Annotated in this window: 183 protein-coding genes and 4 tRNA genes (2 of these 187 only partly in view); 86 read left to right on the top strand and 101 right to left on the bottom strand. The window is 39.3% G+C overall.

Translation table 11 applies throughout. The features are described from left to right. The 16 genes from fusA to BS34_RS0101110 form a co-directional block, all read right to left on the bottom strand. Positions 1-345, bottom strand: the 5' end (the start) of a protein-coding gene (fusA, locus tag BS34_RS0101185) for an elongation factor G (protein WP_029406732.1). 1,758 nt of this gene lie to the left of the window's left edge; only the first 345 of its 2,103 coding nucleotides appear in the window; it begins with the start codon at positions 343-345; the stop codon falls past the left edge of the window. A gap of 59 nt (positions 346-404) precedes the next feature. Further along, a complete protein-coding gene (gene rpsG, locus BS34_RS0101180) occupies positions 405-878 on the bottom strand; it encodes a 30S ribosomal protein S7 (RefSeq protein WP_029406731.1) in 474 nt (157 codons plus the stop codon). 72 nt (positions 879-950) lie between these two features. Beyond that, positions 951-1,322 (bottom strand): 30S ribosomal protein S12, encoded by a 372-nt coding sequence (gene rpsL, locus BS34_RS0101175; RefSeq protein WP_029406730.1) that lies wholly within the window; start codon positions 1,320-1,322, stop codon positions 951-953. A gap of 140 nt (positions 1,323-1,462) precedes the next feature. Beyond that, positions 1,463-5,686 carry a DNA-directed RNA polymerase subunit beta' gene (gene rpoC, locus BS34_RS0101170; protein WP_029406729.1) on the bottom strand — a complete coding sequence of 1,408 codons (4,224 nt, stop codon included), beginning with the start codon at positions 5,684-5,686 and terminating at the stop codon, positions 1,463-1,465. Continuing rightward, on the bottom strand, positions 5,687-9,745 hold the full coding sequence (rpoB, locus tag BS34_RS0101165; RefSeq protein ID WP_029406728.1) for a DNA-directed RNA polymerase subunit beta: 4,059 nt from the start codon (positions 9,743-9,745) through the stop codon (positions 5,687-5,689). Between the two features lie 172 nt (positions 9,746-9,917). Next, on the bottom strand, positions 9,918-10,289 hold the full coding sequence (rplL, locus tag BS34_RS0101160; RefSeq protein ID WP_029406727.1) for a 50S ribosomal protein L7/L12: 372 nt from the start codon (positions 10,287-10,289) through the stop codon (positions 9,918-9,920). 54 nt (positions 10,290-10,343) lie between these two features. After that, positions 10,344-10,841, bottom strand: coding sequence for a 50S ribosomal protein L10 (gene rplJ / locus BS34_RS0101155; protein WP_029406726.1), 498 nt, complete (start codon positions 10,839-10,841; stop codon positions 10,344-10,346). Between the two features lie 184 nt (positions 10,842-11,025). Next, positions 11,026-11,715, bottom strand: coding sequence for a 50S ribosomal protein L1 (gene rplA, locus BS34_RS0101150; protein WP_029406725.1), 690 nt, complete (start codon positions 11,713-11,715; stop codon positions 11,026-11,028). Positions 11,716-11,719: 4 nt separating this feature from the next. Continuing rightward, entirely contained in the window at positions 11,720-12,148 is a 429-nt protein-coding gene (rplK, locus tag BS34_RS0101145) for a 50S ribosomal protein L11 (protein ID WP_029406724.1), read from the bottom strand. A gap of 54 nt (positions 12,149-12,202) precedes the next feature. Then, the gene (nusG, locus tag BS34_RS0101140) at positions 12,203-12,736 is read right to left on the bottom strand and encodes a transcription termination/antitermination protein NusG (RefSeq protein WP_029406723.1); all 534 of its coding nucleotides are present in this window, start codon (positions 12,734-12,736) and stop codon (positions 12,203-12,205) included. 1 nt (position 12,737) lies between these two features. Continuing rightward, entirely contained in the window at positions 12,738-13,121 is a 384-nt protein-coding gene (gene secE / locus BS34_RS0101135; protein ID WP_029406722.1) for a preprotein translocase subunit SecE, read from the bottom strand. Positions 13,122-13,179: 58 nt separating this feature from the next. Continuing rightward, positions 13,180-13,256 (bottom strand) — tRNA-Trp (locus tag BS34_RS0101130). A gap of 71 nt (positions 13,257-13,327) precedes the next feature. Further along, the gene (gene tuf / locus BS34_RS0101125) at positions 13,328-14,518 is read right to left on the bottom strand and encodes an elongation factor Tu (protein WP_029406721.1); all 1,191 of its coding nucleotides are present in this window, start codon (positions 14,516-14,518) and stop codon (positions 13,328-13,330) included. A 60-nt stretch (positions 14,519-14,578) separates the two neighbouring features. Next, positions 14,579-14,654: transfer RNA gene (locus BS34_RS0101120), tRNA-Thr, on the bottom strand. A 63-nt stretch (positions 14,655-14,717) separates the two neighbouring features. After that, positions 14,718-14,792, bottom strand: a tRNA-Gly gene (locus BS34_RS0101115). 4 nt (positions 14,793-14,796) lie between these two features. Continuing rightward, positions 14,797-14,881 (bottom strand) — tRNA-Tyr (locus BS34_RS0101110). Positions 14,882-15,224: 343 nt separating this feature from the next. Here BS34_RS0101110 and BS34_RS0101105 point away from each other — a divergent pair. Then, on the top strand, positions 15,225-15,998 hold the full coding sequence (locus tag BS34_RS0101105; protein ID WP_029406720.1) for a pseudouridine synthase: 774 nt from the start codon (positions 15,225-15,227) through the stop codon (positions 15,996-15,998). A 13-nt stretch (positions 15,999-16,011) separates the two neighbouring features. Here the strand turns inward: BS34_RS0101105 and BS34_RS0101100 are convergent, their stop codons facing one another. Then, positions 16,012-17,112, bottom strand: a complete 1,101-nt coding sequence (locus tag BS34_RS0101100) for an HD-GYP domain-containing protein (RefSeq protein ID WP_158660954.1) — start codon at positions 17,110-17,112, stop codon at positions 16,012-16,014. 170 nt (positions 17,113-17,282) lie between these two features. Between BS34_RS0101100 and BS34_RS12075 the strand changes: the two genes are divergently transcribed. The 5 genes from BS34_RS12075 (at position 17,283) to BS34_RS0101075 (ending at position 23,690) form a co-directional block, all read left to right on the top strand. Next, positions 17,283-18,287, top strand: coding sequence for an IS4 family transposase (locus BS34_RS12075; RefSeq protein ID WP_051640615.1), 1,005 nt, complete (start codon positions 17,283-17,285; stop codon positions 18,285-18,287). Between the two features lie 273 nt (positions 18,288-18,560). Continuing rightward, positions 18,561-19,880, top strand: coding sequence for an adenosylmethionine--8-amino-7-oxononanoate transaminase (locus tag BS34_RS0101090; RefSeq protein WP_029406718.1), 1,320 nt, complete (start codon positions 18,561-18,563; stop codon positions 19,878-19,880). Between the two features lie 477 nt (positions 19,881-20,357). Next, the gene (locus BS34_RS0101085; protein ID WP_029406717.1) at positions 20,358-21,218 is read left to right on the top strand and encodes a hypothetical protein; all 861 of its coding nucleotides are present in this window, start codon (positions 20,358-20,360) and stop codon (positions 21,216-21,218) included. Between the two features lie 231 nt (positions 21,219-21,449). Next, complete coding sequence (locus tag BS34_RS0101080) at positions 21,450-22,673, top strand: OmpP1/FadL family transporter (protein WP_029406716.1); 1,224 nt, start codon at positions 21,450-21,452, stop codon at positions 22,671-22,673. 234 nt (positions 22,674-22,907) lie between these two features. Continuing rightward, entirely contained in the window at positions 22,908-23,690 is a 783-nt protein-coding gene (locus BS34_RS0101075; protein ID WP_158660953.1) for an alpha/beta fold hydrolase, read from the top strand. Positions 23,691-23,968: 278 nt separating this feature from the next. Here the strand turns inward: BS34_RS0101075 and BS34_RS0101070 are convergent, their stop codons facing one another. Beyond that, a complete protein-coding gene (locus BS34_RS0101070) occupies positions 23,969-25,315 on the bottom strand; it encodes a hypothetical protein (protein WP_029406714.1) in 1,347 nt (448 codons plus the stop codon). A 310-nt stretch (positions 25,316-25,625) separates the two neighbouring features. Beyond that, positions 25,626-28,439 carry an autotransporter family protein gene (locus tag BS34_RS0101065; protein ID WP_029406713.1) on the bottom strand — a complete coding sequence of 938 codons (2,814 nt, stop codon included), beginning with the start codon at positions 28,437-28,439 and terminating at the stop codon, positions 25,626-25,628. 440 nt (positions 28,440-28,879) lie between these two features. On the opposite strand from BS34_RS0101065, the gene BS34_RS0101060 reads away from it, so the two are divergent. Together BS34_RS0101060 and BS34_RS12445 are read left to right on the top strand one after the other, a co-directional pair. After that, positions 28,880-29,842, top strand: a complete 963-nt coding sequence (locus tag BS34_RS0101060; RefSeq protein ID WP_029406712.1) for a helix-turn-helix transcriptional regulator — start codon at positions 28,880-28,882, stop codon at positions 29,840-29,842. A 12-nt stretch (positions 29,843-29,854) separates the two neighbouring features. After that, positions 29,855-30,754, top strand: coding sequence for a helix-turn-helix transcriptional regulator (locus tag BS34_RS12445; RefSeq protein WP_051640613.1), 900 nt, complete (start codon positions 29,855-29,857; stop codon positions 30,752-30,754). Positions 30,755-30,760: 6 nt separating this feature from the next. Here BS34_RS12445 and BS34_RS0101050 read toward each other — a convergent pair whose 3' ends face one another. The 8 genes from BS34_RS0101050 to rpe all read right to left on the bottom strand — a co-directional run bounded on the left by BS34_RS0101050 (position 30,761) and on the right by rpe (position 37,446). After that, entirely contained in the window at positions 30,761-31,177 is a 417-nt protein-coding gene (locus BS34_RS0101050; protein ID WP_029406710.1) for an OsmC family protein, read from the bottom strand. A gap of 224 nt (positions 31,178-31,401) precedes the next feature. Next, entirely contained in the window at positions 31,402-32,217 is an 816-nt protein-coding gene (trpC, locus tag BS34_RS0101045) for an indole-3-glycerol phosphate synthase TrpC (RefSeq protein ID WP_029406709.1), read from the bottom strand. Between the two features lie 70 nt (positions 32,218-32,287). Continuing rightward, on the bottom strand, positions 32,288-33,319 hold the full coding sequence (gene trpD, locus BS34_RS0101040; RefSeq protein ID WP_029406708.1) for an anthranilate phosphoribosyltransferase: 1,032 nt from the start codon (positions 33,317-33,319) through the stop codon (positions 32,288-32,290). A 95-nt stretch (positions 33,320-33,414) separates the two neighbouring features. Further along, entirely contained in the window at positions 33,415-34,002 is a 588-nt protein-coding gene (locus BS34_RS0101035) for an aminodeoxychorismate/anthranilate synthase component II (protein WP_029406707.1), read from the bottom strand. Between the two features lie 206 nt (positions 34,003-34,208). After that, complete coding sequence (gene trpE / locus BS34_RS0101030) at positions 34,209-35,714, bottom strand: anthranilate synthase component I (RefSeq protein ID WP_029406706.1); 1,506 nt, start codon at positions 35,712-35,714, stop codon at positions 34,209-34,211. Further along, positions 35,711-35,851, bottom strand: a complete 141-nt coding sequence (locus BS34_RS0101025) for a hypothetical protein (RefSeq protein ID WP_158660952.1) — start codon at positions 35,849-35,851, stop codon at positions 35,711-35,713. Before BS34_RS0101025 ends, trpE begins: the two co-directional genes overlap by 4 nt. A 112-nt stretch (positions 35,852-35,963) precedes the next feature. Further along, entirely contained in the window at positions 35,964-36,641 is a 678-nt protein-coding gene (locus BS34_RS0101020) for a phosphoglycolate phosphatase (protein WP_029406704.1), read from the bottom strand. A gap of 97 nt (positions 36,642-36,738) precedes the next feature. Continuing rightward, positions 36,739-37,446, bottom strand: a complete 708-nt coding sequence (gene rpe, locus BS34_RS0101015; protein WP_029406703.1) for a ribulose-phosphate 3-epimerase — start codon at positions 37,444-37,446, stop codon at positions 36,739-36,741. 120 nt (positions 37,447-37,566) lie between these two features. On the opposite strand from rpe, the gene BS34_RS0101010 reads away from it, so the two are divergent. From BS34_RS0101010 to BS34_RS0100995, 4 genes are all read left to right on the top strand, one after another. After that, a complete protein-coding gene (locus BS34_RS0101010; protein ID WP_084151537.1) occupies positions 37,567-38,052 on the top strand; it encodes a phosphate-starvation-inducible protein PsiE in 486 nt (161 codons plus the stop codon). A 27-nt stretch (positions 38,053-38,079) separates the two neighbouring features. Then, a complete protein-coding gene (locus BS34_RS0101005) occupies positions 38,080-38,970 on the top strand; it encodes a phosphoribosylaminoimidazolesuccinocarboxamide synthase (protein ID WP_029406701.1) in 891 nt (296 codons plus the stop codon). Between the two features lie 31 nt (positions 38,971-39,001). Further along, positions 39,002-39,709 carry a dethiobiotin synthase gene (gene bioD, locus BS34_RS0101000; protein WP_029406700.1) on the top strand — a complete coding sequence of 236 codons (708 nt, stop codon included), beginning with the start codon at positions 39,002-39,004 and terminating at the stop codon, positions 39,707-39,709. Between the two features lie 125 nt (positions 39,710-39,834). Beyond that, complete coding sequence (locus tag BS34_RS0100995; protein ID WP_029406699.1) at positions 39,835-41,112, top strand: O-acetylhomoserine aminocarboxypropyltransferase/cysteine synthase family protein; 1,278 nt, start codon at positions 39,835-39,837, stop codon at positions 41,110-41,112. 107 nt (positions 41,113-41,219) lie between these two features. Here the strand turns inward: BS34_RS0100995 and BS34_RS0100990 are convergent, their stop codons facing one another. From BS34_RS0100990 to BS34_RS0100925, 14 genes are all read right to left on the bottom strand, one after another. Further along, positions 41,220-41,522: a DUF3240 family protein gene (locus tag BS34_RS0100990; protein ID WP_029406698.1), complete on the bottom strand. Its 303-nt coding sequence runs from the start codon at positions 41,520-41,522 to the stop codon at positions 41,220-41,222. A gap of 1 nt (position 41,523) precedes the next feature. Then, positions 41,524-44,601 (bottom strand): efflux RND transporter permease subunit, encoded by a 3,078-nt coding sequence (locus BS34_RS0100985; RefSeq protein ID WP_051640612.1) that lies wholly within the window; start codon positions 44,599-44,601, stop codon positions 41,524-41,526. 2 nt (positions 44,602-44,603) lie between these two features. After that, positions 44,604-45,803, bottom strand: coding sequence for an efflux RND transporter periplasmic adaptor subunit (locus BS34_RS0100980; protein ID WP_029406696.1), 1,200 nt, complete (start codon positions 45,801-45,803; stop codon positions 44,604-44,606). Continuing rightward, positions 45,803-47,002: a TolC family protein gene (locus BS34_RS0100975; RefSeq protein ID WP_029406695.1), complete on the bottom strand. Its 1,200-nt coding sequence runs from the start codon at positions 47,000-47,002 to the stop codon at positions 45,803-45,805. The genes BS34_RS0100980 and BS34_RS0100975 overlap by 1 nt, the downstream gene beginning before the upstream one ends. A 251-nt stretch (positions 47,003-47,253) precedes the next feature. Further along, positions 47,254-48,630 carry a sensor histidine kinase gene (locus tag BS34_RS12065; RefSeq protein WP_038126218.1) on the bottom strand — a complete coding sequence of 459 codons (1,377 nt, stop codon included), beginning with the start codon at positions 48,628-48,630 and terminating at the stop codon, positions 47,254-47,256. Position 48,631: 1 nt separating this feature from the next. Continuing rightward, a complete protein-coding gene (locus BS34_RS0100965; RefSeq protein WP_051640611.1) occupies positions 48,632-49,351 on the bottom strand; it encodes a response regulator transcription factor in 720 nt (239 codons plus the stop codon). Between the two features lie 18 nt (positions 49,352-49,369). Beyond that, positions 49,370-50,017 carry a carbonic anhydrase gene (locus BS34_RS0100960; RefSeq protein ID WP_029406693.1) on the bottom strand — a complete coding sequence of 216 codons (648 nt, stop codon included), beginning with the start codon at positions 50,015-50,017 and terminating at the stop codon, positions 49,370-49,372. 3 nt (positions 50,018-50,020) lie between these two features. Continuing rightward, complete coding sequence (locus BS34_RS0100955) at positions 50,021-50,257, bottom strand: hypothetical protein (protein WP_029406692.1); 237 nt, start codon at positions 50,255-50,257, stop codon at positions 50,021-50,023. 127 nt (positions 50,258-50,384) lie between these two features. Next, positions 50,385-50,822, bottom strand: coding sequence for a hypothetical protein (locus tag BS34_RS0100950; RefSeq protein WP_029406691.1), 438 nt, complete (start codon positions 50,820-50,822; stop codon positions 50,385-50,387). Positions 50,823-50,868: 46 nt separating this feature from the next. Continuing rightward, a complete protein-coding gene (locus BS34_RS0100945) occupies positions 50,869-53,133 on the bottom strand; it encodes a nitric oxide reductase activation protein NorD (protein ID WP_029406690.1) in 2,265 nt (754 codons plus the stop codon). Between the two features lie 226 nt (positions 53,134-53,359). Continuing rightward, positions 53,360-54,160 carry a CbbQ/NirQ/NorQ/GpvN family protein gene (locus BS34_RS0100940; protein ID WP_029406689.1) on the bottom strand — a complete coding sequence of 267 codons (801 nt, stop codon included), beginning with the start codon at positions 54,158-54,160 and terminating at the stop codon, positions 53,360-53,362. 212 nt (positions 54,161-54,372) lie between these two features. After that, entirely contained in the window at positions 54,373-55,773 is a 1,401-nt protein-coding gene (locus BS34_RS0100935) for a ribulose-bisphosphate carboxylase (protein WP_029406688.1), read from the bottom strand. A 554-nt stretch (positions 55,774-56,327) separates the two neighbouring features. Then, a complete protein-coding gene (locus BS34_RS0100930; RefSeq protein ID WP_029406687.1) occupies positions 56,328-57,269 on the bottom strand; it encodes a LysR substrate-binding domain-containing protein in 942 nt (313 codons plus the stop codon). 44 nt (positions 57,270-57,313) lie between these two features. After that, a complete protein-coding gene (locus BS34_RS0100925; RefSeq protein ID WP_029406686.1) occupies positions 57,314-58,240 on the bottom strand; it encodes a LysR family transcriptional regulator in 927 nt (308 codons plus the stop codon). A 205-nt stretch (positions 58,241-58,445) separates the two neighbouring features. Here BS34_RS0100925 and BS34_RS0100920 point away from each other — a divergent pair, with 205 nt between their 5' ends. From BS34_RS0100920 to BS34_RS0100900, 5 genes are all read left to right on the top strand, one after another. After that, positions 58,446-59,864 carry a form I ribulose bisphosphate carboxylase large subunit gene (locus BS34_RS0100920; protein ID WP_029406685.1) on the top strand — a complete coding sequence of 473 codons (1,419 nt, stop codon included), beginning with the start codon at positions 58,446-58,448 and terminating at the stop codon, positions 59,862-59,864. Positions 59,865-59,886: 22 nt separating this feature from the next. Next, positions 59,887-60,237: a ribulose bisphosphate carboxylase small subunit gene (locus tag BS34_RS0100915; RefSeq protein WP_029406684.1), complete on the top strand. Its 351-nt coding sequence runs from the start codon at positions 59,887-59,889 to the stop codon at positions 60,235-60,237. Positions 60,238-60,750: 513 nt separating this feature from the next. Next, positions 60,751-61,569 carry a CbbQ/NirQ/NorQ/GpvN family protein gene (locus tag BS34_RS0100910; protein ID WP_029406683.1) on the top strand — a complete coding sequence of 273 codons (819 nt, stop codon included), beginning with the start codon at positions 60,751-60,753 and terminating at the stop codon, positions 61,567-61,569. A gap of 295 nt (positions 61,570-61,864) precedes the next feature. Next, entirely contained in the window at positions 61,865-64,198 is a 2,334-nt protein-coding gene (locus BS34_RS0100905) for a nitric oxide reductase activation protein NorD (RefSeq protein ID WP_029406682.1), read from the top strand. Between the two features lie 158 nt (positions 64,199-64,356). After that, entirely contained in the window at positions 64,357-64,920 is a 564-nt protein-coding gene (locus BS34_RS0100900; protein WP_029406681.1) for a hypothetical protein, read from the top strand. A 588-nt stretch (positions 64,921-65,508) separates the two neighbouring features. Here BS34_RS0100900 and BS34_RS0100895 read toward each other — a convergent pair. The 8 genes from BS34_RS0100895 to BS34_RS0100860 form a co-directional block, all read right to left on the bottom strand. After that, a complete protein-coding gene (locus BS34_RS0100895; RefSeq protein ID WP_029406680.1) occupies positions 65,509-66,384 on the bottom strand; it encodes a tetratricopeptide repeat protein in 876 nt (291 codons plus the stop codon). Positions 66,385-66,637: 253 nt separating this feature from the next. Then, the gene (gene fba, locus BS34_RS0100890) at positions 66,638-67,702 is read right to left on the bottom strand and encodes a class II fructose-bisphosphate aldolase (RefSeq protein ID WP_029406679.1); all 1,065 of its coding nucleotides are present in this window, start codon (positions 67,700-67,702) and stop codon (positions 66,638-66,640) included. 143 nt (positions 67,703-67,845) lie between these two features. Next, on the bottom strand, positions 67,846-69,288 hold the full coding sequence (pyk, locus tag BS34_RS0100885; RefSeq protein WP_029406678.1) for a pyruvate kinase: 1,443 nt from the start codon (positions 69,286-69,288) through the stop codon (positions 67,846-67,848). A gap of 260 nt (positions 69,289-69,548) precedes the next feature. Further along, positions 69,549-70,730 carry a phosphoglycerate kinase gene (locus BS34_RS0100880; RefSeq protein ID WP_029406677.1) on the bottom strand — a complete coding sequence of 394 codons (1,182 nt, stop codon included), beginning with the start codon at positions 70,728-70,730 and terminating at the stop codon, positions 69,549-69,551. 257 nt (positions 70,731-70,987) lie between these two features. After that, entirely contained in the window at positions 70,988-71,986 is a 999-nt protein-coding gene (gap, locus tag BS34_RS0100875; RefSeq protein ID WP_029406676.1) for a type I glyceraldehyde-3-phosphate dehydrogenase, read from the bottom strand. 107 nt (positions 71,987-72,093) lie between these two features. Further along, positions 72,094-74,082: a transketolase gene (gene tkt, locus BS34_RS0100870; RefSeq protein WP_029406675.1), complete on the bottom strand. Its 1,989-nt coding sequence runs from the start codon at positions 74,080-74,082 to the stop codon at positions 72,094-72,096. A 517-nt stretch (positions 74,083-74,599) separates the two neighbouring features. Continuing rightward, positions 74,600-77,773 carry an efflux RND transporter permease subunit gene (locus BS34_RS0100865; protein ID WP_084151535.1) on the bottom strand — a complete coding sequence of 1,058 codons (3,174 nt, stop codon included), beginning with the start codon at positions 77,771-77,773 and terminating at the stop codon, positions 74,600-74,602. Further along, the gene (locus tag BS34_RS0100860) at positions 77,770-79,002 is read right to left on the bottom strand and encodes an efflux RND transporter periplasmic adaptor subunit (RefSeq protein ID WP_038126216.1); all 1,233 of its coding nucleotides are present in this window, start codon (positions 79,000-79,002) and stop codon (positions 77,770-77,772) included. The genes BS34_RS0100865 and BS34_RS0100860 overlap by 4 nt, the downstream gene beginning before the upstream one ends. Before the next feature lie 202 nt (positions 79,003-79,204). On the opposite strand from BS34_RS0100860, the gene BS34_RS0100850 reads away from it, so the two are divergent. Beyond that, the gene (locus BS34_RS0100850; RefSeq protein WP_051640610.1) at positions 79,205-80,359 is read left to right on the top strand and encodes an IS4 family transposase; all 1,155 of its coding nucleotides are present in this window, start codon (positions 79,205-79,207) and stop codon (positions 80,357-80,359) included. Positions 80,360-80,441: 82 nt separating this feature from the next. Here the strand turns inward: BS34_RS0100850 and BS34_RS0100845 are convergent, their stop codons facing one another. Together BS34_RS0100845 and BS34_RS0100840 are read right to left on the bottom strand one after the other, a co-directional pair. Further along, a complete protein-coding gene (locus BS34_RS0100845; RefSeq protein WP_051640609.1) occupies positions 80,442-81,728 on the bottom strand; it encodes a multifunctional CCA addition/repair protein in 1,287 nt (428 codons plus the stop codon). Positions 81,729-82,481: 753 nt separating this feature from the next. After that, positions 82,482-83,453, bottom strand: a complete 972-nt coding sequence (locus BS34_RS0100840) for an NAD(P)H-binding protein (RefSeq protein WP_029406670.1) — start codon at positions 83,451-83,453, stop codon at positions 82,482-82,484. Between the two features lie 130 nt (positions 83,454-83,583). Here BS34_RS0100840 and BS34_RS0100835 point away from each other — a divergent pair, with 130 nt between their 5' ends. Next, positions 83,584-83,880: a YcgL domain-containing protein gene (locus BS34_RS0100835; RefSeq protein ID WP_029406669.1), complete on the top strand. Its 297-nt coding sequence runs from the start codon at positions 83,584-83,586 to the stop codon at positions 83,878-83,880. Positions 83,881-84,047: 167 nt separating this feature from the next. Beyond that, a complete protein-coding gene (locus BS34_RS0100830) occupies positions 84,048-84,656 on the top strand; it encodes a superoxide dismutase (protein ID WP_029406668.1) in 609 nt (202 codons plus the stop codon). 181 nt (positions 84,657-84,837) lie between these two features. On the opposite strand, the gene BS34_RS0100825 is transcribed toward BS34_RS0100830, so the two are convergent. The 3 genes from BS34_RS0100825 to BS34_RS0100815 form a co-directional block, all read right to left on the bottom strand. Then, positions 84,838-86,127 carry a sensor domain-containing diguanylate cyclase gene (locus BS34_RS0100825; protein ID WP_029406667.1) on the bottom strand — a complete coding sequence of 430 codons (1,290 nt, stop codon included), beginning with the start codon at positions 86,125-86,127 and terminating at the stop codon, positions 84,838-84,840. Positions 86,128-86,227: 100 nt separating this feature from the next. Further along, a complete protein-coding gene (locus tag BS34_RS12440; RefSeq protein WP_051640608.1) occupies positions 86,228-88,813 on the bottom strand; it encodes an EAL domain-containing protein in 2,586 nt (861 codons plus the stop codon). Beyond that, entirely contained in the window at positions 88,803-91,766 is a 2,964-nt protein-coding gene (locus tag BS34_RS0100815) for a chemotaxis protein CheB (protein WP_051640796.1), read from the bottom strand. Before BS34_RS0100815 ends, BS34_RS12440 begins: the two co-directional genes overlap by 11 nt. Positions 91,767-92,944: 1,178 nt before the next feature. Between BS34_RS0100815 and BS34_RS0100810 the strand changes: the two genes are divergently transcribed. From BS34_RS0100810 to BS34_RS0100800, 3 genes are all read left to right on the top strand, one after another. After that, positions 92,945-94,093, top strand: coding sequence for a glycerate kinase (locus BS34_RS0100810; RefSeq protein WP_029406664.1), 1,149 nt, complete (start codon positions 92,945-92,947; stop codon positions 94,091-94,093). A gap of 156 nt (positions 94,094-94,249) precedes the next feature. Then, entirely contained in the window at positions 94,250-95,593 is a 1,344-nt protein-coding gene (locus tag BS34_RS0100805) for a BtaA family protein (RefSeq protein WP_084151534.1), read from the top strand. A 2-nt stretch (positions 95,594-95,595) separates the two neighbouring features. After that, entirely contained in the window at positions 95,596-96,687 is a 1,092-nt protein-coding gene (locus BS34_RS0100800; protein ID WP_029406662.1) for a hypothetical protein, read from the top strand. Between the two features lie 145 nt (positions 96,688-96,832). On the opposite strand, the gene BS34_RS0100795 is transcribed toward BS34_RS0100800, so the two are convergent. Continuing rightward, positions 96,833-97,696 (bottom strand): UDP-2,3-diacylglucosamine diphosphatase, encoded by an 864-nt coding sequence (locus BS34_RS0100795; protein WP_106379955.1) that lies wholly within the window; start codon positions 97,694-97,696, stop codon positions 96,833-96,835. A gap of 142 nt (positions 97,697-97,838) precedes the next feature. Between BS34_RS0100795 and BS34_RS0100790 the strand changes: the two genes are divergently transcribed. The 3 genes from BS34_RS0100790 (at position 97,839) to hisI (ending at position 100,602) form a co-directional block, all read left to right on the top strand. After that, positions 97,839-98,960, top strand: a complete 1,122-nt coding sequence (locus BS34_RS0100790) for a glycosyltransferase family 4 protein (RefSeq protein WP_084151533.1) — start codon at positions 97,839-97,841, stop codon at positions 98,958-98,960. Between the two features lie 107 nt (positions 98,961-99,067). Beyond that, complete coding sequence (locus BS34_RS0100785) at positions 99,068-100,135, top strand: 3'-5' exonuclease (protein WP_029406659.1); 1,068 nt, start codon at positions 99,068-99,070, stop codon at positions 100,133-100,135. 11 nt (positions 100,136-100,146) lie between these two features. Further along, entirely contained in the window at positions 100,147-100,602 is a 456-nt protein-coding gene (hisI, locus tag BS34_RS0100780; protein ID WP_029406658.1) for a phosphoribosyl-AMP cyclohydrolase, read from the top strand. 456 nt (positions 100,603-101,058) lie between these two features. Here hisI and BS34_RS0100775 read toward each other — a convergent pair whose 3' ends face one another. The 4 genes from BS34_RS0100775 to BS34_RS12435 all read right to left on the bottom strand — a co-directional run bounded on the left by BS34_RS0100775 (position 101,059) and on the right by BS34_RS12435 (position 105,486). After that, positions 101,059-101,427, bottom strand: a complete 369-nt coding sequence (locus tag BS34_RS0100775; RefSeq protein ID WP_029406657.1) for a helix-turn-helix domain-containing protein — start codon at positions 101,425-101,427, stop codon at positions 101,059-101,061. Between the two features lie 12 nt (positions 101,428-101,439). After that, entirely contained in the window at positions 101,440-101,748 is a 309-nt protein-coding gene (locus BS34_RS0100770; RefSeq protein WP_233993121.1) for a type II toxin-antitoxin system HigB family toxin, read from the bottom strand. Positions 101,749-101,929: 181 nt separating this feature from the next. Continuing rightward, positions 101,930-102,556: a molybdenum cofactor guanylyltransferase MobA gene (mobA, locus tag BS34_RS0100765; RefSeq protein ID WP_051640607.1), complete on the bottom strand. Its 627-nt coding sequence runs from the start codon at positions 102,554-102,556 to the stop codon at positions 101,930-101,932. Continuing rightward, entirely contained in the window at positions 102,553-105,486 is a 2,934-nt protein-coding gene (locus BS34_RS12435) for a PAS domain-containing hybrid sensor histidine kinase/response regulator (protein WP_051640606.1), read from the bottom strand. Before BS34_RS12435 ends, mobA begins: the two co-directional genes overlap by 4 nt. Before the next feature lie 301 nt (positions 105,487-105,787). Here BS34_RS12435 and BS34_RS0100755 point away from each other — a divergent pair, with 301 nt between their 5' ends. Continuing rightward, positions 105,788-108,532, top strand: coding sequence for a methyl-accepting chemotaxis protein (locus BS34_RS0100755; RefSeq protein WP_029406653.1), 2,745 nt, complete (start codon positions 105,788-105,790; stop codon positions 108,530-108,532). 140 nt (positions 108,533-108,672) lie between these two features. On the opposite strand, the gene truD is transcribed toward BS34_RS0100755, so the two are convergent. The 4 genes from truD to BS34_RS0100735 all read right to left on the bottom strand — a co-directional run bounded on the left by truD (position 108,673) and on the right by BS34_RS0100735 (position 112,496). Beyond that, positions 108,673-109,926, bottom strand: coding sequence for a tRNA pseudouridine(13) synthase TruD (gene truD, locus BS34_RS0100750; RefSeq protein ID WP_038126215.1), 1,254 nt, complete (start codon positions 109,924-109,926; stop codon positions 108,673-108,675). Between the two features lie 294 nt (positions 109,927-110,220). Beyond that, positions 110,221-110,676 carry a hypothetical protein gene (locus BS34_RS0100745; RefSeq protein WP_029406651.1) on the bottom strand — a complete coding sequence of 152 codons (456 nt, stop codon included), beginning with the start codon at positions 110,674-110,676 and terminating at the stop codon, positions 110,221-110,223. A 140-nt stretch (positions 110,677-110,816) separates the two neighbouring features. After that, positions 110,817-111,824: a Tim44 domain-containing protein gene (locus BS34_RS0100740; protein ID WP_051640605.1), complete on the bottom strand. Its 1,008-nt coding sequence runs from the start codon at positions 111,822-111,824 to the stop codon at positions 110,817-110,819. Positions 111,825-111,911: 87 nt separating this feature from the next. Beyond that, positions 111,912-112,496 carry a class I SAM-dependent methyltransferase gene (locus BS34_RS0100735; RefSeq protein WP_029406649.1) on the bottom strand — a complete coding sequence of 195 codons (585 nt, stop codon included), beginning with the start codon at positions 112,494-112,496 and terminating at the stop codon, positions 111,912-111,914. Between the two features lie 101 nt (positions 112,497-112,597). Here BS34_RS0100735 and rep point away from each other — a divergent pair, with 101 nt between their 5' ends. The 10 genes from rep to BS34_RS0100685 all read left to right on the top strand — a co-directional run bounded on the left by rep (position 112,598) and on the right by BS34_RS0100685 (position 127,952). Continuing rightward, positions 112,598-114,631: a DNA helicase Rep gene (gene rep, locus BS34_RS0100730; RefSeq protein ID WP_029406648.1), complete on the top strand. Its 2,034-nt coding sequence runs from the start codon at positions 112,598-112,600 to the stop codon at positions 114,629-114,631. Positions 114,632-114,641: 10 nt separating this feature from the next. Continuing rightward, entirely contained in the window at positions 114,642-115,832 is a 1,191-nt protein-coding gene (locus BS34_RS0100725) for an iron-containing alcohol dehydrogenase (protein WP_029406647.1), read from the top strand. 215 nt (positions 115,833-116,047) lie between these two features. Further along, on the top strand, positions 116,048-116,986 hold the full coding sequence (locus tag BS34_RS12060; RefSeq protein WP_051640604.1) for an OmpA family protein: 939 nt from the start codon (positions 116,048-116,050) through the stop codon (positions 116,984-116,986). A gap of 122 nt (positions 116,987-117,108) precedes the next feature. Beyond that, positions 117,109-117,786: a transglutaminase-like cysteine peptidase gene (locus BS34_RS0100715; protein WP_051640603.1), complete on the top strand. Its 678-nt coding sequence runs from the start codon at positions 117,109-117,111 to the stop codon at positions 117,784-117,786. Between the two features lie 295 nt (positions 117,787-118,081). Then, on the top strand, positions 118,082-120,025 hold the full coding sequence (locus BS34_RS0100710; RefSeq protein WP_029406644.1) for a bifunctional diguanylate cyclase/phosphodiesterase: 1,944 nt from the start codon (positions 118,082-118,084) through the stop codon (positions 120,023-120,025). A 15-nt stretch (positions 120,026-120,040) separates the two neighbouring features. Then, positions 120,041-121,834, top strand: a complete 1,794-nt coding sequence (locus BS34_RS12430) for an ABC transporter substrate-binding protein (RefSeq protein WP_158660951.1) — start codon at positions 120,041-120,043, stop codon at positions 121,832-121,834. A gap of 412 nt (positions 121,835-122,246) precedes the next feature. After that, the gene (locus BS34_RS0100700) at positions 122,247-124,433 is read left to right on the top strand and encodes a type I secretion system permease/ATPase (RefSeq protein WP_084151532.1); all 2,187 of its coding nucleotides are present in this window, start codon (positions 122,247-122,249) and stop codon (positions 124,431-124,433) included. A 2-nt stretch (positions 124,434-124,435) separates the two neighbouring features. Beyond that, on the top strand, positions 124,436-125,818 hold the full coding sequence (locus tag BS34_RS0100695) for an HlyD family type I secretion periplasmic adaptor subunit (protein WP_038126214.1): 1,383 nt from the start codon (positions 124,436-124,438) through the stop codon (positions 125,816-125,818). A gap of 129 nt (positions 125,819-125,947) precedes the next feature. Further along, on the top strand, positions 125,948-126,544 hold the full coding sequence (locus BS34_RS0100690; RefSeq protein ID WP_051640601.1) for a response regulator transcription factor: 597 nt from the start codon (positions 125,948-125,950) through the stop codon (positions 126,542-126,544). Between the two features lie 67 nt (positions 126,545-126,611). Further along, the gene (locus BS34_RS0100685; RefSeq protein ID WP_051640600.1) at positions 126,612-127,952 is read left to right on the top strand and encodes a TolC family outer membrane protein; all 1,341 of its coding nucleotides are present in this window, start codon (positions 126,612-126,614) and stop codon (positions 127,950-127,952) included. 157 nt (positions 127,953-128,109) lie between these two features. On the opposite strand, the gene BS34_RS0100680 is transcribed toward BS34_RS0100685, so the two are convergent. Genes BS34_RS0100680 through BS34_RS0100670 form a run of 3 tightly spaced genes read right to left on the bottom strand, consistent with a single transcriptional unit; the run spans position 128,110 to position 130,596 of the window. Continuing rightward, a complete protein-coding gene (locus BS34_RS0100680; protein WP_029406638.1) occupies positions 128,110-128,796 on the bottom strand; it encodes a sulfite exporter TauE/SafE family protein in 687 nt (228 codons plus the stop codon). Then, positions 128,797-130,326 (bottom strand): YifB family Mg chelatase-like AAA ATPase, encoded by a 1,530-nt coding sequence (locus BS34_RS0100675; RefSeq protein ID WP_029406637.1) that lies wholly within the window; start codon positions 130,324-130,326, stop codon positions 128,797-128,799. It abuts the gene before it with no gap. Between the two features lie 18 nt (positions 130,327-130,344). Continuing rightward, the gene (locus BS34_RS0100670; protein WP_029406636.1) at positions 130,345-130,596 is read right to left on the bottom strand and encodes an accessory factor UbiK family protein; all 252 of its coding nucleotides are present in this window, start codon (positions 130,594-130,596) and stop codon (positions 130,345-130,347) included. A 183-nt stretch (positions 130,597-130,779) separates the two neighbouring features. On the opposite strand from BS34_RS0100670, the gene BS34_RS0100665 reads away from it, so the two are divergent. Next, the gene (locus BS34_RS0100665; RefSeq protein WP_029406635.1) at positions 130,780-131,841 is read left to right on the top strand and encodes a GGDEF domain-containing protein; all 1,062 of its coding nucleotides are present in this window, start codon (positions 130,780-130,782) and stop codon (positions 131,839-131,841) included. Between the two features lie 16 nt (positions 131,842-131,857). Here the strand turns inward: BS34_RS0100665 and BS34_RS0100660 are convergent, their stop codons facing one another. The 3 genes from BS34_RS0100660 to topA form a co-directional block, all read right to left on the bottom strand. After that, the gene (locus BS34_RS0100660; protein WP_029406634.1) at positions 131,858-132,544 is read right to left on the bottom strand and encodes an SPOR domain-containing protein; all 687 of its coding nucleotides are present in this window, start codon (positions 132,542-132,544) and stop codon (positions 131,858-131,860) included. Then, positions 132,545-134,308, bottom strand: coding sequence for an arginine--tRNA ligase (argS, locus tag BS34_RS0100655; RefSeq protein ID WP_029406633.1), 1,764 nt, complete (start codon positions 134,306-134,308; stop codon positions 132,545-132,547). It lies immediately after the preceding gene. A gap of 713 nt (positions 134,309-135,021) precedes the next feature. Beyond that, on the bottom strand, positions 135,022-137,556 hold the full coding sequence (gene topA, locus BS34_RS0100650; protein ID WP_029406632.1) for a type I DNA topoisomerase: 2,535 nt from the start codon (positions 137,554-137,556) through the stop codon (positions 135,022-135,024). Between the two features lie 541 nt (positions 137,557-138,097). Here topA and BS34_RS12425 point away from each other — a divergent pair. Beyond that, on the top strand, positions 138,098-139,027 hold the full coding sequence (locus tag BS34_RS12425; RefSeq protein ID WP_051640599.1) for an ATP-binding protein: 930 nt from the start codon (positions 138,098-138,100) through the stop codon (positions 139,025-139,027). A 97-nt stretch (positions 139,028-139,124) separates the two neighbouring features. Here BS34_RS12425 and dprA read toward each other — a convergent pair whose 3' ends face one another. Further along, positions 139,125-140,246, bottom strand: coding sequence for a DNA-processing protein DprA (gene dprA / locus BS34_RS0100640; protein WP_029406630.1), 1,122 nt, complete (start codon positions 140,244-140,246; stop codon positions 139,125-139,127). Between the two features lie 48 nt (positions 140,247-140,294). On the opposite strand from dprA, the gene def reads away from it, so the two are divergent. The 10 genes from def to BS34_RS0100590 all read left to right on the top strand — a co-directional run bounded on the left by def (position 140,295) and on the right by BS34_RS0100590 (position 152,723). Next, positions 140,295-140,801: a peptide deformylase gene (gene def, locus BS34_RS0100635; protein WP_029406629.1), complete on the top strand. Its 507-nt coding sequence runs from the start codon at positions 140,295-140,297 to the stop codon at positions 140,799-140,801. 5 nt (positions 140,802-140,806) lie between these two features. Beyond that, a complete protein-coding gene (fmt, locus tag BS34_RS0100630) occupies positions 140,807-141,763 on the top strand; it encodes a methionyl-tRNA formyltransferase (protein ID WP_029406628.1) in 957 nt (318 codons plus the stop codon). Then, complete coding sequence (gene rsmB / locus BS34_RS0100625) at positions 141,763-143,103, top strand: 16S rRNA (cytosine(967)-C(5))-methyltransferase RsmB (protein ID WP_084151531.1); 1,341 nt, start codon at positions 141,763-141,765, stop codon at positions 143,101-143,103. Before fmt ends, rsmB begins: the two co-directional genes overlap by 1 nt. 3 nt (positions 143,104-143,106) lie before the next feature. Further along, a complete protein-coding gene (locus tag BS34_RS0100620; protein ID WP_029406626.1) occupies positions 143,107-143,724 on the top strand; it encodes a DUF4390 domain-containing protein in 618 nt (205 codons plus the stop codon). Further along, positions 143,721-145,901, top strand: coding sequence for an ATP-binding protein (locus tag BS34_RS0100615; RefSeq protein WP_029406625.1), 2,181 nt, complete (start codon positions 143,721-143,723; stop codon positions 145,899-145,901). The genes BS34_RS0100620 and BS34_RS0100615 overlap by 4 nt, the downstream gene beginning before the upstream one ends. Then, positions 145,898-147,238 (top strand): sigma-54-dependent transcriptional regulator, encoded by a 1,341-nt coding sequence (locus tag BS34_RS0100610; RefSeq protein WP_029406624.1) that lies wholly within the window; start codon positions 145,898-145,900, stop codon positions 147,236-147,238. The genes BS34_RS0100615 and BS34_RS0100610 overlap by 4 nt, the downstream gene beginning before the upstream one ends. Positions 147,239-147,573: 335 nt before the next feature. Then, the gene (gene trkA, locus BS34_RS0100605; protein ID WP_029406623.1) at positions 147,574-148,974 is read left to right on the top strand and encodes a Trk system potassium transporter TrkA; all 1,401 of its coding nucleotides are present in this window, start codon (positions 147,574-147,576) and stop codon (positions 148,972-148,974) included. 133 nt (positions 148,975-149,107) lie between these two features. Then, on the top strand, positions 149,108-150,559 hold the full coding sequence (locus BS34_RS0100600; protein WP_029406622.1) for a TrkH family potassium uptake protein: 1,452 nt from the start codon (positions 149,108-149,110) through the stop codon (positions 150,557-150,559). 19 nt (positions 150,560-150,578) lie between these two features. Further along, positions 150,579-151,169, top strand: coding sequence for a class I SAM-dependent methyltransferase (locus tag BS34_RS0100595; RefSeq protein ID WP_029406621.1), 591 nt, complete (start codon positions 150,579-150,581; stop codon positions 151,167-151,169). 807 nt (positions 151,170-151,976) lie between these two features. Next, on the top strand, positions 151,977-152,723 hold the full coding sequence (locus BS34_RS0100590) for a CHAD domain-containing protein (RefSeq protein ID WP_029406620.1): 747 nt from the start codon (positions 151,977-151,979) through the stop codon (positions 152,721-152,723). Between the two features lie 97 nt (positions 152,724-152,820). Here the strand turns inward: BS34_RS0100590 and BS34_RS0100585 are convergent, their stop codons facing one another. From BS34_RS0100585 to BS34_RS0100560, 6 genes are all read right to left on the bottom strand, one after another. Next, positions 152,821-153,771 (bottom strand): lysophospholipid acyltransferase family protein, encoded by a 951-nt coding sequence (locus BS34_RS0100585; RefSeq protein WP_029406619.1) that lies wholly within the window; start codon positions 153,769-153,771, stop codon positions 152,821-152,823. After that, positions 153,771-154,616 (bottom strand): tRNA 2-thiocytidine biosynthesis TtcA family protein, encoded by an 846-nt coding sequence (locus BS34_RS0100580; protein WP_051640793.1) that lies wholly within the window; start codon positions 154,614-154,616, stop codon positions 153,771-153,773. The genes BS34_RS0100585 and BS34_RS0100580 overlap by 1 nt, the downstream gene beginning before the upstream one ends. A gap of 76 nt (positions 154,617-154,692) precedes the next feature. Beyond that, a complete protein-coding gene (locus tag BS34_RS0100575) occupies positions 154,693-155,376 on the bottom strand; it encodes an MOSC domain-containing protein (RefSeq protein WP_051640598.1) in 684 nt (227 codons plus the stop codon). Between the two features lie 120 nt (positions 155,377-155,496). Continuing rightward, a complete protein-coding gene (locus BS34_RS0100570; protein ID WP_029406616.1) occupies positions 155,497-156,264 on the bottom strand; it encodes a sulfite exporter TauE/SafE family protein in 768 nt (255 codons plus the stop codon). Then, on the bottom strand, positions 156,261-157,361 hold the full coding sequence (gene trmA / locus BS34_RS0100565; protein WP_029406615.1) for a tRNA (uridine(54)-C5)-methyltransferase TrmA: 1,101 nt from the start codon (positions 157,359-157,361) through the stop codon (positions 156,261-156,263). Before trmA ends, BS34_RS0100570 begins: the two co-directional genes overlap by 4 nt. Positions 157,362-157,533: 172 nt before the next feature. Further along, positions 157,534-158,475: a hypothetical protein gene (locus BS34_RS0100560; RefSeq protein WP_029406614.1), complete on the bottom strand. Its 942-nt coding sequence runs from the start codon at positions 158,473-158,475 to the stop codon at positions 157,534-157,536. A gap of 264 nt (positions 158,476-158,739) precedes the next feature. Between BS34_RS0100560 and metH the strand changes: the two genes are divergently transcribed. Further along, a complete protein-coding gene (metH, locus tag BS34_RS0100555) occupies positions 158,740-162,450 on the top strand; it encodes a methionine synthase (protein ID WP_029406613.1) in 3,711 nt (1,236 codons plus the stop codon). A 70-nt stretch (positions 162,451-162,520) separates the two neighbouring features. Here metH and BS34_RS12420 read toward each other — a convergent pair whose 3' ends face one another. From BS34_RS12420 to BS34_RS0100540, 3 genes are all read right to left on the bottom strand, one after another. Further along, positions 162,521-163,972: a pentapeptide repeat-containing protein gene (locus BS34_RS12420; protein ID WP_158660950.1), complete on the bottom strand. Its 1,452-nt coding sequence runs from the start codon at positions 163,970-163,972 to the stop codon at positions 162,521-162,523. Then, positions 163,906-164,226 (bottom strand): hypothetical protein, encoded by a 321-nt coding sequence (locus BS34_RS12920; protein ID WP_029406611.1) that lies wholly within the window; start codon positions 164,224-164,226, stop codon positions 163,906-163,908. Before BS34_RS12920 ends, BS34_RS12420 begins: the two co-directional genes overlap by 67 nt. An 842-nt stretch (positions 164,227-165,068) precedes the next feature. Further along, positions 165,069-165,284, bottom strand: a complete 216-nt coding sequence (locus BS34_RS0100540) for a YjfB family protein (protein WP_029406610.1) — start codon at positions 165,282-165,284, stop codon at positions 165,069-165,071. 434 nt (positions 165,285-165,718) lie between these two features. Here BS34_RS0100540 and BS34_RS0100535 point away from each other — a divergent pair, with 434 nt between their 5' ends. From BS34_RS0100535 to BS34_RS0100490, 10 genes are all read left to right on the top strand, one after another. Next, positions 165,719-165,910 (top strand): CPXCG motif-containing cysteine-rich protein, encoded by a 192-nt coding sequence (locus BS34_RS0100535; RefSeq protein ID WP_029406609.1) that lies wholly within the window; start codon positions 165,719-165,721, stop codon positions 165,908-165,910. 145 nt (positions 165,911-166,055) lie between these two features. Then, positions 166,056-166,544 carry a YeeE/YedE family protein gene (locus tag BS34_RS0100530; protein WP_029406608.1) on the top strand — a complete coding sequence of 163 codons (489 nt, stop codon included), beginning with the start codon at positions 166,056-166,058 and terminating at the stop codon, positions 166,542-166,544. Positions 166,545-166,554: 10 nt separating this feature from the next. Next, positions 166,555-167,106: a DUF6691 family protein gene (locus BS34_RS0100525; protein WP_029406607.1), complete on the top strand. Its 552-nt coding sequence runs from the start codon at positions 166,555-166,557 to the stop codon at positions 167,104-167,106. A gap of 394 nt (positions 167,107-167,500) precedes the next feature. Beyond that, entirely contained in the window at positions 167,501-169,321 is a 1,821-nt protein-coding gene (gene typA / locus BS34_RS0100520) for a translational GTPase TypA (RefSeq protein WP_029406606.1), read from the top strand. A 315-nt stretch (positions 169,322-169,636) separates the two neighbouring features. Then, positions 169,637-170,587, top strand: coding sequence for a prolyl aminopeptidase (gene pip, locus BS34_RS0100515; RefSeq protein WP_029406605.1), 951 nt, complete (start codon positions 169,637-169,639; stop codon positions 170,585-170,587). A 6-nt stretch (positions 170,588-170,593) separates the two neighbouring features. Then, positions 170,594-171,031, top strand: coding sequence for a D-aminoacyl-tRNA deacylase (gene dtd / locus BS34_RS0100510; protein ID WP_029406604.1), 438 nt, complete (start codon positions 170,594-170,596; stop codon positions 171,029-171,031). 535 nt (positions 171,032-171,566) lie between these two features. After that, positions 171,567-173,639: a two-component system response regulator gene (locus tag BS34_RS0100505; protein WP_029406603.1), complete on the top strand. Its 2,073-nt coding sequence runs from the start codon at positions 171,567-171,569 to the stop codon at positions 173,637-173,639. Positions 173,640-173,841: 202 nt separating this feature from the next. Then, entirely contained in the window at positions 173,842-174,180 is a 339-nt protein-coding gene (locus tag BS34_RS0100500; protein WP_029406602.1) for an Hpt domain-containing protein, read from the top strand. Positions 174,181-174,550: 370 nt separating this feature from the next. Further along, the gene (locus BS34_RS0100495) at positions 174,551-175,150 is read left to right on the top strand and encodes a hypothetical protein (RefSeq protein WP_029406601.1); all 600 of its coding nucleotides are present in this window, start codon (positions 174,551-174,553) and stop codon (positions 175,148-175,150) included. Further along, positions 175,150-175,818, top strand: a complete 669-nt coding sequence (locus BS34_RS0100490) for a hypothetical protein (RefSeq protein ID WP_029406600.1) — start codon at positions 175,150-175,152, stop codon at positions 175,816-175,818. Before BS34_RS0100495 ends, BS34_RS0100490 begins: the two co-directional genes overlap by 1 nt. A gap of 69 nt (positions 175,819-175,887) precedes the next feature. On the opposite strand, the gene ccoS is transcribed toward BS34_RS0100490, so the two are convergent. The 8 genes from ccoS to ccoN all read right to left on the bottom strand — a co-directional run bounded on the left by ccoS (position 175,888) and on the right by ccoN (position 184,599). Next, positions 175,888-176,124, bottom strand: coding sequence for a cbb3-type cytochrome oxidase assembly protein CcoS (ccoS, locus tag BS34_RS0100485; protein ID WP_029406599.1), 237 nt, complete (start codon positions 176,122-176,124; stop codon positions 175,888-175,890). Positions 176,125-176,196: 72 nt separating this feature from the next. Next, entirely contained in the window at positions 176,197-178,653 is a 2,457-nt protein-coding gene (locus BS34_RS0100480) for a heavy metal translocating P-type ATPase (RefSeq protein ID WP_029406598.1), read from the bottom strand. Position 178,654: 1 nt separating this feature from the next. After that, a complete protein-coding gene (locus tag BS34_RS0100475) occupies positions 178,655-179,176 on the bottom strand; it encodes a FixH family protein (RefSeq protein ID WP_029406597.1) in 522 nt (173 codons plus the stop codon). A gap of 106 nt (positions 179,177-179,282) precedes the next feature. After that, the gene (ccoG, locus tag BS34_RS0100470; RefSeq protein WP_029406596.1) at positions 179,283-180,749 is read right to left on the bottom strand and encodes a cytochrome c oxidase accessory protein CcoG; all 1,467 of its coding nucleotides are present in this window, start codon (positions 180,747-180,749) and stop codon (positions 179,283-179,285) included. A 139-nt stretch (positions 180,750-180,888) separates the two neighbouring features. Further along, positions 180,889-181,029: a hypothetical protein gene (locus tag BS34_RS13035; RefSeq protein ID WP_199774070.1), complete on the bottom strand. Its 141-nt coding sequence runs from the start codon at positions 181,027-181,029 to the stop codon at positions 180,889-180,891. Between the two features lie 107 nt (positions 181,030-181,136). Further along, complete coding sequence (ccoP, locus tag BS34_RS0100460; RefSeq protein WP_029406595.1) at positions 181,137-182,045, bottom strand: cytochrome-c oxidase, cbb3-type subunit III; 909 nt, start codon at positions 182,043-182,045, stop codon at positions 181,137-181,139. Between the two features lie 212 nt (positions 182,046-182,257). Next, complete coding sequence (gene ccoO / locus BS34_RS0100455; RefSeq protein WP_029406594.1) at positions 182,258-183,085, bottom strand: cytochrome-c oxidase, cbb3-type subunit II; 828 nt, start codon at positions 183,083-183,085, stop codon at positions 182,258-182,260. A gap of 83 nt (positions 183,086-183,168) precedes the next feature. Next, the gene (gene ccoN / locus BS34_RS0100450) at positions 183,169-184,599 is read right to left on the bottom strand and encodes a cytochrome-c oxidase, cbb3-type subunit I (RefSeq protein ID WP_029406593.1); all 1,431 of its coding nucleotides are present in this window, start codon (positions 184,597-184,599) and stop codon (positions 183,169-183,171) included. A 465-nt stretch (positions 184,600-185,064) separates the two neighbouring features. Here ccoN and hisB point away from each other — a divergent pair, with 465 nt between their 5' ends. The 11 genes from hisB to BS34_RS0100395 all read left to right on the top strand — a co-directional run bounded on the left by hisB (position 185,065) and on the right by BS34_RS0100395 (position 193,360). Beyond that, positions 185,065-185,652 (top strand): imidazoleglycerol-phosphate dehydratase HisB, encoded by a 588-nt coding sequence (gene hisB, locus BS34_RS0100445; protein WP_029406592.1) that lies wholly within the window; start codon positions 185,065-185,067, stop codon positions 185,650-185,652. Next, positions 185,653-186,291, top strand: a complete 639-nt coding sequence (gene hisH, locus BS34_RS0100440) for an imidazole glycerol phosphate synthase subunit HisH (RefSeq protein ID WP_029406591.1) — start codon at positions 185,653-185,655, stop codon at positions 186,289-186,291. 15 nt (positions 186,292-186,306) lie between these two features. Beyond that, on the top strand, positions 186,307-187,047 hold the full coding sequence (gene hisA / locus BS34_RS0100435; RefSeq protein WP_029406590.1) for a 1-(5-phosphoribosyl)-5-[(5-phosphoribosylamino)methylideneamino]imidazole-4-carboxamide isomerase: 741 nt from the start codon (positions 186,307-186,309) through the stop codon (positions 187,045-187,047). Between the two features lie 30 nt (positions 187,048-187,077). Beyond that, on the top strand, positions 187,078-187,851 hold the full coding sequence (gene hisF / locus BS34_RS0100430) for an imidazole glycerol phosphate synthase subunit HisF (RefSeq protein WP_029406589.1): 774 nt from the start codon (positions 187,078-187,080) through the stop codon (positions 187,849-187,851). Continuing rightward, a complete protein-coding gene (locus BS34_RS0100425; protein ID WP_029406588.1) occupies positions 187,848-188,189 on the top strand; it encodes a phosphoribosyl-ATP diphosphatase in 342 nt (113 codons plus the stop codon). The genes hisF and BS34_RS0100425 overlap by 4 nt, the downstream gene beginning before the upstream one ends. 37 nt (positions 188,190-188,226) lie before the next feature. Continuing rightward, a complete protein-coding gene (locus BS34_RS0100420; RefSeq protein WP_029406587.1) occupies positions 188,227-188,553 on the top strand; it encodes a histidine triad nucleotide-binding protein in 327 nt (108 codons plus the stop codon). Positions 188,554-188,822: 269 nt separating this feature from the next. Beyond that, positions 188,823-189,071, top strand: coding sequence for a Sec-independent protein translocase subunit TatA (gene tatA, locus BS34_RS0100415; protein WP_029406586.1), 249 nt, complete (start codon positions 188,823-188,825; stop codon positions 189,069-189,071). 29 nt (positions 189,072-189,100) lie between these two features. Further along, complete coding sequence (gene tatB, locus BS34_RS0100410) at positions 189,101-189,634, top strand: Sec-independent protein translocase protein TatB (RefSeq protein WP_029406585.1); 534 nt, start codon at positions 189,101-189,103, stop codon at positions 189,632-189,634. Positions 189,635-189,642: 8 nt separating this feature from the next. Then, positions 189,643-190,809 carry a twin-arginine translocase subunit TatC gene (tatC, locus tag BS34_RS0100405; RefSeq protein ID WP_029406584.1) on the top strand — a complete coding sequence of 389 codons (1,167 nt, stop codon included), beginning with the start codon at positions 189,643-189,645 and terminating at the stop codon, positions 190,807-190,809. Positions 190,810-190,816: 7 nt separating this feature from the next. Continuing rightward, positions 190,817-192,637 (top strand): thioredoxin domain-containing protein, encoded by a 1,821-nt coding sequence (locus BS34_RS0100400; protein ID WP_051640597.1) that lies wholly within the window; start codon positions 190,817-190,819, stop codon positions 192,635-192,637. A gap of 36 nt (positions 192,638-192,673) precedes the next feature. After that, on the top strand, positions 192,674-193,360 hold the full coding sequence (locus BS34_RS0100395) for a zinc metallopeptidase (RefSeq protein WP_029406582.1): 687 nt from the start codon (positions 192,674-192,676) through the stop codon (positions 193,358-193,360). Positions 193,361-193,366: 6 nt separating this feature from the next. Here the strand turns inward: BS34_RS0100395 and BS34_RS0100390 are convergent, their stop codons facing one another. Further along, a complete protein-coding gene (locus BS34_RS0100390) occupies positions 193,367-194,044 on the bottom strand; it encodes a ComF family protein (protein ID WP_029406581.1) in 678 nt (225 codons plus the stop codon). Positions 194,045-194,157: 113 nt separating this feature from the next. Here BS34_RS0100390 and bioB point away from each other — a divergent pair, with 113 nt between their 5' ends. Together bioB and bioF are read left to right on the top strand one after the other, a co-directional pair. Next, complete coding sequence (gene bioB, locus BS34_RS0100385; protein ID WP_029406580.1) at positions 194,158-195,177, top strand: biotin synthase BioB; 1,020 nt, start codon at positions 194,158-194,160, stop codon at positions 195,175-195,177. 109 nt (positions 195,178-195,286) lie between these two features. Then, on the top strand, positions 195,287-196,465 hold the full coding sequence (bioF, locus tag BS34_RS0100380) for an 8-amino-7-oxononanoate synthase (RefSeq protein WP_029406579.1): 1,179 nt from the start codon (positions 195,287-195,289) through the stop codon (positions 196,463-196,465). Between the two features lie 44 nt (positions 196,466-196,509). Here bioF and glp (BS34_RS0100375) read toward each other — a convergent pair whose 3' ends face one another. The 5 genes from glp (BS34_RS0100375) to BS34_RS0100355 form a co-directional block, all read right to left on the bottom strand. Beyond that, positions 196,510-197,718 (bottom strand): molybdopterin molybdotransferase MoeA, encoded by a 1,209-nt coding sequence (gene glp / locus BS34_RS0100375; RefSeq protein ID WP_029406578.1) that lies wholly within the window; start codon positions 197,716-197,718, stop codon positions 196,510-196,512. 185 nt (positions 197,719-197,903) lie between these two features. Beyond that, on the bottom strand, positions 197,904-198,971 hold the full coding sequence (locus BS34_RS0100370) for a porin (RefSeq protein WP_029406577.1): 1,068 nt from the start codon (positions 198,969-198,971) through the stop codon (positions 197,904-197,906). 183 nt (positions 198,972-199,154) lie between these two features. Next, positions 199,155-199,751 (bottom strand): molybdenum cofactor guanylyltransferase, encoded by a 597-nt coding sequence (locus BS34_RS0100365; protein ID WP_029406576.1) that lies wholly within the window; start codon positions 199,749-199,751, stop codon positions 199,155-199,157. Between the two features lie 275 nt (positions 199,752-200,026). Continuing rightward, on the bottom strand, positions 200,027-202,504 hold the full coding sequence (locus BS34_RS0100360) for an arsenate reductase (azurin) large subunit (RefSeq protein ID WP_029406575.1): 2,478 nt from the start codon (positions 202,502-202,504) through the stop codon (positions 200,027-200,029). Between the two features lie 10 nt (positions 202,505-202,514). Further along, positions 202,515-203,030: an arsenate reductase (azurin) small subunit gene (locus BS34_RS0100355; RefSeq protein WP_029406574.1), complete on the bottom strand. Its 516-nt coding sequence runs from the start codon at positions 203,028-203,030 to the stop codon at positions 202,515-202,517. A 112-nt stretch (positions 203,031-203,142) separates the two neighbouring features. Here BS34_RS0100355 and phnD point away from each other — a divergent pair, with 112 nt between their 5' ends. From phnD to bioC, 6 genes are all read left to right on the top strand, one after another. Further along, positions 203,143-204,090, top strand: coding sequence for a substrate-binding domain-containing protein (gene phnD / locus BS34_RS0100350; RefSeq protein ID WP_084151525.1), 948 nt, complete (start codon positions 203,143-203,145; stop codon positions 204,088-204,090). Next, positions 204,071-205,594 carry a sensor histidine kinase gene (locus BS34_RS0100345; RefSeq protein WP_084151524.1) on the top strand — a complete coding sequence of 508 codons (1,524 nt, stop codon included), beginning with the start codon at positions 204,071-204,073 and terminating at the stop codon, positions 205,592-205,594. Before phnD ends, BS34_RS0100345 begins: the two co-directional genes overlap by 20 nt. Further along, entirely contained in the window at positions 205,569-206,909 is a 1,341-nt protein-coding gene (locus tag BS34_RS0100340; protein WP_199774068.1) for a sigma-54-dependent transcriptional regulator, read from the top strand. Before BS34_RS0100345 ends, BS34_RS0100340 begins: the two co-directional genes overlap by 26 nt. A gap of 454 nt (positions 206,910-207,363) precedes the next feature. Continuing rightward, positions 207,364-210,396, top strand: coding sequence for a DUF748 domain-containing protein (locus BS34_RS0100335; RefSeq protein ID WP_029406570.1), 3,033 nt, complete (start codon positions 207,364-207,366; stop codon positions 210,394-210,396). Between the two features lie 73 nt (positions 210,397-210,469). Then, on the top strand, positions 210,470-211,267 hold the full coding sequence (locus BS34_RS0100330) for an alpha/beta fold hydrolase (RefSeq protein ID WP_029406569.1): 798 nt from the start codon (positions 210,470-210,472) through the stop codon (positions 211,265-211,267). A 3-nt stretch (positions 211,268-211,270) separates the two neighbouring features. Further along, positions 211,271-212,230 carry a malonyl-ACP O-methyltransferase BioC gene (gene bioC, locus BS34_RS0100325; RefSeq protein WP_029406568.1) on the top strand — a complete coding sequence of 320 codons (960 nt, stop codon included), beginning with the start codon at positions 211,271-211,273 and terminating at the stop codon, positions 212,228-212,230. Positions 212,231-212,358: 128 nt separating this feature from the next. On the opposite strand, the gene BS34_RS0100320 is transcribed toward bioC, so the two are convergent. The 5 genes from BS34_RS0100320 to BS34_RS0100300 all read right to left on the bottom strand — a co-directional run bounded on the left by BS34_RS0100320 (position 212,359) and on the right by BS34_RS0100300 (position 217,909). Beyond that, positions 212,359-212,838, bottom strand: a complete 480-nt coding sequence (locus BS34_RS0100320; RefSeq protein ID WP_029406567.1) for a hypothetical protein — start codon at positions 212,836-212,838, stop codon at positions 212,359-212,361. Continuing rightward, on the bottom strand, positions 212,839-213,423 hold the full coding sequence (locus tag BS34_RS0100315; protein ID WP_029406566.1) for a Tll0287-like domain-containing protein: 585 nt from the start codon (positions 213,421-213,423) through the stop codon (positions 212,839-212,841). A gap of 449 nt (positions 213,424-213,872) precedes the next feature. After that, positions 213,873-214,307: an NfeD family protein gene (locus tag BS34_RS0100310; protein WP_029406565.1), complete on the bottom strand. Its 435-nt coding sequence runs from the start codon at positions 214,305-214,307 to the stop codon at positions 213,873-213,875. A gap of 57 nt (positions 214,308-214,364) precedes the next feature. Beyond that, the gene (locus BS34_RS0100305; RefSeq protein ID WP_038126211.1) at positions 214,365-215,273 is read right to left on the bottom strand and encodes an SPFH domain-containing protein; all 909 of its coding nucleotides are present in this window, start codon (positions 215,271-215,273) and stop codon (positions 214,365-214,367) included. A gap of 338 nt (positions 215,274-215,611) precedes the next feature. Next, a complete protein-coding gene (locus tag BS34_RS0100300; RefSeq protein WP_029406563.1) occupies positions 215,612-217,909 on the bottom strand; it encodes a primosomal protein N' in 2,298 nt (765 codons plus the stop codon). Between the two features lie 344 nt (positions 217,910-218,253). On the opposite strand from BS34_RS0100300, the gene BS34_RS0100295 reads away from it, so the two are divergent. The 7 genes from BS34_RS0100295 to BS34_RS0100265 all read left to right on the top strand — a co-directional run bounded on the left by BS34_RS0100295 (position 218,254) and on the right by BS34_RS0100265 (position 229,464). Continuing rightward, on the top strand, positions 218,254-218,847 hold the full coding sequence (locus BS34_RS0100295; protein ID WP_051640595.1) for a TRAP transporter small permease subunit: 594 nt from the start codon (positions 218,254-218,256) through the stop codon (positions 218,845-218,847). Beyond that, entirely contained in the window at positions 218,847-220,220 is a 1,374-nt protein-coding gene (locus BS34_RS0100290; protein WP_029406561.1) for a TRAP transporter large permease, read from the top strand. The genes BS34_RS0100295 and BS34_RS0100290 overlap by 1 nt, the downstream gene beginning before the upstream one ends. Before the next feature lie 127 nt (positions 220,221-220,347). Further along, positions 220,348-222,468, top strand: a complete 2,121-nt coding sequence (locus BS34_RS0100285) for a sensor domain-containing protein (RefSeq protein WP_051640594.1) — start codon at positions 220,348-220,350, stop codon at positions 222,466-222,468. 489 nt (positions 222,469-222,957) lie between these two features. Further along, a complete protein-coding gene (locus BS34_RS0100280) occupies positions 222,958-224,757 on the top strand; it encodes a DEAD/DEAH box helicase (RefSeq protein WP_029406559.1) in 1,800 nt (599 codons plus the stop codon). Between the two features lie 212 nt (positions 224,758-224,969). After that, positions 224,970-225,827: a phosphate/phosphite/phosphonate ABC transporter substrate-binding protein gene (locus BS34_RS0100275; protein WP_029406558.1), complete on the top strand. Its 858-nt coding sequence runs from the start codon at positions 224,970-224,972 to the stop codon at positions 225,825-225,827. Continuing rightward, a complete protein-coding gene (locus tag BS34_RS0100270; RefSeq protein ID WP_051640593.1) occupies positions 225,824-228,175 on the top strand; it encodes a bifunctional diguanylate cyclase/phosphodiesterase in 2,352 nt (783 codons plus the stop codon). Before BS34_RS0100275 ends, BS34_RS0100270 begins: the two co-directional genes overlap by 4 nt. Next, a complete protein-coding gene (locus BS34_RS0100265; protein ID WP_029406556.1) occupies positions 228,172-229,464 on the top strand; it encodes a porin family protein in 1,293 nt (430 codons plus the stop codon). The genes BS34_RS0100270 and BS34_RS0100265 overlap by 4 nt, the downstream gene beginning before the upstream one ends. Before the next feature lie 30 nt (positions 229,465-229,494). On the opposite strand, the gene BS34_RS0100260 is transcribed toward BS34_RS0100265, so the two are convergent. The 3 genes in view from BS34_RS0100260 to glp (BS34_RS0100250) are tightly spaced (at most 1 nt apart) and all read right to left on the bottom strand, a layout consistent with a single transcriptional unit that may run on beyond the window. Next, complete coding sequence (locus BS34_RS0100260; RefSeq protein WP_029406555.1) at positions 229,495-229,761, bottom strand: GIY-YIG nuclease family protein; 267 nt, start codon at positions 229,759-229,761, stop codon at positions 229,495-229,497. Continuing rightward, on the bottom strand, positions 229,749-230,228 hold the full coding sequence (gene moaC / locus BS34_RS0100255; protein WP_029406554.1) for a cyclic pyranopterin monophosphate synthase MoaC: 480 nt from the start codon (positions 230,226-230,228) through the stop codon (positions 229,749-229,751). The genes BS34_RS0100260 and moaC overlap by 13 nt, the downstream gene beginning before the upstream one ends. A 1-nt stretch (position 230,229) precedes the next feature. Continuing rightward, a protein-coding gene (glp, locus tag BS34_RS0100250; protein WP_029406553.1) for a molybdopterin molybdotransferase MoeA crosses the window boundary here: on the bottom strand, positions 230,230-230,686 show its end. It continues 749 nt past the right edge of the window; the window shows 457 of its 1,206 coding nt (coding positions 750-1,206); the start codon falls outside the window, past its right edge; its stop codon occupies positions 230,230-230,232.

Genomic DNA, 230,686 nt, shown 5'->3' with positions numbered 1-230,686 from the left:
AGAACAGAAACAAGTAACTGCACCATCTAATACACGCAGAGAACGTTCAACTTCGATTGTGAAATCAACGTGACCTGGAGTATCAATGATATTAATACGGTGCTGTGGGTATTGCTTAGCCATACCAAACCAGTGACAAGTTGTAGCTGCAGAAGTGATAGTAATGCCACGTTCCTGTTCTTGCTCCATCCAGTCCATAGTTGCACCACCGTCATGAACCTCACCAATTTTGTGAGATACACCGGTATAGTACAGAATACGCTCTGTAGTTGTTGTTTTACCCGCATCAATGTGGGCCATGATACCGATATTACGATATCTTTCTAAAGGGGTTGTACGTGCCACTTTAATAACCTTTTAGTTAAACATAAATAACAAAGGCCCTAAACAGGGCCCTCTTCAGATTACCAACGGAAATGAGAGAAGGCTTTGTTAGCCTCTGCCATTCTATGGGTCTCTTCTTTTTTCTTCATAGCCGCACCACGATTTTCTAGTGCGTCACCTAACTCACCAGCCAATCTTAGCATCATGCCTTTTTCACTACGCTTACGTGAAGCTTCTACAAGCCAACGCATTGCTAACGCAGTTTTACGATCCGGACGTACTTCAACAGGAACCTGATAAGTCGCACCACCTACGCGGCGAGACTTAACTTCAACCAAAGGACCGATGTTATCTAATGCTTCTCTTAGTAGTGCTGCATGCTCACCACCTTTTTTACGCTCAACTAAAACATCTAGCGCATCATAAACGATTTTTTCAGCTACAGCTTTCTTACCGCTCACCATAATCATGTTAACGAATTTTGTTAACGTTGTATCACCAAACTTTGGATCAGGCAGAACCTGACGCTTTGGTATTTCTCTTCTTCTTGCCATTCTTAACTCTTCCGGTATAAATTGAACACAAATTGTTGCAAAACGTATGTTTAAATAATTCTAAAAACTAGATTATTTAGGACGCTTCGCACCGTACTTAGAACGACCTTGTCTACGTTCAGAAACGCCAGCGCAATCTAATGCACCACGTACTGTATGATAACGTACACCAGGTAAATCTTTTACACGACCACCACGGATAAGGATAACCGAGTGCTCTTGAAGGTTATGACCTTCACCACCAATATAGGAAGCGACTTCATAACCATTCGTTAAACGTACACGCGCAACTTTACGCAGAGCAGAGTTTGGCTTTTTAGGGGTTGTTGTATAAACACGCGTACAAACACCACGACGCTGAGGACATGCCTGTAACGCTGCTACGTTTGAAACTTGACGCTTATCTTTACGCGGCTTACGCACCAACTGGTTAATAGTAGCCATTAATATTCTCCAAATTTGAGATTAACTCTTACATATACGAAATGCAGGCCTGGTAAATTACCAGACCCGCAAATTAGGAAAGAGGATTTTAGAGACCTAAGCTCAATAAGTCAAGCATTAACTACTTGAATTTATTTAATTTAGGCTTCCACCCCTTCACCTTCAACTACAGATTCAACAGCTGACTCTTCAGGCTGTTGAACATCACCAGACTCTGTAGCACCCATAAAGGCTTGCAATTCACCTAGTGATTTTTCACTCGCTTCTTTTCTAGCTTGGTGATAGGCAAAACCTGTACCCGCTGGAATTAAGCGACCAACAATAACATTTTCTTTTAAACCAACCAATGTATCACGTTTACCACTAACTGCAGCTTCTGTTAATACACGAGTTGTTTCTTGGAAAGATGCTGCTGAGATAAATGATTCAGTAGCCAATGAAGCTTTTGTAATACCAAGTAATACACGTTGGAAACTTGCTTCTACTTGACCTTCTTCACGGGCTGTCTCATTTAACTCTAATACTTTAGCGTACTCAGCTTGTTCACCTTTGATCAAGCCAGTATCACCTGAAGATTTAACTTCTACTTTTCTTAACATTTGACGAACAATTGTTTCGATGTGTTTATCATTGATTTTTACACCCTGTAAACGATAAACATCTTGAACTTCATCAACAATATATTCTGCAAGCTTTTCAATACCAAGTAATCGAAGAATATCGTGAGGATTAGGATTACCATCCACAACAATATCACCCTTCTCTACACGCTCACCTTCAAAGACAGAAACCGTACGCCACTTTGGAATTAAAGCTTCATATTGCTCGCCACTGTCCTGAGTAATAACTAAACGTTGCTTACCTTTGGTCTCTTTACCGAACCCAATTACACCAGATACTTCTGCCATAATAGATGCTTCTTTAGGTTGACGTGCTTCAAACAAGTCAGCAACTCGAGGTAGACCACCTGTAATATCTTTGTTTTTAGATGAAGCTTGCGGAATACGAGCTAGAACATCACCTGCACCAGCTTTATCATTTTCCTGGACAACAACCACACCATTTTCTGGAAGGTAGTAAATCGCTGGAGTTTGCGTTCCGGCAAAACAAACATCCTCACCAGCATCATCAACCAATGCGATAAATGGACGAGTTTCTTTAGCTGAAGACATACGTTCTTTAGCGTCTTTAACAACATAAGATGTTAAACCAGTCAATTCATCAACACGCTCTTCAACGGTTCCATCAAAGTTACCAAATTTAATTGTACCTTCAACTTCTGTAATTACAGGATGTGTATGCGGATCCCATTGAGCAAGAATATCGCCTGAAGCAACCGAACCACCATCACTTACAGTCAAAGTTGTACCATAGGCAATTTTATAACGCTCTTGTTCACGACCACTTTCATCAATAACTGAAACCTCACCAGAACGTGATGTAACGATGATTTCATTGTCTGTATTTTTAATTGCTTTAAGGTTATCCCACTTAACTTTACCAGAGTGCTTCACTTCAATTTGACTTTGTGCAGCAGAACCTGATGCCGTACCACCGATATGGAAAGTACGCATAGTTAACTGAGTACCTGGCTCACCGATTGACTGAGCAGCCATAACCCCAACAGCTTCACCCATATTCACTAAATGACCTCGTGCTAAGTCACGTCCATAACAATGTTTACAAATACCAAATTTAGTTTCACAAGTCATTGGTGAACGAACATTTACATGATCAACACCGCTCTCATCAATCAAAGTAGCTAGTTTTTCATCTATTAACTCACCTTTAGCAACAATCACATCACCTGCTTTTGTTATGACATCCTTATTAGTAATACGACCTAGTACTCTATCTTTTAGAGATTCGATAATATCACCACCTTCAACATGTGCAGTCATGCGAATACCGGCTTCAGTTCCACAATCAATCTCTGTGACAACAACATCTTGTGCAACATCAACTAGTCGACGTGTTAGATAACCTGAGTTTGCCGTCTTAAGGGCTGTATCGGCCAAACCTTTACGAGCACCGTGAGTAGAGATAAAGTACTGAAGAACGTTTAGACCTTCACGGAAGTTTGCCGTAATAGGTGTTTCAATAATTGATCCATCTGGCTTAGCCATCAAACCACGCATACCGCCTAACTGACGCATCTGTGCGACCGATCCACGAGCACCAGAGTCAGCCATCATGTAAACCGAGTTAAATGAAGTTTGCTTAACGTCATTACCTTCAGCATCAGTAACAGTTTCAAACTGAAGTTCTTCCATCATTGACTTAGTCACTAATTCATTAGTATGCGACCAAATATCAACCACCTTGTTATAACGCTCACCTTCGGTCACTAAACCTTGTGAGAATTGACCTTGAATCTCTTCAACCTGAGCTTCTGCTCGATCAATAATTCCCGCTTTTGAATCCGGAATTAACATATCATCTGAACAGAATGAAAGACCAGCTAGTGTTGACCATTTAAAACCAGCATACATTAACTGGTCAGCAAAAATTACTGTCTCTTTAGGCCCTAAAACACGGTAACAAGTGTTCAGTACTGTACTGATATTCTTTTTAGTCAGATTTAAGTTTAATAAATCGTAACTTAAGCCTTTAGGTAAAATTCTGGCAAGCAAAGCACGGCCAGCAGTCGTATCAACAATTCGACTAGAAACACTTTCAGTCCCTTCATCATCAATAATAGTCTCAACAATTCGTAATTTGATTTTTGTGTGCAAGTGAACAGATTTTGCATCTAAGGCACGTTGCACTTCCTGCCAGTTAGCAAAAGCTTTACCTTCACCAATAGAGTTAATGCTTTCACGCGTAATGTAATACAAACCTAATACAACATCCTGCGAAGGCACGATGATTGGGTCACCATTTGCAGGAGACAATAAGTTATTTGTAGACATCATTAAAGTACGCGCTTCTAGTTGTGCTTCTAGTGACAATGGCACGTGAACTGCCATTTGGTCACCATCGAAATCAGCGTTGAATGCAGAACATACTAATGGGTGTAAGTTAATTGCTTTACCTTCAATCAATACCGGCTCAAATGCCTGGATACCAAGACGGTGAAGTGTCGGTGCGCGGTTCAGCATCACTGGATGCTCGCGAATGACTTCATCAAGTACATCCCATACTTCAGGAAGACCTTGCTCAACCATTTTCTTAGCCGCTTTAATCGTTGCAGCTACACCACGTTTTTGTAATTTACTAAAAATAAATGGCTTGAAAAGCTCAAGTGCCATTTTTTTAGGTAGACCACATTGGTGCAGGCGTAACGATGGCCCCACTACGATGACAGAACGACCAGAATAATCAACACGTTTACCTAGTAAGTTTTGTCGGAAACGACCTTGTTTACCCTTAATCATGTCTGCAAGTGACTTAAGCTGACGCTTGTTAGTACCCGTTACTGCACGTCCACGACGACCGTTATCTAATAATGAGTCAACAGATTCTTGAAGCATACGTTTTTCGTTACGTACGATAATATCTGGAGCCATTAAATCTAATAGGCGTTTTAGACGGTTATTACGGTTAATAACACGTCGATATAAATCATTTAAATCAGATGTCGCAAAACGACCTCCATCAAGAGGAACTAAAGGACGTAACTCTGGAGGTAAAACAGGTAAAACATCTAAGATCATCCATTCAGGCTTATTCCCTGACTGTACAAAAGATTCAATCAGCTTAAGACGTTTAGAAATTTTCTTCTGCTTAGTTTCAGAGTTTGTATTGTCAATTTCAACACGTAAACGCTCTGTTTCACCTTCTAAATCGATAGCTTGTAGCATTTTTTTGATAGCTTCAGCACCCATTTGCGCTTCAAACTCATCTCCATGCTCATCCATTGCATCTAAATATTCTTCTTCAGTTAGTAACTGCCAAGGCTCTAATGGAGTTAGCCCAGGATCGACAACCATGAACGCTTCAAAATAAAGAACCGCTTCAATTTCTTTTAATGTCATATCTAACATTAAACCGATACGAGAAGGTAGTGATTTTAAGAACCAAATATGCGCAACAGAAGTAGCTAAGTCAATATGACCCATACGCTCACGACGTACTTTAGACTGAGTAACTTCAACACCACATTTTTCACAAATAACACCACGGTGCTTTAGACGCTTATATTTACCACATAAACATTCAAAGTCACGGATAGGTCCGAAAATTTTTGCACAGAACAAACCATCACGCTCAGGCTTGAACGTACGGTAGTTAATAGTCTCAGGTTTTTTTACTTCCCCGAAAGACCAAGAACGAATTTTCTCTGGCGAAGCAAGTGATACCTTAATCGCATCAAAATCACTTGATACGTTTTGTTTTTTTAGAAATCCTAATAAATCTTTCATTTAGTCTTGCTCCAACTCAATATCAATACCTAACGCACGAATCTCTTTACGTAATACGCTAAATGATTCTGGCATGCCTGGTTCCATATACTCATTACCATCTACAATGTTTTTATACATTCTAGTACGACCATTTAAGTCATCTGACTTAACGGTTAACATTTCTTGTAGAGTGAATGCAGCACCGTATGCTTCAAGTGCCCACACCTCCATCTCACCGAAACGCTGACCACCAAACTGTGCTTTACCACCTAATGGTTGTTGCGTTACAAGGCTATATGGTCCTGTTGAACGTGCATGCATTTTGTCGTCTACCAAGTGGTTTAACTTCAAGTAATACATGTAGCCAACGGTTACTGGACGATCAAACTCTTCACCAGTGACTCCGTCAAACAATCTCATCTGACCAGACTCAGGAAGATCTGCTAACTTAAGCAAAGACTTAATTTGAGTTTCCGAAACACCGTCAAATACCGCAGATGCTAATGGAACACCCTTCTTAAGGTTTCCTGCCAATTCAATGATTTCATTATCATTAAACTGAGATAAATTTACTGACTGGCCTTGAGTTTCATTATAGATTTTATCAAGGAAACTGCGCAGCTCAGCAATTTCAGTCTGCTGTTGTAGCATGGCATTAATTTTAGTACCAAGACCTTCAGCCGCCAAACCTAAGTGAACCTCTAAAATCTGACCAACGTTCATACGAGAAGGTACACCTAGAGGGTTAAGACAAATATCTACCGGACGACCTGTTTCATCATATGGCATATCTTCAACTGGACAAATACGTGAAATAACACCTTTGTTACCATGACGACCAGCCATCTTATCACCAGGCTGAATACGACGTTTAATCGCAACATAAACTTTAACCATTTTAGAAACGCCAGGCGCTAAATCGTCACCTTGAGTTAATTTCTTACGTTTCTCTTCAAACATTTCATTAAATGTTTTGCGGCTTTCTTTAAGCTGAACTTCAAGCATTTCTAACTGATGCATGATATCAGCATCATCTACATTTAGTGAGAACCACTTCGCAGAATCCATTCCCGATAAGAATGCGTCATCAAGCTTAGTACCGTCAACTAAAGACTTACCTTCCAACATCGTCTTAATACGACCCAAGGTATCCGCTTCCAAAATAATGTACTGCTCGTCGATGTCTTTTCTTACTTTAGCTAACTCTTCTTCTTGAATGGCTAAAGCACGTGAATCTTTTTGAACTCCTTCACGAGTAAAGACTTGTACATCAATAACGGTTCCCTCAATACCTTTAGTGACTCGTAAAGAGGTATCTTTAACATCAGAAGCTTTCTCACCAAAGATCGCGCGCAGAAGTTTTTCTTCTGGCGTTAACTGAGTTTCACCCTTTGGCGTTACCTTACCAACAAGAATATCACCCTGTTTTACCTCAGCACCAACATGAACAATTCCGCACTCATCTAGACGAGCAAGAGCTGATTCACCCACGTTAGGGATGTCTGCGGTAATTTCTTCAGGCCCTAGCTTAGTATCACGCGCTAAACACGTTAACTCTTCAATATGAATCGTGGTATAACGATCTTCTTGAACGACACGTTCAGAAACAAGAATTGAATCTTCAAAGTTATAACCATTCCATGGCATAAATGCGATACGCATATTTTGACCAAGAGCTAATTCACCTAAGTCTGTAGACGGTCCATCAGCCATTACATCGCCACGAATAACCGTATCACCAGCCTTAACAATTGGCTTTTGGTTAATACAAGTGTTTTGGTTAGAACGCTGATATTTAACTAGGTTGTAGATATCTACACCAGACTCACCATCTTTAATTTCATCTGCATTCACACGAACTACAATACGAGCCGCATCTGAAGATAATATTTCACCACCACGCTCGGCAACAACAGTCACCCCTGAATCGATAGCAACTGTTTTCTCAATACCAGTACCCACTAATGGCTTATCAGCACGTAAAGTAGGAACTGCCTGACGTTGCATGTTGGCACCCATAAGTGCACGGTTAGCATCATCATGTTCAAGGAATGGGATAAGCGCCGCTGCAACAGATACAATCTGTTTAGGCGATACATCCATATAATTAATATCTGCAGAAGAAGCTAATGTAAATTCATTTTGGTGACGAGCTGAGATTAAGTTATCAACAAACTTACCACTCTCATCAACATTCGCACTCGCCTGAGCGATAACGTATTGTGCTTCATCGATAGCAGAAACATATTCAACTTCTTCTGTTACCTGGCCATCCACAACTTTACGGTATGGTGTTTCTAAGAAACCATACTCGTTTGTTTTTGCGTAAATCGCTAACGTATTAATCAGACCGATGTTTGGCCCTTCAGGCGTTTCGATAGGACATACACGACCATAATGTGTTGGGTGAACATCACGAACCTCAAAACCCGCACGCTCACGAGTCAAACCACCAGGCCCTAAAGCTGAAACACGACGTTTGTGTGTAACTTCTGAAAGAGGGTTAACCTGATCCATAAACTGAGAAAGCTGTGAAGAACCAAAAAATTCTTTGATTGCCGCAGATACCGGTTTAGCATTAATTAAATCTTGAGGTAAAAGACCATCAGTTTCAGCTTGGTTCAAACGCTCTTTTACAGCACGCTCAACACGAACTAAACCTACACGGAAAGCATTTTCAGCCATTTCACCAACCGCACGAATACGACGGTTACCTAATGTATCAATATCATCAACAGTGCTATGACCATTTCGGATATTAATTAATTCACGCAACACATCAATAATGTCTTCTTTCTCAAGAACAACATTACCTTCGTTTGTTTTACGGCCTAAGCGACGATTTAACTTCATTCGTCCAACAGACGATAAGTCATAACGAGCATCATCAAAGAATAGGCTTTTAAATAGAGCTTCAGAAGATTCTTTTGTTGGTGGCTCACCAGGACGCATCATGCGGTAGATTTCAATCTGAGCTTCTAACTGAGAAGTCGTACTATCAAGATTTAATGTATCTGGAATATAAGGACCATTCTCTAACTCATCTATATAAAGAACTTTGATTTCGCACTTATTAATTTCAGCCAATCTTTCAACAAGTTCTGTAGTAATAACTTCATTTGTACGAGCCACTAACTCACCAGATGTTTTATCAACAACACCTGAAGCTAAAACCTTACCTAGCAAGTAGTCAGGAGAAACGACCACTGACTTAACACCAGCTTCTTTAATTAACTTAACGGTACGAGCTGTAATCTTCTTACCAGTCTCTACAATTTTCTTACCATCATATTCAATATCAAATACAGCAGTCTGTCCTTTTAACTGGTCTACTTCCAACTGAAGTTCAAAGCCTTTCTTAGTGACCTTGATTGTATTTGAGTCTAAGAAACTAGATAAAATCTCTTCGTTTGAATAACCCATTGCACGCAATAGAACAGATACAGGTAATTTACGACGACGGTCAATACGAGTAAATAGACAGTCATTGTGATCAAATTCGAAATCTAACCAAGAACCACGGTATGGGATAACACGGGCATTAAATAACAACTTACCAGAAGAGTGAGATTTACCTTTATCATTATCAAAGATAACACCAGGAGAACGGTGTAGTTGAGTAACGATTACACGCTCTGTACCATTGATTACAAAAGTCCCATTATCCGTCATTAACGGAATATCACCTAAATAGACCTCTTGTTCTTTTACATCTTTTACAGGGCGCTTTCCAGCTGGCGCATCTTTATCAAATAAAACAAGGCGCATTTTCACACGTAAAGGCGCTGCATACGTTACACCACGCTGCTTACATTCCTTAACATCAAATTCCGGCTGCCCCATGTGATAACTCACATATTCTAAATCAGCTGTACCAGCTACACCGTGAATCGGAAAAACAGAACTAAATGCAGAATGAAGACCGACTTGAGCTCGCTCAACAGGTTTTTTCTCCATTTGTAAAAAATCGTGGAAAGACCCTTTTTGCAAAGAAAGCAAGTAAGGTACTTCAAGAATAGATGGGCGAGCTGCAAAATCTTTACGAACTCGTTTCTTTTCAGTTAAAGAATAGGTCATCGTTTACCTCGACGATAAGATTGTCAATAGAACAACATAGGCTGTTCGGTAATGCATAAAACTGTGTTAACTCGTTTAAATATCTAACACACTTTTACACACTTCTAAAACACGAAAAGGCCGGCGCAAAACGCCAGCCATTTCATGCTGTGGATCAGCAATAAAAGTTAAATTACTTAACTTCTACTTCGATACCAGCTTCTTTTAGTTCATTAGCAAGAGCTTCAGCTTCTTCCTTAGAAACACCTTCTTTCAATGTGAAAGGAGCGCTTTCTACAGCTGCCTTAGCTTCTTTAAGACCTAGACCAGTTGCTCCACGTACAGCTTTGATTGCTGCAACTTTGTTAGCACCAGCACCAGTAAGAACTACGTCAAACTCAGTTTGCTCAGCAGCGCCAGCACCAGCGTCACCAGCAGGACCAGAAGCAACCATAGCTGCAGCTGATACGCCAAATTTCTCTTCCATTGCTTCAACTAGTTCTACAACTTCCATTACAGACATAGCTGCAACTGCTTCTAAAATATCATTTTGTGATACAGACATTTGAAATCTCCAAATATATAAATAGGGTTAAACGATTTTACGTTTAGTTAATAATTAAGCCGCTTCTTCTTTTTGTTCTTTAACCGCTGCAAGGGCACGAGCCAACTTAGCAACAGGTTCTTTCATAACAAATAGAAGTTTAGCAACAGCTTCATCGTAAGTAGGTAGAGCTGCAATAACAGCTAGCTGACTAGCGTCCATTACGCCTTCACCAATAGATAATGAATTAACCACAAGCGCATCATTATCTTTAGCGAAGTCTTTAAAAACACGCGCTGCATTACCAAGCTCTTCACCTGAGAATGCAAAAACTAGTGGACCCGTAAAAGTCTCACCCATGTCTTCAAATTTAGTGCCCGCAACAGCACGACGTGCAAGCGTGTTTTTAACAACACGAACTTTAACGTTAGCTGCACGCGCTTTAGCACGTAAATCGGTCATTTGCTCTACAGTCAAACCACGATACTCAGCCGTTACTAATGAACCCGCTTCTGCAACAACAGCAGAGACTTCTTCAACAACTAGCTTTTTATCTTCGATATTGAGTGCCATATAACCTCCAAACAGTACAATGTAAACATTGCACTCTTCCATCTACGTAGGCTTAAATCTATTAAGAATGTATGCTCTACATTCGCCTACGGTCTGCGATGGGCACTCACATCAAACCCCAAAGGATTTAAGGAGACCCAATTCGCAAATAATGCCTGCACCAACTTAATTGGCGCAAACATCATTATAATGTTGACTGATCAACCAACAGGCCTGGGCCCATTGTAGAAGAAATAGTCACTTTCTTAACGTAAACACCTTTAGCAGAAGCTGGTTTAGCTTTGTTTAGGTCTTCAATTAAGGCAATTAAATTTTCTTTTAGCTTGTCAGCATCAAAACTAACAGTACCAATTGCAGCGTGAACAATACCTGCTTTATCTGCACGGAAACGAACCTGACCAGCCTTAGCTTTTTTGATCGCACCAACTACATCAGGAGTTACTGTACCTGTCTTAGGGTTAGGCATTAATCCACGAGGACCCAACACCTGACCTAACATACCAACAACACGCATAGCATCAGGAGAGGCGATAACAACATCAAAGTCCATCATCCCACCCTTGATTTCAGCAGCAAGTTCATCCATACCAACGAACTCAGCACCTGCTTCTTTAGCTGCAGCTTGATTAGCTTCACCTGTAAATACGGCTACACGTACATCTTTACCAGTACCATTAGGCATAACTGTCGCACCACGAACAACCTGGTCCGACTTACGTGGGTCAATTCCTAAACGAATTGCCACGTCAACAGATTCAGTGAACTTAGCACTTGCTAGTTCTTTGATTAAGTTAATACCTTCAACGATATCGTAAGAAGTCTCACGATTTACGCGCTCAGCCCATACTTTTTGTTTTTTATTTAGCTTTGCCATCTTATTAACCCTCTACCACTAAGCCCATTGAACGAGCTGAACCAGCAATAATTTTTACCGCTGCATCTAGATCGTTAGCATTCAAATCTTCCATCTTAGTGTTCGCAATCTCTTCTAACTGCGCACGAGTCACTGTTCCAACTTTATCTACGTTAGGGATAGCTGATCCACTTGTAATGCCCGCCGCCTTCTTAAGAAGAATTGATGCTGGTGGAGTTTTTGTAACAAATGTAAAACTTTTATCATTAAATACAGTAATAATGACTGGAACAGGCATTTTAGCTTCAAGACTTTGAGTCTGAGCATTGAATGCTTTACAGAATTCCATGATGTTTACACCATGCTGACCTAGAGCAGGACCAACTGGAGGACTAGGGTTTGCAGCACCAGCTGGTACTTGCAACTTAATATAGGCTTGGATTTTCTTAGCCATGACTTTCTCCTATATGGGTAATAACGCCGTAAGGCTCCCCAAGATTAAAAAATATTAAATCTTTTCTACTTGAGTAAACTCAAGCTCAACCGGAGTTGAACGACCAAAGATTAATACCGATACTTGTAATTTATTTTTGTCGTAATCGATGCCTTCAACAACCGCTTCAAAGTCTTTGAATGGACCATCAACAACACGAACCATCTCACCTGGCTCATAGATAACCTTAGGACGCGGCTTATCTACACTTGTTTCAACACGCTGTAAAATACGATCAACTTCTTTTTGAGAAATTGGAGCGGGACGATCACTTGTTCCACCGATAAATCCCATCACCTGCGGAACACTCTTAACCAAATGCCATGAATCTTCATTCATATCCATCTGAACAAGAACATACCCAGGGAAGAACTTTCGTTCACTAGTACGTTTCTTACCATCACGAATCTCAACCACTTCTTCTGAAGGCACCAATACCTCTCCAAAAGAGTCTTCAAGACCCGCACGCTCAACATACTCAGCTAATGCGTTTTTAACTTTATTTTCATACCCTGAAAAAGCATGCACGACATACCATCTTTGAGCCATCTTAACCACCTTGTCCTGTTAATATCTTAACTGCCCATAAAAAGAACATATCAACTAACCATAAAAAGATACCCATTAAAATAACAACTACAAAAACAATTAACGTCATCTGCACTGTTTCAGGACGCGTCGGCCAAACGACCTGACGCACTTCTCTTTTAGCAAGAGATAGGTAATGAAACCAACTTCTACCGACAGTAGTTTGATACAAAATAAACACAGCAACTGCCGCACCTGCAACAACGCCTAAAACCCGAATAACCGGGTGTATTTCGTCAAAAATGTAATATCCCACTATAGAACCGATTAGCACAGCCAAAGATAAAAACATCTTTGCTGTATCTAACGAATTCGAGTCACTTTGGTTTTCTATTTCTTTACTCATAAACCTATCAGCTAAATTGAAAACGACCCGCATTCAGAAAATGCAGGCCGTTGGAATATGGCAGGGGTAGAGAGATTCGAACTCCCAACACCCGGATTTGGAATCCGGTGCTCTACCAATTGGAGCTATACCCCTGGAGTGTTTCACAAAAAAAGGGGATTATACCCCCCTTTCTTTGCTATGGCAAGCGCTATTTAAGCTAAAAATTATTCAATAATTTTAGCAACAACACCTGCACCAACTGTACGTCCACCTTCACGGATTGCAAAACGTAAACCTTCTGCCATCGCGACTGGGTTGATTAACTCTACAGTCATTTGTACGTTGTCACCAGGCATAACCATTTCTGTTCCTGCTGGTAATTCACATGCACCGGTTACATCAGTTGTACGGAAGTAGAACTGTGGACGGTATCCGTTGAAGAATGGAGTATGACGTCCACCTTCGTCTTTACCTAGTACATAGACTTCTGCTTCGAACTTAGTATGAGGAGTTACTGTTCCTTTGTGTGCTAGAACTTGTCCACGTTCGATATCTTCACGCTTAGTACCACGTAATAGAATACCTACGTTATCACCCGCTTCACCCTGGTCAAGCAGTTTACGGAACATTTCAACACCGGTAACCGTTGTCATTGTTGTTGGACGAATACCGACGATTTCGATTTCTTCACCAACTTTTACAACACCTGTCTCTACACGTCCTGTTGCAACTGTACCACGACCTTGGATTGAGAAGATGTCTTCTACTGGCATTAGGAATGGTTTGTCAGTTTCACGTTGTGGAGTTGGGATGTATTCATCTAGCGCGTCTACTAAACGTCCGATTGCTGGCGCTCCAATTTCTGAATCGTCACCAGCGATCGCTAGAGTTGCTGATCCAATGATAACTGGAGTATCGTCACCTGGGAATTCGTACATGTCTAGAAGTTCACGAACTTCCATTTCTACTAGTTCCATTAGCTCTTCATCATCTACCATGTCTGCTTTGTTTAGGAAAACAACGATGTATGGTACACCTACCTGACGTGATAATAGGATGTGCTCACGTGTTTGTGGCATTGGTCCATCTGCTGCTGAACATACTAGGATTGCTCCATCCATCTGTGCTGCACCAGTGATCATGTTTTTAACGTAATCCGCGTGACCTGGGCAGTCAACGTGTGCGTAGTGACGTGTTTCTGATTCGTATTCTACGTGTGAAGTTGAGATTGTGATACCACGATCTCTTTCTTCTGGTGCGTTATCGATAGAAGCGAAGTCTTTTACGTCTCCACCGAATTTCTTACCTTGTACAATTGTTAATGCCGCAGTTAGAGTTGTTTTACCATGGTCAACGTGACCGATAGTACCAACGTTTACGTGCGGTTTCGAGCGTTCGAATTTTTCTTTTGCCATGATGCAAACTCCGTTATAGCGACTTATGTACAAGACATAACGACACCAAAATAAAAAATATGGAGCTCTCAATCGGAATCGAACCGATGACCTCATCCTTACCATGGATGCGCTCTACCTACTGAGCTATGAGAGCAAATTAAAAAGGCCCTCTCCATCAACTTGATTTAACAAATTAACAAAGAGAGCCTTTAAAATATGGAGCGGGTAAGGAGAATCGAACTCCTCTCATCGGCTTGGAAGGCCGAGGTAATAGCCAATATACGATACCCGCAATATGGTGGAGGGTGGTGGATTCGAACCACCGAAGGCTGAGCCAGCAGATTTACAGTCTGCCCCCTTTGGCCGCTCGGGAAACCCTCCAAATTGTGAGTGCGTATTCTATAGATTTATTAACAGCTGTCAACACTAAACCTCACATTTTTTTAAATTAAATTCATCAACTCTCGTGTAATGTAAACTTGGCTATGCTGTCAATAAGTTACTAAGGCTTTACAATCAATAAGTTAGTTTTCTATAGATTAACAGCAGGCTCACTAAATCTACTCAAAAAATTATCCAGTCACAAGCCACAATTATGTCTACCACGTATATCCACCACAGTTTTTACTGCCAAATCTCATCGCTTTTTAAACATTCACCTACTCTTGCAAAGTTCTCTATTTATAATAATGAGTTGTATTAGACAGTTTAAGGAGTTAAATAAATGCAAACTCATTGCCTATTAGAAAACTTAACCATTCTCTATCAAGATGAGTTTATTGTTGCTATTCACAAACCAGCTGGCCTATTAGTTCATAGCTCCCCAATAGATAAACATGAAACTCAATTTGCGTTACAACTCACGCGAGATGTGATTAATCATAAAGTGTACCCCGTTCACCGCTTAGACAAAGCAACATCTGGCTTATTACTTCTTGCGTTAGATTCCAATACTGCCCGAGAACTTAGTGACCAGTTTATGAACCACACGATTAGCAAAACCTATTTGGCTATTTGTAGGGGCTGGGTTGATGACACGGGCTATATAGACCATGCATTAAAATATAAAAAAGATAAAATCGCTGAAAAACTCAAGAGAGAGCAACTTGAACCTCAACCGGCTGAAACTGCCTACAGATGTTTAGCGCAAACGACAGTTGACCATAAAATAGGTCGCTATGAACAGCAACGTTACTCTTTGATTAAACTTAACCCCAAAACAGGTCGTAAACATCAATTACGTCGACACATGAATCATATTCACCATCCAATCATTGGTGATGTGACCTATGGCGACCGACATCATAACCATTTTTTTAATGAATGGCTTGGACAACATCGCCTCTATCTTGCGGCAACAAGCCTACAATTCAGTCATCCTAAAACTCAAAAAAAAATGGCTATCGAAGCTCCATTGGAAAAGAGTTTTGAGTTGGCTATTAATAAGTTAGGCTTTAAATCGTTTCAGCCACAAGAGACCTTCGCATCCTACGAATAATAACAAAAAATCTTTATAACCCTCTCTCTTTGAATTTTTTATAAATAGCAATTACTCGCTCTTTTTGATTTATAAATGCATCAACACATTGAGGATCAAATTTACGACCGCGCTGCGCAACAATATATTCAAAGGTATCCTCTAAAGTAAACGCATTTCGATATACTCTAGAAGAACTGAGTGCATCAAAGACATCTCCTACCGCCATAATTCGACCTTCTAATGGAATTTCTTCTCCCTTAAGGCCTTTAGGATAGCCCTTGCCATCCCAACGTTCGTGATGACAAGCGATGACATTTCTTAAAATACTAATATGATGTAAACTACCAAAATCAAAGTCTTCAATGATTTGTTCAATCATTTCAAAACCTAAATTAACATGCAGTTTCATCTGTTCATACTCTTCAGGATTCAATGACTCTGGCTTCAATAAAACCGCATCGGCTACGCCAATTTTTCCAATATCATGCAGTGGAGCATAAAGCCAAACGTACTCTATAAATTCATCCGATAAATTCAACACCTTCGATAACTCCGTTGCGATTAGCTCAACATAGGACGATACACGACCAATATGTTTTCCAGTTTCATCATCTTTGAAGCCTGTTATTCGTTTTGTACTGCTCACCATACCCATTAACGTTTTTACAGGTAAAATATCCATTACCAATAACGCTTCTATTAATCGTGTATAAATTGATAATTGAGCAATAACGTCTTCAGAAAAATAATCCGTCTGGTCGGCATCAAAAAAGACAAACCCTAAGAAACTCTCCCCCAAATACATAGGCACGGTATAACTAGATTTAATCCCTACACTGCTTAACTCTTGACGGTGATACGAATGAGACTCAGCACAATCTGGCTCAACTAATTCACTAATAATTCTTGGCTCACCATCATCAGCCAACGCTTTTAAAGAAGGTACTTTAGAGAGAAACTCACTATAATGAGTAAAGACTTTAGACTGAGCTGGACTTTTTAAAAAAGAGTGCAGGATATCGCTATCCTCTTCATATAAGGCAACCGCTATACGACACAACCCCGGTAGCTGGCGTCGAAGCTGTTCGAACATCAGATCCACCTCTTCTCTAATTTGCTCTTTTCTTTTCACAGCATCAACCTTCATTCGCTTAACGACTAACCTAAAATCTAATTCACTTAGTATTTATACCATTAATTATCACTGCTGTCCCACTTAGCTAAAATGAAAAAGCCTGAATCCATACAGATTGTTACAATGTAAGTACCACCAAACATATGTAATAACAGAGGATTCAGACTATGAGCTTTCATAATACAGTATTATCACAAGTCTTAAAAATGTTTCCGAGACTTGAATTTGAAAAGCTTTCAAGCATTCATGATGGGAAAAGACGAAGTGACGCTTTAAGTCGCTGGTCTCAATTTGCAGCCTTGGCGATTGGCCAGATAGGTGCACGCCATAGCCTTCGAGATATTGAAGCCACAATAGAGTCACAACCCCAACAGCAATATCATTTAGGCAGCCAAAAAATAAAACGCACGACATTCAGTCGAGCCAATGAAAAGCTAGATTATCAGTTCTATTCTGACTTGTTTTCTAAGCTTTACAAACAATGCTCTCAGCACTCACCAAAACATAATTTCAGATTCAAATCAAAGCTATTCTCGTTGGATGGTTCTCTTATTGATCTTTCCATGAAGCTTTTTCCATGGGCGGATTACAATAAGAAAAAATCAGCCATGAAACTGCATATTGGACTTGATCATGATGGCCTTATCCCAGCTTTTGCATCCTTAACAGGAGCCAAAGAGTCTGAAATGAAACAAGTTGATTTATGGAAGTTTCCAAAGGGAAGTGTACTCGTTTTTGACAAAGGTTATAACAACTTCAGCTGGCACAAAGCCTTGAGTTCAAAAGGGTTGGTATGGGTAACAAGAATCCGAGGCAATGCAAAGTATAAAGTTGTAAAAACGTTACCGACGACAAAAAACTTAAACATTATTTCTGATCAGATCATTGAATACACTGGACAGAAATCCCTTAGAGAAAACTTACCCGCTATTCGCTTAGTGAATTATTACGACCCCGTCACGCAAAAAGATTATCAGTTTATTACCAATCAAATGAACTGGTCAGCTCAGACAATTGCAGATATATATAAAGAGCGTTGGCAGGTAGAACTCTTCTTTAAATGGATCAAACAAAATCTAAAAATCAAAGCTTTTTTAGGTAACTCTAAAAATGCGGTAATGACTCAAATTCATGGCCGCATTATGTGTTTATTTGATTATCGCTTTTCTTAAGTTTCAATCAGGATCGAAAAAGAGTTTTCAGCAGATTTTAAGATTACTACAAATGAATCTATTTATTAGAAGGCCGTTAATAGAACTTTTGAAGCCACCACCTAATGTAGAAAACGTGAGGCCCCAAATGAGTTTAGGCTTGGTGAGAAATTAAGTGGGACAGCAGTGATTAATTATCTATTTATGGAATCGACGACCGATGCAATTTATCTTTATAATAGAAAAGCTATTTTAAAAAAAACAACATAAGCAGACAAAACTAAGGCCAACTTCATGCCCACAAATCCCGCAACACCTGATTGGAATTCGCTTTTAGATTACGATCAAAAACACATCTGGCACCCCTATGCAAAATTACCCAATCTTGTTCCTGCAATTGGCGTTAGCAAAACACAGGGCTCAATCATTACTTTGGCCGACGGCCGAGAAGTGGTTGATGGCATGTCATCTTGGTGGGCAGCATTGCACGGTTACAACCACCCAAAAATTCAACAAGCGATGCATGAACAAATAGACACTATGCCGCACATTATGTTTGGCGGACTAACACATGAACCCGCTATAGAACTTGCAAAACGGTTAGTCAACTTATCACCCGCAGGCCTAGAAAAAGTATTTTTTGTGGATTCCGGTTCAGTTGCTATGGAAGTCGCCATCAAAATGGCCATGCAATATTGGATTAGTTTAACCAGGCCTGGTAAAAACAAATTACTCACGGTTAAAAATGGTTATCACGGAGACACTTTTGCCACCATGGCGATTTGCGACCCTGTTAATGGCATGCACAGTTTATTTTCTGAATTACTGCCTAAACACTTCTTTGCCCCAGCACCAGAGATGGGGTTTGATATTGAATCTGACAATACCGATATTCAAGCGCTAGAAGCCATACTCAAGCAACATCATAATGAAATTGCAGCCATCACCATCGAACCAATTGTTCAAGGTGCCGGCGGCATGCGGTTTTACCGCCCCGACTATTTAAAGCAAGTACGAGAATTGTGTGACGAATTTGAAATCTTGTTGATTGCCGATGAAATTGCCACTGGATTCGGTCGAACAGGCAAACTCTTTGCCTGTGAATGGGCTAAAATCTCACCCGACATTCTCACCCTAGGCAAAACCTTAACTGGCGGCCACATTACCTTAGCCGCCGCCCTTGCAACCGCCCAAATCAGCAAAACCATCAGCCAAGGTCAACCCGGTATTTTGGCACACGGGCCCACCTACATGGCCAACCCTTTGGCGTGTCGAGCGGCCATTGCCAATATTGATGTGCTACTTGATTCTCCCTGGGAAGCCAACATTGCCCGAATTCAAGCACACTTTCAACAATCTCTTTTGCCCTTGAAAAAACTACAAGGGGTTCAAGATACCCGAGTGCTGGGCGCCATTGGCGTGGTTGAATTAGAACGCGATGATTTAGGCCCAGCCATTCAAGCCGCCGCAATAGAAAATGGTATTTGGCTAAGACCTTTTGGAAAATTAATTTACACCATGCCTGCCTACAACATTCCAGCTTCGCAGCTTAAAGTGCTAACCACTGGAATTCATAACGCAATTAGCCAAGTTTTAGATTCCAACGCAAATTGAGACCTTTGCACGAGAGTATTCACGAGTAAAAATGGTTCTAAGTGCCCCTTGAAGGTAAAAATTGACCTGATTTTTGTTGTACCCCAAGGGCACTTCCGTTGGGCGACACCTTACGAATAGCTAGCTATTCCCTGCGTTTTCCGCCAAAATCAGGCAAATTTTACCTCATTTTTCTTTCGTACCTATCTCGTGCAAAGGTCTCAAATTAAAAATCCCCCCTACAACCCCAACTTTCTTCCTATCCTTAAAATTGCAACTCGTTTCATAAATAGCCTATCCCCCCTATATAATTACTTAGTCTATTCTCATAAAATCGGGAGTGTTTATTTCACTAAAAAACGCCAAACCAACTCAAAGGAATTAATGATGCAAATAGACCACCTTCGAAAATTCACTTTACTTAAAACACTGACAATACTATTTACCAGCCTATTCATCTTCCCTGGAGGACCGGCATTCGCAAATCAAGAAACAAAGATGATATTAACGCAACCTCTTGGCTATCCAGTTTACCGAGATGCTGAACCCATTAATCATATTATTGTGAAGCGTACGACGATCAACAGCAATAAACGCATTACCATTCATCCTTTAAACAGACCTGATACACCCTGGCTAGAGTTTGCTGAAGATAAAAATGTTAATAAGCTTGTGGAGAGCAAAAATACCTTTTACACCTTAATCTCAGGGAGCTATATGACACTACACCCTACCCAACCGGGGCAAGCTATGACCGTACAGCAGAACACGCTACTAACTCGATTAGCCGAAGGTGAAGACGGTACTTTTATGATCTACATGGGCGATCCAAGCCATGTTGATGAAAGCAAAGCTCCGCGTTATATGAAAGTCGCCTACCCAACCACATTTGCTCTGCAAGAGTCAGACATTCCAAACTATGAGACCACCTCAATAGACATGATAATGGAAGACCCTAAAAAACAAGAAGCCGTATTAAAAGCCCATTTTGATAAAGTTAATGGTCAACAGCTTGCAGATGTCAAAATTCCTAGCAAAGGTAAATTACACCAAGGCAGTGTGGCAGATCAATCAATCAAACTCGCTAAACGCATTGCAGAACAAGATGGTCAAAAAGCCGGTAAAGCGCACGTAGTTTCTGATGGTTGGCTCTTTAAAAAGCATGCTATTACTGGCATTCCACTATATCGCTACGCTAATGTCGCGTTTACGCAAAAGAATAAAAACGGCAAATGTATGCTACTCGGCTTTCAGATTCGTCAAGACTTTGATGGCGGTAGTTATAACGATATGGTCTACTCCAAAACCATGTTGCGCAACCCGCCTTACGGTCAATATATGAGCTGTAAAAACCTGTAAGCACTAGATCATTCAACCAGTAAATTATTATTGGTTGAATGCACAGCCAAACTCAAAATCCTGAATTCATTCTTAAGCTTTATTTACCCTATCTAGCAGAATTTAAAAAATTTCTTAACGCTACCTAATTAACACCAAAACCTCATCCATTAAGTGCTAGAATTTTCTAAAAAAATTACAAAGTAAATTAAGAATTAACTCCTAAATCTAAATTACTAAAACAACAATAATATGAAAAAAAAATTTAGCACTTTTATTTTCACCTTAGTCATTTCAACGAATATTTCTGCCAATGGCTATTATGCTTTTAACCATTCCAGCCAATCATTTGCCCTTGCTGGCGCCTATCAAAGCCAAGCTAAAACAGCAGATGCCGCCTATTACAATCCGGCAAATTTAGTGTGGATAAAGAATCCACAATCTCTCATTCAATTTGATGCCATTTTGGCACATCAAGAAAGACAAGCCTTTACAGGAAGCGTAAATTTACCCACACCTGAAACAGATGCCAGTGGCAATCAAGACCCTATCAATGCATTTATGCCTTATGGTTTTTATGTTTCGCCACAATACAATCATTGGCGCTGGGGAATCTCAACAACCTACCAAGGCGTCAGCAGCAACTGGAAAAATCAACCACAAGCATTATTAATTGGTAAAGCCTCTGCCGCCAGTGTTTTCATCAACCCTGTTATCAGTTATGAACTCAATGAACAATGGGCTGTCGGTGCAGGTATTCAAATGAACTACTCCATGCTAGAACAACAAGCCAAAGGCAACTTGTTGGGTTCTGATATTCATTTACACCTCGACACTAAAGGCGCATCACTCAGTCCCAATATTGCATTAAGTTATCGCCCAACAGAAAAGCTCAGCTTCTCAGCACACTACCGTTTTTCAACAAAAACTAAACTCATGGGTAAGGCTAAAATTAGCGATGGTATTGATAATTATGACGGCAAAGTAGAACTGAACATGCTAACCCCAGCATCATTAAAATTGTCTAGCGCCTATGAGTTCAAAAATACCCTTCTGGAATTGGCCTTTAGTCGCATTTATTGGGGAGAGCTAAGCACATCTCAACTTAAGTTAGACCGTGATTTAACTGGGATTTCGGCCTTGTTTCAGGCAGAGGCGATAAAAGATTGGCGAGATACGGACACGATATACCTTGGTATTTCGCAAAAATTAAACAGTCAAACAACTTTATTACTTGGCCTATCTCAAGACTTGGGAACGGCAGTACCAGAAAAAAACCTTAATTTTGATTGGCTTGACAGCAAAGTCACCACTTATGGATTAGGCTTAACTTACCAATATAAACCCAACCTAACCTTGGGGACAGCCTACAATTTTGCGAACTATGAAAAAGTAAATGTAAAAAATGACTTTTTAACTGGTTCCTATGCCAGAAATGTGCATGTAATCAGCTTCTCTCTAACAAACAACTTTTAAAAAAATACAAGTCCTTTGCAAGCCCCCGTGGTGCCAGAAAATAGTGAAAGATGTATTTAGACTAAAAATTTAGGAATACACCCTTATCAATAAATTCATCGTCTCTCACAATATCTTCAACACCTTAAAGGCTACTTACCCAAATGGTTTTTTATGCACAAATTTTCTAAAAAAAATATAATCATATCCCTAATTACGATGCTTATTTTAGTATCTTTAAGTTCTTGCAGTATCGTGCCCTCGGTAACTGAACGCATTCAAACAACAGAAACCCTCATAAAAAGAAATAACTGGCAAAAAATACTAATTAAAACCCAAGCATTTGATATTATCAGCTACCAACCTAAATACTTAAAAAACCAGCACTCTAAGCTACTTACCATATACATTGAAGGAGATGGATTAGCCTGGCTCTCTAAAAGCATAATTTCGTCAAATCCAACACCAATAAACCCACTTGCCTTAAAACTAGCGCTACAACACCCTAATCAATCAGTGGCTTACCTAGCACGACCTTGTCAATTCACTGCAAACACAACTAAAAACTGTAAAGCCACCTATTGGACAGATGCACGATTTTCCACAAAAGTCATTCAAGCTATGAACAAAGCGATACAAACACTCATAAAGAAAAGTCATGCGGAATCGATTGTTTTAGTAGGTTACTCAGGAGGAGCAACAGTAGCAGCACTGATAGCAGCTCAACGAACAGATGTAAAAATGCTAATTACCGTGGCTGGAAACTTAAATCCCAAAAAATGGACTCAACTCCAAAAAATTAGCCCTCTAAACAAATCTTTAAATCCTGTTGACTATATTCATCAACTAAGCAAAATTAAACAAACTCACCTTATAGGAGAGCACGACAAAATTATGCCTAAACCTGTAATTGATTCATACATGCAAGAATTAACAATGGAAAATACAGCCCGCGTTAAAGTGATGCAAAACTACAACCATCATTGTTGCTGGGTAAAAAATTGGAAAAGTATTTGGAACGAAACTACCCGCCCTTAATGATTAAGAAGAGTCAAATAAATACAGGACCCAAATCACTATCTGCACTATGCTTATAGAAAACTAACTCTCAACAGAATATACAAAGGTAGGATGTAGAATAAAAAGCTTCATTTAAGAGAAAACCGTTGAAAATAAATATTAGCAACGATTTTCAATAAGTAAAGAACACCGCGATTAGCGATAAAAAGTCATACAGTGTTTAGCAATCTGTATTATTACTAAGCAACGTACAATACATGCTACAAAATACTAAACAATTTACCTAAACGCTATAATTAAAGACTTCGGTTAATAGAGTTCCCAGTTTCAGGTTCATACTCTACAATTCCAACAGAATCATAACCAAACAATAATGTCCCTGTCTTTTTATTTAACCACATAGGTCCATAATTTAAAGTCAAAGTGGATAAAGGGCCTTCTTTGCATAAATGAAACCAATCAGCCCAATCTTTATCTCGACCGCTACAACTTTTATCCGTAATTAGCACTTTTTTCCAACCTGGTTTCCATGCCGTAACCATCGCGGAATTCATTTTTCCTGAAATCCAAAACAGCCCACGTTTATCATCCCATTGAACATGTCTCCAGGCTTGCGGCTTTGGAGATTTTTTCATAAGTGCTTTATGGTCACCAGTATCTGGGTTAATTTCAAATAATGTTTTTTCACCTGTTGAATGGCTGTAGAGTTTGCCATCATGCAAAAAAGCGCCCAACATTGGCCCACGAAAATCAAAACCACGACCTTTTTTAAGACCATCATCTCGTTTTCCTGTTACAGTTATGATGTCGCATTTCTTACCATCTGTACTCACACGACCAAACCCAGTGCCACCCATTTTGTTATTGTTAAAACTCACAATAAATGAACCATCTTTAGGGTCAATGGTAAAAGCCTCTTGAGTATATTGAACAAACTTTTGAGAAGGGCGTTTAATACTTTTACGCCCGGAAGGGCATTGACCATATTTGGGATTACGCCCCTCCCAAACAATACTTCTATCTCCAGTTTTTGGATTTACTTTAAAAATAACGGGAGCACTACCAAAACTTTCCTTACTATTTTTTCGATAAACATAGCTAAACCCATACCAATTTCCATCAGGACCAGGCTTAATGTCCTTCAACATTTTAAAATCTGGACCTTTAGCAATTGTTGTTGGGCCATACTCATCTTGAGCATTACCGCTAATAAAACGACGTGACCAATCATCCAAATTATAAGCAACCACCAAGCCTTTACCGTCCTTAGAATTATCCCAATACACGGAAGCAATCAATTCATTGTTGTCATAATCAATAAAACCACCGCTTATATGAGCATTATGCCAAGTTGCAAACGAAGGCCCGTCACCAATAGTACTACCTCGGTTTAAGGCCACTTCAGTTAGACGCATACACTCTTCTAACCCAAAGCTCTTGTTGGCGTTTTTACCACAACGACAATCAGCATCAAAAGCCGTTTTATACTGTATATGCTGTTTTAACGGACAACTACGATCTGCATATTTAGCATTTGGGTTTTGTAACGAAATATCTTGCGCAAAACTTATTTGGATAGTTAATCCAAAAAAAGTAATGGGGATGATTTTTTTAAGTAATTTTTTGCTATGTAATATAATCACTCCAAAATAATAAAATAGACTATTAGAGACCTTTGCACGAGATAGGTGCGAAAGAAAAATGAGGGAAAATTTGCCTGATTGCGGCGGAAAACGTAGGGAATAGCTAGCTATTCGCAAGGTGTCGCCCAACGGAAGTGCCCTTGGGGTACAACAAAAATCGGGTGAATTTTAACCATTTTTACTCGTACATACTCTCGTGCAAAGGTCTCTATTAACAAAAAAAGCCAGTAATTGTTGCTATCTTAAAAAGAGTTCAACAAATACTGGCTAATTATTTTTTACACTTTTTTAGCGTGTAAATAGTTTAAGGTTAAAACAAAATTCGTAAATTGGCAGAAACCGTTTGATCCACATAATTCTCACGAGTATTTACATCATACTTTGTAGAGAATTCTGCACCTGAATCCGTAGTATATTTAGCTCCTATACCAGCACTATAAACTCTCTCATCTGGCTTAATGCCTTCTGTTGAAAAGCTTGCACCTGTACCAGTTAACGAAGATGTTACGGTATTTTTATCCGTTAAAAAATCATGCCCAACCGTCATTTCACCAAAAGTAATCCATTTGTCTGAAGGTACATAGGTTAACTTACCACCCACACTAGTCACTAAGCTATCGTAACTTTGGTTATCTACATTTAAGTTCAGTGCTCCAGCTCCAGACTCTTTGTAACTGTCAACATTTACATTATGGTAATCTAGATTTAATGATGCTGTTAAATCAAGTTTTTCTGTGATTGGATAATGCTTCTCTAATTCAGCATTAACATGTGAATGCGTACTACCATAGCTTGATTTTGCTTGACTGTTATCAAACAGGGTTCGTTTTGTATCATAGTCTGAAGTACCTAAACTCACACTACCATTCATAACCAGAGTATCTGAGAATGATTTTGTTCCATAAAGTGATAACTGGTATGAGCTTACATCGGTATCGTAACCACCAATACTTTGCTTACTATCCACATTACTATTACTTACTGAGAAAGCAGTACCAAGCTTAACCGAAGATGATATATCACCATCAACTCCAATAACCAAACCTTTTGAATCCACTTTATAACCTGCTACCCCGTCTTGATCATCTTGCTCTGTCCAGTTACCAAATGGCTGAATCCAAAATTGCTTATTGCTAAAATTATCACCACCATTCATACCACTGGCACTTAAACCACGAGTAAAGTCACTACGCTCTGCAATAACATTCATGACTTGTGATGCACCAAAAGTTGCCTGTTGCCCCGCTCCAGTTGAGGCTGGTGCCAAAGATGCAACCGCGTTAGCAAGTTGTTGCTGAGTAGAGTATTGACCTAGACCACTTAAACCTACCGCTTGATCAAGCTGCGTATTACCTGTTGTACCGTTATTAGCAAAATTATTTGCTAAACCTTGCACAATAGGTGCAATACCTTGCGCGCTGGTTGCCCCGGTGCTTGTTACAGCACTAACAAGATTACCTGTATTTGAGCCACCACCATTATTAGGTTGTGTTTGGCTTGATTCACCCTGCCCATCTGCAGTAAGACTTAAATTTAGTTTATTAGAAAATCGAACGGTATCAAAATCAAACAACGCAGAAGTATCAGAAATATTAAATGTCCCGTAGTTGATACTATTACCTGATGTTACTTTAATCACATCTGGAAACAAGTTTCCATTAGTCAATTGACCATTTTGCTGAATATCAATACTCATGGTGGTGTTATTTAAATCAACATTTCCATCAACATCAAGTTTGCCATAGGTAGTGTTGTTAACAATAACAACATCAATATCACCACCGCTACCAGTGAAATCGCTGAAAAACTGTGGATTAGTATTGGTATTACTACTTATAGTACCCCCGACCGCAGAGGCCGCATTAGGGTTTAATACCAGCGTACCACCATTAAGAATGACGTTCGCTGCCTGTATTTGCTGGTTAGCAAACGGGGTATATGAAGCACCGTTATCAAAAACAACGTCAGCATCATTAACCTGAAATTGACCATTAAAAACAGCGGTGTTGTTACCGCCAATTTTCACCTGGTTTAATGCACCAGTTGCTGAAACTAAATTACCAACAATTACACCTGAGTTAATAAACTTATCGATATTTGCAGCCGCAAACTCAACGGCTGTAATACCTGCTGTGCTGATAGTCCCATTTTGTCCATTTTCTATAATGGTGGTACCATTACCACTGAATGCGCCCAAAAAAAGTGCACGACCATTATTCTGATTATCAATTAGCCCGCTGTTAATTAGATACCCGGTTATAGAGCCATTCGGAACAAGAATGGTTGAATAGAGACTGTCATTGTTGAATATGTCGCCATTATTCGTTAAGTTATTAATTGAGGCACCGCTTTCAAGCTTTATTGCTGAACCACTGCCGTTGACTGTATTAGAGATTTGACCATAGTTCGTTAACGTCCCGATGGTTGACCCATCAGTAATTCGGACTACGGGAAACCCAACAGATGAATTCGTAGAGCTAATATTGCCATAGTTCTGGAACGTTGTAATGTCTGTACGCCCAACATAAATGGCTGAATTATCTGTACCTTGAATAACGGCATTACTGTTATTTTGCAATGTCGTCACAGTACTATTAGTTGTTGCTGAACCGCTATCATTACCACTAAGATTGATACCAGTATATCCACCTGTAATACTTCCATCATTCACTATCGACGTAACAGAAAATGGTGTTCCATCATCTGCAATAAATATTGCATCTGCATTGGTACCAGCAATAGATGATGATGAGCCGCTATTAGTGATACTTAAATTAGTAGTTCCATAAGCATAAACTCCTACCCCAGCAGTGTTACTAATCGTGCCATAATTGTTAATCACAAAATCATCACCATTGCCTGGCGTAATGCGTTTAGCTAAACCGTTATTAGTCACGCTAATATTACTTGGGTCGGGGGTTCCCGACCATCCGTCGACATCAAGAACTGATATGCCAGAATTAATGGTTGCAGCGTCATTGTCAGCCAAAACACAATTAACCCCGGCGGCACAGTTTTTTGGAGCCGCTTGAACTTGTCCTGCATACATGGCTAGCAAAACCGAGCCCGCTATAGCTGTAAATGCAAATGATTTCTTAGAATGTATATTTTTTTTATGAGTCATTTTATGTTTCCTAGTTGAATTTCTTCAAAAAGCGCTATTTAAGCGACTTTTATAGTCAATTCCATATTGAATATAATTAACACAGAGGATTTTATATACATAAAAATACGAATTAAATAGGTGGTATAGGCTGTTAACAATCATGTCACAAAAGTCATTTAAAATTAGATGTGTAATATTTGTTGCGTGTTGTATTGCTAAACTAAGTCAGTTTCATGGGTTTATCTTGATATATAAAAATTAATCATCCACAAAAAACTAGATAACAATAGGGGGAATAGGCTATTAAATCGACAAAAATACTCAAATATTGAATATAAGTTTTTATCTAAATTAATAGATGATTTATACTTAAAATTAAATTTTGTACCCTTTGTAAAGTTATAAATATCCCAATTTAAGCGTCCAATTGAGTGCAATAGAACAAAAAGGCTAAATCAATGATTAAGAACACAAATCAACTCGTTCAAGAGTTATATCGAAAAGCTTATTCAAAACCGATAAATGAATTTAAACAATGTTGTTTTGACTTGATTTCTGAACATTTTAAGATTGATAGTGGTACTTGGATTACTCGATGCGAAATCGATAGTAAGTTTTACAATAATGATAGTTTTACTTATAAATTACCAGAAAATTTCATTGAGCACTGTCATCATATTCCAACCGTTTCTCGACAAATAGAACAGGTATTTGGGGTTGTTTTAGGTAATCAAGGTAAAACTTTTGATATTTTAGATATTGTGCCTGAAGAGGAATGGTATGAATCAGATATGTATAAGATGTATTGCGAAGAGTTTAGTCTTTATCACTCTGTTATGACGGTTTCAGTTAATCCATTAAGCCAAACGATGAATTTAATAACGTTAGCGCGTCATGACCCCGAACATAAATTTTCAGAAGCTGAAAAAAAATCTTTTGATTTTTTGTACCCTAATCTTATTGAAGCCTTACGAGTTAATATTTTAAACTCTTTTCAACAAAAGTCAGACACCCCTTTTGCTTTTCGTGCCGTTGCTGATTTTTATGGCAATATTATTGAAGCTGAAGAAGGTTTTTTAAACCTACTACATAGTAAATCACTTATTAAAGACAATAAAGTACTTTTCAAAATCAGCACAGAAAATAATAATCTACAAGTTGATAACCTTATATTTAAAACTCAAAATCATAAGGGCATAGTGTACATTGAAGCAATAGCACCACCTGTTATTAAAACACTTGGTAAGCGTAAAATAGAAGTTTGTAAGGAGTTAATCATAGGTAAATCTAACAAAGAAATTGCCAAAACCTTGAACCTTTCACCCAATACAGTTAACAATCATTTAAAAGAGATTTTTAAGGCTCTGAACATTAACTCTCGCCATCAAGCTATAGCCTATTTAACTCGGCAAAATTTTTAAGAAACACGCATTATGTCTTTTCTACAGTTAAAACAACCTTCGAATAATGAAAAACTTGGCGACTGTATCGCCAAAATTTATCATCACACCCAAGGCAATACTTTAGAGCAATTTAAAATAGCTTGTTATGAAGAAATAAATCAAATAATTTGCTTAGGAGAGTGTTATTGGCAAATAGATTTAGCCCCATCTTACCCTCTAAAAATTAACAACAATGAAAAGCTATTTTTTTCACCTCAGCCAGCTAAAAACACAATGAATTCTAATGAAAATTCTTTATCTGATAGATTTTCAGAATGCTTGTCTTTGCAGTCATCGCAGCAGGTAATAGAATGCATTGAGTGCCATGACTCTAATATTACCCACCACTTTTATTTTTCACCTAATAACATGAAAACTGGGTTCTCAAGCCTAGATTTAGAGTATTTGAGCTTAATTATTCCTAACTTAATAGAGGCTTTAAGATTAAATATCTTATCTATATATCAACATCAATGGATAACTAAACCATATGCCAATGCCATTTGTGAGTCTTCCGGGATTTTTAATCATGTTGACGATGAGTTTCTTCAAATACTTCATGATATTAACTTGAAAAAAACCAGGAGCCTACCTATTGAATTCATTACTCAAACACCCTTTTTACAAAAAAAGAATGCGCTCTTTAAAATTGAAAAAGTGTTAGATTTATATTTCATTAGAGGGTTCGTTTTTAAAGACCAATTTAGCGGATTGTCTATTAAAGAAAAAGAAATATGTTTTTATTTAATCCAAGCAATCAGTAATAATATAATTGCTCAAAAAATGCAACTATCCATCAAAACCATTGAAAATCATTTAGCGAATATTTATTTAAAAACTAATATACCCACGAGAGCTCGATTAATAGCTTGTTTAAATAAGATTGATTAGATCAAATTAGGCTTCTATAATTTCGTAGCTATGGGTCATTTCTGCTGTTTTTTCTAACATTTTAGAAACCGAACAATATTTATCTGCTGATAACTCTACTGCTCTAGCTACTTTCTTTTCATTTAGATCTGTGCCCGTAACAGTAAAATGCAGATTAATTTTAGTATAAACCGCTGGCACCGCATCAGCACGTTCTGAGGTAATTTCCATTTGGCAACCTTTCACATTCTGCTTGCCTTTTTCCAGCATCATCATCACATCAATCCCAGAACAACCACCCAAGCCCATCAATAAAAGCTCCATAGGACGAGAACCTTTATCTTCTCCCCCAACTTCCTTAGAAGCATCCATTATCACTTTATGGCCGGTTGATGAAGTTGCTTCAAATGCCTTACCGCCTTGCCAATTTACTTTAATACTCATTTTGATTCCTATTTTGAGAATTTTGCGCCCAAGAAACTAAACTTGAGATAGCTATAGAGAGACCTTTGCACGAGAGTATGCACGAGTAAAAATGGTTAAAATTCACCTGATTTTTGTTGAAAAAACTAGCGAATAGCTAGCTATTCCCTGCGTTTTCCGCCGCAATCAGGCAAATTTTACCTCATTTTTCTTTCGCACCTATCTCGTGCAAAGGTCTCATAGAATTATTGAAACAATTCCGCGAGTTTTTCACCTGGGTTTTCTGCACGCATAAACGCTTCACCCACCAAGAAACTATTGACATGATGTTCACGCATTTTAGCGACGTCTTCTTGCCCTAAAATTCCACTTTCTGTAATCACAATACGGTCGTCTGTAATCATATCCAACATACGAATAGTGGTTTCTAATGAAACATCAAAAGAATGAAGATCACGGTTATTAATACCAATCATGGGTAAAGGCAAACGTAAAGCACGTTCTAACTCTTCTTCGTTATGCACTTCAACTAATACATCCATACCTAACGTCAAAGCGGTTTCGGTTAATTCATACATTTGTGCATCACCAATAGCGGCGGCAATTAATAGAATGCAATCTGCACCGATTACACGTGCTTCATACACTTGGTAGTCATCTACAATAAAGTCTTTACGAATAATCGGTAAATCGACCGCTTCACGAACTTGCTGAAGATATTCATTTGAACCTTGAAAGAAGTCTTTATCGGTTAATACCGACAAACAAGCTGCACCATTAGCTTCATAACTTTTGGCAATTTCAACTGGATTAAATGGGTCACGCAAAATCCCTTTGCTTGGAGAGGCCTTTTTAATTTCAGCAATCACCGCTGATTCCCCTGCTTCTAATTTAGCTTGCATCGCATCTGCAAAACCACGTGTAGGAGTGGTAGAAGCCATCATCGCTTTTTGCTTCATTTCTCTTAATGGAATACGGTCGCAACCCTCTTGAATTTCTTCCAATTTACGAAAAATAATTTTTTTCAATATGGTTGGAGTTCCGCTATTTTTAGCACTCATTAAGTTTTCCTTTATCTCGCGTTGTCTTTAATATGCCTTAGATTAAAACGCTTTTTTTATTTTTTTGAATTTATGTAGATTGTTTAAATGATTGTGTTTTGGCTATAAATTCATTCAATTTAGATTGTGCTAAACCGTCAGCAATGATTTTTCTTGCTAAACAAACTCCGTCTGCATAACTTTCTGCCAGGCCTGCTACATACAGAGATGCTCCGGCATTTAAGCACACAATATCTTTTGCTGCGGAATCACTATTTGCAAACACGGAGCGAATAATATTTATGCTATCTTGAGCAGAATCTACCGATAAATCGTTTAAATTAGCATGGTCCATATCATATTCAGAAGGCTCAATTTCCCACTCGGTAACTTCACCATGTTTAAGTTCGGCCACATAGGTTTTAGCAGCAATGCTAATTTCATCTAATCCATCCGCGGCATGTACGACCATGACATGTTTAGAGCCCAATCTTTGTAAAACCTGAGCAAATAAACCCGTTAATTCTTTATCATAAACCCCAATAACCTGAGAAGGCGCTCCTGCAGGATTGGTTAATGGCCCGAGCATATTAAAAATTGTGCGTACGCCCAACTCTTTTCTTGCCCCAATCACGTGTTTCATTGCACTATGATGAGCCTGAGCAAACATAAAACCTACGCCAGTCTCATTAATACATTCGGCAACTTGTTCCGGCGTTAAGCTTAAATCGACACCTGCGGCTTCCAAAACATCGGCACTTCCTGATTTACTAGAGATAGAACGGTTACCATGTTTTGCAACCGTACCTCCTGCTGCAGCGACCACAAATGCACATGCTGTTGAGATATTAAAAGTATTAGCGCCATCGCCCCCTGTACCGCAGGTATCTACGAGCTTAGATTTATCTTCCAAATTAACGGGAGTCGCCAAACTACGCATCACTTGAACCGCTGCGGTAATCTCTTCTAACGATTCACCTTTCATTCTTAAGGCGGCTAAAATAGCACCTATTTGAGCAGAGGTCGCTTTTCCAGACATTAACTTATGCATAACCGATTCCATCTGTTCGGCTTGCAAATTCTGGCTAGTTAATAACTGTTCTAAGGCGGCTTTTAATTCCATATCTAACTCCTAAAAGCATTCTACCAGGCCTGGTAGAATGAATTTTATAACGCTATTTGGCTTACGGTTTGTTCTGAACTAATAAGTATTCTGAACTAATCTTTATTCTGATCTAAGAAGTTTTTTAGCATGGCATGACCCTGCTCAGTCAAAATCGATTCTGGGTGAAACTGCACCCCTTCAATCGGCAGTGTTTTATGGCGTACACCCATAATTTCATCAAACTCGCCGTTTTCATCTTGTGTCCAGGCGGTCACTTCTAAACAGTCTGGTAAGGTTTTTTGATCAATCACTAATGAGTGATAACGTGTGGTTTGTACTGGGTTAGGCAATTCAGAAAACATGCCTTCATTCTTATGAAAAACCGGAGACGTTTTACCGTGCATCACGTGTTTAGCCCGCACAATATCACCGCCAAACGCCTGGCCAATACTTTGATGCCCAAGACAAACCCCCATAATCGGAATTTTGCCCGCAAAATGTTTAATGGCTTCAACCGATACGCCAGCCTCTGTTGGCGTACAAGGGCCCGGTGAAATCACTAAATATTCTGGATTTAATGTCTGAATGGTTTCTAAATCAATTTGGTCATTACGATAGACTTCAACCTGCTGACCCAGCTCGCCAAAATATTGCACAATGTTATAGGTAAAAGAGTCGTAATTATCAATCATTAACAACATGGTTTATTCCTTATTCAACCCTAGAAGACCTTTGCACGAGATAGGTGCGAAAGAAAAATGAGGTAAAATTTGCCTGATTGCGGCGGAAAACGCAGGGAATAGCTGGCTATTCGCATGTTTTTCAACAAAAATCAGGTGAATTTTAACCATTTTTACTCGTGCATACTCTCGTGCAAAGGTCTCCCTAAGCGAGTCGGTTTTAATCACTAACGGTGACCCGCATCTGGGTTATCGGTTTTCATCCCTTCGGTCACAAACTGGGCGGCTTTAAAGATAGCGCGACCTTTATTCATGGTTTCATCCCACTCAGACTGTGGCACCGAGTCGGCCACAATCCCTGCGCCGGCTTGTACAAAGAGTTTATTGTCTTTGATGACTGCAGTACGAATGGCAATCGCCGTATCCATATTGCCATGCCAACCTAAATACCCCACCGCACCGGCATAAATACCGCGTTTAACCGGTTCGAGTTCATCAATAATTTCCATTGCTCGTACTTTAGGCGCGCCAGAAACCGTTCCCGCAGGAAAAGTGGCTCGTAACACGTCCATAGCTGTCATTCCCGGTTTGGCTTGTGCATTCACATTTGACACAATATGCATCACATGAGAATAACGCTCTACAATCATTTTTTCAGTTAACTCGACTGAGCCAATTTGGGCAATGCGCCCAACATCATTGCGGCCTAAATCAATTAACATTAAATGTTCGGCACACTCTTTCGGGTCGTTTAATAAGTCTTGTTCTAATTCGGCATCTTTTTCTGCGGTTAAACCCCGGCGGCGTGTTCCCGCAATTGGGCGCACCGTGACTTGATTGTCTTCTAAACGCACTAAAATTTCGGGTGATGACCCGACAATATGCAAATCACCCAAATCTAAAAAGAACATATAAGGGGACGGATTTAAATAACGCAAAGCGCGGTATAAATCGATAGGCGAAGCGGCATAATCGACCGACATTTGTTGGGAGATGACAATTTGCATGGCATCACCCGATAAAATGTATTCTTTAATTTTAGCAACCGCAACCTTAAAAGGCTCTTCCCCAAAACTAGAGGTAAAATCGGCTTCCGTTAGCACATCTTCACTTTGCAAATCAGCAGGGGTATTCATTTGCACACTGAGCTGAGCTTGAATTTCATCTAATCGAGCAAGGCCATCCTGATAGGCATTTGGGTTAGATAAATCGACATTCACAATCACATGAACTTGACCACTTAAGTTGTCAAATACCACAAGTTCTTTTGAAACCAATAATTCAATATCAGCGGCACCAATATCGTCTTTTGCAGGCGTCGTATTTTTTAGACGTTCTTCAACATAACGCACCGTATCGTAACCAAAATAACCAACTAAACCGCCATTAAAAACCGGCATGCCTGGACGTTCATAGACTTTAAATTTGTTTTGATAGGCTTCTACCCAAGCTAAAGGATCATCGGCCACTTGTTGCTGTACGATTTTGTCATCACTGATTTCTTTGATTTGATTACCTGAAATTTCTATGCGAGTGCGGCACGGCAACCCAATAATAGAATATCGCCCCCACTTATCACCGCCCTGTACGGATTCAAATAGATATGAATACGGGCCTTTAGCTAACTTATGGTAAACACTTAACGGGGTATCGTAATCCGATAAGACGGTACGCATAACCGGTGCAAAGTTGTAACCTTGATTGGCTAAATTGGCAAAGTGCTGATGACTCATTTTGGGGCTGCCTTGCTTGATGATTGCTTGCGTTCTTTCCAATCTAAATATTTAAACAAGATGGTGCGGCGAATACCCGCAAAAGAACAGAAAAACGGTCGAAAAATTTCTAGTAACAATGCTTTTAAAAAAGCCATATTTGTATCCTGACTGTTAGTACAAATTTCTTTAACCAAAAACAACATTATAGTAAACCTACCAGGCCTGGTAGGTTTACCTAGTAGATTTAATAGGGTAAAACAAATGAAATTATTTAGCGACTAAATAATCTTTAAATTCTAAGAAAGAATCTGCAATCACATCTGGGTTGTAGCCACGAATATCTTCTCCGTGGTTATAACCGTATGTCATACAAAAGATATGAAAACCTGCCGCTCTGGCTGCTTTAACATCTGAACGTGAGTCACCAATCATTAATGCATTTTCAGGTGCAACACCTAATTTTTCTGCCGCATATAACAATGGCATTGGATGAGGTTTTTTCTCTGCGCAGGTATCACCAGAAACAATCACTTCAAAGTAATCATGCAGGTTTTTATCTTTCAACAACGGAATCGTAAAGGCTTCAGCTTTATTGGTGACGCAAGCCACACGATAACCTTGAGCCATAATCCACTCAATCCCCTCAACAACACCGTCATAAACTCGGCTGCGCTCAGAATAGTGGTGTTTATAAAGTTCTAAGAAAATCGGGTAAGCCTTATCCATTAAATCTTGGTCAGGCATCCCTTCAACTGAGTTAATTAAGGCACGCTCAGTTAAACGCTGAACACCGTTACCTACCCAGTTACGCACCGCGTCTTCACCACGTACAGGCATACCTAGCTGCTTCATCATTTCATCAACGCAATAGGCTAAATCTGGCACGCTGTCGATTAAGGTTCCATCTAAATCAAATAGAACAAATCCTGGTTTTAACTTTTCCATAAGGGTCTCTTTATTTCGAAATTTATTGCTTCCCATATACAACAAAACGCCGGCGCTTAATCGCACCAGCGTCTTCCATACAGGTAATCTGATTGAGTTATTTTGCTTTCGCTAACTCATCACGCATTTGCTGAATAACCGTGTCATAACGGTTAGCATCAGAAGCGTTTGCTTTACCAAAGATGCCAGAACCAGAGACAAACGTATCACAACCTGCCGCAGCAACTTCTGCGATGTTTTCAACTTTAACACCACCATCAATTTCTAAACGAATGTCACGACCAGAAGCATCAATTAACTGACGTGCCGCTTTTAATTTTTCTAACGCTTGAGGAATAAATGACTGACCACCAAAACCTGGGTTGACTGACATGATTAAAATCATATCAATCTTATCCATTACGTGCTCTAAGTAAGATAGAGAAGTGGCTGGGTTAAAAACTAAACCGGCTTTAAGACCAGCATTTTTAATTGATCCTAAATCACCATCAATGTGCTCAGAGGCTTCTGGGTGAAAAGTAATAAAGTCTGCACCCGCAGAAGCAAAGTCACCAATAATACGGCTAACAGGCTTAACCATTAAGTGAGCATCAACTGGGGCATTTACGCCCTCTTTTACCATAAAGTTTTTTAGTGATTCGCAAACCAAAGGCCCAATGGTTAAGTTTGGAACATAGTGGTTGTCCATTACGTCAAAATGCACTACGTCTGCACCTGCAGCAATCACGTCTTTAACGTCGGTTCCTAGCTGAGCAAAGTCAGCTGATAAGATTGAAGGAGCAATCCAATTTTCTTGTTTAGCCATGTTTACATACCTTATTAGTCAAAATGTTTAAAAATAGTTCGTGCATTTTAACAGTATCCATTAAAATGGCAAAAAATCTTTACCAAAACCACATCCAATTAAGGTAATTTAGAGCTAGCCATGAGCATAAATGAAAACAAGAATCTTGCAAATGAAACCTTCGAAGACAATCACTTTGCTAACAGAAGGGCTGAAAAGCCGATTCCTGTCAGAGACAAGGTGTTAGCTGAAGCCATTCATATTACCGAATACATCGGTTTATTGGTCATCACCATTGCCACTATCTTTGCTGGTTTTGGAGAAGTCACTCATATGATTACGGCAAGAGCTGTCACCCTGGGCGATTTACTCCTGTTATTTCTCTATTTAGAAGTCTTAGCGATGATTGCGATTTACCTTAAATCAGGTAAACTGCCGATACGTTTTCCAATCTATATTGCGATTGTCGCTTTAGCGAGACTGCTTATTTTGGACTTAAAATCTTTAACCGAATGGGAAATGATTGCCATTGCAGGGACCATTACCTTGCTTTCTTTTGCGATACTGATTTTACGATACGGACACATCAAGCTCCCTTACATTTTAAATCGCCGTAAAGACGATTAATCTATCTGATTTTATATAGGACAGAATATGCAAGCACTTTATAAATCTAACCTAACAAGTCTTCCTCTTATTGCTTCAGGTAAAGTGAGAGATATTTATGATATAGATGACAAACATATGTTGATTGTCACGACCGATAGAATCTCGGCTTACGATGCGATTTTACCCACACCCATTCCTGGTAAAGGTCGAATTTTGACGGAAACAGCTCAGTTTTGGATGAAAAAGATGAAGGACATTGTGCCTAATCAACTTGCAGAAGAGATGAACCTCGCTGACTATTTAACCCCTGATGAGCTTAAACAACTTGACGGCCGAGGCATGATTGTTAAAAAACTTAAACCTTTACCTGTTGAAGCGATTGTGCGCGGATACCTAGTGGGGTCAGGTTGGAAAGAGTATAAAAAATCGCAAAAAGTTTGTGGCATAGATTTACCTGCCGATTTAGAGCAAGCTGCGCAACTACCTGAACCACTATTCACGCCATCAACTAAAGCCGAGCAGGGTGAGCATGATGAAAACATCAGCTTTCAGCAGCTGGTTACGATTATGGGTGAAGAAAAATCCAATAAAGTTCGAGACCTAAGCATTCAACTATACAAATCAGCGGCTGAATTTGCACTAGAGCGCGGTATTATTATTGCTGACACTAAGTTTGAATTCGGTGAAGATGATAACGGAACGATTTACTTAATTGACGAAGCCCTTACCCCAGATAGCTCACGTTTTTGGCCTGCCTCAAGCTATGAAGTTGGCGGCAATCCTCCTAGCTTTGATAAGCAATATATTCGTGACTATTTAGACAGCCTAGATTGGGATAAAAACCCTGAAACCGGGCCAGAACTTCCAGAAGATATTGTACTTAAAACCTATGAAAAATATCGTGAAGCGCAATCTCGATTAATAGAAAACTTATAACCTTCTGAGACACTTACGAAGGTCTCCCTCTATGCCCCAAAAAATAAATTCTTTATTTGCTGAAACCACCAGGCCTGGTAACTCTGCTGGTGGTTTTTTTATTACAGGAACCGATACTGACGTTGGTAAAACTTACGTTTCAGGCTGTATAGCTCACACGTTTATTGAGAATGGCTTTCGTGTTATTCCTCGTAAACCAATCGCCTCTGGTTGTATTAAACAAGCTGATGGCTCTTTACTGAGCGAGGATGCTCTATTTTTACAACAATCCTGCCAAACCAATGAACCTCTTCAAACCATTTGCCCCTACCAGTTTGAACCCGCTATCTCTCCACAAACCGCTATTCAACAAGCTGGTCTAACCCTAAATAACAATGATTTACTCCAGGCCTGCCAGCCCGCTCATCCACTTCAAAACGATGAGTTGTTATTGGTTGAAGGTGCAGGTGGATTTTACTCCCCTCTTTGTTCAGATGGGTTAAACAAAGACTTAGCCCAAGCCCTCAATTTACCGGTTATTTTAGTCGTAAAAAACCAGCTGGGTTGTATCAATCACACATTATTAACGTTAGCCGCAATTAAACAAGCAGGCTTACCAGTTTGGGCGATTATCGTGAATTTTTCTGACAATGGTAATCACTCTTTAGGTCTTGAAAGCTTGACCAATATTCCAATCTATTCGCTACCAACTTCCTCATCCCAAAAAACAAAATTCATCCCGGGTTTATTAATTTCTTAATCAATCATTCATTTCCTACCATTAAGAAATTAACATCCTCTAATATCTTTGTTTTTAGCCGAGTTTTTTTCTAAGATGGCTCCTTTGCTAACAACGAAGTAACCAAAAAGTAACAAGGATACCAAATGAAACTTGAAACCATTGCCATTCATGGCGGCTATACCCCTGAAGAAACTACTAAGGCGGTAGCTGTACCTGTTTATCAATCGACCTCTTTTGCTTTTGATGATGCTCAACATGCCGCTGACCTGTTTGATTTAAAAGTACCAGGTAATATCTATTCACGCATTATGAATCCAACCAATGCGGTTTTAGAGAGTCGTGTTGCAGCAATGGAAGGAGGAATAGCGGCTTTAGCAGTGGCTTCAGGTATGTCGGCGATTACTTATACTTTGCAAACCATTGCCGAGGCAGGCGATAACTTTTTAAGTGCCAGTGAGTTGTATGGTGGAACCTATAACTTATTTGCTCACACATTACCTCGTCAAGGGATTGAGGCTCGCTTCTTTAATAAAGATACAAACAATGCTGAAATTAGTGCTTTAATTGATAGTAAAACCAAAGCAATCTACTGCGAAACCATTGGCAACCCTTCTGGTGGTATTGCTGATGTGAGTCGTTTAGCTGAGATTGCTCATCAACATGGCATTCCTTTAATTGTAGATAGTACAGTTGCTTCGCCAGCATTATGGCGTCCAATTGAAGATGGGGCGGATATTGTCATTCACGCTGCAACAAAATACATTGGTGGTCACGGCACAACGCTAGGGGGAGTCATTGTAGATTCAGGCAACTTCCCTTGGGCTGAAAACGCCGAGCGCTTTCCTTTATTAAACACACCTGATATTTCTTATCACGGCGTAACTTACACCGAAGACTTTGGGGCAGCCGCCTTTATTGCCCGTTGTCGTGTTGTGCCATTACGAAATATGGGTGCAGCCTTATCGGCACAAAGTGCTTTCCAATTAATGCAAGGTTTAGAAACCTTGGCTTTACGCATGGAACGTACCTGTGAAAACACCCAAAAGGTCGCTGAATGGTTAGAAAACCATGATTTGGTATCTTGGGTAAATTATGCAGGCCTGCCAAGTCATAAAGATTATACGTTGGCACAAAAATATATGAATGGCAAAGCCTCCGGCATATTAAGTTTTGGTTTAAAAGCAGGACGAGATGGAACCATTAAGTTCTATGATGCTTTGAATCTAGTCGTGCGACTAGTGAATATTGGTGACTGCAAATCGCTTGCCAGTATTCCTGCTGAAACCACTCACCGCCAGTTAAATGATGAAGAGTTAAAGTCAGCAGGCGTAACACCTGACATGGTGCGTTTATCCATTGGTATTGAACATATTGACGATATTTTAGAAGACCTAGAACAAGCGTTAAAAGCATCCATTTAAATAACTTTTTATAAAGCTACCAGGCCTGGTAGCTTTAAAGTCTAACAATTTTATAGAGTATCTTTGCTCGAGATAGGAGCGAAAGTCTCAATATAAGAACCCAAAAATTAAAGCACTCCAGATTCTAATACTGGTGTCACCAGATAGTTACAATCGACTCTTGGATGCTCTTCTTTGAGATATGCCAAAATATGCTGGAACTCTTCTTCTGTGGTGATAATTTCAACTTGTATTTTTGCCAAATAACCCGCCACTTGTTCCTCAATTTCTTCTAGCTCATGTTCATTACTGAAGGAGCGAATAGACAAGGTCTTGAATTCGATTTTTGCCTTTTCATAAACTAATAAACTATCTGCAACCGCGGCAAAAACACCTTCGTCTATGATTAACTTAATTAATACGCCAGCCATATTATTTGGCTCCTTTCTTTAAATAGTTCAGCTGTGTACCTTGGCCAAACAGGCGGTAAAAAATGGGCAAAATCAGCAACGTTAAAGCGGTTGAGGAAATCAACCCACCAATGACCACAATCGCTAATGGGCGTTGAATCTCTGACCCAGGCCCCGTAGCAAAGACTAATGGCACCAAACCTAATGCGGCAATACTGGCGGTCATTAAGACAGGTCTTAATCTTCGCATTGCCCCTTCGGTCACCACCTCGGTAATCGACAACCCAGTTGCCGCTAGCTGGTTAAAGTAAGAAATCATCACCACGCCATTCAGCACCGCAATCCCTAACAAGGCAATAAAGCCAACGGAGGCGGGTACAGAAAGATATTCACCAGTTATCCACAGGGCGCTAATCCCCCCAATTAAAGCAAAAGGCACGTTGGTTAAAATCATCGCCGCTTGAGGGATGGATCGAAAGGTACTGAATAAAATGATAAAAATCAGAATCAAAGCGATGGGCACCACCACCGCTAATTTAGCCGCTGCTCGTTGCTGATTCTCAAATTTACCGCCCCACTCAAAATAGTAACCCGCAGGGATATTCATTTGAGCGGCTTTTTGTTTGGCCTCATCAACAAAGCCAACCAAATCACGCCCTTTTACGTTTGAAACCACCACCGCAAAACGTTTGCTTTGTTCACGCTGAATAGAAACGGGGCCCTCAACTTCTTTCGCATTCACCAACTGACTTAAGATCACTGTTTGTCCATTTTCTAAGGCAATTGGTTTCTGCAACATCTCTTGTTTAGATGATTTATAAGACTCTCCCGCTCTCACAATGATTGGGATTCTGCGAATACCTTGATACAAGATACCAGCTTCTAAGCCATTTATTTGTGCCCGTAAAATCGCTTGTACATCATTCACACTCAAACCAAATTTAGCCGCCATGACTTTATTAATCTCTAACTGCAGGTATCGTAATCCTTCATTAGTGGGGGTAAAGACATCTTCTGCACCGTCTATAGAACTAACTGTTTCGACCATTTTTTTGGCGACTTCATTTAACTGCTCGGGATCGTCACCAAAAATTTTAATGGCCACATCACCACGCGCCCCCGTGAGCATCTCATCAACACGCATTTGAATGGGTTGCGTAAAGGCAAAATTAACGCCTGGAAAATGATTTTCAAGCTCCCTACGAATCTCATCAATCAGCGCCTCTTTGGTCGCCATGCGCCATTCTTCTTTTGGTTTTAACACCAAAAAGCTATCCGTATCATTTAAGCCCATTGGATCCATACCCAACTCATCTGAACCAACACGAGCCACAATACGGCTAATCTCTGGAATATTTTTTAACAGATGTTTTTGTACCTGTTTATCCATATTCACCGTCTCTTTGAGACTGATTGCAGGCAATTTTTCAATTTGCATCACAATATAACCTTCATCCATTTGCGGAATAAAGGTTTTACCCACTTGAGTATAAATAAAACCTGCAAACACCAAGCCGAGTAAAGCGAGACTAATGACCTTTTTACTGTTAGCCAAACTCCAACCTAATATTGGGCGATAAAGCTTCAGCAGGACTTTAATTAACCAAGGTTCTTTGTGACTGGGTTTGCCCAACATAAATGAGGCTAAAGTTGGAATAATGGTTAATGACAGCAATAACGCACTTCCTAATGCAAAGATAATGGTTAAAGCAACCGGTACAAACAATTTACCCTCTAAACCTTCTAGCGTTAGCAGCGGTAAAAACACCGTCATAATAATTAAAATACCCGAAATAACAGGGACCGATACTTCTTGCACCGCTCGATAAATAATGTGTAATTTGGGTAGACCTGCTCGGTCTTTTTCTTGATGGGTGACAATGTTTTCCACCACCACCACGGCCGCATCCACCAACATTCCTATGGCAATGGTTAAGCCGCCTAATGACATTAAGTTGGCCGATAAACCAAATTGGTTCATCAATATAAAGGTGAGTAATGCTGCTAAAGGTAAAATTAACGCCACTGTTAAGGCGGCACGTAAATTACCTAAAAAGATAAATAACACCAAGACCACCAAAATAACCGCTTCGGTTAAGGCACTAGACACCGTATCAATGGCTTGTGAGATTAAATCTTTACGGTTATAAAAGACATGCAAAGAGATACCTTCAGGTAAAGCCGATTCAATATCAGCCAAGCGGGTTTCAACACCAGACACCACATCACGTGCATTGGCGCCTTTAAGTGCCATCACTAAGCCTTCAACAGCTTCTTGACCATTTTGAGTCACGGCACCATTACGGTATAACGAATCGACTTCTACCCTCGCCAAATCTTTCACATAAATTGGGCGGCCACCAGAATTATCGACAATGATATTTTCAATATCCTCAATATCCGTTAAGTTCCCTAAAGTTCTCACCAATAGCACTTCTTCACCTTGATTCACTCGGCCGGCACCATCATTTTGGTTGTGGGTTTCCACAGCATTTATTAAACGGGCAAGTGAAATTTGATAGCTGCTTAACTTATTAAAGTCTGGGTTAACCGCAAACACACGGACATTACCGCCCAAAGCATTAACGTCTGCCACCCCAGGCACTGAACGCAACGCGGGACGAATCACCCAATCTAATAAATCACGTTTTTCCATGTTATTGAGAGTATTACCCTCAATGGTAAACATAAAAATATCGCTTAACGGGGTAGATAATGGTGCCATACCCCCTGTGACACCTTTAGGCAAATCAACCCCATTTAAACGTTCTGCAACCAACTGTCTCGCCCAGTAAATATCGGTTCCTTCAGCAAAGTTTAGCGTAATATCGGCAATGGCATACTTAGCTAAAGAACGCAGTAAAGTCTCATTAGGAATGCCAAGCAATTCTTGTTCAAGTGGCGCAATCACACGCTGTTCCACCTCGGAAGGCGTCATGCCGGGTGCTTTAAAAATCATTTTTACCTGAACAGGAGAAATATCTGGAAAGGCATCAATAGGCGTTTTTTGAAAAGCCATCCATCCACCCGAAATCAGTGCAAAAATAACCAATAAAACAAAAATTCGCTGAGTTAAGAAAAACTGTATCAAACGGTTCATACTTATTCTCCGCCTTCTTCAGCCATCATGTTACTTTTAAGGCTTGATGCACCATGCGTAATGACCCTGCTTTGTGCATTAATATCCTCTTGATGAACGGGATTAAAAAACAATTGACCATCAGAAGTTTGTAAAACAAACACAGGAACGGCCTTAATTTCTTTGTTTTGCTGAACAAAAATAATGTCTTGATTATTCAGGATGGTTAAGGCATTCATGGCCGTCTTATAGGCAGGGTCTTCATGTTGAAATTTCACCGAAAACAACTGACCTGGTTTGATCGCAAAATCGGCATTGTCAAATAGCGTATGGACTTCAACCGACTGAGTATCCGGCGTGACAAAATCTGAAATATGACTCACTTTACCTGATTTTTCAAGCGTCGCAACGCTGACAGTTTGACCTTCAGCTAAGCCTTTAACCTCTTTAACAGGGACTTCTAAATCAATCACGATGGGATCCGTTTTCGCAATGGAGACCACCACCGCTTGCGCTTTCACTCGTTTGCCAATTTCTACCTGAATATCAAACAATTCACCCGTTACCGGCGATATTAATGGAAATTCCGCTGACTGAATCCGCTGGGTATTTTCCAGTGCGGAAACTAACTTTGATGCCATCCCTAAATACAATAAGGTTTGCTTTTGCTGAATTTTCATTTGAGAAAGTTTTCTAACACTCGCCTCTAACGCCTGGCGTTTTTTGCTAGAAATCGCCCCTGTTTGGCTCAATGACTTGGCACGCTTTAATGCCGCCATTTCCGCTTTTAAATCTGCCAAGGTGGCGATAAAATCACTCTGCATCATTTGAAGCTCTGCACTGTAAACTGTCGCAATAACGTCACCCTTATCTATATGACCATGCATATGATGAATGGCGGTAATTTGTCCTGAAATAGGCATGGTCACCACATAACGTTGATTTAAGGGCACCATGCTTTTTGCAATAAATGCACTGCTTGGATAAGTCTTTACCCTGGCGACTTTTTGCGTTTGAATCGCCAGCGCATCCATTTGCTCAGTGGTTAATGTAAGAGACGGGAAGACTTCTGTTTCTGAGGCGGTTGCAGAGGGGATATAACCTAAAGCAGAGACAGAGAACACTAAAGCCGCAGTCAGCTTAGAAATTTTAGAACGCTTTAAAGCATGACAAAATTGGACGAAAACATGACTTTTAGTCTGAATGATCAATGGTGTTTGCATTATAAAGAGTCTCCTGCAATTTGGTTGTGGTTAGCAATGGCTTTGGCCATCTCAATTTGGGTGAGTGCCTGCTGTAATGCACTTTCTAAAAAAGCCTGCTGAGCCGTCATTAAAGTTTGTATATTACTTTCTCCGGCTTGATAGGCTTGTTGCGCGAGTTGTAAAGTTTGCTCTGCGAGTTGCATATCTTGTGCACTAATGGAGAGTTTTTTGTCTGCTAAAAAGACCGCTTGTTGACTGGCATATAAACGATTTTGCAATTCAATTTGATAACGTTTAATTTCAGCCTCTTTGTTTAAAACAAGCGTATTTTGTTTCGCCATTTCAATTTTTTTGGTTGGACTTGAGCCAATTGGGTAGGATATTTGAGCAAATAAAGAGGTGTTAGGAGACATCGCTTTATCCTCCTCTTGAAAACCACCGACACTTAATACTGGATTGTCTTTTTGACCCGCCTTTAGGTTCTGCAATTCGGCTTTTAAAATGGCCAGCTCGGCTTGTTGTTTCTGCAGCTCAGGATGATCATTCATATCAACCTCTATGCTGTTTTCTGTTATCTGTTCAGGCAATTCCAGTGACCCAGTCCAAGACTGATATCGTTTTTTAACGGAATCTAACTGGTTGCCTTGAGAAAGCAAATGAGACTTTGCTTGCAATAAGAGCTTTTGAGCGATTAAGGCATCAATTTTTGGTTTTTCGCCGACCTTAACCAACTTATTAATGAGATTTAATAAAGCATTCGCCTGAGCGACTGATTCTTCAGCCATCTCTGTTTGAACTTGCGCTTCTTTGTATTGCCATACCAAATCACGTAGCTGCCCTGAAGCCCGCCATTTTAGGTAGTTAACCTGATTATTTCTAAGACTAGAATAGCCTTGGGCGAGTTGCGCTTGGCTATCGGCTTGGCCTGGCAACCACAAAGGAAACTCAGCACCAATATGCCACTTAGTTTTATCTAAATCACCTGTCATGGCATCATTTTCATGGGCAATAACCAAATTGGTGTTACCAGAAAAAAAGCTGTTTGCGGCAGTATTAGCGGAACGTTCAACCTCGTCATAACCTGTTAAGGCGGTTTGTTCAGGCTGGTTTTGCATCACATTTTTTAGTAAATCAGAGTAAGTTGCCGCTTGGGCAATTTGGCTGGATAGCCCAAAGAAGAATAGACCTGTCAAACTTAAAATCTGGAGTTGCTTCATCACACTTTCCTAGAGTCATCAATAATGACGTCAATAATAGAAAATGAAACTGAAATGAAACTGAAAATAGAAAAGAAAAAACAAAAGTGGGTGCAATTATCTCGGTCTAACAGAGACCTTTACACGAGAGTATGCACGAGTAAAAATGGTTAAAATTCACCTGATTTTTGTTGGAAACCTTGCGAATAGCTAGCTATTCCCTGCGTTTCCCGCCGCAATCAGGCAAATTTTACCTCATTTTTCTTTCGCACCTATCTCGTGCAAAGGTCTCTAAAAACAATCTGTACTTTCAAACCACCCAAATCAGAAGGACTAAATTGTAATTCGCCTGAATAGGCCTCTACCAAATCTTTAACAATCGACAAGCCAATGCCGTGACCGGGCGTGCTTTCATCCGCTCTAAAACCACGGGTTTGTAAACTGTTCAACAGTTCATCACTCACGCCTTGACCATCATCCTCAATCATAATGGTGGTGCAACCTAATTGTTCGGTTAACCTAAAGGTCACTTGTGATCTTGCCCATTTAAATGCGTTGTCTAATAAATTACCCAATAACTCAAAACCATCTTCTTTTTCAATGACCAGGCCTGGTAAATTTGGCAAATCAATCTCTAGCTGAATATTTTTGGCTTGATGTAGCTGCTTTAATGAGTCCGCTAAGGCTTTCAAATCATGTTTATAATCAAAACGATTACTTAAGGGTGCATCAGAAGCGATGCGGGCTTTTTTAAGCTCTCTATCAATTAAATGATGAATCTTAGACAGCTGCTGTTGCATCTGTTGCTGAACAAGCTGTAAATTATCTGGCGAAGGATTAATGGCGACTTGCTCTAAAATTTGAAAGGCTAAATTAAGCGGCGTTTTTAAGGCATGAGACAGATTCGCATTAGACTGCCGCGAGGTTTTTAATTGTTTCGCCGCTTGTTGCAAGGCGTCTTTTAAAGCTTCAATCAGCGATGCCATTTCTTTGGGATATTGCGTGTGATCAATGGAAAATTGATGCGTAATTTCTAATTCTTTTAACTGGGTCTCAATGGGTTCAAGCTGTGTAAAGGTACGTTTTAAAATCCATTTTTGTAACCCATAAAGAAGTAATAAAGTGATAACAGCAAAGATACCAAATACCCAATCAAAATATTTTAAACTTTCCTGTATCGGAGAATGATCCTCTGCAACATAGAGACGGATTGGCACATTGTTTTTACTGGTTTTAGTCGCTAAAACCAAGAGTTTTGAGCGTTTTTCACGATGCCCTTCACTCACCAAAGGCCCTAAGGTTTCATAGTTCCTTTTTTCATTATCACTGTTTTTCCAAGCCTGTAACAACATAGGGTAATGGTTTAATGAAGGCGATTTAAAGGTTTGTTGCCCCACTTTGACAACAAAGTAGTGGCCAGAATATATTTGAGAATAGATAGGTTCAATATTCTCAATATCTAAGTGCCATTGATTATTTTTAAGGTGCAGATTTTTTACCACCGCTTCAGAGTCGTGATCTAAACGCGTTAGGACATAGTCGTCTGCAACCTGATGAATGGTTTTAATTGAGAACCACCAAAACAGAATAAAAACACCCAGCAAACTCAGCCCAAGTAAGACAGATAATTGATGCTGTAATGATTTCACTTTATTCGCCCCCATTCGCTTTAGCGGGAACCAAATCATCATCCGCGAGTGTGAGTCGATACCCCTGACCACGCTGAGTGAGAATGGCTTCTTTACCAAGATATGAACGTAATCGTCGGATATAGACCTCAATAATATTTGATTCTTTTTCTTCAGTGCTTTCGGAGATTTTATCAAGCAAAACTTGTTTAGAATAAACCTGCTGCGGACGACTAAAAAAAGCGTAAGCCAAACGGTATTCTGTCAGAGTCAGCGATTGTGATTGTTGATTAATGAATAAACTTTTTGATTCGGTATCTAAGCACACGGAATCTAAGCCGGCGATGTGTTTGGGGGAAAAGCAGATGGCATCACCTTTAGGCAAATGGCGTTTAAATAAGGTTTCAATTCTTGCCAACAACTCTTCAAAATGAAAAGGTTTGCCTAAATAATCATCAGCCCCTTTTTTTAATCCTTGCACCCGCTCTTGCCAACTATTGCGTGCTGAAAGAATTAAAACGGGCGTGGAGAAGTTAACTTGACGAAGTTTCTCTAAAATGACCAGGCCTGGTAATTTTGGTAAACCTAAATCTAAAATAATCAGGTCATATTGATACTCTAGAGCCAAATATAAACCTTGCTCACCATCAGAGGCGGTATCAATAATAAACCCTAACGCTTTAAAACGTTGGGTTAAATTATCAACCAGAAGAGGTTCATCTTCAACCAACAGAATTTTCATTTAATGATTTTTAGCTCTTTAATTTCTAACAATGACTTTCTCAGCATCGTCAATATTATCTACCGACACATTCAAATTGTGTAAACGACCATCTTTAATATCATAAATAAAACCGTGAATCGCTAAAGGTTGGCCTTTTAGCCAGGCCTTTTTAACGGCAGGAACATGACAGATATTTCTCACCTGTTCAGCTACATTAATTTCACACAATTTATCCAGTTTTTCAGTATCACTTAAAGGAGCTAAAACGGCTTTGGCTCTTGATAGGTATTTGCGAATAGGACGAATCCAATGATCGATTAAATCCGGGTTTGTTTCATTAAATGCGGCTTGCACCCCGCCGCAACCATAGTGTCCATTGACAATAATATGCTTCACTTTTAAGACTTCTACAGCGTACTGTATAACTGACAAAGCGTTCATATCAGAAGAGTTAATCAAGTTGGCAATATTACGATGAACAAAAATCGTCCCTGGATCCATTTTGACTAATTCATTGGCAGGCACACGACTATCAGAGCAACCTATCCATAAATATTCTGGGGTTTGTTGATGCACTAAACTTTCAAAAAAGTCTGGGTTAGCTTGATTAATTTCCGCCACCCATTGATCGTTGTTTTTAAAAAGCTGCTCAATATCTTGATCACAGTCACACTGGTTACACATAGTTCAAAGCTCCTCTTTTTTCCCGCCCCGAACGGTAAGTAATTTCATCATCAATAATACAGCTAATATTCCAGCTAAAAAAACCAAACCTACACCTTGCCATAATTGAGAAAATATCTCCCAACCTTTAGCGATTACAATCTGTTGACCATCAATCGTATCGCTCAAAGACAAGCTATCAATCTCACCTGATAGTCCATAAAACAATATTAGCATCAGTGCGACAATAATTAGACACATTAGAAATCCTTTGTAAAAACTGGTTTCCAGATACAAAAAAGGCTCGTAATCACTTACGAGCACTTTATATAGTTACATAGTTATAGGTTATTACACACTGAACAATAGATTTGGTCAAGCAGTGAAGTTACCACCAACCATTATGGGTAGGCATTTTTTTCTTAGGCTTATGAGCATGCCCTAGTTGATAGGCTTCTCTAAGCGCTTGCGCCATTTGAGGGTGTTCGTCAACATTGAGCTGATGCTTATCTGCAATGTTTCGCAGATAAGATTCAGGACCAATCACTTGATAGATTTCTAGAAAATCTTCAATCAACATCGGCAGATTGACTTCATCAGATTCAATACGCGATTGAAAGCGAATCACTTCCATATCGGTTGATTGCAGCATCTCAAATTTATAGGAGATGACATCTAATTGATTCTGCTTTGCCACTCTATTAGGAAGTTGTTCCAAAAACAGATCCATATCATCAATGCTCGGTGGCAAAGCAATATCAGACTCATAGCAAAAAGTTTCACCACGAAAATCAAATACTGAACGGACTGTTATGACTGATTCCATAGAAAGTTCCTGTTTATTATTCCTAGTTAGCTTAATTGACAATAAATTACTGCGTTAACTTCATAAAGACTTGTGGCAGCAGTTCTGGCAGTTTTTCAACCTGGTCAATCACCGTATATTGATTACCAAACACATCTGCCACATACTCATCGGCTTTAGGGTCAACCGTAATGCAGTATGAATAGATTCCTTGACTCTGTAACTCTTCTACCGCTTTACGAGTATCTTGAATTAAGGTTTGAGGATCTTTCGCATCAATATCCGCTGGTTCACCATCCGTTAACACTAACATCAGTTTTTTCTCAGCTTGCTGAGCTTCTAGATAGTGTGCCGCATGACGCATTGCCGCCCCCATTCGAGTCGAATAAGAAGCTTCCATACCGGCAATTCGAGCCTTGACTTCATCGTTATAATTTTCAGAATACCCCTTGATGTGCTGGTAACGCACCTCATGGCGAGTGTCTGAACAGAAACCTGCAATAGCGAACTTATCCCCTAGCTGTTCTACCGTCCAAGCGGTAATCGCTAAAGCTTCTTCAGATAGTTCTAATAGCGTTTGCCCGGTTTCTTGATTACGTTCATTCAATGATTGCGAGGTATCCACCAAGAGCATAACCGCAATATTACGACTGTCGGTTGTATGACTATAATTAATACGAGGATCGGGCGCTTGCCCACTCTTAAAATCAATAATCGAACGCAGTGCCACATCTAAATCCAGCTCTTCACCTTCCTCTTGGAAGCGAATACGCTTTTTATTTTGTGGTTTTAACATTTCAATCATGGCTTTTAAGCGTTTCGCTAATGCATCATGTTTTTCCATCAAGCGGTCAATTCGACCTGCATCACCGGAGGGATGAAGACGCTCATAGACTGTTGTCCAATCTGGACGGTAACCTTCTGAGATATAATCCCACTCGTCATAATGTCTAGGGGGTAATCCCCCTTCATTATCAACAATGCGCTCTTCGTTTTCATATTCATTAGGCAAAATTTCATCAGGCTCATCATACTCTTCGTAATAGAACCACATGCCACGGTTATCATCACGATAAGAGATTTCTGTATCGTCAAAAAACATGGTCGGCATGCTGTCTGATGACTGTTTGCGAGATTTAACATAAAAATCAATCCCCAGTTCAGACATGTCTTGCGTGGTTGAATCTTCGCCTTTTTCTGCCATTAACTTGTGAAAGCGTTGACGGAAATCTTCTAATAATGGATTTTGAGGATCAAAATTCTCATCCAATAAGGCACGCGACATACGAGTCGCTCGATAACGGATACATGAAAATTTCTTGTCATCGCAATCCCCTTTTTCTGGATAAGGGTGCAAGGCTAAAAATAGTTTTTTCAAACCTGGATATTTCTGCATTGCCAGATATTCAACACGACTGTCTTCAAACATGGAGATAAACAGTTGCATATGCGGGGCAAAGTTATCAGCCATTAACTGGCCAGACCAAGTTTTATGCGCCAACATATGGGCGACTACCGCGCGGTATCGGTCAAGACCTGACACACCGTTTTCAGACTCATAAACGTCAGGAACGGCAATCAGTTCATCATCAATATAAGGCACAGGTTTGCGCAGTTGATCAAATGCGGTCGCAAAGGTTTGAAAAGGTAGATCACAATCCCATAAACAACTCTTAAGCATATCTATATGGCGCTCAACGTCTTTAAAGGTTGTACCTTGACGCTCACGAGTAATGATACTTTTAGCATCATGCGATTCTAGCTTAAAGTAAGCAATTTGCTCATCTGGCGAATTTAGATAGTTACGGGCACCATAATCAATAAAATTACGAATGCCGTTTAAACATAGCTTGGAGATAAGTTGTGGCATAGATTCCAACAATGCAACCATACCCGGGCTCTCATAGACAGAGTGGTGACCATGAATGACGGTTTGCGTTTTATCCACATACTCATCAATAATTTGTAGGTATAACTCAAGGTCTTCAAGTCGATCAATACGACGACAAACATGCCCTAAACTGGTTAGAAAAGGAATCAATGATTTTTTGTTTGGACTACGCGCCATTTGATAGCTGTAATCCGCTATCAATTTATTGGTCCCTGGCCCAAAATGCGATGCGATATCAGGCATCACTTCCATATAGACTAAAACAGGTTCAACACCCTGACCAATCTTACATAAAAAGTTTGCGCCATCCAAATAGGTACCCACCCCTTTAGGGGTTAAGGTATTAACAGCATGCTCAATCAGTTCGGGAAACAGCTCTACCGCTTTCGGAAAGTTACAAGTGAACTTTTCTTGATATTCAGCAAATAATTCTTCATTCATAATTTTTTCTCTAAATTACCACGAAGGCACGAAGACACGAAGAGTTTAACTTTTTAGGAGAGCCTAAAGAAAAGTTAACAAGCGTATTTTGTAAATCTTATTGAGATTATTCAATACTCAAGTTAGGTAAACCACAGAAAACACCCTTATAAATCCTAGAGTTACAACAATAACACTAAAAAACTTCGTGTCTTCGTGTCTTCGTGGTTCAATGAATAAAAACTAATTAACCAATAATCATTTCTATAGCGTTGTCTAATGTTTCGCGAATATCTGCATCATCGGTAATCGGACGAACCATTGCCATTTTACAAGCTTCTACTGGAGCAATACCTTTGTTAATTAAGGTTGCTGCATAGACCATTAAACGGGTTGAGATACCTTCATCCAGACCATGCCCTTTAAGTTTACGCGCTGTTTCACCAATTTGAACTAATTTTTTAGCCGTTTCAGCGTCTACACTGCCTTCTTTTTGCAAGATATGCGCTTCGGTTTCAGCATCCGCATAATCAAAGTCTAAACCACAAAAACGCTGTTTAGTTGACTGTTTAAGATCTTTCATCATTGTTTGATAACCAGGGTTATAAGAGATAACCAACTGAAAATCAGGATGCGCTTTAATTAGCTCACCTTTTTTATCTAATGATAGTTCACGACGGTGATCTGTTAAGGCGTGAATAACCACCATCGTATCTTGACGGGCTTCAACAATTTCATCTAAATAACAGATTGCGCCATAACGTGCTGCCATAGTTAAAGGACCATCAACCCATCGTGTCCCATTGGCATCAAGCAGATAACGCCCAACCAGGTCAGCAGCGGTGATATCTTCGTTACAAGAAACCGTCACAATCGGCTTACCCAGTTTCCAAGCCATATGTTCAACAAAACGTGATTTACCACAACCTGTTGGCCCTTTTACCATAACTGGTAAGCGTGCTGAATAAGCGGCTTCATAAAGCTCTACTTCATTTGATTGTGCATCATAAAATGGTTCGTTATCAATTTTGTATTGTGAAATATCCATATCTGTCCCCGTAACATTAATGGTTGATGAAGCACTCTGCCTCTTATCTCAGAGTGAAAAGTTTTTTATGGTTGCATTATAAGAAACCTTATAACGTATCAATAAAAAACCTAGTGATTTAGTAGGTATTGAATGAATTATGAAAAAAAACCCCTACCCGAAGGCAGAGGTTCCTTTTTGGTTGTTCAAATAAACATTCGTTAACGAATTTCTTATTTGTGAACACCCAATTTTTCTCTCCAGTCTGGGAAGATTTTGTCTGCATCACCAGGGAAAGATTCAAATGCGCGAGCAAATTCTGGATGCTCTTTAGCGTATTCGATTGGATCTGCACCCGTTTTCCAGCAGTCATAAGCTTGACCTAGAGAAAGACCACCAGCAGCTGGGCTGTCAATGTGACCGAATGCACCACCTCCACAAGTGTTGATAACGTTACCGTGACCTAGGTTTTCGAAGAAACCAGGAAGACGTAATGCGTTCATACCACCAGAGATGATTGGAGTAGTTGGCTTCATTCCGTGCCATTTCTGATAGAAATATGGCCCTTGACACTCATCGCGCTCAAGCATATAAGCAAGAACCGTTTCACCAGAGTGTCCTTCCATTTTACCGTAACCCATAGTACCTGTATGAATACCTGAAGCACCCATTAAACGAGCTAACTTCATGTAACATAGAGGATCCATACCCATAGGTGACTTATAAGAAGTCAATGCACCATGACCTGCACGGTGGAAGTGTAGGTAAGTGTCAGGGAAAGCACGACGAGAAGTTGTTACACCCGCTGGACCCGTTACAAAACCATCAACCAAGAATGCAACGTGTTTTTCGTTACCGTATTTAGCGAATTCGCTTAATACATACTCACCACGGTGAATCATTTCGCCATGGAAATCAGCCGTTACGTTAGCAGAGAACAGTTTTGCTTCACCAGTAGCTTGCTGAGCACGATCCATCGCTTCTGCAACCTTAGGAATAACTACTTCCATTGGGCAGAAAGGTTGGTTAGCTTGCGGCTCATCGTTTTTGATGAAGTCACCACCCAACCAGAAGTCATAACATGCTTTAGCAAATGGCTCAGGACGTAGACCTAGTTTAGGCTTAATGATAGTACCTGCGATGTAACCACCGTCAACTTCTGGACGACCTAAAACTTTCCATAGGTCAGAGATGTCAGTTGCTGGACCGTCGAATTTCTTAACCATTTGCTCAGGTACCAAGAAATCTAACATACGAAGACCTTCGTGGTCACCCATACCTTGGTTGTTACCTAGAATTAAAGACCACATATGAGAAACGTTATAGATTCCATCAGTTAAGTTAGGGTCAAAAAGTTCAACAGGATAAGCAACCTTCATTAGGCCACCTTTTTCACCAAATGCTGCTTCGTCGATGTCATATACAAGTGCATCAACACCACGAGTGAAATCATCTGTCGTAGAAACTTCAACGTTAGTACCAGTTGAAGACTCAGCAGCGATGTGAGCGGCTACTTCTAAGAAACCGTAACCAGCAGCTGGTTTTAGACGGTAAGCAACTAGAAGATGGTTACCATTAGCAACTAAGTCATCTTCTTTTAGAGTTAAGTCAGCGTAACGATTCGACTGATCCATTTTTAATACCTCAAATTTAATAGGGACAGTGAGAAAACTCCACGTCCTTTATATATAGTTAAACCATTTTGTGTCTTTTACAAATTTGATTTAACCCCGAAACGAGTAAGTATTATAGAGAGGTTATCGATAAGTTCAAATCAATAATTTTGATTAAACCTATAGATTAAAACCTATCAAATATAGATTTTTATTTGAATATTGTTGATAACAAAAAGTAAATAAAAACGCCATAAAAAGGTAACGTGACATTCAAAGCCCCTGAGAATTTCAAGGCCTAAGGCATTCTAAGTCATTGAGACAACAACTTTAAGAGACCTTTGTACGAGATAGGTGCGAAAGAAAAATGAGATAAAATTTGCCTGATTCTCAACTTACCCCTTCGGGCGCCGAGTTCTTCGTTTGCGGCGGAAACCGCAGGGAATAGCTAGCTATTCGCAAGGTGTCGCCCAACGGAAGTGCCCTTGGGGTACAACAAAAACCAGGTGAATTTTTACCCTCAAGGGGCACCTAGAACCATTTTTACTCGTGCATACTCTCGTGCTAAGGTCTCTTTAGAACTCGTTAAAGGCTTTTTGACTAAGCATTTTACCCTCTACTTTCAGCAATTCTATGAGTTTCTCAGCAGCAATCGACAGTACTTTTCCTTTGGGATAAGCCAAATACCAATGACGATTAATCGGAAAACCTTTGACATCAAGTATCTTTATCCGCCCCTGTCCAATCTCTTCCATCAAAGTCGGCACTGAAGCAACCGTAATCCCTAAATTTTGTAATAACCCTAAACGTAACGCTTCATTCCCCCCTAAAACCATTTTTACATGGGGTTTAAATCCAAATCCTTCAAATACCTTTTCAACTTGAGCACGAATCCCTGATCCTGTTTCTCGCATTAAAAAGGGTTCATCTGACAAATCGGTAATATCTAATTTTTTACCGACCAAAGGATGATCTGCATTCGCTAAAAACGCTAAGGGATTCACGGCCAACTGTGATGATTCAACATTAAGCTCTTCGGTTGGTTGACCCAGCAGGTAAAAGTCGTCACGATTTTTGGCAATTCGTTCTAATAAGGCCTCTTTATTACCAACACGCAATAAAACCGTCACATCCGGATAGGCTTGGGTGAACTCTTGAATGACCTTTGGTACAAAATATTGTGCGGTGGAGATAACAGCCAACTTAACACTGCCACCCGAAAACCCTTTTAAGTGATTAATTTTTTGTTCAGTCATTGAGAGCTGTTTCAGAATCATATCCGCAGATTCATAAAGAACTTTGCCCGCTTCGGTAAGATAAACCTTTCGCCCTATCTGCTCAAATAGCGGCGTATCCAATACTTCAACCAGTTTTTTAACCTGCATAGAGACCGTAGGTTGAGTCAAGTGCAATTCTTCTGCCGCTCGAGAAAAACTGCTATGACGCGCAATACTTTCAAACACTTGTAACTGTCTTAAGGTCGCACTTCTGGCAAGTAGAGAAATTTTTTCGGGCATTTGTTATTCCAAAATTCGATATTTGTATGCTAGTTAATTAATCACTAACGTGTATCAGACATAACTAATAGTTTATTAATATCAACGGTCTTTAAAAAATCTAAAAAGGCATCCGCAGCAGGTGTTAAAGCTTTACCTGTCATTTTAGCCACATACCAATCTCGCATAAGCGGAAAGCCTTCTACGTCTAAGATATCTATATGTCGGTAACGTGTTTCTAAACGAATCGCTTGTTTAGGTAGCACTGATATACCCAGGCCTGCCATAACAGCTTGTTTAGTACTCTCGGTACTACCCAATTCCATGTAGGGTTGAATTTTGACACCATTTTCTTCAAATAATGCCATTGCTGAATCACGAATACCTGAGCCTTTTTCTCTCATTAAGAATTTTTCATTCACTAAGTCACTAATCGGTATTTTTTTCTCTTTAGATAAACGATGCTTAGGCGGAGCCGCAACCACTAATTCATTTTTAAAGAAGGCAAATGCCTCCATACTTAAATTTTCTGGAACCCGGCCCATAATAGATAAATCATATTGATTCTGCTTGAGTTCATCTAAGATACGGCGACGATTAATCACGGTGATAACCGGCTTAACTTCAGGATAACGATTTAAAAAGGCTTTTAAGATATATGGAATGAAATATTTTGCAGGGGTAACCACCGCAATCTTAAGCTCACCATCCACTCTCGCCTGCTCAGATTTAATATGTGCATTTAAGTCTTGAAGCTCTTCAAGGATTCGCTGGCAACTTTTGTACATACGTTCACCAGGTCGAGTTAAAAACAACTTTTTACCCACAACCTCAATTAATTTCACTTCATTATTCTCTTCAAGACGTTTAACTTGAATAGAAACTGCCGGTTGTGAAAGGTGTAGTTCTTCAGCTGCTTTTGTGTAACTTTGATTTCTAGCAACCGCCTCAAATATGCGTATTTGCTGGGCTGTAACGTTTAAATTATTCATAAGTAATGACCCTGTTTGCTACCTAAACACGTGATTTTGACTTAGCATTATAACCATTTGTTTATGATTTACATAAGAGTTGATGGATTGTCAGATTGCAAAATTCTGGATAACATGGGCAACAACTGAAAACGACGGGGCGTTTATCAAATCACAACCCAATTTCAGATTTTTAAAGTTTTATTTAAACCAAATGAGGTAGAACATGGCTAAGACTTACAATGCCGGTGTAAAAGAATACCGCGAAACTTATTGGATGCCAGATTACGAGCCAAAAGACTCAGATTTTCTAGCATGTTTTAAATTAATCCCACAGGATGGTGTTCCTCGTGAAGAACTTGCAGCAGCTGTTGCCGCTGAATCTTCAACGGGTACATGGACAACTGTATGGACTGACTTATTAACAGACCTTGACTATTATAAAGGTCGTGCGTATAGAATTGAAGACGTTCCTGGTGACGATACTTGTTTCTACGCTTTCATTGCATACCCAATTGACTTATTTGAAGAAGGTTCAGTCGTATCTGTAATGACTTCATTAGTTGGTAACGTATTCGGATTTAAAGCACTTCGTGCTTGTCGTCTTGAAGATGTCCGTTTCCCACTAGCTTACGTTATGACTTGTGGTGGGCCACCAAACGGTATTCAAGTAGAACGTGACAAGATGGATAAGTATGGTCGTCCAATGTTAGGTTGTACTATCAAACCTAAGCTTGGTCTTTCTGCTAAAAACTACGGTCGTGCTGTATATGAGTGTCTTCGTGGTGGTTTAGATTTCACGAAAGATGATGAAAACGTAACTTCACAGCCATTCATGCGCTGGAGAGATCGTTTCTCTTTCTGTCAAGATGCAATCAATAAAGCAGAAGCTGAAACCGGTGAACGTAAAGGTCACTATTTAAACGTAACTGCAGGTACGCCAGAAGAGATGTATGAGCGTGCAGAGTACGCTAAAGAAATCGGTGCGCCGATTATCATGCACGATTACCTAACAGGTGGTTTCACTGCTAACACTGGTCTTGCTAATTACTGCCGTAAGAACGGTCTGTTGTTACACATTCACCGTGCAATGCACGGGGTAATTGACCGTAACCCGCATCACGGTATTCACTTCCGTGTACTAACTAAAGCACTTCGTTTATCTGGTGGTGATCACTTACACTCAGGTACGGTTGTAGGTAAGTTAGAAGGTGACCGTGAAGCAACTCTAGGTTGGATTGATATCATGCGTGATTCATTCATCCCAGAAGATCGTTCACGTGGAATCATGTTTGACCAAGACTTTGGTGCGATGCCTGGTGTTATTCCAGTTGCATCTGGTGGTATTCACGTATGGCACATGCCAGCGTTAGTTTCTATCTTCGGTGATGACTCAGTTCTTCAGTTCGGTGGTGGTACTTTAGGCCACCCATGGGGTAACGCTGCTGGTGCAGCGGCTAACCGTGTTGCACTTGAAGCTTGTGTACAAGCTCGTAACGAAGGTAAAGAGATTGAGAAAGTTGGTAAAGAAATCCTTACTAACGCAGCTAAAGATAGCCCAGAACTTAAGATCGCAATGGAAACTTGGAAAGAAATCAAGTTTGAATTCGACACAGTTGATAAGCTTGACGTTAAGCATAAGTAATTGAAATTTAGGAGAAATACTAATGAGTATTCAAGATTACCCTTCACGCGTTTCAGATCCTAAGTCACGTAAGGCAGAAACGTTTTCATACCTTCCTACAATGGATGCTGAGCAGGTTAAAGCCCAAGTTCAGTACATCATTGACCAAGGTTGGAACCCTGCGATTGAACACTCAGAACCTGAGCGTGCTTTCGACTACTTCTGGTATATGTGGAAACTACCGATGTTCGGTGAAACTTCTGCAGACGCAGTATTGGCTGAAGTTGATTTGTGTATCAAAGCTAACCCAAACAACCACGTTCGTTTGATTGGTTATGATAACTTTTCACAGTCTCAAGGTGCTAACATGCTTATTAAGCGTGGTGATATGTAATAACAGCGTTATACGCTATTATTAATATCAGGTGAGTTTTCTTAACCTACCAGGCCTGGTAGGTTGAGAAACCACCAATCTTATTAGGCTAGAAATTATTTTTCTAGCCTAACCAAATTCTGAGAAATGCCTAATTAAATAAAATTAAGCCTTTCTTAAACAGGTTTGCTAAATCACTCTTATATCTCATGATTTAGTAAAACAGGTCGGCTGGCCCCGAAACTGGCCGACCTTTCACTTTAGATTTGTTTATTTCTAAGTTTGTTTTTAACTAACGACATAAAATAAGTGAACAAATCTAAAGAGACCTTTGCACGAGAGTATGCACGAATAAAAATGGTTAAAATTCACCTGATTTTTGTTGGAAACCTTGCGAATAGCTAGCTATTCCCTGCGTTTTCCGCCGTAATCAGGCAAATTTTTCCTCATTTTTCTTTCGCACCTATCTCGTGCAAAGGTCTCCTAAAGTTTAAAAACTCTTTTTTTGAATTTGTCATGTTAACGGAGAATCCCATGTCAGAAGTCAATGCACTAGATCCATCACAATACATCATTAAAGATGAACCTTTTTATCGTCCTGTTGCAGATGAAATTGAGCTATTTGAATCCGGTTATGCTTCAAGAATGCCAATCATGCTTAAAGGGCCAACAGGTTGTGGTAAATCACGTTTTGTTGAGTATATGGCGCATAAATTAAATAAGCCATTAATTACCGTTGCTTGTAACGAAGATATGACAGCGTCTGATTTAGTTGGTCGTTTCTTAATTGATATTAACGGTACCCGTTGGCAGGATGGCCCATTAACGGTTGCGGCACGTATTGGTGCCATTTGTTATTTAGATGAAGTGGTTGAAGCGCGTCAAGATACCACCGTTGTTATTCACCCATTAACAGATCACCGTCGTATTTTACCTTTGGATAAAAAAGGCGAATTAGTTGAAGCGCATCCAGACTTTCAGTTAGTTATCTCTTATAACCCGGGCTATCAGTCAATGATGAAAGACCTTAAACAGTCGACTAAACAGCGTTTTGGTGGTTTTAAGTTTGACTACCCAGAAGAGTCAATCGAAGCGGACATTGTTGCCAAAGAAGCAGGGATTGATAAGGCGATTGCTGAGAAATTAGTTCAAATTGCACAACGTTCTCGTAACCTTAAAGGCCACGGTTTAGATGAAGGTATCTCAACTCGTCTATTAGTGTATGCAGCACAGCTAATTAATAAAGGGGTTGATCCTAAAAAGGCTTGTACTATGGCGCTAATTACCCCATTAACCGATGATGACGATATTTTAGATACGCTATTAACAACGGTCGATACATTTTTTGAATAAACCGACCAGGCCTGGTGCTTTTCAACATTTGACGGGTATTTAAGGCCATCTGCTAAACAAACAAATGTATAGAGACCTTTCCTCTCGTGTTTATGCCCTTGGGTGCAAAGGTCTCATACCAAAGACCTTTGCACGAGAGTATGCACGATTAAAAATGGTTAAAATTCACCCGATTTTTGTTGAAAAACTTGCGAATAGCTAGCTATTCCCTGCGTTTTCCGCCGCAATCAGGCAAATTTTCCCTCATTTTTCTTTCGCACCTATCTCGCGCAAAGGTCTCATATAGGAAAATATTATGAGTTTTGATCTAGAAGAAGTTAAACAATCATTGATCAAAAGTGTCCCCCAACTAGAGGAGACACTGGATGCTCTGATCCAAGAAGCCTCTCACTACATGAACGAGCACTCTCGTGAAGAGTGGTTAGACAATGCCAATGCGATTGCCTATCTAGGTAAAGGTCAAGAGGTGGTTATTAGTTATCTTGAAGCCATTCCACAAGTCATTGCAAAAGTAGAAGATGAGATTTTGGATGATATTCATGAGAACGTAATGAAGCTCTCTTCAGTTACTTCAGGTGAAGTTATTGCCCTTGTTTTAAACTCGTTACCTACTATTGCAGAAAAAACGAACGATATTGATTTAACAAGACAATACCTAGCTTTGATTTATCAAATTGGTTCTAAGACACCACGCGGAATGCGTCCAATGCTTGGAAACATGGATGAGATGATGACTAAGCTGACGGTTTCTGGCTTACGTCGTTGGGCACAATGGGGTGCGCAAGCTCATGCTCGTAACTTCCCTGCTCAGATCAAATATTTTGGCTTAGAGTCTGAAGATTCTAAAGCGGTTTTTCAGCAACAGCGTAAAGGCTCGTTGTTTATAGATTATCACCGCCCTATTAATTTTTATTTACGTGCATTTTGGGCTCGTGACTTTTTCATTCGTCCTGCCGCAGCCGACTTTGAAGACTTTAAACCCTATTTTCAAAATATGGCTTTGCACCTACCTGACGCGCTTAATGATTTAGGCGATGTGAAAGGTGGTGAGCTTTATAGAGCAATGGCAGCTCACTTAGCTTCTCACCTTTGCTACAGTAAAGCGGCTATTTCCATGGAGCAACTCACACCTCAACAAATGTTCTTTATAGAAATCATTGAAGATGCCCGAGTTGAATACAATGCCATTAAAGACTTCCCTGGCCTAAAAAATCTATGGATGAAAGTCATTAGAGCGAGCCAAGACCAAATTGTTTTAGACCCTAAGTCTACCGCTTATCGTCTTGAACAACTTGCTTTGAAATTAATGGATCCAAAATTTGATTTGCAAGATGAACAGCTGATGATTGTTGCAGATAAGTTTTATGCTGAAATTGACGATAACTTAGATAATGAAAAATGGTCTTGGGATTTAGGGATTTTATTACATAACGTTTTAAACATCTCAACCAATAAATGGGTTTCATTAACTGAGTTGAATAAACAGCGTTTTGGCTATCGTGATGATAACCGTTTTGTTTGGGCTTCAGAAGAGTGGGCTGAAATGGAAGGCAGCGGTTCTGCTTACCAAGAAACCGTTCGTAAACATGTCTCTGTAATGGAAATGATTAACGAAATTGATTCTGAACTGGTTGATGTTGACCATGATGAAGTCTGGGTTTTAGGCTCAGAACTAATGCCTTATGAAGACAATGGTATATCCTGGAATGAAATGGAAGGGATTGAACCTGTATCAGACCCTTACCACTATCACGAATGGGATTACCGTGTTCAGTTACACCGACCTAGTTGGGTGACGTTATATGAACGTCGTGCTAAAAAAGGTGATCCTGAACTTTATGATCGAATTCTAGAAGCGAATAAGGGAATTGCTCACCGTATTAAACAAATTGTTGATAAATTACAAGCGGTTGGCCTGCAGCGCATCCGTCGAATTGAAGATGGCGATGAATTAGACTTAAATGCCTGTGTAGAAGCTATTACCGCCATCCGCATGGGAGAAGAACCTGACCCTCGTATTACCATGAAAAACGTGATACGTAGCCGTGAGGTCTCGGTAGTGATTCTATTAGATTTATCTGAATCCACCAATGAAACGGTGGCTGATACAGATAGAACCATTCTTGAAGTCACTCAAGAAGCCGCTATATTAGTTTCTCATGCGATCAATGGAATTGGTGATCAGTTTGCTGTTCACGGTTTTTCATCTGATGGACGTCACGATTTACAATACGTCCGTTTTAAACAGTTTGAAGACTCATTTGATTCCGAAGTTCATGCACGCTTAGCTGGCATGCAAGGCGGATTATCTACCCGTATGGGTGGGGCAATGCGTCACGCGGGTCACTATCTTGAACAACAAAACAGTAAACAGAAACTACTATTGGTGATTACTGATGGTGAACCAGCAGACATTGATGAACAAGATGGTCAATATCTAAAACAAGATGCAAAAAAAGCGGTAGAAGAATTGCAATCAAAAGGCATTCACTCCTATTGCTTAACCATTGACCAGTATGCTGATAAATATGTGCAAAATATCTTTGGGCAAAATCGTTATGCCATTGTTGATGATGTCATGAAACTGCCTGAAAAGTTGCCTCAATTATTTGCCAATTTAACCACTTAATTCATCTTGAACTCGCATATTAATCGCGTTAAATACAAACCCTGGTCAGGTTAGCTTACCAGGGTTTTTTTATAACGGCATCTAGACCTTTACACGAATGTGCAGTAAAGGTCTCTGATAAAATACTGAATCAAACACTTAAACAATAGGATTAGATAATGAACGCAGATCAGTTCAAACAAGCCTTAAAAGAGTTCTCAGATGAGGACTACCAAGAAATTTTAGAGGGGGCGGCCTTAATCATATTTGAAGATAAATCTTTAACATTAGGCAAATCACAGCAAGCTTATGTCATTTTTGAACTGGGTGAAGAAAGCTTTGATTCTATTGATGCGTTGAAGACCTCTTTAATCGGCCGAGCTGAAGATTTAATTCAAGAATACTACCAGCACAATCCTTTAAGCAAAATGTACTTTAACAATCAGCTCACTCAACTGATTAAACAGCATGGTGCGGCAGCTTTTGTCACTATGCCGGGTCAAGAAGCATCGGTTAAACTATTTGTAAATGAGAGCGAAGTGGTTATTGAGACGGCCGAAAGCCCTCGCTTTAAATACGGGTTCTGTTTAGTGCTGAGTGAAAAGGTTCTACCTCAAGCTATCGAAAATAAAGTTAAGAACTGGGTAAGCTCAGGGAGTGCTTATGACGATTACATAAGCGTTAACGTCTGTCGTTTTAGTAGTACCGATATGGAAAATTTAGACGATAGCGATTACGTTTAATGGAGGCCATTTTGTTACTATCTAAATAATTATAATTAATCTGACAAGACACCAGTTAATTACTAACTTAACTTGATCAAAATTCATTATCAGATTTGAGTTATTTTCATTCTTGTGATGCTTATTATTGAAGCTTGGGCAAACGCCTTAAGTCCCCTTGTAATAAATGGTGCAAGGTTCTTAGCGTAGTGAACGGTAAAAAAACGCTGCTGTTTGAGTACCCCAAGGGCATTTCCTACGGGGCACCAGCGAGTTCAGCGTTTTCAGTTCACAAACTTAGAACTTGCTCATTTATGGAGCGGGGTTTGTTTTTTCTTGGCTCTACAGCCAAGTTCTTCGTTTGGTTACTTTTTTGCCAAATTGCAAAAAGTAACGGGAAGCCTGAGTGATAAAATTTAAGGCAAAGGCGTAATATTTTAAAAGGCTTCTCAATCGCTGTACTGTGAAGTGTCAACTTATTAGGGTCACTTCAATGTCTAATTAAATCTAAGCTTTTACAGTTAATATTAAACCTATTACATAAATATCAAAAAGGGCGGTTATCCGCCCTTTTTACAGTTTAAAGTTTATTAAATGACTCAATTTTAGTTATTGTGAAATCATATTACTTAACACTCTGCGTGCCTCTTTAGCCAACTCAGGTTCATTAGCTTCAAGCATATTGATAATACTCACCGATAATTCTTGCGCAGCGCCTTCACGATAAGTATGTTCATTATCCAAAATCTCAAATACTTGATTTAACGCTTCTTCATACGCGTGTTCTGCAACATAACATACCGCTAAGTCAAATCTAGCATCAAAATCCATTGGATTCGCTTGAACTTTATTAACTAAAGCAAGTAACCCTTCTGTGTTGTTAGCTAAATCTTTAAAAGTTATCTGCCCAATAATCGATTTACCGATATCAGAATCCTTTGCACTATCAGGTAATTTATTAAACAGCGATTTAGCTTGGTCAACCACATTAATATCTAACAAGATTTGTATCATATCTAAGGCAACATGAGTGCTACTAGGATCTTCTTGAATAGCTTGCGTTAGTAGTTTGATTGCCTCGGTTGTATTACCATTTATATGTGCATCACGAGCTTGCTGTCTTAAGTTATCTGAGACACGGTAGATATCAAATGTTTTGAAGAGATCAGAGAGTTCATCTTCATTTAACATCCCAATTTCTTGATGAACGGTATCACCATTTTTAATAACCTTTATTGTTGGGACATTTTTAATTTCATATTCATCACGTAGTTCAGGACTCATATCAACATCAACACGTGCCAATATAAATTTACCAGCAAATTCTTTTGCATAGGTTCCTAATGACTTTTCTAAGCTTACACAATTACCTATGCTTGGACTCATAAAGAGCGTAAAAACGGGCAATTTGTATGAGTTCATTAGTGCTATTGAGTTGAAATTATTTTGAGTAACTTCAAAGTTATATATTTCTGGAGTATTCATGGAGACCTTCTAAATGAAACCTTGCACCCAAATGCATAAACACGAAATAGGGCAAGAATCCTTATAATTAATTATTGTACTTATTATAACTAAGCTCTTATGACTCATCTTTAAATGCTGTTATGCTCTTCATAACCATTTAGTTATTGATCATTAGTTATTGATCATTAGTTATGAACCATATTATTAATATTTTATAGACACAAAAAAGCCCGCATAAAGCGGGCTTTTTGAGTTCAGACTAAACGGTTATTTATTTAACAGTTTGGTTTAATGAACCTGAAGCATAACGAGCTTGCATCTCTTCTAAACCAAGTGACTTGATTTTAGAACCGTGACCAGCACAACCAAACGCTTCAAAACGAGACTTACAAATTTCCATCATTGCATTTTCAGCAGCATTGAAGAATTTACGAGGATCGAAGTTAGCAGTATTTTCAGACAAATGCTTACGGATTGCACCAGTAGATGCCATACGTAAATCTGTATCGATGTTTACTTTACGAACACCATACTTAATACCTTCAACGATTGCTTCAACAGGTACACCATAAGTTTGACCCATATCACCACCGTAGTTATTGATCGTTTCTAACCACTCTTCTGGAACAGAAGACGAACCGTGCATTACGATGTGAGTATCAGGAATACGTTCGTGAATCTTACGGATTTGGTCAATCTTAAGAACATCAGCACCAGGCTTAGAAGTAAATTTGTAAGCACCATGAGAAGTACCAACCGCTACTGCTAGAGCATCAACGTTAGTGTCTTTTACGAATTGAGCTGCTTCTTCTGGGTCTGTTAATAAGCTGTCCATGTCTAACTTAGCGTCAGAACCGTGACCATCTTCTTCACCCATCATTCCAGTTTCTAGAGAACCTAAGCAACCTAGTTCACCTTCAACAGAAACACCACCAGCGTGAGCCATTTTAACCACTTCAGCAGTAATCCCAGCATTGTACTCATAAGAAGCAGGAGTCTTCATATCTGCTTGTAATGAACCATCCATCATGACAGATGTGAAACCAGATTGAATTGCGCGTAAACATACGCCAGCATCAGAACCGTGATCCTGGTGCATTACAACTGGAACGTTAGGGAACATTTCAACTGCAGCTGCAATCATGTGGCGAAGCATTGGCTCACCAGCATATTTACGTGCACCAGCAGAACCCTGAAGGATTACTGGAGAATCTACAGCGTCAGCTGCGCGCATGATTGCACGAACTTGTTCCATGTTGTTTACGTTAAACGCAGGCATACCGAAGTTGTTTTCTGCTGCGTAGTCCATTAATTCACGAAGTGTAATCATCGCCATCTGCGAGACTCCTCTAGTTGGTTTTTTAAAAAATGTTATTAAATGTTATTTTTGTAGTTTAACAAGCTTTGTAAAATTTTAGAAGCTTGCTCATTCAAATAATGACTCAATTAAAACTAAGCCATCCTATTACAAATAATTGATTATGGAAGTTTTACAATTTCCATTTTGTTTGTTCCGCCCATGGCACCATTAACTTCACCACGAGTCATAAGAATTAAATCACCAGATTTAGCAATACCAAATTCTTTAATTCTATTCATAATTGAAGCTTTTACTTCTTCATCATTCAAACCATCATAGGTCAGAGTTGATGGATATACACCGCGGAATAAGGTTACCTTACGACGTGTATCTAAGTGTGGCGTTAACGCAATAATTGGCATACCAGAACTGATACGTGACATAAGAAGTGCTGTATTACCAGATTCAGTTAATGCTGCAATACACTTAACTCCAAAATGGTTAGCTGAGTACATTGCGGCCATCGCTATCGTTTCATCTATGGCTGTGAAAGACTCATCAATACGGTGAGTTGATTCACGTGAAGTACGTGATTTTTCTGCTTCGCGACAAATATTCCCCATTGTTTCAATAACTAAACTTGGAGAGTGACCTGTTGCTGTTTCACCAGAAAGCATTACAGCATCGGTTCCATCCATCACTGCGTTAGCCACATCAAACACTTCCGCACGAGTTGGGATAGCATTTTCAATCATGGTTTCCATCATTTGAGTTGCGGTAATCGTAACGCGATTCAGTGAACGTGCACGCTTAATCATTTTCTTCTGTAGTGCTGGAAGTTGAGCATCACCCACTTCAACACCTAGGTCACCACGAGCAATCATAATGACATCTGAAGCTAAAATAATACCATCAAGAGTTGCATCATCTGCAACCGCTTCAGCACGTTCCACCTTAGATACAATACTGCAATCTAAGCCAGCTTTAGATGCCAATGAACGACAGTATTCAACATCTTCTGCCGAACGTGGGAAAGAAAGGGCTAAATAATCTGCCTTAATTTCTGCTGCGGTAAGAATATCTTCTTTATCTTTTTCAGTTAGAGCGGCTGCAGACAACCCACCACCTTGAAGGTTAATTCCTTTATTGTTTGAAAGAGTTCCACCCACAACAACTGTACTGTTAACACGCTCACCATCAACATTATCAACAACAAAAACTAAACGTCCGTCATCCAATAATAGTTTGTCGCCTTCTTTAACATCATATGGAAGATTTTTATAAGTTAAGCCAACTTCATGTTGGTTACCTGAGTTAATATCAACATTATTATCAAATGCAAATTTATCACCTACATTTAAAAATACCTTATCATCAACAAAACGGGCTATACGAATTTTTGGACCTTGTAAGTCAACTAATACACCAACCTGTCTATCAAACTTTTCAGCCATTTCACGAACTGCTTTTGCACGTTCAAGATGCTCTTCAGGAATACCGTGTGACATATTGATACGTACAACGTCAACTCCGGCTTTAATAATTTTCTCTAACTCACCTTCACGATCCGTAGCTGGACCTAAAGTTGCAACAATTTTTGTTCTTCTTAAACCACTTGGCATGTTTGTTTTTACCTTTTAAATATTTGGAGTTTGTTATTGTCCAAAAAAGATGTCTCGCAAAATAAACTCTAATACCCAAATCAGCCAATCTTTGGCTGCTGTATCAAAATGTGTTTACTTACCGAGTCACCCTCTTTCATGAACTTAAAATACTAACAAACTAAAATGACAATTTAATGACTTACTCATAATAAGAGCAATATAAAACCAGGCCTGGTAATTATTACAACGACCAGGCCTGGTTAAATTTATTTAGCGAATTATTTAGACGCTGCAGCTTCAAGCATGGTTACTGCTGGAAGTTCTTTACCTTCTAAAAATTCTAAGAAAGCACCACCACCCGTAGAGATGTAAGATACTTTATCAGCAATATTATACTTATCAATTGCCGCTAGCGTATCACCACCACCAGCGATAGAGAACGCTGAAGATTCAGCAATCGCCATAGAGATTGCTTTAGTTCCTTCACCAAACTGATCAAATTCAAAAACACCTACTGGTCCGTTCCATACAACGGTACCTGCATTTTTGATGATTTCAGCTAATTCTGCTGCAGAGTCTGGACCGATATCAAAAATCATATCGTCATCAGAAACTTCAGAAACATTCTTAGTCGTTGCAACAGCTGATTCAGAGAATTCTTTACCACACACAACGTCTCTTGCTAAAGGAATACCTGCTCCACGACCATTCATGATTTCATTAAGCTTGTTACAAGTAGGTACTAAGTCTGACTCAGAAAGTGACTTACCAACATTGTGACCAGCTGCTTCGATAAATGTATTCGCGATACCGCCACCAACAACTAACTGGTCAACTTTCTCAGAAAGTGACTCAAGAACAGTCAACTTAGTTGAAACCTTAGAACCACCAACAATCGCAACCATTGGACGTGCTGGGTTATTTAACGCTTTACCAAGAGCATCTAATTCTGCTGCTAATAATGGACCTGCACACGCTGTATCAGCAAATGCACCCGCTCCATGTGTCGAAGCTTGTGCACGGTGAGCTGTACCGAAAGCATCCATTACATAAACGTCACACAATGAAGCATACTGCTTAGAAAGCTCTTCGGTATTTTTCTTCTCACCAACGTTAAAACGAACGTTTTCTAAAAGAACAACTTCACCATCAGCCACATCAAAACCACCATCTAGGTAATCTTTAACAAGACGTACTTCTTTACCTAACTTAGCCGATAAATCTGCAGCAACTGGAGCCAGAGAGAACTCATCAGCATATTCACCTTCAGTTGGGCGACCAAGGTGAGACATAAGCATTACCTTAGCGCCTGCTTCAGCAGCCATTTTAATCGTAGGTAATGAAGCACGAATACGTGCATCAGAAGTTACTTTACCGTCTTTAACTGGAACGTTAAGGTCTTCACGAATCAATACGCGCTTACCAGCTAAATCTAGATCAGACATCTTAATTACAGACATGTTGAGTCCTCTTTCTTCAAGTTGAACTGTTTTCAGAGCGAAAACAGATTGGGATTAATATTAAATTTACTTCTTTATACTCAAAAAGTACAAACAAGAAAATTTAATTTGAGGTTGCAAAATCACACCCCCAAATATAATAATCGAATTTCTGGGTTCAGTAGTGACTTCAGTTCAAGGCGGAAAGAGGGCGTGTACAAGTGTACACAACCGAAAGACAACGTAGAAATGAAGTTGCTAATGAACTCAGAAAACGATTATTTTCCTACGTGTTCTACTACTCGCATCATATTACAAGTGTAACCATACTCGTTATCGTACCAAGCAACTACTTTAACGAAAGTAGAATCTAAAGCGATACCCGCTTTAGCATCAAAAGTAGATGGGTGAGAATCACCACGGAAATCAGTAGAAACGTTAGCTTCTTCTGTATAACCAAGAACACCAGCCATAGGACCTTCAGATGCTGCTTTCATCGCCGCACAGATATCGTCATATGAAGCTTCATTTTCTAGTTCAACCGTTAGGTCAACAACAGAAACGTCAGAAGTAGGTACACGGAAAGCCATACCCGTTAGTTTACCGTTAAGAGCAGGCAATACTTTACCTGCTGCTTTAGCCGCACCTGTTGAAGATGGGATGATATTCTCAAGAATACCACGACCACCACGCCAGTCTTTCATTGAAGGACCATCAACTGTTTTCTGAGTCGCTGTAGCAGCGTGAACAGTCGTCATCAAACCACGTTTGATACCGAAGCTATCGTTAAGAACTTTAGCAACAGGAGCTAAACCATTAGTAGTACAAGATGCAGCAGAAACAATTGCTTCACCGTTATATTCGTTGTGGTTAACACCATATACGAACATTGGAGTGTGATCTTTAGAAGGAGCAGATTGAACTACTTTCTTAGCACCCGCGTCAATGTGTGCTTGACAAGATTCTTCAGTTAGGAAGAAACCAGTACATTCGATAACTAGGTCAGCACCTACATCAGACCAAGCTAGGTCAGCAGGGTTACGCTCAGCTGTGATACGGATAGTCTTACCGTTAACCACTAGGTTACCGTCAACAACAGAAACATCACCGTCAAAACGACCGTGAACTGAGTCATACTTAAGCATGTATGCTAGGTACTCAGGATCTAGTAGATCGTTGATTGCTACTACTTCAATGTTTTGAAAATCTTGTGCTGCTGCACGGAAAGCCATACGACCGATACGGCCGAAACCGTTAATACCAACTTTAATAGTCATTGAGTTTTACTCCAATTATTACCAGGCCTGGTAACTCAGGCCTGACTTTATAAAAATTTTTAAAATTTACCGTAAACAATTAAGCCATCATTAAAACGGCCTATAAATTACTTACCTAAAACCTTGTTAGCTGTTGCAACAACGTTTTCTACAGTGAAACCAAACTCTTTGAATAGGTCGCCAGCTGGTGCAGATTCACCAAAAGTAGACATACAAACTGTTCCACCGTCTAAACCGATGTATTTATACCAACCATCAGCAACACCGGCTTCGATTGCTACACGCTTAACACCAGGAATAAGAACAGAATCTTTATAAGCTTGATCTTGTTCATCATAAGCACCCGTACAAGGCATAGAAACAACACGTACATTTGCATCCATTGCTTCAGCCGCTTCAACAGCTAGACCTACTTCAGAACCCGTTGCGATAAAGATAATATCTGGTGTACCAGCTGTATCTTTAAGAACGTAACCACCTTTTTCGATATTATTAACTTGCTCAGCAGTTCGCGCCATAGGCGTTAATGCTTGACGAGAGAATACTAAGGCAGTAGGCGCTTTGTCACGCATAACAGCCATTTTCCAAGAAACTGCAGACTCAACCGCATCACAACCACGCCATGTTTGGAAGTTAGGAATAACACGCATTGTCGCTAACTGCTCAACAGGTTGGTGAGTAGGACCATCTTCACCTAGACCGATAGAGTCATGAGTGTAAACATAGATAGTACCAATCTTCATCAATGCAGACATACGTAACGCGTTACGCATGAATTCCATAAACATGAAGAATGTTCCACCGAATACTTTGAAACCACCGTGAAGAACCATACCGTTCATCATGTGAGCCATACCAAATTCACGAACACCCCAAGATAGGTAGTTACCGTCAGCATTTTCTTTGTTAACCTTAACCATCTTAGACCAGTTAGTTAAGTTAGAACCGGTTAAGTCAGCAGAACCACCGAACATTTCTGGAAGCATACTACCTAACTGTTCAATTGCTTTTTGTGATGCTTGACGTGAAGCCAATTTTGGAGACTCTTCTTGAGTCTTAGCGATGAAGGCATCAAAATCCACTTCGAAGTTAGCAGGAAGATCACCCGCGATACGACGCTCATATTCAGCTGCTTCAGCTGGGTATTCTGCTTTATATGCTGCAAACTTATCATTCCAAGCCGCTTCGTCAGCTTTACCTTGTTCTTTGTGATCCCAACCAGCGTAGATATCTTCTGGAATTTCAAACGGCGCGGCAGTCCAACCTAACTCTTTACGAGCCAGTTCGATTTCTTCATCACCTAAAGGTGCACCGTGACAAGAGTAAGTACCACACTTGTTAGGAGAACCGAAACCGATGACTGTCTTAGTACAGATAAGCGTAGGCTTGTCAGTCACTTTTTTAGCTTCTTCGATAGCAGCATTGATTGCATCTGCATCATGACCATCAACATTAGGAATAACGTGCCAATCATAAGATACAAAACGACCAGGAACACCTTTTTCCATCCAGTCACCGATGTTACCATCGATAGAGATGTCATTATCATCCCAGAATGCAATCAACTTACCAAGACCTAAAGTCCCAGCCATTGCTGCTGCTTCGTGAGAAAGACCTTCCATCAAACAACCATCGCCCATGAATACATAAGTATTGTGATCAACGATATCGTGACCAGGCTTGTTAAATTGAGCCGCAAGCGTACGTTCTGCAATCGCCATACCCACTGCGTTTGTTAAACCTTGCCCTAGAGGACCGGTTGTTGTTTCAATTCCTTCAGCATAACCATACTCTGGGTGACCCGCTGTCTTAGAGTGAAGCTGACGGAACTGCTTGATATCATCCATGCTTAGATCGAAACCAGTAAGGTGCAATAGAGAATAAATCAGCATTGAACCGTGTCCGTTAGATAAAACGAAACGATCGCGATCTGCCCACTTAGAGTTAGTTGGGTTATACTTCATGTGGCCGTTCCACAATACTTCAGCGATGTCCGCCATACCCATTGGTGCACCAGGGTGACCAGAGTTTGCTTTTTGAACTGCATCCATACTTAAAGCACGGATTGCGTTTGCTAGATCTCTACGAGTTGCCATACAACTTCCTCAACTATTTTAAAAATTCGGTATTTGCGCCTATATTTGCCTATCAATCAGTGTGTTAGTTAACACGAGAATGCGATTGAAATAACCTTACAAATATAGCAACAATATAAATTTGGACGATTATTCTCTCTTAAAATGACAAAATCATCAAGTATTCTTATCTATTCATTGTTTTTTTCTTACTTAAAATTGATTCAAAATCAATCTTTAAAAACAATGCTCTTTATCAAAACAAACCTTTTAAACCTTTTTAAGCTCTACTAAGTACATTATTAAAAGAATTTAAAATTATAAAAAAACCCAGGATAAACCTGGGTTAAATAATTATGAAAGTGATGTGACAAATCCTAGGAGACCTTTGCACGAGATAGGTGCGAAAGAAAAATGAGGAAAAATTTGCCTGATTGCGGCGGAAAACGCAGGGAATAGCTAGCTATTCGCAAGTTTTTCAACAAAAATCGGGGGAATTTTAACCATTTTTACTCGTACATACTCTCGAGCAAAGGTCTCAAGTAACTAAATGATTGCTACTATCTAATTCTTTTTTATTCAGACGCTTCTCCATTAAACCCTCATAAATGGAAAGCATGGCAGGTAAAACCAATAAGATTAAGAACGTTGAGAACATTAAACCAAAGGCAATTGCGGTTGCCATCGGAATTAAGAACTGTGCTTGCAAAGAGGTTTCAAACAGTAATGGAGTCAACCCTGCAATAGTTGTTAGCGACGTTAAAATTACCGCTCTCACCCTTTGTACAGCGGCTTCTTCTAACGCCTTATTAATGGCTAAACCAGAGGCTCTTAATGATTTATAAAAACTCACTAAAATAATCGAGTCATTCACAACAATCCCGGATAATCCAAAAAAACCAAACATTGAAAGAATCGTCATATCTAAGCCCAACCACCAGTGACCCAAAATCGCCCCCACTAAACCAAACGGAATCGCCATCATCACCACTAAAGGCCAACCATAAGAACCAAATACCCAAGCAAGCACAATATAGATCATTGATAAACCAATCATAAGACCAATTTTCATATCGGCCATGGTTTCTGCTTGACGTTTATTTTGCCCTTCAATGCTATAACTAATACCATATTTTTTCTCTAGTTCAGGTAAGGCGGTAGCTTGTAAATTTTCTAAAATCTGATTAGCGTTGTTTGCATTATTATCTACATCACCTAAAACCGTTACCGCAAGCTGTCCATCAACGTGTCGCATCGCATCAAAACCTTGTTGCGTTGACCAACTAGCCACCGAACTTAATGGAACTCGCTCACCACTTGGTGAAACCACCTGCATTTTATTAATAGTACCTAAAGAAGCTTGTTGTGCCGCAGGGAATTGAACACGCACTTCAACTTCATCTTCTCCATCGGTAAATATTTGCGCTAATCGCCCAGAAAACGCATCCGACAATTGTCGCCCAAGCGAAATATAAGTAAAGCCTAAAGCTTTGCCTTGTGGAGTTAGCTGATAGATTAACTGGTCTCGCCCAAACGGCAAATCATCATGAATACCGCTTACGCCCTGAACCTGCTCTAACACTTGTTCTAAATCTAAAGCCGCTTGTTTTAGCTTCATAGGTTCAGCACCAAACAAACGAACATCCACGTCACTGCCTGGAGGGCCTGCTTTAGGCGAACTAATGGTTAAGGTATCCAGGCCTGGTGCACTACCCGCTTTCTTCTCCCACAATTTCAAAAATTGGGTATTACGAGTTTTACGTAAATCTGGCTCTTCTAACTGCACATTTATAGCTGCAAAATTTGCTCCATTTTGCGTTGTGGTTGCGTTGTAATGTACCACAGCAACTTTAAGAATACCGGGCTCAAGCTCTTTTTCAGTTTCTAGCAGTGCTTCATAAAGGTGGTCAACATATTTAGCAGAAACAGAAGCCGGCGTACCCGCAACAAATGTCACATTAGCATTTAATTTAGTGGATTCTGGCGAAGGAAAAAATACAAACCCTAAACGTCCGCCAGCTAAAAGCCCAATCACAAAAATCATTAACGCAAGGGTGGTTGCAATAGTAATACCTCGGTGATTAAGTACCCAACGAATCACATTTCTAAACTGGTGATGTCTAAAATGATTAATCCCAGCATCTAATCGATAGCGAATAGAGACCTCTTCGGATTTTTTAACGCCTTTTAGCGCATGTCGTAAGTGCCCAGGAAGCACGGTAAAACTTTCAAGCAGTGATGCAAAAATAACCGCTACAATCACTAGCGGAATCGCAAATAAAATATTACCAATCTCACCGCCAATTAACATTAACGGCAAGAAAGCCGCTACCGTTGTAAGTGAAGACGCGGTAACCGGGCCTAACATACGGTGCGCACCACCTTCTGCTGCTTGTAAATCAGACTCGCCCATCTCATGATGAGCTAACGCATCTTCCCCCACCACAATAGCATCATCAACTATAATCCCTAAAGCCATAATTAAACCAAACAGACTCACCATATTAATGGAGCCGCCGGCTAGATACATAATCATTAACGTTGCCATAAAAGAGACGGGGATACCAACCGCCACCCAAAATGCAACCCGTCCATTTAAGAAAATATAGAGGATTAATACCACCAGAATTAATCCACCAACACCATTATTAACCAACAACATAATACGCTGATTAACCAGTGACCAGGTTTCATCATAAACTTGTATGCTCACGCCTTGCGGAAGCTTTGGTGTGGTTTCTGCAAGCCACTGTTGCATAATTTTTGAAGACTTAAGCGTGTCACCCGCTTCAGCTCGCATTAACTGCATCTCAATGGCTGGTGAACCATCTACGGTTAAATACGGCGAATTCCTAGTGGGTCGGCGCTCTATCTTTGCAATATCTCCTAAAGTGAGATTTTGAGAGTTGGAATTCACAATTGGCATTTGACTAAAAGCAACCGCACTTCGCTTCTGTTCCAGTGCTCGTAAATCACGCACACTATCATCATCCCCTACCGAACCGGCTGGATAATCCGTACTCATACCAGCAACTTTATTACCCACTGACTCTAAAGTCAGATTGTATTGATCTAAAGCTTCTTGCGAAATCTCAATCGCCATCTGTTCTGTTGGCAAACCCTTAAAATTAACCTTATCAATACCTCGGTTCAATAAATCTCGCTCAAACCCTCTCACTAGAGGCCTAAGCTCTTGAAGACTGCCTTTTTCGGTTTTCACTAAAACTTTTGCAATAGGTTCATATCTAACCACCCTTTCAATCACCGGTTTTTGGGCATCTTGGGGTAAGTTTCTAAGTTCGCCAACGCGTTGATTAATTTGATCTAAGGCATCGATCATATCGGTGCCTTCTTTAAATTTTAAGGAGACTGAAGATACCCCCAATGAAGAGGTAGAGGTCATTTCATCCAGGTTATCAAGATTTCGTAAAACACGTTCTACTGGATCGGTAACACTACTTTCAACGTCTTGAGCATTCGCACCAGGCCAAACAATCCTAACGGTGGCATAATCTAAAGAAAAGTTCGGAAAGAACTGCACATTCAACTTCATTAATGCCACAATTCCAGCCAAAATCATAATAATCATCAATAAGTTTGGGGCGACTTTATGGCGAGCAAAAACACCAATAATCCCACTTGACTTAAATTTAGATTCTTTTGGATGTATATCCAAATCATCCTTTTCAGGAGTAATCTCTATATGACTCATTCTCCATCCTCAGCGATTTTTAAGCCGCTTGTGGCGTTAGGCAAATGCGTAATATTAATTTTTGTCCCTTCTTTAAAGTCAGGCTTAACCAATGCCCATAATTGATTATTGCGCTGAACTTCTCCCAACACTTTCACAGCATGAGAGACTAAGCGACTGTCTTTAACCAAAAAAAGATGGTTATTTCCATAAATTGCACTGTATGGAACCGCTAAGACCTTGCCTTCAGAGACTCCCTCTAGGTTAATATCCAACAAAGCGCCTGGACGAGCACTCAATAAACTTTCAGGCAGTTTAAAAAACGCATCGACACCGCTCGTTGTGGCCTCTCCCGCAAGTCTTAATAAAGATAACTTTGTTTTATTGCCCGAAAATTCATAAAAAGCATTTAACGTTTCATCATTGCGCAAAGCCTGTTCTACTGCGGGTAACTGCGCAACAGGTAACTTCGCTCTCAGCTCTAAACTGTCTAGCGCATAAAAACTCACCATAACCGCACCAGTATTAACACGTGAGCCCTCACTCACATTCACCTTGGCAATTCGCGCATCATAAGGGGCAACCAATTGACCACGCTGTAAATTTAATTGTGCTTGTTGAAGACTCGCCTGAGCTTTTTCTAATGAGGCTTGAGCTTGAATGAGTTTTAAGCGATTTTCTTGTACTGCAAGCTTAGCGCCAACCACCGTATATTTTTGCCTGACCAAAGCTTCATTTGCTGCATCCAGCGCAGATTGAGACGCTAAGTTTTTCTGCATAAGCTGTTTAGAACGCATCACAGCCACCTGTTTTAATTTAAGCACCTTAGTTTCATGCTCTAAGCGTTTTTGGTTAGCGGTATTGGTTAGTTTTTGCAGAGTCAATTGCGCTTTTGCATTAGCCGCTTCAGCCTCCGCCTGTTTTAAAGGAATGGTTAAATCAGCTTCATCAATAAAAACCAACTTTTCACCCTTTTTCACGGTTTGCCCGGCTTTAACAAACACCTTAGAAACCACACCATTTACCGGCGAAGATGCCGACACTAAAGAATAAGACTCTACCGTTCCATAAAGTTTCTGAACAGGAGCCAAATGCTCAAATTTAGCGGTAAGCGTTTGCACCAACCAAACCTTTTCTTTGATATCAACGGGTTTTTGGACTGGCTTGGTCGATTTCATATAAACAAACAATGCAATCGCCACCGCAATAATTAAAATCGGAATCAAACGACGTTTTATTTTTTGAAACATGGCATTACTCTTTTAAATTGATTGTCTGTATATATGGTTATTGATATGGCTAGGTCTATTCGAAAGAATCGATTGTTAAAACAACCAGGCCTGGCACTAGTGTCCGGAATAAATATTAAAAGCCTTGACAAAAAAGCCGTAACTCCTAGGATAGAAGTATTTCCACCACGAAATAGACTTCAAAAACAATGAGATTACGGCTATGTTTAACTCTACCCGATTTGCCCAATTTTTAAAACCCATTCGTACCACTTTTCAATCACTTGTTCATCAATATCAAACCGATAAACACGCCAAAGGGTTTAGTAGCTGGAATCAATTAGTCGCGATGATGTACGCACAACTTAGTGGCACTAAATCATTACGCCAGTTGGTTGAAGGGTTTAACGCCCAATCCTCTCACCACTACCACTTAGGCGTAAAAGAGCTGAAACGCAGCACATTATCTGAAGCAAACCGTAAACGCTCTGCTGATGTCTACCAAGCACTTTGCCAACAACTCATGGCTGGTGTGAATCGACAATTACGAAAAGAACTCCACGCTTTTACCTATCTAATAGACTCTTCTCCAATTCAACTGCTCGGTAAAGGTTTTGACTGGGCAGTACAAGGTTCTCGAGTCACAGGCTTTAAGCTGCATATGCAACTAGAACTATCCAACCAAGTCCCTGTTTGTTTTGAAATCACACAGGCCAATATTCCTGATATTACTCAAGCACGAGAGTGGAATTTAGAACCAGGTTCAACCTATGTGATGGATAAAGGGTACTTAGACTACCTCTGGTGGAAAAAGCTCAATGACCAAAAAATCCAGCTGGTCTGTCGTTTGAAAAAAAGAGCGGCAATTACCGTCATACAATCCTACGAACTCGATGAAAAAGCCCCTCATATTCTTGAAGACCAATGCATTGAGTTTAGTGGTTCAAGCCAGAAAAAACGTCTTGGTCAATTCCAGATGCGCCGTGTTGTTGTCAAACGTGACGATAATAAAGGTGAATTGGTATTGATTACCAATGACTTCGAGCGTTCAGCTCAAGAGATTGCCCATCTATACAAGCAACGCTGGCAAATTGAATTATTTTTTAAATGGATTAAACAACACCTCAAAATCAAAAGCTTCATTGGCCAAAACAGTAATGCTGTTCGTATCCAAGTGCTATCAGCCCTTATTGTGTATCTATTGATTAAGCTTGAACAGATGAAAAATAAGTCAGCAGAACCGTTGAGAGTAACGTTTTGGCGGCTTGCTCATGGGTTGTTTGAAAGACCTATTCAGCAGAGTGAATACTTTAGGCGAAAACAACAACGGGAAGAGTTTAAGAAATACCAACTTCCGCTATGGGAGGCTGGTATATGAATTGTGGTACTGAAATATTATTCCGGACACTAGTGCCAGGCCTGGTAACTTATTTTTTTAATATTAAGACTTTATTAGAACTTTATAAGGACTTTGCAAGTTTAACGGTAAAACCTTCTTTATTCGATGCATAAGTATGAATAAATATTTTAATTTTATCTATTCTGGCTTTTTCCATAGCAAGGGCTATCTCTGCGCCTTGAACTCCGGTCGCTAAAACTTCTTGATTATTAATTCTAATGGCGGCATCCAATAAGCCCATCCAAAAATTCTTTTGTGGGTATTCTCGTTCTTCAAACCCCAAACGTCCTTTGGCATCAGCCTCACAAGCGGTTAAAACTTGCTTAAATCCTTCAGGATTTTTAAGTGCCGCACACCCTTTTAAAACCTTAAGAAAAGTTTGGGGTTTAAGGTGAGGTTGACCGTCGGCTGTTAAACCTTGATGAATTAAACCATGATATTCCGTCACTTTTTCCGCCAAAATCTCTGTTTTTTTAGGTAATCGATAACGCTTTCCTAAAGCCTTAACCAAAGGCACACCAGCTTGCTCATGACCTTTGTGACTGGGCCAAAGCGCTTTAGGAGTAATTCCCTTGCCTAAATCATGCACTAATGCCGCATAACGAACATCTTCTGAGGGAGACAATTTTGCCGCCGCATCCAAAACCATCATAGTATGAATCCATACATCGCCTTCTGGGTGATACTTTTCTGGTTGAGTCACATCATGTAAAGCAAATAACTCGGGAAACAGAATTTCTACAGCACCCACTGAATCTAACACCTCAAAAAACACACTTGGGGTTGCAGCCCCTAAGGCTTTATAAACCTCTTGCCAAACTCGTTCAGGTGTTAAATCTTGTAATTCTCCAGAAGCCACCATTTCAGTCATGAGTGCTTTAGTTTCTAGTGCTAACTTAAAACCATACGGAGCTAATTTAGCGGCAAAACGTGCAACCCTTAAAACTCTTAAAGGATCTTCACAAAAAGCGTCAGAGACATGTCTTAAGATACGGTTATCTAAGTCTTGCTTACCTGAATAAGGATCAATGATATTTCCATCACTATCTTGAGCCATCGCGTTAATCGTTAAATCACGACGAATCAAATCCTCTTCCAACGTCACGCTTGGGTCGGCAAAAACCTCAAATCCATGATATCCCACTCCGGCCTTTCTTTCGGTACGAGCTAGAGCATATTCTTCTTTACTTTCAGGGTGTAAAAAAACCGGAAAATCTTTACCAACCTGCTGATAGTCTAGAGACAACATCTCTTCTGGGGTTGCGCCAACCACCACCCAATCATGGTCGTAAGCCTTGCCACCTAAAAGCGCGTCTCTTACCGCACCGCCTACCAAGTAAATTTGCATCAAAACCAAACCTATTTCTAATTTTTTAGAATTTAATAATTATGGGTATATGTATTTTATGATTGATTAAACAAATCTTTTAACCACGAAGACACGAAAGCACGAAGATTTCTAATATCTAATACCAACTTAAATTTAACGAATAACCAAACTAAACGTAATAAATTAATCGCTCTTGAATTTTACATGTAAAAGCTTAGATTTAACCAGACAGTACAGCGATTGAGAAGCCTATTTTAAATAGAATACTTTGCCTTAAATATTGTCACTCAGGCTTCCCGTTACTTTTTGCAATTTGGCAAAAAAGTAACCAAAAAACAAACCCCACTCCATAAATGGGCAAGTTCTAAGCTTGTGAACTGAAAACGCTGAACTCGCTACGCTCAAACAGCAGCGTTTTTTTACCGTTCACTACACTAAGAACCTTGCACCATTTATTGCAAGGGGAGTTAAGGCATTTGTCCAAGCCTCAATATTAAGCATCACAAAAGTGGAAAACAACTCAAATCTAATAATGAATTAGTATCAAGTTAGTGTATGATTTTCGAATCACTTTTATTTGTTTTTTTAATCTTCGTGCCTCTGTGTCTTCGTGGTTAATTTTTTACAATACTTGATCATCAATCACAAAATACGGATATCCATAATTATTAAAGTTTAATAAATATAATAGCCCAAAACCAAAAAACCGTCTTGTGACGGTTTTTTGAATCAAACGATTATTTATTAAGACCTTTTGGCTAAAAAGGTTTCTTAAACTAACTCTTTAGCATTTCTACCGGCTTCTTTGCGGTAGTAGTTATAACGCTCACGAATATCGTGCGGTGAAGCATAAGTAGAAATTGCCCACTCTAAACTGCTTGGCGCAAAACCAAACTGAGTTTCAAAGTCTGCATCACTCACCATATCTTTAGTCAACATCAATAACTGTGACTTTGATACGGAAGCGACTGGGGCAAATGCTCCTAACATAGACATAATATTGGCGTTAAGACGACACATAGGGAAAACAATCGCTTCTTTTTGCATTAACTCAGCCACCAATTCACCTAATTGCTTCATGGTTAAACGTTCTTTACCCACAAACTCTACTTTTTCACCAAAAGTAGATTCCTTTCTAATCACACCCACAACCGCTTGGGCAAAATCTTTAATCCATAGAGGCTGCACAACGGTATTTGACTGCGCCACCATCAATAAATCTATACGATTTAATTGCGTTATAAAACGTGCAGTAGTGTCATCCTCAGCGCCAATCAACAAACCTGGTTTAAGAATAGTCACCTTAGCATTAACCACGTTATGCATTAAATTATCGACTTCACCCAGAACTCCAAACCAATCCGAGTTTGGTGCATCGGTATTCGCACCAATTTGCGACAAGCTCAAGACACGTTTAACACCCGCTGACTCAATCGCCGATTTAATCTTCTGATTTACCGCGGTTAAATCCGATTTTTCAACCATTTCAGTTTTTGTTGAACGATCTGCTGTTAAATTCACAACAATATCCGCCCCGTTCACTGCCGCACTCAACTGCTCAGCGTTATCGTATGAGTCTAACGTGTGCAAAGTCGTATTAGGATAAAGTAAAAACTCTCTAAAACGTTCCGGACGACGTACGACCACTTTGATTTCATAACCGGCTTTTGACAGCTCATTAACCACCGCTTCGCCAACAAAACCCGTTCCACCAAATACACTGACTTTATTTCCTAATAACATTCTTTATCCAATTTTCTTGAAACAAACCAAATAAGAATAAGTAAATGCTGATGCAAGGTCAAGTTTTTATATCATATTCACCCTGACTATTTTGATACAATACGCTCAAAATTTAGCAAAGGATTGACCCATGTCAGTAATCAATATTTCTGCCTATAAAAGCCCTAAAAAAGCAGAACTTTTTCTGTTTGTGCCACAAGAAACCGGTTTAGATAAATTACCAGATGAACTATTAGTGATGTTTGGAGAACCACAACACGTTATTGACTTTGAACTCACCCCAGAAAAAAAATTAGCTCGCGAAAACCCTAAAACCGTTATTGAAGCTATTGAAAGCAAGGGTTACTACATGCAAATGCCGCCTTCTGAAATTGAAAAAATCAGTGATATGCCAGCACCACCGGCGCATTTAGATAATATCTTTTAATTCTTTTTTTAATCGCTATTTTAATAACTGTTTTAACCGCTGAACAACTTAGCAAAACAGAATAACCTAGAAAAACACTCAAGTATTTTGGCGCGACTATTTACAAAGCAATTTTTGTGAATACAATAGAGTTTTTATCGTTCAACATTAATAACAAGGAAATCACCATGGCTTTTACCCTTCCAGATCTACCTTATGATTACAACGCATTAGAAGTATCTATTGATGCACGTACAATGGAAATTCACCATACAAAACACCACCAAACTTACATTACAAATGTAAATAACGCTATAGCTGATACAGAATTAGCTGATATGTCTTTAGAAGATATGATGGCTAAAGCAGGAACGCTACCTCCTGCTGTGCGCAATAACGGTGGTGGTCACTGGAACCACTCTTTCTTTTGGGAAGTTATGTCTGGCGATAGCATGGGGACACCTACTGGTGCTTTAGCAGATGACATTAATGCCACTTTTGGTAGCTTTGAAGATATGAAAACTCAGTTCAACACGGCAGGTGCAACTCAGTTTGGTTCTGGTTGGGCATGGTTAACGGTTGGTGCTGACGGTAAACTACAGGTTTCTTCTACACCAAACCAAGACAACCCATTAATGGATTGCGCTAAGGTTCAAGGAACGCCTATCTTAGGATTAGATGTTTGGGAACACGCTTATTACCTACGTTACCAAAATCTACGCCCAGCTTACATGCAAGCTTGGTGGGATGTAGTTAACTGGGATAAAGTCTCTGAACTATATAGCGCTGCTAAGTAAATTAAAACGCGTTAACAACTCTCAGTTGAAAACCTCGCTTTGCGGGGTTTTTTTATACCTAAGTTTTCTATCCGTACATTTCTTATCCGTAAGCTTTCTATACCCATACGTTCTATACCTTGCTTTTATAAGTAAATTAAAGCTACCAGGCCTGGTCAGTGTAGTATTTTTGAAACAAAGATTAAATAGTAGTCGCTTTAAAACGTTGAGTTTGATTACGCCCCGCATTTTTAGCAAGGTATAAGGCGTCATCGGCATGTTTAAGCATTTTTGTTAATGTTTCGTTTGGATTTTTTGCGCTATAAACCCCAATACTTAACGAAATTCTTAGAGAATGTCCTTCTCCAACCGGCATGTCTCTTTGTGAAATCAAACGTCTAAATTCTTCTAACAAATTAAATGCCATATCACATTCCGTATTGGGCAATAAAATGCCAAACTCTTCTCCGCCAAGACGGACTAAATAATCGGTTTTTCGAAAGTTTTGTTTTAACAATTGACCCAATTGTTTCAGAATTAAATCACCCGCGTCATGCCCAAAATTGTCATTCACATTTTTAAAAAAGTCGATGTCTATCATCGCCATTGAAATCGGATATTGAGTCCCATCTTTCAATAACTGAGTGGCTTTTTCAATAAAGTTTTTACGGTTAGGCAGTTGGGTTAAAAAATCGGTATTAGCTTCTTCTTCGAGTTTTAATTCATGTAATTTTTGAACGGTAATATTGCGTTCAATTGCCGCAAAATAAGCCACTTCGCCTAAGCTGTTTTTGAGGGGACTAATGCTAATTTCTATCCAATAAGGTTCGCCGCTTTTAGTGTAGTTAAGCAGCTGGCATGTAATCGGCTCTTTTTTTTGTAAAGCTTGCCTTATGCAATGTTTCGCTTTGGCGCTGGTATCTTTGCCTTGCAAAATTCTAGGGGTTTTGCCAATCACTTCATGTCTTTGGTAGCCGGTTAACTGGCAAAATGCATGGTTAACATACACAATTTTGGGATGATTAGGACCTTCAATATTCCCAGCTTCAGTCACCAGAACAATATCGTTGGCATGACTCACAATGGCTTCAAATGGGATGTCTAATTTTTTGTCGGTAATATCGATAAAGGTGATGGTGACTTGCGCTATTTGATGATTTTGGTCGAAGTTTGGGTAGCCATTAACCATCACCCAGGTAACGGTTTTACCATCGTTTTTAGTAATTCCAACGGTAAGGTTTTTAAGCGGCTTCTGGGTGCTTAATACTTGGTTGATAGGATAATCGTTTAAGGCAAGCGGCTGTTTAAACTCATCTAAAAAATTCCACCACGGATCCATGGCATCGGCACCTAATGCCTGCTCTCGTGTGAGTTGCAGCATCTTTAGCGCACTATCGTTAATAAATAAAATCTCAGTCGCCGGATTATGCAAAACCACCCCAACATTTAAGTCGTTCAGCAATTCAGATGAGTTTTTTAAGGCATTAATCAAAGGGTGTATCCTTCAAAATAAAAGAGCTTAAAATATAATACGCTTTTTAGGTTTAAACGGAAGTTTTTATCTTAAATTAGGCGTTTTTTATTGTAAGAATTTAAGCCTTTGGCTCTATTGACCATTTTGTTAAAGCGTTTAAACTTTGGGGTTCACTAAAATAATAGCCCTGGATTAAATCACAACCTAGCTGCTCTAAAACACTGTTTTGAGCATGGCTTTCAACACCTTCAGCAATCACTTCCATGTCTAGCGCTTTGGCTAGGTTGATAATGGCTTGGCAAACGCCATAATCTTTTTTATTATCTAAAATATCATCCACAAAAGATTTGTCTATTTTAATAAGATCAATAGGGTAGTTTTTTAAATAACTGAGCGAAGAGTAGCCGGTGCCAAAATCATCGACAGCAATGCGCACGCCTAAATTTTTAATGGCTTTTAAGGTTTCTAGGGTTTTTTTCGGATTTTTCATGGCAATACGTTCTGTCAGCTCAAGCTCTAGGGTGGCTGGGTCAACATTAGGAAACTCCCCTAGCAATGAATTTAGACGGCTGACAAAATTGGTTTGCGAGAAGTCTTGCCCTGAAATATTAATGCTGATTCGACAGCCCTGAAACTGTGTTTTTAATCTTTCAATAGCTTGTAAAGCCTGACGTATAACCCAGTCGGTTAATTCTATAATCAAATGGGTTTTTTCCGCCACCGGAATAAATTGGTCAGGGGAAACCTGCCCTAGATCGGGATGCGCCCATCTCAACAAGGCCTCAAAACCAATAACACTATGCCGAGCTAGATCCACCTGGGGTTGAAACACTAAGCTGAGTTGATTGTTTTTGATCGCACTGCGTAAAGCGGTGTCTAAACTCAGTTGTTGTTTAACATTTTCAGCCATATCAGGCTCAAAAAATGCATAGGCATTGCGTCCTTGGTTTTTAGCGCTATACATTGCCGTATCGGCAAACTTTAATAAATCTTCATATTGCTGAGCCTGCTCTGGAAAAAGTGCAATACCAATGGAGGCTGAGATATGAATAATATGATTTTCAATAGAGTAGGCTTCTGAAAGGACTTTAATCAGCGTACTGGCTTTTTCACTGAGGGTGGCATTCGTAATATCGCTAAACAGTATGGCAAATTCATCGCCTCCTAGTCGGCTGAGAATGTCCTCTTGGCGAATATGGGGCTGTATTCTATTGGTTACCTGAGTCAGTAACAAATCGCCAACATGATGTCCATAGACGTCGTTGACTTCTTTAAAGTGATCTAAATCTATAAACATAAGCGCCCCTGAAGCGCTTGATTCTCTGCTAATCTCTGAGAACTGTTTTTGCAACAGAATTCGGTTAGCCGAACCGGTTAAGGGGTCGTAAAATGCCAGTTGATTAATTTGCTCTAGGTATTCCTCTTGCCGTGACATATCTGTAAAAACGCCAAGATAGTTTGCAATATTGCAGTTTTCGTCGAAAGAGTAGCTAATATTTAGCCACTGCGGATAAATCTCTCCATTTTGGCGTTTGTTCCAAATCTGGCCTTCCCAATGTCCCTCTTTTAACAAAGTAGACCACATTTGTTGATAAAAGGTTTTATCGTGCTTTCCTGAAGACAACAAACTCGGGTTTTGACCAATAACCTGTTGCTCATTATAGCCAGTAATATCTTCAAAGGCTTTATTGACGGATATAATCTGGTTTTCAGCATTACAAATGATAATACCATCTTGACCCTGTGAAAAAATTTTTAAAGCGAGATTTAGTTTTTTTTCACTTTGTTTTTGGCGGCTAATATCGGTGGCAATGGTCGATACGGCATAGCTGGTATTGTCTAAATTTTTAAGTGGAAATTGGTTAATTAAAAAATGTTGTTTTTTTGAACTTGAAACGACTTCCTGTTCATAAATTTTAGGCCGTCCACTCATCAAGATATCGCCATTATAGGTAAAAAACGGCTGGGTCAAATAAGAAGGCATGACCTGCTCTGGGGTTTTTCCCAGCGCTTGTTTTAAATCAGCTTTTCCCCAGCTTTGTAAAGCTTTATTATTGGCGAGAATACATTCATTGTCTCGGTTAAAGGCAAACACCATTGAGGGGCTATTGTTAATAATCGCTTCAAACAGTTTTGCTTGATTGAGGCGCTCTATTTCTTCGGTTTTATCCACCAGCATCAAAATATAACTAAATGAAAATAGGTTTTCGGAATCATTCGGTAACTTAACCACTAAAGCATTAAATATAACCGGGGCTGAATCCAAAGCCACTTTAGCCTCGAAATTTTGAATGCCCATTTTATTGTGCGCAATCACGCCAGCTAAGGCAGAGGCTGAAGACTCTTCTAATAAACGATAAATAGAGTGGTTAATTAACTTGTGTTTTTGTTTTATCGCAAACAAAGACACGGCCTCTAAATTAAGCTGTTCGATAACGCCTTGGCTACTCAAAACAAAAGCGGCAACGGGTAAGGCATCAAATAATTGTTGATATAGGGCTTGGCTGGCTTCTAGCTGTCGCTGCGTGACTTCTAGGGTGTCGTTTTGAATTTCAAGTTCAGCTTGATATATTTTGAGTTCTTCGATAAGGTCGGTAACCGAATTAAGCTGTTCTGTTGAAAAGCTATCTAGGTTGAGTTTGTGATTATCGAGCAGTTCGGTCGCCAGTTGACGAAGCTTGTCGTTGGATAAATTATTCGTCACTAACAACCTCTTCTATGGCGGGTTCTGAATCATCGTGATACCAGGCTGAAATATTGCTGTGACTGACCACTACACCATATTCAAAGTGACCCAGAATGGGGGCACTGTTAAGCACAAACCAACGCTTCTCTGTTGGGCTATGGCAAGGATAGAGTAGCGAAAAACTCGGCAAAGACCCTTCTAAAACCCCTTTTACCCCAAAATAAGATTGGGTTTGGGTGGTTTCTTTATTGCTGGCATTAATATTACAAGCTGTTAAATAATTACTGCCGATACCGGAATGGATTAAATCTGGATCGCCATTGGCGCGAGCAAAACGCTTCCAAGACTCGTTTACCATTCGAATCGTGCCGTCTTTAGAGAGAACCGCAATGTGTTCTGGCAAAGCATCTAAAATTGCCTGTAAGCGATCTTTATCTTGAATTGCACTCACATCTGTAAAGGTCGCCACTGCACCGGGTTTGATTGAATTTGGTGCTTGATAGGAGAGAATTCTTAATAAATAAGTTCGACCATTTTCGCCTCTCACTTCGGTTTCGCAAGCGCGCCCTGTGTTCAAGGTTTTAGTGAATAAATCGATGATTTTTGCTTCTTGTAAAGTATGGCGAATGTCACTCAAGGGTCTGCCAATATCGCTGTCAATTAACTTAAAAATATCGACTGCATCGGGGGTGAAACGGGTAATCTTTAAGGCGTTATCAACAAAAATTGTGGCGACCCCCACCGCTTTGCCCATGGTTTCTAAATCAGCATTTGCTTGGTTTAGGTGCATCACCTTTTCTTGAAATTCGGCATTAACGGTATTAATTTCTTCGTTGACTGACTGCAATTCTTCATTTGAACTTTGCAATTCTTCATTGGACGCCATTAGCTCTTCATTGGTGGCTTGAAGTTCTTCGTTAGAGGTTTCCAGCTCCTCAATGGTGGCTTGAAGGCTTTCACGAGTGGCGGCCAGCTCACTTTGTAAGCTTTCTATTCGAGTGTTAATCTCTTGATCAATATCGACAGCGGGTGCGAGGCTATCATGTTGTTTTTCAGCTTTTTCAAAGGCAATCAGGGCAAGGCGTTCTACATTGTCGTTTAAGATTGGGCGAATACAGACTCTCACCAATTGATTTTGACCATCACTTAATTTAACTTGTAGATAGTTAGAGTAGAGCACAATGCCTTCTTTAACCGCCTTATAAAGCAGAGCAGACACCACAGAAACCAGGTTTTCGGGCAAAATTTTGGTAATTTCCATATTCACAGCCCCATCTCTTAAATTAAAGTAGGGTTGTACATTGCCAAACAAGTGAATAGCTTGATGCTGTTCATTCACTAAAATGGCTGGCGGAGCATAAGATTGAACCAGGTCTTGAGTGGCGGAGTCTAGCGAGGACAAATCTTGGTTAATTCTGTTATTGGGCAAATTCGTTCTTTCTCTGCCCACAGCATAAACGCCGTTTTGCGAATGTTGGGCATCAATAGAAAAAGGCAGCGTGTTGGCATGACGCTTAAAAAGGCGGCTTTTTTGGTTTAGAACCTTAAAAGCATTATCATTGCTCAATAAGGATTCACTAGAGCCTAAAAATAAAAAGCGATTTGTTTTGGTGGCGTATTGCAGGCGGTGAATTGCCTGCGATTGGGCATCGGCTTTAAAGTAAATTAAAGTATTACGACAAGACACTAAATCCATTTTAGTAAACGGTGGGTCAGTAATTAGATTGTGTTTGGCAAAAACAATCGACTGACGGAGTTCTGGTTTAACGGTAAACAAACCGTTATTTTTGGTAAAAAATCTTTCCAGCCTTTCAGGAGTGACCTCTGCTGCAATTGACTCTGGATATTGTCCAGCAGCGGCCACTTCTAGAATAAGCGGGTTGGCATCGGTGGCGAAAATTTTAAGATTAGGCCAGCGTTTTCTTTTATCAAAACCCTCCATAAATAAAATGGCAATGGAATAAACTTCTTCACCACTTGAAACCCCTGCGCACCAAACACGAATGGTTTCGCCAATATTGGTGTCATCAATAATTTCTTCAATGGCCAGTTTTGACAAATCTGCAAAGGCTTCTATATCTCTAAAAAACCGGGTGACGGGAATAAACAGCTCGCGTCTTAGGTTGGCTAACTCGGCTTTGTCTTGCGAGAGCAATTGGGCGTAATCCTCAATGGCTGGTAAATGCTTAACTTGCATTCTCCGTTCAATGCGCCGACTGACTGTGGCCATTTTGTAGTCTTCAAAATTGACGCCACTGGTTTGAAGCAAGAGTTCAAAAATCATCTCTAAAGCCGAGTCATGATCATCCGGCCTTTCGGCATCGGCCAGCACCCTAGTAGAAACAGATTTTAGACTTGGGTTTTCAGTGTGTGAAATTATGCGTTCTACCAGTTTTTCTGCCGGCAAAATATCGTCTACCAGTCCGGTAGCAATCACACTGTTTGGCATGCCGTTAAACTTAGAGGTTTGAGGCTCTTGGGCCAGTAAAAGTCCCCCCGATTCATTAATTGAATAAGCGCCGCGTGTGCCATCAGACCCGGTGCCAGACAGCACCACGCCGATGGCTTTTTCTTTGCTATTAATGGCCAAAGATTTAAAAAAAATATCAACCGGCAAGGTTAAAACGTGTGGCGTTTTTTGGGTCAGTTCAAAACAATTATTGACCAGTTTCATGAGATGACCAGATGGAATCAGATAGACATTGTTAGGTTTGATTTGCATGCCCTGCTCAACAATATGAATGGGCATTTGGGTGTAGCGAGAGAGTAAATCGCCCATCATGCTTTTATAGTCGGGCGATAGATGTTGAATCACAACAAAGGCTAAGCCGGTGTTTTTAGGGCAACCCGAAAAGAAGTTTTCTAAGGCCTCTAACCCACCCGCAGATGCGCCAACCCCAACGATATAAGGGGTTGAAGCGCGATTTGAGTTCTCTGATTTGTTATTTTTGGGCATGTTATTTTTAGTCATATTAGGTTGGTCACAATTGATATTTTCTAAACTAAAAAAGATGAGTAATTTACTAACAGAGACCTTTGCACAAGACCATGAACACATAAAAACAGCTATAATCCTCTATCTTCAGACTAAAAAATCCGCCCAATAACTAGTTATTATGCGTATTTTTTAGCCCAAATCTAAAGAATTCTATCTTGTTTTTCTTGCGCCCCTGTCTCGTGCAAAGGTCTCTAACAATTAAAATATTTATTTCTAAACCTATCATTTTAATTCTTAATAAGCAATTCATTATATCTCCAGACTTATTTTGAATTAAATAGCCTTAAGGGATAGTTTTTTATACATAAACATAAAGAATTATTTATAGAGACTCCTTTGCATGAGTCGGGGGCTTAAGAAAAGAGTAAAAAAATTCTTTAGATTTAGTCTAAAAATTCGAATAATAAGCAACTATTTAGTGGATACTTTAGGCTGTAAATAGAGAAATATAGCCTTGTTTAAACATTCATAGACTCTAGCAACGGTCTACCTCTATTATCAGCCTAAAAAAGCACTTTACGCCCCCAAAATTGCGGGTAAGTCAATAGCTAAAAAACAAGAAGCTGAAAACCAACAACCTAAAATTTTTATACCCTCCCGGAAATTAATTTTTGAGTAAATGCTTACGCCTCTATTTTGCTTAACACATATTTTTTATTTGTGCTCTTAACCGCAAAGGTCTGATAGAATTTATTGGTTAAAAAAACCAAGAAATTGACAAGCACGAAATTGACAAGATTAGGACTAAGATTACCAGGCCTGGCATGCCCAGTGGCTATTTCTGCATTGTGAGGACAGGGTAAATTAATGATTTGGAATGTTTAAAAGCTTAAACTTAATCAGGCAGAACATTACAAAAATTAAGAAGCTTTTTTCTCACATCCCCGATTCGTGTTTATGCCTTTGGGGTACAACAAACAAATAACTCGGCGAAGAGCCGAGAAAAATCGGGGGAATTTTTACCCTCAAGGGGCATCAAGAACCATTTTTACTCGTGCATACTCTAGTGCAAAGGTCTCTCTTAGATAGAAATTATATTTTACTTAGTTATAATGAATATCAAGTAAACAAAGTCGTTTACGTTCTTCAGATTTTCAATACTGTCTAAATCTTCATAATCAATATTTTAGAGTTAACTCCAGGGATGTTATATGTCTAGTTCTCAACCTCTATCCATTTTATTGGCTCCTGATAGCTTTAAAGGCTCTTTAGATGCGTCACAATTTTGTCAAATAGCGACTCAAGTTATTCACAGCATTGAACCTAATGCAGAAGTCTTTTCTCGCCCAATGTCAGATGGTGGCGAGGGGTTTGTAGAAAGCTTTACTTATGCTGATGCGGGCGAGCCAAAATCGATTTGGGTGGCGGGGCCTTTAGGCAAAAAAGTAAAAGCGAGCTTTGCCTGGCAAGCCGACAGCCTTACCGCAATTATTGAAATGGCTCAGGCATCAGGCATCACCAAAGTCCCACGTGCAGACTTAAACCCACTTAATACTCATACCTATGGAACTGGACAAATCATTGAAGCGGCTATTGAACTAGGGGCTAAAAAAATCATTTTGGGTTTAGGTGGCTCTGCCACTAATGATGGTGGCGCAGGAGCTTTAATGGCGTTGGGCATTCCTCTGCTTGACTCTGAAGACAAACCCATCAATTTAGGTGGTTCCGCTTTAAAAAGTTTATGTAAAATTGGTGAAATCCCGCCGCACTTATTAGACATAGAGTGGGAAATTGCCTGCGATGTCACTAATCCATTATTAGGCGAAGACGGTGCAACTCAGGTATTTGGCCCTCAAAAAGGGGCGAACGAAGCACAACTTGAAATTTTAGAAACGGCCTTAACCAATTATGCAAACGTACTAGAACAGCACACTCAAAAAGCCATACATTTAGAAGAAGGCGCTGGCGCAGCGGGTGGAATGGCTGCAGGCTTTATGGCATTACTGAATGCCAAACTTACCCCAGGCTTTGATGTGATCAACGCTACTTTAAAACTAGATGAACTACTTACTAATAAACAAATTGACTATATTTTTACCGGAGAAGGTCGTTTTGATAGTCAAACACGCTTTGGCAAACTGCCTTTACGTATGGCAGAACTAGGTCACCAACACCAAGTACCTACTATAGGGATTTGTGGCAGCTTAACCTGCTCGGTAGAAGAACTGCCTGAATTTAAAGCTATTTTTAGTATTGTAAATAAAATTATGGATGAACACGAAGCCATGGGCAACGCTCCTTATTTATTACAACAAACTTTATTATCAGTAGTACCCCTTCTTACCAAACTTTCTAAGTAAGACTTACCAGGCCTGGTAAGTCTTAATAAGGTTGATGAAATATCAACAAAATTAAGCTTAATTCATCTTTATGTTATACAAACGTAACATTGTAGTAACACCTGCCATTTAATATTTTTATAAACATTTACAAGTGAATATTATTGGGCATAAAAGATGACAACCTCTACAAATGATTTACCTTTCGAAAACCAAACCGCTGATAACAAGAAAAACAAAAAAACCAGTAAACTTCTCGACTCAGCCGTAAACAATACTTCAATATTTTCTCGAAAAGGTTTTTTAGACCGTCTATTTACTGCCTGGTTTAATCGCTTAGTCTACCCTCAAATTTGGGAAGACCCTGAAGTGGATATTAAAGCCCTAAAAATTAACTCAAATTCACGTATCTTCACTATCTCTTCCGGTGGTTGCAATGTACTTAACTACTTAACTGAAGAACCAGAAAACATTGAAGTCGTTGATTTAAACGAAGCTCATATTGCACTAATCAAACTTAAGCTGGTTGCAATTGAACACCTACCAAGTTATGAATCATTTTTTGACTTTTTTGGACGTGCCGATTTGGTAAAAAACCTTGATCGTTACGAGGCGTACATTAAACCTAATTTAGATGCTGAAACACTCGCTTATTGGGAATCAAGAGAACGCCCTTGGAGCTCTAAACGTATTACTTATTTTACAAATGGTTTTTATAAACACGGTTTGTTAGGGCATTTTATTGGTCTTATTCATTGGACAGGTAAACGTTTTGGATATGATATCTCTAAAGTAATGCAAGCCCGCACTTTAGAAGAACAGCAACAACTATTTGACCAACATGTTGCCCCTATTTTTGACACAAAATTACTTAAATTTTTGTGTAATCGTTCAATGGTGTTATACAGCCTGGGCATCCCTCCTTCTCAGTTTGATGAGATGGATCGCGACTCCAAAGAAGCTCAAATTGGCATGCACACTTTACTTAAAGAACGCGCTAGACAATTAGCCTGTGATTTTCCATTAGAAGACAACTACTTTGCTTGGCAAGCCTTTAACCGTAGCTACGACACCCAAAACCGTAAAGCTTTACCACGCTACCTAAAAAATAATAATTTTGAGCATTTAACTAATAACGTTGATCATGTCAATGTACACCATATGTCAATGACCCAGCGCCTTAAAGATCTTCCAGATAATAGCCTAAATGCCTACCTATTCTTAGATGCTCAGGATTGGATGGACGACAAACAACTCACTGAGCTTTGGCAAGAAGTGAACCGTACTGCAATGGATAATGCCCGTGTTGTATTTCGTACGGCTGGCGATACATCGCCTTTAGAAGAAAAATTACCAAAATCTATTTTAGGCGAATGGCAAACCAATGTAGCAGACAATATTAACTTCACTAAACAAGATCGTTCAGGTATTTATGGCGGGGTTCATCTTTATATTCGTAAAACAGAAACTACTGCAAATCCAAATTCTGAAGACCTTAAAACCGAACAAGAAGCCGTATAATTATGGACTTAACTCATCCGTCCATTGCTTACGTTGAAATATTAAAACAACTTGGTATAAAACAAGCCATTCACAATGTGCAAACTAATCTAGATGTTCTGGTTGTAGACGGTGAACCCGTGCCCACAACACTTAACAACCAAGAGTTTGACAACAGTTATGTGTGTTCACCTTACACGGCTTATATTTCTTATGCCGAAGATGAGTTACAACTTATTCAATCTCACTCGCAGCGTAGACTGTTTTGGGTTGCTATTCGCATTGCAGAAAAACTATTAAAACTGGCTAAAATCAACCAAACCTTATCCATCAATAATTGGTTAGTCTCTACTAATTTACCACCCAAATGGTCACCAGAATCCATCCCAGAACTTATCAATAAACTTATCCATAGCTATCCAACACATAGCTTCAATATCCGCTCTTTAAACTTGCATACCAATGCACAACTCATGCAAGCTTTGCAGGATAATGACTGGTTGTTAATTCCAGCAAGACAAGTTTATTTATTTGATAATATCGATAGACAATGGTGGAAACGAAGTCACACCAAACGTGATCAGAGTTTTCTGAAAAAAACCCATTTAACACAGATTGAACCTAGTGAGCATGTAAAATCTGATTTTACCGATATAGCTGAGTGTTTTAACATGCTGTTTATTGAAAAGCATTCACACTTCAACCCACAATTTAGTGCAGATTATCTATATGAAATGCACAAAATGGGCTTTATGCAGTTTTATAGTTTTAGAAATCCAGAAGACCAAAAAATCATAGCCTCCATTGCCCTATTTACTCAACAGGAAATCATTACCACGCCCATTGTGGGTTACGATACGACTCAACCTAAAGAGCTAGGTCTTTACCGTTTATTAATGGCCGTTTTATTAAAAGAGACCTATGAATCAGGCAAAATGATGAACCTAAGCTCTGGGGCAGGAAGTTTTAAACGCGTACGCGGTGGTAAACCCATTATTGAATATACCGCTTTTTACACACAGCACCTCTCTCCTGGCCGAAAGTTAATCATGCAAGGGTTTGCAAAACTCCTCAATAAGTTTGGCCCTAAGGTGCTTGAAGATAATCAGATATAAAACGGAGACAGTCTAAAAACATCAAATGCAGACTATCTAGTCTATGTAGCTTATATAGACTAATCGATTTATATAGAATAATCGATGAGCATAAATATAAAAATGAGTAACTTACCAGGCCTGGTAAGTTACTTTAAGAACAAGTTTAATTGTTTTCGTGACCCACTTCTATCCAACGCAATAACTTAATTTCACCTTCCAAGGTTTCTACAATTGCAGTACAAGACTCTACCCAGTCGCCGCAATTTAAGTATTGGATATCATCAATCATGCTAATTTCAGGGTGATGGATATGCCCGCAAATCACGCCTTGATAACCTTCTTTTTTACAATCATTAACGACCGCTTCTTCATAAGCCGAGATAAACGACACCGCCCCTTTAACTCGTTGCTTAACATAAGAAGACAGCGACCAATATCCCATCCCAAATTTACGACGCAACTGATTAAAATAGCGATTTAATACCACTAAAGTTTCATAACCCCAGTCACCAATAATCGCTAACCATTTATGCGTTTGTACAACACTATCGTATTTATCGCCATGAACCACTAAAAATTTGTCACCATTTGCGGCGCTAAACACGGTTTCATCACACAGCTTAATGTTGCCAAAATCTATCCCCGAATAACGACGTAAAAAATCATCGTGATTACCCGTAACATAAATAACGTCTGTATCACGTTTTGACATGGTTAAGATACGTCTAATGACATTAGTATGAGATTGCGGCCAATAGATACGTTTTTTTAAACGCCAACCATCAATAATATCACCCACTAAATAGAGCTGTTGGCAATGATTGTACTTTAAGAAATCCGCTAGAAATTCGGCTTTTGCCCCCTTGCTTCCAAGGTGAGTATCTGAAATAAAAATGGTTCTATATTGCTGTTTTTCATGGTTGTTTTCTGCCAAAATAAAGTCATCGTCAGCAATTGACGTCATCCAATCTGGAAAATGAATTTGTGACTCTATTTGACTGCTTAAATTCGGGGAGTGCTTATTCATATTACAATCTCTAAAAGTAGGGTTTCTAATACCAGTCTAAAAACCTATTTTGACAATAATATTACCGTTACATGAACAAAACCCCCACACAATTTAATCCAGCTATCATCTATTTTTAACATAATGCATATAAAGTTAAAACATGAACTCTAATGCCACTCAATCATCTATTCAAAATGTAGATAATCAAACTCTGCAATCGCTTAATGAGCCCGTTAATCAACAGCCCATTAAACGTCTAACACTGGTAACGGACGCTTGGTTTCCGCAAATTAATGGCGTAGTGACAACTCTAAGCAATTTGGTTTTAGAACTCACTCATCAGGGTATTGAAGTTGATATTATTCAACCCTCAGAATACAAAAGTTTTCCGCTACCGACTTATCACGAAATACGCTGTGTCTGGCGACCTAAAGATTTAGAAAACCGAATACTTAACTTTAAACCAGATGCGATTCATATCGCCACCGAAGGTTCCCTTGGTTGGTTTGCAAGACGTATCGCAATCAAAAACAAGCTCCCTTTCACCAGTGGTTATCACACTCGCTACCCAGAATATATAAGAGCTCGACTGCCTATTCCTATGGTGGCAATATATTCGTTATTACGGTTTTTTCATGCTCCCGCTCAAAAAACTCTAGTACCCGGCCAATCAATCTTGCAAGACCTTGAAGCCAAAGGGTTTAAAAATTTAGCCTTAATGACACGTGGCGTCAATATAGACGTATTTAACCCCCAACAAAAACAGGATATGAATTATAAAAAGCCCATCATGCTCTATGTTGGGCGTATTGCCCCAGAAAAAAACATTGAGGCGTTTTTAAAAATTGATATACCAGGCAGCAAAATCATTATTGGCGAAGGCCCTGATTTAGAGCATTTAAAGGCGACCTACCCTCATTGCCATTTTTTAGGCGCCAAAAAAGGCAATGAATTAGCTCAATTTTATGCCTCTGCAGATGTTTTTGTTTTTCCATCCAAAACAGATACTTTTGGAGTAGTGAATATTGAAGCGATTGCTTGTGGAACGCCTGTAGCCGCCTACCCTGTTACCGGCCCAAAAGATATTATTACTGAGGGTTTAAATGGCTCAACCCATAACAATTTACAAACCGCTATTCAACAAGCGCTGATTTTGCCTAAAGAAAATATCCACTTAAGTATTCCACAATTTAATTGGCCGCATGCGGCGCAACAGTATTTACAAAATCTCAGCCCTATTGATTGGAACTCAAATAGTAAAAACAAATCCAATCCAAATTAAAATTAAAAAAAACCGTGCAAAGGTCTCTAATAGATTGATTTCTCAATTATCTGCTTTCATAAACGGTACAATACCCCTCATTATTTTTTAACATAAAGCCCTTTCTTATGAGTAATGCACAACTGATTTTGTTAGATAAACGTAACCAACCTCTTAAAGACTATCTTGTTGCGGTTGCCGCCTCCGATGGCTTAAACATTAAAGGGGTTGAAGTGATGGCCTCACCAGCAAAAGGGCAAAAATCATTACTCAATGCCAGCATTTATATTCCTCCTTTAGAAAAGCTAGACTACAACCCTAAAAAATTAGCGGAAGAGTCAATGTCTAAACTTATTATTGGTGAAGAAATCATTAATATTGAGCAGTTTATTGAACGCTGTTCTGAAGATGAAACCGTACGTGCAGCTTTAACAAAGTCGGTGACTCGTTTTGCTAAAAAACTGACTGAACTCATCAAAGAATTTTGTGATTCTGAGGTTATTCCGCTTATTCAAGAAAAACGTAATGATGCGCTATTTAAATTAAAAGAGCATGCTAAAACCTTAAAGGGTAAAAATGTCGTCTGCATTGATATAGAAGCCACTAATGTTTGTACTGATCCGGAAGCCGATATTATTCAATTATCCGCTTGTGATATTCATGGTAAAGAACTCTTTAACCAGTTAATTAATCCTGGATATGATATTCCTGAAAACGAAAAACATAATATCACCACCGAAATGGTTCAAGGCCAACCCACTCTTGGGCAGGCCTGGGATAATATTCACGACACTTTACTTAAAGCAGATATCGTTTTAGCCTACAGCACCGAAAGTGACTTTATGTACTTAGAAAAAAGTGCCGAAAAGAAAATGCTGACATTTGATTTAGACTATAACACCTGGTTAGATGCAGCAGAATTAAGTAAAGACCTAATTGGAGCCATGCGCTGGCACAGTGAAAACATGTACTGGTTCTTTAAAACCCCCAAACTCACCCATGCCTATGAAGTGGTATTAGGTAAAGAATTCCCTGGTGATGCGCATGATGCCTTAGCCGATGCTCGAGCAACCGTAGAACTTTTTAATGCGATGCTCGAAAAAGGCGCTCAGTCTAAGATAGAAGAAAAGAAACCTAAAAAGAAAGAAGCTCCCATTACCAACAACCCATTTGCCGCGTTGGCTCAGCTTAAATAAAGGCAAAGAATATGTGCGATAAACATTCAGAAACCACTTTTAAACAACTTGAAAAAGCTCAGCAAGGTGAAGAGTTTGATTGGGACGCGTTAAAATCACAAATTAAATTTGATCAAGATGGTTTAATTCCAGCAATTGCTCAGCAGTTTGATAGCAAAGAAGTTTTAATGATGGCTTGGATGAATGCAAAATCTCTGCAAGAAACCCTTGAGACCGGACGCGTTTGCTATTGGTCTCGCTCACGTCAAAATTATTGGCGCAAGGGTGAAGAGTCTGGACAAATTCAAGTATTAAAATCATTAAGTTTTGACTGTGATGGCGATACGATTTTACTGCAAGTAGATCAAACTGGCCCAGCTTGTCACTCTGGTCGTAGAAGCTGTTTTTATACTGAAATACATAATAATAAAGCGGTAATCACTACAAACCCAATCATTAAGCCCGAAGATTTATATAAAAACCTTTGAACGAGACGGCTGCAAAAAAAATGGTTAAAATGTAAAAGCTTAGATTTAATCAGACAGTGAAGTGATTGAGAAGCCTTTTAAAATATTACGCCTTTGCCTTAAATTTTGTCACTCAGGCTTCCCGTTACTTTTTGCAATTTGGCAAAAAGTAACCAAAAAACAAACCCCACTCCATAAATGAGCAAGTTCTAAGCTTGTGAACTGAAAACGCTGAACTCGCTACGCTCAAACAGCAGCGTTTTTTTACCGTTCACTACGCTAAGAACTTTGCACCATTTATTACAAGGGGACTTAAGGCGTTTGTCCAAGCTTCAATTTTAAGCATCAAAAAAGTGGAAAATAACTCAAATCTAATAATGATTTTTTATCAAGTTAGGTTAGTAATTAACTGGTGTCTTGTCTGATTAAGTTTAATTTTTTACAGTTAAAAACCGCCGGAATATTTCGTGGGAAAAATTAAACCGTCAGTCTGTATTCAGTAATAAGGGCTTCAATAGGAATATTCAGGCCTGAATGCAGCTTACGAATCATTTGAAGCGACAGCCTTCTTTTTCGGTTTAAAACTTCACTTACTCGGCTTCTTTGCCCCAGATATGGAACTAGGTCTGCATCCGTCATACCCTGTTGCTCCATACGAAACTTAATGGCTTCAATTGGATCAGGCGTTTCAATTGGGAAATGCACTTCTTCATAGGCATGAATCAATTCAACTAGCACTTCAAGTTCATCACCTTCTGGAGTATTGTGCTCTGCATCAAATAAAGCATCAATTCGGTTTAATGCATTTTGATGATCTTGATTGGTTCGGATAGGTTTAATATGCATTTCTCACTCTCCTTAAATAGTGCTTACATCAATCGCATCATATTCTTTGTGAGTTCCAACAAAACGAATATAGCACATTGAAAACTTATAATTAACAGCAACGACAAGCCGATATTTATTGCCATGAATGTTAAAAACAACTCTATTATTTCCAACAAAACTAGCGCTTCGATATTTTCTTTTAATATCTTGAGGTATTTGCCAATTCGCGTGTTTAGCCTCATCAAACCAAGACTTTAATGCTTGTTCAGAATCCAAATATTTAGGATTTTCCCAAAAACTTCGAAGTGTTGCACGTGAAATAATTCTCATATTTCCCATTATGGGAATTTTTTAATCGTTGTCAAGGCTATACTCGCACTATTCAGAATATCCATACAAAAATAAGAGCTTACCCACAAACTATTAATGACCAAAGTATTTACCAGGCCTGGTCAGTTGTTTTTTTCAAATAAATGTAAAATACATTTCAAATAAATAGAGTCATTGAACTTCAACTAATTTAATGACTATCAAAACTCTCAAGTGTATTCATATTTTTAAATGCATGCGGGCAACAGTCTGCAAAATTTGCTTGAGTAAATGCATTTTCTTTTACCCACCGATGCACGCTCAAATGTCCCATATCAATGGCTTTGCCGAGTGATAGCATCATAGAACGATGCATCATTAAATACAGCGGTTGCAAACGTTCTCCATCATTCACCGCTACGATAGGATTAGGTTGTTTTTGATAAGCCGAAATAAGCCTTTCAACAAAATCATTGGGAATATTAGGATTATCACACGGCACAAACACAGCCCAATCATGTTCTATATATTTCCAAGCTGCGTGCATACCCGCTAAAGGCCCAAGAAACCCTTCATAATCATCTGAAAACAACTGCTTAGAATAGGGCTGATATCGTTCTAACTCTGCGTTGGCATTAATCCAAAGGGATGTTACTTGATTTTGTAATATCGCCATAATCGGCTTAAGAATAGGTTCACCTTTGTATGGCAACAGGGCTTTTTGTTGATAACCTACCCGGCTACCTAATCCTCCAGCAATAATAACTCCAGAGAGGTCATTAACATTAAGTTTTTTTGTTGCTACAAACGCTGTTAAACGATTACCTTCTTTGCTCATTGCGCCCACTTTATTAAAGTTGCATCAAACTGCTCTCTATTAATCGGTTTGGCTAAAAAATCATTCATTCCAACTTGAAAACATCGGCTTCGATCATCAGTCAACACATTAGCCGTAAGCGCAATAATGGGAACTGATGATTGCTGATAACTCAGCGCCTCTTCTTTACGAATGATTTTAGTGGCATCAAAGCCATCCATAACAGGCATTTGGCAATCCATTAATATTAATTGATATTTACCCTCACCTAAACGCCAAAAATCCACCCCTTTCAGACCATTTTCAGCAATATCAACTTTTGCTCCTAAGCGTTTTACAAAAGCCTTGATAACATTTTGGTTAATTGTATTATCTTCAATTAATAAGACATTTATGCCTGTTAGCGGCAGAGAATCCATATCTTCTTGAATGACAGTGTCTTCATGTGAGATTAATGCATTAGATGCGGTAAATTTTGCCTTTTCTTCTGAGGCAGGTATCTCTAATGGCAACCTAACCTGAAAAGTACTGCCTTTATTTATCTCTGACAAAACAACAATATGACCATTCATCAAATCCACTAACTGCTTACAAATCGCTAAACCTAAACCGGTACCGCCAAACTTTCTTGAAGTTGATTCATCGGCCTGAGTGAAAGAATCAAATAGTCTATTTAAATGTTCTTTAGCTATACCGATACCACTATCTTCAACTTCAATTAACAACCCCTGCACCGGATAATTGTCATCTTCATCTGCCCCTGCATCTACACCTGTATCTGCATCTGCTTTTGCAGGAGTGACTTTAATTTGAACATGGCCTTGTTCGGTAAATTTAATGGCATTGCCCACTAAATTAAAAAGCAATTGTTGTATACGTAATACATCACCCATAAAGGTTTCGTGTAATTCATCGCTGTAATGTAACGTTAAGGCTAAGCCTTTTTCTTCAGCCATTGGCGACAAGAGATGAAGCGTCTCCTCTGCAGCCTGTTTTAAATTAAATTTAACATGGCTTAACACCACCTTGCCTTCATCTAATTTGGCAAAATCTAACACTTCATTAATGATATTGAGCAAAACATCGCCGCTTTGCTTAATCGCTTGCAAATATTCTTCTTGAATTGGAGTTAATGGCGTATCAAAAAGCAGGTCTGCCATACCTAAAACACCATTCATTGGCGTTCTAATTTCATGACTAATCGTCGCCACAAAACGACTACGAGCTTTCGCTAAATCCTCAGCTTCCTCTTTGGCAAGACTTAACTGCTTTTGAGCTTGTTGCTGCAGGGTGACATTACGAACCACCTGCACTAATAAGGGCTTAGCATTGAGCTCTATACTATTTAAACTAATTTCAACGGCAACTAAAGCTCCATTGGCACTTTTTAGATACAATTTATCCATCTCCGAGACGGCATTAGTGTTTAACGATAACGCCTCAATAAAAGCCTGTTTTAAACTTTCATAATGGGCTAAGCTTTCAGTATCTAACCAATCCCTAAACACGGCATTAACCAATTGTGTTTTATTGCAACCTAATAAACTCTCAGCTGCGCGGTTTGTATTTAGTATTTTACCGTTTAAATCTAAAACAAAAATTGCCTCAGGAACCGATTGAATAAGATCTGTCGCATTTTTTTCGGCTGTTTTTTGAGCATGAACCGAGGTGATATAACCACGAATACTGTCTGGTTGACCCGACGAGTTATAAAGAATATGACTCAGATCGTAAATCCATTTAAAGCCTTTATTATTGGCTTTTCTAATTCGGTAAACCATCTCAACACTAGGCAGTTGATTTTTATAAGCATTAATTAACGTCTGGCGAACCATTATCGCGTCTTCAGGAAAAATCCAATCTAAATAGGGTTTATTGATTAATGCCTTACTCGTTTTAGCAAACAACAATTCAGCATTAGGTGAGGCATATAAGACCAACATTTTTTGATCTATCTGCTTCTCTAATAATACTGTAGGCCCAGCATTAAACATCTCATCATGCACCGCATCTTGACGAATCTTTTCTTTTTCCTGCTGTAACGTTCTCACTAAAAAAACCACAATGGCAACAACAACAAAGAAAGCCATAAATAAAGCAAGAGCAATTAAAACAATATGCTGAACATATTTTTGATGCTCACTAGCATTTATTAAAGCTCTAACTTGCCAACCTATATTTGCAACTGGAACAATCGCAAGTACATCTTTACCATCATCTGTTTTTAACATTTGGTTAATGAATTTAAAATGTGTATTACCCTCATCAGTCTGCACTCTATTTTTACCTAGCAAAATATTGTTAAGAGGAGCTTGTTGAGCAATCACCAAATCATACTCTTTGAAGTTTGGACTATTAATAAAAGGCTCTAAAGGCTTAAAAGAAAGTTTTACCCAAAAACCGGCTATTTCATCCCCAACGATAATTTGTTGAAAGATATCAAAGTGATTTAGACCACTTTGAAAATGATGGGAACGTACATTAGAGACTGACGGCACTCCTGCATTCATTGTAAATTTAATTAAGTCGCGGCATTTTTTTCCTATACCATCATTATGACTGGCAACAATCACGTCCCCTTTTTGATTAACAATGGCAAATTCTGTATTTTTTGGAAAAAGGGAATCAACATCATCGCTAATTTCGGCCAAGTCGTAAGGGTAACCGCCCCCTTTAGAGAGTTGTAAAATACGGTCTTGATGATGTGAAACAATCGATTTAACTAACAGCTGATGCTTTTCAACATAATCACCAACATAAGAGGCTAATCCATTAGCAGAAAGTTGGGCTGCCTGAGTTACTCTAGATTCATTTTGTAAGACGATGTAATAGACCAACGCAATGACTAAAACCGCTGCGCTCAGCATGCTTAACCAAAAGGTTAATGGCAAATTAAAAATAGCCATACGTGCTTTTTTTGACAGTAATGATTGTTGACGAAATTTAGTCATAGTTATGGTTTAGTTATGATTTAGTTATTGTGAATCAAAATTATGTTTAATTATCATTAATCAACTATATTCATAAGTTATGATTAATTGCATAAAAATGGATAAAAACCATTTTAACCGCAATAAATTTGCTTGCCTATAGGGTTTAACTTTTATCATAAAATAAAATAAAACCTTAACATTGGTAAGTATATTGCTAGATTCAAATTAATATTAAAATGTAATGTAAATAAACATATCGATTAGAACGACTTTTTATTAAAGAGTTTTAAGAAGAAAGTCGCTGAATGGAGCCACATAAATGCGCAATAATCAGCCTATAACTAATGAAGAATTTGTCATACCTGAAGGCATGACCTTAGTTTCTAAAACCGATTTAAACGGAACTATTCTTGAATGTAATGATGCATTTGAGATTTCGAGTGGGTTTAGCCGAGAAGAGTTGATTGGTCAACCTCACAATATAGTTCGTCATCCCGATGTTCCTGAAGCGGTTTTTGAGGATATGTGGAACGCTTTAAATGCGGGTTTTCCTTGGACTCAAGTTGTTAAGAACCGTAGAAAAGATGGCGGTTTTTATTGGGTAAGAGCAGATGCAACGCCATTATATACCAATAACAAGATTACAGGTTTCATGTCGGTTCGCTCTCGGGTTGAGCGTGATGAAATTAGTGCCGCCGAAGAAGCCTATAAAGCCATTAAACAGGGTCGTGCTAAAATGAAAAATGGCCGGGTTACTAGAGGCCTAGATTTTCTACCCATTAGCAATAGTTTCTTTAGACTCAATCCCCCGTTACAAATTACCATTTTAGTTGCGTTTTTGTACCTAATCCCTTACATCGTTTATGCTGATATGACAGGTCATTCTTTACTCGAAATGGTTTTAGTGGGCACACTCGGCTTAGTTCCACCTTATTTATTTGGGATGGTTCAATTAAGATCAGGTCGAACTATGCGCAGAATCATGAGGGGGATTGCCAGTAATGAACCTTACCAAGACCAATGGTTTGACCCAACGACTTTTAATGGCAAAATGACTGCAACCATTAAATCTGCGGCTTTAGCGGCAAGAGAGCGGCAAGAAGAGACAGAGTCTCAGTTAGATGAAGCAAACCGTTTAAAACTGGCTTTGGATGAAATTAATTCTAATGTCATGATTGCCGATCAAAACCTCAATATCGTCTACATGAATAAATCAATGATCACATTCTTTGAGGAGCGTGAAAGCCGATTAAAAACTGCACTGCCCAACCTAAAAACCGATGAGATTATTGGATCTAATATTGATATTTTTCATAAAAACCCCGCTCACAACCGAGCAATGCTCCAAAAAATTACAGAACCTACCTTAGCGCAAATTATTGTTGCTGGCTATCACCTTGACCTAAACGTTGTACCCGTAACTAACCGCGCAGGCATTAAAACCTCGACGATTGTTGAATGGCAAGACAAAACCTCAGAAGTTCAACTCCTTGAGGATGTTCAATCAGCCATAAACAGTGCCAAAGCGGGACTATTAAGCGAAAGAATAGACATTTCAAAAACCGACGGTATTGCACGACAGTTAAGCGAATCGCTTAATGATTTAATAGAAAACATTGAAAAACCGATAAATGCCACTGTCGGTATTGCCATGGCAATTTCAGAAGGTAAGTTAAATGACCATGTAGAAGGTCAATATCTTGGACGTTTTGCAGTAGTGCAAGACAGCCTTAATGTGGCGGTAGATAACTTAAGTGCGATGATGTCGCAAACAAAATTAGCTATTGAAAACGTACAAGATGGCTCATCACAAATCTTTCAAGGCAGCGTAGACCTAAACAACAGAACCCAAGACCAAGCCGCCTCTTTAGAACAAACCGCTTCTAGCATGGAACAAATTACTGCTGCCGTTAAACAAAATGCAGACAATGCACGTGATGCATCTGATCTTACCCAGAGTAGCGCACAATTGGCTCAATCGGGCGTGACCGTAATGGATAACGCCATTGTTGCCATGGAAGAGATTAACGATTCTAGCCGTAAAATTAATGACATTATTAGTCTAATCGACAGTATTGCCTTTCAAACCAACCTACTTGCGCTTAATGCCGCGGTTGAAGCGGCAAGAGCTGGCGAGCATGGTCGAGGCTTTGCCGTAGTTGCCGGTGAGGTAAGAACCTTGGCACAAAAATCAGCGGATGCTGCTAAAGATATTCGAGTATTAATTGAAGACACGGTTAAAAAAGTGTCTGAAGGAACACATCATGTTAAAGATTCGGGAGAGTCTTTACACAATATTGTGGAATCGATTAACAACGTAAATCAAATTATTGAAGAGATGGCAAACTCGAGTTCAGAACAAAGTGAAGGGGTTGGACTCATAAACCAATCCATTACTCAAATTGATACGGCCGTACAACAAAATGCCGCCTTAGTTGAAGAAACGGCAGCAACTGCCGAAGAACTTGGGCAAATGTCTAATTTAATGACATCCAATATAGATATGTTTACGCTTAACCCCGCGGTTGCCACAACAAACCTTGCTTCTGGTGATGATAGTTTTGACTTTACCAAAGCTCGAAGCGGACATAGACAATGGCGTGTTAAAGTCAGAGCTTATATCAATGATTTTGATGTTAATTTTGACCGATCAACCGCAAGCGATGGAAGTAAATGTGCGTTAGGTTCATGGATTTATGGCGCTGGTAATCAATACGCAAGCTTAAGCTCTTTTAACAACTTAGAACGCAACCATGCAGATTTGCATAGTTTTATTGGGGAAATCCTACAATTAAAAGACATTGGTGACATTGAAACCGCAAACAACAAAATGTCTGAACTAGAGGCGAAGAGCACTAAAGTCATTGAATTAATTACGGCTTTAGAAACTGAAATTGCCCATGGTGGCGGCTACATTCCGCAAGAAAAACCAAAAACGATAACTCACACTCAAGCACAACCAAAGTTAATTGCACCAAGCAACTCAACCCCCGTGCAAAGTGAAATTAAAACCCCAACACTTCAAGCGCCTACCAATCAAGAAGATGAATGGTCTGAGTTTTAACTTTAACGCCTAGCCAAGCCTATACTAGCCTATCTAGGATTAAGGTCAAAGGTTAACGTAAAAGACTAATAACCAAAAAAAACACCGCTCAGGCTTTATACCTTGGCGGTGTTTTTTTATTTATCAATCACTAAAAACCATCAAACTGCCACTAGAATCTCTCGCAATACCATTGTTGCAAAACTCCCGGCTGGCAAAGTAAATTTAAGCCTTAAATTAAGCGTCGTCATGTTGGGTTGCATTCCAGGGGATTGCATTCCAGGGGATTGCATTTCAGGGGATTGAATTTCATTGAGTAAACTTTCATCCGTTAACACCGATTGAGATGGTTCTATTAACTCAAACGCCCATTCAAGATCAGGTACACCTAGAACTAAAGAACGCCTATCTTGCTTTACTCTATTGTTAGCTAAGGCATCACACCAGGCCTGGTAACTCTGCACAATTTGACTTTCTAATGCCAAAGCATCCGCTTTTGTTGGCAGCTCTCCATCACCAAAAAGCCCACCTGTTGGACTTAAATAGCCCTCAGTCACTCGTTGCTGTAAATCAGCTAAAACTTCGGTTCCGTCAGCTGCAAACCATTTGTCTGAACCTGTTAGTTGCAGAATATCCCCAGGTAGTACTTTATTCCAGTTTTGCTGTTGTACTCTTTGGCTTAATAAATCGTTAAACATCCAAGAACGCAGTGCCGAAATATATAAACTTTGTTGGTTATGGTTACCTCGGCTTCGCCCCCGGTAATTTTTACCACGCTTTTTAGATGCATGGCGAGAGTCACTTGCCAGTAACTTTTCACCCTCTCTTAAATTATTGGCATTATTACCAAAACGTTGCTCGCCAAAATAATTAGGAACGCCCTGCTCTAATACTTTCTGTAAACGTTTTTCTAATTGTTGCTTACTGTTTTCAACATTATCAAATCCAGTTTCAGTTGGGGAGGTTAAAGGCTTAATATCTCTAATCAATAATTCAAAGGTATTTCCTGCCAAGCCACCACGTTGTAACTTACGGTTATGGCGTACCATTTTTAAAATTTTTACACCATCAACCTTTAAATCTTCTGGATTCGGGTTAGGTTTGCCGGGTAATTGAATACTAAACCACTGCTGGGTCACGGCCTGGCGGTCTTTTTGCCCTGCAAATCCAACATTGGCTTTAGCCGTACCAGCCCAACTTGCTAACATACCGGCTACCCAATCCGTGTTTTGCCCAATTTTTTCTACCCAACACCAAAGATGTTCACCTTCACCGCTAAATTCATAATCAATCTGTTCTGTGACCTTAAAATCTTGTGGAATAGATTTAAGTAACCCCTGAAATGAAGGCTGTCCATTCACATAAGCAAAGCAAGAAAAATTGGGTAAGGTTTCGGCAATAGAGGGTGGTAACATAAAAATCTCAAAATAAAAAAGCCTGGTATTAACCAGGCCTGGTAGTTTAGTTTTTAACAATTTTAAATGGGTATATGTATTTTATGATTGATTAAATAAATCTTTAACCACGAAGACACGAAAGCACGAAGATTTTTAATATTTAATACCAGCTTATAGGCATAACTTAAGATCGTTAAGCTATGATTTTCTAAGCGCTTTTATTTATTTTTTATCTTCGTGCCTCTGTGTCTTCGTGGTTAATTTTTACAATACTGGATAATCATTCACAAACTGGCAATTACAAACCAGCAATCACAAACCGGTAAAAATCTTTTCCGCAATCGGTAACTCTTTACCTTCAGGCTTTTCATTGTAAATTTGTACTAGAACCTGTTTGATATTGCCGGGTAAGACATAATCTTTAATCAATTGACGAGCATCCACCGGCGAATCTTTATGAATGTACAAATAAACATTACGTAAATGGCATTTGTTGTCTGGATCAGAAGCCAGCGGGCGTAAAGTTCCAAACCCGGTAATTTTTACGTTCTCTTTGGTGATAATGGCAATTTTATGATAGTAGTTTGAAGTTAAAGGCTTATCAAAACAGATTTGCAACACTCTATCAAAGTTGCCCGACCCTTTATCCAAACCACTGACGACTTTAGCCGAGGTAATTTTAACCGGATCTTTACTGCAACCAACTAAGGTGAGCAAACTAATTAATATTGCCCCTAAGATTGGAAATTTAAACCATGAATTTTGCATAACCACCTCACCTTTAAACGTTTTAATATTTAGAGACTTTTGCACAAATCGGTACAAAAGCACAAACTTCAAATAAATCATAACAGATTGAGATATTTTGCACCTTGCCCGTTTTATACACTTGGAGGCAAAGCACTTATTTAGGCGTTTACCTGTTGAATACCTGCAACTTGCCAATTACCTTCGTCACTCGCTAAACGACGAATATGCCAAATTTCATTAAAAGCGTGAGCCCCTTTAACCGCATCTTCTTGAATAAAGCCGGTAAAACGGACACTAACAACAAAGAACTCACCATCAACCGCCATCGTAGCAATTTCAGCATCTAAGGTATCAACAACCGTTTGGTTATCTCCGGCTTGTACCCCTCTTAATTCTTTTTGTAATTCACTAAATAATTCTGCTGTGCAGTAAGATTCAATCTCACTTAAATCAACATTATCCCAAGCCTTTTGCAGAGTAACAAAATGAGATTTAGCGCCCTCAACAAACCCTTGCTCATCAAACCATGCAGGAATTTCATTTAAAAACTGGGCATTGTGACTGGTGCCCTGCCCAATGCCATCTTCTAAATCAGCGCCAAGAATTGAACCTGTATTAGATGACGCACTCTCCATTGCAGAGTTGTCATTGGCCTGACGAAATGCATTTTGCTGATGATTTAATGAATCTTGATTTGTTCTATATTGATTAGCCGTTTGTTGGTCAGAAGTTTGTTGGTCAGTATTTTCGGTATAGCCACTTTGATACGCTTGTTGCGAATGGCTTTGTGCCTTTCGTGCAAACAACTTAAATAATACAAAGGCAATCAGAGCAAAGAGTAAAATGTCAAAAAATTGCAGGCCTTCAAAGCCGTCACCAAATAGCATTGCCGCCAACAAACCGCCCGCAGCTAAACCCGCTAAAGGCCCCAACCACTTTGATGCACCAGAAGCTGGACGCCCAGCCGCACCCGTTTTAGATGGCGCAGATTTAGGAGCCGCTTTGGGTGCGTTGTTATATTGCTTTGGCGCGACTTGTTTGTTGTAACCAAAACTTTTACCCATTCCAAAGCGTTTAGCCTCAGCAACTTGCGTTACCGACATAAGGGTAAAGAACAGACTCAGCATAATTACCGAAACAGACTTAAATTTAATTAAGGATTTCATTTATAAACTCCTAGCGTTTATTTTTGGTTTATTTTTATGTTTACAGTTTTTAATTTAGTTGTAATTGAACAGGTATTATAAAAGTCTCTAAGATTGTTTTACACAACGAGAAATAGTGTAATCTTTTCCTTGCTTCACTTTCTCGTAATTACCAAAAACTTCCATAAAATTCCGTTTCATATATTGTCTTAGACCGTTAATGGTGACCACTACAAATTGCCCACCTGGTGCAAGTTGGTCGTGTACATCATTTAATAGAATACTTAGCATCTCTTTACCCACTTTAGCAGGAATATTAGAGACCACCGTGGTAAATTGAATATCTTTAGGCACCGCACTTAAGCCGTTAGATAGATACGCTTTGGCATTTGGTAAACGGTTAATACCGGCATTAGTATTGGCATAATCAACCGCTACAAAATCTTTATCCACCATATGCACTTGTCCTTTAGGTGCATTCGCCGCAATGGCTAAACCAATTGGCCCATAACCACAACCAATATCTAAAGCGATTTCATCTTCTTTAATGTCAAGGTACTTTAAAAAAAGGTCTGTTCCTGAATCTATTTCGCGCGGGCTAAAAATTCCCCAGGTTGTCGCAAAGGTTAATTCTTTACCGGCCAAATTCGCTTGTATATGTAAATCTTGTTTTAATTCTTCAATGGTTGCCACGGTATTTCCTAATAATGTTCTAAATCTAGTGCGTTTTGAATTATCATATTGTACCTTTTCTCAAACACTGAATTTAAAAACCGTAAGTAGTCCATTACCTCATGCACAGTTTAAATGAAAGACAACGCCAAGCTGTAAAGCACATTGATACCCCTGCACTGGTTCTTGCTGGAGCAGGCTCGGGTAAAACTCGTGTTATTACCGAGAAAATCGCTTACTTAATTCGTCAATGTGACGTTAAATCACACCATATTTATGCGGTTACCTTTACCAATAAATCGGCTAAAGAGATGAAGGAGCGTGTAACAAAACTGCTTAAAGATGAAAATACTAGCGGTTTAAATGTTTCCACTTTTCACAATTTAGGCTTAAATATTATTCGCCGAGAGTACAAAGCCTTGGGCTATAAGTCTAACTTTTCAATTATGGATGCAGCTGATAGTGGGCAAATCTTAAAAGAGCTTATGCTTAAACAAACTATTGACCCAGAGGTTTTGGACGGGGTGCAATGGGATATTTCAGGCTGGAAAAACGCGCACGTTTCACCCGAGGAGGCGATTAACCAAGCTGAAGATGCTCAACAACAGGCTCGTGCCATACTGTATCAAGCGTATCAAAAACAGCTTAAAGCCTACAATGCGGTGGACTTTGATGACTTAATTGGTTTACCCGTTAAGCTGTTTAATGAAAACCCTGAAATCTTGCAGAAATGGCAAAATAAAGTTCGTTATTTATTGGTGGATGAGTATCAAGATACTAATGCTTCACAGTATGCTTTAGTTAAACAGTTAGTGGGCGTGCAAGCGCGTTTTACTGTGGTAGGTGATGATGACCAATCCATTTACGCTTGGCGTGGTGCACAGCCAGAAAACTTGGCAATGCTTAAAGAAGATTTTCCGGCATTAGAACTGATAAAGCTTGAGCAAAATTATCGTTCAACCAATCGAATATTAAAATCAGCTAACCAATTAATTGCAAATAACCCTCACGTATTTGAAAAAAGCTTATGGAGTGAAATGGGAGCAGGTGATCCGTTACGAGTCATTGCTTGCGCCAATGAAAACCAGGAAGTTGAGCGTGTGGTTTCTGAAATTATTGTGCATAAGTTTAAATACAAAACCAAAAACCGTGATTATGCCATTCTCTATCGTGGTAATCACCAGGCACGTTTGATGGAGCGCGCTTTACGTGAACAGAATATCTCTTATGTAATATCTGGGGGTAAATCATTTTTTGACCATGCAGAAATCAAAGATATCATGAGTTATTTACGCATCATTGTTAACCCTGATGACGATGCCGCATTTTTAAGAATTGTAAATACACCGCGCCGCGAAATTGGTGCCTCTACTCTTGAGAAATTAGCCACTTACGCAACAGGGCGTGGCATTAGTTTATTTGACGCTACCCAAGAATTTGGATTGACCACCATATTGTCAGACAAGGCTCTAAAACGTGTGCAGCACTTTGGTGAACAACTATTAAGCTGGATTCAGGAAGCCGATGGCGCGCAAGGTGAAGAAGTGCCCTCTTTTGTTCGCCAGCTAGTTGAAAAAATTGAGTATGATAACTGGATACACGAAAACGCAAGCAATCCTAAAAGTGCCGAACGTAGAATTAATAATGTACGTGATCTAATTTTATGGATTGAACGCATTGTCAATAAAGCCCTACAAGAAGACGGTGAAGAAAAGCGCCTAGAAACAATTGTGACTCATATGGCCTTAATGGATATGATGGAACGCAACGAGTCAGAAAAAGAGCACGATATGGTTAGCCTAATGACACTGCATGCCTCTAAAGGACTTGAGTTTCCTCATGTGTTTTTAATTGGTATGGAAGAGGAGCTGTTACCGCACAAACAAAATTTAGAATCACCAGGCCTGGAAGAAGAGCGCCGATTAGCCTATGTAGGAATTACGCGTGCACAACGTTCTTTAACCATGACCTATGCGACTAAACGTCGTAAATATGGTGAAGATATGGCGTGTGAACCGAGTCGTTTCTTAGAAGAACTTCCTCCAGAATCATTACAATGGGAAGGCAAACCTGGTGTGGTCGTTTCTAAAGAAGAGCAATTAGAAACCGGAAATGCCCATATTGCGAATCTAAAATCATTTCTAAAAAAGAATTAGCGAGTTTTCAATGAACACAGTGATTAACCCTTTTGAATTTGCCCCAATGCCACATATTCATTTTGGCTTAGGGATTCGCCATAAACTAATTGAAAGCCTGCAACAAACCCCTCCCAACTCCATCGTCTTAATTACTGGTAAAACCTTAGCTCATCCAGGAGAGTTTGGGGATGTTCTTTATCAATCACTCTCCGCATTTTGTAACGTTAAACACTTTATTGTCTCCGGCGAGCCCTCTCCAGAGGTAGTTGATAATATCGTGACCGACTGTGAGGCAGACAGCGGCATGGTCATTGGCTTAGGTGGCGGAAGTGTTTTAGATGCAGCTAAAGCCATTGCCGGATTAATTCCAAGCCAAACGTCGGTTATGGACTATTTAGAAGGCGTTGGAAAAGGTAAGCCGTTTCACGTGAAAACCTGTCCTTTTATTGCCATACCCACTACGGCAGGAACGGGCAGTGAAACCACCAAAAATGCGGTTTTATCTAGAATTGGCGAATTTAAAAAGTCTTTTAGAGATAACAAACTCCTAGCCAAGCAGGCCTGGTTAGATCCAGAACTACTAGCCTCTTGCCCTAAAGAAGTCCTGTACTCAACCGGAATGGATGCTTTTACTCAGTTACTTGAGTCTTACACCACCTTAAAACCTAACCCAATGACTGATGCTTTAGCTTGGCAAGGCATGACCCTTTTTAAAGGGGCGTTTAAAGACATTAATAGCACCAACCCAATAGACCAACAAAACGGATACAGCCATTTAATGCTTGCGGCTTCACTATCAGGCACCACTTTAGCCAATGCGGGACTGGGTGCGGTACATGGTTTAGCCGGACCAATTGGAGCATTTTTTGACGCTCCACATGGAATAGTTTGTGCACGCCTGTTAGCCCCCATTACCCAAGCCAATATTAAAAGCTTACAAACACTAGACACACCTCAAGCAAAAGTAACGCTTGAAAAGTACCAAAAAGTAAGCCAAATGCTTAATCCTCAACAAGATCACAATCAATTACTACCAGGCCTGGTCACATTATTAAAACAATATGCCAATCAATACACTCCACAAGGCCTTGCAGAATTTGGATTAACTAAAGACAACATAACCCCAGTCATTAAAAACTGCCGAAGCGGCAGTATGCTGGGGAATGTTGTCACTTTGAGTGATGACCAATTAATTGAAGCGATTCACCAAGCCCTTTAGTTAAACTAAGCAAACACAAAGCAAAGACTGATTAGAACTAACCTAAGACTAAGCGGCTAGCCAACTATAAATTCAAGCCTACTCTTAAATCTGTCATTTTTGCCTATTTTTACCTGCTAAAGATAGTCTAAAGCTAGTAATACGTCTTAAAAAAAGGTTATTATTAGGCATAAAAAAACTTTCCCGTCACCTTTTAGAGACATTGAGAAAAGAAAATGAAACATTTAATCCCTTTACTAGCCCTTTGTTTAGCAAGCGTTTTAACCAATGCTCAAGCAGAGGATGCGAAACCGATTCCTTTAGACTATAACCCTGCAGGCCAAGAAACCGAGGCGTTAAAAAGTATTCCAAGCCAAGATGCGAGCATTGTTGAAAACGCCTATCAAGACTTAGATCAAGACGGTGTTTTAGATAAACTCGATCAATGCCCTAATACCATTTTGCATGTAGACGTAGATTCTAGAGGGTGTGAGTTGGATACAGATCAAGATGGCGTATTTAACCGTTTAGATCAATGCCCAGGAACACCTCCTGGTGTTAAAGTTAATCGCTTTGGTTGTGAAGGCGATGAAGATAATGATGGCGTAGTCGACAGTAAAGACCAATGTCCTGGAACGCCTGAAGGAACACAAGTAGATGAAGTGGGTTGTAAACTTATTGGTGATACGGATAAAGATGGCGTGAACAATGCGGATGATTTATGTCCAAATACGCCTGAAGGCACTACGGTTAATTCACATGGCTGTGAGCCTAAAACCTTTGCGTTAAGCAATATTGTGTTCGATTCATATCAACATAATATTCGTGATGACCAAGTTAAAATCTTACAAAATGATATTGGTGTACTAAGCGAACTTAAAGATGACCAAGTATTACTGATTACGGGTCATACTGATTGGCAAGCAAAAGCACCAGTAAATGAGCGCTTATCTTGGCGTCGTGCAAATAGCGCTAAAGCTTTTATACAAGAGCAACTTCAATTTGACCCTGAACGTATCTACATTGACGGTAAAGGTGAAATGGAACCTATCGCCGATAACAAAACCGCTGAAGGTCGTCAGAAAAATCGTCGCATTGAAATGAAAATTATTTTAAAAAGCGAGTTGCCAAGCGATGCTAAAACAACCATTCCAAAAGAAATGTTAGTGCGTTAGAAATAATTTTAGAGACCTTTGCACCTAGACAAGGAAATGAACTCTCTTTTACTATTTAGTCAAATCTTTAACAAAGGCAACCCGATGGTTGCCTTTATTTTTTGAGTAGATAAACTGTCATCATGAACTTACCTTTAATTAAAAAGACATGGCAAACCTGGCAAACTTTTTTGCTGATTTTGTTAACCGCTTCAATCGCGGTGTTTGTTGTTGCGGATGGTTCACCACAAGTTGTCACTAAACTTGAAATTGAGATGACTAAAGTCAAATATGGAGGCCGAGCGGCGGACAGATTAGTTCAGTGGCAAGAATTAGTTGATGAAAATCAAAACGAATCCGAAGAGGATAAGCTTGAAATTGTTAACGACTTTTTTAACCGTGTTCGGTTTATAGACGATATTGTTCATTGGCGTAAAAAAGATTACTGGGCAACTCCGCTTGAAATGTTAGCAACCGATGGAGGAGATTGTGAAGATTACTCAATCGCCAAATACTTTACTCTAAAAGCTCTTGGCGTCCCCGAAAGTAAACTCTATATCACCTACGTTAAAGCAATTCGTTACAATCAAGCTCATATGGTTTTAACCTATTTTAAATCACCTAAATCAATTCCTGTCGTTCTAGACAATATCAATAAAAGAATATTAAAAGCGACACGAAGAAAAGACTTAGTCCCTATTTACAGCTTTAATGGTGACGGATTATGGTTAGCGAAACAACGTGGTAAAGGCAGATCGGTCTCGGGCGGAACGTCAAAACTAAAAAATTGGAACAGTCTACTTAAAAGATTGAACAACTAACAGAGACCTTTGCACGAGAGTATGCACGAGTAAAAATGGTTTTAGATGCCCCTTGAGGGTAAAAATTCAACTGATTTTTGTTGAAAACCTTGCGAATAGCTAGCTATTCCCTGCGTTTTCCGCCGCAATCAGGCAAATTTTACCTCATTTTTCTTTCGCACCTATCTCGTGTAAAGGTCTCTAATAACCAAAACATAGCTTAAATAAATAGAGCATTTTGTTCGAGTGAACCTCGTGCACAGTCATCTATTAAGCTAAAATACAGAACATCACCCTGTGTTAAAAGGACTTAGGTATGAGTTTAAACAAACAAATGATTCTTTTTATTACCTCAATGGTAATCATTTTACTGCTAGGTACTTTTGCCTTAAATCTTAATAACACCAAAAACTTTCTACAAGACCAGCTGCAATCTCATGCACAAGATACCGCAACATCTCTTGGATTATCTTTAAGCAGCATTGAAGACCCCGAAGATATTTCCAGTATGGAAACCATGATTAATGCGGTTTTTGACCGGGGTTATTACTCTCAAATCTCTTTAATTGATATGGAAAATGCTCCACTATATGAGCGTAAAAATTCAAAGTCGATGGATGCCGTTCCTGACTGGTTTATCAATGCTATTGAGTTAAAAACTCCAGAAGCTCAAGCCCTGGTGCAAGCTGGATGGATTCCTATCGGAACCTTAAGCGTTTCAAGCCATGCGGGTTATGCCTATATAGAACTTTGGAAAGCCGCAACCAACTTACTAATTTGGTTTAGTCTCGCCGCCGCAATCGCCATACTTATTGCCATATATACGCTCAAGGTTTTATTAAAACCATTAAAAGATATGGAAAAACAAGCTGAAGCAATTGTTAAAAAAGAGTATTTAATTCAAGAAAACATTCCTTCTACAACCGAATTTAAACAAGTAGTTGCCGCAATGAACGGTATGGTAACTAAACTAAAAGCGGTATTTGAAAGAGATGCCAATACCGCTGAAAAACTGCAAAAAATGGCCTATCAAGATAGCGTAACAGGCCTAAGTAATCGCCGACATTTTGAAATGATTGTGGATAGCCTCTTAGACCCAAATGAAGATGTACCACCTGGAATTATTTGCCTAATTCGCGTTAATGAATTAAAAGCGCTCAATGACCAGTTTGGTTACCTAGTGGGTGATAAACTTATGAAGTCATTAGCCGATGAAATGAAATTGCAATTACACCATGAAAAAAGTGTGTTCGCACGTTTAAACGGAACTGAGCTAATTGCGGTTTTACCAGGCCTGGTAGCTCAACAAATTAATGAACCAAGTGAATGCATTACGCAGGCGATGCCAAAAATATTACAGACATTAAAAGCGGACTCTGCCTCAACCTCAATTTCTTTAGCCTATACAGATTACAAGCCGGGGCAAAGTCGTGGCCCTCTATTAGGAAATCTTGATTTTGCAATCGAACAAGCAGAAGAACTAGGAAGTAATTCCGCCTACTATTATAATACCGATGAAGATCAGACTGATTCAACAGACAGCTGGGAACAAACGCTTAATGATGCGATTGATGAAAAACGTTTTTTACTTTTCCAACAAAGTGCTTATAACGCTAAACGAAGCGTTCACGACCAAGAAATTTTCCTTCGACTTAAAGACACCGATGGCACAATTCGTTCAGCCGCCTATTTTATGCCTGCCGTTGAACAGTTTCACAAAATGGCTGAAATCGACCAATTGGTTATTGACTTAGCCATTGAGCATCTCAAAACACACCCAGAAACCCCACTATTATCGATCAACCTATCTAAAGCTATTTTAGATGATGATTATTTCCACAAAACGCTGTTAGCAACACTGGCCAATAATGCAAAATTAGCTCACCGAATGGCATTTGAGCTGCCTGAACGCTTAGTAACGGAACAAAAAGCTAAAACGTGGTCTCTAATTAGTGAATTAAAACAATTTGGGATTAATATTGGTTTAGATCACTTTGGTACAAGATTAGGAAATGTTAGATATTTACAAGACCTTAAACCTGACTACATAAAACTAGATTCTGCATTTACCAAAGCCATTGAAAACGATGAACAAACTCGTAGCTATGTTTCTAGCTTATGTGAATTAGCCGATAGCTTAGACATTGAAGTCATTGCCATGGCCGTAGAAAATGAAGAGCAGTTAAAAGCCTTTAATGAACAAGGGGTTAATTATTCACAAGGCTATTACTATGGCGCACCGAGTACCCTTGATGATTAAAATATGACTGCCTTAATGAATAAAACCCTATATGGACTAATATACAGCCTTATATTATTTTGTTTACCCACTAGCTTATTTGCCGCCGACAACTGGAAAAATCCATTACAGGATGAAAGCAACATTACCTTGCAACTGAAATGGTCTCATCAATTTCAATTTGCCGGTTACTACATGGCTCAGGCAAAAGGCTTTTATAAAGATGCCGGAATAAACATCACGATTAAACCTGCCAGGCCTGGTGAAGACCCTATTCAACAAGTACTAAATGGTAAAGCAGAATTTGGCGTTGGAACCAGCGAACTCCTATTGCACTTTGACAAAGGAGAACCCATTAAAGTTCTTGGGGTTATTTTTCAGCACTCCCCACTAGCGCTAGTATCGCTCGAATCTTCCAACATAGACACCATTGCTGACCTTAAAGGTAAAAAGGTCATGATTGAGGAAAACTCCTCTGAAATTTATGCTTTTTTGCAGCAATCAAATCTATCAGAAAAGAATTTACAGATACTTCCTCATGAATTTAATATTCAAAACTTAATCGATAAAAAAGTAGATGCCATGACCGTCTACACAACCTCAGAAACTTTTGAGCTTACCAGTAAAAATATTCCCTACCGAATTTTATCCCCTAGAATGGGAGGCATTGATTTTTATGGTGATAACTTTTTTACAACGCAATCTTATTATCAACACAATCAAGCTTTAGTGGAAGCATTTCGTCAAGCAACTATAAAAGGTTGGAAATATGCCATGGACCACACTGAAGAAGCCATAGACTATATTCAAACCACCTATCCAGGATTGAAAACCACCGATGCATTACGCTTTGAAGCCAATGCAATGCAGGCTTTAATGCGCACTGATTTAATTGAACCGGGCCATATGTCAGAAAGAAGATGGCAACATATAGCCTCTGTTTATAAAGAACTTGGGCTTCTAAAACATGCCAAGCCAATGAATGAGTTTCTTTATAACAGTCAAGAAACCGTAAACCGGCTTAATCATAAACTTAGCACTCTGCTTATTACCATCCTCTTAGCGACAGGATTTATCATTTTAACTCTGCTGCTGGCAAGATATTTTTATCGCTTAAAAGTTCAGTTAAGAACGATGGTTAATCAATCTCCTATGGCGATTATTCTGCTAAATGATTCGCTGGAAATTATTGAATGGAATAAACAAGCCACTAAAATCTTTGGCTGGGAATTTAAAGAAGTCAAAAACAAAAATATATTTGATTTTTTAGTGGTTAAACCACACTCAGACAAAGTAAACCAAACCCTATTAAATGTAATAAGCAAACAGCAAACCATTCACTTAGAAAATAAAAACTACACCAAATCTGGTTCAGAAATTAGTTGTAATTGGTCAAATGCGCCTTTTAACTTAAACAAACATAACTATATTATTTGTATGGCTTTAGACACTTCTGAGCTTCGAGATCTTAAAGCACTGTCTATGCAAAAAAGCCACTCACCCAGGTTACAACTTGAACCAACCGAAAAACAGAATTCTTTTTTGGCACTTCTAGTAGAAATTATGCAGCTCAGCATAACGATTTGGGAAGAAGAGACATTAAAATCTAAAGTTCAATTTGCCACAGAAAGTAATCTTTGGCGGGTTAGCTTAGATGGCAGCACGGCCAAGACACGAACCTTAGATAAATATCTATCCATAAACACCATTCCACAAAACCCACGCTGGAAAAATGTATTAAATACCGCAAATTTTATGATTAGAACCTTTCCTAAGCATCCTAAAACTCAGACATTAGAAACGCTTAAATGCCAATTAAAAGAACCGTAAAAGGCTAATAGAGACCTTAGCACGAGAATATGCACGAGTAAAAATGGTTAAAATTCACCTGATTTTTGTTGAAAAACTTGCGAATAGCTAGCTATTCCCTGCGTTTTCCGCCGCAATCAGGCAAATTTTCCCTCATTTTTCTTTCGCACCTATCTCGTACAAAGGTCTCTAATACATTACAAATTACCTGGTTTTTACCTTATTTTTCCTTATTAACACTTCGCATTGAGTAATTTTATAGCATAATATTAGGCTGTTTTATGGCTAAAGCCATTAAATAAGCTTTTTTGCTATGGTAATATGATTTAAAGAATTTATTGGCTTACATTGGTTAATGATCTACATCTACTCATAACAACAGAGAAACTTAATTTCTCAATACTCAGCAAGTACTTTGTAAACTAAGGCTAAAATGCAAGATTTAACAGAAGACACGACAATCAATCAACAAGCTGTTCAGGAGGAATCATCACCTCACACTGAACTAAATAGTCCGTTGCTTGATTGTCTGGTTATTTATACCAAACTAAATCGCCATCCTTACTCCAAAGATTCTTTAATCGCTGGTCTGCCCATTGACCCCAATCACATTTCACCAGAGATTTTCAAACGCGCCGCTCAAAGAGCCAATATTGAAGCTTCATTTAAAGAACGTAAATTAGAAGAAATCTCTAATTTAGTATTGCCTTGTATCTTAACCTTATCTAACAACCAGGCCTGCATACTTGAAACCATAGACCTTGATAACAATTCTGCTCAAATTATATTACCGGATGCCCCTCAAGGCGCTAAAGAGGTCTCGTTAAAAAAATTAGAAGAAGATTATTTGGGCTTTGCAATTTACTTAACAACCAAAAGCTTTAATGAACAAAAAACAGAAAACTTAATGGGCTTTCAAGAAGGCCACTGGTTCTGGGGCACATTATGGGCATCCAAATCAGTTTATCGCGATGTTCTTATAGCCTCTATTGTTATTAACCTTTTTGTTCTGGCAAACCCGCTTTTTGTAATGAACGTTTACGACCGAATTGTTCCCAATAATGCCGTTGAATCTTTATGGGTACTGGCTATTGGGGTAAGTGTTGTTTATATGTTTGACATCATTTTGAAATATTTACGCTCCTACTTCTTGGAAATTGCAGGGAAAAAGAGTGATGTCATTATGTCAGGCAAACTGTTTGAACAAACTTTAGGCTTGACAATGGATAACCGCGGAGGCTCTATTGGAGTACTCGCTAACCAACTTAAAGAGTTTGATAGTATTCGCAGTTTCTTTACTTCTGGAACCGTTGCAACCATAGTCGACCTACCTTTTACCATAATATTCTTACTGGTGATTTTTTATATTGCCGGCAGCATTGTTTTGGTACCTATTGCGATTATTTTATTTATTTTATTTTATAGCTTCTTACTTAAAGGACCCGTTAGAAGAGCCATTGAAGCAACCTATGAAGCCAGCAGCCAAAAAAATGCCGTTTTAATTGAAACCTTAACCGCAATGGAAACCATTAAATCACTCGGTGTAGAAGCTCGAGCTCAATGGCGATGGGAACAAGCCATTGGCGAGATTGCTAAGGCCAGTTTAAAATCTAAAATGTTACAAAGTTCGCTTGGAAGAATGACCGGCTTTATGCAACAAATAAGCACGGTCATTATAGTTCTTGCCGGTGTCTATATTATTCAAGAAGGCGACTTAACCATGGGGGGGCTTATTGCTACCGTTATGTTAAGTCAAAGAGCCATTGGTCCTATGGGACAATTTGCCAACCTAATTACGAGTTACCAACAAACCAAAACCGCTTTAACGTCTCTTAATGAATTAATGGCCAAAACGGTTGAGCGTCCATTACATAAACGTTTTATACAGCACCCTGTCTTTGAGGGGCGAATTGAATTTAATAATGTAAGCTTTACCTATCCAGATGAAAGTAAACCCGCTCTTGATGGCGTTAGCTTTGTTATTGAACCTGGTGAAAAAGTGGGGATTATCGGTAGAATTGGCTCAGGTAAATCAACTATAGAAAAATTGATTCTCGGTTTTTATCAAGTCAATGAAGGTTCAATTTTAATTGACGGTATTGATATTACTCAGCTAGACCCTGCAGAAGTAAGACGAAATATTAACTATGTACCACAAGATGTGACTCTTTTTAGTGGAGATGTTCGAGACAACATCTCTTATAGAGCGCCGTATGTTGAAGACTCTACAATTCTTACCGCTGCTAAACTTGCTGGTGTAGATGACTTTATTAAACAACACCCTTCCGGTTACAGCCTCAAGGTTAATGAAGGTGGAAGCTCTCTATCAGGCGGTCAAAGACAAAGTATTGGGGTAGCCAGAGCCTTATTATTGGATGCGCCAATCTATTTATTTGATGAACCCACCAATGCGATGGATGCAAAAACCGAGCAATTAATGATAAATCGTTTACAAAAAGGAACGTTAAATAACACGACATTGGTCGTGACTCATAAAATGAGTTTGTTGCAGTTAACAGAGAGACTCATGGTTCTAGAAAACGGTAAACTCATTGCTGACGGTGCAAAACAAACTGTATTAGAAGCCCTTAAAACTGGCAAAATCAATAAGAATAATTAATTATGACTGATCAGGATAAAGACAATCTAATACCCAAGGCTGAAACGACATCTCGTAAAGAGCGTATTCTAGAACAGGATATTGCCTATATGTCTAGTTTAAGCCAAGCGGCGCTAGAAAAGCCTACCGTAAAATCTCAGCTGGTTGTTTGGGTGATTTTACTGGTGGCTGTATGGTTAATTGTATGGGCGAACTACGCCGAATTAGATAAAATTGTTCGTGGAGAAGGAAAAGTCGTTCCCTCCTCACAAATTCAAATTATTCAAAACCTAGAAGGTGGAATTGTAGAAAAGCTATTTATTCACTCTGGGGATAAAGTCAAAAAAGGTCAAATCTTACTCAAGTTAGATAACACTCAGTTTGCCAGTTCTTATGGTGAAAGTGAGCTTAAAGAAGCCGAACTTACCGCCAAAGCTCAGCGTTTAGCTGCTGAAGCGTTTGGTAAACCCTTTATTGTGAATAAAAAGAAAATTTCTGATCCTCAAATTCAAAAACTATATGATCGCGAATATCGTTTATACCAAGCTCATCAGAAGCAACTCCTTACCAGTGACAGCATTCTAGTTGAGCAAATCGAACAGAAAAAACTAGAACTAAAAGATGCGTATAGTCAAAAATCACAATTAACTCGGTCATTAAACCTCTTGAAAAAACAAGTTAGCTTCTTAAAGCCATTGGTTAAACAAGGTATTGCATCCCAAGTTGATTTATTAAAATTGCAACGCGAAGAGAACGATGCCTTATCAAAATTAAAAGGCGTTCAATTTTCAATACCCAAACTAAAATCTTCCATTACAGAAGCTCGTTCAAAAAGAGACGATTCTAAAGAAACCTTTGCCAATGACTCCCACGAGAAACTACTTGATGTTTTAGCAGAAAAAGAGCAACTTATAAAATCCAAAGAAGCTTTACAGGACAGAGTTGAAAGAACTGATATAAAATCACCCGTAAACGGTACAGTTAAACAAATGTTTGTAAACACCATCGGTGGCGTTGTACAACCAGGTAGTGATATTGTAGAAATTGTTCCTGAAGATGATTCATTAGTTTTAGAAACTAAAATATTACCTTCTGATATAGGTTTTGTTTACCAAGGCTTAAAAGCAAAAGTAAAATTTACTGCATACGATTTTGCAATTTATGGTGGTTTAGAAGGTACAGTTGACCGAATCTCGGCCGATACTATTACGGATGAGGAAGGGAATAGCTTTTACATCGCACGCATAAAAACAGATAAAAACCATTTAGGGACTAAAGAAAAACCTTTATACCTACTTCCTGGAATGACGAGTTCGGTTGATATTATTGTCGGAAAACATACCGTACTAGACTATTTACTTAAGCCTATTATTAAAGCAAAAGATACCGCCTTAAGAGAGTCATAAAACTTAATTAACAATAACAACTTTTTCAACAATAAAGTTACAGACTTCCTGAGTTTGCAGCATAATAAGGATAAATTCCTAATGGCTATTAAGTTTATTGAATTTATAACAAAAGGTTTCTGAACAAGAATGAAACGACCATTAATATTTGTACAAGATCCAAATGCATTGAAAAACTGGTTAAATGCCTGCGGTACAGATGCAAAAGTACTTTATGATTTAGATGATCTAGGGAATCGCTTTGACCCAAGCTCTCACATGGTCCTTATTCAAATATCCCCCTCTTCGCCCATTGAAATGATTATCAAAATTGCAAAACAGTTTGATGTCGTCGCCTTTGCGAATAAACCCAATGATTTAGAGGGATTGCAACTCTTTCAGAGTGGAATTAAAGGGTATTTAAATACATTCTCTTCCGTTGAGCGTATTGAGCAAGCCCTAGAAACGATTAATGCCGGAAGTGTTTGGCTTGGCCAAAGTGTGATGCAAGCGATGATTCAGTCTTTAGTGATACACAATCAATCTAATGATGATTGGAAATTACATTTGACTGAAAGAGAACAAGAAACCACAGAGCTTGTTTTACAAAGTAAAAGCAACAAACAAATTGCCCAGACCCTTGAGATTACTGAACGTACGGTAAAAGCACACTTACACAATGTGTTTGAAAAACTTGAAGTGTCAGACCGTCTTGGGTTAGTATTAAAAATAAAAAACTGGTCTTAAAAAAGATAATTAAATCAAAATATTAGATAACACTAATAAATAAATCAGCTACTTTTCAGGAATTATGATGAAACGACATCACCAAAAACCAATATGGATAAAAAAAATAATAACCGTCGCGTTATTACAGGCAACACTAAGTACACCAAGTTTTGCTATGGAACTGGTGCCTACAATTGAAGACGCCATTATTCACAATCCTGAATTTAGAGAGCAATTAAAAATTCATCAAGGTGCTAAAGCGGAACTTGATTCCGCAGAAGGTAGCTGGCTTCCAACAGTTGATATTGCTGCGGGGGTTGGTCTAGAAGAAACCAAAAAGGAATCTACTGGGAAAAGCACTAGCCTGACACGTAAAGAATCTTCTATTAGCCTTAAAGAGAACTTATTTGAAGGCTTCAAAACAGAAAATGAAATTGATCGCCAGCAAGCCAAAATGGATGCGGCAGCTTATAGTGCTGAAGCTAAAGCTAGTCAAGTTGCTCTAGACATGACAGAAGCTTACATTAATTTGTTAAAACAACAGGAATTACTTCGCTTAGAGTCTGAGAGTAAAAAAACTCACGAACGTATCCTTGACCAAATTATGCAAAGAAGTGAAGCTGGAATTGGTAACCAAGTTGAAGTAGACCAGGCCAAAGCGCGTTTAGCACTTTCAAACTCAAATGAAAGAGCTGCTCATAATAATTATAATGATGCCTTAAGTCGTTTTCAGCGAGTTTTAGGGAGAATGCCTGATAATGATCTCATAAAACCTGATATGCAATTTCAATTTCCAGAAACACTTCAAGAAGCAACGGAAATTGCTCTGTTAAAGCACCCAACTTTACGTTCAGCCAATGCCGACATTGCTGAAGCACAGGCTCAACACAGAAGTGCTAAAAGTCCATACTATCCTCGTGTTGATATTGAAATTGAAAAACGCTGGGATGAAGACATTAACGGTATTGAAGGTACAGATGAAAACCTTCAAGCGATGCTTCGTTTGAGATATAACCTATACAACGGCGGTAAAGATTCAGCTAACCGAGACAGAACGGCAGCAGCCGTTCAACAATCTGCCGAAATTCGTAACAATACCAGACGCCAGACTATTGAAAATTTACGTTACGCTTGGGATGCTCGTAAATATGTAGGGGAGCAGTTAGTTTACATTAAGCAGCATATTAAATTAACTTACGAAACTTTAGCAGGTTATCGTAAACAATTTAGCCTAGGTAGACGCTCTTTACTTGATTTACTTAATACCGAAGATGAATATAACAGTGCGCTTAGAACCCTGGTTGAAAGCGAAAGTGAACACATGATTGCTGAATACCGAATTTTAGATGGCATGGGCACCTTATTAGATACGCTGCAAGTCAACGTAAAATACGCTCAAGTTGAAGAAGACTATTCAAATCAATAAAAGCTATAGGTATTAACTAAAAATACGTTAACTAAAACTTGAACTACAAAACAAAAAGCTAGGTTTAAACCTGGCTTTTTTTGTATTTAAGACACGGTTATATAAGCTGTTTTCGTATTGAGTAATGTATTGAGGAATACTAAGGCTTTATATAAAACTAAACCGTAACGCTATAAGCTAAATAGAGTTGCCATCCGCCCATCAACATAACACTCGTACCTGCAATTCGTTTTACCCATATCATTCGAGACAACCGAGTAAAATAAAAAGCAAACACTCCCATTAACATTAAATTAGGTAAAGTTCCTAAACCAAAGGCCAACATAACCGTTGCACCATTCACCGCGCTACCGGCAGACATGGCCATAATTAACATGCTATAAACTAAACCACATGGCAACCACCCCCAAACCAATCCATATAACCAGGCCTGGTGATAATGTTTTACCGGAGTAAATTTGGATGCATACGGGGATAACTTACTCCATACCGATTGTCCAATTTTTTCAATTTTAACAAGTCCAAACCACCAGCCACCCAAATACAACCCTAATGCAATCATAAATAATCCAGCAACAGTCTGTAACATCTGCTGCGCAGGGAGAAAAGCCGCTAAAGTTCCCAATGTGGCGCCAAAAGCACCAAACAAAGCACCAATAATCATATAACTGCTAATTCGACCTAAATTATAGAGTAATTGGTACGGCATCATCTTCCACCAACTTGTTTGCACTCTACTCTCTAAACTAAAGGTTAAACCACCGACCACACCACCACACATACCTAAACAATGTACGCCACCTAAAACCCCAACAATAAAAGCAGTAATATAAATAGAATCCATTTAAACAAATGCCTTAGACGTTGCTCGATAACTTAAAGCTTCAGCGACATGCTGTGCTTGAATATTATCTGCTAATGCCATATCAGCAATAGTTCTGGCAAGTCTTAACACACGGTGATACCCTCGTGCAGATAAACCTAGCTCATTAACCGCCTTTTCAATTAAGGATTGGCTCATGTCATCAAGTTCAATAACGTTTAACAGTTCACTTGATGGTAACTCTGAATTAAAGCAACCTTGTCTTTGCAATTGAACCTCTCTAACTTGTGAAACTCTTTGTCTTACCTCCGCACTCGATTCTGCTGAAGAGGATTTTTTCTGTAAATCTAAAACATCCACAGCCGGAATTTCCAGATGTAAATCTATTCGGTCTAATAAAGGACCAGATACTTTCTTTTGATAACGTAAAATTTGGTCAGGAGTATCTTTACAACGCCCCTTTGGATCATCGGGAAAATACCCACTTGGTGAAGGGTTCATTGCCGTAATTAATAGATTATTTGCAGGATAGGTAATATGTTGGTTCACCCTAGAGATATTGACACTCTTTGTTTCAAGAGGCTCACGTAATGCCTCTAAAACCGCACGGTTAAACTCAGGTAACTCATCTAAAAATAAAACACCATGATGCGCTAATGACATAGCGCCAGGTTTAGGTGTGGTTCCCCCACCAACCATTGCCGCAGCCGAAGCGGTATGATGAGGGTGGAGATAGGGGCGTTGGTAAAAGGTCTCGGGGGTAATCGCTTGCCCAGAAAGAGATCGAATACTTGCCACTTCAACCGCTTCTTGAGCACTTAATGAAGGAAGAATGGTGACTAAACGAGAAGCTAGCATGCTTTTCCCTGCTCCAGGCGGACCAACCATCATCATGGAATGATGCCCGCTTGCACAAATTTCTAATGCTCGTTTAGCTTGATACTGCCCCTGAACATCCGCTAAGTCATCAGAATAAAGCGCTTCTTTATTGTCCGTTTTATTCACAAGCTCTACAGCAGAATAGTCATTCATTAACACACGACAAGCTTCTCTTAAATTAGAGATGGCAAACAAAGTACCTTGTAATTCAGGATAGGTTTGGAGAACCAATTGCGCTTCGTCATCATTCTCAGTTGGGATAATGACTTTTTTACCGGCTTTGTAAGCGGCCAACAAGCTAGAAATAATGCCTTTAACGCCTCTAAGCTCACCGGTTAGGGCTAGCTCTCCAAAAAACTCAAATGATTGACTTGTTTCAACGGATATTTGTTCTGTTGCAATTAAGATGCCTAATGCTATCGGTAAGTCATAGCGACCTCCCGTTTTAGGTAAGTCGGCAGGGGCAAGATTAACCGTAATTCTTTTAGGAGGGAGTTTAAAGCCAGAACTAATTAGTGCGCTACGAACACGGTCTTTACTCTCTTTAACAGAGGCTTCAGGGAGACCAACAATAGATAAAGCCGGCAAGCCATTACTGGCATGAACTTCTACCATAACAAGAGGAGACTCCATCCCCAAAACAGCACGCGTAGAAAGAGAGGCTAAAAACATTAAAATGAAAAATGAGTATTAATGTTGATCAAGATGTTGCTCTAATTCAGCAACCTGCTTCTCTAATTGCTCTAACTTAGCGCGAGTTTTTGTCAGAACCGCGGTTTGAATATCAAACTCTTCACGAGAAACTAAGTCCATCTTATCAAATGCACTCGTTAATACACTTTTAACCTGAGACTGCAGACCGGATGGCATCTCTCCAAAACCTTCAGGAACAATTTCAGCAATTTTTTTAGCCATCGATTCAAGTTGAGAAGGATTTAACATTAGATTAACCTCTAAAATTTATAATGATTTACTTAAAACCAAACTATAACGCTTTATACTTATTTTCTCTATATTAAGTTCAATTAAATTTGATTCAAAACATCAAACTAAACCTCTATTTCTGAATATATTTCGTGGTAGAATTTTATTATTAAAAGCGCTAATAAACGAGGAATCATCACTGTGCTAATTGATATTCAAGACACTCCAGATAAAGCTAGACGAATCTTTAAAACGATAACGGAAGCTTTTGAAGAACAAAATATCAATCCAACCCCTCTTAACTATTTTGTTTGGTATCAGTATTTTAAAGGTGACATTCCAAAATTCAGACAAGAGATGGATGCCATTTTAAATGATCCTTTTGGTTACAATGATCGTGTTGGACGACGATTGTATGATGAATACCTTACAGAAGAAGACAAATCAGACTCAGAGTTTGACCGAGCTTTTAGGCGTTTAATTGACGTAATGGTCAAAAAAATGAATGCCTGGAGTGACAAGTTAGAAACTCATACCAAAGAGCTTGATGACTGCACCACTCAGTTATCAGACCCCAATTTAGATGCGGCACAAGTTAAGGTCATTACTAATAACGTCTTAAATGCGGCATCCTCAATGAAAGAGAGTAGCCAAGCATTTCAAGCAGAGATGACTCAAAGCTCATTAGAAGTTAAGGAACTTCGCAAACAGTTAATTGAAGCTCGAACCCAAGCCATGCAAGATGAGCTAACCGAGCTAGGTAACCGTAAAGCATTTAACAATGCCATGGAAGAACTGCTATTTGATGCAAAAGACAACCCAAGTTCTCTCTGTTTAATTATCAGTGACATTGACCACTTTAAAAAATTTAATGACAATTATGGTCACTTAGTTGGCGACAGTGTTTTACGGTATTTTGCTAGCATTATGAAAAAAACCAAAGGGGATAACGAGACGGTATGTCGTTATGGCGGAGAAGAATTTGCTATTTTACTTGCTAACTCTTCATTAGAGGAAGCTCAAAAGCGTGCTGAAGAAATTCGTGCAACCATCGAAGCCGCGCACCTAAAACGTAAAAATGAAGTTGAACCCATTTCTACCATAACAGCTTCTTTTGGTATTGCTTGCTATAAAGGAGAGATTGAAAGCAGTGACGATTTTATAGCGCGTGCAGATGAATCTTTGTATAAGGCAAAAAATGATGGTCGAAATCGAGTAGTTTTAGAAACCGAACTTCCTGAAAAAAATACGCAAGAAAAATAGGCGTTAAAAACAGGTGTTAATGACTCTGTTTTGGCGCTTTAACTAATAATGTACCAAGCCCTAAACGCCTTAATTCATTACGTTTTTTATTTAACACTAATCGATCATTAAAAGGCCCTACGCGTAATCGATAGTAAACTCTTTTCTTGGTGGTTAAAACAGATAATTGAAGCTTTTGACCAAGACGCTCTAAACGCTTCTGCTCCTGTTTAGCCACTCTCTCAGAGCCAAATGTACCGGCTTGAATATAGTAAGGTTGTTTTAACTCCACCGATATTGGTACAGCATCAACAACCACCTCCATCTTACCCAAGCCTTCATAAAAACTAAATGAGGGTTTTTCGTCAGCCTCTGATTGTGTTTGATTCGACTTTACATCAACCGCTTCAACAACAACCGGCTTAATCTGTAGTTTTTTAGAAACGTCTTGTACTGTCTCAACTGTTTGTTGCTTAAGGTCTTTAGCGGCTTTAAAAATGGACGGTTCGCCAGATTTATCGGACTTGTCAGACTGCACTCCATGTGAAACAAAATGTTGAGTCACAAAAAAACCAACTAATAAAATCGCAGATACAAGGAACCCCCCTGCCCAAATCATGGAAACAGACGGGCGCGCACCAGAAGAAGGCTTGGTTACCGTTTGAGACTTCCGTTGAAAGGTTTGTTTTTGGCTAGCGTGCCCATGACGATAATCACGTGCCATTTACATTTTCTCTGGAGCAGACACACCAATAATTGCCAAACCATTCTGCAATACTTGCTGCACAGCACAAATCAGCGTTAAACGAGCCTGACGGGTTGCTTCATCTTCAACAATAAATTGGCTTGCATTGTAGTAAGAGTGCAACCCATGCGCTAGGTCTTTTAAATAGTAAGCAATTTGGTGTGGCTCATAAACCCCTGCTGCACGAGCAACAATTTCCGGGTATTTTGCCAATTCAGTGGCTAAATGAACTTCTTGCTCTTCAACAAGTTTATCTAAATTAGCTAGCCCCACTTGGGTATCAAGAGTATAACCCTTAGCCTCCGCCTGAGACAGTACTCGGCAGATACGAGCATGAGCATACTGAATATAATAGACTGGGTTTTCATTAGACTTAGACTTAGCTAAATCTAAATCAAAGTCCATATGCTGTTCTGACTTACGTTGTACATAGAAGAAACGTGCGGCATCACTACCCACCTCTTCACGAAGCTCACGTAGAGTGACAAACTGACCACTTCGGGTAGACATGGCAAGTTTCTCACCACCACGATATAACACCGCAAATTGAACTAAAAGAACTTGTAAGGCCTCTGAATTTGTGCCCATTGCATTCATCGCTGCCTTCACTCGTGGAACATAACCATGGTGATCTGAGCCCCAAATATCAATCAAGATATCAAAGCCACGTTCAAGCTTATTAAAGTGATAGGCAATATCTGAAGCAAAATAGGTTTTGATACCATTATCACGCACTACTACACGGTCTTTTTCATCACCATATTCAGAGGATTTAAACCATAAAGCCCCATTTTTCTCATAGATTTTGCCCGCTTCTTGTAGCTTGGCAATCGCCGCATCAATGACACCTGAATCCATTAAAGAACGTTCAGAGAACCACTCATTAAACGTCACATTAAAACCGGCTAAATCTTCTTTAATATCAGACAAGATAGAATTAATTGCTGCGCTAAAAACCGCTTCATAATGCTGCGCACCTAAAAGATTTTTTGCTTTAACAATCAAATCATCAATATGTTTTTCTTTATCGCCACCCTCTTGACCTTCATCTGGAGTTACGCCGGCAAAAACCTCAGACACTGGCTTTTGTAGGGTTGTAGCAAACTCAGCTTGTAAACTCTCGCAAATAGCATAGATATAATCACCCTTATAGCCATTACTTGGAAAGGTAAACGCTTCACCACATTGTTCTAAATATCGTAACCAAACGGAGGTGGCTAAAATATCCATTTGACGGCCAGCATCATTCACATAATACTCTTTAGCAACCTCAAAACCGGCTACTTCAAGTAAATTAGCAACACTAGCACCATAAGCCGCACCACGACCATGCCCCACATGCAAAGGCCCCGTAGGGTTAGCAGAAACAAACTCAACCAGCACTGAACGGCCCTGACCTACATTGCACTTACCAAAATCTTGCTTTTGTTCAAATACGCTTGAAACGACATCAAACTTAGCGGAATCATCTACAAAAAAGTTAATAAAACCTGGGCCTGCAATTTCAACTTTCTGCACAATCGGAGCATCTGAAACTAACTCTACAATTTTCTGTGCTAAGTCTCTTGGCGGCATTCCAGCTTGCTTAGTCATCATCATCGCCAAGTTGGTCGCAAAATCACCATGGGATTTATCTCGGGTATTTTCCACATTGATACGTGGGTTTGTGTCTTCAGGAATCACACCCTGTTGCTTTAGTTTTTGAACAACTTCGGTCAAAATCTGCGCGATTTGCTGCTTCATGCGAACGTCTCTTTACTTGAACTGATATATTTCATCAGACCTTAGCACTAGTCGGGGAGGTAAGAAAAAAGAGAAAGAATTCTTTAGATTTAGTCTAAAAAAACCGTTTAATAGTGAACTATTCCCCGGATTCATTAGGTTTAGGATAAAGAATTATAGACTTTTTATACCGTCATCGACTCTTACAGAGGTCTCTTTATAAAACCGGATATTTTACTAAATTAATGACGCTAAACGAGTTTAATTTCAAACTACCAGGCCTGGTGGTTTGTAAAAAGGCTTTTTTGAGGCTGTTGCACAAGCCATAAAGGCACGAAAAAAGTGAAAGAGTTGTTTCAATTTAGTTTAAAACCCGCATGTACGCGGGTTAAATTTTAGAATCCTGAGAAATTTCTCAGAAAAAAGTTAATTATTCTTGGGTATCCGTATTTTATGATTGATTATCCAGTATTGTAAAAATTAACCACGAAGACACAGAGGCACGAAGGTTAAAAAAACAATTAAAAGTGATTCGAAAATCATAGCCTAACAATCTTAAGTCACACCTATAAACTCCGTATTTGTAAAGTTTAACTGCGATTAATTTATTAAGTTTAGTTTGGTTATTCGTTAAATTTAAGTTGGTATTAGATATTAGAAATCTTCGTGCTTTCGTGTCTTCGTGTCTTCGTGGTTAAAAGGTTTGTTTAATCAATCATAAAATACATATACCCTTATTCTTTTGCGGCCGTTTTAGCGGTCGATTTTTTAACCGGAGTTTTACGAGTCGTCGCTTTTTTAGCTGGAGCTTTTTTAGCGGTTGTCTTTCTGGCGGTTGTTTTTTTAGCTGGCGCCTTTTTAGCGGTGGTCTTTTTAGCGGTTGCTTTTTTTGCCGGTGCTTTTTTGGCTCCAGCACGACCACGTTTTTTAGGTTCAGGCGCTTCATCTAAACGTTTAATACACTCTTCTAAAGAGAGCTCTAGTGCATCTTCATCCTTAGCAATTTTGGCATTTTTCTTGGTTGTCACATCCGTGATATACGGCCCCCAACGACCTTTAAGAATTTTTACATCCGTGCCTGCAAATGTTTTAACAATTTTATCCGCATCGGCCTGTATTTTATTTTTCACCAGTGCTACAGATTCTTCCAACGTAATGCTTAATGGATCAAATCCTTTAATCGGTGCGTACAGTTTAGTGCCATATTCTAAGTAAGGACCAAAAGGCCCTTGTTTTGCGATAATAACCTGACCTTTTTCAACCCCAAATTCAGATCCATCTACGGCGGTTGCTTTAAAGGTTTCTGGCATTTCACCCACTTCTCTAGGAAGTTTAAATAGCTCTAACGCTTGATCCAATGTTAATAGATCCATTTTTTGGCCGGGCATCAAGCTCGCAAAAGTGGGTTTTTCATCATTTTCGCCGTCACCTACTTGCACATAAGGGCCATAACGACCAATTTTAACAAACATAGGTTTACCACTTTCAGGGTGATTTCCTAAAGGACGAGCTTGTCCTGCCTCTTCTCTAGAAACATCTTCAGCAGCAACTACTTTTGGGTGAAACTGACTATAAAACTCAGCCAACATCTGCTGCCACTGCATTTTCCCATCCGCAATAACATCAAACTTATCTTCAACCTTAGCAGTAAATTGATAATCCAATACATCACCAAAATGTTTAGTTAAGAAGTTGGTCACAATCCCCGCTATATCGGTGGGAAATAGTTTGTTTTTTTCAGTTCCAGCCATTTCCGTTAAAGTCTCTGCACTTACCTTACCGTCAACTAAACGAATTTGACGATATTCTCTAGGCTTACCTTCTCGATCTTCTTTAACCACATAACCACGTTGCTGAACGGTATCGATGGTTGGTGCATAGGTTGATGGACGACCAATCCCCATCTCTTCTAACGTTCTAACTAAACTTGCTTCGTTATAACGAGCAGGTGGACGACTAAAACTTTGCTTAGCCCCTAACTCTTTAACATTTAAAGCTTGCCCTATGGTCATTGGAGGTAGTAAACCGCCTTCATCTTTAGAATCAAAATCATAGACCTTAAGAAAACCATCAAAACTAACCACTTCACCTTTAGCCGTTAATTTATCATTTGGAAGCAGATCAATACCGACATCAACCGTGGTTCTTTTTAACTGTGCGTCAGCCATTTGCGAAGCGATTGCGCGACGCCAAATAAGTTGGTATAAGCGTTGTTCATTTCGTTCACCACCAACATTCTCAACTCCAAAATCAGTTGGACGAATCGCTTCGTGAGCCTCTTGCGCATCGGCATTCTTGGTTTTATATCGGCGCGGCACACTATACTCTGCACCATAGTCAGAGGTAATTGTCGTTTTAGCTTGCTCAATGGCCAATTCAGAAAGGTTCACTGAATCGGTACGCATATAAGTTATCTTTCCAGACTCATATAAACGTTGAGCAACCATCATAGTTTGCTTTACTGAAAAACCTAACTTTGAAGAGGCCTCTTGTTGCAATGTAGAAGTCGTAAAAGGGGCTTTTGGTGAACGTTTTGCGGGCTTTTCTTCTAAGGAGATAACTGAAAGATTTGCTTTAGCGACCGCTTCTAAAAAAGCGGTTGCTTCATCTTCGGTAGCAAAACTTGCGGTACGTTTTACATCCAAATCCGCCACGGCTTTTCCAGCAGCATCTAGTAACTGTAATTGGCCTTGAACTCTGAAAACAAAATTTGCTTCATAAGTTTCAACTTCTCTTTCACGTTCAACAATTAAACGAACCGCTACCGACTGAACACGACCAGCTGAAAGCCCGGTTCGAATTTTTTTCCATAAAATAGGCGAGAGCTCAAACCCCACAATTCGATCAAGGATACGACGAGCTTGCTGTGCATCAACTAAGTCTAAATCTACCGTTCTCGGCTTGGCAATAGCCGCCTGAATGGCTGGCTTGGTAATTTCATGAAAGACAATTCGTTTAGTGGTTTTTACATCTAGATTTAGGGCTTCCGCTAGGTGCCATGCTATCGCTTCCCCTTCGCGGTCCTCATCCGTTGCTAACCAAACCGTTTCTGCCATCTTGGCTAGTTTTTTAAGTTCGGTGACATTTTTTTTCTTATCTGACGAAATCTCATAATTAGGTAAGAAGCCGTTTTCAAGGTCAATTCCCATACCTTTTTTCTGAATATCACGGATATGCCCATAACTGGAACGGACAGTAAAATCTTTACCTAAATATTTTTCAATTGTTTTTGCTTTAGCGGGGGACTCCACTATCACCAAATTCGTCATATAGTTACTCTAGCTTTCATACTTGTTTGTTTTAATTAATTTAAAGTTAATGCTTTAACTGACCATTTTTTTATTGAGACCTTTGCACGAGATAGGTGCGAAAGAAAAATGAGGAAAAATTTACCTTATTGCGGCGGAAAATGCAGGGAATAGCTAGCTATTCGCAAGTTTTTCAACAAAAATAAGGTGGATTTTAACCATTTTTACTCATACATACTCTCGTGCAAAGGTCTCTTAATTGTTTTAAATTTAGTGTTTTAAATTTAATTTAGAACGTGGCCATTACACAAACAAAAAAATTCTTCTTTTTACAAGATGCATAATTTTTTCTGTATTTGCAATCACTAATTTAATTTTTGACTATATTAATAATATTTTGACTGTATTAATTGATGACCTGACTCAAGTTTTATTATAAAAGAGACTTATTAAGTACGCCCAATTACTAAAAACTCTATTTAAAACAAGATTATTTTAGGTATACTTTAGTTTATTATCTATAACCCAACCAAATTTATCGTCTCAAAATTAGAGAATACAAATGGCAAGCCCAATAAAACAAACCGGACTTTCATCTCTTGCAAGCCAGGCAATCATCGTAGTAGGCATGAACGATGAACATCAAGCTCAATTGCTGGCAAATCTTAAACCGTCTCATTTTGCTATTTCTTTCTGTGAAAGCCCTTCTAATGCAAACCAATTACTACAATCAACAAGGTTTGATAACACAGTTATTTTGTTAGATGAAAGTCTGTTTGATTCAGATAACGCTCAACTTATCGCAGCTTTTCTAAAAAGCCATGATATTAGCCAGTATCCATGTATTCTTAATGTTTATTCATCTGAGTCAGAGGCGATTTTAAAAGCTTATGAAATGAATATTTCTTTTTACTTAGTTCAACCATACAGTGGACGTTTTTTGCAGTCGGTTATCGAAACCGCATCAAAGAATCTTTTGCAATATAGCGATGCGATACAACGAATTCACAATTTTGACACCGCACATCCTTTAATACAACAAGCCTCTTTTTTCATAAAAACTGTTGAAGAAGCCCATGCCTTATCTTCTGCTTTAGCTTACATAATCAAGGAGCCGAAACGTATTGGGATTGGTTTATTTGAGTTGATGTTAAATGCCATTGAGCACGGTAACCTTGGTATAGGTTACGAGCTAAAAAGCCAATTAATTAAAGAATCTAGACTGCAACAAGAGATTGAAAAACGTCAAGCGCTGACTGAAAATCAACACAAACACGTACAGGTAGTTTTTGAGCGCACACCAAAATATATTGAGATAACCATTTCTGATCATGGCGAAGGTTTTAATTATAGTCGTTATTTAGAGTATGCCGAACATCGTGCTGCGGACAAACATGGCCGAGGAATCATGCTAGCTAAAAGCATTAGTTTCGACTCTTTAGAATACAAAAATAATGGTTCTACCGCCGTTTGTCGCTGCAATATTGATTAAAACTTCTTCACAAGAGCGTTACAAGAGTGTTATTAATCCCCCCCTAAAACCCTACTTAGTCGAGTCTAAACCATTACAATGACAACTATAACCACAACTACTTAATTCTGCGCCAGCGTGCCGCAGATAAGGCTTCAATTTCACCTGACAACTCTAACAACATTAACTCCCCTTGCAAACTAGAAACCGGCATTTTACTCACGACCACTAGCTCATCTAAGCCGGTAGCGTCGTAACCTATCAAATCTAATAACTTACTCTGATTTTGTGTTGAAGATAGCGTCGTTGTCTGTTTTTTAGAGTGCTTTTCTGGTTCATCAAATAGTGCTAAAGAGGTTTGCAGGTTGGCAGATAATTCCTCCAAAACATCCTGTCCAGACTCGACTAATTTAGCTCCCTGTTTAATCAGCTGATGACAGCCTTTAGCCTGTGGGTTATGTATTGAACCAGGAACAGCAAAAACTTCTCTCCCCTGTTCTAAAGCTGTTCTAGCGGTAATCAAAGAGCCACTTTTTAAGGCTGCCTCCACCACTAAGGTTCCAACACTGAGGCCACTAATAATACGGTTTCGTTTTGGAAAGTTATAATTAAGTGGTTTAGTGCCTAAAGGAAATTCTGAAATCATGGCGCCTTCTTCAACTACTTGATGCCCCAGTTTTTGGTTAGCCGCAGGATAAATACGATCTAAACCAGTGGCGACAACCGCAATGGTTTTACCGATACCTTGTAAAGCCCCCTGATGCGCGGCTGTATCAATACCTAACGCTAAACCACTGGTAATCGTTAAACCTTGTTGAGAAAGATGTTTTGCAAAATCCTTAGCCGTTTCTATTCCTTGTTTAGAGGCATGACGACTACCGACTATGGCAATTTGAGGATCACTTAACAATTCAACCTTTCCACGAACCCCTAACACAATCGGAGGATCAGTAATTTCAGTTAAATTTTTCGGATACTGTTTATCATCCAAAACTAACCAGGCCTGGTTATCTTCTTCTCCCCAAGCCAAGGATTCTTCTACACGAGCTTGAAATTCATCCGCAAATAAAATATCTAACTGACCTTGGTTTATTAATTCACCCTGCTGCCAATCAACCATTGGAGACTCTAGGGCGGTTTTTAAAGAGCCAAAATATTGTTGAATTGCTTGTAGCTGTTCATAAGAGACATGACTCAAGTGTAGGGATAACATTGTGGGTAAATCGGCAAAATTTGACATATTCAGCTATAATAGTTTGCAATTATTTACTGAAGTATATACGACACCATGGAAAAACTCGATATCGTTCTCTACCCTGAATCTGGACTTCGTGAAGTCTGCAAGCCAATTCCTGAAATGAATGATGAGATTGATAAGCTCATCGACGACATGTTTTACACAATGTATGACGCACCTGGCATTGGTTTAGCGGCTCCGCAAGTTGCTGTGCAGGAGCGTTTAATTGTGCTCGACATTTCAGAAACCAAAGACCAGCCAATTGCCTTAATTAATCCTGAGATTATTCGTTCCGCAGGAGAAATTACTTGGGAAGAAGGTTGCTTATCTATTCCTGGTATTTACGCTAAAGTTAAAAGACCCAGCGACATTATTGTTCGTGGTATGGACCGTGATGGCAAAATGATAGAGATGGAAGCCAATGAGTTACTTGCGGTTTGTATTCAACATGAAATTGACCACCTAAACGGTAAGTTGTTTATTGACCATCTTTCTGGTTTAAAACGTACTCGAGCATTACAAAAGTTTCGTAAATCCATGGAAGAACAAGAGCAATAAACCTTATGAGCCAAGCATTACGCATTATTTTTGCGGGCACTCCGGACTTTTCGGTAGCGCCACTAAAAGCCTTACTAAATTCACAACATGAAGTGATTGCCGTTTATACCCAACCAGACCGTCCTGCAGGGCGTGGTCGTAAGTTAACTGCAAGCCCGGTAAAGCAAGTTGCTCTAGAGCATAATATTAGCGTATACCAGCCAGAATCCCTTAAGGATGGCGATGCTCAAAAAAACTTAAATGATTTAAACGCTGACATTATGATTGTTGTGGCCTATGGTTTAATACTGCCACAAGTAGTCTTAGACATGCCTAAAATGGGCTGTTTAAATATTCACGCGTCCCTATTACCAAGATGGCGTGGTGCGGCCCCCATTCAACGCGCTATTGAATCGGGAGATCCGCAAAGTGGTGTAACCATTATGCAAATGAATGCCGGATTAGATACCGGCGACATGCTTTACAAATTAGCCACTGACATCACGCCTGAAGACAGTGCGCAAACCTTGCACGACCGTTTAAGCGATTTAGGTTGTGAAGCTTTAATGGCAACCATTGAAGGCTTGCAAAATAAAAGTATCGTTCCTGAAAAACAGAATGAAGACTTAGTCACCTATGCTGAAAAAATGCATAAAGAAGAAGCCTTAATTCAGTGGAATCAACCCGCTTTAAAAATTATTCGTAAAATTCAAGCCTTTAACCCTTGGCCAGTTGCTCATACCCCCTTTCAAGACAAGCCTTTACGAGTTTGGCAGGCACGTCAATTAAATACCGAAGAACAAGCTAAATTTAATGACCAACAAAAGCTACCAGGCCTGGTAATAGGCCTAACCAAACAAGGTTTAATTGTTGCAACGGGTGACCAACCTATTTGTTTGCAACAAGTACAACCCGCAGGTAAAAAAGCCATGAGTGCTTATGACTTTGCTCAATCTCGTGACTTAATAGGTTATCAGTTTTAATGAACTCGTCTGCCAACCCTTTGCCTAAATTAAATAGCCGTTTTATTGCCCTTAAAATTTGTTTAACCGTCATTGAACAAGGGCGTTCTTTGAGCCAAAGCCTTCCAGAAGGCCTGGCACAATTTAATGACCGCAGAGAACGTAACTTTACTCAAAATATGGTAATTGGCACTCTGCGTTGGCAAGCACGTTTAGAGGCGATTCGCGCGCAATTACTTAAGAAAAAACTTAAAGAAAAAGATGAAGATATTAACCAATTGATTTTAATTGGTCTGTATCAAATTCTGTATATGGATACGCCAGAACATGCCGCCGTTTCGGAAACCGTTGCGGTTGTGCAAAAGTTAAAAAAACCTTGGGCTAAAGCATTAGTAAATGGCGTATTGCGTAACTTTATTCGTGAACAACAAACCCTCTGCGATGAAGTTGACCTTAAACCTGCTCAAAAATATTCACACCCCCAATGGTTGTTCAAGGCATTACGAAAAGGTTACCCAGATGATTGGCAAGGCATTATGCAAGCTAATAATGAAATTGCGCCCCTAACCTTAAGAGTTAATACCATTCAACAATCTCGTGATGAATTGCTGACAAAACTAGCAGAAGCTGACATTAAAGCTTTTGCGCATTCAACCGCTCCTCAAGGCATTGTTTTAGAAAGCAGCACCGACATCACTCAACTTCCTACTTACGAAGCAGGCGGGTTTAGTGTTCAAGATGGCGCGGCGCAACAAGCTGCTAATATCTTGCAACCCAAACCTCAAGAACGCATCTTAGATGCTTGTGCTGCACCGGGTGGTAAAACCACCCATCTTTTAGAGTTATCTAACAATCAAGCAAACGTCTTTGCCTTAGAAAAAGCTCCTGAACGCATGGAGCGTTTAGCAGAAAACCTTCACCGTTTAGAGCTAGATGCAAACTATGCCGTAGGCGATGCCTCATGCCCCGAAGATTGGTGGGACGGCAAGGCTTTTGACAAAATTTTATTAGATGCACCCTGCTCGGCAACCGGAATCATACGCCGCCATCCAGATATAAAATGGCACCGAACCGAAGAAGATATTAATGCCTTAGTTGAGATTCAATCTGCTATTTTAAAAGCACTATGGCCAACCTTAAAACCAGGTGGAAAGCTACTTTATGCCACCTGTTCAGTATTACCTCAAGAAAACACATTACAGGTTCAAGAGTTTGTTGAAAGTGAACCAAGTGCTAAGGTTATTCCCCTTGATTTAGAAACCACACTTACCTTTGAAACTCCGGGCAATCAATACTTACCAGGACGTTTAGGCATGGATGGTTTCTTTTACTGCTTACTAGAAAAAGAAAAGAATCTGTAAATTATGCGCTGGCTAATTGCATTAATCCAAAGCGTTTTGCAAAGCCCGTTAGTGATTTTGTTTTGCATTCTACCAGGCCTGGTAATACCAACAGTGGTGCAAGCAGAAGATGAAATCATTATTCTTAAAGTTAAAGATTATCAAAAAAACAAACAGCTCCTCATTGATTCAGAAAGCCGTTTTAATCTTCCACAAGAAGTTATTGATGCAATTCACCACGAAATTTCACTCAGTTTTATTACCCGCATAGAATTAACTGAAAAAACTCAAACATTAGGATTTCAGCATGAGCGCATCCGAAATGTTGTTGAATACCAAACCGATCTCTATGCCTACGGCGTTAATCGGCTCTATGCGCTTTATAACCATCGTAATAAAAAAGCACAGTCTTTTACGACTTTACAAGAAGCCTTAAGAACCTTATCGACACTGCAAGCTTTTCCAATAGCATCTCTCTCTGAATTACATCCCGATCAGCGGTATACTTTACGAATGAAAATCGCTTTAGACTATTGGAAACTCCCTGCTCCCTTAATTTTAGATGCGTTAACAACCTCAACTTGGCAATTAGAAAGTCAATGGTTTGAAACCTCTTTACAGACCCCACTGAGTTGGCAATGAATTCACCCTGGCGCTATATAAAACAATACGGCTGGTTAACGCTACTCTCTAGCTTACTGCTAATGGCTCTAGTGGTCATGAGCCAGACCCTACAAAACGCATCTAGCTTTGCAGACAGCTACTCGACCCTGCTCTTTTTTACCGTGGGTGGCGTGACCCTTCTACTCATTCTACTTTTCAAAACCCTATATAAGCTTTATTCTCAATACCGCAAAAAAGTTCCTGGTTCAAAAGTAACGGTACGCTTAACGCTTATTGCAAGTTTAGTTCTTGGCATTCCAACCGCCATTATCTTCTACTTCTCGTTAAACTTTATTCAGCAAGGCATTAACCAGTGGTTTGACGTAAAAACTGAAGTCGCTTTAGACAATGCCACCTCTTTAGTGCGTATTACTTTAGATACCAAAACTCGTGACAGCCTAAAATTAACTCAATCCATATCAAAAGCCAACAAAGCCTTATTAACGGAATCTCCCAGCTTGGCGGTTAACACTCTAAGGCAACAACTCAACGCACAAGAAGTTGCATTTTATAGCATTAACCAACAGTTAATTGCATTTAGTAGCGAGTATGCCACAGCAATCTTACCTGAAGCACCTGGAGCAAACCTTTTTCAGCAAATTCGTAACAATAAGACCTACGCCGCATTAGAGAGTCGTGAAGGCGCCACTTTACAAGAAAATTTTATTCGGGTTGTGATTCCCTTTTCCGATAGTCAACTCAGTAAGCAATATGCTTTACAAGTTATTTTTCCTATTCCAGCGGATATTTCGTTGCTCTCAGATTCAGTTGCTACCGCCTCCGGCCAATACAAAGAACTCTCTTATTTAAAAGGGCCATTAACAGCAAGCTTCATACTAATTTTATCGATGGTTTTACTGCTAACCTTAGTAACCGCTGTACTGTTTACGATTACCGCGGTAAAAAACTTCACTCGCCCAATCAGAACGCTTGCAAGAGGAACTAGAGCCGTATCAAAAGGTGACTATTCGGTAAAAATGTCCGTACCTGAAAATGATGAATTTGGTGATTTAATTCAATCATTTAACGATATGATTCAACGAATTTCTCAAGCCCGAAATGAAATTAAACTAGGTCACCAGCAAACTGAAGTACAAAAACTGTATCTACAAGCCATTATCAAAAACCTCTCCAGCGGTGTGGTAACCCTGGATATGCACTACCGAATTCGTACCATTAACGATGCCGTTCAAGAAATCTTAAATGCTGACTTAAAACGTCATATTGGCAAAAAAATTGCCGAGGTTACAGATCGTGAAGATACCGCTCACCTTAGCGAACTGGTAAGCAAAATTGCACCTAAATTCGAACAAAGTGCCAAACCTTGGTCAACTCAAATTGACTTCTCTTGTAAAAAGGGACAAAAAATTCTTTTAATTCACGGCTCAACGCTTCCCAGCATTGATAAAAAAATTGGTGGTTATGTCATTGTTATCGATGATATTACCGAACTGGTTCAAGCACAATTGCATGCCGCCTGGAGCGATGTAGCCCGCCGCCTTGCCCACGAGATTAAAAACCCATTAACCCCCATCCAACTCTCAGCGGAACGTTTACAATTTAAACTCTTAAAGAAACTAGATGAAAACGATCAAAGCCTGCTTAACCGAATGACTGAAACCATTATTGAACAGGTTGCAACCATGCAAAAACTCGTTCAGGCATTTAGTGACTACGCCAATACACCAGAGGTTGAGTTGGTTCCAACACGAATCAACACCCTGGTCTCAAACATTACAGAAATGTATCGTGACCCAGATGCCGACTGGAAAGTCTCTGCCGAGATTGAAGAGCCTTGCCCAATCACGCTAGTCGATAGCTCTAGATTGCGCCAACTACTGCATAATTTAATTAAAAATGCCATAGAAGCCACTGCCGAAACCATAAAACCGAGAATTATCGTTAAGGTATTTAGTGAAGACCCAGAATGGCTGACTCTTTCCATTTGTGATAATGGTCCAGGAATACCTGAAGAAGCTCAAAACTGGATTTTCGAACCCTATGCAACTGACAAACCTAAAGGCACAGGCTTAGGCCTAGCGGTGGTTCGCAAAATCGTTGAAGAACATCACGGCAAAATAAGCCTAAGCTCTTCACCCAACAGTGGCACCTGCTTTATAATAAAGCTACCTATAACCTCAAGTGAGAAAGCATGAAACCAGGTAAATTATTAATTGTGGATGATGAACGCGATATCCGCAGTTTAATGGAAGAAATTTTTAGTGAAGAAGGCTATCAAGTTGAAACCGCTGCCAATGGGGTTCAAGCCCAACAAGCATGGCGTAATTTTTTACCCGATATTGTCTTTTTAGATGTTTGGATGCCGGATATAGATGGTATTTCGCTACTCAAACAGATGCAAGAAGAAGAGGTTTTAGAAAACACCAAAGTCATTATGATGTCTGGCCACGGAACCATTGAAACTGCTATTGAGGCCACGCGATTAGGTGCGTATGATTTTCTAGAAAAACCCCTGTCGTTAGCCAAATTAATTGTGACGGCTGAACGCGCCATAGAACATAATCAACTTAATCAAGAAAATCGCCAACTTAAACAAAAACAACCTGACCAGTTTCTACCTATTGGAAAAAGTAAAACCGTTATTCAACTTAGAGAAACCCTCGATAGACTCTCTAAATTCACCATGCCTATTTTAGTGACTGGGGAACCAGGAACGGGTAAACATCATTTTGCAGAAGCCATACATAAAACCAGTCAACGAAATAAAAATTCCCTATCTGAGTTTTATGCATTAGATTTCAATCAACTCTGCCAACCTGAGAATATCGACAAGCTAAAAAAAACCTTGCGTGAAGTTCATCAAGGCACTCTTGTCATTGCCAACGTTGAAGAGCTTTCGCAAGAAGCCCAATCCATGTTGGCGAATATCGTTCTGAAACAGTGCTATCAACTAGATGCGAAAAGTGATGCCGTATGCATTGATATACGAGTGATTGCTTTAACAAAAAGTGATTTAGAAGACTTAGTAGAAAAACATCTTTTTAGAGAAGACCTCTATCAACGCTTAAAGGTTATGCCAATGCACATACCTGCGTTACGTCAACATACAGAAGACATTCCGGAACTGATTGAATACTTTGTAAACCACTTTGTGACCTATGAAGGTTTGGAATATAGACATTTTAGCGTTTCTGCTCAAAATATTCTTCGCCAGCATACCTGGCCTGGCAACTTAAAAGAGTTAAAAAACTTGATACAACGCCTACTCATTTTAGGCAGCGATGACGTGAGTGACGAAGAAGTCAAAGAGCTTTTAATGAACTCACAAACAAGTAACTCATTGGGTGATGTTGTAGATACCAGCTTACCTCTAAGAGAAGGTAAAGAACAATTTGAAGCCCGCTATTTAAGTCAGCTTTTACGTGAAACCGGGGGAAATGTTTCTGAGACGGCCAAGCGTTCTGGTGTTGATAGAACCAACTTATACCGTAAATTAAAAACTCTCGGCATTGACCCTAAAAACCCACAATAGCAACCAAATGAATAGCTTTTCCTCTCTCCTTAAAGGGCTGTTTAGATAAACCTTTAAACGATTTGAGAGGGTAAGAAAAAAGTGATGGAATTCTTTAGATTTAGAGACCTTTGCACGAGCCGAGGATGTAATAAAAAAGTGAAAGAATTCTTTAGATTTAGTTTAAAAAATACGCATAATAGCGAGCTATTGGGCGGATTTTTTAAGCTGAAGATAGAGAATTATAGCCTTTTTTAAGCATTCTTCGACTCTTGCAAAGGTCTCATTTAGTCTAAAATAAAATTTAAGCCCGGTATCAACAGGGTTAACTTGATAATTGAGATGACACTAACACAATGAATATCGTTATATTAGGAGCAGGACAAGTCGGTACTTCGCTTGCTGAGTTATTAGCCCAAGAGAATAATGACGTTACCGTTGTTGACTTAGATAGACTGCAACTGCAACGTTTACAAGACCGATTGGACATCCGCACCGTAATGGGACATGCCTCTCATCCGGATATTTTGGAACAAGCAGGCTTAGAAGATGCGGACATGCTTATTGCAGCAACTCAAAACGATGAAACCAACATTCTTGCTTGTCACCTTGCCCACAGTTTGTATAAAACAGATAAAAAAATAGCTCGTGTTCGGAGCCGTTCCTATCTAGACCACCCTGAACTCTTTGATCGTAATGCCAATACTTCTGCCATTCCCATTGATGTTTTAATCAGTCCCGAATCTCTCGTAACAGACTATATCTTACAGTTAATTGATTATCCGGGTTCTCTTCAGGTCATTAACTTTGCGGAAGGCAAAGTGCAATTAGTTGCCATGCGAGCTTATGCGGACGGAATGCTGGTAGGCAAAAAAATTCAAAGCTTACGAGAGCATTTACCTAAAAATATCAAAACTCGTATTGTTGCCATTTATCGTCGCAATCAAGTGGTCATGCCTTCGGGGGATACACTGATTAAAGCGGGTGATGAGGTGTTCTTTCTAGCCGAAGCCGATCATATACCCATCATCGTCAATGAACTGCGGCGTAGTCGATTACGTCCATCACGTCGTATTATGATTGGTGGTGGTGGAAACATTGGTTTTAGTTTAGCTCAAGCGTTAGAGAAAAAACACCAAGTTAAATTAATTGATCGCAATATGCAGCAGTCTCGCGAGATTGCCGAGTCTTTAGATAACACCATTATCATTCATGGTGATGTATCAGATAAAGATTTACTTCTAGAAGAAAATATTGATGAAATTGATCTGTTTGTAGCCGTAACGAATAGTGACGAAGCCAATATTATCTCAGGCATGCTTGCCAAAAAACTTGGCGTTCGTCGTGTTATCGCTTTAGTTAACAATCAGTCCTACGTTGAACTCATTCAGCGTAACAGCATTGATGTGGCTATCTCCGCCGACAGCATTACCACCAGTCACCTTTTACGTTACACCCGTAAAGGCGATACCGTTAAAGTCGCTACCTTAAGAAAAGGCGCGGCAGAAGCGATGGAAGTAATTGCTCACGGCAGTGAAAATACTTCTGAAATTATTGGTAAAAAAATCGGCGATATTAAATGGCCAAGTGATATTACTGTGGGCTGTATCATTCGTGAAGACAGAGTTATTATCGCGCACCGTGATTTAGAAATTGAAGCTGAAGATCATGCCATTTTATTTTTAAGCAATTCTGAAAATGCTGCGGAAATTGCCAAACTATTTTCACCTGAAGTGAAACGCAGTTGGTTTAGCTAAACATTATTTAACAAGACCTCTTTGCAGAAGATTGCTACAAAAGAAATATTAAGCGCATACTTTCGCATAAAGGTCTTAACCCATAACAATCTACTGATAGCACCCATAAAACGGTCGGTAAAAGCGCTCAACTATGCATTCAAAAATTATATTCAAAGTCTTCGGCCTACTCCTAATGGTCTATAGCATCAGTCTATTTCCGCCTATTTTTATCGCCCTTTATTATCAAGATGGCACGCTTTATGACTTTGTAAAAGTACTTGTGGGTGTTTTATTAACCGGCTTAATCATTTGGTATCCGGTTAGAAATCATTCCCGCGAACTAAAAATTCGTGACGGTTTTCTTGTTGTTGTTATGTTCTGGACCATTCTTGGATTGGCTGGGGCACTTCCCTTCTTCTTAGCGAAAGAAGTTCCATTAAGTTTAACCGATGCTATATTTGAGTCATTTTCAGGGTTAACTACCACCGGAGCCACCGTCATCACCGGTCTTGATGAATTGCCGCATGCCATTCTTTGGTATCGCCAACAGCTGCAATGGATGGGCGGAATGGGAATTATCGTTTTAGCGGTTGCCATCTTACCGATGTTGGGCATTGGAGGCATGCAACTTTATCGTGCTGAAACTCCAGGCCCAATAAAAGACTCTAAAATTGCCCCACGAATTTCAGAAACAGCCAAAGCCCTTTGGTATATTTATCTGGGTTTAACCGTAGCCTGTGCAACCAGCTATTGGTACGCGGGAATGAACTGGTTTGATGCCATCACCCATAGTTTTTCTACTGTCGCAATTGGTGGCTTTTCAACACACGATGCCAGTATTGGTTACTTTGATAACATTAATATTGAAATGGTTGCCATATTATTTATGTTTTTATCAGGCATTAATTTTGCGCTGCACTTTACCGCTTTTAGACACTTAAGTGGTTACGCCTATTTTTACGATCCTGAATTTAAAGCTTATGCAGGTTTATTATTAGGTGCCTCCATTGTCGCTATTTTATATTTATATCTACAAGACGTTTATCCAAGCTGGGAAGAAGCCATTCGCTATGGTCTATTTCAAACGGTCTCTTTAGCCACCACGACCGGTTATGCCAATGTCGATTTTTCACAATGGCCTGGTTTCTTACCTGTCATGTTAATTTTAATGAGCTTTATTGGCGGAAGTGCAGGCTCAACAGCCGGAGGAATGAAAGTCATTCGTTTTATATTGTTATTTAAACAAGGTTTACGAGAGATCACCGGTTTGCTTCACCCTAACGCTATTATGCCGGTAAAACTCAGTGGCAAAAGCATTCCAGAAAAAATCATGACCGCGGTTTGGGGATTCTTCTCAGTGTACGTTTTCACCTTTGCGATTCTCTTGCTTATTATTATGGCTCTTGGTGTTGACCAGGTAACTGCTTTTTCTGCTATTGCAGCGATGATGAATAACCTTGGCCCTGGGTTAGGTGAAGTGGCAGCGAACTTTCAAAGCATGAGTGACCCTGTTAAGTGGGTATTAACTTTTGCAATGCTATTAGGGCGTTTAGAAATCTTTACCTTACTTGTGCTATTTACCGCGGCTTTTTGGCGTACATAACGGACTGTATTAAATTATTATGAACTCAAAAACCGCTCAAAAATGGGATACTAAATACGCCCAGGCAACCTTAAACACCCAAGCTAACCCAAGTTTTGTTTTAAAAGAACATAGCAGACTACTTCCCTTTAATGGTCAGGCTTTAGAACTGGCCTCAGGATTAGGCGGCAACGCCCGTTTTTTAGCGCAATGTGGTCTTAAAACGCATGCGTGGGACATCTCTGACAGTGCATTGACAGTACTCAATAATTGGGCAAGCCTCAATCAACTTCCTATTACTCCACTACTGACCGATTTAGAGCAAATGATTCTACCCTACCAACAATTTGATGTGATTGTGGTTAGCCGTTATTTGGATCGTAACCAGTTCAAAGCAATAGAAGAAGCCTTAAAACCAAATGGACTATTGTTCTATCAAACCTTTCTTGCACCAGTTCAAGACAATGCCCCCCAAAACCCCAATTTCTACATTCAGCCCAATGAATTTAACCAGGCCTGGTCAAAGCTGCAAACATTAGTGTACGGTGAAGGCTGGTTAAATAGCGAAAACGCGACTCAAGAAAATCCTTCTAAACATCGTTATGCTTGGTATATTGGCCGTAAAAAGTAATGTCTACAACCTCAAGACCCACCTATAAACCAAGCCTAACTCCGATAAAATATAGAAATTAGGCCTTAGGTGCCACTTAAGTAAACTGTCCAACTTATTGGGGTCACTTCACAGTGCAGCGATTGAGAAGCCTTTTTAAATTTAAACCTTTGCCTTAAATTTGGTCACTCAGGCTTCCCGTTACTTTTTGCAATTTGGCAAAAAGTAACCAAAAAACAAACCCCACTCCATAAATGGGCAAGTTCTAAGCTTGTGAACTGAAAACGCTGAACTCGCTACGCTCAAACAGCAGCGTTTTTTTTACCGTTCACTACACTAAGAACCTTGCACCATTTATTACAAGGGGACTTAAGGCGTTTGCCCAAGCTTCAATATTAAGCATCAAAAAAGTGGAAAATAACTCAAATCTGGTAATGATTTTTTATCAAGTTAGTTTAGTAGTTAAGTCTTGTCATCTAGGATCAAGTTTAATTTTTACACATTATCAGCCTAGTATCTGTTATCGGTGTTGTATCACTTCTCAATTACAAACTTAAATCACCAGGCCTGGTAAATTAACGTAACCAAGACTCAGTTGAAACGTTATTCACTGCAAACCAAGAACTCGACGCCCGAAGGGGTAAGTCGAGAATCAGGCAAATTTTACCTCATTTTTCTTTCGCACCTATCTCGTGCAAAGGTCTCTAAAAATTTAATAAATTGTTCAAATACTTAGCTATATTTCTATGTCACAATTAAGTATTATTTTTAAATTGAAGACTTTTGCAGAAGGCTATGCAAAGGTCTTAATAAGCAGAACAAATTACAATGAAAGCTGATTTCAAAAAACTCAATAAAACAATCACTTGTTATAACCATTTAGATGACGAAGACCCCAAGTTAGTCGAATGTCTTCATAACCTGCGTATTGCGGCACGTAAACTCATTGTGGTAATGAATCCGGAAGATTTCATAGGATTAAATTTAAAAAAGTTAATTCAGGCCAGCAATAAAATTCGTGACTTAGATGTCTTTATAACCGAAATATTGCCGCAATTCCCAAAAAAGTGGCATAGTGAGTTTAAAGACCTATTACGGGTTTTAAACAATCGACGGGTTGAAATGAACCATGATTTTAAAATCACGCTTACCGAAGAGTGGCTGAGTGATTTAAATGATGAAAAGATTTTATTATCAGGCGAACACGAAACCTCCCAATCTCAATTAAAACGCCAACAGATGGATTTAAAAGAGATTGAGAAACGGCTAAAAAAGGCTCTTAAAGAAGTAAAAAGCATTGATATAGAAGACAAACATCTTCACAAGATTCGCTTAGTTAGTAAACGTTTACGTTACCAATTAATGCGCTTTTATCCACAAGAAACCAAACTCATTAAAACCACTAAATTATTACAAGCAAAACTGGGTGATTTTCACGATATTTATCAAGCAATAAAGCTTTTAAAACAAAACGAATCTTTGTTAACACCCAAAACGTTTAAACACTGCAATACATTTTTAAACGATAAAAAAGCTCAAATACTGGTTGAGCTAAGAAAAGAATTGCGTCATTAGATAAAAGGTACCAGGCCTGGTAGATTCATGTCATTAATGAAACTTATTGAATAGAGACTTTTGCAAGATTTAATGAATGTATAAATAGTAAATCTAGCTAATTTTTATAAATATCCGTTATCCCTTCTGGTGGTTTACGGAAACGTTTGTAACACCATAAATACTGTTCTGGTGCAATTGAAATACACTGCTCAACTCCTGTATTGAGGGCTTGAGTTGCGATTTTGGTTTCTTTACTAGCTAGGCTTTCATCTGCTTGTAAAAAGTGAAGTGCATAGCCTTTAGCCTTTGGTAAACGCTGCATTACTACAAACAAACAAGGACTACCCGTTTTTTTTAATAGTTTACTGACCAACGTCATAGTTCTTGCAGGACGGTCAAAAAATGGCGCGTACACTCCACCAGATTCACCTGGATCTTGGTCAGGCAAAATAGCCGTCACTTCTTTATTTTTAAGCGCCTTCATTAAACATCTAACACCACGTGAATCCGTCGGCGCTAAGGTTGCACCAAAACGCCCTCTTGCATTTACCATAAAGCGTTCAATTGAAGGGATATTGGGCGGTCGATATAAAAAACTAGAGGGATAAACGGCTGATAAATAACTCCCTATTAGCTCCCAAGCGCCAATATGTGGCGCTAGAAAAATCACACCTTTATTTTGCGCAATGGCCTGTTCTAACAAATCTTGCCCATGAACCTCTTTAACCAGTCGCAGTAACTTATCACTACGCCAACGCCAAAACGCCCCTAACTCAATTAGCGCCTTAGAAGTCTCTTTAAGGTTTGCCTGAAGCAGAGCTTTTTGCTGTTGAGGAGAAAGGTTGGGATAAGCTTGTTGAATATTTATTTGAGCAATGCGCTTATTACTGTTTGGAATCCAATAAAACAAACTTCCTAGCAGTGAACCCAGTCCTTGGCTAAGTCTAAGAGGAAGCAAACCTAATAAAACAATTAACCCTTTCACAAACCATCCTAAACAAAGCTGTTGTTTCTCTGTTTGATTTGATGATTGGGTTTTCGATTGGTTTTTTGATTTATCAAGCATTACAAGTCGATTTCATCAGTTTGCAGGTTATTGGTTTCATGATTTAGAGCGGTTAAATCTGCTTTTCCTTGATGATTATCATCCGCAATTAACGGCTGCATAGCGCGCCATAAATTGGCGTATAAATGTTTGTTTTTTTGTTCTTGCTCTAATAGTAATTCTTTAGTTTCTGCACGAGCTTGAGGTTTGGCATAACAAGCTGGACAGTTATCTTCAATCACCGGTAATTCCGCTGTAATGGCAAAGTCTCGTGTTTGATTTTCCCTTACTCTTACTAAAGGACGAATAATGCGAACGTCTTCATCATCATTAAGATAATGCGCTTTCATCGTACGCAGTTGACCCGCATTAAAGGCAGACATAATAAAACTCTCAGCCAAGTCATCTAAATGTTGCGCTAAGGCTAAAACGTTATACCCCTCTCGACGACAAACTGTGTATAAAATGCCACGTTTTTGGCGTGCACAAAAACTACAAAAGGAATCTCCTTTCATACGCTCTTCAGCCAAGCCAACCATATCTTCACTTTCATAAAAGTATGGCACATCCATTTTTGCACACCACTCTTTTAGTGGAGAAGGATCAAAACCTGGAATTTCAGGATCAATAGTACAAGCCGCTAGCTCAAAATTAACCGGAGCATGGCGTTGTAGATGCTTCAGTATGACCAACAAAGCCATTGAATCCTTACCGCCAGAAAGACCAAGTAATACGCGATCTCCATCACGTAACATCTTGTATTGTGCCATGGCCCTTCCTACTAATTTCATAATAGACTTAGGAGGCGTAATCCAATCTTTAGTGCGCTCTTTTTTAGTTATTTTTTTCTGCGTTTGTTCTGTCATTGTCGTCATTATTTAATTTACCAATCCCCTTATTTTACACGGAAAAGTAAGAACCTCTCAAATTAAGCACAATGTATTAAGAGTGTTTGGCAGCGTGTTTATCTAACAATTGATTAATACTGGTTTGCCATGCTAAAGACAAAGCGGGATGATTAATGGCTTGTTTAAGCCTCTTCCAATCTTTAGGACTTGAAGGGTTTGACTTGGCTAAATATAACTCTTTAATGCTTATTTTGGGATATTTCTTAGCCGCTTCATTACTAAGTGTTAACCATCTAACAGATTGCTGTTTTTGTAACTTACCGGTTGTTAATACACGGCAATAAAAACCAACATGTCCACTATCACTGTAAGCTTTTAAAAATTCTCCAGGTTGCCATTTAGTAATTCGCGTCGAAACCTGAGCATCAAGCTTCCAGCAAGGTGAACGAGGTTGAGACACTTCTAAAAGCACGGTGCCTATCTGAAAACGATCGCCTAAACAAACATCGGCTTCATCTAAATCATTAATTGCTAAATTTTCACCTAAAAAACCATAATCATGTTCTATTTCAAACCGTAAATAAGCGCTGGTAGGTAATACTAAGAGTGCTTTATCCTCGCCACCATGATTTTTTAAATCTGCTTGTTCATCACCCTCCAACCCTGTGTTTGACAATTGCACACTATGCTCAACGGATTGTTTGCAAATCCCCGAAGGGACGCCATCACGCCAAGGTTTTGGAGTTACTTTACCCATATTAAGAGAGATAATTTTCATGGCATTTCCTTTAAATTGGCCTTTTTTTAAATTAAAGAGGCAAAAATTTGGAATCTTCTTTCAAGTTTGATGAGGACTTGGCAAAATTTTATTGGTATTTAGTCTGGTGCAAAAAGTCTCTTAGAATAAATTTGGGAGGTTTTTATAGAGAATGAACGCCCCCATAAGCACTAAAAATACAGCAAAACCACGTTTTAATTGATGCTGATTTATTTTGCTACTAATCTTGTGACCCAACCAGCCACCAACGATACCTATAATTGAGAATAAACCAATAACATGCCAGTCTACACTTAACTGCATCTCTTGCAAAACATGCAAATATTCTAAAAAGCCTGCAAAGGATTTAAATGCAATTATCACCAAACTGGTACCTACTGCCAAGCGCATAGACAAACCGCCTAATAAAACCAGCGCTGGAATAATTAAAAAACCACCGCCAACACCTACCAGGCCTGTTATACCTCCAACAATAAATCCATCTAAGGCAATTTTGTAAATAGCACGCTCTTCTTGTTCCACCTCTGCTTCATTAAGCTTTACAGGCTTAAACATTAAATAAGAAGCTACAATCATCAGGCCTGCAAAAATTAACATTTGCAATGCATCACTCACATAATGAGCTAACCATGCACCAAATACCGCACCCGCCATGCCTGGCACGCCAAAAATAAACACGGTGCGCCATTTAACCAATTGTTGACGTGCATACGGAATTGCCGAAAAAATACTGATAATTCCCACAATAATTAAAGAACTCGCAATAGCCACTTTGGTCTCTTGCCCAACCAGATAAGTTAAAACGGGCACGGTTAAAATTGAGCCACCCGATCCTAATAGACCAAGGGTTAATCCAATAAATAAAGCTCCGATCCAAGCTAATATCATCTACATTTCCTTCCTTTTAAAAACACACCCGATTCAATGTGATGGGTATAGGGAAATTGGTCAAACAGAGCCGTTTCAACAATATCATGAGTTTTCTGAATAGAGGCTAAATCGACTGCCAAAGTTTCTGGATTGCAAGAGATGTAAATGATACGTTCAAACTCAGTAACCATTTTGCGCGTTAAATCATCTAAACCAGAGCGCGGCGGATCAACAAAAATGGTTTTAAAATCGTACTCTTTCAATCCTACATTTTTTAATCTAAAAAACTCTTGGCCTTGCAAGGCGGCACTAATCTCTTCAGCAGCCATTTTAATCACTGTAACATTATCCACCTGATTAGCCGCTATATTGTATTGTGCCGAAGCCACTGAGGTTTTCGATATTTCTGTCGCTAATACTCGATTGTAATGCTCTGCTAAAGCAATTGAAAAATGTCCATTTCCACAATAAAGTTCAATTAAATCACCTTGTGCATCCTCTGACATTTTGCGCGCCCAATGCAACATATTCTGAGCCATTTTGGCATTAGGTTGAGTAAAACTATTCTCTATTTGTTGGTAAATAAACGGCTTACCATCCACTTGCAACTCTTCGACCACAAAGTCTTCATCTAACAAAACCTTTTGCTTACGTGCTCGACCAATTATATGCGTTATGGGTAAACCGGCTTTAAGTGAATTTGCGGCATTTAACCAGGCCTGGTCATCTTTAATAGACTTACGATAAATTAACGTCACTAACATTTGTCCACTTAACGTCGCTAAAAAATCAACCTGAAATAGTCTTTCACGCAAAATAGGTTCTTTGCAAATTTCGGTCATCAATTTAGGCATTAAATCCGCAATCGATTCTATTGCCATTGGGCACTCTTTAATGGCGACTTTTTCTTTAGTTTCTTGGTCAAACATAATGTAGTCAGACTCATCACCTTCATGCCAAATTCTAAATTCAGCACGAGCACGGTAATGAGTAGGACTAGACGCAAACACAGTTTGTGTTTTATTCAACGCCGATTGCGGGAGAAGTTGATTCAGTCTAACCACTTTATCGGCTAATTGACTATCGTATTGTTCAGGAAAAACTTGGCAGAGCATATTTATAAGCTTTTTGTGTTTGCGAAACCTCTACACTCAAGTAAAGGTCTCAGTCTAATAAAAAGCCATATTATAGTTGATTCATGACAAGGAGATGAATGTTGTTATTGTGTTGTTATTTAGTTTTTCTTTTGCGGTTTTTTATACAACAAAATGGATGCCTAAAAATTCCCTAGAAATTGTAACCGACACCTAAATTTAACGTTGTTGAAGAGGCGCTCATATTGGCTGATTCAATATTAAAATTATAACCAGACAAATCAACATTGAGGTTATCCATATTTAATTCCGCGTAATTAACTGCCAAAGTAAAATACAAACTAGGTTCAATTGTCATAAATCCAAGGTCTTTTTTAATGGTAATGGGTTGGTAACGCATACCCAGTTCGTAAGAAAAATAATCACCTGATATATTCGTCGCAATTCTAAGCGTATCGTTTTTTACATCAACACGCTGAGTTGCATAACTCACTTCACCATAAACTGAAGCTAAGCGATTTAAACTTTTACCAAACACGATTTTAGGGCCAATTTTATAACCTGTTAACTCGGTTTTAGAGGCAAAAAAGTCTACTGATTGCGATGAACCTGATGGCAAACTTGGGTAACTGTTTGCAGGCTCACCCGATGAATCCCCAGTATTATCTATATACGGAGCCGCAATACCCAATGAAAGCCCAACACCAAAATAATCAAAAGGCCCTTTTTTAAAGACGTCATACCCTAAGGTAATTTGTCCATCAAAACCTTGCCAATCATAATTTGTATTAGGTAGTTCAACCGTACCTCCACCTAGAGTAGTCAAACTATTACTTTCATTGCTAAACTGTCCAGAGTGATAGGTGCTTATACTGTAATTATAAAAAACATTACTCTCTAATAAATTAGCGTGTTGCTCTCGATTCGTAAAGACTTGAACAGAAGAATCCACTTGAGATTCAAGCCCAAAGATTCCACCTTTTAAACTCATCGTACCTGAACCGATTTGAAATTCTGAAGCGTGCACATTTTGTACAGAAAACGTAAAAATAAGACTTGTAAAAACCGCTATCTTTGACAAAAAAGCTGAAGTTTTTATGTTTAAAGTTTCTTTCAGTGAAGGTAAAAAAGCCATTTCAATTCCATTTGCTATTAAGAGAAGAGCAGGAATTATAAGCTCCAAAACCATTTTTGACTAATTAATTTTGCAAATCAAACACGATAAGTAGCCATCACTGAATTAGCTAAAAAATGCCAACAAACCATAAAGTTAGCTCTATTTAACCCTAAAATAAGCAAGTGATTAACCTATAAGTTTAATCAAGCAAAATTTAGAGCTTAACCACTAAATCGGTTAGAATAACGGATTAATTTTTTGGCACAGCAAAACGGCACCTTTATGACAACTCGTACACAACGCATTCAAACTCTTCGTAACCTCCTTAAAGAACGTGTCGTCGTTCTTGATGGGGCAATGGGGACGATGATTCAGAACCTAAATCTGACAGAAGAGGATTTTCGTGGCGAGCGTTTTGCCGATTATCATATGGATATCAAGGGCAATAACGACATCCTGGCGATGACCAAACCGGATGTGATTCGTGATATTCATCTAGAGTTTTTACGAAAAGGTGCGGATATCCTTGAGACTAACTCATTTAACGCTACCACCATTGCCCAAGCCGATTACGATATGCAAGAGCATGTCACAGAGCTTAACATTGCGGCCGCCAAAGTGGCACGTGAAGCCTGCGATATTGCCGAAGCCGAAGATGGTAAACCTCGCTTTGTCACTGGTGTTCTTGGGCCAACAAATCGCACCGCCTCTATCTCTCCTGATGTTAACGACCCTGGTTACCGTAACACCTCATTTGATGAACTCGTTATTGCCTACAAACAAGCCACTCACGCACTTTTAGAAGGTGGCGTGGACACCATTCTAATTGAAACCATCTTTGATACGCTAAATGCCAAAGCGGCCATTTTTGCGGTAAAAGAAGTGCAAGATGAAGTGGGTTATGAAGTCCCCATTCAGCTTTCTGGCACCATTACCGATGCTTCTGGCCGAACGTTATCGGGTCAAACGACCGAAGCCTTTTACAATGCCGTTGCCCATGCAGAACCTTTATCAATCGGTTTAAACTGTGCATTGGGGCCAGAAGAGTTACGCCCTTATGTGCAAGAACTTAGCCGTGTGTGTGAAACCTATGTTTCTATTCACCCCAATGCAGGCCTGCCTAATGAGTTTGGGGAATACGATGAAACGCCAGAGCAAATGGCGGAAGAAATCGCTGTTTGGGCTGAACGTGGTTGGATTAATATTATTGGTGGCTGTTGTGGAACCACGCCAGACCATGTGCAAGCCATGGCAGAGGCGGCCTTAAAACACCCTGCCCGCGCACTTCCAGAAGTAAAACCGGCTTGTCGCTTATCCGGTCTAGAACCATTAAACATCGATGAAGAAACCCTGTTTGTAAACGTCGGTGAGCGTAATAATGTCACCGGTTCTGCCCTGTTCAAACGCCTAATCATCGAAGAAAACTACGACGATGCAATCAACATCGCCGTGAAACAAGTCGAAGATGGCGCGCAGATTATCGACGTCAATATGGATGAAGGCATGTTAGATGCCAAGGCATGCATGGTACGCTTCTTAAATCTATTGGCCTCTGAACCCGAAGCGTCTCGTGTCCCAATCATGATTGACTCTTCCAAATTTGAGGTTATTGAAGCGGGCTTAAAATGTATTCAAGGTAAAGGGGTCGTTAACTCCATCTCGCTTAAAGAGGGAGAAGAAGCCTTTATTAAAAACGCCACCTTGGTTAAAAAATATGGCGCTGCGGCGATTGTGATGGCGTTTGATGAAGATGGTCAGGCCGATACTCTAGAACGCAAAATCGAAATCTGTCAGCGTTCTTATGAAGTACTAACTGAAAAAGTGGGCTTTTTACAACAAGACATTATTTTTGACCCAAACATTTTTGCGGTTGCGACGGGGATTGAAGAGCACAACAACTACGGCCTAGACTTTATCAATGCCGTCACTTGGATTAAAGCCAACTTACCTCACGCCAAAATCTCAGGTGGAGTGTCTAACGTCTCCTTCTCTTTCCGTGGCAACAACCCAGTACGAGAAGCGATTCACTCTGTGTTCTTGTATTACGCCATTAAAGAAGGCATGGACATGGGAATCGTCAACGCTGGGCAAATGGCCATTTACGATGACCTGCCCGAAAAACTTCGCTTAGCCGTGGAAGACGTTATTTTAAATAAGGATTCCGAAGCCGGTGAACGTCTATTAGAAGTGGCGGCTGAGTTTTTAGGGGATGGCTCAGCCGCCTCTAAAGAAGCCGATTTAAGTTGGCGTGAAACCACGGTTGAAAAACGCCTAGAGCACTCTCTGGTAAAGGGGATTACCGACTTTATCGAAGACGATACCGAAGAAGCTCGCGTTAAATTAGGGGCGCCCATCAATGTCATTGAAGGCCCGCTGATGGATGGCATGAACGTGGTCGGAGACTTATTCGGTTCGGGTAAAATGTTCTTACCGCAAGTGGTTAAGTCAGCACGAGTAATGAAACGTGCCGTTGCCTATCTTGACCCCTTCCTCGCCGCAGAAAAATCTTCTGGCCGCGTGCAAGGTAAAATTGTGATAGCAACCGTAAAAGGTGACGTACACGACATAGGTAAAAACATTGTCGGCGTGGTTTTACAGTGTAATAACTTTGAAGTGGTTGACCTTGGCGTCATGGTGCCCGCTGAAAAAATCTTAGACACCGCCATTGCCGAAGGCGCTAATGTTATTGGACTTTCAGGGTTAATCACCCCCTCTCTTGAAGAGATGGTGAATGTCGCCAAATTAATGAAAGAACGCAATTTAGATTTACCGCTTCTGATTGGTGGCGCCACCACCTCCAAAGCGCATACCGCAGTTAAGATTGAACCTCAATATAAGCACCCTGTTGTCTATGTTAAAGATGCTTCTCGTGCAGTCGGTGTGGCGCAAAGTTTAATCTCAGCCGATTTAAAAGGCGACTTTGCCGATAAAGTTCGTGCCGAATATGAAACGGTTCGTGAAGAGCGTAAAGCGCGTGCCAAAGAAGTTCGCCGCATCCCAATTAACAAAGCGCGTGAGAACCCATCATTAACCGACCAGGCCTGGGAAAATTACACCCCAGTTAAACCCAAGTTTTTAGGCACCAAAGTTTTAGAAGACTTTCCGCTTGAAACCCTCGTTGAAAAATTTGATTGGTCACCTTTCTTCCAATCTTGGGAACTGCATGGTCTTTTCCCACGAATTTTAGAAGATAAAGTGGTTGGTGAAGAAGCCAAGAAAGTCTATGCTGATGCGCAAGCCATGCTCAAACAGATTGTTGAAGAAAAATGGTTAACCGCCAAAGCGGTCTATGGTTTCTATCCTGCAAACCGCGTGGGGGACGACATTGAAGTCTATGCGGATGAAACGCGTTCAGAAGTCATTCACACCTTCCACCATATTCGCCAGCAAGCGGAGAAAAAACGTGGCGGTGCGAATAACTGCCTGTCTGATTTTATTGCCTCAAAAGAATCGGGGATTGCAGATTACATCGGATTCTTTGCGGTCACCGCAGGAATTGGGATTGACGAACACACCGACCGTTTTGAAGCCAATCATGATGACTACAAATCTATTATGCTTAAAGCACTGGCTGACCGTTTTGCCGAAGCCTTTGCTGAAACTTTGCATGAGATTGTGCGTAAAGAAGATTGGGGTTATGCACCAGATGAAGCCTTAGAGAACGAAGACCTCATTAAAGAACGTTACCAAGGCATTCGCCCTGCCGCGGGTTACCCTGCCTGCCCAGACCATACTGAGAAAGGCACACTTTGGGAACTCTTAAAACCCGATGAAAAAATTGGATTAGAGATTACCAGCAGCTATGCAATGTATCCCACTGCGGCGGTTTCAGGCACCTACTTCGCTCACCCAGAATCCCGCTACTTTGGTGTGGGGTCAGTCGGTCGAGATCAAGTAGAAGACTATGCACAACGTAAAGGCTGGAGCATTGAAGAAACCGAAAAATGGTTAGCACCTAACCTAGGTTACGACCCAGAAGATTTTTCGCAGTAATTTACTAAAATAAAAAGCTGCTTTATAGTGGCTTTTATACATAAAACTTTATATTCAATGAAAATCACAGCTATAGATGATCATCCTGAATTGTAAATTCTTCAAAATAGTTATATACATATTCATACTTCTTGATATGTTCAATCCACTTTAACATTTTCGCTTCTGTGTATTCGCCAGACTTTGCTTCACCAGCAGGCTTTTTCAAGACATTAAGAAGCCTCACATCACCGGCATTATCTTTATCAATGACGTACTTATTAAAATCATTAATTGCCCCTTCATAATTTAAGTTATCCGATATGTTAGTTAAAAAACTTAAATCACTTTTTGTATTCACATTTGACTTTAAATACTGGACAGGATTGTCACAGGGCATAATATTGTTATCAGAATTAACACCATTAAAGCTAATATCTGAAACATCACAAAAAAACTTACTTCCGCCTAAACAGCAACCTGAAAACTTTAGCTGAAAGCTCCCAACTCCAGAAAAATCTGAGCCAGACAGATTGCAACCAATAAAGTCGCAATTCATAAAAGCAGCCCCGATAAATTTAGCTCCTACTAGATGAGCACCTAAAAAGTCAACCGAATATAGATAACAAGCAGTAAAGTTAGCTCCTACTAAATTTGCTCCTGTAAAATCATTGCGATAAAAACGGGATCCTTGAAAATAAGTCAAAGTCAAATCAGTGCTAATAAAATTAGTTAACCTAAGATCTGATTGCTGCATTCTAGTTTTGCGCAATTTTGCACCTTGAAGGTTTGCATCCCACAAGTTTGCTTTTTGAATAAACGAATAGCTTAAATTAGCCCCCTGCAACTTAGAGGCACTAAGGTCAATTCCCTCACCAGAAAATTTGATTAAATATTTTTGACTTAAATCTACTCCGACGAGGCTTATTCCCTTAGTCGAATAATCATGGTTAATTAATAATGAAAACCACTCTTCTGAAGCAATCTGGTTAACCTGCTTTACCAAACTAACTTCATTGATGGCACTTTGGATATTTTCATAAATCAATGGTCTTCTTTCTAATTCTAATTTTTCGAAAATTTTTCGGTGTTCAGTTTTCAAAACACTTATAAAAATCTCATAAGCGCTTCGCTTGAAGTTCTCTCCAAACTCACCCCTCAAATACGGTCTTAATGAGTGTAAAGCTGACACTTGAAGTGTTTCGGCATGCTTCAGTTGTTTACCGTTAGAATCGAAACCACTTTCTATATTGCCAGTAGCCCACTTTTGCAATTTTTGAAACTCTTTAAGAGTTACATCATGATGATGCCTTTCTAGTTCACTTAATTTATTTTGGTCTCTAAAATACCAAATAACTAGACCAACAGGCGCGCCAACCAGCAATGCAATGACAGGTGAAAAAGCTCTATCATCAAAATCATTTGGTACCAATAACCAAATAATCAATAAAACAATAAATGCAATAAAACCTGAAACTACAATCCAACGAATTCGAATTTTGCTGTCATACTTAACTGACCTTGTTGAATACTTCTCTTGCAAGGCATTAATTTTTCCTTCATGACTATCTTCAAATTCTTCTTTTTTTTCAACTTTTTTAATTTGTGTGCCTTAATTAAAAAAAATGGAGTCACCTCTGTATTCAAAACCCATGCTAGAAAAAACAAACTAAGTAATCCAATAACAACAACCAACACAATTGCAAAAATTGTTTTTATTACGTCTTGATAATCAAAGCCAATTACGCCAAAAAGCAAAACTAAAGCTGCAAATATACCTATCTTTACCAGAGCCACTTAATTACCTTTTTGCAAAAAAAATACAAAAAACATTTTAGCAGTAAATTTTTGTATATTATTATGTTCATGAGGATTTATATAAAAACAATTAATTTCAAAGTAAATTAAATGAACTACCTAGGTTGAGAAGCCTTTTTGTTATTTATATACCTTTAGGTTTGCTTTTAGGCTTCCCCTTACCTTATTGCTTACCCAATAAGGTAAGCCAACTAGGGCACCCCGTTCCATAAATTGGCAAGTTCTAAAACTCATTCACTGAAAACGCTGAACTCGCTTCGCAAGCTACGCTCTAACAGCAGCGTTTTTTAATCGTTCACTTCGTTAAGACCTTTGCACAATTTATTCCAAGGGGAGTTTTGGCGTTTGTGGTTTTCTTCAACTATTAAAAAGACAACCGACCAGGCCTGGTCAAATAATTTAGCACAAGCTATCGAAGAACTCTAAATACGGAATTAACGTAAAAAACCTCCCTCTGTAAGAAATCGCTCTTTTACTTAGTGAAGGCTGCGGTTAAAAGTTTGTGCTGTTTGATTACCCCAAGGGCATTTCCTGAGGGCACGAGCGAGTTTTGAAATCTTAGCTAGCAAACTTAGTGAAATAGATTGTGTCTTTAGGGTTTGCCCTAAGGGCAATTCTTTCAGGGCGCGTATTGGTTATTTTTTGTCGAACAGCAAAAAAAGAACTCGGCTGAAGAGACGAGAAAAGGTGACGGGAAGCCAGTGCCATGAGATTAAAGACCTATAAATATCAAAAAGGCTTCTCAATAATTATGAAAATCAACTTATTTAGGGTTTTACCAGGCCTGGTAGAATTCTAAAGCCCGAACTAAATATTAAGAATTAAGCAGTAGTATTAATGTTATTGCCTAAATTAGCCGGTAATCCTTGGGTACTTGGTAGCTGTGGTAAAGAATCAATTAGCGTCATCGCATTTTGAGATTGCGTATCTAAGGCTTTTTTAAACATGGAAACATTCACTTGGTTTTGTGCATAAACTTCTTGTTGAGCCAAAGCCGCGCTAACCATTGCTCCTGCGGAAACATTTGAAATATCCATTGCTTTTCCCTCTTAATTAAACCTATCGTTATAGTAAGTTATCGACCGGTTTCTAAATTCTTTAGCAGAAATATAAAATAGATTTATTCTAACTAACCAGGCCTGGTCTAAACTATTACCATTAACACTATTAGAGACCTTTGCACGAGAATATGCACGAGTAAAAATGGTTCTAGGTGCCCCTTGAGGGTAAAAATTCACCTGATTTTTGTTGTACCCCAAGGGCACTTCCGTTGGGCGACAACTTGCTAATAGCTAGCTATTCCCTGCACTTTCCGCCGCAAACGAAGAACTCGACGCCCGAAGGGGTAAGTCGAGAATCAGGCAAATTTTTTACCCTCAAGGGGTACTCACGCCTATTTTTCTTTCGCACCTATCTCGTGTTTATGCCCTTGGGTGCTAAGGTCTCTATTAGATAAAACGAGGTGAACGTCATGCTAGACACTAAAAATATTCAATGCCCTTATTGCTCGGAAACCATTGAGTTGGTAATTGATCCTTCAGAACCACACCAGGAATATATTGAAGACTGTTTTGTGTGCTGTCGACCTATTCATTTAATTGTGGATATCGACTCTAATAATACCAATATTCAAGCACTCAGCGAAGATGATGACTATTACTAAACTGATGCAAAAAAACCTTCTCTTTAAAACAACCAGGCCTGGTTAAATAAGTCTTACTTATCGACCTAATAAAAACCCTGTTTTGACTCATTAAGCAAAACATTTAACAATACCAGCATTATTGATTTTATTAGGACTTACTGTAATGGAAATTTCAGTGTGGAGTGGATGGTTAGCTGGACTCGCTATTGGCTTATTTGTAATTTTACATTTTTGGTTAATTGGTAAACCCGCTGGTTGCTCTACAGGGTATGGCAATGTTTGTGGCTACATCTGTAAAAAGATGAGTTTCTACCGCCAAGGTGAATATAGCCAACGCAACAATACAAAATTATGGTTTTTAATTGGCATCCCTATTGGTGGCTTGTTAAGTGCATTGAGCTCGCCAGAACCTTGGCATTGGAGTTTTGACATGGGAATGTATGAAGAAATTTTACCCCAATCCGATGCTGCTAAAGCGATTTGGTTAATTTTTGGAGGCATGCTATTAGGTTTTGGTGCTCGCTTAGCCGGAGCTTGCACTACGGGCCATGCATTAGTGGGCGGTGCCATGATGAACCCTCCTAGCTTATTAGCCGGTGCGGTATTTTTTATGAGTGCCTTTTTAATGACTCAACTCCTATTTAACTTTTAAAAGAACAATTATGAATCACGAATCTAAAAACGAACCGCATAATACTCATAATAACTCACATAATAAGCCGTTTATTGAGAGTGCAAAGTTGACCGTTATCTCTTTTGTTTACGCTTATCGTGCCAATATTTTAGGCCTTTTAATGGGAGCTACTTTTGGTTTTTTAATGAGCCACGCAGGCGCTACCACTTTTGACTATCACGCTAAAATGTTTCTTTTTATTGATTTTCAGCTTATGAAAGTAATTGGTACGGCGGTTATGGTTTCGATGATTGGCGTATATTTAATGAAAAAATATCACGTACTTGCGGTTACTACTGGGATGGAAGTCGACTTTGTTAAAAAACCTTACCAAAAAGGCTTAGTAACGGGTGCGTTTTTATTTGGAATTGGCTGGGCAATGACCGCAGCATGCCCCGGCACAGTACCGGCAATGCTAGGTGAAGGGAAAATTAGTGCTATATTTACCTTAGCGGGTTTACTCTTAGGCACAATGGCTTATGGTGTTTTACAAACCTATATCGCCAACAATGGCAACTATGCAGACGCCTTTAAAAGTTAGCACCTTAGCTTGAAGACACCTTTGCTTGAGGTGCTTACACAAACTAAAACACTTAAAACCGCCTGATTACTGTTGCACCTCAAAAGCACTTCAGTTGGGCGACAACTTGCCAACATCTTGCCAATATCCTGCCAATAACTTGTTCATAACTCGCTATTAGCGGCGTTTCTCGCCTAAATCAGATAATTTTCACCACATTTTCTTTCGCTCCCCTCTCACGCAAAGATATCTTGCTGAAATGATTACTGAAAGAAAAATCATCAATTTTCTATAAATTCCGTTTAATTTCATTATAATACCTTCTTTTAAAATTCTTAAGCCCTACGCAATCCTATTAAATCTTATCTGGATTATCTAAGTCTTAGAAACCACTAGTAAAATAGAGAGCCTCTTGATGACAACTCAGCATATTCGCAATATCGCAATTATTGCCCACGTTGACCACGGTAAAACAACCTTGGTAGACCAACTATTAAAACAATCTGGTACGTTGGATGAACGTAAAGATATGGGTGAGCGCATGATGGATTCTAACGATCTTGAAAAAGAGCGTGGAATCACTATCCTATCTAAAAACACAGCCGTTAAGTGGAATGACTATCGCATCAACATCGTAGATACTCCAGGACACGCCGACTTTGGTGGTGAAGTAGAGCGTATTTTATCGATGGTTGACTCGGTTTTACTATTAGTTGACTCAGTTGAAGGCCCTATGCCTCAAACGCGTTTTGTAACAGAAAAAGCCTTAGCTCAAGGGTTAAGACCGATTGTTGTTATCAATAAAATTGACCGCCCTGGTGCTCGTCCTGACTGGGTACTTGACCAAACATTTGATCTATTTGACCGTTTAGGCGCAACTGATGAGCAGATGGATTTTGAAGTCCTTTATGCTTCTGGATTAAATGGTTTCTCTGGTTTTGACGAAGATGTTCGTGAAGGTGACATGCAACCTATATTCCAAACCATTGTAGATAAAGTTTCTCCACCAGATGTAGACTTAGGTGGACCGTTCCAAATTCAGTGTATCTCTTTAGACTACGACACTTACAAGGGTGTTATCGGAACTGGACGAATCAAACGCGGTTCTTGCCAAGTTGGGATGCCAGTACGTATTGTTGATGCGAAAGGTAATATCCGTAACGGTAAGATGGGGGAAATCTTCGGTTACCACGGTCTTGAGCGTATTAACGTTGAAGAAGCACACGCGGGTGATATCATTGCATTCGCAGGTTTCGATCCATTAATGATTTCTGAAACAATCTGTGATCCTAACCACCCAGAAGCCTTACCTGCATTGACTATTGATGAGCCGACAGTAAGCATGACTTTCCAAGTAAACAACTCTCCTTTTGTTGGTAAAGAAGGTAAGTTATTAACTTCACGTCAAATTCGTGAACGTCTTGACAAAGAGCTACTAACTAACGTTGCTTTACGTGTTGAAGACACTGATGACGCTAACAAATTCCGTGTTTCTGGACGTGGTGAACTTCACCTTTCAGTTCTAATCGAAACGATGCGTCGTGAAGGTTTTGAAATGGGTATCTCTCGTCCGGAAGTAATCTTCCGTGAAGTTGACGGTGAAACACAAGAACCTTATGAAACTTTAACGGTTGATGTACCTGAAGATGCACAAGGAACTATTATGGAAGCATTAGGCCTTCGTAAAGGTGAAATGCAAGATATGGTTCCAGACGGACATGGTCGTGTACGTATTGATTTTATCATCCCGTCACGTGGATTAATCGGTTTCCGTACTGAGTTTATGACAGCCACTCAGGGTGAAGGTTTAATCTTCTCAAGTTTCTCTCACTACGGTCCTAAATTTGCAGGAACGGTTGGTGAAAGAACACGTGGTGTATTAATCTCTATGGAAACAGGTAAAGCACTAGCCTTCTCTTTATTTAACTTACAAGATCGTGGCCGCCTATATGTTGGTCATGGTGAAGAAGTTTATGAAGGTATGGTTATTGGACTTCACAGCCGAGCAAATGATTTAACCGTTAATCCGGTTAAAGGTAAGCAGTTAACTAACATGCGTGCATCGGGTACAGATGAAGCATTAACCTTAACGCCTCCTGTTCGTTTCTCGCTTGAACAAGCACTTGAATTCATCGATGATGATGAACTAGTTGAAGTGACTCCAGAAAGTGTACGTATTCGTAAAAAATTCCTAACTGAAAACGAACGTAAGCGTGCAGGACGTTCTAAAGGTTAATTTACATAAAATTAACACCCTAAAAAACCAGCTTTAACGCTGGTTTTTTTATCTCTAAAATAAAGCATCACAGACTATGCGAATTCAAGCTAAATCAATTGGTAAAACCCGTAAAACAAAATAATAACAGTCGAAAATAAAGTGTTAGAATTTCTACTTATAAATCTGTACTCCTAGAATAAGAACCTAATTTAGGTGAAAAAAATATGCCTACTTTTCCCCTTAAAGATAAAAAACTGGTGATTATCAATTATTTTTATTTGAGCAGATTTTCGTGCAAACCTTCATTAAATTAGCAGGAAGAATATCACTCAAATGATTTCACAATACCTATATGCCCCAATTGAACCTTACGTTCAGCATAGTCTTCAAGTTGACAGCACCCATACATTACACATTGAAGAGTGTGGTAATCCAGAGGGGATTCCTGTTCTTTTTATTCATGGTGGCCCTGGTGGAGGATATTCACCGATTCATAGGCAATTCTTTGACCCTTTGGAATATCGTATTGTTCTCTTTGATCAGCGTGGTTGTGGACGTTCTAGACCTCATGCTTGCCTAACAAACAATACCTCAGCCCACCTGATTGAGGATATTGAAAAAATCCGCCGTCACTTAGACATTGATAAATGGCTACTTTTTGGAGGTTCTTGGGGTTCAACCTTATCTCTACTTTATGCACAAACCTATCCAGAAAGAGCTTTAGGGTTAATCTTGCGCGGTATATTTTTATGCCGCGAACAAGATGTTAACTGGTTTTATCAAGAAGGGGCTAGCCGTTTTTACCCGGAATATTGGAAAGACTTTATTGCGCCAGTAGAGCCTGAAAATCGTCACAATATGATTGATGCTTACCATGATTTACTAACCAGTCATAACGAAGTGGCTCGAATGAAAGCGGCTGAGGCTTGGTCTATTTGGGAAGGAAGAACCTCCAACCTAGAAACTGATCAAAATACCGTAAACCATTTTGGCGATCCTTTTCATGCTTTGGCTATGGCAAGAATTGAATGCCACTACTTCCAGCATCAAGCTTTTATTGAAAAAGATCAAATCATTAACGATGCTAAAAACATTAAACAACTGCCTATTACCATAATTCATGGTCGCTACGACATGGTTTGCCCAGTAAATCAGGCGTTTGAGTTACACGAAGTATTGCCAAATTCTAAACTCATCATCTGCAATCACTCAGGGCACTCAGCCATGGAAGCTGAAATCACTAAAGCGCTGGTGGCTGAAACTGATTTATTTGCGGAACAATAAATTTACATGATTTGTTTAATTCAAAGAGTAACTCAAGCGAAGGTAGAGGTAAATAGCAAAGCCATTGCCATAATAGGACCAGGCCTGGTAGTTTTAACAGCATTTCAGCCAAATGACAATTTGACGTCAATCCAGAAAATGGCTCATAAGTTATTAAACTATCGAGTATTTGCGGATGAAAATGACAAAATGAATTTAAACATTCAACAAGCTAATGGCCAATTATTACTTGTACCACAATTTACACTTGCTGCAACGACTCAAAGCGGCTTAAGGCCAAGCTTCTCTTCTGCTGCAGCGCCTGACATTGCTGAAAATCTATTTGGAGAGTTTGTAAAAACATGCACTCAGAATTATGCATTGGTTAAAACAGGTAAATTTGGTGCTGACATGCAGGTTTCGTTAACTAATAATGGGCCAGTTACCTTTTGGCTTGAAACTTGATTGGTATTAGGTGTAAAAGCTTAGATTTAACCAGAAAGTACAGCGATTGAGAAGCCTTTAAAATATTAGCCTTTGCCTTAAATATTGTCATTCAGGCTTCCCGTTACTTTTTGCAATTTGGCAAAAAAGTAACCAAAAAACAAACCCCGCTCCATAAATGGGCAAGTTCTAAGCTTGTGAACTGAAAACGCTGAACTCGCTACGCTCAAACAGCAGCGTTTTTTTACCGTTCACTACGCTAAGAACCTTGCACCATTTATTACAAGGGGACTTAAGGCGTTTATCCAAGCTTCTATATAAGCATCAGAAAAGTGGAAAATAACTCAAATCTGATAATGAATTTTTATCAAGTTAGGTTAGTAATTAACTGCTGTCTTGTCAGGTTAAGTTTAATTTTTAAAATTAGATGACTCGACAAAAATTAACTTAAAACAAGCTTTACTTGATTATTACTTTATTGCTTGGATTATTTATTTTAATTATCACAATAAGCCGCTACACTATTAAACATTGCCTTAATTTTGATATTCTGTTTATGCTTTCTACAAGTCCAAAGCCAACACGTATTCTACTAATCGAAGATGACCCGGTTACTCGATTAAAGGTTTCTAAAGTGCTTCAGCATTATGGTTATGAACTGATTGAAGCTAAAAACGGTAAAGAGGGCTTTTCTCAATTTATTGAACACAAACCAACATTGGTATTAGTTGATGCCATGATGCCTGAAATGAATGGTTATGAAGTGATTAAAGCGATACGTAACTATGAGCTTGATCACTCTATACCTATTTTAATGTTCACATCACTGGAAGATACAGAGTCCATTGAATTGGCGTTTGAATCTGGTGCAACCGATTTCATCACCAAACCCCTTAACGGGGAGCTATTAGCCCATCGCCTTAAATATGCATTGCGCACTTCTGAAATGGAAGCAAAGCTTCGTTCAAGTCAGTCACAATTATTATTTGCCCAAAAGTTAGCTAAACTCGGTTACTGGGAATGGGATGCACTAAAGGATGAAGTGACTGGATCTGAATCAGTTTTCAATCTATTTGGTATTCCTAAACAACAAGGCATTAATTTAGACTTGTTCTTATCAAATGTACTCCCTAAAGACTTTCCCATCATTCAACAAGCCATTAATGAAGCCAATCATGGTCAATCTCACCTGCAGATAAGCTTTAGAGCTCTGCAACACAATGGCAATTTAACGCATATAGAGTGCCTGGGTGAGGTTTCATTTGATAGAGCCAATAAAGTCTCTAAAATAACAGGGTCTGCACAGGATATTAGCCGTTTACATAAAGCAGAAACGCTAATTCAATACCAAACACAACATGATAGTCTTACAGAATTACCTAATCGCTCTAGTTTTTCAACAACGGTAAATGACTATTTAACGCATCATGGCTCAGGCCGATTAAGTGCCATTATCATTTTTGATATTGATAGATTTAAGCAAATCAATGAAAACCTTGGCCAAGAACAAGGCGATGCACTCTTAATTTCTCTTGGACAAAGATTAAACAGAATTACCCGTGAAGGCGATTTTGCCGCTCGTTTAGGAAGTGATGAGTTTGCTGTACTGATTCGAAATGCTGAACATTTAGATGAACTAAACTTACTGCTTAACCGTTTTTCGCAAGATTTAAATGCTCCGTTTATGATAGATAATCAAGAGCTGTTTATTAGCTATAGCATGGGTGTATCGGTTTATCCTGATGATGCAGACGGTTTGGAAACCCTTTTAAATAATGCCAATATTGCCCGAACATCAGCCAAATCACGAGGCGGTAATCAATTTATATTTTATAGCCCAAGTCTAAATGATAATGCCCAAGACATGCTTGCTTTAGAAAACGATCTACGTAAAGCATTGCTAAATAATGAGATTGAAGTGTTCTACCAGCCTCAAGTAGATGCACAAACTTTAAAACCCATTGGTTGTGAAGCTCTCGTTCGTTGGCGTCATCAAGAGAGAGGGATTATTTCTCCAGGTATCTTTATTCCTATTGCTGAAAGCACAGGAATGATAATTGAAATAGGCCAATATGTTTTAGAGACGGCTGTTAAAGACACCCAAAACTGGCATGAAACCGGTTTTTCTAACCTAAGAATCGGTATTAACTTATCAAGCAGACAATTTAGCCAATCTAATTTAATAGAGCTGGTTCAGCATGTTATTTCTAATACCGAACTACCGCCTAAATTTATTGATTTAGAAATCACTGAAAGCCTTGCTATGAGTAATGCAGAAACTAATATTAATATATTAAATGGGCTTAAGGCTATTGGCGTTTCACTTTCTATCGATGACTTTGGTACAGGCTATTCTTCGCTAGCGTATTTACATAGTTTTCCAATCGACACCATTAAAATAGATCGTTCATTTGTTATGAACTTAGAGTCTTCTGAGGGTAAGGCTATTGCCAAAACCATATTGGCTATGGCGGATAGTTTAAAACTTGAGGTGGTAGCAGAAGGGATTGAAATTGAAGAACAGCAGCAATTTTTACAGAGTCAAAACTGCGACATACTTCAAGGTTTTAAATATGGTCAGCCGATGCCAAAAAACGAATTTACAGATTGGCTAACCAAAAATACATAACGAGACCTTTGCTCGAGCTGGGGATGTAAGAAAAAATTAAAAGAATGCTTTATATTTGGTCTAAAAAATCTGCATAATAGCCAGCTATTGGCTGGTTTTTTAGTTTTTAAGATAGAGAGTTATAGCCTTTTTATACAGTCATCGGTTCTTGCAAGAATCTCTTAACCCGAATTCTTAATGATTCAAAAGGAAATTAAACATCATGCACGTTGATATTAGCAATCTGGATATGCTTAAAGACATTATTGGTGACGAGCTTAAGGAAGTACTGAATATCTACCTCGAGTCAACGCCTGAAACGTTATTAAAACTTGAAGATGCGGTTGCGAGTAAAACCCTTGCTACGGTTCAATCCCAAGCTCACTCATTAAAAGGAAGTTCTGCTAATGTGGGTGCCAATAATTTATCCATGCTAAGTGCCGAGTTAGAACAAAACGCAAAAAATAACCACACTGACAATATGAGTGCTCTATTAATCAAAATTCAAACAGAAAACATAGCCGTAGCGCAAGCACTTAAAGACTATATCAATACATTTTAGAATATTATCTTTTAATATACTCAATCGATTCTATTGAGTATTAATGAGACCTTTACAAAAGCCAAGGTGTAAAAAAGTGAAAGTATTCTTTAGACTGACCTAAAGAATTTCAGCCTTTTTTATAAATTGAGACCTTTGCACGAGATAGGTGCGAAAGAAAAATGAGGGAAAATTTGCCTGATTTCGGCGGAAAACGCAGGGAATAGCTAGCTATTCGCAAGTTGTCGCCCAACGGAAGTGCCCTTGGGGTACAACAAGAATCGGGTGAATTTTAACCATTTTTACTCGCGCATGCTCTCGTGCAAAGGTCTCACATTCATCGACTGTTGCAAAGGCCGCATTAATCTGCATCCACAAAAGGAAAACCCAAATGCATTATCGTGTTACCGAAGATGAAAAACGTCGTGCAAAAACGCCTCACCATATATTCAATATCAACATTATCATCACACATTTATTTATGTCGATGATTGTTTTAGAAATTGGAAGCTCATTTGAATTACTGCTTATTCCACTCTTATCTAGTTTAGTTATTGGCTATCTTTACATCACCAGTAGAAAAGAAGCTAAAAAAGACACATGGTTCGTTGCTTCTCATTGGACAATGGCATGGCGACGCGGTCGTATCTTGCTTATCAGTTACGCTATTGCTATTGCAATGGTCTTGCTATATCTGTTAGTTGACATGCTGTTTCCTGGTGGATTGAGCATGAATGATTTTTCGACTGACGGAAATCAAACTAACTTAGGTGAATTGATTACATTACGTTTTGCTGCAGTGGTTATCTTTGTGGCGGTGTTAATTACTTTTATGCAAACGGGTATCTCTGTTTATGATGCGGGTAACGGTATATCTAACCCGGCTCTTGAAAAGTTTTTACCTCGTGGTGAAACGGCCAATGAAGAGCTTGGAAAAGGTGCTGATGAGTCTATCCAAAACACCGCTAATAAAACAGAAGAAAATAATTAATGAGCAGTTCAAACACCGCTAAAAAGAAAAAAACTCAACTTCCTGTTTTTTGGATTTTATTTTTCTCCAGCATCATTGGTTTTAGTTTATTACTTTTGATTCAACCTGAAAGAGAGGCAATCGATCCATCGCATCTACCCTGGAATGCGGCTTTTGATAACCAAGGTAAATTACATGCCTTAGGTTTAACCGTGCATGAATCGACGCTAAATGATGCCATGAAACTTTATGGCAAAGACGTAGAAGTCAAACTGTTTTCTAATAAAGATGAATCTAATAAGTCCTTAGAAGCTTATTTTCCTGTGATGTATATTGGTTCAATTAAAGCCGGTTTAACGCTTAAATTAGACGTTTCTGATGAACAGCTTGATCAAGCCTATACTAACGGTAAAAAAACCTCCTTAACAACATCTGGTGAGCGTGAAGTTGAACTTTACACTTCTGAGATAGCCAAGTTTTTTAATACACCTATTTCAAGCATCACATTAGTGCCTAGAAACAATTTAACTGCTCGAGCCATTGATAAACGTTTTGGTAAACCGGATGACAAAGAAGTTCAATCTGATGGATTACCACATTTGTTTTTTAATAAACTAGGATTAGAACTTATTCTTGATGAGGAAGGCCCAGAAGCCTTGCAATACACCACGGACAAAACAACTTTTTAAATTAAAGTTAGTATTTAATTCAGTTCTATTTGATTAGATAACCTACCAGACCTGGTAGGTTATTTAAAACTACTTAGACGAAGATTTGTCTAAGTCTTCTTCTTGTCTCTTTTGATTATCTTCTTGTTCAGAATTTAATTTTTTCTCTGGCTTAATCTCTTCTGGATATTCATCATCCATAAAAATTCTATTGGCTTGACCATCCATATCATCAAAATGCCCATTCTTAGCCATCCAAATAAAAACGACTACGACTAAAAACCCAAAAAACAACATCATTGGAATTAATCCGTAAATTACATCCATCTATTTATTCCTATTACATAATACTGTCAACAAATCGAGATCTTTGCTAGTGAGATGGGCTGCAAAGGTCTCTTAATGACGTTTATTAAAAAAACTACGAATACGTGCAGCATTACCAATAACTATCAAGCTGCTTAACGGCATGGTTATCGCTGCGATTAGTGGCGTTAATACGCCAGACATAGCAAGTGGTACCATTATTAAGTTATAAGTCACTGAGCTCGCAATATTTTGCTTTATTGTTCTTAACGTTTTGGCGGATAGTTCAATAGCCGTATCAACCGCTAATAATTCATTATTCATTAATACAATATCAGCACTGTCCATAGAGACATCGGTTCCTGAACCTAAGGCGATTCCTACATTTGCTCTAACTAATGCAGGGGCATCATTCACACCATCACCAACCATGGCAACCTTAACCCCTTTGGCCTGTATATCTCTTATGACTTGGTTTTTATCTTCAGGAAGCACCTCGGCAATCACTTCCATGCCGCCAATCTGTTCCGCCACTCGATTAGCAACGACATTTAAATCACCGCTTAACAAAGTGACCTTCTTGCCTTTGGCTTTTAGTCTGGATATTAGCTCAACCGCTTCTGGTCGTATTTCATCTTCTAAAAATAAAACACCTAAGACACTTCCATTTTTTGCAATCCATACAGCCGTTTGAGCCAATATTGCTTGTTGGTCTGCTTTATCCTTTAAGGTTTGTGGAATAGTGATTCCTAATTCAACTAACCAACCCGCTGTCCCTATTTGGTATAGAGCTTCATCAATAACGCCTTCAACCCCTTTACCTGAAGAGATGTTAAAGTTAGTCACTTTACTCCAGCTATTTACACCATAATCAAATTCTTGTTTAACAGAATCTACAATCGCGTTAGCTAGGCTATGCTCAGACATTGTTTCAATAGAAGCAACGTCCCTTAAAATCTGTGTTCGCTGATTTGCATCTAAATAACCCTCTTCAACCACTTTCATTTTGCCTTTAGTTAAAGTTCCCGTTTTATCAAAAACAAAATGATCAATAGAATGTAAAATTTCCAATACTGTACCGTTTTTAACTAAGATACCATTTCGTGCCGAGACCCCAGATGCAACCGCAATTGCCATAGGCGTAGCTAAACCAAATGCGCAAGGACAGGTAATAATTAACACCGCTGTTGCTGTCATAACGGCAAATTCTATGCTTTCATTAAAGAACCAATATACAAAACTAGCTAAGGCAAGTGTTATGGTTGTAGAAACAAACCAAGGCATAATCTTATCTGCTGTGCATTGAATTGGGGCTTTAGAACCTTGAGCCTCCTCTACCATATGTACAATCTTACCTAACTGGGTATCTTGTAAGATACTTCGAACCTCAATAGTTAAATGTCCATCTACATTCAAAGTACCGGCAATGACTGAATCGTTTACATGTTTATGAATCTCTTTAGATTCACCACTGAGCATAGATTCATTTACCGTACTTTCACCCAGAATAATTTTTCCATCAACAGGAATTTGTTCGCCGGGCTTTACCACAATCGTATCGCCTTTTAATAAGGTTCTAACAGGTACAACCGATTCAACACCCTCTAAGTTTTTGCGAGCGACTTTTGGCTGTAAATCCATTAATCTACGAGAGGAATCTATGGCTTTATTTTTTGAAATGGCTTCTAAATAACGACCTATGAGAAGTAAAAACATAAAATCTATTAAAGTATCAAAATAGACATCACCTGAATGGGAAGGCACAAGCGTAACCCACAATGAATAAAAATAGGTGGTCAACATACCCAAACTTATCGATACATCCATACCCACCGTTTTAGATTTTATTGCAGTCCAAGCTCCTTTTAAGAAAGGCTGTCCGGAATAGCCTAAAGCTACCGTTGCAATAATAAACTCTAACCAATGAAAGTAGTTTCTATATTCAGAATCGTCAGCCGCACCGGTATAAAGCGCAACAGAGAACCACATCACATTCATCATTGCAAAGCCAGCAAAACCTAAGCGATATAATAAATCTCGATTCGCCTTTTTATAAGCCGCCTCACTGGCAGAAGGATCATAAGGGGTAGCATCATAACCAATAGCGTTTAATTCTTTAATAATCTGAGACAGTTTAATTTTACTGTTATCCCATCGAATTTTAATCTGCTTATTGGTAAAGTTAACGCGTGCCAGTAATACTCCATCAAGTTTAGCTAAGGTATGTTCTATAAGCCATACACAAGCGGCACAATGAATTGCCTCAGACATTAGCGTTATTTCGCGACGATCAGAAAGGTTTTCTACGAATTGAGACTGAACTTCATCATAATCATAAAAGTCTATATTTTTATTGGGCGGTGGTGGCGGTGAAAGTAATTCGCCAGCAGGCGTTCTTTGATAAAAACTTTCCATCCCCGCTTCATGAATAACTTCACATACTGAAGCACAACCATTACAGCAAAAGTGTTGAGTCTCTCCCTGTATAGGCTTTAAAACTAAATCTTGTTGCGGTATTGCCTGTCCGCAATGAAAACAATTATCAGCCATATTACTCTGGATCTTGAACCATTATTGAGCGTCCAACATTGATACGAATATCACCCTTAGTGACTTCCATAATTAAATCCCATTTACCTTTGAGAGGTAACGTAATGGTTTGCTCATATTGACCCATACCATCCATTTTTTTCATTGTAATCTGGCCATCTAAGTTTCTATCAGAAGGGCGATAATAATAGAGAATGGCTTTCTCTACATCGATAGGATTTCCTTCTTTATCGACAACTGATAACTTAACTTCATCCGCTTTAGATTCTGTCAATATTGGTAAATTTACATTAAGCTGCCAGCCAATTTTTTCCATACGTTTCTGTTCCGCAAGGATTTCATCCATATGTTTACCTTGCTCATAGTAATCATCAACGACTAAACCTGGGTTTGTCACAATCGCCATACTAACCATAAAAAAGTTAACACTCAAAACGATGACAAGAATTACCACCCAAGCAATAACAAATGGGTTTTTCCAAGCGACGCTCCAATCACGAGTATCTTGCTTAGCATTACTCATTAAATTTCTCCTAAAATAACAAAAAAGCCCTATTTGGAACTTATCCAAATAGGGCTATTATAGCGGTAATCCAAACGTTAAATTAACTTACAGTATGAATAACTGATTAACGTTTTTTGGGACTAATAAAGCTCGTTGTATAGGTTGCTTTGATAGTCGGATTATTAACATCATTTACCAAAATAGTAATAGGAGTATTTGTCTCTACTAAGTTTTTCTTTGGTATCTTAACAAGTAAAGTCGTTGCTCCAACATTACCTGGCGGAACAGTAATTTCCTTGTCTGCAATAAAGGTTAACCCTTCTGGCCCCTCTACTGATATTTTGGCCAACATCACTTCATTAGATTTATTTACTACCTTGATTGTCCACTTATTCTGAATACTTCCATCACTCATTTGTACAAACAATGGAGAACGTTCATGCAGCGCTTTAAGGTCAATAGGTGACATGGTTAATAAGCCGTAAACCATCACAATTGCTGCAAAACTCATAATTGCTGTATACACAATGACACGTGGACGCTTAAATAATGGAGGCAGTTTCTGACCCGCAAATTCAGCCAGTGAGGCATAGCGAATTAAGCCTCTTGGCTTCTTAATCTTATCCATTACCGAATCACAAGCGTCAATACAAAGACCACAGGTAATACAACCAAACTGCTGTCCATGACGAATATCAACACCTGTTGGACATACTGCCACACACAAATTACAGTCAATACAATCACCTAAATCAGGCGCTTCCTCACCTGGTTTAACGCGTTTCATTCTTCCTCTAGGCTCACCACGATCTACATCATAGGTTGGTACAACCGTTTGTGTATCAATCATCGCGCCCTGAATACGTGCGTAAGGGCAAAAACCAATACATGTTTGCTCACGTAAAATACCCGCAAAAAAGAAGGTAGCCGCGGCTAATACAAGAATAACTGTGGTTTCGGTTGAACTCCATTCCAGGCTAAATAATCTAGCCCATAAATCAAAGGCATCTGTAAAATAGGCTACAAAACTAAACGATGTCATAAAGGCAATAAAAGCCCAAAGCGCAAATTTAGGTAACTTTATTTTTAGTTTTTCTAAGCTCATCTTAGAACTATCTAACTTAGTACGCTTATTAGGCTGCCCTTCAAACTTCTCTTCAATCCAGGTAAAAACATCAGTCCACACGGTATGAAAGCAAAAGTAACCGCACCAGAGCCTACCTGCAACAGCCGTTGACGCCGCTAATAGAAGTGCAAAGAATAGCAACACCATTGCTAGCATCCAAATATCTTGCGGCAATATAGTTAACCCAAAGATATGAAATTGACGATTGCCTAGATCAAATAAAAGAGCCTGATGCCCGTCCCAGCGTAAATATGGGAATACAAATAAAGCAATCCAAAAAGAAGCTGTAATCCATTTAAATGAGCGAAACTTTCCTGGCATACGTTTGGCATGAACTTTACCCCCAGTATGAACCGGCAGAATCTCAACCCCAATATTTTGTAGATTTTTATTGTCTAAGGCCATCTCATCAAGAACGGAGCCTGTTTGACCGTTATCTCTATACAAATCTTTTTTATCTGACATTTTGCTATCCTTGCGTCCCGTCGAAAGTGTGTAGCTATTCTATTAAAATTAATAAGGGTAATATAAGTAAAAATTTTTATCTATTTCCATAAACAAAAATAGGCCCTAATTAAGGACCTATTTTTGTTTACAGCAAAATTTAACTATCTTTATTCTCGTCAGATTCTAGCCCTTCAATGCCTCGAGTTGCTTTCCACGCAAAACCAACTAGTGCAGCAATAGTTAAAACAAGCGCGCCAATTGAAATCCAAAGTACGAAATCACTATTTAAATCATTCATAATTATTCTCCAAAATTGATATAAATCAAGATTTATAAAGTCCTAAAAGCAGAAAAGGAGAGCAATTGCTCTCCTTTACTGAATCAGATAAGTGAATTAGTAACCACTTACTGACCTCCACCCAAAGAGTGTACATATACTGCTAAACGCTTAATATTTACATCAGCGTTTGGTAAACGTTCATTAAATGCTGGCATGATAGCATTACGCGTACCTTCAATATACTCACCATTCTTTTTAACATTTACACCATAAGTAATAACTTTCTTGATAGCATCGCGATCCGATGAGAAACGCCATACCTGGTCAGTTAGGTTTGCCGCTCCTGCAGGAGCAAGTGGTTTACCAGCTGGACCATGGCATGCCAAGCACATACCTTTGGCAAATACTGCTTTACCTGCAGCAACAGCAGCATCACCACCCTTACCTTCTGATAACGCAACAACATAATCAGTAACATCTTCAATTTCTTGATCAGATAAATTACCCATCATCCCTTTAGCAGGCATATTACCAATACGACCATTAATTAGAGTTGCTTCAATTTGGTTGACTTTACCACCCCACAACCAATCATCATCTGCCAATACTGGAAAACCAGGGTTACCAGCACCACCAGCAGCATGACATCCTGCACAATAATCACCAAACAAAACTTTAGAAGTAGCAACAGCGTATGATTTTAGTTCTGGATCTTTCATGATGTCAGCAACAGTCATTGAAGCTAACTTCTCTTCCTTGTCTGCAAATTTAGCGACACGCCAATCTCTTAAAATCTTGTAATCTTCGTTGTACTCTTCGACAGCAGTCCAACCTGCCATACCTTGTGTATATTCACCCATCTCATCGGTTAATGGAATTGTTGGGTAATATAATGTGTAAAAAACAATCATGATGAAGCCAGCATAGAAAGATAGCATCCACCAAAGCGGTGGTGGGTTATCTAATTCACGAATATCTTCATCCCAGATATGACCAGTATTACCTTCATCTGGCCATGGATTATGATGTGCCATATTTAAATCTCCTCAAAATGACTAGTCATCATCATCCAGTATTTTGTATTTTTGTTCTTCCATCTCTTTACGCTTACTTGGACGTAGTGCCAAGTAAAACGTAATGAGCATTCCGAAAAATACCACTACTGTAATGATTAAACCAGCCCAATCCTGGGACGTCAATGACGCCCAGTCTGTACTAAAATAACGTTCTAAATTACTCACAACTATTAACGACGGTAGACTTTGCTGTCATCCAGCTTAACCATCGTTCCTAATACTTGTAAATAAGCAACCATTGCATCCATCTCTGTATAACCTTCGATAGCTGCATCAGCATTTTCGATTTCTTCGTCAGTATATGGCACACCAAGTGTACGCATTACCGATAAACGTGTTTTCATATCACGATCTGTACCAAAGAAATCTTTAGACACTAGATTTTCTGCCAACCAAGGGTAAGCAGGCATAACTGATTCTGGAACCATATTCTGAGGACGTAGCAAGTGAAGCACGTGCCATTCATCAGAGTACTTACCACCTAGACGAGCTAAATCAGGACCAGTACGCTTAGAACCCCATTGCATAGGGTGATCATACATAGACTCTGTCGCTAGTGAGAAGTGACCATAACGTTCACGTTCATCACGGAAAGGACGAATCATTTGAGAGTGACAAATATAGCAACCTTCACGCATATATAAATCACGACCAGCTAATTCAAGCGGAGTGTAAGGACGAACACCGTCGCCTGCTTTCCAATCTGCTAGAACCCACTTACCATGCTTATCTTGCTTGTAAAGTGATTTGTCAGACACTAACTTACCGTCAGCATCTTTTGTAAAAGTACGTTCCCAAACTAACTCTGGGAACTTTTCATTTTTAGCGTTACCGTATTTATCTGTCTTTTCTGTGTAATCAACAGCAGATTTGAGATAAAACAACGGTACGATTTCAACGATACCAGCAATAGATACTGCTAGCGCTGTTGCCAGAAATAAGGCGAAGATATTACGTTCTAACCCTTCCTGGATATTCTTTGGTGCTTCATTTGACATGAGTTTGTGCTCCTCAACTCATTAATTTTCAATAGTAAGTAACGACTCGATAATTTGAGCCATTACTTAATATGACTTACTAATTAAGCGTGTGCTTCAACTGAATTAGTTGCTTTAGCATTTGCCATACGAATTGTCATCACAACGTTGTATAGCATGATTACCGCTCCACTAAAGAACAATAATCCACCAAATGCACGCATCGCATAGTAAGGGTGCATAGCTGATACAGACTCAGCGAAAGTATAAGCAAGTGTTCCGTACTCATCATAAGCACGCCACATTAGACCTTGCATGATACCTGATACCCACATTGCAACAATGTAGAAAACTGTACCGATAGTTGCTAACCAGAAATGGAAGTTAATTAACTGCATAGAGTACATTTCTGTTTTCCATAGCTTCATTACCATATGATAAATCGCACCGATAGAAACCATAGCAACCCAACCTAACGCACCCGAGTGAACGTGACCAACTGTCCAGTCTGTATAGTGAGAAAGCGCATTTACAGTTTTCGCAGCCATTACAGGCCCTTCGAATGTAGACATCGCATAGAAAGCTAATGAAATAATTAAGAAACGTAAAATGTAATCTGTACGTAGTCTATCCCAAGCACCAGAAAGCGTTAACATTCCGTTAAGCGCGCCACCCCATGAAGGAATAATCATCGCTAATGAAATTACTGCACCTAATGAACCTGTCCAGTCTGGAAGTGCTGTATATTGAAGGTGGTGAGCACCTAACCATACATAACCAAACATTAATGCCCAGAAGTGAATTACCGATAAACGGTAAGAGTAAATAGGACGTTGTGATTGCTTAGGTACAAAATAGTACATAATTGCTAGGAAACCAGCCGTCAGGAAGAAACCAACCGCGTTATGACCCCACCACCATTGAATCATGGCATCTTGTACGCCAGAAAACATAGAGTAAGAACGGAACATAGATACAGGAATTGCTAAACCGTTTACCACATATAAATATGTGATTGCAATCATCATACCTAAGAAGAACCAGTTAGAAACATACACACTCGGGTGAGTATCTTTATTACGTGAAGCAATTGTCATTACAAAGTTGAACGTATACATTGTCCAAACTACTGCAATAGCAATAGCCAAAGGCCATTCTTGCTCATGGTATTCTTTAGCAGTTGTCATACCTAGAGATAATGAAACAACTGTTCCTAAAAGACCAATTGTGAACAAAATTGCAGTCCACCAAGCCAAGCCATTGCTCCAAAGTTTTACACCATTCGTTCTTTGAACCGTATAAAACGCTGTTGCCATTAACGTCATACCACCAAATGCAAAGATTACGGTATTCGTATGAATAACACGTAAACGAGCAAAAGTGATTTCCGCAATATCAAAGTTTAACGCAGGCCACGCAAGTTCTGATGCTGCATAAGTACCCATTAAAGTACCTAGCACCAAGAAAACTACCGCACCTACTGTTAAATACTTAACCACGCCATTGTCATATTGTGGTTTTACTGTAGTATCCATCAGTCGGATTCCCCTTTATAGTCTTAATATTTTGTCTCTATCTTTCATCTTAAAGTGTTTAATTTCTTAAACATACTAAAACGGACCATTTAAGATAGAGACTTCTCAACAGGCATTATACCTACTTAGCCTTCCCTATCTCAGCCAAAACCCTTATAAAACTTAACTCACATCAAGAAAACTAATAGAATTAGATTTCATCAAAGGCTTCAAAGAACACGACATTCTTAAAAAAATCCCTGGAATTATCCCAAAAAAACCATACTTATGCATACCAAATTTTTTTTATGACCAACATCAATAAAACTGTTAGCCCCTAATTTCAATAAGGATAACTCTATATAAGTGAATTCTTATATTGATAATCACCACATCTAGTATTTTTACTTTCAAAGCAACCCTAACCATATCCAATAAGTTAATTTTCAGTTATGATATTGGCATCTTAATCATAGGAATTATGTTATGCGCACGGCAACGGTAAAACGCGATACGCTAGAAACTCAAATTGAAATCTCTGTTAACCTTGATGGTGAAGGTGGCGCCAAATTAGAAACGGGCGTACCTTTTTTTGAACATATGTTGGATCAAATTGCACGTCACGGCATGATTGACCTTGAGATAAAAGCTAATGGCGACAATCATATTGATGACCACCATACGGTTGAAGATGTAGGCATTACATTAGGCCAAGCAATTAGTAAAGCGGTGGGCGACAAAAAAGGCATTACCCGTTATGGTCACGCCTATGTACCGTTAGATGAAGCGCTTTCTCGTGTAGTCATTGATCTTTCTGGTCGACCAGGCCTGGTATTTAATGCTGATTTTACCCGTGAGCAAATTGGTAACTTTGAAACCGAATTGGTGTTTGAATTTTTCCAAGGTTTTGTTAACCACGCGAATGCAACCGTGCACATTGACTGCCTTCGAGGCCACAACTCGCATCACCAAGCCGAAACAATCTTTAAAGCCTTTGGCCGTGCTCTAAGAATGGCTCTTACCGCAGACGTGCGTATGGAAGGTAAAATGCCTTCTACTAAAGGAAGTTTGTAAATGGACCAGAAGCTAGTTGCTGTAATTGACTATGGCATGGGAAATTTACGTTCCGTATCAAAAGCGGCGGAACACATGGCTCCTGATAATACACGTATATTAGTCACACACAACCCGGATGAAATTGCGGATGCCGATGCGGTTATTTTTCCAGGTCAAGGTGCGGCTAAAGCCTGCATGGGCGCTTTGCAAGAAACAGGAATGATTCATCCTGTAATTCAAGCCGCCCAAGAAAAGCCTTTTTTAGGAATCTGCATGGGACTTCAAGTATTAATGTCTCATAGCGATGAAAACCAAGGCATTAAATGTCTTGATGTCATCCCTGGCAACGTAAAACATTTTGAGTTTGAAGAAAATTCCGCACTAAAAACCCCACACATGGGCTGGAATCAAATTCATCAAACTCAAGAACACCCGCTATGGCACAACATCTCACAAGACAGCCGTTTCTACTTTGTTCATAGCTACTATGTACAACCTGAAAATTCAGGCATCATTACCGGCCAAACTACTCATGGAACCACATTCCCTTCAGTATTAAGCCACAACAATTTATTTGCAATTCAAGCCCACCCTGAAAAAAGTGCAGACAATGGTTTGCAGCTATTCAAAAACTTTTTACAGTGGAACGGACAATAGTTTAAAGGTTCAATCATGTTATTAATTCCAGCTATCGATTTAAAAGATGGTGAATGCGTCCGCCTTCGTCAAGGCATTATGGAAGACGCAACCGTATTTTCAGGTGATATTGTTGCCATGGCAGAAAGATGGGTTAGCCAAGATGCACGTCGACTTCATATGGTAGACTTAAATGGTGCATTTGACGGCAAGCCAGTCAATGGAGAAGCCGTTCATCAGGTACGCCAAGCATTTCCAGACCTACCGATTCAAATTGGTGGAGGAATTCGCGATCTACAAACCATAGAAGCCTACCTAAACTCTGGCGTAAGCTACTGCATTATTGGTACCAAAGCGGTTCACAATCCAGAATTTGTTGCTGAAGCTTGTAAAGCTTTTCCTGGTCACATAATGGTTGGTTTAGATGCCAAAGACGGTATGGTAGCCATTAACGGCTGGGCAGAAGTCACCGACCACGAAGTCACCCAACTTGGTAAACAATTTGAAGATGATGGTGTAGAAGCGATTATTTACACTGACATTGGTCGTGACGGCATGATGCAAGGCGTTAATATTGAAGCCACACAATCCCTTGCTAAAGCGCTAAGCATTCCTATTATTGCCTCAGGGGGTATTACCAATTTAGATGACATTAAAAAGCTTGCCGAAATTGAAGCCGATGGTGTTACCGGCGCGATTACCGGTCGAGCAATCTATGAAGGGACTTTGGACTTTAAAGAAGGCCAAGCACTTTCCGATCAACTAGCCCCAAAATAAACTACCAGGCCTGGTAACTTAGGATTTTTTATGAGTTTAGCTAAACGTATTATTCCCTGTTTAGACGTTGATGACGGTCGTGTTGTTAAGGGGGTACAGTTTGTAGATATTCGCGATGCTGGCGACCCCGTTGAAGTCGCCAAGCGTTATGACCAACAAGGCGCGGATGAAATCACTTTTTTAGACATTACCGCTACTGCGCATGACCGCAATACCACCGTACACATGGTTGAACAAGTCGCTAGCCAAGTCTTTATTCCTCTCACTGTTGGCGGTGGCATACGCAGTGTAGAAGATATTCGCACCATGCTTAATGCAGGAGCTGACAAGGTCGCTATTAATTCAGCCGCCATCTTCAACCCCGCATTTGTAAAAGAGGCCTGTGATGCGTTTGGCTCACAATGCATTGTAGTCGCCATTGATGCCAAGAAAGTCAGCCAACCAGATGAAGATAACAAATGGGAAATATTTACCCACGGCGGCCGAAAAGAAACCGGTATTGATGCCGTTGATTGGTCAAGAAGAATGGCCTGCCTAGGCGCTGGAGAATTACTGGTTACCAGTATGGATAGAGACGGCACAAAAATTGGCTTTGACCTAGAACTAACAAGAGCCATCTCAGATACCGTTTCTATTCCCGTTATTGCCTCAGGCGGCGTTGGTGAGCTATCACATTTGGCAAAAGGCATTACCGAAGGACATGCCGAAGCGGTATTAGCTGCCAGTATTTTTCACTTTGGTGAGCATACGGTTGAAGAAGCCAAGCTTGCCATGCAAAAAGAAGGGATTGAGGTACGACTATGAGTGACATTCTAAAACAGATTGACGAAGTATTAGAAGCTCGTAAATCTGACTCTCCAGAAAGTTCTTATGTAGCCAGCCTATATGACAAAGGAATTGAAAAAATTCTAAAAAAAGTGGCTGAAGAATCCGCTGAAACCGTCATGGCAGCTAAAGACATAGAAAATAGCAACGGCGCTAAAAAAGACCAAGAACACCTCGTTTATGAAATCGCCGACTTGTGGTTTCACACTATGGTACTATTAGCTTCGCAAAATCTGTCGAGCAACGATGTTACAGCAGAATTACAACGACGTTTTGGCCTATCAGGACATGACGAGAAAGCCAGTCGTAGTGAATAAATTCCACTCAAGTCAGAACCAATAAAGGATTAGACCCGTGAGTACCGAAAATAAAACCCTATTTAGTAAAATCATCGACCGTGAAATTCCAGCAGATATTGTTTATGAAGATGATAAATGTATCGTTATTAACGATATCAATCCAAAGGCGAACGTTCACCTTTTAGTCATTCCTAAAAAACCAATTCCGACCCTATTTGATCTTACCCCCGAAGATAAAGACTGCATGGGTCACATGATGTTATTACTTCCTCAGCTAGCGCAGTCACAAGGCCTAGAAGGTTTTAAAACTCAAATTAATACTGGTGAGTCTGGTGGACAAGAAGTCTTCCATATTCACATTCACTTAATGGGCAATAAATAAACATTTATTCTCATAAAACGAGTCTAAGCGTTTATCCCAACTAAAACACGTAGACTCAAACCTTAAGAGACCTTTGTACAAGTTTGCACAAGAATATGCAAAGGTCTCTTTAATTAAATACCGTTAATTGAATATTATTTAGTGCCAACAAATCACTGAATTTGGTATGATTGGCGGTCATTAAAAAAATTCAAACTGGTAGACGAATAGATTAAGTTTTATTCGTCCATGAAATAAGCCACAGATTAGATTAAAAATGGAGCAAAACCATGGGCATTAGCATTTGGCAATTACTTATCATCCTTGCAATCGTATTAGTATTATTTGGCGCAAAACGTCTACGTAATATCGGTACTGATTTAGGTGGTGCAATTAAAGGTTTTAAATCAGCCGTCAAAGAAGAAGAATCAAAAACAGCTGAAGAAGAAGACAAAAAGCTTGCACAAAAAGAAGGTGAAAACGTCTTTGACGTAGAAGCTGAACAAAAGAAAACTGAAGAGAATAAAGACAAAGCTTAATGGTTTGTCTTTAACTGAGTACCTTATAAATGTTTGATATTGGTTTTTTAGAACTTATGGTCATACTGGTAATTGCATTACTAGTCATTGGCCCTGAACGCATGCCAGAAGTTGCCCGAAAAATAGGGTCTTTTATGGGTAAAACGCGTCGGTTTATAAATTCTGTTAAACAAGAGGGTCAAGTTCAAGAGACATTGAATGAAATCAAGCAATCTATGGACTTTGAAGAAGAAAAGCAAAAAATGAACACCATTGGTAACGAGTTAGAGCAAGGCCTTAACTTTGATAGTGTTGAGATGAATGATTTGCAACGCCCTACTTTTGGTGGGGATGCACCTGCAGATTCCGCTAATCAATTCAACAAAGCGCCCTCTCAGCCTGTTGCTCCAGAGCAAATTGCCAAACCAAATCAAACAGCACAACCGGTTAGCTCAGATGCGGATGCAAGTTCGGCTCAACTATCCGAACAGCCTTCAAACTCTCTTCAATCAACAGATTCTGTTCAAGCCGAGGTTTCTCAGCCAATTGAAACAGCCTCTGAAAAAGAAAATCTAAAAAGTTAACTGCCCTTATGAGCAACGCTGCGCTGCCACCTAACGATCAAGAAATGACTCTAGTTCAGCATTTACTAGATCTAAAAACCAGTCTTACTCGTAGCATTTTGGCTATTATTGTCTTTTTTCTGATTCTTTTTCCTTTTGCTAACGAAATTTATACCTATATATCAGAACCGTTAACACGCTACTTGCCTGAAGGCACGAGCATGATTGCAACGGCGGTAGCCTCGCCCTTCTTAACACCCTTTAAATTAAGTTTTGTTTTATCGATTTATTTAGCAATGCCTTATTTGCTTTACCAACTATGGCGTTTTATTGCTCCTGCCCTATATCAACATGAACGACAGCTAGTCGCTCCGCTACTGTTCTTTAGTTCGTTTCTGTTCTATGCGGGTGGCCTGTTTGCTTATTATGTTGTGTTTCCACTGGTGTTTGGATTTTTGTCGCAAACCGCTCCAGAAGGGGTAACCATTGCCACGGATATCTCACTGTATTTAGACTTTGTTATCAAAATGTTCTTTGCTTTTGGTATGGCGTTTGAAGTCCCTATTGTTACCATCTTATTAATTGTAAGTGGTATGACACAACCTGAGAAGCTAAGCCATGCTCGCCCTTACATTGTTGTGGGTGCATTTGTCATTGGAATGCTACTCACGCCTCCAGATATTATTTCTCAAACCTTATTAGCGGTGCCTATGTGGCTATTGTTTGAGCTCGGTTTATTGATAGGTACTATCGTTAAAAAAAGACGAAGCAAGAATAAAACCCTAAATGAAGACGCTGATGAAGACGCTGATGAAGCATTCGATGCTAACGACGAAACCGCTAAAACCCCAGTGACACCTTCAGCCCCCAAACAATCTAATAGTGCTGCAACGGATTCAGAAGCAGAATTTGATTTTGATGACCGCTATGCAGATCAAGTTGAGGACGATTTAGACTGGGATGCAGAATTTGACAATATTGATTCAGAAATGCATAAACTAGAACAAGATTACGAAGCACGTCAAAAAGCTGAAAAAGATGCTAAAAACAATACCGAGTCTTCAGATAAGTCAGATGATGAGTCAAATCAGCCATCTGAAAAAAATAGTACTGACGAAGTTTCTGAGCAAACCTCAAACGACAGTACAGCAGACAGTAACGTCGCTAATAAAGATAAACCTGATAGCAAAAATTAATCTTTTATTGCACGTTTTAAAGCTACCAGGCCTGGTAGCTTTATTCACATTGACGCCAATCTTGAGCGCATCTGCTCAAATATCCCAATCACCTCTAAACCCTAACGTTTCTGAAACTAGCCAAAATCTTGTTCAGACAAGTGCCAATCAAAACCAACTTAACAATCATCCCAGCCCTTATTTAGCGATGCATGGTCAAGACCCCGTTAACTGGAAACTTTGGGGGAAGTCGATACTTAAGCAAGCTCAACAAGAGAACAAATTAGTTTTTATCTCTAGCGGTTATTTTGCTTGTCATTGGTGTCATGTCATGCAAAAAGAGAATTACCATAATCTAGCAACCGCTAACTATTTAAATCAGCATTTTATCTCTGTCAAAATCGACCGCGAACTTAATCCAGAACTGGATAAAACCTTAATTGAATTTGCTCAAAAAACCACAGGGCAAGCAGGATGGCCTCAACATGTTATTCTGACACCACAGGGTTACCCTTTTGTTGCATTTATCTACCTGCCTAATCCTTCATTTAATAAAACGCTAAAACGCATTGTTGAATTGTGGCAAAAACAACCTAATCAAATTACCCAACTTGCCAAACTCGCAAGTCAAAATCAGTCGTCAAAAACACCAACTGAACAGCCGTTAATGATTACTCAAAAGAGTTTACAACAACGTCTTTTCAAACAACTTAACCAGCTAAAAGATGATTTTTCTGGCGGTTTAAAAGGCACCAGTAAATTTCCAGAAGCACCGCTTTTGAATGCTTTATTAAAGATACATTCCCTGCCTAGCGATATTGAAGAATGGTTAATTACCACGCTTGACCATATGCAAACTGAGCACCTGTTTGACCATATTCATGGAGGATTCTACCGCTACACCGTTGACCCTAATTGGCAAACCCCCCATTTTGAAAAGATGGCTTATGACAATGCCTTATTGGTCAATACCTACCTTATGGCCGGGAAACGCTTTAACCGAGAGGATTATTTAAAAACAGCGCAGAAAACCTTAAGTTACCTACAAACTCATCTTTATTCTAAAAAAACTCAACTCTTTCAAAGCAGCCAATCTGCCATTAATAAACTTGCTCAAGAAGGAGGCGATTATCTTTGGAGTAAAACGCAACTTAAACAAACCCTTTCAAAAAAAGAGTATCAATTTATTTACCAGGCCTGGTCACTTAATGAAACGCCCCCTTACGAATTGGGCTGGCATCCAATGCCCATTCAATCAAAAGCCGATTGGGAAAACATTAAAATCAAGCTACAAACACCTAAACAACAAATACCGGTAGACAGTAAAAGCATCTTAGGCTGGAACGGATTGCTATTGAGTAGTTTTAGCCAGGCCTGGCAAGTTTTAAACAAACCTGAATACCAAACGTATGCAACCCGTTTAGCAACTAAACTTAGCACACTCATCTTACAATCATCGCCCCCTCGTGCCCTCGCCAAAAATGGAGAACCTATTGGTGAAGCTAATTTACAGGATTACGCTTTTATTTTAAAAGGCCTAGAAGACTATCAGCTTTTTACTCAGGACCATCGTTTTAATCAGGCCGTGACCAAACTTAAAAACCTTATTCCACAAAAGTTTTACACCAACAACAGTTGGCAATATGGCGCCACTAAAATACTTCCTCAACAAAAAGGGGAATCTATTATGGTTGATGGCCCAATTCCAAGCCCTGCGGCTTTGGTAAGTTGTTTGAAACCAAAGAGCATCACTCCTCAGCAAGATAAGCTCTTAGCTCAAGCGATTAACTATCCCAGTTATCTAGAAACACTCAACTGTATTCACAACACAGTAAATCCCGTAAAATAGCACGCAACAACAAACATCATAGAAAAAAAGAAAATTATGGGTATTTTGATAGTACTGTTTATTATTTTATTTATTCTTACCACGCTACCTAGCTTGTGGACTAAAGCCATATTAAATAAATACCGTACCCCACACCCAGATATACCCGGTACGGGCTTGCAGTTTGCAGAACACTTAATAAATAAGTATGAGCTCAATGGGGTACGTGTGGAAGAGACGGATCAGGGAGATCACTACGACCCTATTGAAAAGGTCGTGCGAATTTCAACGGCTAACGCTCACAGTCATTCTTTAACCGCAATAACCACCGTGGCTCACGAAATTGGGCACGCTTTACAAGATAAAGAAGATTACCCCGAATTAAAACAACGTACTGCTTTGATAGAACGTGCAGCGATGATGCAAAAGTTTTCAGGAATGGCGCTAATGGTCACACCGTTGTTAATTCCATTAGCTCATACCCCCATGGTTGCTCTATTCACATTTGGAGCAGGCTTTATTGCCATGGGCGTACCGGTAATCATTCATTTAAGTACCCTACCCGTAGAATTTGATGCCAGTTTTAAACGTGCTTTGCCCCTGCTAGAACAAGGCGAATACCTAAGCAAAAAAGACCATAAAACTGCCAAACGTATATTATTTGCTTGCGCAATGACCTACGTTTCGGCCTCATTATCGAGTTTATTTAATTTATGGAAATGGCTAAAAGCATTAAAACGCTAAAAGAGACTATTTCGTTTTAGCCACTGCCCAGGCCTGTATAGTTTCAACAGATGTTTGTCTTTTAATTTTTTGGGCTAATGACTGCATCGTCGCCCCCGTTGTAATCACATCATCCAGTAACGCAATAGATTCAAGCCCCTGCAGTTTTTCACAATCAATATCAAATGCATTTTTTAGATTAGCGCGGCGTTGTTTAGCGTTAAGGTGCGTTTGTGAAGGCGTATTTTTAACTCTTTTTACGGCTTGTTTAATCAATGGGATCCCTAGCTCTTTGGCCACGGTTTTGGCCACTAATTCTGCTTGGTTAAATCCCCGTTGTCGATAACGGCTTTGGTGTAAAGGCACCGCAACCATTGCCTGAATATTTTTGGCGTCAAGCCTTTGTGCTAACAGTTCACCCAATATACGAGCATAAGCGGGTTGGCTATTGTATTTAAGCCCATGAATTAAATCCGCCAGTTCTGCATCAAAGTAAAAACCCACTTGAGTTCTATCAAAAGCCGGCGCATCCGCTAAACAACGCCCACACACCTTTGCATCAAAACTCGGTTCACAGCATTGCGGACAAACCGAAGTGGGAATAGGCCATTCACCCACCAATTTAGCGTCAATATCTCGGTCTTCGCAGGGTTGATGCGTCAACACACATTTAGGAGGGAGCAACCATCTTTCTAGCCAATGCATGAACACGCCTTTTTTCAACAAAGTTATAAGATATAATAACCCAATTAAAAAAATCGCAAAACGCTTCTCTCTTTGGCGTTTTGTATGAACAATATTGGAATAGAGCTATGAATATGCAAAACCTTGGACAAATTAGACATGATTGGACCGTTGATGAAATCCGCGAAATTATGGATATGCCTTTTAATGACTTAATGTTCCAGGCCCAGACCGTTCATCGCCAGCACTTTAACCCAAATACCGTGCAGACCAGTACCTTAGTAAACATTAAGTCAGGTGGATGTGCCGAAGACTGTTCTTACTGTTCCCAAAGTGCCCGCAACTATACCGATATTGAAAAAGAACAGATGATGGAAGTTCAAGAAGTTATTGAACAAGCCTTGGTTGCCAAAGAGCGTGGTGCAACCCGTTTATGTATGGGAGCCGCTTGGCGTAATCCAAATAAAAAAGATTTTCCTCGTGTATTAGAGATGGTGCGAGTAGTTAAAGATTTAGGCCTAGAAACCTGTTTAACGTTGGGCATGTTAAATGACGACCAAGTTAAGCAACTTAAAGAAGTCGGACTAGATTACTACAACCATAATTTAGACACTTCAGAAGCTTTTTATCCACAGGTCATTACCACTCGCAATTACCAAGACCGTTTAGACACCATTGATAAAGTTCAGCAAGCCGGTATTAATGTGTGTTCTGGGGGCATTATCGGTATGGGCGAACAACACAAAGATCGTGCAGAGCTACTAAAAACATTTGGTAATATGCGAGTACATCCAAATTCTGTGCCTATTAACTTGTTGGTAGCCATTGAAGGTACGCCTCTCGCTCATATGAAAGACAAAACCGATTCATTTGAGTTCATTCGAGTGATTGCTGCAGCCCGCATTATTATGCCGCAAACCTATGTTCGTCTATCTGCTGGCCGTATGAGCTTAACGGATGAAGCTCAAGCATTGTGTTTCTTTGCGGGGGCAAACTCAATTTTTTACGGCGATAAATTGCTAACCACTGAAAACCCTGAATCTGACCATGATGTGATGTTATTTAAAAAACTGGGTATTCAGATGCAGCAAAATGTTAAAGCTGAAGCCGCGGCTAAAAAAATGGCTGAACAAGTCACCGAATTAACGGCTTAATTATAGTTAGAGTTAGGCACAGGTAAACCGTGAGTTCAGTCATCTAAATCTAAATTACTGAACTCATCAACTTATGAACTCTTATTGCCGATAACTTTGACCTACCCTAATGTCTATTAAAGAACGTTTTCAGCCATTACTAGCACAACGCGAAACCGACCATCTCTATCGTCGGCGACCTTTGGTGTTTTCAGCGCAACAACCCCTTATGCAAATCAATGGCATAGAGTGCATTAATTTTTCTTCTAATGATTATCTTGGTTTGGCTAATCACCCACAAATTAAACAGGCATTAATCCAAGGCTTACAATCCCAAGATTCGTTAAGTTATGGCTCAGGGGCAGCGCATTTAGTTACCGGACACCATCTAAATCACCATTTACTGGAAGATGAATTAGCCGACTGGCTGGGCGTAGAAAGAACCCTCTTATTTTCTACCGGTTATATGGCGAATTTAGCCGTACAGCAAACCTTAATGCAAGCTAGCGACACCATTTTGGCTGACAAATTAAATCATGCCTCACTAATTGATGGGGCTAAACTTTCTGATGCTGAATTTAAACGTTACCCACATTTAGATATGCTCGCCTTAGAAAGACGTCTACAGCAAGCACAAGCCAAAAACAGCCAAGCCATGATTGTTACCGATGGGGTTTTTAGTATGGATGGCGATATGGCACCACTAAATACGCTACAAAAGCTTGCTCAAAAATACCAGGCCTGGTTGTTTGTAGATGATGCTCATGGAATCGGTACTTTAGGAAATTACGGTAAAGGGTGTTTTGAACACTTTGGGCTCGAACCTGATGAAAACACCATTATTGTCGGCACACTAGGCAAAGCCTTTGGCACTTCGGGTGCGTTTGTAGCCGGAAGCCAGGTCATGGTCGAAGCCCTGATACAATTTGGCCGACCTTATATTTACACAACAGCCATGCCGCAACTGAATGCCCTAGCTATTCGCGAAGCATTAAAGCTCGTACAAAATGGCCAAGCTTCACGTGAAACCCTACAACGGAATATACGCCACTTTAAAGAAGGGGCTCTTAACCTTGGCTTGGAACTATGGCCAAGTGACACAGCAATCCAGCCGATATTATTAGGTAAAAGTGAAACCGCCATGAAATGGAGTGAAGCTCTAAAACAAGCGGGGTTTTGGGTAACGGCGATTCGACCACCTACCGTGCCTAAAAACCACGCACGTTTAAGAGTCACCTTAAGTGCGTCTCACACTGCAGAGCAAATAGATCAGCTATTACAAGCATTATCTATAGTTAAAAATAGTTAAAAGTAGTGGGTATATGTATTTTATGATTAACTCTCATTAACTAATTATTTAAAATCATTGAAACTAAAATAGGATATTAAATCGCCTTTTTGAATAGTAGTATTTTCAGGAATCACAGCAAATCCATCAGAATTAACAATAGAAGAAATAATACCTGCGCCCTGGTTTCTATAAGGAATTGCGAACATACAATTGTCTTGGCGTTCAATCTTAACTCGGATAAACTCTCTTCTTGAATTCATACGAGTCCAGTCAAATCCTGCCGTAATGCATTTTGAGGTGGTATTCAGAGAGCGACATCCTTGCATTTTTAATAAGAAAGGACGAGCAAATAGATAATACGTGGAAAAAGAAGCAACGGGATTTCCTGGTAGACCAATAAAAGGTGTACCTAATACCTCTCCAAAAGCCAGAGGTTTGCCAGGCTTCATATTGACTTTCCACATTTTCAAAAAACCTAAGGACTCTACAGCTGGTTTAATAAAATCCTTCTCCCCGACTGACACTCCTCCTGTCGTAATAATAATATCAGCCATTTCAGAGGCTGCTTTCAAAATAGTTTGAATGGCTTCTAATGAATCATTAATCTTGCCCAAATCAATTACCTCAAATCCATATTGTTGTAACAGGGCTTTGAGCATATAACGATTGGTATTATAGATTTTGCCAGGCGAAGGCATTTCATAGGGTTCTAATAACTCATCCCCAGTGGTAAATATAGCCACTCTGAGAGGTTTAAATACCTCAATATGGCTGACACCAATGGCCGATAAAATACCAATATCTTGGGGCTGTATGCGTTTTCCTTTTTCTAAAACTACATTATTAACAGCAATGTCTTCACCAACCTGACGAACGTTACTGCCACCTTTTTCCGGTTTAGTTGTAAATTTCACCTGCTCACTAGCATCAAATTCCTTTTCTGCCATCTCTTGCATAATAACCGTATCTGCACCCTCTGGCATCGCCGCACCCGTAAAAATCCGTGCAACCGTGCCAGGCTCTAATGAGTTGCCGATATCCCCTGCCGCTATTACTTGGGAAATTGAATAAAACTTGCCTAACTGTATCTCAGAGAAATTGACTGCATAGCCATCCATCATACTGTTGTCTATGGCTGGGACATTAATCTTAGAGCAGATATCTTCGGCTAAGACTCCATTTAATGCCTTGTCTAACGATCGTACTTCTACCAATTTAGTTTCACAGGCTTGTTCTAATAAAAAATCTTGAGCATCTTCAAATGATTTCATTTTTTCCTCTTTTAGAATGCTGATCTTGACTCAAAAAAATGGTTGTAGGTTCTATTTTTAAAAAACCTACAACCTATTTTATAAATAGAGACCTTTGCACCCAAGGGCATAAACTCGAGAGTATGCCCTTGGGTGCAAAGGTCTCAAATAGACTTAATTGTTTTTGAATTCAAAACTTACTCAAATTAAAAAACTTTTGCATCAAATTTATAAACAACACCAACCGATAGAGCTGAGGGATCTTTACCTGCAGCAATGGTAGAGCCAAAAGAGTCACCATGACCCCATGAATTAGCTTGTACTTGTGCTGCTGCATCATTTGATGTTGAAGCATAAGCGACATAAGCTGTAGTGTTTTTACTAATTCCATAATCCAGACCAATCGCATAACCGGTTGCATCGGTATTAACACCATCATTATTTAGAGCCATATACTGTGCTTTTACAGTCATCTTATCATTTGCCGCAAAAGAAGTTCCTGCAGTCCAGCTAGTTTGATCAGCAGTAGTACCATTTAGATTACTTACCGATTGATAACCCGCAACTAAATTCACCTTATCAAAAGCATAACTGGCTGTAATAGCGGTTGCCGTAGAATCTTTTAGACCAGCCGGCGTAGTATAATTTCCCTTACCAATTCCAGCATAACCTAAACCAACTTTAAGATCAGCAACTTTAAAATTTACCTTAGCAACAGAAGCCGCGCTGTTCTTTGTACCTTCTTCACCTTTATAAGCCAGAATAAAGTCTACAGATCCAAAATCCGGAGAAGCGTAAGCAATCACACCATCTGCACGACCAGGAATACCACTTTGCATACCCCAAAAGTTACCTAAATCACCAACTTGGTCGCCAAATAAATTCGCATCATATAACCATTGGTTTTCAACACCTAGGCGTCCTCCCATGATTGTCCCGAAAGCACCTGACAAACCTACGAATGAATCTCTGGCATTAGTGAAAAGTTGTCCGTCTCTTTTTCCTCCACCATTGCCATCAGCGCCACTCCGACCTGAAACATCGACCCCTGTTTCAAATTGATAAATCGCCTTAATACCATCCGCAACCTCATTTGAGCCTTTAAAACCTAAACGGGAAGAGTTACTTGCTAAACCAGTGGTCGAATTCGTACCATCGTCAACGCTATCATAAGATATATGCCCAACGCCATATACAGTGGTATCGGCCATTACCATACCCGAAGCTAACATTATCCCTAACGAGATAGAACCAAGCTTAAATTGTTTGTTCATAAGATTCACTCCATACATTTTTCAATCATTATTAAAAACGCCTGAAAGCCAGGCTACGGATTAAATAGCAGAGAATATACCACAATACCCAACACCATCAACCAGTTGATTATTAACGATTTTTTATTGGTACACCTGTATTACAGTTACCTTTATGAAACACTTTTTAAAAATCTCTCGTTACTAAAAGGTAACACTGGAAAGTGCATCAAGATCAGATGGGGTATTTACATTTTGAAACACTGGTTTTAACTGGGGTACCGAGACCACTTTATGCCTTTGTTCTAGAAAAAATTGACTGACTTTATATTGTTCATCTGCAAGTGCAATTTGAAGACCCGGTAATAAGTTTTTATGTACTAAAGAAAATAAGGGCTGAAGCCTTTCACCATCGTGAGGAATAATTAAATCCAAAGATAAATTCATTTGTTTTTTTAATTCAGGAAAAATTTCTTGAATTGGACCAGGAGCATCACAAGGTAGGATAAAAGCACATTGATGGCGTGCATCTAAAAGTCCCGCGTGTATACCCGCAAGCGGTCCCCTATAATCGCTGTATTCATCTGAAATCACACGAATATTTTTTCTTAACCTATACTCATCTAGATGAGTATTCGTGACCACAATAATGTCATCAAACTCTGACTGAACTCTACTTAAAATACGATCAATCATACATTGATTGTTAAATAACATAAGCCCTTTATTAACACCCCCTAGACGACTACCACGACCACCAGCAAGAATAATTAAACTCGCATTAAACATTTTTAACCCCATAACAGCACACCTCTAACACCATTTTGCAAGAACGCCTTTTAAAAAAAAACCAGGCAATAATGCCTGGTTTTTTATATCATCAATTTAAAGATTTTTATATTGAGACCTTTACATGAGTGGGATGCGAGCTAAAAATGAGAAAAAATTTTCCATATCTAGGCGGGAAACGCAGGGAATAGCCAGCTATTGCCAAGTTTTCCAACAACGATAGGGGAAATTTTAGCCATTTTTAGCCGTAGAGCCATCTCGTGCAAAGGTCTCATATTAACCTTAGATTAAGAAAGTCGCTTTGATTTTAATGAAATCGTACGCTTGTACTCTTCCACCGACCCTACACGGCGCATGTCTGCAAAGACACCTTTGTAATAAGGGACTTTGTTACGGTCCGTCCATTCCGTAACAATATTACCGACACATCCCTTATCGTACATGGCCAACATAAAGACTTGGCCTGCTGGGACAGACTTGTCGTCAACAACCGCATAGGCATTAACGGATCCATAATCATTGAAAAGTTCAACAATGTCACCCGATTCAATGCCCTGCTTTTTAGCATCTTGTGCATTCACTTCAACATAGGCCAAGGGATAACGCTTGAAAACTTCTTCATTATAACGATCATGATAACCTGACTGCCAAACTGAGTTTGTACGGCCATTATTTACAAATAAACCATATTTTTGCTTCTGTTTTTCAACGGGAGCAGCCAATCCGTTCCATTTAGCCGGCTTAAAATGAGCCTTACCATTAGGAGTACTGAATTTATAATCGGCATAAATCATTTCAGTACCAATTAATTTACCATTTTTAAACTCTTTAATTGGTAGCTGAACACCATTTGTACCAGCTTTACTAAGGTTGTCATAGGTTGCTAAATGACCACTGGCGCCACCTTGTGAATCAATCTCCTTAAGGTGTGCTGAACGGAAACCATCATTAAACGCATCCTCTTCAGTTTTCCAATCAAAGCCTTCAAAGCGTTTTGCCATTGTGCTATTGCCATCTTTTGCATATAGAGCTTTCAATGCATTCGCAATATCGGCTGCAATTAAGCAATCAGGTTTAGAAGAACCTGGCGCATCCATGAATTTCTCTGATAAACGTAAACGACGCTCACCTGACATTGAAGTCAAGTTCATTTCACCTGGATGGGTTGCCGGGAAAGAAAGGTGCGCATGAGGTGCCCATGAAGATGGATACAGGTTCATATTGGTGATAAATAATCCGCCTTTATTAGTCACGGCATCGTAAATAGCATCCACTAAGGCTTCTGTTGAACCTCCACGAACTTGACTCATTGCTTCTGTCACAATTTGCGCACGACGAGCTATAACTTCCTTGTATTCGGTTGCATTCAGCGTTGTTTGTAAAGTACTCACGCCCCAAGCGGTCAACATTTTATACTTTCCAGCAATCAACTCTTGGTCAACATAAATTTTGCTGTTTCCAGGGTAACCAGGACGAGCATACCCTTCTTGGTGACCACCTAAACGGCAAACTCCTGTTCCTCGACGTCCCACATTGTGCGTAGCAAGCACTAAGTCTACCAATGCAGATTGAATAAGGTAGTTATCATTCCCCCAAATAATCCCCTTTTCATAAGGATGGAAGGTACGAGGTAAGCTACCATCTGACTTCGGCTTATAAGCCCATTCAGCGGCTTTTTTAAGGTCTGCAACGGAAACACCTGTAATGTCGCTACACTCTTGCAGTCCCATTTTATTAGTACTAACAGCTTCTTGAAAACCTTGCGTATGGCGAGAAATAAATTTCTTATCAATCCAACGTTGGCTTACAACATAGCTTAATAGACCATTGAATAAGGCCGTATCAGTTCCCGGATTAATTTGTAAGTGAAGAACATTGTCTTTACCGGCAACCTCTTCAGAAATTGCAACAGAAGGTGAGCGACGAGGATCCACAAAAATAACTTTACATTTTTTGTTAAAAGGCTCGTTTCCGAAGAACTTCTTTTTCTTAGCAACGGAGGCCCCTTGCATATTTGGCAGCCAATGCACTAGAAAGTAATTTGACTGAGTCTCATATGGATTGGCTCCCACACAAAAAATACAATCCGAAATTTCAGCATCTTCATAAGAGTTATTTAACTCACCCACACCCATCTCACGAGTTGCATGGCATTCTGAGTTATATGCAGGTCGATTGTGAATACGCACTTGAGGCGTTTGAATCGCAGAAAACATAAGCTTACCCGTTCCCCAAGTATTTTCAAAACCTCCACCGGCGCCACCGTGGTCAAAACAAATAAATGCGGTATCATCTTTACCTTTACCATCATTGCCTAATACTTTTTTGGTTAAACCTGCATAAACAGCTAAAGCTTCATCCCAAGTAGTACTCATCCATTCTCCAGAGCGTTTAATCTGCGGTTCTTTTAAACGATCTTTAGTTTTGCCTTCGGCACTGTACATGTACTCACCCATTTTACCGCCACGGGCTGAGAACTGGCCTTTGTTAACCACACAATTCTTATCTGGTGTAATCATGATATTGTAGCGCTTTCCATCATGGTCAGTAACGGTATTGGTCATGCTTTCACGCATAGCTAATGCCAATGGAGGAATCGGTTTACGAAAATCCATACCTAACGCGTTTTGATCAGCAGGCTTCCCACCCTCAGATCCTTCAGGCCATTTATACACATGATAACCACAACCAACTATACAAAAGTGGCAGGTCATATTCGTTTTTTTAGCTTCTACTGGTGGTAGTGCAATTCTATCTGTTGTCATTACGGACTCCTTATAACTCTATGAAATTGGCTTGACGACCATAAATTAAACCTTCGACACCGACCGCAGTCACATTGCCCGTTGACTCATCGTAATCTAAAAGGATTCGAGGAAGATTATCTATCGCCTGACCTATTGCTACCTGTCCACTTTTTTCTGCATCAAACACGCTAAAATGGCAATGGCATTTGAATACTTTCTCATTGCTATCATATTGTGTTGGGCATCCCATATGCGTACAAAGAGTGCTATAAGCAACGATGTTATTATTTGGTCCCACACCACCTTCCACTGGCTCATCATGATTAATTAATAAACAAGGAGACATACTGTCAGGATAGGTAAATGCTTGCGTATTCCCCAGCGATTGAGCGTTACTAATTTTCTTTTTGGCAAATTCAAAAATCGTCTTAGTATCTGTAGATGCAGCAGCGGGGCTTGCGTTTAAACCTGCTATAGGAGCGGCTACAGCCGCAGTCGCTAATCCTCCCGCTTTAAAAAAATTTCGACGTGTAATTTCACTCATGTTTTTACTCCAAATCATGTTTATCAGATAAAGCTTTGTGTTATATTCTAAAAATATCAGTAATCCAATTATCTATTAGCAATACTGACTTAACCCCTTACTAACAAAGACCATGCCAAATATAAAATTAAATCTTTTCAACAAGTTAGATAAAACCATGTTCTACAATAGTAACGTTAGGACAGCTACTGAGTTACCAATCAGTAACATTTTTTCAAAATGGATATGGATTACTTTGTGCTTTTTTATGATTAGTTCGACAACTTTCGCACAAACCTCGCCTTTGAGGTTTGCGATTACCCCCGTTTTCATGAACTCTCAGGCAAAGTTTCTGCAAGAATGGCAGAGTTATTTATCCCAAAAACTTGGAACACCAGTGACATTCATTCAAAGAAATAGTTATTCAGAAATCACAGCGTTACTAGAGAATAATCAAGCAGATGTCGCTTGGGTTTGTGGCTATCCCTATATTCAGCATAAAAAGAGCCTCACTTTGATTAGCAGTCCGTTATTCAAAGGGGCTCCTCTTTATCAATCTTATTTAATTGTGCCGAAAGCAGATAAAATCACCCATTCCATTTTTGATTTGAGACATAAATTAATTGCTTACTCTGACACTCATTCTAATTCAGGCAATCTTTATCCTAAATATTTACTATGGCTATGGGGAGAATCACCTGATCATTTTTTCAAAAAAATGATATTAACGAATAGCCATGAAAATTCCATTAAGGCAGTGGCTGTTGGTTTAGTTAACGGGGCATTTGTAGATGGGTATGTATGGGAATCTTTACAGAAAATTCAGCCTAAAATCACCCAACAAACAAGAATAGTACTAAAGTCTCCTGAATTTGGTTTTCCGCCAATTGTCGCAAGAAGTGATTTATCGCCGGATATTAAAAAACGCTTTAAACATATTTTGCTCGGCATGGATAAAGATGTTCAGGGAAAAATTCTTTTAAATCAATTACTCCTAGATGGCTTTCAAGAATCTAGCCCTAATCTATATGATTCAATTCAACAAATGCAGAGTCTAGTCGATGGATTGGTTTTCAAATAACTGGATACAAAAGTATCAAGACATAAGTCTGAAGTGGAAAATCCCTCTCCGTTCGATAATGATAGTGCTACTTTCCGCGTCAATCATTAGTAGCGCCTTAATTTACTTAACAGCTTCAGAATTTAAGAGTATCTATCAACAATATGTTAAAAACATGGTGGTGATGTTTTCTGACTCTTTAAGCTACTCGTTGCTTTATGACGACCCTTGGCACGCCTATATGACTCTTGAACAAATTACCAGTAAGGATTTGATTACAAATCATAATCAGCCAATTTTGAAAATAAATTATTTACTCATTTTAGATCAAGATAATCGGGTATTTGTGTCGAGCCATCCAAAAAAGTTCCCCATTCTAAGCAATGTTAATCGAGTAGCCGAGCTAAAAACAATTACGAGTTATAATTTTGATTCATTAGACATGTATTCTAATCAAATTGCTCACCAACTGTTATTAGCAGCGCCTATTAAAAATGACGCCATTACATTAGGTACCTTTATTGTTTCGCTGGACACTTCCCCCTTATCTGCTCAACTCTATCGGATGATTTTACGTATCATCATTCTGACTTTTCTCACCTTAATCCCTTTAACCTTTTTAGTGATTATTTGGTCTAGAAAAATTGCAAATCCCTTAATTGCATTGTCAAACTGCATGAATGCAACCGACAGAATACAACCTCAAAGAAAATGCTTTTTGTTACCAGACTCAAAAGATGAAATTGGTCAACTAATCCTCTCTTTTAATCAAATGCTGAGTAATATTGAAAAAAGTGCGCAGCTTGAGGCTGAATTCCATCACTCTGAACGCTTTGCTGCTTTGGGACGAATGGCTTCTGGTATAGCGCATGAAGTCAATAACCCCTTAGGAGGAATGCTGAATGCGATTCAGACTCACCGTAAATTACCAAAGCCTAGCCAAGACCAGCAGGATCGTACTTTTAATTTATTAGAAAGAGGCTTATTACAAATTCAAGATACCGTTTCTGCTCTACTAGTTCAGGCAAAATATAACAAACGCACCCTCCAATCTATGGATTTTAACGATGTATTTCATTTGGTTAAACCCAAAATCAAAGAAAAGAACCTAACACTGCAACACAATCAATCCACTAACAACCATCAGATAGGAAAGCTTCCCGCCCATCCTATTCGGCAAATTATGATTAATTTAATTCTGAATGCAATTAATGCCTCTGAAAATGGTGGCGTGGTCCAAATAGACCTCCAGACCTCAGAGGATTTTTTACAATTTGAGGTCTCAAATTCAGGAAAAAAATTGACTCCGGAAAGGTTAAAAACTCTTTTTGAACCCGATTTCAAAGCTGGCGACCTCAATAGACAAGGTTTTGGTCTATGGATTAGCTATCAACTGATTAAACAATTACAGGGTGAAATCACCGTAACATCCGAAAATATTACCCGCTTTACAGTCACGCTTCCGTTTGAAAAACAGGAAAGCAAAATACAGGATGAAGATGATGCAAGCAAAGAAAGTCTATGATGTTGCTTTAATAGAAGATGACCCCATTATGGGAGAGTCATTATGTATGAGATTTGAATTAGAAGGATTCTCATACAAGTGGTTAAAAAATCTTGAGGATGCTAAAAAAGCACTCCATAAATATCGATTTCATCTCGTTTTAAGTGATATTCGGCTACCTGATGGCAATTCAGAAACCTTATTGAAAAGCCTACTTTCCTCTGGCAATAGCATCTCTTCATGGATAGTATTTACTGGTTATGCAACAGTAGATCAAGCTGTTCGCATGATGCAATATGGCGTAGTTGATTATTTAGCTAAACCATTCGATCTTGAGCAATTAATTTCTAAAATAACATCTAAATTGGATCAAAATACAAATTGCACCATTCCACCTAACCTCTTCTTAGGAACCTCTTCACAAATTCAGCATATCCAACAAATCATTATTAAAATGGCAAATCATCCTCAGACAGGTATATTAATTCAAGGGGAAACAGGAGTAGGTAAAGAGAGAGTTGCACAACTCTTACACCATCTCACATACCCCGATCAGAAACAGCCTTTTGTTGCTTTAAACTGTGGAGCCATCAGTGACAACTTATTAGAATCTGAATTGTTTGGACATGAACAAGGAGCCTTCACAGGCGCTCAAAAAAAGCACCTTGGTGTACTAGAAAGAGCGAATGGAGGTACCCTGCTTTTAGATGAGATAGGTGACATGCCCGAAAATATGCAAGTTAAACTATTGAGGGCCATACAGGAAAGAAACTTTATGCGCGTAGGGGGCGAAACCCTCATTTCATTTAAAACCAGAATCATCTGTGCGACGCATAAAAACCTTGCTGAATTAGTAGAGATTGGTGCATTTAGAGAAGACCTATATCATCGTATAAATATTATAACATTACCCATCCCCCCGCTCAGAGCAAGGGCTGAAGACATTATCCCTATTGCAAGTCAAATTCTGAAAGACTTATCCCCCCCTGCACCCAATTCTGAACGTTACACCTTAGCTCCGCCCGTAGAAATCGCTTTACTTTCCTACCGTTGGCCAGGAAACATTCGAGAACTCAAAAATTGCTTGGAAAGAGCTACCGTAATGTGCGAAGGTAATATCATTAACATTGATGATCTAGGACTTGACCCAAAACAACTAGAAGAAATACATGATGGTAAGACTTTAAAAGAGCATTTAAATTACTGTGAACGAAACTATATTTTGACCTCCCTAAGTCAACAACAAGGGAAGATTATCAAAACTGCCGAAGCTTTGGGCCTCAGCCGAAAGAACCTATGGGAAAAAATGCAAAAGTTAAATATCAGTTCGCAGTGATTTAAACACCGTACCATCTATTTGAGACCTTTGCACGAAAGTATGCGCGAGTAAAAATGGTTCTAGGTGCCCCTTGAGGGTAAAAATTCACCTGATTTTTGTTGTACCCCAAGGGCACTTCCGTTGGGCGACAACTTGTGAATAGCTAGCTACTCCCTGCGTTTTCGGCCGCAAACAAAGAACTCGACGCCCGAAGGGCGTAAGTTGAGAATCAGGCAAATTTTCTCTCATTTTTCTTTCGCACCTATCTCGTGTTTATGCCCTTGGGTGCAAAGGTCTCTATTTGTTTTTTTAATCTTCGTGCCTCTGTGTCTTCGTGGTTAATTTTTACAATACTGGATAATCAATCACAAAATACGGATACCCGAAATAGTTAAGACATGTTTTCTTTTATTGGTTCACTTCACCGTTCGGGTTATACTTAAATTCAACAAACATGGTTTGAGAATTTAATATGACTTCATGGGTTACTCATAATCGTTGGAAAAGCGGCATTATTGTTTTACTCATCGCCTTTGTTCTAGCGCTACCCTATTTACTCCAACAATTTGCCCAAAAAGCTCTTCTAGATCATGCAAAACCTTATGGGATTGAAAAGGTTCAACTCAGTAAAGTTAATCTCGACCCGTTAACAGCATCGATTCAAATTCATAATCTACGCCTTTTTAATAAAACCTCGTCTGATAAAGCCGTTGCAGAAATTGGCTTATTAGGCGTTAACCTAGATTTAACTGCACTATTGAAAAAACGTATTTGGATTCAATCCTTAAAGTTTGAAAATGCTAACCTGCCCTTTGAACTCAAGCAGAATCAACAACTTTTTATGGCGGGTATTCCACTCACCCATCCCGATTCAAAACCAGAAGACAAACCATCCGGAAAAAATCAATTTAGCTACTTACCAGGCCTGGATAATATAAGCTTTAAACAAATACAACTCTCGCTTAAATATCACAAAAAAACCACCAACTTACAAATTGAGAACCTCTCTCTAAATGAACTCCATGCCTGGAATAAAGAGGGCTTTGCCCGCTTAATCATCAAAAGTAAACTCAATCAAAATCTCATAAAAGCAAACCTACAACTTCATCTATTTTCTGATGCTCCCAAAGTCGTCGGTACCTTTCAAGCGAAGGCAATTAAATTGGATGAGTTTAAACAATTCATCCCTCAAATTCCTTGGGATTTTTCAGGTCAATTAACCAGTGACATTACCTTTACTCTTGCCCAAACACAACAAGGCATAACCCTTTACCAACAAGGAAAGTTAGCACTTAACAAAATAAAACTTCAGCAACAAAATAACCAGCAAAGTACAAAATTACAAGCTTCAAATATAGATTGGAAAGGCGATTTGCACCTTATCCAACCAACTACAAAAGCCAAAACTCAACTCAGTTTAAACGGTCAATTAACCGCAAAAAACCTTCGTGCAAACCAACTTATTAAAAAAGATAAGCTTGCTTACAACACCCAATTACAAACTCTAAATTTAAAGGGTAATCACCAAATTAACTTGGGTAAAAGCTTGCAAATTATCACGACTAATAACTTAACGCTTAATAACTTAAGACTTAATGAATCAAACCTTAATCAATCAAATTTAAACCACAAATCACCAAAATCAGCACTAAACATTACTCTTAAACAAGCCTCTATAAAAGGTAAAGCCCAAATTAATCAAGGATCAGAAACATTCATTAGCTTAGTACAAAAGCTCAACATTAAAGCTTTAGAGTTTACTGACCCCAAAAATAAAGTTGAGTTAAAAACGGATTTAGCTGCCAAGTTAAACAACCGTATTACCTTAAATAAAGACCACTTTACGCTGTCTCAAAAAGACAATAACGAATTAACGCTTACCCACCTTTCAGCACAGCAAGCTCAATGGTTTACTCAGCTTAATCAAATAAATTGGCAAGGTCGTTTTAACCTTAACAATCAGCCAAAGCTCACGATTCAATCGAATGGGAAAGTAGCGATTAACCAGTTTACACTTGAGAACAGTGCAAAAAAACGCAACATTGCCGGGTTAAACCAACTAAATATTGCCGAACTTAACATTAAGAATTTACAGGATATTGAGCTTAATAACATTCAATTACAAAACCTGTCCGTTACTAAAAACAACAAACAACCAGGCCTGGTAGATATAAATAACCTGCAACTTTCTCAAGCACATTTTCAAGAACGGGCTAAAACCAAACAGCTAACCTTAGGTCACTTAGCTATTAAGGATAGCGCAACACACCTTACCTTAACCCAAAATAATCACATTAAAGAAGTTGATAAGCTTCTGGCTTTAATTGGCGAACCAGCTCAGAAAAAAACAACATCTGCGGCAATCGATACTGCTAAGGTTAATGGTAAAGCGCCTATTAATCCAACTAAAAAACAAGATAAAGCCTTTAACTATAGCTTAGCTTCATTAGAGTTATCGGGCGACAACCCCGTGTTTATTAACATTGAACAAACTCAACCGCCATTAAAACGAACACTTAAGATTAACCAACTTTCTTTAGGAAAAATCGCCAGCCAAGCACCACACAAGGCGAGTAAATTCTCTGTAAATATTGCTCTTGATGAATTTAGCAAAATACGTAGTAAAGGAGAATTTACACCTCTAGCCCCAAGCAAACACTTTAAGGCGGCTACTCATTTAAATGGCTTGGATTTAAAAGACTTATCCCCTCTTGTAGAGCAAAAACTAGGCTATCAAATAGAGAGTGGACAACTCAATGCAGATTTTTCTACCCAAATAGATAACAATAAAATCAAAGCCAAAAATGATATTCAGCTCAACAAATTTGTCTTAGAGTCTGTTAATGACAAAAAAACTCAAGCGATTGAAGAAGGCTTTCCTATTCCTTTACAAGCCGGTTTAGGCTTATTGCAAGACAAAAATGACAACATTTCACTCTCTATACCGATTAATGGTAATTTAGATAACCCTGATTTTAAAATTCAAGACGTGATTAATACTGCCTTAGGAAATGCACTTGCCTCAGCATCTAGATCTTACCTACTATTAGCACTTCAGCCTTTTGGTGCTATTGCGCTAGTGGGTGAGTATGCACTTGAAAAAGGAACAAACATTAGTCTTCAGGCCGTTGATTTTGCACCTGGAAGTAAGCAACTCTCGCCTAAAATGAAAATCTATCTCAAAAAGCTCAAAAAACTCCTCGCAGAACGCGAAGCCATTCAAATTAAACTCTGTGAAGGCGCTTCAAACATAGATCGTTCTGCACTGAAAAAAATCGCTTTGCAAGCCAACATTAAACAGCAAACAGACAAAAACCCTAACGCTAAAGTTGTGGTACCTGATATTACGATTAGCGATAACGATTTAATTCAATTGGCCAAACAACGTCAAAGCGCCATTAAACGCTACTTGATTAATCTTGGAGCGAGTAATAAGCAGCTTATTTTATGTAAACCAAAAATCTCCAAAGATAATAAAACTAGCCAAGTCAAACTTAGTATTTAATCTATTAAATAAAAGCCCAGGCCTGATCGTTTTAAAACACACCAATAAGTTTAAAAAACGCTAAAATACCCGCATGAAATTAAACTCTATTGTTATCCCTTCTTTTGACGAGAACCTACAACCAAACCCTAACCTAACCCTTATTCATGGTTGGGCAGCGGAAAGCCGTGTCTGGGAAGAATGGGCAACCACAAAGTTTGCTAAAGACTACACTCTAACGCTAATTGATCTACCAGGATTTGGTGACAGCCCTGCCTTACCCAAAAGTGAGAATATTGAAGCCGACTGGATTCAAGCTATTGTTGACGTTTTACCTGAAAAAACCCATTTATTAGGTTGGTCTTTAGGGGGACTTTTAGTACAACAGGTTGCTCTGCAATACCCAAATAGAGTTCAGAGTTTAATCTGTTTAGCCACCACTCCGCGCTTTACCCAAAATGATGGTTGGCAACGTTCTGTCAGTCCGCAAATTATTGGTGACTTTATGAAAGCCATGAGCATTGAAGTGGGTGGTGTATTGAAAAAGTTTTGGCGCTTGCAACTGCAAGGGTCTGACAATAGTCGTGCTTTAATGAAAGCACTGGGCGAACATATGTCAAATCGTAAACGACCAGGCCTGGTAGCTTTAAACCAAGGATTAACTTTACTTAAAGACATGGATAATCGTTCACAATTAACTCAATTAACGATGCCAACACTTTGGTTATTAGGAGAGAGAGACCCGCTTATTCCTCAAGAAATTCGTGAGAACCTTCATGAATTACAACCTAAGGCCCATATTCAGGTTATTCCTGGTGGCAGTCATATCCCTTTTTTCTCTCAGCCAAATGAAACTGCTGAACCGATTCTACAATTTTTAAAACAAGCGTAATTCATGCAAAGCTTTAGTCGCCAACAGATCCAAAAACACTTTAATCATGCCGCACCTAGCTATGATGATGCCGCCATTTTGCAAAAAACCGTGGCTGAACGCATTGATGAACGTTTAGAGTTAACCACAATTGAACCCCAAACGATTTTAGATTTAGGGGCTGGTACTGGCTTATTAACCGAACAGATCATTAAACGTTATCCACAATCCCAACTGTTTGCGGTAGATTTATCCACAAGCATGTTACAAATTGCACAACCGCGTTTTAAAGGATTACGCTGGCCAAATCTACCCAAAAAACTTAATGGCTTTATAAAAAACTGTAAGTTGACTCGTACTTTGGCGACTAAACAAGCTGCAATAGCCATTAATGCCGACGTTAATCAACTGCCATTTGCGGATAACAGCGTAGATTTAATTGTGAGTAATTTAATGTTGCAGTGGTGTGATGATTTAGACCAGGTTTTTGCGGAGTTTAGACGCGTTTTACGCCCTGAAGGTTTAATCATGTTTACCACCTTTGGACCTGACACCCTTAAAGAGCTCAAGCAGGCCTGGCAATCAGTGGATGCAACCTATGAGCACGTAAATAACTTTATTGATATGCATGATATTGGCGATGCATTAATTCGTAATGGCTTTGGTCAGCCCGTAATGGATATGGAAGTCTTCACCTTAACCTACGAAAAACCAATGGGCGTTTTAAAAGATCTTAAAGCCATTGGAGCCACCAATGCCAACAAGCAACGAAACACCGGCTTAATGGGAAAACAACGCTTTGCAGCGATGTTAAATGCTTATGAAGAACTCAGAAATCCAAACGACAATAAAATCCCTGCAACCTACGAAGTGGTTCACGGCCATGCCTGGGCAGCACAAGAAATTATTAAAGGCCCTAACCGTGATAAATCAGGGCATATAGAAATCTCATTAGATGAGTTTTCAAAACAGTTGAAAAGCTAACCTTAAATCTGCACCGTTTTAGAATCCTAAATCTAAAAAAAAGCCTAGTCCTAATTAAAGAGACCAGGCCTGTTCGAGTTTGAAATGCTTGCTTCAGTCTATCTTAGTCTATCAGTTATTTAGAGTTGTTATTTAGATTGAGCCCCTATAACACTTGTCTGCAAGAATGCCTCAAATGCCGCCTTATCTTCAAACAACTGAGTATTAACAACCTCTAAATTTTTTAAACTAACGACACTTACTTTTTCTGTATCTAAGCTCGTTAGCTTAAGCGCAGCCAACTGATTATCTTTCTTGATTAAACCAATATGAAAAGCATAATCACGCATTTTAGGAAGTGCAAACATACTGGTAATAAAACTAGGCATACCTGAAATATCAGCCAAATAAAGTAGTTTAAGTTGCGCTAAATCCTTAATCGCTAAATCCTCAAAGCTCTCTTTTACGATTTTACCCGTATCTTTAGATTGGGTGATCACTAACCATTTCGTTTGTTGATTTAATTCAACGGGCTTTTCCCATTGATCTTCAAAGCTCTGTTTTGCCATGGTTTGCGCTTGTGCAGAAACGGCAAAAACCATCATGATTGAAACTAATAACGCTTTCATCTATTTCTCCACTTTTGCAAAACTAAAGGCTCCACGAATATCACCTTTTTTAAAGCCCATTGCGTTGTCTTGAGGATAATATTTAGCAATTGCCTGTTTAACGGGCTCAGCCACATTCGTTCCGTGACACGTCAAACAAATTTGAGCAGTCCCAATTGCCTTCATGTAACGGAAAGTACTTTTACCATCTTCATGAATCACTTCCGAAAACTCCATAGTTTTAACCGCTTCGCCAGCCGCTTTACGCTTATTAAAGCGATTTAAGACTTGGGTTTCCCATGCATCCGGTTTTGCCGTCCCACCACGCGTCTTCAAGCTCACACGATTAATATCCCAACCTGACTTTTCTGCTACTACCTTTGCAATCTCAGGTGCTTTAGAGTGACAAAACCCCACAGCTACCGCAGGCCCGCCAGACTTCATGGCTTTTTTTAGCGCAGGTTTTAACTGACCACCAAATTGTTTCACTAAGCCACGCGCTTCTGCAATATTAGATTGAGTTGAATCGGATGCAATTACATTGCTTGATACCAAAGAGGTCAGTGAAGCCGACAAGATGGCGGCTGTCATTACTTTAAAGTTCATAGTGTAGTCCTAATAGTTATAAAATTTATTGTGAGAGACCTTTGCACGAGAGTATGCACGAGTAAAAATGGTTCTAGGTGCCCCTTGAGGGTAAAAATTCACCCGATTTTTGTTGTACCCCAAGGGCACTTCCGTTGGGCGACAACTTGCGAATAGCTAGCTATTCCCTACGTTTTCCGCCGCAAACGAAGAACTCGACGCCCGAAGGGGTAAGTCGAGAATCAGGCAAATTTTACCTCATTTTTCTTTCGCACTTATCTCGTGTTTATGCCCTTGGGTGCAAAGGTCTCTCTGAATATTATTTTTTATTTCTTGAACATTCTAAGTAACTTACAAAATAAATCAATATTTTTATATCCCTATTAATATTATTGATTTACGTACAATTACAGAATTCTTTTTTCAAAAAAAATGTGTATCAGAACTAACAGCGATTCAAACTATTCAAACTATTTAGTTACCATGGCAACGTTGTTTTTAAGCTCAGTGACGATGACTTCATCACCCATTACAACATCTTCTTCACCGGTATTTTTAAATGCCCAGGTTGTGCCTTTGTAAAATAATCTCTGCTCACCACCGTTGTCTACAATCTTTCCTGACTCGCCAACCTGCATAGTTTCAAGTGGTAAATCTTTATCACCCATCCCCTTCATAAAAAAAGGTCTTAAGGTAAAAGTTAAAACACCCCCTAAAATAAACACGGCTAATATTTGGTATTCTCCAGCATTCCAGTCAATAAAGAACCCTAGCCCGCCAACTAAAATAGCCGCTAAACCAAAAAACAAAATCACAAACGTACCAATGATTAACTCTGAGCCTAATAAACCAACGCCTATCGTTAGCATTATCCAGGCAGGAATAATGGGTAGAATATTTTCCATAATTTTCTCCTTTATGGTCACAACAATCTATACAAATGTGCTTGTTGTTGCTAATGACTATTTGGTGTTATTTTGCCCCAAAATAGCGCTAAATGCGGCTAATGAACCAACCATTTCTGATGTTTCAACTGGCACAACCACTTTGTTTGCCGAATCACTACCTGCCAACTCTGAAAATGCTGCAATTCTATCTTTAGCCAGTAAGAAACTGGCGGCATCTTTATTTTCGTTCATCGCGTCATTAATCAATGACATCGCTTTTTGTTCACCCATCGCTAACTGTTCTTTTTCGTACTTTTGAGCGTCAGCCATACGTTCAACCGCTTCGGCTTGTTTAAAGGCTTGTTGACGTTCACCTTCTGCCTGGAGGATTAATGCGTTTTTATCTCCTTCCGCTTCGGTTTCTGTTGCTCTTCGACGACGCTCCGCTTCCATTTGCAGTTCCATTGCACTTTGCACCGCTTCTGGTACGGCAATATCGGCAACTTCAACACGGGTCACTTTTGCTCCCCAAGTACTACTCGCTAAATCTAGAGCAGTCAGTAATACGGCATTTAAGTCAGCACGAGAACTTAGGGTTTCGTCAAGCTCCATACGACCTATTTCTGCACGTAGTGTGGTTTGCGCTAACTGAGCAATCGCCCCCTTTAAATCTTGGATTTCATAGGTCGCTTGCTTTGCATCGTTAATTCTTATGAACACTACCGCATCAATTTGAATACTGACGTTATCTTTGGTAATTACCGCTTGGCGAGGTACATCAATAATTTGTTCTTGTGTCGAGAAAGAAGAACGTTTTTGGTCAATAAAAGGCACAATAAAATTAATCCCTGCCGATAAAGTGCGATGAAACCTCCCGAGTCGCTCAATCACCACCAGTTCTGCCTGAGAAACAATTTTGACAGCCAAAAAGAGGTACAGTGCCACTAAGACAGAAACCATTCCTACAAAACTTAAAAATTCCATATTTCTCTTCCTTAATTAGTCTGAAAACTGAAAAACAATCATACTTCATTATTAAGAGACCTTTGCACGAGAGTATGCACGAGTAAAAATGGTTAACATTCACCTTATTTTTGTTGTACCCCAAGGGCACTTCCGTTGGGCGACAACTTGCGAATAGCTAGCTATTCTCTGCGTTTTCCGCCGCAATCAGGCAAATTTTACCTCATTTTTCTTTCGCACCTATCTCGTGCAAAGGTCTCATTAAATTTATAAAACAATACAATTTAGCAATTGCACTAATTACTTGAAAGCGCGTACTTTGTCTTTATCTACCTTGAGATTCTCGCAAAGCTCTCATATTAATACATCTCTTGTGGATCCACATCAATACTCCAGCGCACCTTGCGAGTTAACGGGCTGGTATAGATATAAGGTTGCATTTCGGTAATTAGTCTATGCAAATCTGCACGATGAATAGACTGTAACATGAGTTGATAACGGTAACGCCCTTGGCGACGTAACATTGGTGCAGAAACAGGCCCCCAAAAATCAACCTCACCCTCAACCACTTTGGCTTGCTGCCATTGTTGCCAGTAATTTTGTAAACCGGCTTTAAGCGAATCTAAAAAAGCCATGCCGTCATTAGGATGGGTCGCTTCTGCTCGAATTAAAATTTGATATTTAAATGGAGGCAACAATGCGCCTTGGCGTTCTAATAGTGCTTTGTCTGCAAAGGCATCATAGCCATTTTGAATTAACGTAGTGAGTAAAGGGTGGTCAGGGTGATGAGTTTGAATTAAAACTTCGCCAGCTTTTTCTGCACGCCCGGCACGCCCCGACACCTGCAAGAGAAGTTGCGCCATACGTTCTGCAGCTCTAAAGTCTGCACTAAATAAGCCTTGGTCAATGTCTAACAAACCGACCAAGGTCACATTGGGAAAGTGATGACCTTTGGCTAGCATTTGAGTACCAATTAAAATATCCGCCTCGCCACGTTGTGCTATGCCGGTTAATTCCGCCATAGAACCTTTTAAGCGAGTGGTATCACGGTCAATGCGCAATACTCTTTTGTCAGGAAACCACTCTTTAATCGTCTCTTCTAAGCGTTCAGTACCTTGGCCCACATTAACAAACTCTTCACTACCACAACTTGGACAACAAGCCGGTTTAGCCATCTGTTCATCACAGTGGTGGCATTGTAGATACCCTGAAACCACATCGTCATCATTTTGATGTTTTGTCGTATTAAAAGTCATATGAAAAGTCATATTGGCATCACAACTTGGGCACGCTGCCTGCCAACCGCAATCATGGCACATTAATACGGGAGAAAATCCACGTCGATTTAAAAACAGCAATGTCTGTCCGCCGGCTTGAAGGTGTTTTGTCATTGCGGTTTTTAATTGACGGGAGACACCTTCTTGAACCTTTTCACCTCGAATATCCAACAATTTAAGGCTCGGTAATTGAGCAACACCCGCTCGCTGTTTTAACTCTAAATATTGGTAACGCCCACTTTTGGCATTATGTAAGGTTTCTAAACTTGGCGTAGCAGAGCCTAATACAACCGGTAAATTTTCACGATAAGCTCGCTGCACGATTAAATCCCGAGCAGAATAACGAAACCCCTCTTGCTGTTTGTATGAGAGATCATGCTCTTCATCAATAATGCATAAGCCCAGGTTTTTAAAAGGGGTAAAAATCGCAGACCGAGTGCCTAACAAAACTTGAATTTGCCCAGTACGAATCAAATGCCAGGCGCAATGACGTTCTGAATCATTGAGGTTAGAGTGCAGCGCAGCGACTCGAGTTTGCAAATAGGCTTCAAAACGTGACACCATTTGCGGAGTTAGGCCAATTTCTGGCACCAAAACTAAGACTTGCTTACCTTTTTTAAGCATTGATTCAATCATGCCCAAATAAACTTCGGTTTTACCGCTTCCGGTAATGCCCTCTAGCAAAAAAGCCTTAAATTGAGATTGCGGTTGCTGTGAATCCAATACGGCATCTACCGCCGACTGTTGTGCATCATTTAATTTGTGATTAGGCGCGGGAAGGTAACTAGATTCTCTTAAGCAGGGCCCAAAAGTAGTTTCTAACCAACCATTTTCAGTAAATTTTTTGACAGCACTGCGCCAATTCTCTAATACAGCATTTAAATCTGATTCTGACTTTAATGAATCATCTAAAAATTGGGCAAACACACTGCGTTGGCGGACGGCACGTTTTGAAATATCTTCTAGCGTTTTGGTTTTACCTTCTGCAGAAAGTTGCCAGTACTGCATACCACTAATTTCGGCATGATCTCCCGCTCGCAAACGTTTAGGTAAGGCGGCCAACATAACATCGCCAATCGGTTCATGATAATACTGCGCTGCCCAGTTAAATAGTTCTAACTGAGTATGAGTAAACAATGGTTCGCTATCAATTACCTCTGAAATCGGTTTGATTTTAGTTAATTCATAATCCGCAGAGTCACTAATGTGCATCACAATGCCTACCACTTTTTTATTTCTAAACGGCACCCAAACTCGGCCACCTACCACGGCAACTGTCTCTGCTGAGGTCAGTAAATCTTGCTCCGCTTCAAGCAGATAGTCTAAAGGAAATAAAAAAGGGCCTGAAACGGCCACTTTAGCAATTTTAAGGTTTGACAAACAATCTCTCTTTTATTGCAGGCCTGCTTTTACTCAACAAAATAAACAGAAGCAGAAAATTTAATATATTGAGACCTTTGAAAAGTCTCATCTCATTTTACCGTTATTGACTCACTCATGGAAAACTCTTGACTTACTTTTTGACCTGTTTTGGGCTTTGCATAAGAATAGGGGCGAAAGATAAATTGGCGTAAGTCAGACTTATTACAGCAATCATTTTTTGTAAAGGTATCTACCAGGCCTGGTGATTTAGAAGTACTCGCCCGCTTATTAATAGAAATTGGGCAATCAGCCCTTAAAATCGTTAAAATAGCCGAATATAAACAATAAATTAAAATATAAACATGCCGTTATCACCCTTTTCAGCTTTTGTTACTCAATTCATCGTTCTTCAAAACCGCTTTCAAAAACAATTTGGAAAATGGGTCGCCTGGGGAAGCCTTTCTTTAGTTTTAATTAGTGCGCTAGTGGTGGTTCTTCGTTATGGTTTCAATACCGGCTCCATCGCCCTGCAAGAGAGCATTATGTATAACCATGCCATTCTCTTTATGCTGGGTATAGCTTATACCTATGAGCAAGACAAACATGTCAGAGTGGATGTTTTTTATGCCCAAATGAATGAGTATCAACAAGCTTGGGTGAACTTTTTAGGCACATTAATACTGGCTCTACCTGTTATGTTATTTGTTATTTGGTCTGGCTGGGAGTATGTCGCCACCAGCTGGCAAATAAAAGAGTCTTCAACTGAATCAGGCGGACTCGCTTATTTATATTTATTAAAAACCTTAATACTGATTATGGCAGGCCTGGTCATTATGCAATCTTTAGCTATTCTTGCTAAATCTGGACTCACCTTATTTTCCAAAGCAAAACTGGATATTGAAACGGATATTGAATCGGATATTGATACCAATTTAGAAATCGAGGGCAAACTGTAATGGAATGGTTAGCCTTAGTTTTATTTGCCTTAGTTTTTATTGCTTTATTAACCGGGTTCCCGGTTGCGTTTACCCTAGCGGGAGTGTCACTTTTGTTTGCTTTAGTGGCTAACCTATTTGGGGTTTTTGATATGGCTTTTTTACAAAGTGTTCCCAATCGTATTTTTGGCATTATGAATAACGCAAATCTTGTAGCCGTTCCTCTATTTGTATTTATGGGAATTATGCTTGAACAGTCAAAAATAGCCGAAGCCCTGTTGCAAACTATGGAAGAAGTCATGCGAGGTGTAAAAGGCGGGCTTGGAATTGCAGTGATTATTGTGGGGGCTCTATTGGCTGCCAGTACAGGCATTGTGGGAGCAACGGTTGTAACCATGGGCTTACTTGCTTTACCCACCATGCTTAAACAAGGGTATTGCCCTAAATTAGCCAGTGGAACCATTTGCGCTTCAGGAACACTCGGTCAAATCATTCCACCGTCTATTGTGCTAATTTTATTAGGCGATGTACTCTCCTCCTCTTATCAACAAGCCCAGCTGAATCAAGGTATTTTCTCACCAGAAACGCTCTCTGTAGGTGACCTATTTGTAGGTGCATTACTTCCAGGCTTGTTATTGGTTGTAGCTTACATGGGGTATATCGTTTTTAAAGCTATCTCTAACCCTGAAAGTATTCCAAATCACCGTGGTGAACCCATTGCACCAGGCCTGCTAATGAGAGTGGTTAAAAGCTTATTACCACCTTTAATGTTAATTTTACTCGTATTAGGTTCTATTTTAGGCGGTTATGCCACTCCAACAGAAGCCGCTTCTTTAGGTGCATTAGGGGCTATATTATTGGCTTTAGTTAACAATAAACTGAGGTTAACCACGCTCAAAACGGTGATGCAAAATACCTTGCAAGTCACTAGCATGATTTTTTTAATCTTTATTGGTGCGGCTTTTTTCTCTTTAGTGTTTAGAGGCTTGGGCGGTGACGATTTAATTACTGATTTATTAACCGATTTACCAGGCGGCGTCTTCACTGCCATGTTAATTGTAATGGCCTTAATGTTCGTTTTAGGGTTCTTCTTAGACTTTATTGAAATTACCTATGTGGTCGTTCCCGTTGTTGCGCCTATTCTATTAATGATGGGGGTTGATCCAATTTGGCTAGGGATTATGATTGCCATTAACCTGCAAACCGCCTTTTTAACGCCTCCATTTGGTTTTGCCCTGTTTTACCTGCGCGGCGTTGCCCCAGCAGAACTTAAAACAACGGATTTATATAAAGGCACCATACCATTTATTCTCATCCAATTAAGCATGCTTGGCGTACTTGCTATTTGGCCAGAAATTGTCACCTGGCTACCAGGAATCATCTATAAAGATTAAGTTTTCAAGAATTTCCCTAAAATACGCACTAATAGGGCTTTCAAGGCCTCATCACTTAAGCTAGAATCCATAAGTCATGTATTAAAATGACACTTAGAAATATTTTATATAGGACGTTACTCCATCAATGGCTACAAACTCTCAGCTTACTGAGCTTGAACTCACGCTAGAACGTATTCGTGAAGAACGAGAAAACAAACGTGAAATCTTTGAAGCGATTCATGATGGCATCATTGTATTTAAACCTTCCCTATCTATACAAAATATAAACAGCCAAGCTAAAAAGCTGCTCTCTATTGAAGCTAACTTTGATCCTGCAAAAGATTACCTTTCACTCTACAAAAATAAAAAAACTACACTCATGTTCAAATTAGATACTTGGCTAGAGTGTATTAAAAATACAAATAAACAAGAACCCACTGAAATATTAGTTTGGTACTCTGACCCTCTGAATTTACAAAGCACCCCATTGTTATTTAGCGCCAAAGCTATGTTTAACAAAAACGGTGAATTAAAAAACATCCTTTTAGTGATTTATGATCGAAGTATTCATAATGAAGCCGATGAACAAAAACGCTTAATGCAAGCCGCATTTAACAGCTATAACGGCCAGTTCATTGCCAATGAAAAAGGCTACATAATTAAATCGAACGATAGTTTTATTGCTATTTCAGGACTCAGCCGAGAAGCCTTGCAAAAAATGACTCTGATGCAATGGCTAGAGCAGCAAGTTAATCTAAAAAATGACAGTAATGGAATTCTAAAAAGCTTATTAGAAAATAAGCTTTGGAGCGGTGAAGTGGAATTGCATCCATCTCAAGATACCGTTTTTCATGCCATTCTCAGTATTTCAATGATTGCGGATAAAGAGTACAACATAGAACACTACATTGTAAATCTGCAAAATATAACCGACATTAAAGAGGCTCATAACCGTATCGAACATATGGCCTTTTACGATAACTTAACCGGTCTAGCCAACCGTAAACTTGCTAAAGAATACATTACCTATACAATTACAAATCACCGCCGTCATAATACCTATGGGGCCTTACTTTATATCAATATAAATCGATTTAAAACCATCAATAATGCCTTTGGTAGAAGAGTTGCAGATCGTTTTCTACAGCTGATTGCAGCCGAGCTAAACAAAACGGTAAATATTGAAGACCAAATAGCACGTGTTGGAGGAGATGAATTTCTTATAACCTGTATAGATCATGCTAAATCCGCTGATAACGCCGCAAAAAACGCTCTTAAAATGGCAAAAAAAATTGCCAAAGCACTCAATCGTCATTTTTTGGTAGATGGATTAAGCTTACATAGCACCTCTCGAATTGGCATTAAGCCTTACCCCGATGAAGAAGATACAAGTGCGGATAACTTAATTGTTAAGGCAGATTTAGCCGTTTCCAAAGCCAAAGAAATTAAGACCAATAATCCTATCTATATCTATACACCAGACTTAAGTTCAGCGGTTAAAAGTCGTAAACAATTAGAGCAAGATTTAGGTTTTGCTTGCCAAAAAAACCAAGTACAACTCTATTACCAAGCGCAAATGAACTCCAACCAAGAACTACATGGTGCCGAAACTTTAATAAGGTGGTTTCATCCAGAACTCGGAATGATTTCACCAGATATATTTATTGAAATTGCCGAAGAGAGTCAACAAATACTCAAACTTGGTGCTTGGATTATGTATCACGCCTTCAAGCAAATTAAACGCTGGAACAAGCTTAAGCGGGATTTCAAGCTTTCAATTAATATCAGCCCAATTCAATTCCACGATGCCGACTTTATCCCCAACATTATTTCTATTAAGCAAGAAACGGGGGTCAATCCAAAAAACATCACCTTAGAGCTTACCGAAGGCATTCTTATTTCCGATACGGAACAGGCATTACACAAAATTGACCAGCTAGTAGAGCTTGGATTTAAAGTTTCTATTGATGACTTTGGTACTGGTTATTCATCGCTGAGTTATTTTCAACGCCTACCCATCCACGAGCTTAAGATTGATAAGAGTTTTGTTAGTAGAATCCCCAAAAGCAAAGAAGATATTGCCATTATCGAATCAATCGTGCACCTAGCCAATACTAAGAAATTAGATATTGTTGCAGAAGGGGTTGAGACTGCAGAGCAACTTAATTTCATACAAAAGCAATCCGCAAATATTCTTGTTCAAGGTTACTACTATAGTAAACCCTGCCCAGCTCAAGAATTTGAAAATCAGTTTTTAATTAAATAGAGACCTTTGCACTAGATAGGTGCGAGTAGAAATGGTTCTAGATGCCCCTTGAAGGTAAAAATTATCCCTCTAAAGCCTCATTACACCACTTCACCTAAATTGATTACGTTATATAAACACAATGAACACAAAATCTATTTTTTGATGTAAGTTTGCAATTTCATTAGGTTTTTAGTAGAATCCGCGCACTCGCAATGATTTGAGCTTTTGTTAAAAGTAAAGTTCCAACATATAAATCATGCTTCAAAGAGCCATTTGCCTACGCTTGCTAAAATATCAAGCGATCTGATTATTCTGATGCAAAGGTGCTCTATTTAGGGAATTTCCCCTTAAGCAATTTGCCCCAGAATAACGACTCAATACTTTCGTTAATAGTGATACTCCTGCCATACAAATCCTACATTTGTATGTGGCTGCGTTCTCTGTTGAGCCGAAAACACGCTAATTATTCAAGGGCACTTTATTCTCTCAATGAGAAAAGGACCCATAATGACTGTTGATGTAACATTCAAAGATTTAAACTTAACCCCTGACGTACTTAAAGCCATAACGGATATTGGCTATGAAACGCCTTCTCCAATTCAGGCTCAGGCGATTCCTGCCTTAATGACGGGTAGTGATATTTTAGGTATGGCACAAACAGGTACGGGTAAAACAGCTGCATTTGCTTTGCCAGCCCTTTCAAAAGCTGATATCAAGCAAAAAGATCCCCAAATTTTAGTTTTAGCCCCTACTCGTGAATTAGCGATTCAGGTGGCAGAAGCATTTCAAAGCTTTGCACACCACATGAAAGGCTTTCATGTACTTCCTATCTATGGTGGTTCAGATTACGGAACCCAGATTCGTGCTTTAAACCGTGGTGTTCACGTTGTGGTTGGTACTCCGGGTCGTGTTATGGACCATATTCGTAAAGGCACTTTAAAACTTAACAATCTTAAGTTATTAGTTTTAGATGAAGCAGATGAAATGTTGCGCATGGGCTTTATAGATGACGTTGAGTGGATTCTGCAACAAACCCCAGAGAGCCGTCAAATTGCTTTATTCTCTGCAACGATGCCTAAAGAAATTCACCGCATTGCTAAGAACTATCTAAAGAACCCAACCGAAGTCATTATTAAGAATAAAACAGCAACAGCTACGACAATTGAACAAAAATATCTTTTGGTGAGCGGTGGTCATAAATTAGATGCCTTAACCCGTATTTTAGAAGCGGAAGAAAAACTTGATGCTTCAATCATCTTTGTACGAACTAAAACCGCTACCGTTGATTTAGCCGAGCGTTTAGAAGCACGTGGTTATGCAGCAGCAGCACTTAATGGTGATATTGCTCAAAACCAACGTGAACGCATTGTTGACCAACTTAAAAAAGGTAAGTTAGACATTTTAGTGGCAACCGACGTTGTTGCACGTGGACTTGATGTTCCACGTATTAGCCATGTATTTAACTACGACATTCCGCAAGACAATGAATCTTATGTTCACCGTATTGGCCGTACCGGTCGTGCGGGTCGTGAAGGGAATGCCATTTTATTTGTAACACCTCGTGAACGTCGTCTACTTAGCTCTATTGAAAGAACAACTAAGAGCAAAATACCTGAAATGACTTTACCTTCAACGCAAGACATCAATGACAGTCGTGTTGATAAATTTAAGTCACGTATTGTTGAAGCAACTCAACTAGAAGACACTGCTTTCTATCAAGAGATGATTGAGCAAATTGAAACTGAGAAAAACATTCCTGCGATTGAAATCGCGGCTGGTTTAGCACGTTTATTACAGGGTGATATTCCATTCTTCATGTCTGACAAGCCAATTCGTGAACCTCGTACAGAACGTAATGCAGGATCAAATGATCGCGGTGGTCGAAATGAACGAGGAGGTCGTGGAGGTCGCGGTGGTCGTGGTGAGCGTTCAGAACGTAAACCACGTCGTCAACGCTCAGCGACACCTGATGAAGGCATGACACGTTTCCGCATTGAAGTGGGTAATCAGCATGGTGTTCGCCCAGGTAATATCGTAGGTTGTATTGCAAACGAAGCCGGCCTAGACAGCGAATTTATTCGTCAGTTAAATATTGAAGACACTTTCAGCACAGTTGATTTACCATCTGATATGCCTAAAGGTTCTAAAGAAGACCTAAGCAAAGCATGGGTTTGTGGTCAACAGCTTAAAATTCGTGAAGTCACAGGATCTGCAGGTGGTGAACCACGTAAGCGTCTATCACGCAATAAATCTTCTGCTCCGGGAAAAGATAAAGGTAAGCCACGTAGAGCACCTAAGCGTAGCTAATCAACTCTCAATCTTAAAAAGAGCGAGTTAATCAAAAGCCATGGATGTTTTATCATCCATGGCTTTTTTAGTTTAAGGCATCAATAAATAAATTCAACATTACCAATTTTCGACAATTATTAAACTTTTTTATCAGGTGTGACCTTTGTAGTATTTGAAGTTTGTTTACTATAAAATTAAAAGGGTATTTATTTCAAGAGAAGGTCATTAGTTTGAATTTGCTTATATTATTGCACAATCACATTAAAGCATTACTTTGGATTGTCTTTTGTCTGCTGATTCCTTTTAATGCCTATACGCAAGATAACATCTTAAAATTGGGTGTTTTCCCTTATGCTAATCCAGGCTACCTAGCAAAGCTCCACCGCCCCCTAAAAAACTATTTTCAAGAATGTACTACAGAACCTATTCAGATGCTTTCTGCTGCAAACTTTAAAACCTTTAAACAAAACACTAAAAATGGCTGGTATGACATCTTAATTACAGCACCACATTTAGGAAGACTTGCAGAAAAACAAGCCAACTACCAATGGTTGGGGTTCACATCAAATATCTCTTATGCGGTGTTTGCGGTAAAACAGAATAACCAATCTAAAACACTTGCCGATTTTAAAGGCCAAACAATCGCATTGCCTCCAAAAACAGCGATTATTCATCAACTTGCACTCCATAAACTCAAAGAAGCTGGCCTAACGCCGAGTGTCGACATTACTATTAAAGAAGTAAATTCACACAACAATGCAATGCTTGCTGTCATAAATAATCTCACACCAATCGCTGCATTTGGTAAACCAACTTGGTCAAAGTTTAAACCACCAGGACGAGAAACCATTATTAAGCTCACACAATCAGAGAACATTCCAGGGTTTGCCGTTATGGCAAATCCTCGGCTTGGAAGCAAAATGATAAGCCAGTTAAAGCAGCACTTTTTAAACTTTCAAAATACACAACCAGGCAAAACCTATTTTAAAAAAACGGGTTTAAAAGGTGCTCGAGAGAAAACCCCTCAAGACCTAAAAACTCTTGATAAATACCTAAATGCAATACAACAAGCAAAGCAGTCCAAATGATAGGTTTCAAGTCATTATCCAACCGAGTTATTGCAAGTATAAGTGCCGTATTAGGAGCACTTTCTTTACTGCTAATTATCAACTTAACAAGTTTATTAGATGATTTTTCTCAAACAGAAGAAAATCGTAATATCACGCAAATAAATGATTTTTTGAATGCATCCCTCTCGCCTCTTTTGTTTTCTCAAGATTTTGCTAGAGCTCAACACCTTCTAAAAGAGCTAGAAAAAAATTATCCTGAAATCCAAAACATTAAAGTACAGGATGCCTTCGGTCATACTGCTGTTCATATGGAAAGCCATACTAATTCAACCGCACAAGAAGCACCGGTTGCATTAAAGGAATTAAGTACAACAATTGACCTTAACTTAGCAGGTGAAAAAGTAGGCAGTGTTGTGTACACATTTAAATTTGATCGATATGAGGCGTTAAAACAAAAACTTCAAACTGAAATTATTATTTCTCTTGTGATTGCGATTTTGGCGGCTTTTCTACTGGTTAGCCTAATTATGCGTTATTTAACCAAAGAGTTAAAAACTCTGACTATCGCCAGTCAAGCGATTAGTCAAGGCAATGATTCCGCAAATCTTCCCGTTACCCGTGATGATGAAGTCGGACAATTAACCCAAAGTTTTAATAATATGAGACTGGCCATCCAAGAACGTACCTCTGAACTGCAATTAGAACAAAACAGGTTAAGTTCATTGCTAAATACAATGCATTTAGGGGTGTTATTTGAAACCTCAGCTAAAAATATTAAATACTACAACTCGGCCTTCTGCTCTATTTGGCATTTAAACACTGAAGATAATATTCATAATACTTCACTGGAATTTGTTCTTAATCAGTCACCTTTAAATATCGTCAAACGAAAACAGCTAAAACCAACAAATACTGATGAAGAGCTTCATGAATACCTTTTGAGTAATGGAAAAATTGTGCTGGAGTCTCACATGCTAGTTCATCAAACAGAAGCTGGTAATGGTCACTTGTGGATCTATGAAGACATTACCAATGAGCGTCAAATGCAACAAGAGTTACATCATATGGCGGCTTATGATGCATTAACAGGGCTATACAATCGCCACTCATTTAATGTAGAAATCAAACACATGGCATCGTATGCAAAACGTCGTGGTCACTTTTTAGCATTGCTGTTTTTTGATATTGACGAATTTAAACTCATTAACGATACCTATGGCCACGCAAGAGGGGATGAGGCATTAATATTAATTGCTAATACCGTTAAAAACCTAATTCGTGAAGAGGAGTGGTTATGTCGTTTAGGTGGCGACGAATTTGCTCTATTATCTCTGGTTGATACGCCATCTGAAGCAGAAGAACTTGCCCAGAGAATCCTTGATTCCATGGCTGAGACTTACCATCATTTTAATGGAGATACTATTCGCCTGACTACCAGTATTGGTATTTCTTACTACCCTGAACCAAGTCATGATCCTGAGCTCTTAACATCACATGCTGATATTGCCATGTACCAAGCTAAAGCACGAGGAAAGAATACATTCTGTATTTACAATCCCGAGACTTCTGATATGGATAAAGAATTTGCTCGTCTATCTTGGAAAGATAGCATTGACTTTGCATTAAAAAACAGTGGCTTTGAAATTCATTACCAAGGTATCTATAACTGTGATAATAATGATATTCATCACCTTGAATCCCTTATTCGATTAAAAGACAAAGCGCTGGAAGGCCAACTTATTTACCCCGATCGATTTATTCCAGTTGCTGAAAAGAGTGGACAAATCCTTGAAATTGATCGCTATGTTATTCGTCATGCTATTGAAACATTAGCCTCTTACCCTCAAATGCCTTCTATCGCCATTAACATTTCAGGTAAGTCTTTTGATGACATCACTTTACCTTCCTATATAAACGAATTAATGCAGCTCCATGAAATTCCACCTGAACGATTATTGATAGAGCTCACAGAAACCGAAACCGTTTGTGATATTCAAGATGCCAGAGTATTTATTGAATCGTTACGAAATATTGGCTGTACTATCTGTTTAGATGATTTTGGGACCGGATTTGCTTCCTTTTCATACCTTAAATACCTCAATGTAGATGTACTTAAAATCGACGGCACTTTTATTAAAGATTTAGATTCTTCTTTCGAGAACCGATTATTTGTTGAAAGTATCGTAAATGTAGCGAAAGGCTTGGGTAAACAAACCATTGCAGAATTTGTGGAAAATGAAGACATATTACAAGAGTGTATAAAACTAGGTATCGATATGGTACAAGGCTATCACCTAGACAAACCTCAGAAAGAACATCCAGCATTATATTTAGCCCCAAAATCGAGCTCTGGAGACCCTCAATGAAACATACACAGTTACTTCCATACTATCTACTTCTGACCGCTTTTAGCTCTTCAGCCTATGCCGTAAACTGGATTAATATCATGGGGACAGAAAAGCCCGGTACAGAAGTGACTAATAAAACATTTGCCTGGTTTCAACCTGAATTTCAAATGACCGACGGTACAAAAATTCCAGCCGGAAACTGGCAAGGACAAAATTCTTTTGGTAACACGATTCGCCCAACTAACCGCGACAGTTCAAATATTAATATATTTAGAGCTCGCTTGGGAACACGCGGGCGAATCAACCAATACTGGAATTATTCAGGCCTGGTTGAATTTGGAAACGGAGTTATCACTCGCAGTGAAGACAAGCTTGCTGTGGCATTAGATGCCTCACTGACGACTAATTATTTAGGGCCAAACCTACGATTTGGTCAATTTAAAAATCCAAGTAGTGAAGAAGCGCAACAAGCTAAATATGATTACACTAACTTTGCTCTACCTTCTGCCATGCTGGTACTAGAAAGCTTTTTTGATGGCAGTGGCCTACCCGCCTCAACCACCGATGCCAACTACCGTAATGGAACCGTTGATACCTTCCGTGATATTGGCGTCCAGCTTTTTGACTCTTACCAACGTCAAGACTGGGAACACACTTGGGCTATGATGATTAGTAATGGCAATGGTTTGATGCGAAGTGACAACAATAGTGACAAAGACATCAATCTATACTGGTCTTCTGAAAAAATCTTTGCTGGCAAAGGCAAACAAAGACAAGGCTTAAAACTCTTTGCTTGGTACCGCAATGGTAAACGTACTCTAACCACCTCAGATGCTGGTGATTACTATCGAATGCGCGAAGGGTTAGGAATGACTTACAAACGGGACAAATGGTCTAGCACTTTAGAATACATTAATGCCGATGGTATGATTTCTTTTGGCACAGATGGAGGAGCTATTCCTGGTGCAGTCGGTAATGATGGAAACATTGCTACCTTTAATATAAAACCTGAAGCAAAAGCTAATGGTTGGTGGGGAGATATCGGGTATCGAGTCAATCAAGATTTTGAAGTTAGAGCACGATATGATCAAACCTATCGCGATACAGAATCACCAACAGAAGTTCGTTTTGACAATCTAACCCTTGGTTTAAATTGGTTCTATGCACCTAAATGCAAAATGATATTTAACTATGAAGTGCGTAGCTTTGAAGCGCCACATCAAAGTTCAACACATCCAATCAATATTGCTGCAAAAGGATTAGATAATCGTATTTCAGTACAGCTCTTTCATTTCTTTAAACTTTAACCACCAACTTAACTCACTAAATACCTCTGTCTAAAACAGCGCTTCTTTAGCTGTTTTAGACATCTGTTTTATTTCATATTCACGCTTTGATGCAGAACTTCTTGTCTCACTTTTTTCCGAGTAAACTAACTGGCAGGGTTTACGGGCTTTAGTGTATTTAGCACCACCTGTTAATTCACCATTGTGCTGTCGCAGACGTTTTTCAATATTCGTTGTTATACCGCAATATAAGCTGTTATCTGCACAACGCAGTAAATAAACATACCAGGCCTGGTCAGATGAATTTAACGAGTCCAATGGCCTGATTTTCCGCCAATTTTTTCTAACAATTTCACTTGGTCAATCACCATGCCTCGGTCAACCGCTTTACACATATCATAAAGAGTCAAGGCTGCCGTTGAAGCCGAGGTTAAGGCTTCTATTTCGATGCCTGTTTGACCAACTGTTTTGCAAGTCGCATTAATAAGTACACAGCTGTTTTCTAAATCTGGCGTTAATTCTACTTTTACCGAAGTAATCATTAACGGATGACACATGGGAATTAAATCGGGGGTGCGTTTTGCCGCCATAATCCCCGCAATGCGAGCGGTGGCCATGACATCACCTTTTTTGTGTTTACCTTCAACAATCATCTTTAAGGTTTCTGGCTGCATATAAATAGTGGCTGTAGCGGTGGCTGAACGCTCTGTATGCGCTTTTTCACTGACATCAACCATGCGTGCTTGGCCTTTTTCATCAAGGTGCGTTAATACGTTATCTGACATTTTATTCATCCACTGGGTTAAAAGGGTAAAACGCGACTTTATCGCCTTTATGAACTTGAGTCTCTTCAGGAATCACCACAAAACCATCGGCCCAAACGGTTGAGGTTAATACACCAGAACCTTGATTTGGATAAATTTCAACAACACTTTTTTGGTTTTTATTAATTAATTTTGCTCGAGCAAATTCACGTCTAAAGCCAGATTTTAACCATTCAAAGTCTGCCTCTAGCCAAATAGGTTTAGCTTTAAGAACATTCGATCCCTGCATTTTAAGCAGGTAAGGGCGCGCAAATAGATTAAAGGTTGCAAAGGCTGAAACGGGATTTCCCGGTAATCCAATAAATGGGGTACCTTGAATATCACCATAGGCAATCGGTTTACCTGGTTTCATTTTAACTTTCCACATATCCAATGAACCTAATTGTTCAATGGCAGGCTTGATATGATCTTCCTCACCA

The organism is Thiomicrorhabdus sp. Milos-T2, assembly GCF_000702325.1.
Lineage (GTDB): Bacteria > Pseudomonadota > Gammaproteobacteria > Thiomicrospirales > Thiomicrospiraceae > Thiomicrorhabdus.
Note: the sequence above shows the minus strand (reverse complement) of the source record. Positions and strands in the feature narration are given on the sequence as shown.

Excerpts from the sequence above, each read along its gene's own strand:
- rpsG (WP_029406731.1), bottom strand. The coding sequence starts at position 878 with ATGGCAAGAAGAAGAGAAATACCAAAGCGTCAGGTTCTGCCTGATCCA.
- rpsL (WP_029406730.1), bottom strand. The coding sequence starts at position 1,322 with ATGGCTACTATTAACCAGTTGGTGCGTAAGCCGCGTAAAGATAAGCGT.
- rpoC (WP_029406729.1), bottom strand. The coding sequence starts at position 5,686 with ATGAAAGATTTATTAGGATTTCTAAAAAAACAAAACGTATCAAGTGAT.
- rpoB (WP_029406728.1), bottom strand. The coding sequence starts at position 9,745 with ATGACCTATTCTTTAACTGAAAAGAAACGAGTTCGTAAAGATTTTGCA.
- rplL (WP_029406727.1), bottom strand. The coding sequence starts at position 10,289 with ATGTCTGTATCACAAAATGATATTTTAGAAGCAGTTGCAGCTATGTCT.
- rplJ (WP_029406726.1), bottom strand. The coding sequence starts at position 10,841 with ATGGCACTCAATATCGAAGATAAAAAGCTAGTTGTTGAAGAAGTCTCT.
- rplA (WP_029406725.1), bottom strand. The coding sequence starts at position 11,715 with ATGGCAAAGCTAAATAAAAAACAAAAAGTATGGGCTGAGCGCGTAAAT.
- rplK (WP_029406724.1), bottom strand. The coding sequence starts at position 12,148 with ATGGCTAAGAAAATCCAAGCCTATATTAAGTTGCAAGTACCAGCTGGT.
- nusG (WP_029406723.1), bottom strand. The coding sequence starts at position 12,736 with ATGGCTCAAAGATGGTATGTCGTGCATGCTTTTTCAGGGTATGAAAAT.
- secE (WP_029406722.1), bottom strand. The coding sequence starts at position 13,121 with ATGAGTAAAGAAATAGAAAACCAAAGTGACTCGAATTCGTTAGATACA.
- tuf (WP_029406721.1), bottom strand. The coding sequence starts at position 14,518 with ATGGCAAAAGAAAAATTCGAACGCTCGAAACCGCACGTAAACGTTGGT.
- BS34_RS0101105 (WP_029406720.1), top strand. The coding sequence starts at position 15,225 with ATGCAAACTCATTGCCTATTAGAAAACTTAACCATTCTCTATCAAGAT.
- BS34_RS12075 (WP_051640615.1), top strand. The coding sequence starts at position 17,283 with ATGAGCTTTCATAATACAGTATTATCACAAGTCTTAAAAATGTTTCCG.
- BS34_RS0101090 (WP_029406718.1), top strand. The coding sequence starts at position 18,561 with ATGCCCACAAATCCCGCAACACCTGATTGGAATTCGCTTTTAGATTAC.
- BS34_RS0101085 (WP_029406717.1), top strand. The coding sequence starts at position 20,358 with ATGATATTAACGCAACCTCTTGGCTATCCAGTTTACCGAGATGCTGAA.
- BS34_RS0101080 (WP_029406716.1), top strand. The coding sequence starts at position 21,450 with ATGAAAAAAAAATTTAGCACTTTTATTTTCACCTTAGTCATTTCAACG.
- BS34_RS0101065 (WP_029406713.1), bottom strand. The coding sequence starts at position 28,439 with ATGACTCATAAAAAAAATATACATTCTAAGAAATCATTTGCATTTACA.
- BS34_RS0101060 (WP_029406712.1), top strand. The coding sequence starts at position 28,880 with ATGATTAAGAACACAAATCAACTCGTTCAAGAGTTATATCGAAAAGCT.
- BS34_RS12445 (WP_051640613.1), top strand. The coding sequence starts at position 29,855 with ATGTCTTTTCTACAGTTAAAACAACCTTCGAATAATGAAAAACTTGGC.
- BS34_RS0101050 (WP_029406710.1), bottom strand. The coding sequence starts at position 31,177 with ATGAGTATTAAAGTAAATTGGCAAGGCGGTAAGGCATTTGAAGCAACT.
- trpC (WP_029406709.1), bottom strand. The coding sequence starts at position 32,217 with ATGAGTGCTAAAAATAGCGGAACTCCAACCATATTGAAAAAAATTATT.
- trpD (WP_029406708.1), bottom strand. The coding sequence starts at position 33,319 with ATGGAATTAAAAGCCGCCTTAGAACAGTTATTAACTAGCCAGAATTTG.
- BS34_RS0101035 (WP_029406707.1), bottom strand. The coding sequence starts at position 34,002 with ATGTTGTTAATGATTGATAATTACGACTCTTTTACCTATAACATTGTG.
- trpE (WP_029406706.1), bottom strand. The coding sequence starts at position 35,714 with ATGAGTCATCAGCACTTTGCCAATTTAGCCAATCAAGGTTACAACTTT.
- BS34_RS0101025 (WP_158660952.1), bottom strand. The coding sequence starts at position 35,851 with ATGGCTTTTTTAAAAGCATTGTTACTAGAAATTTTTCGACCGTTTTTC.
- BS34_RS0101020 (WP_029406704.1), bottom strand. The coding sequence starts at position 36,641 with ATGGAAAAGTTAAAACCAGGATTTGTTCTATTTGATTTAGATGGAACC.
- rpe (WP_029406703.1), bottom strand. The coding sequence starts at position 37,446 with ATGGCTAAACAAGAAAATTGGATTGCTCCTTCAATCTTATCAGCTGAC.
- BS34_RS0101010 (WP_084151537.1), top strand. The coding sequence starts at position 37,567 with ATGAGCATAAATGAAAACAAGAATCTTGCAAATGAAACCTTCGAAGAC.
- BS34_RS0101005 (WP_029406701.1), top strand. The coding sequence starts at position 38,080 with ATGCAAGCACTTTATAAATCTAACCTAACAAGTCTTCCTCTTATTGCT.
- bioD (WP_029406700.1), top strand. The coding sequence starts at position 39,002 with ATGCCCCAAAAAATAAATTCTTTATTTGCTGAAACCACCAGGCCTGGT.
- BS34_RS0100995 (WP_029406699.1), top strand. The coding sequence starts at position 39,835 with ATGAAACTTGAAACCATTGCCATTCATGGCGGCTATACCCCTGAAGAA.
- BS34_RS0100990 (WP_029406698.1), bottom strand. The coding sequence starts at position 41,522 with ATGGCTGGCGTATTAATTAAGTTAATCATAGACGAAGGTGTTTTTGCC.
- BS34_RS0100985 (WP_051640612.1), bottom strand. The coding sequence starts at position 44,601 with ATGAACCGTTTGATACAGTTTTTCTTAACTCAGCGAATTTTTGTTTTA.
- BS34_RS0100980 (WP_029406696.1), bottom strand. The coding sequence starts at position 45,803 with ATGCAAACACCATTGATCATTCAGACTAAAAGTCATGTTTTCGTCCAA.
- BS34_RS0100975 (WP_029406695.1), bottom strand. The coding sequence starts at position 47,002 with ATGAAGCAACTCCAGATTTTAAGTTTGACAGGTCTATTCTTCTTTGGG.
- BS34_RS0100965 (WP_051640611.1), bottom strand. The coding sequence starts at position 49,351 with ATGAAAATTCTGTTGGTTGAAGATGAACCTCTTCTGGTTGATAATTTA.
- BS34_RS0100960 (WP_029406693.1), bottom strand. The coding sequence starts at position 50,017 with ATGTGTAACCAGTGTGACTGTGATCAAGATATTGAGCAGCTTTTTAAA.
- BS34_RS0100955 (WP_029406692.1), bottom strand. The coding sequence starts at position 50,257 with ATGTGTCTAATTATTGTCGCACTGATGCTAATATTGTTTTATGGACTA.
- BS34_RS0100950 (WP_029406691.1), bottom strand. The coding sequence starts at position 50,822 with ATGGAATCAGTCATAACAGTCCGTTCAGTATTTGATTTTCGTGGTGAA.
- BS34_RS0100945 (WP_029406690.1), bottom strand. The coding sequence starts at position 53,133 with ATGAATGAAGAATTATTTGCTGAATATCAAGAAAAGTTCACTTGTAAC.
- BS34_RS0100940 (WP_029406689.1), bottom strand. The coding sequence starts at position 54,160 with ATGGATATTTCACAATACAAAATTGATAACGAACCATTTTATGATGCA.
- BS34_RS0100935 (WP_029406688.1), bottom strand. The coding sequence starts at position 55,773 with ATGGATCAGTCGAATCGTTACGCTGACTTAACTCTAAAAGAAGATGAC.
- BS34_RS0100930 (WP_029406687.1), bottom strand. The coding sequence starts at position 57,269 with ATGCCCGAAAAAATTTCTCTACTTGCCAGAAGTGCGACCTTAAGACAG.
- BS34_RS0100925 (WP_029406686.1), bottom strand. The coding sequence starts at position 58,240 with ATGAATAATTTAAACGTTACAGCCCAGCAAATACGCATATTTGAGGCG.
- BS34_RS0100920 (WP_029406685.1), top strand. The coding sequence starts at position 58,446 with ATGGCTAAGACTTACAATGCCGGTGTAAAAGAATACCGCGAAACTTAT.
- BS34_RS0100915 (WP_029406684.1), top strand. The coding sequence starts at position 59,887 with ATGAGTATTCAAGATTACCCTTCACGCGTTTCAGATCCTAAGTCACGT.
- BS34_RS0100910 (WP_029406683.1), top strand. The coding sequence starts at position 60,751 with ATGTCAGAAGTCAATGCACTAGATCCATCACAATACATCATTAAAGAT.
- BS34_RS0100905 (WP_029406682.1), top strand. The coding sequence starts at position 61,865 with ATGAGTTTTGATCTAGAAGAAGTTAAACAATCATTGATCAAAAGTGTC.
- BS34_RS0100900 (WP_029406681.1), top strand. The coding sequence starts at position 64,357 with ATGAACGCAGATCAGTTCAAACAAGCCTTAAAAGAGTTCTCAGATGAG.
- BS34_RS0100895 (WP_029406680.1), bottom strand. The coding sequence starts at position 66,384 with ATGAATACTCCAGAAATATATAACTTTGAAGTTACTCAAAATAATTTC.
- fba (WP_029406679.1), bottom strand. The coding sequence starts at position 67,702 with ATGGCGATGATTACACTTCGTGAATTAATGGACTACGCAGCAGAAAAC.
- pyk (WP_029406678.1), bottom strand. The coding sequence starts at position 69,288 with ATGCCAAGTGGTTTAAGAAGAACAAAAATTGTTGCAACTTTAGGTCCA.
- BS34_RS0100880 (WP_029406677.1), bottom strand. The coding sequence starts at position 70,730 with ATGTCTGTAATTAAGATGTCTGATCTAGATTTAGCTGGTAAGCGCGTA.
- gap (WP_029406676.1), bottom strand. The coding sequence starts at position 71,986 with ATGACTATTAAAGTTGGTATTAACGGTTTCGGCCGTATCGGTCGTATG.
- tkt (WP_029406675.1), bottom strand. The coding sequence starts at position 74,082 with ATGGCAACTCGTAGAGATCTAGCAAACGCAATCCGTGCTTTAAGTATG.
- BS34_RS0100865 (WP_084151535.1), bottom strand. The coding sequence starts at position 77,773 with ATGAGTCATATAGAGATTACTCCTGAAAAGGATGATTTGGATATACAT.
- BS34_RS0100860 (WP_038126216.1), bottom strand. The coding sequence starts at position 79,002 with ATGTTTCAAAAAATAAAACGTCGTTTGATTCCGATTTTAATTATTGCG.
- BS34_RS0100850 (WP_051640610.1), top strand. The coding sequence starts at position 79,205 with ATGTTTAACTCTACCCGATTTGCCCAATTTTTAAAACCCATTCGTACC.
- BS34_RS0100845 (WP_051640609.1), bottom strand. The coding sequence starts at position 81,728 with ATGCAAATTTACTTGGTAGGCGGTGCGGTAAGAGACGCGCTTTTAGGT.
- BS34_RS0100840 (WP_029406670.1), bottom strand. The coding sequence starts at position 83,453 with ATGTTATTAGGAAATAAAGTCAGTGTATTTGGTGGAACGGGTTTTGTT.
- BS34_RS0100835 (WP_029406669.1), top strand. The coding sequence starts at position 83,584 with ATGTCAGTAATCAATATTTCTGCCTATAAAAGCCCTAAAAAAGCAGAA.
- BS34_RS0100830 (WP_029406668.1), top strand. The coding sequence starts at position 84,048 with ATGGCTTTTACCCTTCCAGATCTACCTTATGATTACAACGCATTAGAA.
- BS34_RS0100815 (WP_051640796.1), bottom strand. The coding sequence starts at position 91,766 with ATGACTAAAAATAACATGCCCAAAAATAACAAATCAGAGAACTCAAAT.
- BS34_RS0100810 (WP_029406664.1), top strand. The coding sequence starts at position 92,945 with ATGTCTAGTTCTCAACCTCTATCCATTTTATTGGCTCCTGATAGCTTT.
- BS34_RS0100805 (WP_084151534.1), top strand. The coding sequence starts at position 94,250 with ATGACAACCTCTACAAATGATTTACCTTTCGAAAACCAAACCGCTGAT.
- BS34_RS0100800 (WP_029406662.1), top strand. The coding sequence starts at position 95,596 with ATGGACTTAACTCATCCGTCCATTGCTTACGTTGAAATATTAAAACAA.
- BS34_RS0100795 (WP_106379955.1), bottom strand. The coding sequence starts at position 97,696 with ATGAATAAGCACTCCCCGAATTTAAGCAGTCAAATAGAGTCACAAATT.
- BS34_RS0100790 (WP_084151533.1), top strand. The coding sequence starts at position 97,839 with ATGAACTCTAATGCCACTCAATCATCTATTCAAAATGTAGATAATCAA.
- BS34_RS0100785 (WP_029406659.1), top strand. The coding sequence starts at position 99,068 with ATGAGTAATGCACAACTGATTTTGTTAGATAAACGTAACCAACCTCTT.
- hisI (WP_029406658.1), top strand. The coding sequence starts at position 100,147 with ATGTGCGATAAACATTCAGAAACCACTTTTAAACAACTTGAAAAAGCT.
- BS34_RS0100775 (WP_029406657.1), bottom strand. The coding sequence starts at position 101,427 with ATGCATATTAAACCTATCCGAACCAATCAAGATCATCAAAATGCATTA.
- BS34_RS0100770 (WP_233993121.1), bottom strand. The coding sequence starts at position 101,748 with ATGGGAAATATGAGAATTATTTCACGTGCAACACTTCGAAGTTTTTGG.
- mobA (WP_051640607.1), bottom strand. The coding sequence starts at position 102,556 with ATGAGCAAAGAAGGTAATCGTTTAACAGCGTTTGTAGCAACAAAAAAA.
- BS34_RS12435 (WP_051640606.1), bottom strand. The coding sequence starts at position 105,486 with ATGACTAAATTTCGTCAACAATCATTACTGTCAAAAAAAGCACGTATG.
- BS34_RS0100755 (WP_029406653.1), top strand. The coding sequence starts at position 105,788 with ATGCGCAATAATCAGCCTATAACTAATGAAGAATTTGTCATACCTGAA.
- truD (WP_038126215.1), bottom strand. The coding sequence starts at position 109,926 with ATGTTACCACCCTCTATTGCCGAAACCTTACCCAATTTTTCTTGCTTT.
- BS34_RS0100745 (WP_029406651.1), bottom strand. The coding sequence starts at position 110,676 with ATGCAAAATTCATGGTTTAAATTTCCAATCTTAGGGGCAATATTAATT.
- BS34_RS0100740 (WP_051640605.1), bottom strand. The coding sequence starts at position 111,824 with ATGAAATCCTTAATTAAATTTAAGTCTGTTTCGGTAATTATGCTGAGT.
- rep (WP_029406648.1), top strand. The coding sequence starts at position 112,598 with ATGCACAGTTTAAATGAAAGACAACGCCAAGCTGTAAAGCACATTGAT.
- BS34_RS0100725 (WP_029406647.1), top strand. The coding sequence starts at position 114,642 with ATGAACACAGTGATTAACCCTTTTGAATTTGCCCCAATGCCACATATT.
- BS34_RS12060 (WP_051640604.1), top strand. The coding sequence starts at position 116,048 with ATGAAACATTTAATCCCTTTACTAGCCCTTTGTTTAGCAAGCGTTTTA.
- BS34_RS0100715 (WP_051640603.1), top strand. The coding sequence starts at position 117,109 with ATGAACTTACCTTTAATTAAAAAGACATGGCAAACCTGGCAAACTTTT.
- BS34_RS0100710 (WP_029406644.1), top strand. The coding sequence starts at position 118,082 with ATGAGTTTAAACAAACAAATGATTCTTTTTATTACCTCAATGGTAATC.
- BS34_RS12430 (WP_158660951.1), top strand. The coding sequence starts at position 120,041 with ATGAATAAAACCCTATATGGACTAATATACAGCCTTATATTATTTTGT.
- BS34_RS0100700 (WP_084151532.1), top strand. The coding sequence starts at position 122,247 with ATGCAAGATTTAACAGAAGACACGACAATCAATCAACAAGCTGTTCAG.
- BS34_RS0100695 (WP_038126214.1), top strand. The coding sequence starts at position 124,436 with ATGACTGATCAGGATAAAGACAATCTAATACCCAAGGCTGAAACGACA.
- BS34_RS0100690 (WP_051640601.1), top strand. The coding sequence starts at position 125,948 with ATGAAACGACCATTAATATTTGTACAAGATCCAAATGCATTGAAAAAC.
- BS34_RS0100685 (WP_051640600.1), top strand. The coding sequence starts at position 126,612 with ATGAAACGACATCACCAAAAACCAATATGGATAAAAAAAATAATAACC.
- BS34_RS0100680 (WP_029406638.1), bottom strand. The coding sequence starts at position 128,796 with ATGGATTCTATTTATATTACTGCTTTTATTGTTGGGGTTTTAGGTGGC.
- BS34_RS0100675 (WP_029406637.1), bottom strand. The coding sequence starts at position 130,326 with ATGTTTTTAGCCTCTCTTTCTACGCGTGCTGTTTTGGGGATGGAGTCT.
- BS34_RS0100670 (WP_029406636.1), bottom strand. The coding sequence starts at position 130,596 with ATGTTAAATCCTTCTCAACTTGAATCGATGGCTAAAAAAATTGCTGAA.
- BS34_RS0100660 (WP_029406634.1), bottom strand. The coding sequence starts at position 132,544 with ATGGCACGTGATTATCGTCATGGGCACGCTAGCCAAAAACAAACCTTT.
- argS (WP_029406633.1), bottom strand. The coding sequence starts at position 134,308 with ATGAAGCAGCAAATCGCGCAGATTTTGACCGAAGTTGTTCAAAAACTA.
- topA (WP_029406632.1), bottom strand. The coding sequence starts at position 137,556 with ATGACGAATTTGGTGATAGTGGAGTCCCCCGCTAAAGCAAAAACAATT.
- BS34_RS12425 (WP_051640599.1), top strand. The coding sequence starts at position 138,098 with ATGGCAAGCCCAATAAAACAAACCGGACTTTCATCTCTTGCAAGCCAG.
- dprA (WP_029406630.1), bottom strand. The coding sequence starts at position 140,246 with ATGTCAAATTTTGCCGATTTACCCACAATGTTATCCCTACACTTGAGT.
- def (WP_029406629.1), top strand. The coding sequence starts at position 140,295 with ATGGAAAAACTCGATATCGTTCTCTACCCTGAATCTGGACTTCGTGAA.
- fmt (WP_029406628.1), top strand. The coding sequence starts at position 140,807 with ATGAGCCAAGCATTACGCATTATTTTTGCGGGCACTCCGGACTTTTCG.
- rsmB (WP_084151531.1), top strand. The coding sequence starts at position 141,763 with ATGAACTCGTCTGCCAACCCTTTGCCTAAATTAAATAGCCGTTTTATT.
- BS34_RS0100620 (WP_029406626.1), top strand. The coding sequence starts at position 143,107 with ATGCGCTGGCTAATTGCATTAATCCAAAGCGTTTTGCAAAGCCCGTTA.
- BS34_RS0100615 (WP_029406625.1), top strand. The coding sequence starts at position 143,721 with ATGAATTCACCCTGGCGCTATATAAAACAATACGGCTGGTTAACGCTA.
- BS34_RS0100610 (WP_029406624.1), top strand. The coding sequence starts at position 145,898 with ATGAAACCAGGTAAATTATTAATTGTGGATGATGAACGCGATATCCGC.
- trkA (WP_029406623.1), top strand. The coding sequence starts at position 147,574 with ATGAATATCGTTATATTAGGAGCAGGACAAGTCGGTACTTCGCTTGCT.
- BS34_RS0100600 (WP_029406622.1), top strand. The coding sequence starts at position 149,108 with ATGCATTCAAAAATTATATTCAAAGTCTTCGGCCTACTCCTAATGGTC.
- BS34_RS0100595 (WP_029406621.1), top strand. The coding sequence starts at position 150,579 with ATGAACTCAAAAACCGCTCAAAAATGGGATACTAAATACGCCCAGGCA.
- BS34_RS0100590 (WP_029406620.1), top strand. The coding sequence starts at position 151,977 with ATGAAAGCTGATTTCAAAAAACTCAATAAAACAATCACTTGTTATAAC.
- BS34_RS0100585 (WP_029406619.1), bottom strand. The coding sequence starts at position 153,771 with ATGCTTGATAAATCAAAAAACCAATCGAAAACCCAATCATCAAATCAA.
- BS34_RS0100580 (WP_051640793.1), bottom strand. The coding sequence starts at position 154,616 with ATGACAGAACAAACGCAGAAAAAAATAACTAAAAAAGAGCGCACTAAA.
- BS34_RS0100575 (WP_051640598.1), bottom strand. The coding sequence starts at position 155,376 with ATGAAAATTATCTCTCTTAATATGGGTAAAGTAACTCCAAAACCTTGG.
- BS34_RS0100570 (WP_029406616.1), bottom strand. The coding sequence starts at position 156,264 with ATGATATTAGCTTGGATCGGAGCTTTATTTATTGGATTAACCCTTGGT.
- trmA (WP_029406615.1), bottom strand. The coding sequence starts at position 157,361 with ATGCTCTGCCAAGTTTTTCCTGAACAATACGATAGTCAATTAGCCGAT.
- BS34_RS0100560 (WP_029406614.1), bottom strand. The coding sequence starts at position 158,475 with ATGGCTTTTTTACCTTCACTGAAAGAAACTTTAAACATAAAAACTTCA.
- metH (WP_029406613.1), top strand. The coding sequence starts at position 158,740 with ATGACAACTCGTACACAACGCATTCAAACTCTTCGTAACCTCCTTAAA.
- BS34_RS0100540 (WP_029406610.1), bottom strand. The coding sequence starts at position 165,284 with ATGGATATTTCAAATGTTTCCGCAGGAGCAATGGTTAGCGCGGCTTTG.
- BS34_RS0100535 (WP_029406609.1), top strand. The coding sequence starts at position 165,719 with ATGCTAGACACTAAAAATATTCAATGCCCTTATTGCTCGGAAACCATT.
- BS34_RS0100530 (WP_029406608.1), top strand. The coding sequence starts at position 166,056 with ATGGAAATTTCAGTGTGGAGTGGATGGTTAGCTGGACTCGCTATTGGC.
- BS34_RS0100525 (WP_029406607.1), top strand. The coding sequence starts at position 166,555 with ATGAATCACGAATCTAAAAACGAACCGCATAATACTCATAATAACTCA.
- typA (WP_029406606.1), top strand. The coding sequence starts at position 167,501 with ATGACAACTCAGCATATTCGCAATATCGCAATTATTGCCCACGTTGAC.
- pip (WP_029406605.1), top strand. The coding sequence starts at position 169,637 with ATGATTTCACAATACCTATATGCCCCAATTGAACCTTACGTTCAGCAT.
- dtd (WP_029406604.1), top strand. The coding sequence starts at position 170,594 with ATGATTTGTTTAATTCAAAGAGTAACTCAAGCGAAGGTAGAGGTAAAT.
- BS34_RS0100505 (WP_029406603.1), top strand. The coding sequence starts at position 171,567 with ATGCTTTCTACAAGTCCAAAGCCAACACGTATTCTACTAATCGAAGAT.
- BS34_RS0100500 (WP_029406602.1), top strand. The coding sequence starts at position 173,842 with ATGCACGTTGATATTAGCAATCTGGATATGCTTAAAGACATTATTGGT.
- BS34_RS0100495 (WP_029406601.1), top strand. The coding sequence starts at position 174,551 with ATGCATTATCGTGTTACCGAAGATGAAAAACGTCGTGCAAAAACGCCT.
- BS34_RS0100490 (WP_029406600.1), top strand. The coding sequence starts at position 175,150 with ATGAGCAGTTCAAACACCGCTAAAAAGAAAAAAACTCAACTTCCTGTT.
- ccoS (WP_029406599.1), bottom strand. The coding sequence starts at position 176,124 with ATGGATGTAATTTACGGATTAATTCCAATGATGTTGTTTTTTGGGTTT.
- BS34_RS0100480 (WP_029406598.1), bottom strand. The coding sequence starts at position 178,653 with ATGGCTGATAATTGTTTTCATTGCGGACAGGCAATACCGCAACAAGAT.
- BS34_RS0100475 (WP_029406597.1), bottom strand. The coding sequence starts at position 179,176 with ATGAGTAATGCTAAGCAAGATACTCGTGATTGGAGCGTCGCTTGGAAA.
- ccoG (WP_029406596.1), bottom strand. The coding sequence starts at position 180,749 with ATGTCAGATAAAAAAGATTTGTATAGAGATAACGGTCAAACAGGCTCC.
- BS34_RS13035 (WP_199774070.1), bottom strand. The coding sequence starts at position 181,029 with ATGAATGATTTAAATAGTGATTTCGTACTTTGGATTTCAATTGGCGCG.
- ccoP (WP_029406595.1), bottom strand. The coding sequence starts at position 182,045 with ATGGCACATCATAATCCATGGCCAGATGAAGGTAATACTGGTCATATC.
- ccoO (WP_029406594.1), bottom strand. The coding sequence starts at position 183,085 with ATGTCAAATGAAGCACCAAAGAATATCCAGGAAGGGTTAGAACGTAAT.
- ccoN (WP_029406593.1), bottom strand. The coding sequence starts at position 184,599 with ATGGATACTACAGTAAAACCACAATATGACAATGGCGTGGTTAAGTAT.
- hisB (WP_029406592.1), top strand. The coding sequence starts at position 185,065 with ATGCGCACGGCAACGGTAAAACGCGATACGCTAGAAACTCAAATTGAA.
- hisH (WP_029406591.1), top strand. The coding sequence starts at position 185,653 with ATGGACCAGAAGCTAGTTGCTGTAATTGACTATGGCATGGGAAATTTA.
- hisA (WP_029406590.1), top strand. The coding sequence starts at position 186,307 with ATGTTATTAATTCCAGCTATCGATTTAAAAGATGGTGAATGCGTCCGC.
- hisF (WP_029406589.1), top strand. The coding sequence starts at position 187,078 with ATGAGTTTAGCTAAACGTATTATTCCCTGTTTAGACGTTGATGACGGT.
- BS34_RS0100425 (WP_029406588.1), top strand. The coding sequence starts at position 187,848 with ATGAGTGACATTCTAAAACAGATTGACGAAGTATTAGAAGCTCGTAAA.
- tatA (WP_029406586.1), top strand. The coding sequence starts at position 188,823 with ATGGGCATTAGCATTTGGCAATTACTTATCATCCTTGCAATCGTATTA.
- tatB (WP_029406585.1), top strand. The coding sequence starts at position 189,101 with ATGTTTGATATTGGTTTTTTAGAACTTATGGTCATACTGGTAATTGCA.
- tatC (WP_029406584.1), top strand. The coding sequence starts at position 189,643 with ATGAGCAACGCTGCGCTGCCACCTAACGATCAAGAAATGACTCTAGTT.
- BS34_RS0100395 (WP_029406582.1), top strand. The coding sequence starts at position 192,674 with ATGGGTATTTTGATAGTACTGTTTATTATTTTATTTATTCTTACCACG.
- BS34_RS0100390 (WP_029406581.1), bottom strand. The coding sequence starts at position 194,044 with ATGCATTGGCTAGAAAGATGGTTGCTCCCTCCTAAATGTGTGTTGACG.
- bioB (WP_029406580.1), top strand. The coding sequence starts at position 194,158 with ATGCAAAACCTTGGACAAATTAGACATGATTGGACCGTTGATGAAATC.
- bioF (WP_029406579.1), top strand. The coding sequence starts at position 195,287 with ATGTCTATTAAAGAACGTTTTCAGCCATTACTAGCACAACGCGAAACC.
- glp (WP_029406578.1), bottom strand. The coding sequence starts at position 197,718 with ATGAAATCATTTGAAGATGCTCAAGATTTTTTATTAGAACAAGCCTGT.
- BS34_RS0100370 (WP_029406577.1), bottom strand. The coding sequence starts at position 198,971 with ATGAACAAACAATTTAAGCTTGGTTCTATCTCGTTAGGGATAATGTTA.
- BS34_RS0100365 (WP_029406576.1), bottom strand. The coding sequence starts at position 199,751 with ATGGGGTTAAAAATGTTTAATGCGAGTTTAATTATTCTTGCTGGTGGT.
- BS34_RS0100360 (WP_029406575.1), bottom strand. The coding sequence starts at position 202,504 with ATGACAACAGATAGAATTGCACTACCACCAGTAGAAGCTAAAAAAACG.
- BS34_RS0100355 (WP_029406574.1), bottom strand. The coding sequence starts at position 203,030 with ATGAGTGAAATTACACGTCGAAATTTTTTTAAAGCGGGAGGATTAGCG.
- phnD (WP_084151525.1), top strand. The coding sequence starts at position 203,143 with ATGCCAAATATAAAATTAAATCTTTTCAACAAGTTAGATAAAACCATG.
- BS34_RS0100345 (WP_084151524.1), top strand. The coding sequence starts at position 204,071 with ATGGATTGGTTTTCAAATAACTGGATACAAAAGTATCAAGACATAAGT.
- BS34_RS0100340 (WP_199774068.1), top strand. The coding sequence starts at position 205,569 with ATGATGCAAGCAAAGAAAGTCTATGATGTTGCTTTAATAGAAGATGAC.
- BS34_RS0100335 (WP_029406570.1), top strand. The coding sequence starts at position 207,364 with ATGACTTCATGGGTTACTCATAATCGTTGGAAAAGCGGCATTATTGTT.
- BS34_RS0100330 (WP_029406569.1), top strand. The coding sequence starts at position 210,470 with ATGAAATTAAACTCTATTGTTATCCCTTCTTTTGACGAGAACCTACAA.
- bioC (WP_029406568.1), top strand. The coding sequence starts at position 211,271 with ATGCAAAGCTTTAGTCGCCAACAGATCCAAAAACACTTTAATCATGCC.
- BS34_RS0100320 (WP_029406567.1), bottom strand. The coding sequence starts at position 212,838 with ATGAAAGCGTTATTAGTTTCAATCATGATGGTTTTTGCCGTTTCTGCA.
- BS34_RS0100315 (WP_029406566.1), bottom strand. The coding sequence starts at position 213,423 with ATGAACTTTAAAGTAATGACAGCCGCCATCTTGTCGGCTTCACTGACC.
- BS34_RS0100310 (WP_029406565.1), bottom strand. The coding sequence starts at position 214,307 with ATGGAAAATATTCTACCCATTATTCCTGCCTGGATAATGCTAACGATA.
- BS34_RS0100305 (WP_038126211.1), bottom strand. The coding sequence starts at position 215,273 with ATGGAATTTTTAAGTTTTGTAGGAATGGTTTCTGTCTTAGTGGCACTG.
- BS34_RS0100295 (WP_051640595.1), top strand. The coding sequence starts at position 218,254 with ATGCCGTTATCACCCTTTTCAGCTTTTGTTACTCAATTCATCGTTCTT.
- BS34_RS0100290 (WP_029406561.1), top strand. The coding sequence starts at position 218,847 with ATGGAATGGTTAGCCTTAGTTTTATTTGCCTTAGTTTTTATTGCTTTA.
- BS34_RS0100285 (WP_051640594.1), top strand. The coding sequence starts at position 220,348 with ATGGCTACAAACTCTCAGCTTACTGAGCTTGAACTCACGCTAGAACGT.
- BS34_RS0100280 (WP_029406559.1), top strand. The coding sequence starts at position 222,958 with ATGACTGTTGATGTAACATTCAAAGATTTAAACTTAACCCCTGACGTA.
- BS34_RS0100270 (WP_051640593.1), top strand. The coding sequence starts at position 225,824 with ATGATAGGTTTCAAGTCATTATCCAACCGAGTTATTGCAAGTATAAGT.
- BS34_RS0100265 (WP_029406556.1), top strand. The coding sequence starts at position 228,172 with ATGAAACATACACAGTTACTTCCATACTATCTACTTCTGACCGCTTTT.
- moaC (WP_029406554.1), bottom strand. The coding sequence starts at position 230,228 with ATGTCAGATAACGTATTAACGCACCTTGATGAAAAAGGCCAAGCACGC.